This window comes from Hyunsoonleella sp. J2K-J805 (genome assembly GCF_057167125.1).
Genome location: NZ_CM169901.1, coordinates 2,479,257 through 2,709,942, shown reverse-complemented (window position 1 = coordinate 2,709,942; position 230,686 = coordinate 2,479,257). Strand labels below are relative to the sequence as shown.

The window sequence follows — 230,686 nt, the reverse complement described above, 5'->3', positions numbered from 1 at the left end:
AATAAACGCTTCAAGTTTTTTATGGCCAACTCATCATTTTCTAAACGAATATTGGTTTTCTCTCGCCAAACCTTTGCCTGATTAATCTTATCGCTTGCGGGGTATTTGTACAGAATATAATTGAACGCCTCAAGCGCAGGTACAAAACGCTGATCGAAGTAACGTGCTTTTCCTAAAAGTAAATAAGCCTCATCCATCTGCGGATTGTACTCCTTACTTTCAATATTTATACTATGCTTTTGGATGGCCTTAACCGCCTTTTCCTCGGCTCTAGTGAAATTTTCGTTTTTTGACTGTCCAGGAAGAATAACATCCTCATCAATCTGCATACGCTCTATGGGTAAAATCTCCCAATAATCATCTTCATAAGTATCGTTAAGGCTAGTTCTGCCTTGGTCTAAAGCATTGTAACCATTGTAAAGCGCATTATATTCCGCAGTAACAGCATGTATATTTCTGCTTAAAAACGTATTTTTTTTGCGAGAACAACTTGTAATGGCAAGTACGGCAAGTAGAACGTATAATGTAGGTTTAAAAAATGCTTTCAACACCCTGTTTTTATTTGTTTTCTAATAACTACAATCTCTTACATTTATTATAGTAAGTGGGTAAAAATAAGCATCTTTTTCGATTAATCTATCAAATGACAGATTTTTAGAATAGCTATTTAGGCGCGAAGGTTAAGCTATCGCTTATCTGTTTTTCCTAGAACAATTTATGTAACTGTGCAACATATCAATCTCATTGTATAAAACGTACGATTTTGTTAGTACAGCTAACAGCAATGAAAAATTCATTAAAAGAATGTACTTTTGCACCGCTTAATTTGTTTTAATGCCCATCATTTCAAAGGACATATCAAAGGCCGTCGCTCTTTTGAGCTGCGAGGAATTAGTGGCCATACCCACAGAAACGGTGTATGGGTTGGCTGGTAATATTTACAGTGAAAAAGCGATTAAGGCCATTTTTGAAACTAAGCAGCGCCCGTTTTTTAATCCGCTTATTGTACATATCCCTTCAGTGGGTTATCTGGACACTATTGTAAGTCACATTCCTGAAAAAGCAAGACAATTAGCAAATGCTTTTTGGCCAGGACCTTTAACTTTGGTGCTACCAAAAAAAGATACTATTCCTGATTTGATTACTGCCGGAAAAGATAGCGTCGCAGTCCGGGTTCCAAGCCATCCTGTAACCTTAGAACTTTTAAAACAACTAAAGTTTCCTTTGGCCGCTCCAAGCGCAAATCCTTTTAATAGAATTAGTCCTACGACTGCTCAACATGTTGAAGAATATTTTGAAGATAAAATAAAAATGGTTTTAGATGGAGGCCCCTGTAAAAAAGGTATTGAATCTACCATTATAGGTTTTGAAAAAGGCAACCCTATCATTTACCGCTTAGGCTCAATAGCCATTGAAGATATTGAGGCTATTGTGGGCAAAACACCAATAAAAAACAAAAAAGAGCAAAACCCTGATGCACCTGGTATGTTGGATAAGCATTATGCACCATCGACTAAAACTGTGTTATCTAGCAATATTTTAAATGATATTGAAAAATATGTTGGAATGCGCATTGGTGCTTTGACCTTTCAGTCTAACATAAAGAGTGAAGCCATTTCTTATCAAATAGTTTTATCTGAAATAGGCGATATGTCTCAAGCTGCCTCAAGTTTATATGATAGTTTACATCAATTGGACAAGCTAGATTTGGACATAATTATCGCCGAAATTTTCCCAAATCATGGTTTAGGCAAGTCTATAAATGATAGATTGCAAAGGGCGGCTTTTTAAGACTAAATCTATATTGTTACATTTCATTGATTTTCAGTAATAAAAAAACCGCAAACTAGATTTGGTAATCCGATTGTTTATCGTAAATTTGCAAACTCTTTTTGAGAAAGAGGAATGTTTAATCAGAAAAATAAATTAGTGTGGACACATTAAGCTACAAAACGATTTCGGCAAACAAAGCTACTGTAGATAAGCAGTGGGTTGTTGTTGATGCTGATAATCAAACGCTTGGTCGTTTAGCTTCTAAAGTTGCAAAGCTTTTAAGAGGTAAGCACAAGCCAAACTTCACACCACACGTTGATTGCGGCGATAACGTTATTGTTATTAATGCTGAAAAAATCAACTTATCTGGAAACAAGTGGAACGATAAATCATACATTCGTCACACTGGTTATCCAGGAGGTCAAAGAAGTTTAACTGCTACCGAGTTGTTTGGAAAAAACCCTGCTCGTATAGTAGAAAAATCAGTAAAAGGAATGCTGCCTAAAAACAAATTAGGTGCAGCTTTATTCCGTAACCTAACGGTTGTAGTAGGTACTGAGCACAAACATGAAGCTCAAAAGCCTAAAACAATCAATTTAAATGAATTCAAATAAATGGATGTAATTCACAAAATCGGCCGTAGAAAGACGGCTGTTGCTCGTGCCTATGTTTCTAAAGGAAAAGGAAACATTACCATTAACAAAAAAGACTTAACCGATTACTTTACTACAGGTACCTTACAGTACAAAGTAAAGCAACCATTGGTTTTGACTAACAATGACGGCAACTTTGATATTACAGTAAATGTATATGGCGGTGGTATCACTGGTCAAGCAGAAGCTGTACGTTTAGCATTATCTCGCGCTATGTGCGAAGTTGATGCTGAAAACAGAGGTATCCTAAAGCCAGAAGGTTTATTAACCAGAGACCCAAGAATGGTAGAGCGTAAGAAATTCGGTCAGAAAAAAGCGCGTAAGAAATTCCAGTTCTCTAAACGTTAAGATTCCAAAACTCTTAATTCAGAATCTGACCTTTCAGATTCTGAATTATTTTATTTTATTGAAAACGCTGAATCCCGATAGCTATCGGGACAGCAAAATTAAAAACCAGTTATTGTTGTCTATTTCGCATAGGCGGAAAGATTTAGTTTAGCATCTAAATGACTAAGGCGAATTTTTAAAAATGACCACTTAATCATTGCTAATTCAACAGAACGTAAACTATTACAAAAATGGCAGTAGAAGTAAAAGAACTACTAGAAGCAGGTGTACATTTTGGACACCTTACACGTAAGTGGGATCCTAACATGGCACCTTACGTTTATATGGAGCGTAACGGCATCCATATCATCAACCTTTACAAAACAGCAGCTAAAATTGACGAAGCTGGCGCAGCATTAGCAAAAATTGCAGCATCAGGTCGTAAAATTTTATTTGTTGCTACCAAAAAACAAGCGAAAGATATTGTTGCTGAAAAAGCAAGTGCTATCAATATGCCTTACATCACAGAAAGATGGCCAGGTGGTATGTTAACCAACTTTGTTACTATTAGAAAAGCTGTTAAGAAAATGGCTTCTATTGATAGAATGAAGAAAGACGGCACTTTTAACACATTATCTAAAAAAGAGCGTTTACAAGTAGATCGTTTAAGAGCTAAGCTAGAAAAGAACTTAGGTTCTATTAGCGACATGACACGTTTACCTGGTGCTTTATTTGTTGTGGATATCAAGCGTGAGCACATAGCGATTAAAGAAGCGCAAAAATTAAACATTCCAATTTTTGCAATGGTAGATACAAACTCAGATCCTCGTCAAGTAGATTATGTTATACCAGCAAATGATGATGCTTCTAAATCGATAAACAAAATATTAACTCATGTTACTGACGCAGTAGCAGGAGGATTAGCAGAACGCAAGGCGGAAAAAGAAGCTGCATCAGCTGAAAAAGAGCCTAAGGCAGAAGCTAAAAAAGCAGAAGTTGCTCCAGCAAAATCTGAAGAAGAAGAATAAATAACATTAATACAACATAAATAAGTCGTTTAGTTATTTTCTTCACTGAAATAAATTGAACGACTTTTTTAAATTATAAATACTATGAGTACTACAGTAAAAGTAACGGCCCAAGAGGTGAATAAGCTAAGACAAGCTACTGGTGCAGGTATGATGGACTGCAAAAAGGCTTTGGTTGAGGCTGAAGGAGATTTTGATAAAGCAATTGAAATCTTACGTAAAAAAGGACAAAAAGTTGCAGCAAAAAGAGCTGATAGAGAATCTAGTGAAGGTGCTGCTGTGGCAAAAGTAAATGCTGACAATACTGTTGGTGTTGCAATTGTTTTAGGTTGTGAAACTGACTTTGTTGGTAAAAACGAAAACTTTTTAGCACTAGCCAGTGAGTTAGGTGATATTGCTTTAACTACATCTTCTAAAGACGAATTTTTAGCTGCTGATTTCGGTGGTATGACAGTTGCAGATAAATTAGTGGAGCAAACAGGTGTAATTGGTGAAAAACTAGACATTAAAGCATTTGAAAAAGTAGAAGCTGCTTACGTTGGTTCGTATGTTCATATTAATAAAATTGCTGCAATCGTTGGTTTTTCTAGCGTTGTAGACAATATTGAAACGCTTGCAAAAGATGTAGCAATGCAAATTGCTTCTATGGGAGCAACTACATTATCTTACAAGGATTTTGACCCTGCTTATGTAGCATCAGAAACCGAAGCAAGAATTGCAGCTATTGAAAAAGATAATGAAGAATTGGAGCGTTTAGGAAAAACATTGAAGAATGTACCTAAATACATTTCGCAATTACAATTAACACCTGAGGTTATCGCTGAAGCTGAAGAAGCTGCTAAAGCAGAATTGAAAGCTGAAGGTAAGCCAGAACAAATTTGGGATAGAATTTTACCTGGTAAAATGCAACGTTTTGTTTCTGATAACACTACTTTAGACCAAGAGCAGTGTTTATTAAACCAAAACTTCATTAAAGACGAAAAGAAAACCGTTGAAGCTTATGTTTCTTCGTACGGTGAAGTTGAAATTATAGGATTTAAGCGTGTGACTTTAGGGTAACATTTCTTAAAAGCCATAAATATTTAACCACTATTCTTTTTGGATGGTGGTTTTTTTTGGTTAAAATCGAAATCAGAAATAAATTTCAGAAATAAAAAAAATATGTAGTTTTGCTAAACTTCTTTAACTAGCTCAATGAAATACAAAAGAATACTCCTCAAACTGTCAGGCGAAGCCTTAATGGGTACACGTCAATATGGAATAGATCCAGATCGATTAGCTGAATATGCCCAAGATATAAAAACGATAACTGATAAAGGTGTGCAAGTAGCCATTGTTATTGGTGGTGGTAACATTTTTAGAGGTGTTGCAGGAGCCAGTAATGGGATGGACCGTGTACAAGGCGACCATATGGGAATGTTAGCCACAGTTATCAATGGTTTAGCACTACAAAGCGCCCTTGAGGATGCCGAAATACCAACACGACTACAAACTGCGATAAAAATAAATGAAGTTGCTGAACCTTTTATCAGGCGGAAAGCCATGCGACATTTGGATAAAGGTCGTGTAGTGATTTTTGGTGGTGGCACTGGAAACCCCTATTTTACAACAGATTCGGCTGCAGTATTGCGTGCCATAGAAATTCAAGCCGATGTTATTTTAAAAGGCACACGTGTTGATGGTATTTACAATGCTGACCCAGAAAAAGATAGCAATGCCACTAAATTCAAATCTATTTCTTTTGATGAAGTATTACAGAAAGGACTAAAAGTTATGGATACAACGGCATTCACCTTGAGTCAAGAAAATGAACTACCAATTATTGTATTTGACATGAATACTCCAGGTAATTTACTCAAAGTAGTTTCTGGAGAGTCAATTGGTACCGAAGTAAATATTTAAAACTGGCGTAATTTTTGAATCTTTTGTTACTGAGCACCGTCGAATGTATTGATAATTTAAAATTTTAAAAGATGAACGAAGACTTACAATTTATACTAGATACTGCCAAAGAAGCAATGGATGCTGCCCTTAAGCATCTTGAAAAACAATTGATGAATATCAGAGCAGGTAAAGCATCTCCTTCTATGCTAGGAAGTGTAATGGTGGATTATTATGGTTCACAAACTCCATTAAATCAGGTTGCAAATGTAAATACACCTGATGGTAGAACGATTACCGTGCAACCTTGGGAAAAAAGTATGCTACAAGAAATAGAGCGTGGTATTATGGCGGCAAACCTGGGTTTTAATCCTATGAATAATGGTGAAAGTATCATTATTAACGTACCGCCATTAACAGAAGAACGCAGAAAAATACTGGCAAAACAGGCAAAATCTGAAGCTGAGGATGCAAAAGTTGGTGTACGAAATGCACGTAAAGAAGCTAATAATGATATTAAGAAGCTAGATGATGTATCTGAAGACCTTCAAAAGAATGCCGAAATTGATATACAAGAAATGACGGATAGTTACGTTAAGAAGATAGATGATATCTTTGACAACAAGGAAAAAGAAATCATGACCGTATAAAAAAGAAGCGACAACAACGTCGCTTTTTTTCATGAAAACCCGTATTCTTTCTCATAAATGCGAAAATATTGTGCTCTTGTTTTTTACCTTTCTTTTGCAGCGGCACAAGCTCAAAATGCTTCAATTAACTTTTATGAAATTGAACAGGACACCACTAAAAAGAATTTCTTTTTAAAGCAATTGGGTAACGGCTACTTCCCTACTAAATATTTCGATTTTGATTTAAGATATTTAGTAAAGTATAATCAATACGAAGGATTACGAACCGGTCTTGGAGGTGTTACGAATAATAATTTTTCCGAAAAATTTAAAATAGATGGTTACACGGTTTACGGGTTTAGGGATGACGCCTACAAATTTAGTATTGGAGGAAGTGCAAGACTCTCTAAAAGAACAGATACATGGCTAAAAGTTTCATACACTGACGATTTACAGGAAACCGGAAGCTCAAAATTTTTAACGGATACACGATTTTTTCAATTCTTCGAGCCTCGACTCTTGAATATTGATTTGTTTCATCGGCACATTACACAGGCTATCTCTGTTAAGCATAAATTTCACCCCAAATTATCTACCGAAACGCAATTTGCCTCAAGTAATGTTGAGCCCACTTATAATTACATTTTTAACTTAGATGGTCAACTTTACAATAAATTTCAATTTACTACTGCTACTGTATCCATGCAATGGAGCCCGTTTAACCAGTTTAAAATTGTTGATAATCTCTACGAAAACATAAAAGAGGGCTACCCCAAGTTTACTTTACAATATACAAAGAGCGTGAAAGATGTTTTGAAAGGAAATTTTAACTTCTCAAAGTTAGACTTTAAAACTATTCATCGGCATTTGCATAAAAATAAAAATGTATCAGAAATCACTTTGGTTTCTGGTATTGCAAGAGGAGACACTCCTTTAACACACCTGTACCATGCTTACCCAAATAATATTAATAAAGAAACTATTCTACAGCGTTTTTCAGTAGCTGGCATAACCAGTTTTGAAACTATGTTTTTTAATGAGTTCTTCTCAGATAAATTTACCACAGTTCAATTCAAGCACTTCTTAAAGCCCTTTAATGTTTCTGCACGCTATAAGCCTCAATTAGTATTGATTACTAGATATGCTATTGGAGATATGTCTAACCCAGAACGACACCAAAATATTACCTTTGGTTCCTTAAACAAAGGCTATACAGAGTCTGGTTTCGAACTCAACAAACTACTCTTTGGTTTCGGTTTAAGTTTTACTTATCGCTATGGCGCGTATCACCTTCCAAACTTTGAGGATAATATTGCTTTTAAATTCACTTTTAACCTAACATTATAGATGATTTACGATTGTTAATACATTGTTTTTTCTACCTTTGCGCAGCTTTTATAAGAGCTTATGTTTAAATTGTTTACAAAGGATTTTTGGGATGTAACTGCTAGATTAATTCTTAGGAATAAAATTGTTATTCTCATAGCAATTATAATTGCTACATATTTATTTAGTACGCAATGGGATTACATGCGTTTTAGTAATACTGAAGCCAATTTATTACCCGATGATCATGAAGCGAATATTGCTTACAATAATTTTTTAGACAGGTTTGGCGAAGAGGGAAACCTTATTATAATTGGTGTAAAAGACAGTACTTTATTTGATATAGAAAAGCTGAACGCTTGGAACAAATTTTCTTCAGAATTTAAAAATCATAAAGCGGTAGAAGCCGTTATTTCTATTAAGGATCTCCAAAAGCTTGTAAAAAACACAGCTAAAGAAAAGTTTACCCTAGAACCGTTTATTAAAGATTCTATTTCAACTACCTCTGAAGTTGAAATATTGCAACAGGAGCTTTTTGAAAAGTATCCGTTTTACGATAATTTTTTATTCAATAGTGAGACCAAAACAGTACGTACAGCGCTTTATTTAAAAAAATCGTTAGTAAATACATCTGCCAGAAAAGAATTTGTTCTTGAGGTTTTAGAACCCAACATTGAGGCCTTTGAAAAGAATTATGATTTGGATGTACGCATTTCTGGGATGCCTTACATCCGAACTAAAAACTCGGAAAATATTATTGATGAAATTGGAAAATTTGTAATAGCGGCACTATTGGTTACCTCGATAATTTTCTTTTTCTTTTTTAGGTCGTTTAGAGCCACGTTTATTTCCTTAATAGTAGTTTGTATTGGGGTTATGTGGACTCTAGGGATTATTGGGCTTTTAAAATATGAGATTACTGTTTTAACGGCTTTAATTCCACCGTTGATAATTGTAATAGGTATCCCAAACTGTATTTTCTTAATCAATAAATACCAACATGAGGTAAAGCTTCATGGCAACAAGGTAAAATCATTACAGCGCGTCATCACTAAAATTGGTAATGCCACTTTAATGACCAATGTTACCACAGCCTCAGGTTTTGCCACTTTTATACTTACGGAGAGTACCCTTCTAAAAGAATTTGGTATTGTTGCATCCCTAAGTATCCTGGCTATTTTCATTCTCTGTCTGCTTATAATTCCTATTATATACACATTCTTACCTTTTCCAAAAGACCGCCATTTAGAGCATTTAAACAAGCGCTGGATTGGTGGCTTTGTAAATTGGATGGAGTATATGGTTAAAAATAAACGCATTGCTATTTACGCTATTTCTGTTTTGCTTTTAACTATCAGTATGATTGGCATAAACCAAATAAAAGTTTCAGGAAGTCTAATTGAGGATATGCCCCAAGAATCTCAATTTGTTAATGATATTCGGTTTTTTGAGGAAGAATTTGATGGCATCCTACCGGTTGAAATCATGGTAGATACCAAACGCAAGAAGGGCGTGATGAAATTATCTACCTTAAAGCGCATGGACGAGATTGAAGAGTTTATCGTGGAAACACCAGAGCTTTCAAAACCCATTTCAGTAGTTGGTTTGGTAAAATATTCTAAACAGGCTTACTATAATGGCAACCCAAAACATTACCAATTACCTACCTCTCAAGAGAACAGTTTTATTTTATCGTATGCGAAAAACTCATCTTCGGATGTAGATTTACTCAAGAATTTTGTGGATTCAACAGGCCAATATGCTCGTATCACGACCTTTATGAAAGATATTGGTACTGACAAAATGGAACGTATTCAGGAAAATCTTCAAGATAAAATTGACAAAGTATTTCCAGACGAACGTTATGATGTTACCATGACCGGGAAAGCACTAGTATTTCAAAAAGGCACCAAATATTTGGTTAAAAACCTTGCAATTTCATTATCCTTAGCTATTTTCTTAATATCGCTATTTATGGCATATATGTTTAGGTCTGGACGAATGATTATCGTATCACTTATACCTAACATTTTGCCACTTCTGGTAACAGCAGGTGTCATGGGCTACATAGGTGTCCCCATAAAGCCTTCAACCATTTTGGTGTTTAGTATTGCCTTTGGTATCTCGGTAGATGATACCATTCACTTTTTAGCAAAATACCGCCAAGAGTTACAGGCCAACAAATGGAAAATAAAACCGTCTGTTTATGGTGCTTTAAAAGAAACTGGGGTAAGCATGTTTTACACCTCTATTGTTTTGTTTTTTGGGTTTTCGGTATTTACCATATCAGATTTTGGAGGTACGGTAGCCTTAGGTGCTTTAGTATCGGCAACCTTATTGTTTGCCATGTTGTCTAATTTACTGCTATTACCATCACTACTTTTATCATTAGAACGAAGTATTGCAAATAAAGAAGTGCTAAAAAAGCCACCCATTAATATTATTCCTGATGAGGATGATAATGACATGGAACTGACTGAAAATCAATATTAATTACAATTTCAAATCACATTTGGCGTATTAATTCAAAATTTGTCTGATTTTTAGAATTTATTATTTGAATTTTAAACATTGAATCCATTATATTTACTGTTCTAAACCCATAACATATGCAGTTGTATTCTGTCTCTCAATTATTAAAGCAGGAAAATAAATTACCAGAAGTAGAAGTTAAAGGTTGGGTAAGAACGTTTAGAGCTAACCGATTTGTAGCTTTAAATGATGGATCTACCTTAAGTAATATACAGTGTGTTGTAGATTTTGAAAACACTGATGAGGCACTCTTAAAACGCATAACTACTGGAGCAGCATTGCATATAAAGGGCGAATTGGTAGAAAGCCAAGGTAAAGGGCAAACAGTCGAAATTCTGGTTAGTGAATTAGAAGTTCTAGGCGATTCTGATGCCGAGGCATACCCTATCCAACCTAAAAAACATTCTTTTGAATTTTTGAGAGAGAACGCACACCTGCGCACAAGAACCAATACGTTTAGTGCGGTAATGCGTTTGCGTTCTAAACTATCGTATGCTATACATAAATATTTTAACGAGCATGGGTTTTATTATATGCATACGCCTATTATAACTGGTAGTGATGCTGAGGGCGCTGGTGAAATGTTTAAGGTAACAAAATTAGATGCTAAAAACCCGCCTTTAAATGATAATGGCGAGGTAGATTACTCAAAAGATTTCTTTGGTAAGGAAACCAACTTAACGGTTTCGGGTCAGCTAGAAGCTGAGACTTATGCCATGTCCTTGGGTAAAGTATATACGTTTGGGCCAACATTTCGTGCTGAAAACTCAAATACCTCACGCCATTTATCTGAATTCTGGATGATTGAACCTGAGGTGGCTTTTATGGACCTACCAGGAAACATGGATTTGGCTGAAGATTTCTTAAAATATGTCCTCAACTATATTTTAGAACACAATAGAGACGATTTAGATTTTTTAGAACAGCGTTTGATAAATGAGGAAAAAACAAAACCTCAAACAGAACGCAGCGACATGTCGTTGATTGAAAAGTTAAAGTTTGTTATAGACAATAATTTTAAGCGCGTTAGCTACACTGAGGCTATTGATATTTTACGCAATAGTAAACCCAATAAAAAGAAAAAATTCAAATTCCCAATTAATGAATGGGGTGCAGATCTGCAAAGTGAACATGAACGCTTTCTTGTAGAAAAACACTTTAAATGCCCTGTAATTTTGTTCGATTATCCAGCTAACATCAAAGCATTTTATATGCGCTTGAACGAGGATGGCAAAACGGTGCGTGCTATGGACATACTTTTTCCAGGCATTGGCGAAATGGTAGGCGGTTCTCAGCGTGAAGAACGGTTAGAAGTTTTGAAAGAAAAAATGGCTGCGCTTGATATTCCTGAAGAAGAACTGTGGTGGTATTTAGACTTACGCAAATATGGTACAGCAGTACATTCTGGTTTCGGACTTGGTTTTGAGCGTTTGGTAATGTTTGTAACTGGTATGGGTAATATTAGGGATGTGATTCCCTACCCAAGAACGCCGCAAAATGCAGAGTTTTAGTTTTTTTATGATATCACCTAAAGACCTCACAGGTTTTAAAAACCTGTGAGGTCTGTGGCTAATTAACACAGCATTTCGGTTGATGATTGTAGCTGGCAAATACGCCACGCGTTAGGCGTTGAAGGGCATGTTGGAGCTCCCAACCTAAGGAGGAGCAACTAGTGAAAGCCTTCCTACCGGCAGGCAGGCCCGCCCCTTGCGGGTAGCGCTCAAAAATAATATTCCTGAAAATTTTAAATTATAATAGTTTGGTACGACCTTTGGTTTACATATTGCTTTTTTTATCTTTGATTAATACCAAACCCGAATATGCTAAAGCAACATTTACAATTTAAATTATCGCAAAAGCTATCGCCGCAACAAATTCAATTGATGAAATTGATACAGTTGCCAACGCAGGCTTTTGAACAGCGGATAAAACAGGAACTTGAAGAAAATCCTGCTTTAGAAGGTGGCAAAGAGGAAAAGGATACTGAATTTGATGCCGAATTTGAAAACAGCAATGATGATTTTGATGACAATGAGACCATAAATGCGGAAGACATTAATGTTGATGAGTATTTAAGTGACGACGAAATACCTGATTATCGTACACAAGCCAATAATTACAGTAGTGATGATGAGGAAAAGTCCATTCCTTATGCGGCGGGTACATCTTTTACGCAACACTTAATTAACCAGTTAAACACCTATAGACTTACTGAAGAGGAGCGCGATATTGCAGAGTTTTTAGTAGGCAGCGTTGATGAGAGTGGGTATATACGGCGCTCTCTATCTGATATTATGGATGATTTGGCATTTACCCAAAATGTTTATACTACTGAAGATAAAATTGAAAGCGTTTTAAAGATAGTGCATCAATTGGATCCAGCTGGTGTCGGCGCCAGAAACTTACAAGAGTGTTTAAGCATTCAATTGCATAGAAAAGAGAAAACGGCAGATACAGATTTGGCCATCGATATCATCGATAATGCCTTTGATGCATTTACCAAAAAACATTACAAAAAATTACTTCAAAAGTTTGATATTTCAGAGGTTCAGCTTAAAGATGCCATAACTGAAATTGAGCATCTCAACCCTAAACCTGGTGGTTCTTATGCCGGAAACAACCGTATTGTAGAACACGTTGTTCCTGATTTTGCTATTAAAATTGTTGATGGAGAACTGGAATTGACACTTAATGGTAGAAATGCACCTGAGCTTCACGTATCTAGGGAGTATAATAATATGCTAAAAGGGTATAAAGATTCTAAAGACAAAAGCAAATCTCAAAAAGATGCAGTACTTTTTATTAAGCAAAAACTGGATGCTGCAAAATGGTTTATTGAGGCTATAAAGCAACGTCAGCAAACGTTGTTTGTAACCATGAGTGCGATAATGCATTATCAAAAAGATTATTTTCTAACTGGTGATGAACGTCAATTAAAGCCAATGATACTTAAGGACATTGCTGATGAAATTGATATGGATGTATCCACGGTTTCTCGAGTTGCCAATAGTAAGTATGTGGATACGCCTTACGGTACTAAGCTGATAAAGGAATTCTTTTCAGAATCGATGAAAAACGATCAAGGCGAAGATGTTTCCACTAGGGAAATCAAAAAAATATTGGAAACTGTTATTGAAGAAGAAAATAAAAAGAAACCTCTTACAGATGAGGCTTTAGCGAAAATCTTAAAAGAAAAAGGCTATCCTATTGCAAGGCGTACCGTTGCGAAATACAGAGAACAATTGGATATTCCTGTAGCACGTTTAAGAAAGAAAATTTAAATGCATCAAATCTTAAAAAGTGTTTCGGTTATTTTCCACCCTTTGTTAATGCCTATTGCAGGTGTTATTTTTTATTTTGCTAAAACACCTCGATTTATTGATAGGGAAGTGATTTGGGCTAAATTGGTATCGCTGACTATTTTAACCATTATTTTACCTATACTTTTATATTTTCTTTTGAAAACCTTAGGAAAGGTAAATTCTATTTACCTAAGAAGTACTAAAGAACGCATTGTCCCTTTAATTTTAAATGCCATTGTAGTACTATTGGTCATTCAACGCATATTAAGACCAGATCCCTACATTGAACTTTACTACTTTTTTGTAGGTATACTAATCTCAACCTTGGCCTGTTTAATATTGGTTATTCTTAAGTTTAAAGCAAGTATACACATGATTGCCATTTCTGGTGTGTTTATGTTTTTTATCGCTTTAAGCATCCATTTTAGTATAAATATTAATGGCACATTAGCCATTATGAGTATTGTAACTGGTGCCGTAGCGACTTCACGATTGCATCTAAAAGCACACACGTATCCAGAATTGATTATGGGTGTTTTTGTTGGAGTATTCCCCCAATTAATTTTGGTAACTAAATGGCTTTAGAGAATGTAGAACATTAATCCAATTTTTACAGCATTCATGTCCAGGTTCTCACCATCAAGTTGCGCTGTATCCGAAAAAATAGGATTCAAACCATAATACACATAAATATTCCATGTATTGTAGCCTACACTTAAGGTGAGTCCGTATTGAAATGTATTAAAATCTTCAATATTATTATATTTCAATTCCCCCAAGCTTCCCTTGAATTTACTTCTGTTAGAAAACACATATCCAAATTTAGCACCAGCATAAATACGCCAAAACTTATATGACGTTTTAGTTGAAGTGCGCCATCTATACTCAATAGGTAATTCTAGAATATGTTCAGAAAATTTATTTTTAGTAAAACTTATCGTTTCAGTATCTATGATATTGTAGCTGAAGTTTCCTAAGTTATCTTTTTGAATTATCATATTCTGAATATAGGAGTTTGTTGAGTATCCTAAACCAATACCTATAGACTTGTTTCGTCGTTTATTGATAGGCATATCCTTTATAAAGCCCAAGTGAAATCCTAACGAAAAACTATTTTGTGTTAAACCATCTGGTGTATTATTAAGTAAATTATATGTTGTACCTACGTAAAATTGATCTTCTTTATACAACGAATCAACTACTTTACTGGTAATTTCTTGTGAAAACACCACAGTAGTTAAAAACGTAAAAATAAAGATTGCTAGAGGTTTCTTCATTGTACTAATCAGAAGGTATGGATCTTACTTCAAAGATAGCTTGAAAATTAGTTTTTCAAACCTTTAATTGATTTTAATTCAATATGAAGCTCTTGGAATAATGTTGCAATACTGCTTACCTTCAATTCATCTTTATCATATTCTTGGGTATTGATGCAACAGGCAAATTCCCACAATTCTATAATAGCGTCCTTTTTAATATGATACGGATTATAAAGCCTATTATCGCTACTTAAGGTTAACGTTTCATCATCTTTTATATAAACCCTTTTATATACCAAACCATCGTCTTTTGTTAATATAATGTATGTACGTCCATTTTTAATGGTACCAATATCATCAACAAATTTTGCAACAACAAACGAGCCGTCTTTTACAGGCAACATAGAATCACCGCTAATAGGGAATGCCCTGTGTGTTCCCGTGGGCAAAAATGGGAGTTTTATTTTTTGAAGCTGCTCTATGTACTCGGGGTCTTCATACCCTTGTAAATATCCGGCTGATGCTTTTGCCGGTATGATTTCAATTAAATCCTCATTGGCTTCATTTACGGTAATTGGAAATAGCACCCGCTTATTTCCTACTTTGATAAAAGAGGTGTTGGTGGCTTTACGCAAATCGTTTTTCACTAAAATATCAATAGGAATATCAAAGTAATTGGATAGTTCAATCAAACGGTTAATTGGTGGCTCAGAGCGCCCTTCTTCATAAGATCCTACCATAGAGCGCGACCAGCCCAACTCATCTGCAAACCGCTCTTGCGAAAACCCTTTAAGACCACGCAAGTGCTTAATGTTAGAATTAATATGCTTCATTAAAAAATAAATTTTAACATTATTTGCTACAAATATAAGCAACTAAAACTACAATTAGTAGCTAATTTTGTTAATCCTATGTATTTAAATTGTCACACATATTATAGCTTACGTTATGGCACCATTAGGCCAGAAAGATTACTGGCCATTGCTTCAAAAAATGGTATTCAAACATTAGCATTAACTGATATTAATAACACATCGGCATGTTTGGATTTTGTAAGATTATCTAAAGAATACAGTATAAAACCTGTATTGGGTATCGATTTTAGAAACGGCGCACAACAGCAATTTGTACTACTGGCAAAAAACAATGAAGGGTTTCAAAATATAAACGCATATCTATCAAAATTTCTTCATGATAACCATCTTGAAATTCCTAAAAAAGCTCCTGAGTTAGAACACACCTATGTTATTTATCCTTACCAGCAACACAACAATTTTAAATTAAAACCTAATGAGTTTTTAGGTATTAAACCCGAAGACCTCAACAAGCTTAAATTCTCCCAGTGGAATAATTTAAGAAGTAAGCTGGTAGTGCTAAAAACAGTTTCTTTTGAAACGAAAAAAGACTTCAATACCCACCGTTTACTACGTGCTATTGATAACAACACGTTATTGAGTAAACTTCCTAAAAGCGAAGAAGGAAGACCAAATGATAAAATACTGCCTTATGATGAATTATGTGAAACGTATCAGGAGTTTCCAGAGCTTTTGGACAACTCCTTGGCTATTCTAAACAATTGCACTATCACATTTGATTTTTCGCAAGAGACACCAAACAATCAAAAATCGTTTACTGAAAACGAAGATTCCGACTATGAGTTACTAAAAAAACTAACTTATAAAGGGCTAACCTACCGCTATAAAAACCCAGACGACACCATTTACAATCGTATAAAAAAAGAACTAGATATTATAAAAAGTAAAGGCTTTGTGTCATACTTTTTAATCAATTGGCGTATTTTGGAATATGCACGCAGCAAGGGTTATTACTACGTTGGTCGCGGTAGTGGCGCCAATAGTATTGTAGCCTATTTACTTAGGATTACAGATGTAGATCCCATAGAATTAGACTTGTATTTTGAGCGGTTTATTAATTTATATCGCAAAAATCCACCAGATTTTGATATTGATTTTTCATGGACCGATAGGGATGACATTACAGATTTCATCTTTAAAACATTTAAGAACACAGCTTTACTCACTGTATACAATACCTTTAAATTTAAAGCCTCTGTGCGTGAGTTGGGAAAAGTATTTGGGCTACCTAAAGCCGAAATGGATGTGCTTACAAGAGGGCGTTATACTATAAACCAGCTGGATAAGCTATCGCAGCTTGTGTTAAAATATAGCACTTATATTCAAGGTTTTCCAAATTATTTAGGTATTCATGCTAGTGGTATCATAATTTCAGAAAAACCTATTCATTACTATACTGCCACTTTTTTGCCCCCAAAAGGCTATGCTACTACTCATTTTGATATGGTTGTTGCTGAGGATATTGGATTGTACAAATTCGATATCCTTAGTCAACGCGGATTGGGGAAAATTAAAGATGCTGTAAATATTGTTGCATATAATAATCCGAAAGAGCCCCCTATTGATATTCATGATATTGAGCGATTCAAAAAAGATGAAAACATTAAATATTTACTTCGAAATGCAAAGGCTATTGGCTGTTTTTATGTGGAGTCTCCTGCAATGCGCATGTTACTTAAAAAACTGCAAGTTGATGACTATTTGGGTTTGGTTGCGGCAAGTTCCATTATTCGTCCTGGTGTTGCTAAATCAGGAATGATGCGCGAGTATATTTTACGGCATCGGTATCCCGAGCGTATTAAAAAAGCGCATCCTGTTTTATTGGATATCATGCCCGAAACCTATGGCGTTATGGTATATCAAGAAGATGTAATTAAAGTAGCTCATATCTTTGGAGGTTTAGATTTAGGGCAAGCCGATAAATTACGACGAGGTATGTCGGGCAAATTCCGTTCTCGGGATGAGTTTTTAGCTGTTAAACAACAATTCTTCGATAATTGTAAAGCAAGCGGAAAACCCGAAGCGCTTACCGCCGAAGTATGGCGCCAAACCGAAAGTTTCGCAGGTTATGCTTTTGCCAAGGGGCATTCGGCATCTTATGCTGTAGAGAGTTATCAAAGTCTGTTTTTAAAAGCTTACTATCCGTTGGAATATATGGTGGCTACTATCAATAATTTTGGAGGGTTTTACAGAACCGAATTGTACGTACACGAAGCACGTATGCATGGAGGTATCATAGAAGCACCATGTGTCAATACTAGTTTTAATGAAACTATTATCAAGGGTAAAACCATTTATTTAGGCTTTATGTTTTTACATGCTTTAGAAGCTAAAACCATCCATAATTTACTTGACGAGCGACAGCAAAATGGCCCATTTAAAAGCTTGGACGATTTTATAGACCGCGTCCCTATATCCATTGAGCAAATTTCAATTCTCATAAAAATAAATGCCTTTCGGTTTGCAGGTGTCAATAAGCGGGAATTGCTATGGGAAGCCCATTTAAAAATTAGCAAAACCACTTTTGAAACCCATATTATTACACTTTTTAAAACTGAAAAAATAAATTACAGCACACCCGCACTACCAAGTACTGCCTTAGAAAATGCTTTTGATGAAATGGAGTTATTGGGTTTTCCTTTATGCAATCCATTTCATTTATTGGAAACTCCAATATCAAACCTATTAAGGGCTGAACATTTAATTAATTTTAACAATAAAATTATAACCATTGAAGGGTACTTAGTGGCTACAAAAAATACAAAAACTTCTAATGGGAAAAAGATGCATTTCGGCACATTTTTAGACCATGACGGCAATTTTATAGACACGGTACACTTTCCCCCTGTAGCTGCAAAATATCCGTTTCGAGGAAAAGGTATCTACACCATTACAGGAAAGGTGTTAATAGAATTTGATTGTGTAAACATTGAAGTACAGTGTATGGAACGCGCTACCATTATTGAAGACCCTCGCTATACTTTGAAGCCTTCAAATATTACATTTCAGAATAAAAAGAGTTTTGCAGACCATAAAACAAGGCAACTACTCCCAATGTCTCCCAAAACATTAAGGACATCCAAAACTTATAATAATCATTAAAGTATAATTCGGTTTTTCATGAACGCTAATCGCTCTATCATACACATGGATTTAGATACGTTTTTCGTGTCTTGCGAACGTTTGCTGGATAGTAGACTTATTGGAAAACCTGTGCTTATTGGTGGCACTTCTGATAGGGGCGTTGTAGCTTCTTGCAGTTACGAGGCTAGAAAATTTGGTGTTCATTCTGCTATGCCCATGCGCATGGCTAAACAACTTTGCCCAGAGGCAATTGTGCTTAGAGGTAACTCTGGTATTTATACAAAGTTTTCAAAAAACGTAACCGATGTCATTAAAGAAAATGTGCCATTATATGAGAAAACATCCATCGATGAATTTTATATTGACCTTACAGGCATGGATAAATTTTTCGGTTGCCATAAGCTGGCTTCTGAGTTACGCCAGCGTATCATAAAAGAAACCGGATTACCTATTTCCTTTGGACTATCCATTAACAAAACAGTATCTAAAATTGCAACGGGCGAAGCAAAGCCCAACAACCAGATTCGTATTATTTCAGGTACCGAAAAACCCTTTTTAGCGCCGCTTTCTGTAAAAAAAATACCTATGGTGGGCAATGTTACTTATAAGGCACTATGCGATTTAGGTGTTAAACGTATACAAACGGTACAGGAGATGCCCATGGAACTGATGCATAAAGTGTTAGGTAAAAACGGTTTAAGTATTTGGAAAAAAGCCAATGGTATAGACAATAGCCCTGTTGTTCAATACCAAGAGCGTAAATCTATTTCGACCGAACGTACCTTTAATAAAGATACTACCGATGTTTCTAAACTAAGAGGCATTATTATAGCTATGGCTGAAAATTTAGCGTATCAATTACGCCGAGGTAATAAACTAACCGCTTGTGTTACGTTTAAAATTAGGTATTCCGATTTTCAAACCTATACCCAGCAGCAACGTATTCCATACAGTGCTATGGATCATAATATTATTCCTGTAGTTTTAGATTTGTTTAAAAAACTGTACAACAGGCGTTTATTGGTGCGCCTCATTGGTGTAAAATTTAGTCATTTAGTAGAAGGCGGACATCAAATACACCTTTTTGAAGATAACGAAAAACAACTCCACTTAAGTAGGGCCATTGACAAAATGCGTGAACGTTTTGGCGATAGGGCGGTAATTACCGCAGCAGGAATGGAAGCTAAAAGTATTAGTAGATGGAATCCTTTTACAGGAGAGCCTCCACCATTATTGGCCAATAGAAGACAGTAAAACGCTTGTTGATTATATTTGTAGCATGTATAAAAGTGACCTTGTTATAAAAGAACCCACTAAACCGTTTATTAATAAAATTATTGTGTCACTCCTTTATACTTGCTTAATTGGCTACGCTATATATTTATTTGCTTACAGGGATTTTTGGAATCATCCTAAACGTTGGACAATAATTATTTACTTAGTTGTGCTTCTTTGCATATTATTTTCGTCCTCATTTATGGCCATTGCCTCTCACAGTGTTCACCTTAATTTTAAAAGCCAAAAAATACAACATCGCTATCGCGTGGGTATTTTTAACTATAAAGAAGTGTGGCAAAACCTTGTAGCGCTAGAATATATATCAGTTTTTAGAACTGGTGATTATTATCACATTAATATGTGGTATCAAAAAAACAAAATTCTCAATTTGATGACTTTAGAAGATCCCGAGAAGGCAATCGAAAACGGATATCTTATTGCAAACAAACTAAATATTGATTTACTGGACGCGAGAAAAAGAGGCTATCACAAATGGGTTGACAAAACAGCTTTTAAAGATTCTGGAAAAGTCTCATACCTTGACTAAAATAACTTCCGCTTCTCCGCAACATTATGTCCGCTACGCTTATAAAACACCTTTTTACCATTGGCACAAAAGGTATAATTTCCTGAGGCTTTCCTTTCAGAAGCTGATATTAAAATTACATCCTTTACATCACATTTGTAATCTTTCGCAACTTTCATTTTAATATGGCTTATAGTTGCCCTACCCTTTTTGAGCTGTGCTTGGATTTTGCTATCCAATTTTGGTTCTTTAAAATCTTTGGGGGTGTTGCAAAGTTTTGTATCTAAGGGTTGTATGGGCTTAATTTTACTACTGTCTACCAAAGTTAGTGGCTGGCTATCAATGTATTCCCAAGTAAAATCTACTTTTAATAATACACGTCTTCCATCTTCAGTTTTTACGATGAGATTGTTTTGGGAGAACGCAACTAAAGAGGATAAAAACAATAAGGTAAAAACACAATTTTTCACAGCAGACTATTTTAAATATATGCTAAAAATACAGATTTATTCTTCAATACTTCAACTTTCATCAGCAGAAGTGCACTCTAAAATATCAGCTGGTTGGCACTCCAATGCCTTACAAATAGCTTCTAAAGTTGAGAACCGAACTGCTTTAGCCTTCCCTGATTTTAAAATAGAAAGGTTTGCTTCGGTAATACCAATAATTTCTGCTAATTCCTTGCTTTTCATTTTGCGTTTAGCAAGCATTATATCTAAGTTTACGATTATTGGCATGGTTATATCGTTAATTTATTTTCTTCTTCCGTTTTTCTAGCCTTTGCAAAAGCTTCGCTCAAAAACATAAAAAACAACCCCACTACAATGGGTGTTATCAATGAAAAGTCAAGCCCTAGCCTTACATCACTCAATAGAACTAACCTCGCTACAAACTTAAACCCTGCATAAGAAAATGTACAAATTAAAATGAGTTTACCAATGGTGTTGAAATGATTAATCACCAACTTAGAAAAATAGTTGCCCTCAGATAAATCCTTTAAAGTCGTCTTGAGAAGATAAACAGCTCTAACAAAAAGTAGATAAATAATTAGAGGTATTAGGGTTAGTGCTAAGAATTCCTTCACACCTACGTGAGATGCATCATAGCCTTCAATAATCCTTAAATTAGCCGTTTCTCCACTACTAAAACCAATTACAATTAAAAGCATTACAACTACAAAGCCTATTATTAATAGATAATAGTACACATTTATAAGATTCTTTAATAGCGCTATTGTTTTCATTATCCTAAAATTATTGTTTAACAATAACAAAATTATTGAAAAACAATAATTAATTATCGTTAAAAATAATTATTTTTCTTCTATACATACTTTATATTTGTATGAACAACATATTCGTAATATGCCACAAACCTTTACCACAGTTGCTAAATTTCAGTATTCTAGTGAAGCTCAAATTATAAAAGGACGATTGGAATCTGAAGGTATTCAAGTATTTTTAAGAGATAATCTTACCATCGATACCGATCCTTTAGTAAGCAATGCCATTGGTGGTGTAAAGCTAAAAGTCCTTACTGATGATGTTATAAAGGCGAAACACATTTTAGATAGTATTGAAAAATATTCTTTGGATGATGAGGGTAACCCCATCACCTGTCCGAATTGCGCTAAAAATGAAGTAGCATTATTTTCAACAATAACCGATTTGAAATCGTTCTTTTCTTTTTTATTGGGCTTTCTCTCCGGAACATTACCGTTTTATGCCAAAGATAAATACCGATGTAATCATTGCAATACCGAATTTAATATTGAAAAACCATGAACTTTTGGTTGATTAACTAATCTACCAAAATTAAATTGTATGCCGTTTTCAATGTTTTCAAAACCGTTTTTATTTCTTCCTCATTTAAATGTCCAAAACCAAAACGAATAGCGCAGGTGTCTTTGTCTTGATACAGAATGGTCTTTGGGAGAAAAACATCGTGTTGTTCAGCTATTTCCGCTAATTTTATTAATGAGATTTTAGATTCAAATTGTAACCATACCGCTAAACCTCCTGTTGGTATGTCCCAAGTGATAGTATTTTTAAAATATTCTGATAGGTATTTACATAAACAATCTCGCCTTTGCTTATAAATAATGACGTTTTTTTTCATTAAGCGATATATTTCACCTTCAGAAATTAATTCAGAAAGCATCTGTTGTTGAATGATATCACCTTGTTCATCTAATAATTGTAGATAATTTTGTGCTTCAGAAATTAAATTCTCAGGCGCGACAACAAACCCTGTTTGAAAACTTGGAAATAATGATTGCCCCAATTTCCCCAAATAAATAACCATCCCATTCATATCGGCACTGGCCAAAGGTAGCATTGCAGAACCTTCAAACTGAAAATCATAATCATAATCCTCCTCTATAATCGCAAACTGATAGATTTTTGCTAGTTCCAATAATTCCAAACGGCGCTCTGCACTCAACGTTCGCGTGGTTGGATAATGCCTGTTGGCACATACATAAACACATCGAATACTACCCTTTATAAAATGTGTCTTGATATAAGAAACATCCAAACCGCTATCATCTATTGGAATGGTTTTAATGGTAGCACCAGCTTGCTGAAAAATCATATTTGAAGCGTAATTACTTAGCATCCCAACCAAAACAACATCCTTAGGTTTAATTAAAAGTTGCGATACAATATATAAGCTCATTTCAGTACTTCTGGTACTTAAAAGGCTGTTAGGTGTTATATGAAAACCTCTTGTAACGTTTAAATAATTACAAATTTGAGTTTTAAATACCGAATGTGAGACTGCTGCTTGATTCCATTTTGAAACCAACGACTTCCGTTTCATTACCGCACTATACCATCTAGAAAATTGATGCACAGGATGTAACCGCAAATCAGGTTTACCATCGTTAATACTGTATTTTGCTTCTGTTTCTTCAAAAGTAGACGCTAAATGAAGTGCAGGTTGAAACGGAAAGCCAGTAAATGTAGCATAGTCATAGACTTTATTGATGTGCTGGGTTGTAGCTTTAATTGGCGTATTGCGGTGTTTAGGGTCTAAAACAAAGGTGCCCTTATTGGGAACAATCTCTACCCAACCTTGAGATTCCAACTCATCATAAACCGTAACAGCTGTATTTCTGTGCACTTTTAGTAACTGACTAAATGTACGCGTCCCTGGCAGCACTGTGCCTTTTGCTAAATATCCACGCTGAATAGCATTAATGATTTGCTGTGCTATTTGAATGTATACAGGGTTTGTACCTGATTTCTCAAAGTGTATTAATTGCTCAAGAAGGTTAACAACCGGACTATTCATTGTTTTAAAACTGGACTATCTAAGTCGTCCGGAAAGTTACGACTTTTGCATCGTTTTTAATTCAACTATTTTATGAAAGCTAAACTTCTTATTTTAAGCATAATAGCTGCCGTTTTTACAGGTAATGCGCAAGAAAAACCTCAAAAACAAGAATTAGATACCGTTGTAATTTCCTCAACACGAATAGATTTACCTTTTAAGGAAAACTCGAGAACCATTGATATCATTACTTCTGAAGACATAAAAAACAGTGCCACCAATAACATTGCGGATTTACTGCAACAAGTTGCAGGTGTTGATATAAGACGTCGTGGTACCGCTGGAAGTCAAGCCGATTTGTACATTCGCGGTGGAAGTTTCGACCAAACGTTACTGCTTATTGATGGTATTAAAATGGATGATGCGCAAACAGGACACCACACCATGAATGCGGCGTTACCTATTGAAGTTATTGAACGTATAGAAATTATTAAAGGTCCTGCAGCACGTGTGTTTGGTCAAAATGCCTTTACTGGAGCCATAAATATTGTAACCAAAAAACAACTAAAAAATACAGTATCTACAAATGTTGAAACAGGAAGTTTCGGGCAGTTAAATGGCTCTGTTACTATAGGTTCTGAGTTAGAGAATTCCTCACATATTATTCATGCAGGAAAATTAACCTCAGCAGGTTACCGTAATAATTCAGACTATAACAACACCAATCTTTTTATAAAAAGCGTGTTTAACAAGGAGAAACAGGCTATAGAAATGATTGCTACATTTTTTGACAGAAAATTTGGGGCCGAAAATTTTTATACTACCAATCCTGATTGGAATGAATATGAAGAAACCCAAAATAGCTTAATAGGGTTTACCACCACTTATAAGTCTGAAAACTTTAAAATAAGACCGCGCGTATATTGGAAACGCAACCAAGATATGTTTTTATTAAAGCGTGACGAACCACTTTTCTTTAGAAACCTCCATATTACAGATAAAATAGGCGCAGAGGCAAACGCATCATACAACTCCAATATTGGGGTTACTGGTTTTGGAGTAGATATTTCTAAAATTTACATAAGAAGTAATAATCTTGGAAATAGAAATCGTTTTATGACCAATGTGTTTTTAGAGCATCAGTTCAAATTATTTAACGATAGGCTGGATGTTACACCAGGTGTTGCGGTAACTTATTTTTCAGATTTCAAATTTCATGCCTTTCCTGGTTTAGATATTGGGTATAGACTAAATGATAGCTTTAAAATCTATGCGAATACAGGTAATACGTATCGTATCCCAACATATACCGATTTGTTTTATAGTGATCCTGCAACTATTGGAAATGAAAACCTTGAACCTGAGGAAGCGCTTTCATTTGAGTTTGGAGGGAAATATTTTTCTTCTAAGTTCAATGGATCATTTGCTGTTTTCTACAGGGATGCCAGCAAGTTGATAGATTACGTAAAAGAGAACGAAGCAGATCGTTTTATGGCCACCAATCTTCGTGATTTGTACACTAAAGGCTTTGAGGTAAATGCCAATTACAGCTTCAACACTGGACGTTTGCCACACAATTTATCAATGGGCTACACTTTTATTGAGGATGAAGTTGGTGAACTGAATATTGCATTTTCTAGATATTCCATCAATTCCCTAAAACATCATTTTGTATCACGTTTAAGCTCTCAACTGTCAAAATACATCAACCTCAATATTATTTACAAACATGCAGAACGTACTGCTGGCTTAAGCTACAATGTTTGGGATGCCTCTGCTGTAATAACAGCGAAACAATTTGAGTTTACGCTTACTGCGGCCAACATTTTTGATGCTGAGTATATTGAAACTGGGTTTGTGCCAATGCCGCCTAGTAATGTATTGTTTGGGCTTAGGTATAGCTTCAATTAAATATTAATTAAATTTAAGACAAACAAAGACCAGATATATTTCTGGTCTTTTCTTTTTTACGGTAATGTAACAAACTTGATATTTTATATACAAACATGATACAATAAGACTTTGTAGAACACATTTGATGCCCAAGCCATTAACGAAAATATGAGTTAAGTAGGTAAACATAATCAATGGATTTTACTGTCAAAAATATTTGCTGAGTCTTACAAATAAGCTTACATTTAATTCAATAAATCCTTTACTATGTTAGACTGGTTTGCGAATCTAGATTTTCTTTCAAAATTTTACTGGCTCATAGCAATTCTAAGCTCATTTATATTTCTAATAGTAGTTATTTTATCCTTCGTAGGAGGCGATGCAGGCGAGGTTGAAGACTTGGATTCCGAAATAGAATCAGACACGGGTATTGGTTTTCAATTTATCACATTTAAAAATTTAGTTGGATTCTTCACCATTTTTGGTTGGAGTGGTGTAGCTTGTATAGACGCTAATTTACCTGTTCCTATCACCTTTATAATTTCTACAATCTCTGGATTGGTAATGATGACTATCATGGCTGCTATGTTCTATTTTATGGGGAAGTTGGTAGACAGTGGTACTTTAAAATACGAAAATGCTATCGATGCCATTGGAGAGGTGTATTTAACCATTGGAGCGAACCGCTCTAAAATGGGTAAAGTTAGTGTAAATGTTCAAGGATCATTACGTGAGCTAGATGCGCTCACCGATGCTCTTGAAGCCTTACCGTCCGGAACGATAATTAAGGTTGTAGACGTTACCAGTAATGGTATTTTAATAGTAGATAAAACAAGAAAAGCAATTGAACCTATAAAACAAAAAACTTATGAAATTACTGATGGCTCAGGAGAGCTTTAATTTTGGATTACCTCTTGCCCTAATTTTTGCGGTATTATTTATTTTCTTATTTCTAATTATTTTAATTAGACGCTACAAACGCTGCCCTTCAGATAGAATATTAGTGGTTTATGGTAAAGTTGGTGGTGGTCAATCTGCAAAATGTATTCATGGTGGAGCTGCTTTTATTTTTCCAGTTATTCAAGATTATGAGTTTTTAGATTTAACACCTATTTCCATTGAGGTTAATTTGGTAAACGCGCTTTCAAAACAAAATATTCGTGTTAACGTCCCTTCGCGTTTTACCATTGGTGTATCAACCGAGCCTGGTGTAATGCAAAATGCTGCAGAACGTTTGTTAGGGTTATCGATGAATGATGTTCAAGAATTAGCAAAAGAGATTATTTTTGGGCAGCTACGTCTGGTTGTAGCTTCTATGGATATTGAAGAAATTAATTCTGATAGGGATAAATTCTTGACTAATATTTCTCAAAGTGTAGAATCAGAGCTAAAGAAAGTAGGATTAAAACTAATTAACGTAAATATTACCGATATCGTTGACGAGTCTGGCTACATTGAAGCTTTAGGTAAAGAAGCTGCGGCTCATGCAATTAATGCTGCACGTAAATCGGTAGCAGAAAAGAACAGAGATGGATCTATTGGTGAAGCCAACGCAGTACAAGATGAAAGAACCCAAGTTGCTGCTGCAAATGCACAAGCTGTTGAAGGTGAAAATACCGCCAAAATTGCTGTTGCAAATTCAGATTCTTTACGTCGCCAACGCGAAGCTGAGGCAGAACGTGTTGCTATAGCATCTGAAAAAGTACAAAGCGCAAAAGCTTTAGAAGAAGCTTATGCTGCTGAACAGGAAGCTGAAACAGCTAGAGCAGAAAGAGAACGTTCATCACAGATGGCAGATGTTATCGTACCTGCCGAAATTGATAAGAAAAAGGTTGAAATTGATGCTGAAGCAGAGGCAGAACGCATTAGAAGACGCGCAAAAGGTGAAGCAGACGCCATCTTGTTTAAAGCACAAGCCGAAGCAAAAGGTTTATATGAAGTTTTAACAAAACAAGCAGCTGGTTTAGACCAAATAGTAAAAGCAGCTGGTAATAATTCTAGAGACGCCGTTTTACTTTTAATTGCTGATAAACTTCCAGAATTGGTTAAAACTCAAGCAGATGCTATTAAAAATATTAAGATCGACAAGGTCACTGTTTGGGAAAATGGAAATAGTAAAGATGGTAAATCTTCAACTGCTAATTTCCTATCAGGGATGTATCAATCTGTACCACCTTTGCAAGAAATGTTCAATATGGCAGGTATGGAGTTGCCTGAATATTTAAAGGGTAAGGATTTAAAATCTAAAGTAGAAACAGATCCTGATAAAAAAGAAGAAAATCCCAAGAAAGGATAAATTCATTTTAAAAAACTAAATCTCTGTATTAGGTATTTACGCATTTGTTGAAGTTCCTAGCAAAGAGTGCCTGCCAACAGGCCAACCCAATTGCTTAAGGCACTCGAAGGGTTTGGTGTACTGCAAAAAAGTGAAAATTTCAATTTAAAATCTTAAAAAAAATATGTAGGTTTGCAGCACTAAAAAAGAAGTATATATGTCGTTTTCAGATTTATTTGATAGTGGTTTTAAGAAGCGTAATGAGAGTCATTTTGCTGCAATTGTTCGTGTGGCTATGGCCGATGGTGTGATTACTGATGATGAAAAAGCCTTTTTGGATCGATTAGCGCAGCGTTTGGAAATTGGTGAAAACGATTATAAAGCGATATTGAAAAATTACCAATCGCACCCGATTAATCCGCCAGTTTCTTACGATCAGCGTTTGGAGCGTTTGTACGATTTAGTGCGTATGATTCATGTAGATACCATTACTGGCGAGCCGGAAATGATGTTGTTGAAGAAAATTGCTGTGGGACTTGGGTTTCATGCGGTAAACGTAAAATACATTATCGATAAAGCATTAACTCTTGTAAGTAACGGTGCTGATTTGGATGATTTTGTGGACCAAATAAAGAATATGAATAGATAAAAATTTAGATATTCTATAATATTTAAAAGCGTCCAACATGTTGGACGCTTTTTTTATTGAAAAAAATTAAAATAATTTGATACAGAAGTTTAAAAACTAAAATATTAGGCATTGAAACGTAAGCAACTGGGAGACAAACTTTTGCCGTTTAACGTAAGTATCTGTTGAAAAACGGACAGTCATTTCCATGCCTAAATTTCAATATAACTATTTGATTATCAATAAATTAAATTTAATTTTTATTTGGAAGTTTAAAAAATTCCACTTTATATTTGCAGCGCAGTTTTAAATGAACAACTGCTTGATTCCCGCTGTAGTTTATCTTGAGCGATAGTCGAAAGGCAAGAATGACAATTTTAAATGAAACCTCTAGCGAGGAGTTATTTTTATAATTAATAATTAAAAAACTATAAGCCATGTTGAAGCATTATATAGCATTTCAGGATTGGAGTTACGAACCGCAGGGTTTATGGCTCAGGCTTCGGTTTTTTCTGTAGATTACTTTCCTCAGAAAAAAATCCGAAGCAGAACAAACTGTTTCGGATTTTTTTATTTCGACAATTTGAAACAGTGTAGCGTTAGCAAAACATTTGCTTACGCTTAAAATAGTAACGAATTAATTAGAAAGGAGGTCATGGAAAATAATTTAAACAACAATTACCTATTTAGAGCAATTGAGACTTATCCGTATCAATTGGAGGAAGCCGTGGAAGCTTTAAACTATGCTTTAGCTTACGAGCCAAACAATGCAAAAGCTTTGTGTTTGATGGCTAAAGTACAATATGATCAATTAAGCAATTAAGAATTGGCTAAAGAGTATTATAATCTCGCCATAGCAAGCGATATGTATAACCCAGATATTTATCCCGATTATATTCGATTGTTAACTAACAATGGAGATTATGCCGAAGCGGAAAAGTTAATTGACTTTGCTCTAGAATTTAAAGGGACAAAAAAGGCAAATGTTTTGTTGGCTCAAGCATCTTTATTAGAAGCTACAAAAGCTTATGAAAAAGCTGAAACTCTTCTGGAAGAAGCAAAAATAATTGCCTTAAACAACGAATTTATAGACTATGTTGACGCTGAAATTGCCAGAGTAGTAAAAAAGCGTAAAACAGCACATAATAAAAATCGAGTTACAGAACCTGCTGAAAAAACGGAAGACAAACCAAAAACTAGCTGGTTTCAAAATCGATTGAACAATTTGTTGTAATACCATTTCTAGGAAATGCGTAGGTGTTTTTGGGCGTAACCCCGCTTTTAGTGGCGGGGTCGCGCTTTACGCTATATCTTTTTAAAGCGTCATTGCGAGGACGAAGGACGTGGCAATCTGCTAAATACAAGTTCCTACATAAAGTAAGTTCTAAATAAGTTTTAAAAAGGATGCCGCTGCAATCGCTTACGCGGGTGTGTTTGCTGGCAGTGTTCTAAACGCCAAAGTATTTTAGTTTCAAAAAAATAATAGACCAAATCATATCGAGGAAAAGAGAAATTTTACTGTATCTATCCCCTAATTCATTTTACAAAACTAGTCAACCTCAAGTTTATTCATACTTCTAATGATAGTCCTTTTGCTATAATATTCATTGTACGTATAACAAACTCGACCCCAAACAATACCTGGATGTATTTTGTGCTTTTTTGAAAAACTTAAAATAACATCATCCGTAAACTCTTCATTGAATGTTATAAAATCGTTCCAAAGGTCAGGATCGATTAGGTTTTTGCTTGCATAAGCATCTGCCTCAAATTCCACTAAATCCGTATTTGAATTATTATTAATAAAGAATTCCTCGTTACGAAACTCAGGACGCTTTTGGTTGGTTAGGTGTTCAAATACATGACCAATTTCATGAAACAATGTATAAGCAAAATTGTCCAATCTTTTGTATTTTAAAGAAAGTACAATTGCAGGGTTTTTTCCTGACATAAAAGACTTTCCATCCACGGGAGTCTGAGAAGGACGATTTAATGGCAAAAACTTGATGCCAAATTTATTAAGTATTTTTTTTGATTTTTTTATAATTTCATCATTATGGTAAAAGCAATCTTTCAACTCATTCAGTAACTTTGATTCATTTGAACGCTTGAAACTTGAAACTTGTTGAAGATTCGCCTTGTATTTAGCCATCAAAGACCATGCTATAACATTATTTTTATTTTCTGAAAACTTAGAAGATTTTCTGAAGTAAGTAGGGTTAAATTCCTTGACTCTTGCTTTTAGATCTAAATAACTATTTACACCATAGATTTCGTAAATTTTCTCTAAATCATCCGAAGTACTAATTCCAATGTCTTGTTTTTTGAAATAAGATAAAGGCACAAGTCCTTCATTTTCAATATCATTCCATTCTTTAATAGATTTCTTTTTCCTTATTACATCTTTATCATTTTGAGCATGATGTAAATTGAATTTCATTTGCTCCATTAGCCAAAAATTCGCATCCTCAAATCCTGCGGATTCAAGAGCTATTGCTAAATGAACATTAATATTTCTGTTACCTTTTAAAACATTGTTGAGTAGTGAATGAGCTATGTCAATTCTTGAGGCTAAATCTCGTTGGCTTAAACTTCTTTCATTCAACATTTTATCAAGTAAAACACCTGGGTGAATGATTTTGTTTGGCATAAAAAGGTTTGATTTTAACAGTTCACAAATATAGTTATTAACTTTAGATTGTCAATGATTTGTTAATAACTTTATTCGATTTCGATTATAATATACTACAAATATTTGATAATCAATAATATGAATAATTTATTTTTATGTGATAACAAATATGTTAATTTAATTATAAGCTATAATAAAGCTATATAATTTCCATTTTGGAGACATAAAAAATAAAGTTATCTGAAATTTTAGTATATTTGTAGAGTACAATTTAAAAAAAGCTGACGTGAAATAAAAAAATCCAATTTGTTGTTGGAGCAACAGATTGGATTAAGAATTTATAGGAATTTCTTTAGTCCGGTAAACTAATCTTCAAAAGGCTTGTCACCTAAATTGAAGGATTCCTTCCTTGTTTTGTTATACAAATGTAACATCTTTTTATGTCTTAAACAATTGTTTTAACAAAATATTCTACCTGAACAGAACGATACCTCGGCTGTTTTAAAGGAAAAGAGGTTGTTAAAAAAAGCTATCATTTTGGATAGTATTTGTATAATTAAAATTATAAAAAGATGAAACATTTTTTTAAAGTAAATGGAAAACGATTTGAGTCCAGCGAATCAAAAATATCTGGACGCTTTATATTAGAAATTGCTAATTTAACTCCTGTTGAGGATTATGAATTGCTTTATAAAATCAACGAAAAGGGATTCACCCCAATTCAACTTGAGGAAGAAGTAAATTTAAAAACTGCGGGGATTGAAGGCTTTAAGGCAAAACCTTATAAAAAGCTGACAATTAAAGTTGATGATAAGCCATACGAAGTAGAAGAATGCTTCATGACACCTAACGAAATAATGGCTTTAGCCTGTATCAATTCAGACCGATACTATCTAAAGGAAATTCGTAGAGGTGGCGTAGAAGTAACTTATAAAGATGATGTTGAGCATAAAATTGCAATTACAAAATCATCATGCTTTGTTGCTTGTAGCTTAGAAAAAATTGAATGTATAATTGTAAATGCTCGAGAAAAACCTTGGCAAAAGGACACTATTTCTTTTAATGAAGTTGTAAAGCTAGCGTATGGACAAGTGTCAAATAACCCTAATGTAATTTATACAATTACTTACAAGCGAGGTGTTCCTAGTAAACCAGAAGGAAGTATGATTAAAGGTGAAGTGATATCTGTAAAAAACAAAATGATTTTCAATGTCACTCCTACTAATAGATCATAGTCCAGACGTCAAAAAGCTTCGTAACCAAGGTTACGAGGTAGAGGTAATTGGGAATTACCTATTGATGTACAGTGTTCCATATTTAAACACTAAAAAAGAAGTGGCAAAAGGCACGTTGGTTACCAACGTGTCTATTGCCAATAATCAAGTTACAAGACCAAACACGCATGTTATTTATTTTGCGGGTGAGTTCCCTTGTAATATTGATGGAACTATAATTCGTCAGTTACAGCATTCAAGCAGAACGATTAATTTAACAGATAAGATAGTTATAAACCATTCATTCTCTAATAAACCAGCAAATGGTTATCAGAATTATTTTGAAAAAATGGTTCAATATGCGGAAATTATTTCAGCACCCGCTAGATATATTGACCCTAAGGTTACAGCTAAAACTTATAAAGTTATTGAGTCTGTTGGCGAACATTCTGTATTAAATTATCACGACACCAACTCTTCAAAAGCTGAGATTGAAGCCATTAATCAGAAGTTGTCTGGACTTAAAATTGGCATTATAGGTCTTGGTGGTACGGGTTCTTATGTTTTAGATTTCATTGCTAAAACATATGTAAGTGAAATTCATTTATTTGATGGTGATAAGTTTTTACAGCATAATGCTTTCAGAGCACCAAGTGCTCCATCACTTCAGCAACTCAATGAGTCTATTTTAAAAGTAGATTATCTGTTTAGCATTTATTCTAAAATGCACAAACACATTATCCCTCATGGTGTATTCATAAATGAATCAAATGTCGGAATGCTTAAGGATTTGGATTTTGTATTTGTTTGCATAGATAAAAGCGAAATCAAAAAGCTAATATTTAGGAAGCTACAAGATGAAGGTATTCAATTTATAGATACTGGAATTGGAGTAGAACGAGTAGATGATTCTTTAATAGGAATTATTCGGACTACCACAAGTAGTGTAAGCAAAACAGAACATATCTGGAACGGTTGTGTATCATTTGCCGATGAGGAAAATGAAGAGTATGCATCAAACATACAGATTGCTCCTTTGAACTCCTTAAATGCAACATTTGCGGTCATAAAGTTTTATAAGCTTTATGATGTCTTGAATGACCTTGAAAATGAACATCAAAGCACTTATGCAATTAACGTAAATCAATTAATAAGCGATGAAGTTTGAGCATAAATTTGTTGATTTTATTCCTGATAATATTGAAGAAGGTATTTTATACATCTCTTTAGATTACGGAACGGTAATTCATAAGTGTGCCTGTGGTTGCGGAAGTGAAGTAAATACTCCACTAACACCGACTGGATGGAGAATGATTTACAATGGAGAAACTATTAGTTTAAAACCATCGGTTGGCAACTGGAGTTTTGATTGTAAATCTCATTATTGGATTACCAACAATGCTGTTGAATGGGCGTTGAAATGGTCTGACGAAACAATCCAAAAAGTCAGAATTGATGATGATTCTAAAAGGCAAGAATATTATAGAAATAAAGACTCTAAAAAATCTGATTTGAAAACCGAAAAAGAAAACGGTTTTTCAGAATCTAAATCGAGGAGTTGGCTAGACAAGCTTGCTTTTTGGAAATAATGTAATGTAAACCCTGACCTTTCGGTCAGGGTTTAAAAATTAATTACTTTACCAATAAAATTAACATTTCCCTACCTTTACCACCCTATGAACAACCATTTCAAATCCATTATTATACAAAAAACTGGTGCATCTTCCTTAGTTGAAAAAGAAGTCATTCAAGAACTATGGAGTGGTTATGGTAAAATTATTCGTGTTGCATTAGAAAACGCCTCTTTAGAAAGTGTTGTCGTAAAACACGTGCAGTTGCCCAAAAGCCAAAAGCACCCACGAGGGTGGCATACGGATATTGGTCATCAAAGAAAATTGAAATCTTATGAGGTAGAAACTAAGTGGTATCAAACTTATAGTAAACATAGTATGGCACGTTTGCCAAAGTGTTTTGGTGTCGAAAGCTACCAAGACGAGACCCTTATCATTCTCGAAGATTTAGATGCAGCAGGTTTTCCATTACGAAAACAAAACGTGGAATGGGAAGATATCGATAGGTGTTTAGAATGGTTGGCGCAATTTCATGCAAGTTTTTTGGGAAAAACACCTAACGGCCTTTGGGGAGTTGGCACCTATTGGCATTTAGACACCAGACCTCAAGAACTGGAAGCTTTAGACGATACAGCACTAAAAAACGCTGCTGCTGCCATTGACAAAAAATTGAACAACTGTAACTTTAAAACGTTTGTACATGGCGATGCAAAATTGGCAAACTTTTGTTTTTCAAAAAACGGAGACGTTGCTGGCGTAGATTTTCAATATGTAGGCGGTGGCTGCGGGATGAAAGATGTTGCTTATTTTATAGGTAGTTGCCTTAATGTAAGCGATTGCGAACGTTTGGAATCAAGAGTATTAAACACCTACTTTGCGCATTTACACAAAGCACTTGGCAAAACAAATGAAGCCTTAGAAAACGAATGGCGACCTTTATATCGTGTGGCGTGGGCAGATTTTCATCGGTTTTTAAACGGTTGGAGCCCTAGCCATTGGAAGATTAATAGTTATAGTGAGCGCATCACTGCTGAAGTCATTAAAAACCTATAGTAATGGACTTACAACATTTAGCGAATATTGCCATTGAAGCGGCGCTTTCTGCTGGAAAAATCATTCAGAAATATATGAATGATGATATTGTTGTGGAGCAAAAAGAAGGAGGTTCTACCTATGCCTCTCAAGTAATTACAGAAGTAGATCGTGAATGTGAAGCAATCATTTTATCCCATCTGAAACCAACTTGTGAAACATACGATATTGGTTTATTATCCGAAGAAACTAAAGATGATGGTAGTCGACTACAAAAAGCGTATTTCTGGTGTATCGACCCAATGGATGGCACATTAGCTTTTATTAAAAAACAACCTGGGTTTTCAGTATCCATTGCATTAATTGCCAAGGATGGCACACCTGTGATTGGTGTTGTTTTCGATCCCAGTACTGCAACCTTATATCACGCCATAAAAGGTAAAGGGGCTTTTAAAAACAACATGCCTTTGATCATTGAGAATACCAATAATTATTTGACTTATGTAACCGATAAAACCCTAAAAGACACCCCTAATGCTTCAAAAATTCAGCAGATTTTAAATGAACATAAAACTAACTTAGGCCTAAAAGACACTAAAGAATTATCTGGAAAAGGCGCGGTACTATGTGCCATTTCAGTTTTAGAAAATGGACCTGCGTGTTTTTTAAAATTCCCAAAAAAGGAAAAAGGTGGTGGCAGCATTTGGGATTATGCGGCTACAGCTTGTATTTACAATGAGCTTGGGCTACCTGCAACAAAATTTAACGGTGAACCGATAGAATTGAATAAAACTAATAGTACGTTTATGAATGGTGAAGGGGTGTGTTATACTAACTTATCTCAATCTATGTGGTAGTCATAATAATTATTGTCATTCCGAACGCTACTGAAATCAAAATATATTTTGATTGAAAGTATATAGCGAAACAAAGGAGGAGGAATCTCAAATAATGAGATGTCTCGTCGCTCTCCCGATAACTATCGGGATCGCTCTGTCGACATGACAAAAGCTCAATAATTTTGATATTTATTTCACTTTTAAAAAACTCAATTCGCTATCAGCATTTAGTAAAACCAAATACAAGACTCCATTAATGGTGATTTGCTCCATGGCTTTTGTTTCTGCATTTGAAATGGTTTGATTAAGACTTGTGAATTTTGAGTTCTCTTTTGCCTGTAGAGCATAACCCTGAGAGGCATCATAACGCACAGTTTCCGCCTCGGCGTTATAGATGGTTCCTACACCTAAAACCTCAGTTTGTTTATCATTATTTAGGTCAATAAACTCGAAATCTAAAGTTGGTCCAAATTGTGCTCTATGAGGTAAGCGGTGGAATTGAAAGTTACCGTCACCTTCATTTTCAATATAATAAGAACTAAATGTTGTAGCTTCTAGGTGTAATGCCGTATCAATATTTTGCTTTCCGTAAACATCTATAATTGTAGCATTAGCAAAATCTTTATAAGTCCCGATTTTATCCTTTAAAAATGGGGTTTGTTGGGTGGAACATTCTTTTCCGCGAAGCGGAAATAAATTGCCATCATAAGATTTACTTAACGCAATATCATAACTGTTATTATCATCAAAATAATTAGCATAGATGTGTAATGGTTTTGTTTCTGTAGGATGAAATTTATTGTTCTCACCAAAATTTCCAACAAAATAATCGTCATCGCCATCATTATCAAAATCAATGGCTTTTATGGTTTGAAACCAGCCTGTTTTTTCGTCGCCTGACATATCTTCTTTTGTAAAAACGCCATTTTCATTATTAAAAAACGTTACGGGTAGCCACTCGCCCACAACGATTAAATCCTTGTCGCCATCACTATCGTAATCTGAAAATACCGCATCATTCACTAAACCTAAATTCTGTAATGCTTTAGCACGTTTAAGAGTAACATTTATAAAAGTGCCATTTCTGTTTTCTAGTAAATATGATTCTGGGGCTTTGGGATATTTTCCTGGAATTACACGTCCCCCAACAAATAGATCTATATCACCATCGTTATCAAAATCGTCTGCAGTAACGGCTTTTGTAACACTTAACATGTTTGGCAATCTTCCTTTTGAAAATTTACCTTTGCCATCATTGATGTACAATCGATCTTGTAACAGCTTATCGTTTTCAGGCAAACTATAATTTCCAGATGCTACGTATAAGTCTAAATCACCATCAGCATCAGCATCAAAAAACAAAACATTATTGTCGTTATAATCTTTATCTTTTTCAAACACACCTTGATTTACTCTCATAAATTTCCCTGAACTATTTTGAAGATAAATTTCCGAAGGAAAACCAGCGGTATTGCCAATAAATAAATCCTCCAAACCATCATTATTTACGTCTGCTACCGCTATAGCCGCATCAATGGTAGATTGTTTTTGTGGCAATAAGACTTGAAGATTGTAGTCATTGAATTTAACAGGCTTGTGCTTATAGTCTATCCCTAAGCTTGAAGCTAAAACAGTTTCAAAAATTGATTCATTTTCTTTCTTGACTTTATGAATATTTTTAGCATCATTATATGAGAGCTTTATATTTTGATTCGCCTTAATATTGGTCAACGTTGTTTCTTTGCCATCATTCCAAATCACTTTTAAACTATCAACAAGGTTTAATTCACCCAAACCAAAAATCAAATTATTAGTAACCGAAGATTGATAGCCTCTAGTTACATACATATCTTTTACCTGTGTCATACTATTAGCAAACACTAGTACTTTTGCTCCTATTGCATTTCTGTTAGTTTTAGAGCCTTCTATACTTACCTTTAAATAATTTGATGTACTGTTATTTCGGTATATCGAAGCTTCATCAGATTGATTATTCAATACCAAATCTAAATCGCCATCATTATCAAAATCTGCATAAGCAGCGCCGTTGGAGTTTACTTTAGCATTAAATCCTAAGGCTAAAGACATGTCTTTAAAAGTAGCATCTTTGTTATTTAGAAACATGTAATTTTCTAGTTTTGCTGAAGGAATCAGTTGTAATGCGGTTTCTAAGTTTTTCTCTTTGTCATAAGTAGATAGTTTTTGTTTCATCTGCTGCCTAAAATCCTGATTCGCAATATCTCTTTCAATACCATTAGTGACAAACAAATCGTTGAAACCATCATTATTAAAATCGGCTACCAAAGGCGCCCAACTCCAGTCGGTTTTAGCGATACCCGAAAACTGACCAATTTCGCTGTACACGGCATTGCCAGTATTGAGCTGTAACATATTAGCCATATATTGATGATGCCAACCTCTATTCACCATGCGGTTAAATTTGCCAATATCCATGGAAGCCATGTTTTCTTTACCTCGTTTTCTATCGGCTGATGACATATCTAAAACCACCAAATCGGGTTTTAAATCATTATTAATATCAGCAAAATCAGAGCCCATACTGTTGTTTGAAATATGCTTAAATCGAGTTAAAACTTCATCCGTAAATGTGCCATCTTGATTATTAATCCATAGAAAATCGGGTTCTAAAAAATCGTTAGCTACGTAAATATCTGGCCAATTATCATTATTAAAGTCGCCAATAGACGCGCTTAAACCCCAGGCTACTTTTTGAATACCAGCTTGTTTGGAAACATCAACATATTTGCCTTTATCATTTCTAAATAATCGGTCTAAATCATCCTTATTTATTCTAGTTTGCAAACTGGGGTTCAACAAGGTTTGCAATTTGGCTTCTAAACTGTGATTTACCAAATACATATCTAAATCGCCATCTTTATCATAGTCGAAAAAATAGGCTTGGGTAGAAAATCCGTTTTCTTTGAGACCGTATTCTAGGGCTTGTTCCTTGAATTTATTGTTTTTCTGATTGATATAAAGCTTGTTTTGTCTAGCATTTCTGTTTTTTATTGAAGCCGATTTACACACATAAATATCTAACCAACCGTCGTTATTAATGTCAATCATTGATACACCAGTAGACCAACCGTTATCATCTTGAACTCCAGCCGACATTGTAATATCTTCAAAAACAAAATTGCCTTTATTGAGATATAATTTATTTGAATTTTGATTAGATGTGAAGTAAATATCCTCTAGCCCATCATTATTAATATCACCAACAGCAACACCGCCACCATTATAGATGTAGGAGTAGTTTAAAAAGTTGAAATCTGGCGTTTCTTCTACTTTATTTCGAAAATTAATATTTGAATGACTGGATGGAATTGTGGTAAACATAATGTCCTTACCATCATCAAAAGGTGGTGGTAAATTGTCTTTACAGGACAAACATGAAATTACAATGAAAAGGCTTAGAACTTTTCTAAAAATCATCAATTTTTTCAACTTTTAAACCAAGATAATAAAATCCTTTTGGATGTATCTAAAAGAAAATCTCCTGAGCCAACCGAAAGGTATTGGCATGTGCTTCAATTATAATTTTAATATCCGGGGAATACCCACCACCCATAGAACACATCACAGGTAAACTGCGCTCCTTACAAGTTTGCAACACATAGCGATCGCGCTCTTTGCAGCCTTCCAAAGTCATCCCTAGTTTTCCAAGTTTATCTGACGCTACCACATCAACACCACATAAATAGTATATAAAATCGGGCTGTTCACTTTCAATTAATTTAGGTAAAGTCTCTTTTAAAATGTACAAATAAGTGTTATCGTCAGTATCATTTTCTAAGGCAATATCTAAATCGCTTTCTTCTTTTTTAAAAGGGTAATTACCTTTACCATGCATGGAAAAAGTGAACACATCAGTATCGCCTTGAAAAATTTCTGCAGTACCGTTTCCTTGGTGTACGTCTAAATCGACAATCAACACTTTTGAAATCAACTTTTTATTTAGCAAGTACCGCGCACCAATAGCCTGATCATTTAATAAACAAAAGGCTTCACCTCGATTAGAATAGGCATGGTGTGTACCTCCAGCAATATTCATTGCAACACCATACTTTAATGCAAACTCACTTGCTTTAATAGTGCCGTCAGCGATAATAACTTCACGTTTCACAAGTTCCTCACTTAGCGGAAATCCTATTTTTCGTGCTGCTCTTGCATCTAAATTTAACGTTTTTAGATCCTGATAATACGTTTTTGTATGTGTCCTAAGAATATCTGAATCGTCAGGAATAGTAGGCTCAAAAAAATTACTTTCAGAACATGTGCCCTCATGCAGTAATTGCTGTGGCAACAACTCATATTTAATCATCGGGAAACGATGCCCTTCAGGCAAAGGATGTTTGTAAATTGGGTGATAGGCTATTTTTAACATGCGCTAATCAGTAACAACAATGGTTTCCCAGCCATCATATTTTGCATTGTATTTTTTCGCCATTGCGCGTAAAGAAGATGTGACTTTGCTAATCGTATTTATATCAACTTTATGAATGCTGTAAAATTCTACGTTATAGGGATATTTAGGCTCCCCCTTTCTACCTGAAAATTCAACCTGAAAATCAAGCTTTGTAATATCGTTTTCAAACTGCTCTAAATCCTCCTGAGCCTTAAAATACATCCAATGATAAACTTTCCGCTTTTTAGATAAATTATCTCCTTCTTTTTTTAATTCGTTTATAATACGTTGGTTATACATATAGTTTTGGGTTTCCTCATTCGGGAATAAAAACTTTAAATAATACTCCCATTCTTTATCTTCTTTTATGTTGAGATAATAGAGTTTGTCTGGATAATTCTCCTTGTAAAAGACTTCAATTTTTTCTTTTATATTTTTATCAGACTTTAGATAAAAATATTCTAAACGCTCAAAGTTGTAAGTAAAAGAGCCTACTAATATGCTCTCGGTATGCGCCTTTAACAATGTATCTAGCTTATCTCCTATTTCATGTAAAAGCTCGAAAGCAGCATCGCCCTTTGGCAAGCCATCTTCTCGCTCACTTTTATATTTAATGCCTGTTACTACAACATAATCATACCCAAAAATGGGAGCTTTATCACTTAAGTCCATCCTAACGGTAGTCGATCCTGGTTTCTCTTCTTCATATGACGCTATGTAAGTTTCCCAGTGTTCATTATTTAATTGTGAATGTAAGCTAGTCCCAAAAAATAATATTAAGGGAAGCAAATAATACGTTTTTGTGGTGTTTAAAAATGCTTTTAATCCCCGATAAAAAATGAAGTATCCAAAAGGATTTGATGGTAGTTTCATTTGTTTTTGTTAAGGTTTGGTGGTTGATTTAATAATTAAACTTAAAATAAATTGTGATAAAGCGCAAACTATCAACAATTTAATTCAGTATATTATGGTTTTGTTAAGTAATATATCAGTGCAAAATATTTGGGTTTTACTCAAAATCAGTTATATAAATATTTTGCTTTTAAATTCAAAAAATTATGAAGTACCTTTCTTTTGTCTTAGTATGCGCATTTCTTTTAAGCTGTGATGGAACCAAAAAAATAAAAGTTGACAATTCTGAAGATTTCAAGGCTGTAGAACAAATTGTTAAAAACGCGTTTGATGATATTTGGAGTGATAAAAAAGTTGAAAGTATTTCAAAATATCATACTAACGATTTTATTCTTCTAGAACATGGTGAAGTATGGACCAACGATACCATTGCAAATTGGTGTAAGAAAGCTAAAATTAGAGATATAGGAATGAAACGTATTAATAGTTTTGATTTTTTTGAAGCCAAACGAGAAGGCAATAAGATATGGATGGCGTATCACAACTATGCAACTCTTAAAAGGGATACGTTGGTTAGAAAAGCACAATGGTTGGAGAGCATTGTAGCGGTAAAACAAGATAGTATTTGGAAGTTAGAATTGATGCACTCTACACGTGTACCAATAAAAAATTAAGCTACTTTTTTAAGTAAATCGAAGCAAGGGCATTTTTTACAACGTTTGTTTTCGCCCTTTTTATACTTTTTGCAGCAACTAGTCTTTACTTTTTTAGGAAGGTCTATACCTAACTCTTTAAGTTTCTTTAATTGCTTTTTTTGTTTCTTTTTCTTGCCCACTCTTGTAGTTTGAATACAAAATTCAGTTACAAAAATAGGTTGTTTTTATTAAATCTAAATAAGCTTAAATGTTAAAATTATAAATAAAAAAAGGTTATCCATTGTTTTGGATAACCTTTTCTCCGTATTAATCAAACTTCACTTTACTCTACAGTAAGTGTGTATTGTGGTGTTGGGTTCAAGGGGCAAAAGTAAACGTACTCTCCTTTTTCCAAAACAGTGGCGTTAGTTTTTTGAGTTTCCCCATCTTTAACAACCTCAGTTACATAAGCTGTTTGTATATGGTTTTCAGGTTTACTGGCATCAGCACCTTTTTTTACTAAAACCAAACCTACTTGTTCAGCAGCATGGTTATTTGCTACCTCAAAAATGTAAGTCCCTTCGCTTACAGTTAATGCTTTTTGTACAAACTCTCCTTTCGTTTGCTCTAACGAGATCGTTTTTACAGCTTTATCCATCATGTTATCTTGTGCATTACCGTTTAATATAAACCCTAATGCTGCTACTAAAATTACTATTACTTTTTTCATTGTTTTCATTGTTTTATGAGCTGTTGCTCTTGTTATTAATTATTTGTTATTCTATAATTTGGGCGCCTGCCTGCCGGCAGGCAGGTTCCCTCGATGATTAATTCGAGCGATAAAGAAATTTGCTCAGGTCAGGCTTTCACTACTCGCTCTCTGCGAGGAGCTCAAACATTTAGCCTGCGCTGAGCGCAGTCGAAGTTGTTCAATCCTTAACGCAGAACACCCTGCTTATTCTCGTTATTATTACACCAATTGGCTTTCTAAAGGTTGCGCCACTGGAAAATCTACAGGTACTTCGGTAGTACTATGGATGTAATTTGAAATGGTTTTATCCCCCACTAAAGAAATCACATCAATTAAGTTTCCTTTTGTATATCCAGCATTAAAAAAGTTTTCTAAAACCTCAACATCTGTTCTTCCTCTGTTTTCTGTTACATTTTTAGCTAATCTTGCCAAAGCATCTAGCTTAGTATTAAAAGATGCTTCCCCAGCTCTTAGCTCTAAAATTTGATCCTCAGTAAATCCGTTCATTTTTCCAATTGCTGTGTGCGCAGATAAACAGTAAATACAATTGTTTACTTCACTAACCGCTAAGTTCACTACTTCTCTTTCTTTGGCTGATAATGATGTTTTTGCATTAGAAAAGTTTAAATAATTCTCTAAAGCTGTATCACTATAGGCATACGTTGCATATAAGTTAGGTACAAAACCTAAGGCTTTGGTTAAATTATCAAAAATCACTTGATTGTTTTCACTTACTTCTTCTCTTGTTGGTACATTAAATGTGCTCATTGTTCTAAATTTTAAATTGTTATTATTTTATTTTACTGTTTGTATTTGTTGGTACAAAGATGCAATCGTTTTAAAGGTTACACCATGTATTTTATTCCTATTATATTGTCAATTTTTCCCTTATTAATTTGAAGCAATAGAACCTCTTGTTATATAAGGCATTTCGGCATCACAATAGAAATCGTGAATATGCTTTTGCTCACAGTGTGTTTTTGGTGAAATTGTATTGACAACGCTCTTTCTTTTTCCTCTAAATATTTCAATCAAATTGAAAATTGATATGTGTTTTAAATTCATGACTTTGTTATTTTTGTTTTACAGTACAAAGATCAATCAAAAGAAGGTGCTAGAAAATAGTAAGACTGCCCGAAGTATTGTCAATTTTTCCCCAACAAGTTGTTTGAAACTGATTGAGATAAAATAGTCTGTATTAATGTTTAATATTTGAAGAAACTCCTAGCGCAAGTTTTAATATTCAACACATCAAAATAGAGCAAAAAAAAAGTTGACTCTTTTACAAGTCAACTTTTTTAACTATTAATTAAAACCCTAATTTACTATTGCACTGTAAGCGTATATTGCGGTGTTGGATTTAATGGACAGAAATACACATATTCTCCTTTGGCCAATATGGTTGCTTTTGTTTTTTGAGTTTCTCCATCTTTTACAACTTCTGTAACATAAGCTGTTTGTATATGATTTTCTGGATTACTCGCATCTGCCCCCTTTTTTACTAAAACTAAACCTACCTCTTTAGCAGCATGGTTGTTTGCCACTTCAAACACATAGGTCCCCTCACTTACTGTTAATGCTTTTTGCACAAACTCTCCTTTTGTTTGCTCTAAAGAAATGGTTTTAACTTCTTTTTCCATCATCTTATCTTGTGCATTACCGTTTAAAGCAAACCCTAATGCTACTACTAAAATTGCAATTACTTTTTTCATTGTTGTAAATTTTTTGTGAACTAAATCTAGTTCAGATTATTGATTATTTATTTTGTTTTAAATTCCGAGGCACTCAACCCTAGATTGGAAATCTGTCGTTTTAAAATAAAAGTCCTTACAGGTGTAAACCTCTCAAAATTCAATTTCTGTATACATAACTATAGCTAAGGCATAAGTGCCTTCTGGTTTTAGACTAATCTTGCTGCTAAAGGTTGTGCTACCGGAAAATCAACAGGTACTTCGGTAGTACTATGTATATAATTTGAAATGGTTTTATCTCCCACTAAAGAAATTACGTCAATTAAGTTTCCTTTGTTATATCCAGCATTAAAAAAGTTTTCTAATACTTCAGCATCTGTTCTTCCTCTGTTTTCTGTCACGTTTTTTGCTAATCGTGCTAATGCATCAAGTCTATTATCAAAAGGCGCTCTACCGGCTCTTAGCTCCAAAATTTGTTCCTCGGTAAATCCATTCATTTTTCCAATTGCCGTGTGAGCAGATAAACAATAAATACAATTGTTTACTTGACTAACCGCTAGGTTTACTACTTCTCTCTCTTTGGCTGATAATGATGTTTTTGCATTAGAAAAGTTTAAATAATTCTCTAAAGCTGTATCACTATATGCGTACGTTGCATATAAGTTAGGCACAAAACCTAAGGCTTTGGTTAAATTATCAAAAATTACCTGATTGTTTTCACTTACTTCTTCTCTTGTTGATACATTAAATGTGCTCATTGTTTTAAATTTTATTTATCCTGTCTCGATAACTATCGGGATTGTTTCAGGAACTTATTATTAATTACTTTTTGTTATTATAAATCGATGGTACAAAGGTGCGATAGTTGTAAAGGTTACACCATGACAGCGCTTCCTTATAGCATGTCAATTTTTCCCCTATACGTTTTGTATTATTGTTTTCGTTTCTACATATGGGTTCTCGGCATCACAATAGTAATCGTGCATATGCTTTTGCTCACAATGTGTTTTTGGAGAAATTGTATTTACAATACTTTTTCTTTTTCCCTTAAATATTTCAATTAAATTGAAAATAGATATGTGTTTTAAATTCATGACTTTGTTGTTTTAATTATACAGTGCAAAGATGAATCAAAAGGGAGTACAAGAAAATGATGAGATCGCCCTAAGTGTTGTCAATTTTTCCCTAAACAACTAATTCTTTCCTTAATGAGGGTGAGGGAGGTTTTATTAACCTCTATTTGGAAACACCCCTAAGAGCTCCGCTCAGTATTTTCAACGAAAATATATTTTCGTCTTGATAATCCTCAAGGGAAAACTACTCAAAAGTAAAGTCTAAGAAACTTTTATAAGCTGTTTTTTGAAGTCTGAAGGTGATAAGGTAGTATGTTTTTTAAATAATCGGCTTAAATGCGATGCATCGTCAAAACCAATATCATAAGCTATTTCTTTGGCAGTTTTATCCGTGTAAATCAATAAACGCTTCGCTTCAAGAATAACACGCTCATGAATTATTTGTAGCGGACTAGTATTTAGTTTCGCGAAGTTATTGGATAAGGTTTTAGGGGATTTAAAGAGTTTATCTGCATAAAAAGAAACACTATGCTCTGTTTTAAAGTGCGTCTCTACCAACATATTAAAATCTCGCAATAAATCTATCTTAGTGTTTGTTGCCGTTTCAGTAAATCCTTCTTTAGCTTTTAGTAAACGTGTACTTATTATAATAAAACGCGCCATAAGCATCCTTAGCATTTCCGCTTGTATGGTGTCTTTGGTTTCTAGTTCGTCTAAAAACACCTCGTGTAAAATATCTAGTTTTCGTTGTTCTTTGCTATCTAATTCTATAATTGGGATATGAACATTTCCAAAAAATAGCAAGCCTGCACAACTCACTTCTTGGTCGTGGTCTTTAATACAATAAAACTCTCTGTTGAATTGGTACACCACCAAACCTTTCCCAGAAACAAACTGAAAATACTGCGCCACCGTCAACGCCAAAATACTATTGGGCGCAATACTATATGGAACACTATCTACAATAATTTCAGCTTTGGAAGTAGTGGTTCTAATAAAAGTGTATAACTCTGGTTGTTTTGAAGAGTTGAAGGATTCAAGCAATTCCTCGTTGCCTATTTTAAGAACGGCGTTAGTTGAAAACTCTGTGAATGTGTTTTGCATGCAGTTTAAGTCGACAATGGATAGAAAATATTACAGCTCTAAATAGTTAATTAGAAAAAAACACTAAATGATAGTTTCTGTCATTTTTATCTATGTAGCCAAAATATAATTTATCGGAATGCCAAAATAAATTTTCTAATCTTATGTTAGACTCATTGCTGTCTTCAAAAGTCTTAATTTTATCAAACACATTATCAGGAACCTCGCCATTAATATGGTTAAAGTAACCATCAAACACACAATCAATACGAACAGTTTTTGTTGATGTATAACTGCTATAAGCAAAAAATGTTGGGTTAAAGCTTACACCTACTGGTCCATAACCTCCCATGGGTATTCCTCCAAAACCTCCCATAGGCATACCAGCTCCCCCACGTTGTATTTCTTTCTTACTCCCTAATGTTATTGTATATGTATTATCATTAGTATAAGCAGCAATCCCAATATCTCCCGCAGATATTTTCCTTAAAAATTTACTCGTAGCTTCCATTTCGCGCGTTTTTCTTCCAGCAATTAAAGCAGGTCCTTCTTGGATAATTGGCGTATTTTTAAATGTAATAGAATCTTCCTTTTTTAATTGAATTTCTTTTACTATTTCCTTTGAATCTAAATCTTTAATTGTAAATTTCATTGAAGCCGCAGAAGACTTTATTTGAAATATCTTATCATCGTATATATAAGAGTTATGATTGAGAAAAGATGTTTTATTATCTAGCATAGGTTTTGCTATTCTCAATTCTTTTACTTCAAAAGTCTCCGGTGAAATGTATACAATTTTTGTATCAACTGAACTGTTATCAAATGTAAGTACAAATTTGTCATCAATTATATAAAACTTATTAGGCTTGGATGTAGTTTCAATGGCATTAGGTATTTTGTTGTCCATTTTAACTAAAGACCCAGAATTAAAACCTTTTGAAACCAAAAGATTATATGCTTTTTGTATTGCATTATTCTTTGTTGACTCTATGAAGTCTAGAGACAATGTCTTCTTATCAGAAAACTTTCCGTCAATAAAACGATAGAAATTAACACTGTTTGTATTTCTTGTTGCCGTAATTAAATAAAATTTTCCTTTATGAGAGATACTTTCAACGTAAGCTTCTTTTTTTAATTTAAAATCTAGCGCTATGGATTGACTTTTACCTGAATTAAAATCAAAATTGATAATGCCAAACTTTTTTTCATTTTTGAAAGAAAAGAAGAGGGTATAACTGTTGTTGTCGTTAATTTGATGACCTATAAAATTGCTGAAGGTACGAGGTAATTTCTCTAATTTAAGTTCAGATAAAAAAACTAAATCTTCGTTAAGCAAAAGTACCCTACAATAATCTACGTCTTCAATAAAAAGAACCAATTCTCCTGTATTTTCATTAGAAATAGCTAAAGATTCCTTACCGTCATAGAAAGTAGATTTATAATTTATTGGCAAATTTAAAACTACTTCTTGAGCAACTACTTTTACAATAAAAAATAATACTAAAAATGATAAAATGCTAAGATGCTTCTTGTTCATAATAAAAGTTTAAGTTTTGGTAATAATCAAAAATAAGAAACTTATTATGCACCTTCCTAGTTTTATAAGCGACACTGCTAGCTTATAATAAATCCATTACCAACACTTTGCGTTTTATCATCATCAGGATTCACAAACACCAATTTGCCTTCAGGAGTTTCGGTCATTAAAATCATACCTTGGCTTTCCACACCTCTTAACGCTCTCGGAGCCAAATTCACCAAAACAGTAACGCGCTTTCCAATAACCTCCTCAGCTGAAAAACTTTCAGCAATACCAGAAACAATGGTTCTTGTATCAATACCTGTATCTACTTTCAGTTTTAATAATTTCTTAGTTTTTGGCATTTTTTCGGCTTCCAAAATGGTCCCTACTCTAATGTCTAATTTTGTGAAGTCTTCAAAAGTGATAGTGTCTTTTTGGGGTTCAACCGTTTTGTTCGCTGCTTCGTTGGCTTTTTTGCTTGCTTCCAGTTTGTCTAATTGCGCCTGTATTGTTTTATCTTCTATTTTAGAAAACAGCAATTCTGCTTTTCCTATTTGGTGGCCTGCTGGGAGCAATACTTCTTTAGTTGGAATGTCATTCCAAGTGGATTCCGCATCAAGCGCGGAATGACAAAGGATATTTTTTAGTTTCTCCGAAGTAAATGGCAAAAACGGTTCGCTCAGAGTGGCTAAAGCAGAAGCTATTTGAAGCGCCACATACATAATAGTTTTGGTACGTGCTTCATCTTCTTTAATCACTTTCCAGGGTTCGGCATCTGCCAAATATTTGTTTCCCAAACGGGCTAAATTCATTAATTCCTGACCTGCTTCTCTAAAACGGTAGCGCTCAATAGAACTTGCAATAACGTCTGGATACGCTTTTACGGCAGCTAAAGTTTCTTCATCTTCTATTTCAAAATTAGAAGGCTCTGGCACAATACCATCATAATACTTATTGGTTAACACCACCACACGGTTGATAAAATTCCCGAAAATAGCGACTAACTCATTATTATTCCTTGCTTGAAAATCTTTCCAAGTAAAATCGTTATCCTTAGTTTCAGGTGCATTCGCATTTAAGGCATAGCGCAACACATCCTGCTGTCCAGGGAAATCCTCTAAATATTCATGCAACCACACTGCCCAATTTTTTGAAGTAGATAGCTTATTGCCTTCTAAATTTAAAAACTCGTTTGCTGGCACATTATCCGGTAAAATATAACTGCCTTCGGCCTTCAACATTGCTGGGAAAATTATGCAATGGAACACAATATTATCTTTTCCTATAAAATGAACAAGTTTAGTATCGTTGGCTTTCCAATAAGGCTCCCAATCTTTACCCTCTCTTGCTGCCCATTCTTTAGTAGATGAAATATATCCTATAGGCGCATCAAACCAGACATACAATACTTTACCTTCGCCTCCTTCGGCAGGCACAGGAATTCCCCAATTTAAATCCCGGGTTACCGCTCGAGGACGCAAACCATCGTCAATCCATGATTTACATTGGCCATAAACATTAGGTTTCCAATCTTTTTTATGACCTTCAAGAATCCATTCTTTTAAAAAAGCTTCGTGTTTATCTAAAGGTAAAAACCAGTGCTTCGTTTTCTTTAAAGTAGGCACATTTCCTGTAATTGCCGATTTTGGATTTATTAAATCGGTTGCATTATGACTGGTTCCGCAGTTTTCACATTGGTCGCCATAACTTTCTTCATTTCCACATTTAGGACATGTACCAATTACGAAACGATCTGCTAAAAACTGATTTGCTTCTTCGTCATACAGTTGTTCTGTTGTCTCTTCTAAAAATTCACCCTTAGCATCTAAAGTTTTAAAAAAATCTGATGCCGTTTCATGATGAATGGGTGCTGAAGTTCTTGAGTAATTATCATAAGTAATACCAAAATCCTTAAACGATTTTTTAATAATCGCATGATACTTATCTACAACATCCTGAGGAGAGACACCTTCATTTTTGGCCTTAATAGTAATTGGCACACCATGTTCATCGCTCCCGCCAATAAACGCCACATCGTTTCCTGTTAAGCGGAGGTAACGTGCATAAATATCTGCAGGTACGTACACACCTGCCATATGCCCAATATGTATTGGGCCGTTTGTGTAAGGTAAGGCAGTTGTAATGGTATATCGTTTCGGTTTGTTCATTTTAATACTTTTATTGTCAGATCTAGCGCAGTCGAGATCTTTGTTTTACTTCCGTACTTAAAACCTCTCGACTGCGCTCGAGAGGACATGCGTTTGAAAGTAATTTTGAAGCCGTAAAAGTACACATTTTAAGGGCTTATTAGAAAAAAATTATAGTAGTTTCAAAACACTCGCCTTATGAAACCCCATCCAAAGACAGGATTAGTTCAACTTACAATTTCAACTTCTCCCTAAACGCGAGTTGCGATTGAGTTTCGCTAAAAAAATGTACATTTACACTATGCAGAAAAACCTACTGATATTACCCCTGTTTTGCGCTTTTTTTTTCCTCGGAATAAATTCACTTATATCACAAAACATAATAACTGATAAACCAAGCATCACTTTGAAACAACCACCATATTTAAAAGCCGGAGATACGGTTACTATTGTAGCTCCTGCAGGAATTTTAAAAAATCGAGAGGGAGAAATCAATAAGGCAAAACTATTGCTTAAAAATTGGGGGCTACATGTCGTAGTTGGCAAACATCTGTTTAAGCAAGGGCGCCATTTCGCTGGTACTGATGATGAGCGTTGTGAAGATTTTCAAAACGCTTTAGACGATCCATCAATCAGTGCTATTTGGTGTGCTCGTGGGGGATATGGCAGCGTTAGAATCTTGGATAAATTAGATTGGACAAAATTTAAAAGTAATCCTAAATGGATTATCGGATACTCCGACATTACTGCTATTCATAATGAACTGCACAATTTGGGATTTCAGTCTCTGCACGCTATGCTGTGCACTAGCTTACAAGATGATGCTGAAACTATAAAAGAAACCATCGCAACATTTAAAAAAGCGATTTTTGGAAATGCTTTGGGTTATACTTTAGAAGGCTCCAAATACAATCGACCAGGTACTACCTCTGCACCACTGGTTGGAGGAAACTTAACAATTCTGCATACCATGTTAGGGTCAAAAACTAGTATTGACACCTCTGGAAAAATCTTATTTATTGAAGAAATAGGCGAATACAAATATCATATTGACCGTATGCTACAAAGTTTAAAACGGGCTGGCTATTTTGAGAACTGTAAAGGTGTTATTATTGGGGATATGACAAAAATAAAACGTAATACAACACCATGGGGCTCCTCTATTGAGCAACTGATTTTAGATGTCCTTTCAGAGTATAACTTCCCAATCGCTTTCAATATGAAAGCTGGCCACGAAAAAGATAACCGTGCTCTAGTTTTAGGGAAAATCATCACTTTAGAAGTTAGCAAAGCGTCTAGTAAAATTACGTTTTAAGTGATGTAATATTTCTCAAAAGCTACATGTTTTTACCGCAATTACTAAAAACGTAATATTATTCTTATTTTTTTAGCTGCCACACACGATTTTACAGCTTAGTATTGTAAAATCATCCATTTTTATCATGATTTTTATCGAATAAAACTGTTTTTCATAGAGAGAGAAGGTAGTTGAACGTTTAATACCATAAAGTCAACTATTAATTTTAAAATTTAGTGATATCTGCTGTAACTTGTATAAAAATTTAAACCCTAAAAGGTCCCAATTATGAAAAAAATATTACTCGCAAGTGCAATGGTTTTATTGTCCGTCAGTGTAAATGCTGAAGATATTATAAACAACAATTTAAACCTTAACAACCCAGATGTTAGAAAATGCTTATTAGAAGCTTCTAAACAAGACGGTTGGGAATTAAAATCAGTTTACATGAATACCAATGATAAACTGGTAATGATTTTTGATAAAGGTGATACAACTAAAATCTACAACAGTAGCAACTAATAATTATCAACAACAATCCCTCACAACCAACTAACTCTCATTTAGTTGGTTTTTTTTATTAGTAAAACTCAATTTATAGAAGCCTTAAGGCGAACTATACATTGTAAGTTTTACTAATCCCGCTGAAAAGCGGGATCTAATTTTAGTTAAATACCTTATTTTTTCTGAGGTGTTTAACTAAAAACATTACATAATTATACCCCAAACTGACTTAAATGATGGTCTAAATGTTTGTAAAACATGTTGTTCCATTCTTGTTTTGTTAATTTTCCAAAAGAGTGCGATTCTCTTCCATTAAAGTAATCAGCACCCAATTTCTGTGTTTTAACTAAGTAATCTACCAATCGTTTTTTCTCTGCTTCAAAATTTTTGGCATCTGTAATTAAAAACTGTGGAGCCGTTCTGCCATTGCGTTTATAAGGCGTGTCATTAACAACTGTATTTTTTACAAATAGTTTTAGCATAAATTTTGTAAACCCATTTGGCTTTTTATGTTTATCCTCAAACGCCATTTCGTAGGTCACGTTGCAATGTGCCAACATTTGATCTACACTCATTTTTCCCCATACTGGTTGAGTTGAAGGCTTTAATTTATTGATTCTTTCAATTATTTCTTGGGTAACTTTAGTTTCAAATATGTTTTTCATGATTTTAGATTGATGTTTTTTACAATCTAAAAGTAAGTATTAATATTATTTTGAAGGTAATACTTAAGGTGACTGCATTTATGGATGCGAATTATATTCACAAATAAATTCAAATTCGTATTTATGACAAGAATTCCTCTGTCTCTTTAGATAAGTAGATGCTATCACCTCTTTTTGATACCAAGGATAAAACATAAGCAAGAACACAAAATACTGAAAGAATAAAAGCACTAATTCCGAAAATCATATTAGAATCCATTTCAATACCAAGCTCCGCTATAAGACCAGAAACTTTATTAAATAAAAAAGAAGGTATAGTAACCAGCGCTAGCATGATTGCCAAATATTTAGGATTACTAAACCTAGTTGTAATAGAAAAAAGGATTGGAGAAATAAGCATTTCGCCCAAGGCAAGAAGAAAAGAAGAAATCAAAAACAATATTAAACTAAAAGAATTTAAGCTGTCTGGAATGAACAGCAAAATAACAAATGATATCGCAGAAGAAATTAACCCTAAAAACAATTTAAAAAATGAGTTTGTATAAATATATGACCAAATAAAAGCTAAAATTGAGATTATAATAATTCCGAAATATGAACTAAAACCGCCACCTAAATATACTTTAGGAATAATACTTATTCGATTAAAAACTTTTTCTTGTATACTATAAATATGAAAGTAGCTGTTATCGTAAATCATCCAAAAAATCGCCGATATTATTATTACAGAAATCACATATAAGAGCCTCTTAACTAAGACAACACTTTTATAGCTTATTAGTGAATACTCCTGATTTTTATTTGTAAAAAAAACTAAGATAGTAGCAAAAACCACTGATACTCCAGCTATCAAAAATCCGTACTTAAAATCTATCCCTCCGATATAACCAATAGCTAAAACACCTAAAAAAGACCCAAGATTAATTCCCACAAACAAAGATGTAAATCCGGCATCTAATAATTTCGGTTTATTTAAATATTGCTTACCAAATTGGGCAAGAGTGTTTGAAGTGAATAGACCAGAACCTAACAAAATTAATCCCATACCCATATATAATGAGGACAATGATTGAATACATAATGTAAAGCAACCTATAGCTTGTAAAAAACCACCAATAATTATTATTCGTTTGTTGGCTACAAATAAATCTCCTAGAAGCGCTCCTAAAATTTTTGCTATAAATAAAAATACTTAAACCACCCATAAACAGCTAAAGCCTCTGTATTAGACATTTTTAATGTTTCTCCGACCATGTACAGGATAAGAATTGATCTAATACCGTAGTAAGATGCTCTTTCAAAAAAATATGCAAATGCATAAATTATTGATGATCTAGAATGTATTATATCTTTAGCAATACTATGCATTAAAACCGCAACTCCTTCTGCAACTGCTCATAAGCTTCTTGTACTTGCCTAAACTTTTCCTCAGCACCTTCCTGATGTTCTTTTCCTAAGTGAATTACACGATCTGGGTGGTATTTTTTTGCCATTTTGCGGTATGCGCGTTTTATTTCGTCTACTGTGGCATCCTTATCAATCTCTAAAATTTTATACGCATTATCCTTACTGTTGTAAAACATAGCCTTAATGCTCGTATAATCTTTAGAACTAATACCTAAATAGCCTGCTATGGTATAAATTTGACGCTCTTCGTCTTTGGTAACCGTTCCATCGGCTTTTGCAATTCCAAATAAAAAATGGATGAGCTGTAAACGTGATGGATGATCCATCATAGACTTAATTTGCAAGCAAACCGGCCTTACTGAAACATTCTGCTTGCTAATACCTTTAAACAGTTTAAATGCATGATTTGCACGTTGCTTCCCATACATGTTTACAAACTGTTGGCGTACATAATCCAACTCTCGCTGGTCTTGTTTACCATCTGCCTTAATAACAACGGAAGCCAGAACCAACAAACTCACTTCAAAATCTCCTGATTGCGTTTGTGGCCGCTGTCTTGGTTGGGTTCTATAAGTTCGTCTTCCCTTAGTAGAATGTCGTTCTCCAAGCAATGGCTGACCATTATCTGCCAATGAATCAATTACACTACCAATGGCCAACCCAATTATTGCGCCTATAGGACCGCCAAAAGACCATCCTAAAGCACCTCCTATCCATTTTGAAAAACTCATTTATATTTCTAAATTTTATTATCAATCAAATATACTATTGTTAGTTGAAAAATTTCGCGTTTTGTTACGCAAGCCGTAATTATTTGAGATGATAATTTCTTTCACAAATTTTCTTTTACTATCTAAATAACCAAATCTTACCCAGCGTTAAGGATAGTAGCGGCATCCTTTTTGGCATGGAGGCTGAGGTTCTTGAAGTCTCCATACCAAAAAGATATAGCGGATAGCCTGACCTTATAACGCCATAAGCGTTTTAAGGGAACGCCCTAATAAATTTTGCCTGTTTTTTAATTAACTTTGTAGTATATAAATTTTAATATAAAAGATAAAAATATGTATCCAGCAGAATTAGTAAAACCAATGCGTGAGGATTTGACCAATGTTGGTTTCGAAGAATTACAAACCGCCGAGGCTGTTGATGCTGCATTAGCAAAAGAAGGCACTACACTAATTGTAGTAAACTCTGTTTGTGGATGTGCTGCTGCAAATGCAAGACCTGGTGCAAAAATGAGTTTACAAAACGCAAAAAAACCTGATAATGTTGCGACAGTATTTGCCGGTGTTGATAGAGAAGCAGTTGATAAGGCAAGAGAGCACATGATTCCTTTTCCACCAAGTTCGCCATGTATGGCATTGTTTAAAAACGGCGAATTGGTGCATATGTTAGAGCGCCATCATATTGAAGGAAGACCTGCAGAATTAATCGCAGAAAACTTAATGGATGCTTACAACGAGCATTGTTAATTTAAGACAGAATTAAAGTTATAAAAAACCGCGATATTATCGTGGTTTTTTTATGTCCTTATCCCATATTACACTAATTTTGGTGCATGCAGAAATTGCTTTCATATCCCATATCGGTAATTTACTACTTGTTTTTTGGATTAACATTGGTTGTTTTTCATCCCATACAGTGGGTTTGCTTTAATCTTTTTGGTTATCAAGCCCATAAATTAAGTGTAGATGCGCTTCAATTTTGTTTAATGCGATGCGCTAACATTTTGGGTACACGTTTTTCATTTAAAAACCCTCATAGTATACCTACTGATAAGCCTTTAATTATCGTTGCAAACCACCAAAGTTTATACGATATCTCGCCTATTATGTGGTTTATGCGCAAACACCACACAAAGTTTATAAGCAAAATTGAATTAGGTAAAGGCATCCCCAGTGTGTCTTATAATTTACGCCATGGGGGCTCTGTATTAATCGATAGGAAAAACCCAAGACAGTCTCTACCGGCAATTACCAAGTTTGGGGAGTATATTGAAAATACAAAAAGAGCCGCAGTAATCTTTCCTGAAGGCACCAGAAGTAAAAATGGTACACCAAAACCTTTTCAAACTAAGGGGCTGGAAATGCTGTTTAAAAAAATCCCATCTGCTGTAATCGTGCCAATTAGCATTAATAACTCATGGAAAATGCAGCGTTACGGTATGTTCCCCATGGGGTTGGGTACTCATATTAAATTTACAGTACATAAGCCTTTAGAATTAGCTACCTTTGCTGATAAGCAGAAGCTGATAAAACATGTTGAAAGCACAATTAAAGCCCATATTCACCCTTAAATATATAGATTAATGTCGTTGAAAAATGTAAGATTAGAGGTTATGCAATTCATAGAAAAAGATGTTGCTAGCCTTATGGAAAAATATTTAATTCCTATTGAAAAGATATGGCAACCTACGGACTTTTTGCCCAATTCTGAGTCAGATACATTTTTCGAGGAGATTCAAGAAATTCAAGAACTAGCAAAAGAACTACCCTATGATTTCTGGGTGGTTTTAGTTGGGGATATGATTACTGAAGAAGCACTGCCAACTTACGAATCGTGGTTAATGGATGTTGAAGGCGTAAACCAAGTTGAAAACGGCGGCAATAGTTGGAGTAAATGGGTAAAGCATTGGACTGGTGAGGAAAACAGACATGGCGATGTACTTAATAAATATCTATATCTCTCTGGACGCGTAAACATGAAAGAAATTGAAAAAACCACGCAGTATTTAATTGCTGATGGTTTTGATATTGGTACAGACCGAGACCCCTATAAAAACTTTGTGTATACAAGTTTTCAAGAATTAGCCACATATGTATCTCACAACCGAGTAGCAAAAATTGCTAAGAAAAAAGGTAACAAGCGTTTGGCAAAAATGTGCCAAATAATTTCTGGAGACGAAATGCGTCATCACCATGCATATTCTGAGTTTGTAGAACGTATTTTTAAGGTAGACCCAAGCCAAATGATGATGGCTTTTCATTATATGATGAAGCAAAAAATTACCATGCCAGCTCATTTTTTAAGAGAATCTGGAGGAAAGATCAGTTCCGCTTTCGAAGAATTTTCAAATACGGCACAACGTATAGGTGTTTACACATCAACGGATTATGTAGACATTTTACAAAAACTAATTGAGCGCTGGCAGATTGATAAAATTACCAACCTGACTGAAGAGGCCGAAAAAGCACGCGATTACTTAATGAAATTGCCCTCTAGGATGTACCGATTGTCTGAGCGCATGAAGGTTCCTGAAAACTCTTATGAGTTTAAGTGGGTGACGCCAGCTGTAGTTAAATAATTCTGAATGACACCAGAAGCCATCATACACGAAACAATAGTTTTTGTAAAAAAAACGCTGCAGGATGCAGAAGGCGGCCATGATTGGTTTCATATAGAACGAGTTTATAAAAACAGTTTGTTAATTGCTAAACATGAACCTGTGGATACTTTTGTTGTGTCTTTGGGTGCATTACTCCACGATATTGCAGATAGTAAATTCCATAATGGTGATGAGACTATAGGACCTAAAATAGCACGGGAGTTTTTATTTAAATTGAATGTAGACTCAACTGCAATTGAACATATAATTGCAATTATTGAAAATATTTCGTTTAAGTCAAGTCTAGATGATAACCAGAAGTTTCGGTCTAAAGAACTGGATGTAGTACAAGATGCGGACAGGTTAGATGCCATAGGTGCAATAGGTATTGCAAGAACCTTTAATTATGGTGGTTTTAAAAATAGAGCCATTTACAATCCAGATATTAAGCCTAATTTAAAAATGACTAAAGCTGAATATAAAACCTCTACAGCGCCTACAATAAATCATTTTTATGAAAAACTACTGCTGCTTAAGGATAAGATGAAAACCAAAACTGGAAAGAAACTTGCGGAAAATCGACATCATTTTATGCAATTGTATCTAGATCAATTTTATGCTGAATGGAAAGGCATATCGTAAAAAGACTAATTATAAAACTTTTTATTAGCAATTAACTTTTGTTAATGTTTTGCTTTTTTTATTACATTAGCTACTCACTAACTAATAATTTTTAAATATGTTAAAAGAATTCAAAGAATTTGCAATGAAGGGCAACCTTGTAGACATTGCAGTTGGTTTTGTAATGGGTGCTGCTTTTAATAAAGTAGTTGCGTCGTTTACTGGTGGTATAGTTTCTCCACTTATTGGTTTGTTGTTCGATACGGACTTCAAAGATTTAAAATATAAATTGAAAGATGGTACATTAAATGACGCAGGTGAAATGGTGGGAGAAGTTTATTTAGAGCATGGGCAATTTATTACAAACGTGCTTGACTTTATTATTGTGGCATTTGTAATGTTTATGGTTGTTAAAGGTGTGAACAAAATGAAGAAAAAAGAAGAGCCAGCACCAGAAGCACCAGCAGGACCAACACAAGAGGAATTACTAATGGAAATTAGAGACGCTCTTAAAAAATAACAATGTGTTAATTAAATAACAATCTGTTATTTCTTGTTAAAAAGCCCTTGTTTTATTGAAATGAGGGCTTTTTTTATACCAACAATTGTAATTAATACTTAGTTTTGCCAACTCATTTGGTAATAAAAACCAAAGGTTTAATGTTTATTAAATACGTTTAAAAAAGTATTTCACAAATAACAAAAAAATGAAAGTAGCTGTAGTTGGTGCCACTGGAATGGTAGGCGAAGTGATGTTAAGAGTTCTTGCAGAACGCAATTTTCCTGTAACGGAATTAATCCCTGTAGCGTCTGAACGCTCAGTGGGTAAGACTATTGAATATAAAGGCAAACCATATACCGTAGTTGGTTTAGAAACTGCTGTTGCAATGCAACCTGATATTGCTTTGTTTTCAGCAGGTGGTGGCACCTCTTTAGAATGGGCACCTAAATTTGCTGAAGCTGGTACAACCGTGGTGGATAATTCATCCGCTTGGAGAATGGATCCTACAAAAAAACTGGTGGTTCCTGAAATTAATTCCAGCGAATTGACACGTGAGGATAAAATTATAGCCAACCCTAACTGCTCTACAATTCAATTAGTAATGGCATTAAACCCGTTACACAAAAAATATAAAATGAAACGTGTAGTAGTTTCTACATACCAGTCTGTTTCGGGTACTGGTGTGAAAGCGGTGCGTCAATTAGAAAATGAAATTGCTGGTGTAGAAGGCGAAATGGCCTATCCTTACCCAATTGGTAGAAATGCATTACCGCATTGTGATGTGTTTGAAGATAACGGTTACACCAAAGAAGAAATGAAATTGGCTAGAGAACCGCAAAAAATTATGAACGATAGAACCTTTTCTGTATCCGCTACAGCGGTAAGAATCCCAACAGCTGGAGGACACTCTGAATCGGTTAACGTAGAGTTTGAAAATGATTTTGATTTAGCCGATATCCGTAAGATTTTACATGAAACGCCTGGCGTAGTTGTACAAGACAATACTGATACCAATACTTACCCAATGCCAATTTTTGCTCATGAAAAAGACGAGGTGTTTGTCGGGCGTATTCGTCGTGACGAAACACAACCAAACACCTTAAACATGTGGATAGTTGCCGATAATTTACGTAAAGGTGCTGCTACTAACACTGTGCAAATTGCAGAGTATTTAGTTGATAATAATTTAGTATAAATAACCCCTGTTTTGGTTTTAAAAGCTTCTATTTTTAAGAGCTTTTTTGCTTTGTAAAAGATACTTAATGCCTTAAGTTATAAACTGCTTTTGGCAAATACCACTTCTTAGGGATTGTGATTCGAGTACCTCAGCAACCAAAGTGGTAGCTTTTGCCGAGGCACGCATCGAGGCAAAACTTTTAACCCTTCGACTGCGCTCAGGATAAACTCCAAGTCTAACCCACCTGTACTTAGCTCGTCGAAGTGTTGTGGGTAACCTGCCTGCCGGCAGGCAGGCGCCAAAAAAACATTAACAATAACTAAACAGTTTATATGTTACAAATCGGCTATTTTTACACAAATTATAGCGAGATTATGAAAAAACTAATAGTAACTGCGCTCGTTTTTTCTGTAATTATGAGTTGCAAAGAGAACAAAGACAAAATAAAAATTGTAGTGACTTACCCAGAGACCAAAACCGTTGATACCGTTGATACTTATTTTGGGGTTGAAGTGAAAGACCCATACCGATGGCTGGAGGATGATAGAAGTGCCGAGACCGAGGCTTGGGTAAAAACACAGAACGAAACAACGTTTGGGTATTTGGATAACATACCGTTTCGTGAAGATTTAAAGGAGCGTTTATCGAAACTTTGGAATTACGAAAAGGTTGGGGCGCCATTTGTAGAAGGCGATTACACGTATTTTTATAAAAATGATGGGTTGCAAAATCAATATGTGATTTATCGACATAAAACTGGCGAAGACCCAAGTACAGCAACAGTGTTTTTAGACCCCAATACCTTTTCTGAAGATGGTACAGTTTCTTTAGGAAACTTAAGCTTTTCCAAGAATGGTAAGATTGCTGCATATTCTATTTCTGAATGTGGTAGCGATTGGCGCAAGATTTTGATTATGGATGTTGAAAGCAGGAACATTGTTGAAGATACTCTGATGGATATTAAATTCAGCGGCATGTCGTGGTATAAAAATGAAGGGTTTTACTATTCTAGTTATGATAAGCCAAAAGGTAGTGAGCTCTCCGCTAAAACAGATCAGCATAAAATCTACTACCATAAGTTAGGTACACCTCAAAAAAATGATAAACTCATCTTTGGAGGAACGCCAGAGGAAAAACACCGCTATATTTATGGCACAGTTACCGAGGATGACCGCTATTTAGTTATTTCACCTAAAGTCTCTACATCAGGAAACAAACTCTACATCAAAGATTTAACGAAACCCAATAGTAAGTTAACTACTATTTTAGACCATACCGACAGTGATACTTACATAATTGACAATGTGGGAAGCAAACTGTTTTTAGTTACCAATTTAAATGCGCCTAATAAAAAGATTGTATCCGTTGATGCTACAAACCCTACGCCTGATAATTGGGTGGATGTAATTCCAGAAACGGAACATGTATTATCGCCTTCAACTAGTGGTACCTATTTTATAACTGAATACATGGTAGATGCTATTTCTAAAGTGCTACAATACGATTACAATGGAAAATTAATTAGAGAAATTAAACTCCCTGGCGTAGGTAATGCGAATGGTTTTGGCGCTAAAAAAGAGGAGAAGGTAGACTATTATTCATTCACAAATTATAACACCCCAAGCAGTATTTACAAGTATGATATAGAAACAGGAACATCAGAATTATATTGGAAACCACCTATTGCATTTAATAGTGAAGATTATGAAAGCAACCAAGTGTTTTATACTTCAAAAGATGGTACCAAAGTGCCAATGATAATTACTCATAAAAAAGGGTTAGAACTGAATGGAAAAAACCCAACTATTCTTTATGGTTACGGTGGATTTAATATTAGTTTGAATCCTTCTTTCAGCATTACAAATGCTGTTTGGATGGAACAAGGCGGTATTTTTGCTGTACCAAACCTTCGTGGTGGTGGAGAATATGGTAAAAAATGGCACATTGCAGGCACTAAATTGCAAAAGCAAAATGTGTTTGACGATTTTATTGCCGCTGGTGAATATTTAATTGAAAACAATTACACATCTTCAGATTATTTGGCGCTTAGAGGTGGCTCAAATGGTGGACTATTGGTTGGTGCTGTAATGACGCAGCGTCCAGATTTAGCTAAAGTAGCGCTGCCTGCTGTTGGTGTTCTAGATATGTTGCGTTACCACACATTTACGGCTGGCGCAGGTTGGGCTTATGATTACGGAACTGCAGAAGACAACAAAGAAATGTTTGAGTATTTGAAAGGGTATTCGCCTGTCCATAACGTGAAAGAAGGTGTGGAATATCCAGCTACATTAGTGACTACTGGAGACCATGATGATCGTGTTGTGCCTGCACATAGTTTTAAGTTTGCGGCAGAATTACAAAGCAAACAAACGGGGGATAACCCAACATTAATTCGTATTGAAACGGATGCAGGTCATGGCGCAGGAACACCAGTAAGTAAAACCATTGAACAATACGCTGATATTTTTGGGTTTACACTTTACAATATGGGTTTTGAAACCTTACCAAATAAAGCGAATGAAAAACTTAAAGGGTAGTTTCAAATTGTAATTGGTATATACACTATTTTTGGACCTGCAAGACAATAAAACACTTGCAGGTCTTATTTTTTGATTCATGTTAAAGGTAAAACATCTCAATTTCTCTTACGCCAAAACACCCGTTTTAAAAGACATTTCTTTTAAAGCGGAGCAAGGTGAAAACGTTGCCATAATTGGAGAAAGCGGTTCGGGCAAAAGTACGTTACTTAAATTATTGTACGGAGAGTATGATTTGAATGATGGTCAAATTTTTTGGAAAGACACAGAAGTTTTAGGCCCTAAATACAACCTTGTTGTTGGGTACGATTTTATGAAATACGTCGCCCAAGAATTTGATTTGATGCCTTTTACTACTGTTGAAGAAAACATAGCAAAACACTTATCTAGATTTTTCCCAGAGGAAGCTCAACAACGCGTAGATGAATTAATTAAAGTAGTACAGCTTCAAGCCTTTGCTAAACGAAAAGTAAAAACCTTAAGTGGCGGACAAAAACAACGTGTTGCATTGGCAAGAGCCTTAGCAAAAGCGCCAGAAATTTTATTGTTAGACGAACCCTTTAGCCATATTGATAATTTTAAAAAACAAAGTTTAAGGCGTAGCGTGTTTAAATATCTAAAAGAAAAAAACGTCACTTGTATTGTGGCTACTCACGATAAAGAAGATGTGCTTGGGTTTGCCAATCGTATGATTGTTCTACATGATAACGCTATTGTTGCAAATGCGCAACCAAAGCAACTTTTTAAAAACCCAAAATCACCCTTAATTGCTGCGTTTTTTGGAGAATTTAATGAGATTAATGGTGAGATTATTTATGCGCATCAGCTAAAAGTAACAGATACATCTCAACTAAAATTTATCGTAAAACATTCTTATTTTAGAGGTTATTTTTATCTAATTGCCGCAGAGTTTAATGGTGATACTATTTTCTTTGAGCACAACACCTCGCTTAAAAAAGAAACCATTGTGTATTTAAAAATTGAGACCTAATTAGGTGTCAAACTGCTTTAATAGTGCTGGTAGATAAAAAATATCGGTAATTAAAGCTATAGCTACAGTTACCGCACACAACGCGCCAAAATCTCCAACCGAAGGTGTTGCACTAGAGGCTATAATTAAAAAACCACCCACTAAAGCAATGGTAGTAGATAGTAATGCGCCACCTGTATAATGCATGGCGTTGTTCATTCGTTGTTCTGGTGTGCCTTGTACGTGTTTGCTTTTTCGGTATTTATGTACGAGGTGAATGGTATCGTCCATGGCTATTCCTAACATTATGGGTGTAATCATAGCGGTTGAAACATCTAGCGGAATATCCAATATACTCATAAAAATAGCTAAAATAGCGAGCGGTAATATATTTGGAATTAACACCAAAATTGTAGTTCGTAAGCTTTTTATAAAAATCCATAAACATAAAAAGGCTACAAAAAAAGCAGCGAAAAAGGATTTAAATTGCGTTTCTAAAATAAAGGTGTTCAGTTGCGAAAATACCACTGCAAAACCGTTTATCTTCAAATTAAAATCGGCCGTATCAAAAGTATCTTCAAATGCTATTTTTATATCATTTAGCACTTGCTCAAGCTCAGAGGTTCGCATTTCCATTAAGGTTAATGTAAATCCGGCACTAGATAAATCTTCAGAAAATAATTTAAAAAAACTATTTTCAGTAGCATCAACATTAGCTAACGTATGTTTTAGTTTGTCTTCAGAAATAGAAGATTGAAACAAAACAGGAGTCCGTTTTTCTAAAAACGATTTAATAGTAACTACAGAAACAGGAGAAGCAATCAGCGGATTGTTTTCTAATTTTTCATGAAAAATTTCTAGTTTTTTTAAGGCCTCTTTATTTACAATAACAGCGCCATTGGCGGTTGAAATATTTAGCTGTAATCTATTACTTCCGCCAAGTTCTACCTCTACCGTTCTTAGGTCGTCTTTTGCTTGTCCTTCTGCTAATAAATCACGCGAATTAGTATCAATTTTCACTTGAAAAATAGAATAAATACCAAACATTAAAACCAAAGTAAAAACGGTAATAATAGAAGTTTTATAAGCAGATGTAAACCCATTGAGCCATTCAATAAATTTAGTTTGAGATATGCTCTTAAGACTAAAAATTGGTTTTGCTGTTTCAAAATTCAAATTCATAAAACTAAAACCAATAATGGTAATAACGTAAACTAGAATAAAACTTAAAACCAAACCTATGCAGGTAAAAACACCCATATTTTTAAACGCAGGAAGTGGTGATATATAAAGTGCAAAATAGCCAACAAACGTTGTTAACGTAGTGTAAAAACAAGGTGTTAAACTTCTGCGTATGGCAACGGTAATCAAGTCAACTTTTGAAATGGATGCATTTATTAAACCTTCTTTGTGATAAATATTGATGATATGTACGGCGTCACTCACACTATAAACCATAAGAATGGTTGGTATAAGCATAGAAATCATATTTAAGGCAAACCCTAAGGATGCAATTAAACCAAATAGCAAACTAACAGGAATAGCAACTGATAGTAACGCGATTATTAAATAGCGTTTGCTTGGAAGTAGAAACAACAATAAAATTGTGATGACCAAAACGGTTAATATTCCAAAAGTTAAACTCTCCTTATAAATACCTTTGCTATACGCTTCATTTAGTACTGGTGGCCCTGTGAGGTAGTAATTTGAGTAAGATTTATCTATAATACTCCTAATCTCTACAGCAATATCCTGTCGCTTTTCCTCAATGGTTGGCGTAGGTTTCATTTGTATGTAGAAAAACTGATGCTTATAGTCTTTTGTGACTAATTGAGAGGTAATGTTTGGTAATTTTGAAAACAGACTTTTTAAGCCTTTTTCGCTACGTTTAGGATTGTATAAATCATCAAAATTTATGGTTTCGTTAGCGTAAATAGGGTATTTGGCTTTTGCTAAACTAAATGTGGTTTTTACATAAGGCAAGGCTTCTATATTCTTGTGTAATTGCTTTAACGCGGCAACATCTGGTTCACTAATGGCATTTTCTACAGGAAGCATGGCGATAAAAATCTCGTCTGACCCAAAATTTTCCTGAAAATCAATATAGGCTTTATAGCTTGGATCGTCTTCTAAAAACCAAATGCCTAATGAATTGTCTACACTAAGTTTATTAAGGGTTTGATGGCCAGCCAATGCCATTAAAATTGCAAATACTACAATAATTGCAATTCTAAATTTTACAATAAACTGTACAATGCGTTTAAGATTTTTCATAATTAAGAGATAGCAAAGGCACCATAACACCCATGGTGTGTTATACTTAAAGGCACTGTTTTAAATGGTAATTGTAAACTAGGTACGCCGTATTTTGAGCTTAAAATTTTCATGTTTTCTGTTGAAATATTAAACCTATCAGTACCTGCTTCAATCAAGACTTTTCTAATGGTTTCACTTTGTTTCTGCGAGTTCCTATTATCAAATTTAATGACTTTTGAAGTCATATATCCAAGATTTAGTCGTGCTTCAGAAATAATATAGTCAGACGTTATTTGTGTAGTAACATAACATGTAAAGGTTTTAAACTTTACGATGCCAAAGTCTTTTGTCATAGAACACGCAAACCCCTTTGGATTATAAAATTTACTTGGGTATAGTTGCGTGTATAATTTATAGGCAGCTTCTTTCATGCTCCATAAGTGCCAAACTTTTAGAAACGGATTTGGAGCATTTTGGATGCATTTTTGTTCTTCTTCAGTAAATAATTTTTCTAAAAATCGAGGACGTTGCCAATTAGATGCGTGTTTTGCTTCGCTTATATCAACAATGTCGTTACCAACCATTAGGCGTTTAACTTGGTATTTACTATAACCATTGCAGATTTTACATCTAGCATTTTTTCCATATCCTCGTTTTCTAAACGAATATCAAATTCATCTTCAATATCAAGAATAATATCTACCAAGTTTGCAGAATTTATTTTTAAATCCTTAACAAAATCGGTGTCTTCAGATAGATTTTCAAAAGCAGCTTCATCTTGAATATAAGGTTTGATGATTGTTTTTAATTTGGGAATTAATACTTCGTTTTCCATAATAACTTTTTGTTATGCTAAGTTAAGAAACACTTCTTAATAAGACCTCACAGGTTTTAGAAACCTGTGAGGTCTTGACTATTAATTTAATCGCTAAACTTTTTAAATACAACGCAAGCATTTACATCTCCAAAACCAAAACTGGCCTTAATTATCGTATTAAAAGCTAGTTCTATTTTTTGTTGCGGTATTTTTTCTGAAGGAATTAAAACTTCGATATCAGGATGCAAATCCTCACAATTTCGATTAGGTGCTATAAATTGTGCTTTGAGTTGAATAACGCTTGCTACGCATTCTATCGCGCCTGCCGCTGCTAAACAGTGTCCTACCAAAGATTTTGTTGCATTTATATAAGGGAAATCTTTGCCTGTTCTATTTAAAGCTTTCGCCCAATTTTCAATTTCTAATCCGTCTTTTGAAGTTGCTGTTAAATGTCCATTAATCACATCAATTGCGTTAGCATCTACTCCAGAGTTTTCAATAGCTTTGGTAATACAACGTTTTACAGCTTCTGGGTTTGGTGCTGTAAGCGTACCTCCCTGCCGTTGTCCGCCAGAATTAACTTCACCACCTAAAACTTCAGCGTAAATTGTTGCACCACGTTCTAGAGCACTTTCTAAAGACTCTAATACTAAAGCGCCCGCGCCGCTTCCTGGTACAAACCCTGATGCTGACGCACTCATAGGTCGAGACCCTTGTTCTGGGTTTTCATTATGTTTGTAAGTCATAACACGCATGGCATCAAAACCGCCCCAAACGTAAGGCCCACGATCGCTGCAACTACCTACCAACATGCGTTTTGCTTTGCCATGTTGTATACGTTCAAAGCCCATGAGTACAGCTTCGGTGCCTGTGCTACAAGCCGAAGAATTTGTAGTGACTTGATTGCCTAAACCCAACATACCGCTTAAATAAGCACTTACACCACTAGTCATGGTTTGCAATACTACAGTACTACCTAATCTGCGTACATTACCTTTATCTAAATTGTAAATGGCTTCTCTAAACTTCTCTACACCCGAAGTGCCTGTGCCAAAAATTAGGCCTGTATCTACGTCTAATTCACTTTCAATATTTGCCTCAAAACCTGCGTCTTTCCAAGCATCAATTCCCGCAACACAACCGTATAAAATTCCTGAGCTATTAAAACCTCGTAACTGTAAATCTGTGAAATATTTTGATTTTAAATCTTCTGAAATATCAGGTATACCTCCTATCTGACATGAGAAATTTAAATCTTTTAGTTCCTGATGAAATGTGATACCTGATTTACCTGTTTTTAAGGCTTTAGTAAATTCTGGAACACCAACCCCATTTGGTGCAACTACGCCCAATCCCGTAATAACGACTCTGTTTTTCATGCTTTTAACATTCCTGAAATTAATCCTTTAGCTACCAATTCACCTTTTGAGTTTAGCATCTTCACCTTGCATTTTAACTTATAAAATCTAAAGACTTGTTTTTCTGAAATTACCGTTACTTTTTCCTCGGGAAGCACAGGCCTATAAAAATCCATTTGGTGTGATGTTAAAGCAATTTTCGGATTTGTAGATTTGTTCAATTCGTCTTTTAGCAAATAAATACCCAAACATACCAAACCTATTTGCGCCATACATTCTGTTAATATCACTCCCGGTGTTATCGGATTATTTTTAAAATGACCTTCGTAAAATGATTCGTTTTTTTTGAAGGTGTAGTGTCCGGTTACGCCTTCTTGAGAAATTGTATTAATACCATCCACAAACAAAAATGGTTTTTGATAGGGTAATAGTGTTATGATTTGTTTTGTATTCATAAGAGTAAGAGACCTCACAGGTTTTTGAAACCTGTGAGGTATTAAATTTATTCTAGTGTTATTAAGTTATTAATGACTGTTTGTTTAAATTGATGTGTATATATAAAATTGGCTTTATCTTCAAACAATCTCAAAACATAGTCGCGCAATAATTTTGTTTCCTTGTTAGACAACATAGCTTTATAAGAAGAATGTTTATACGTTTCAAAACCCTTAACAAATTCATGATGTACAGGGTTTGTATGGATGTAAACTATTAGATTTTTAAGATACACTTCATCCTCTATTCGTATTCTAGAAAATCTATCTTTAAATAAACTGCCTGTTCTGTTATAAGCTTTATTTATAGATTTTGAATAGGCGTTAAATAGGTTTGAAAAGGATTGGGATATTTTTTTTGCTTCTATTTTTTCCTTAGTCTTAATTAATAAGTGAAAGTGATTTTTTAATAAGCAATATGCTAGAATAAAACAGACACCACTAATATGTTTATCCATCAAAGTTAGAAAATAAGCATAGTTTTTTTCTTGGATAAAAATATTTTCTTTATTATTTCCACAATTGTAAATATGAAAATATGAATCGGGTAAGAGTACTTCGTATTTCATTTCTAATAAAATTTAGACCTCACAGGCTTTTGAAACCTGTGAGGTCTTATCAAAACGTATTTTTAACTCAAATGTTCCCCGCCATCCACAGGAATAATAGTGCCTGTAATCCAAGAAGCTTCATCTTTACTTAATAAATACACCGCATTGGCTACATCTTCAGGAAGCGTTAAACGTTTATTCGGATTTCTAATTAAACTGTGCTTAATTATGTTATCGCTCCCTGGAAGCATACGTAGCGACGATGTGTCTGTAACCCCAGCTTGAATACAATTGGCTTTTATACCATAAGGCGCAAACTCTAAAGCTATATTTCTGGTAATGGCTTCCAGCGTAACTTTTGCAGCCGAAACCGCTGCATAATTTTGCCATGCTTTGGTATTGCCTTCACTTGTAAAACTTATAATTCGGGCATCGTCGGCAAATAATTGGGCTTCGAAAAGCGCTTTCGTCCAGTCGTATAAACTAATACCCATAGCGTTTATGGTTAAAGCAAAATCATCGTGTTTTAAAACTTGTGCTTCTTCTGAAATCATGGGTTTTAAATTGCCTTTAGCTACGCTATGTACAAGCGTTTTAATGCTGCCTTGGTTGCCTAATTCCAATTTTAATGTATCGATTATAGCATCACGTTTTTCAGGCTTAAAAGCATCGGTATTAAACGCTTTAAACTGAATATTTTCCTGTCTTATAGTATCAAACGCTGCTTGAATTTCGGCTTCCTGCATACGCGGATTGCGGTGTACAATACAAATATTTAACCCGTGTTTTGCTAGCTTTATTGCAGTGGCTAAACCTAGGCCACTACTGCCGCCTAAAATTAACGCCCATTGGTTTTTATTTTGAAATTCTTTCATCTTGTAAACTATAAAAATCTAATTTCTATGACCTCACTGGTTTCCAAAACCTAAGAGATTTATTTAACAATTAAGATACTACATCAAGTTCAGCATCACAAAAAATAATTACCATTCCAATAACACACGTTGCGCCGAAAATCCTGGTCCAAAACTTAGCATAATACCTTTATCACCTTTGGGTAAATTTCTATCCATAAAACGTTCTAAAACATACAGTACCGTAGCGCTGCTCATATTACCATATAATCGCAACACCTCTTTAGTGTCGTTTATATTTTTACCTAAAGCCCCAAATAAATCTTCAACTGTTTGTACAATTTTTTTTCCGCCAGGGTGAAATACTAAATGGTTTATATCATCAATAGTTAGATTATTTTCTTTTAAAAACGGATGAATAATGTTAGGGAAATGATCTGCAATGGTTTGCGGTACCGTTTGGTCTAACACCATTTGTAAACCTGTATTTCGTAATTTAAAACCCATCATGTGGTTGGCATCGTAAAAATGATACATGGCTTCATCTTTAATTTCAGGACCTATTTCATTCTCATAAGACGATAAAATAACACTGGCGCACCCATCACCAAAAATTGCGGCACTTACAATATTTACCATAGAATAATCTTCTAACTGAAAGGTGGCCGTTGGCGACTCTACAGCAATAACCACAGCGCGTTTATTGGGGTTGGCTTTTAAAAAGTTTTTCGCATAAATAACACCTGAAACGCCCGCTGCACAACCCATTTCGGTTACGGGCAAACGCACAATATCCTGTTTCATTTTTAGGCTATTTATTAAATAGGCATCTAAAGAAGGAATCATAATACCCGTACAACTTACGGTAATGATAAAATCAATATCCGTGGGTTGTAACTGCGCTTTATCTAAAACTTTTACTACGCTTTTTTCAGCAAGCTTAATGCTCTCACGACTGTAAATATCATTTTTTTCCTCAAAAGATGTATTGAGAAAAACCTCTTCAGGATTCATAATGGAGTACCGTCTATCTACCGCAGCGTTTTCAAAAATTTTGAGCACTTTTCGTTTAAAACGTTCGTCTTGTCCTTCTAACCATAGTTCTACAAACGGTAGAATATCTTTGGTTTCTCTGGTATACTGTGGTAATTGTTTTGCTACCGATGTGATTTTTACTGCCATATATGGTATTAGACCTCACAGGTTTTAAAAACCTGTGAGGTCTTTAAAACAAAGGTTGTTTTATTTAATTATTTAGTATTAAAAATAAGCCACTGGTAACGGAATGCCCATTTCCAGTAGATTTTTGATTTAACGTCTAATGTTTTCGATAATTTTTCTAAATCTTGTCTTTTGAAAGCACGAAGAATAGAGGTTAAACCATCTTGTACAATCATATGATTTGAAATAACCAAGCCCAACAATTTAAATAACCCGTATGCTACTTTACTGCGGTGCAAGTCGTTAATAACAATACCTAATGTTGCTTTACGCGATACGGTTTGCAATAAAGTTACAATGTCTTCATTTTTAAAATGATGTAAAAAAAGTGTGCTTAGTACAATATCGTAATCTAAGTTTTGAAATGCTTCTGAAAAAATATCAAGATTTTTAAACGTGAGTTCTGGATAGCTAACTGATAATTCATTGGCATAATCTATAGCATCTTGGTTGGCGTCTATACCGATTAAGTTGAAACTAAAGTTGTGCTTACGTCCATAATCTGCAACCAACCTTAAAATATCGCCATGGCCACAACCTAAATCTACAATAGTATAGGTTTTGGCTTTGGGTTTATTTTTTAGTAATTGCTTAATGCCATTTAAGGTAATAGTATTACCCCCAAGCCACTTATTAATAATACCTAATTTATCAAGTGTATCGCGTAATAAAATACCTTTCATAGAAAAATCATCCATGATTTCGGTAGCGTTACTACGGTGTGTGGTGTCTATAAATAAAGCCATTAAACATTCATAGGTTTGCCGTGGGTCATTCTAATAATTTTTGGTAATATAAATGGAAATTTAGCGAGTATTACTAGCAGTTTCGGTGCTAACCAATTTTGCCTAAACAGGTAAGCTATACCATGGCCTACTTTTAGTCTTAGGCTAAAGGTTTTTTTCCACTGCTTTATGTAAAGCTGCTCAAATGTGTTTCGATTTTCAATTTTTCCTTCAAGGTAATCAATTATTAGTTTTGAAGCTAATTGGGCGCTTCTAATTGCCATTCCCATTCCATTGCCGCATAGCGGATGAATCATACCTGCTGTGTCGCCACACATAATAATATGCTGCTCTACAGGCTGTTTGGTTTTAAAAGAAATTTGACTGATAGTGAGTGGTTTTTCAAACTGTGGTGTTGAACTTTTAAATAGAGCTTTTAACTTTTGATTTTTAAATACGATAGCTTCCTGAAACGCTTCTATATTTTTAAACGTTTTGAAAGCCTTAAAATCGGTGATATAACATAAGTTAATATGATTATTCTCCACTTTTGAAACCCCGCAATATCCACCCTTAAAATTATGTAAGGCTACTTTATCTTCAGGAAAATCGCCATAAACGTGCATTTTTACACCTAAATATGGTGATTTATTTTTTATGAATGTGCGCCCCAACTCCATATCTAAATTAGAGCGTTTGCCAAAAGCGCCAATGACTATTTTAGATTCTAAAGTGCCGTTTAATGTGGTTTTTACTAGAAATAGATTTTCATCATAATTCACATTAGTCACTGTGTCTTGAAGCATCTCAACTTTGTTTTGTATAGCTAATTGGTACAATTGAAAATCCATTTCGTAACGGCTCATTCCAAAACCACCCAAAGGCAATTTCGCTGTTATACTTCTAGAATTATGGGTTGTAAGCTCAAAATTAGAGATACGCTTTGCGCCATATTTAAAAGGATTAAAACCTAAAAAAGTGAGATATGGTAACACTTCGTTTGAGACATATTCACCACAAACTTTATGTTTAGGGTAGTTATTTTTTTCAATAAGCAACACATTATAATTTGCTTTTCCTAAATGAATGGCACTTGCTAATCCTGCTAAACCACCACCAATTATAATAATATCTGCTTTAGTTTTGTCCATTGATGTTTTCAATGTGAACCACGCTAATTTTAACTGTATTACTCATAACAAGACTACGCCCTCCAACATCAAAATCCATTCGATTTATCTCAAATTTTGAGGTTACTTTTCGTAAAGACTCAAAGGTTTCAACTGTTATAGGGATTGTTATTTGCTTTGTTTTACCTTTAATGGTGAGGTTAACTTTTGCGGAATATTGATTTGTAGCTATTTTTTCTAGTGTAATAGTTTTAAGTGTAATGGTTGGGGAATTTGAAACATTAAAATAGTCTTCTTTCAACAAATGTTCGTCGCGACTATCAATTCCTGTTTCGATAGATTTTACTTTAATTTCTCCTGTTATACGCTCTAAAATATTAGCATCATCAAAAACAGAAGTTATTATGAAATCATTAAAATGACCATCTACATTTATACCAACATTCTTAATTGTAAATTCGATACTCGCCTGTTGTTGTGCTGCAGCATATGGAATAAAACATACGACAATGATAAGTGATAGAAGATACTTCCTCATGTTTTTTGCATGAAGTTACATAAAAAGCACAACGTAATTTCACTTTTTTAAACTATTTCTAAAATTTTAAATTGTTGATTCCTAAACTGAATTACATCTCCCTCTTTTTTAGATAATAATAATTTACCAATAGGTGTCGCCGCAGAAATACCATAAAACAATTGATTGTCGCTTTTAATTTCACCCATACTAACTGCGATAAAATAATTTGATTGTGAGGTATACACCACGCTTCCAACAGCTATTATACTAGATTTTTTTTCAATGTCTATTTTAGCCAATATTTCTTTTAATTTTTGAATTTCGGCTAATTGATGACCCGCTTTTTCTCGCTCCAATTGCAACATGGCGCGTCCTGTTTCGTGCTTATCACCTGCAGAACTTTTGGTTTCTGATTGTAATGATTTTTGAATGTCTTGAATGGTATTCTGAATGGTTTGCAAACGCTGCTCTACAAATTCAAGGCATTTATTGTATAGTTGTTGTTTTATGCTCATAGAGTCAAATCTGCTAATTCTTTACCAATTAAACTACCAATGGCAACACCCATGCCTCCTAAGCGCACACCACAAAACACATTATCCGAAATTTGTTTTACGATTGCTTTTTTCTGTTGCCCAACGCCCATAATACCGCTCCATCTATGCGCAACCTCAAACGATGTTTCAGGTAAAATAGTTGATTTTAAAAGCGTTTCTAATGCGTTTTGAATGGTTGCCGTTTGCTGAAATTCTGTAGTTTCTTCACCTTTAAAATCCAAATGTCTTCCGCCTCCTAATAAAATTCGGTTATCTACATTTCGAAAATAATAATAGCCTCTATCTAAGTGAAATGTCCCTTTTATATTAAGGTTTTGTATGGGCTCTGTAATCAGCACCTGTGCTCTCGCTGGTTTTACATTTTCATTTAATAGTTGTGAGGCAAATCCGTTTGTAGCAATGCACAATTTTGAAGCAGTAAACTCAAAATGATTGGTTTTTATTTTTACTGAATTGTTAGTTTCTGAAAACCCTTGAACTGATGTAGTATTTAAAATTTTAATACCATTTGATTGCACTGCTTGTAATAAGGCCTCCATCATATTTCCTGTATCAATTTGTCCTTCAAACTGATTGAAAATATAATCTCCCGTTACATTTTTAAAATTGAAAATATTGTCTTTTAGACTGAACACATCGTCTTTAAAAATAGACTTTAGTAATTTGTTGATATATTCCTTTTTTTCGACACATGCATCAAATAGCTTTTGATCTGCTTCCAAAAACAATTCGTAACCGCCTAATTGTTGAAAATTAAGTTGTTTATCGCCAATGGTTTCTCTTAATAATTTTAAACCGTCTGCTCGTTTTTTCACCAATTGAAAAACCTCTTCTTCTGAATGTGTTTTTAAATCTTCTAAAATTTCGCTTAAACTACCAAAGCAGGCAAATCCTGCATTTTTTGTACTAGCACCTTGGGGCAGCACTCCTTTTTCTAGAATAATAATTTTTGCCTGTGGATAATGTGTTCTTAATTGTAAGGCACAATTAAGCCCTACAATACCACTACCAACGACACAAAAATCGATGTTGGATAACCAAGACTTTATTTCCCAGTAAGACCATTGCATAATGCTAAGTTAGAATTTTAAATTGAAGTTCGAAGCTGCGTTAGGGATTGAACGGCATGCTTCGACTGCGCTCAGCACAGGTGTTTGAAATCCCCGACGCAGGAGGGATTGAGTAGTGAAAGCCTGCCTGCCGGCAGGCAGACCCGACCACTTGCACTGAGCTTGTCGAAGTGTTGTGTTAACCTGCCTGCGATACCGCAGGTAGGCAGGCGCCATAAAAAAACTCCGAAATTAATTTCGAAGTTTTATATTTTAATCTTTAACAGGTTCTGGCATTTCAAAATCTTCCATAAACTTGGTGGTGTAATTCCCAGCCAAATAATCTGGATGATCCATAAGTGCTCTGTGGAATGGTATTGTAGTTTTTATACCTTCAATCACAAATTCATCGAGCGCCCGTTTCATTTTGTTGATAGCCTCTTCCCTTGTCTGCGCTGTTGTAATTAGTTTCGCAATCATCGAATCATAATTAGGCGGGATGGTGTAACCAGCATACACATGGGTGTCTAAACGCACACCATGACCTCCTGGAGCATGTAACGTCGTGATTCTTCCTGGAGAAGGTCTAAACCCATTGTAAGGGTCTTCAGCATTGATACGGCATTCTATAGAATGTAACTTTGGATCGTAATTCTTACCTGAAATTGGTACGCCCGCAGCCACTAAAATTTGCTCTCTAATTAAATCGAAATCTATTACTTGCTCTGTAATAGGATGCTCTACTTGTATACGTGTATTCATCTCCATAAAGTAGAAATTACGGTGTTTATCTACCAAAAACTCAACTGTTCCTGCGCCTTCATAATTTATGTATTCTGCAGCTTTTACAGCAGCAGCTCCCATTTTTTTACGTAATTGTGGCGTCATAAATGGAGAAGGCACCTCCTCGGTTAGTTTTTGATGGCGACGCTGTACCGAACAATCTCTTTCGGACAGATGGCACGCCTTTCCACGAGAATCGCCTACAACTTGAATTTCTATATGTCGAGGCTCTTCGATAAGCTTTTCCATGTACATGTCGTCGTTACCGAAAGCCGCTTTACTTTCTTGTCGTGCAGAATCCCATGCATCTTTAAGGTCTTCTTCTTTCCAAACACCGCGCATACCTTTTCCTCCTCCACCAGCACTTGCTTTAAGCATTACAGGGTAACCTGCTTTTTTAGCCAGTTTTTTACATTCTTCAAAGGTCTCTATAACGCCATCACTCCCAGGAACACAAGGTACCCCTGCAGCTTTCATTGTAGCTTTTGCGTTGGCTTTATCTCCCATACGCTCAATCATTTCGGCAGAAGCCCCTATGAATTTAATACCATGTTCTTCACAAATTTCTGAAAACTTAGCATTTTCGGACAGGAAACCATATCCTGGATGGATAGCGTCTGCATTTGTTATTTCTGCTGCAGATATTACGTTTGACATTTTAAGATATGACTCACTACTAGATGGTGGTCCAATGCAAACGGCTTCATCTGCAAACTTAACGTGCAAACTTTCTGCATCAGCAGTAGAATATACGGCAACCGTTTTTATTCCCATTTCCTTGCAGGTTCTAATCACGCGAAGCGCAATTTCACCTCTATTGGCAATCAATATTTTTTTAAACATAACGTCTTGAATTAAAAATTTCAAATTCCAATCGCCAAATTCCAAATATTGGATTTTGAGATTTGTGTATTGGAATTTTTAATAGGTTATGATGGATCTACTAAAAATAATGGTTGATCGAATTCTACTGGAGAAGCGTCGTCAACTAAAATCTTGACTACTTTTCCAGAAACTTCAGATTCTATCTCATTGAAAAGCTTCATGGCCTCAATAACACATAATACATCACCTTCGGCAATGGTTTGTCCAACTTCAACGAATAACGGTTTGTCTGGAGATGGTTTTCTATAAAAAGTCCCTATAATTGGAGATTTTATGGTAATATATTTTGAGGTGTCATCAGCTGCGGCAGCCGGTGGCTCCGTTTTAGACGGTTCTGAAGCTGCTGGAGCAGGTACTTCTGCAGCAGGTGCAGGAGGTGCTGGTGCTATTTGCGGTGCAGCAACCGGTGTGTACTGAACAGCTGGTGCATCACTATCTGCCCCTGTTCTGATGGTGATTTTCACATCATCCATTTCTAATTTAACCTCGCTTGCTCCAGATTTAGCAACAAACTTGATTAAGTTTTGAATCTCTTTTAAATCCATAATTCAGCTATTGGTTTTTTAATAGTTAGTCTTTAGAGTTATAGGCCCATTTTAAGTAAATGGCGCCCCAGTTAAATCCGCCACCAAAGGCAGCAAATATTATATTATCGCCCTTTTTGAGTTGTAACTCATAGTCGTTAAGCAATAATGGTAATGTAGCAGATGTTGTATTTCCATATTTATGGATATTTATCATTACTTTTTCTTCTGCTAAGTCTATGCGTTGTGCTGTAGCATCAATTATTCTTTTATTCGCCTGATGTGCCGCTAACCAATCTACAGAATCCTTGTCCAGGTTATTACGCTCCAAAACTTTCACGGTAGCATCAGCCATATTAAACACAGCATTTTTAAATACGGTTCTTCCTTCTTGGAAAGCATAATGACCCCCATTATCCAATGCCTCATGGGTTAATGGATGTACTGAACCGCCATAGGTGGCTTGTAAAAAGTCGCGTCCTGTGCCATCACTTCTCAAATATTCATCTTTAAGACCAACATCTTCTGTAGTAGGCTCAAACAATACAGCTCCTGCACCGTCTCCAAAAATGATACAAGTAGCTCTGTCTTTGTAGTTTATTAAAGATGACATTTTATCGGCACCAATCAACAATACATTTTTATAGCGTCCGGATTCTATAAATGATGAAGCAACAGACATTCCATAAAGAAAACTAGAGCATGCCGCATCCATATCAAACGAAAATGCATTTGTAGCACCAATCTTAGCTGCGGTGTAAGCTGCTGTAGAAGCTGCTTTCATATCTGGAGTAGCCGTGGCAACTATTACTAATTCTATCTCTTTGGGATCAATACCTTTTTTAGCAATAAGGTCTTCCGCTGCTTTTATAGCAAGATAAGATGTGCCTTCCCCTTCCTTCTTTAGGATACGACGTTCTTTAATTCCAGTACGGGTCGTTATCCATTCATCATTAGTATCAACCATGGTTTCAAGAATTTGATTGGTTAATACATACTCTGGAACATAAGCTCCAACCGCGGTGATTGCTGCTGAGATTTTACTCATACTTAGTTATAGATTTGAACGAAAATCGTTCTAAAAGCATCAAAATTTGCCAATTTATTGTGAAAAATAGCAAATTTCGAAGAATTATAATGCAAATTAAGGCTTTTTTACCTTTTATAAATACATATCATAAAAAAAACGCCCACAAGTGAGCGTTTTAATATATGCGTGCATAGTACTTATGCTACGTTTTCTTCTTCTGTATTGTCTATAAGCACCTGACCTCTGTAATATAATTTCCCTTCATGCCAATGTGCTCTATGGTATAAATGAGCCTCTCCTGTTGTTGGACATGTAGCAATCTGTGGCGCAGTTGCTTTATAATGTGTTCTTCTTTTATCTCTTCTGGTTTTAGAGATTTTTCTTTTAGGATGTGCCATTTTCTATGTTATTTATCCGTTAATAGTTTTTTTAATGTATTCCAACGCGGATCAATGTCCTTGTCTTCCTTTTCTTTTTCTTCTTTTGGACTTAATTCTTCGAGTTTATCAAGTATTTCTGAATTTAATGTGCCATTTTCAACTCCTGGATGTATGCGCTTTACCGGTACCGCTAGTACAATAAATTCATAAACATATTGTTGCACATTTATTTCATGCTCTCCATGCGGTAAAATAAGAATATCAATGTTTTCATCGTTGTATTCCTGACCAAACTTTACTACCAAATCAAAACTGTTTTCGATGTTTTGGTTGTAAGGTTCATTAGTTACATCACAATTTATATTTACGTATCCAGAAATTTCAAAATGTAATTCAAGCAAAGTGGACTTTTTGTTTAGCCTAATATCAACTTTAGCTTTTACATCATTGAAATCTTCATACTCAAAATAATCAAAGAACGTCTGGTCAATGTTATACTCAAAATCGTGATTTCCAACCTTTAACCCCACAAATGGGATAGCATATTCTTTCATTGGCTTCATTATCACATCTATTTTGAGCCTGCAAATATATAAATTTTTTAGCTTAAGCCAACTTGGAGAATATTATTTTTTTACGCTGACTTTTCTAGGTTGTCTTTTTAAAGGGTTTGCTGTAAGTTCCTCAAAATCACGTCTGTTCCTAAAAATTTTAATTGCAGTGAACAACGCCTCTTTAAACGATCCTTCGTCAGCCTCACCTTTTCCGGCAATTTCATAGGCAGTGCCATGGTCTGGAGAGGTTCTTACCCGTGTTAAGCCTGCTGTAAAATTAACACCTTGCCCAAATGATAAGGTTTTAAAGGGTATCAGCCCTTGGTCATGATAGGAAGCTATTATAGCATCAAAATTCTTGTAGTTGTTTGATCCAAAAAAACTGTCGGCAGCATAAGGGCCATAGACTAATTTTCCACTTTCTTTGATTTTTTTCAAAGTAGGGCGCATTACATCGTCATCTTCATTGCCGATAACGCCATTGTCGCCAGTATGTGGATTAATACCCAAAACCGCAATCTTAGGCTTCACTATGTTAAAATCTTTTCTTAAAGTGTCGTAAACCGTATCAATCTTATCCGTAATTAATTCTTCTGAAATATGTTCAGATACATCTTTAACAGGTACATGGTCGGTAAGCAGTCCCACTTTTAATGTATCGGTAACCATAAACATCAAGCTTTTACCTCCTAATTCTTTTGCCAAATAATCGGTATGCCCTGGAAATGTAAAGGCTTCAGATTGTATATTGTGTTTATTTATTGGCGCAGTTACCAAAACATCTATTTGCTCTTGCTTTAGTGCTTTAGTTGCACTTTCGAGAGACTTCAAAGCATACTCTCCTATTTTAATTTCCTCTTGCCCAAAATTAATATTTACTGGCTCTTTCCAGCAGTTCAATACATTTACTTTTCCATGATTTATATTCTGAATATCATGAACACTATTAAAATCTAGCGACGAATTAAAGTGTTTTTTAAAAAAGTTCATCACTTTAATTGATGCAAAAATTACGGGCGTACATAGTTCAAGAATCCTAGAGTCCTCAAAGGTTTTCAAAATAATTTCACCACTTATTCCATTTAAATCTCCAACCGAAATCCCTACTACAATATTTTCTTCGTTCTTCATTAAGAATGCTAACTTTTGTTTGTAATTTTGAGCTACAAATTTAACCAAATAAACACATAATACTATGTTTACAGGAATTATTGAATCTCTTGGTAGTGTTACCAAATTAGAAAAGGACAAAGAGAACCTTCATATTTCTATAAAAAGCAATATTACTAATGAGTTAAAAATTGATCAAAGTGTGGCGCATAACGGTGTGTGTTTAACAGTGGTTAAAATTGATGATGAAGAATATACCGTAACGGCAATACAGGAAACACTTGATAAAACTAACTTACACTCGCTTAAAGTTGGGGATACAGTTAATTTAGAGCGTGCTATGAAATTGGGCGAAAGACTCGATGGTCATATTGTACAAGGGCATGTAGACCAAACCGCTATTTGTACAAATATTGAAAATGCCGACGGTAGCTGGTTTTTTTCTTTTGAATATGATGCGGCCCAAAATAATATTACCATTGAAAAAGGCTCAATAACCATTAACGGTACTAGCTTAACCGTTGTGAATTCTGGAAACAATACTTTTAGTGTGGCAATAATACCTTATACTTACGAAAACACTAACTTCAATACCTTTGAAAAAGGCACAGTAGTGAATTTAGAATTTGATGTTGTGGGCAAATATGTGGCTAAACTAATGGAAAATAATTAAGTAAAAAGCTATCTTTTCAATAACTTCTTCCCGCCGTAAAACAAAGCAACTAAAACACCTATAAAGACGCCACCATCAATTGGGAGACCTACAGGTGGTGGTGGTTGGGGCGGAGGAGGCAAAGGGCCGCCTTGGGCAACACATACAAAACTTATTAATACAAATAAGATTGAGGCTAATATTCTTTTATTTTGTATCATCATTGGGACGCAAATGTATAAAAAAAAGGGACTTAGAAAAAGAAATTTCATAAAAAAACATCCATAAAACGTTAAAAAACATCGATGAAGTGCATTTTTATTTAACTGCCCACCAGATTATTTAACGCAAAAACGTCAGCGAAAGTATAATTACAAAAAATAATTAATCCCTTTATTTATAAATAATTACACAACAAATATAAAAAAGATTCGATGACGAGGGAGGTAATCCCAATAAATTATTAACAAACGATAAACAACTAAATAAAAGTATGGCTTAACTAGAGTTTGGGCACAGTAACACTATCATTGATCCAGCATTTTATTTTAATAATTTTACCCGAGCAAGCACATTTAAAAATGTCTTCTTTAGAAGGCGCTAAAGCATTATATCGTCTTACACTTTGGTCTACTGCCTTTTTTAAAGTTGGGTCTACCCTTGAGGCTTTTGCTGCTTCTCTGGCTGCGAGCCAATATACTGCTCTTTTATTAAAATTAGTATCACCACAGTCTTTGGCACTATCGGCATACATAGCTGCAATTGCTAAATAGGGCTTTCCGTTTGAAGGGTTAAGCTTCAACGCATTTCTAAAATAGGTTCTAGCCTTGGAAAAACTTTTCTTTTTCTTAAGAATTAAACCTATTCGATATGCTATTTTGGATTTTTTATATGAATCTGTTTCCAGATCATAAGCTTCATCTAAATATTTGTTTATTTCTGAAGAGCTTCCTCCATTTTTCATTAAAATTGTTACAATATATATTTTTGTTTCTGCCGAAGGCGCAATAGCATCATAGGCTTTAACTAGTTTTTCGTATAATGAGTCGTCGGTACAATCTTTTTGGTACATTCTGGTTACTGCACGTTTTAACCATACTTTATCTGCTTTATTGTTTTCAAAATTTTTCTTGTATAACGGAATTAAATTTTCGCAATCGGCTATAGCCCCTAATTTAACATCAATATTCTTAGAAATTAAATCGTAATTTTTGAGATAATCCTGATAAACATCTTTACGCTTTATTTCCCTTTTAGTCAATTTTGTGCCACCTTCTTCTTTTTGAATTAGTTTGTTTAGCTTTTCTGAATAGTTTTTTATTTCCTCCTCAATCTTTTCCATGATATCGTCATATTTGTCAAACACATCTTCAATTGGTCTTTCCCCAGCATTATATAAGTCTACAATTAATGAAAAATAGGAGTAAAGGCTCTTTGGATGAGCAAACGTGCCCTTATCTTCAATATAAGCTGCATCAAAACAATCATACAAATTTTTCACATCCTTTTGAAGTATGTCCCTATAGTCAAATCTTAATTGGCATATCTTCGCTAGATATTTTCCTTTGTCTGTTTTATTCCCAAAGTATTTAAGACGGTTTTGAAATACCTCAATTAACTCCTCAACAAAGTTTCGTTTCTCATTACCTTTGAAATTTTCAATTTTATTTTTCAAAATCTTTTCACCATCAACGTAAGCGGCAATACTTAAATCGGGACAATTGTTTTTTACAAAAGTCCAGGGTTCATAAGCAGCACTATAGTTTTTTGCTTTGACATATTCATGAAAAATGGAAAGTTTAGTTTGACAATCATCAATATTGCCTTGTGCGAATGACGTACTACACAAGATTATTAAAAAACTCAAAGGCAACAGCGGTAGTGATTTCATAGTGGATAGGATTAAGAATTAATGTTTTAGCTAATTCTTAAAATGCCACAAAATATGTACCATAAGTCTTTAAATTATTTTTTCTAACCTAAAATCTAGCTTTTGCAAAAAAGAAAAAAGCCCAAACTAAAAATAGCTTAGGCTTTAAGGTGGTCCCACCTGGGCTCGAACCAGGGACTTTCTGATTATGAGTCAGATACTCTAACCAACTGAGTTATAGGACCGGTTATATTTTTCTTTTATCCACTGCTTTCCGTAACCAGATTTCAAATACTTTTCTCGCTTTCTTGCTTCTTCTCTAGTATTAAAATTCTCAAAGAAAAACAATTTCCACGGGCAATAGCCCTTTGTACTTTTGGTTCTTCCAGCGTTATGTTGCTTTAACCGTTTTTCAACATTTTCGGTCATACCAACATAAAACCTTCCGTCTTTTTCACTTTTCAGAACGTAAACAAACATAAAATTTGTTTTTGTCAGATACTCCCTGCCTGCCTTTACCGGCAGGTAGGCAGGTAACCAACTGAGTTATAGGACCCGAAATTGGAGTGCAATATTACTACTATTTTTATTTCTTAGCAAGAAAATTTAATCCTTTATCTCTTGACACAACTCTATTAGTACACCATTAGAAGATTTTGGATGTAAAAACGCTACCAGCTTATTATCAGCGCCCTTTTTTGGAGTTTCATTCAACACAATAAAACCTTCATCTTGCAATCGCTTAATTTCAGCTCCTATATCTTCTACGTCAAACGCTATATGGTGAATGCCTTCACCTTTCTTCTCAATAAATTTAGCAATAGGGCTATCTTCTTTTGTTGCTTCTAGCAGTTCAATTTTGTTCTCACCAACTTTAAAAAAGGAGGTACTTACGCCTTCACTTTTCACTTCTTCAACCTTGTAATTTGGGGCGCCAAACAGCTTTTCAAATAGTGTATTGGAGTCCTTTAAACTCTTTACCGCTATTCCTATGTGTTCTATTTTATTCATTAGGTATTACTTTTACAGAAAGATACAAAATATCCCTTATTTTTGCATGGTGACACAATTAATGTTACATTAATTTTTATGGAAGAAAGTCAAAGACAAAAAAAAATAGGAGGTGTTTTACAGCGTGATTTAGCAGATGTCTTACAAGGTGCCGCTACCCAAGGCGGGATGCAGGGTGTTATTATATCGGTTTCAAAAGTAAAGGTTACTGTAGATTTATCGGTGGCAAAAGTATATTTAAGTATTTTCCCAAATGATAAGGGCAAAACACTTATCGAGGGCATAAGAAGCAACACCCCATTAATTCGCCATGAATTGGCACAACGTACCAAAAATCAGTTGCGCCGTATGCCCCATTTAGAATTTTTTATTGACGATTCTTTGGAGTATATCGATAAAATAGAACAGTCTCTCAAAGGGAAAGATAACCCGCTTGAAAACCCAGACTTATTGGATAAAAGAAAAAAATCGTAGTTGAGTTTTTCCTTATACATCGCTAAACGTTATTTGCGCTCTAAAAGCAGCAACAATGCCATTAATTTTATTACCATAATTGCACTTCTGGGTGTGGTTATTGGTGCAGCTTCGTTATTTATTGTGCTTTCTGGATTTGCCGGACTAAAAGACTTTACCCTACAGTTTTCTACTATTGTAGATCCCGATTTAAAAGTCGAAACTATAATTGGCAAATCGTTTATACTAACCGAGGAACAACGCAAAAAACTACATGCCATTGATGATGTTGCACTATACACGGAAATTATCGAAGAACACGTTATCGTCTACTCCGAAGGTAAAAACTATTTAGCCAGAATAAAAGGGGTAGACGAAAACTTTAACAAAGTAAACAGTATAGATTCTGTAGTTCGTTACGGCAATTGGCTAGAGCAAAAAACCAATCAAGTTGTTGCAGGCTGGGGCGTATCGCAAAACCTCTCTTTTGGTGTTTTAGATTATACCAAAGGCATTAATATTTATGTGCCTAAACCTGGAAAAGGACAAGTAACTTCAACCAAAAACGCCTTTAATACTGTTAGAGCCGTTAATGTTGGTATTTTTGATATTAACGAAAAGCTAAATGACACGTATGTATACGCCTCCATAAGTTTAGCCAGACGATTACTAAACTACAAACCCAACCAAATTTCAGCCATAGAGTTTAAACTTAAAGATGGCGCTGACGAAACCGTAATAAAATCTCAACTCCAAACCATCCTTGGCAACAAAGTAGCTATTAAAAATAGAGTACAGCTTAACGATGCACTATACAAAATGCTTAATAGCGAAAACCTGCTAATATACCTACTACTTACGCTAGTATCAGCATTACTAATTTTTAACGTTATTGGCTCTATCATCATGATGATTTTAGAAAAAAAACAATCACTAAACACCCTTTACAATTTGGGCGTTACCATAAAAAATATGCGAAAAATCTTTTTCTTTCAAGGGTCAGCTATCACACTTATTGGCTGTTCTGTCGGGCTATTTTTAGGATTTCTTATAGTGCGTTTACAACAAACATTTGGTCTTGTTCCCATCACACCAACGCTGGCATACCCTGTAAGCATCAAGCTAGAAAATTTTATCATCGTGTTCCTCACCATTTCGGTTCTAGGCATTCTATCGTCTAAAATTAGTGCTACTAGAGTTACGGAAAAATTAGTTACTGGAAATTAAATTTTTTGGGCGAGTTGCCATAAAAAATGGCAAACAGGCTTTCCGCTATATCTTTTTATTACTGCGGCTTCGAGAGCCTCAGCCTCCGTATTAAAAAGGATGCCGCTGCAATCCTTCTCGCGGGGTGTACTTGCTAGCTACCGTTATAAACTAAAAATTCCGTTTTTATTTACTGTTGTAATCCCTTACATTTACGTAAAATCAAAAAACTACATGGCACTTAGCTGGAACGAAATTAAAGACAGGGCTTTAAAATTCTCAAACGAATGGGCAGACGAAAGTAGGGAACGTGCCGAAAAAGACACCTTTTGGAATGAGTTTTTCCACGTATTTGGCATTTCCAGAAGGCGCGTAGCTACTTTTGAAGAGCCCGTAAAAAAACTAAGTGGCAACCAAGGGTTTATAGATTTGTTCTGGAAAGGCACACTGCTGGTGGAACATAAATCTAAAAACAAAAATTTAGAAAAAGCCTACACACAAGCCACCGACTATTTTCCAGGTATTAAAGAGCATGAGTTACCAAAATACATTTTAGTATCAGACTTTGCCAAAATAAAACTTTACAATCTCGACGAAGGTACCGAACACGAATTTCCGGTAACCCAGCTTTACAAAAACGTAAAACTATTTGGCTTTATAGCAGGTTACCAAAAACGCACCTTTCAAGAAGAAGATCCTGTAAACATAAAAGCTGCCGAATTAATGGGCAAACTACACGACCAACTGGAAGCTTTTGGTTACCAAGGGCACCATCTAGAAGTATATTTGGTACGCTTACTGTTTATTTTATTTGCAGACGATACCAGTATTTTTGAACGCAACACCTTTAAAGAATTTGTAGAACTAAAAACCAACGAAGACGGCAGCGATTTAGGCGCACTTATGGCGCAGTTTTTTCAAGTGTTAAACACTCCACAAGATAAACGACTAAAAAATCTAGACGAACACCTCAACCAGTTTCCGTATGTAAATGGTAAGCTGTTTGAAGAAATGTTGCCCATAGCCTCCTTTAATTCTAGTATGCGTACTATTTTACTAGAAGCCTCAGCGCTAGATTGGGGCAAAATATCGCCCGCCATTTTTGGGTCGCTATTTCAAAGTGTAATGAATCCCGAAGAACGCCGCAATTTGGGCGCGCATTACACCAGCGAAAAAAATATTTTTAAGCTTATAAAACCACTGTTTTTAGATGACTTACGTGCCGAGTTTGAAAAAGTAAAAACAAACACCAATAAACTACGCGAGTTTCACCATAAGTTATCTACCCTAAAGTTTTTAGACCCAGCCTGTGGTAGCGGTAATTTTTTAATAATTACCTACCGCGAGTTACGCCTTTTAGAAATAGATGTTTTACGCCAATTGTTTAAAACCCAAATAGCCACAAATATTGAAAGTATTTTATGGCTAGATGTAGACCAGTTTTACGGCATCGAGTACGACGAGTTTGCCAGTAAAATAGCCGAAGTAGCCATGTGGCTAATAGACCACCAAATGAATATGCGCGTAAGCGAAGAATTTGGTGAATACTTTGCACGCCTACCGCTTAAAAAAGCAGCTAAAATTGTGCATGGTAATGCGTTGAGAATAGATTGGGAAGCCGTTGTTGCAAAAAAGGAACTGAGTTATATTATTGGGAATCCGCCGTTTATAGGGAAGAACTTTCAGTCCATAGAACAAAAGGAAGATATAATAAGTTTATATGATGCCAAAAATGTATCTGGTGCAGATTATGTAACATGTTGGTTTGTGAAAGCAGCAAAGTACATTCAAAACTCAAAAATTGAAGTCGCATTTGTTTCTACAAATTCTATAACCCAAGGAGAACAAGTTTCTATTTTATGGAATCAATTATTTAATGTTTCAAAAGTTAGAATAAATTTTGCGCATAGAACCTTTAAATGGACTAATGAAGCCAAAGGAAAAGCGGCTGTACATGTTGTTATCATTGGGTTTGCATTTTTTGATAGAAAAGAAAAATTAATTTATTCATATGAAGATATTAAAGGAGAGCCACAAGAGATAAAAGTCAAAAATATTAATCCTTACCTCGTTAATAGTTCTGATATTTATTTGGCGCCTATTAGGAACCCAATTTGCAATGTGCCATCTATGATTAATGGAAGTAAAGTTGTTGATGGAGGAAATTTAATATTAACAGATGAAGAAAAAATTGAATTGATTTTTAATAATCCATTAGCTGAAAAATATATTAAACCTTTTGTAGGGAGTCAGGAATATATAAATAATGATTGGCGTTGGTGCTTATGGTTGAAGGATATCAATCCAAATGATTTAAAAAAAATGCCATTGGTGTTAGAAAGAGTAAAAAGGGTTAAAGAGATGAGGTTGACAAGTAAAAAGTTAGCAACAAAAAAATGGGCAGATTTTCCAACTCTTTTTATTGAAGATAGGCAACCAGACACCGATTATCTTTTAATACCGAGAGTATCATCGGAAAATAGGGTCTATGTTCCAATTGGATATTTAAATAAAGATGTTATCATAAGCGATAGAGCTACGGCTTTACCTGATGCGTCTCCATATATTTTTGGTGTAGTAACAAGTTTAATGCATATGGCATGGATGCGTTATACATGTGGTAGGATGAAAAGTGATTACAATTATTCAAATTCCATAGTGTATAATAACTTCCCTTGGCCCAAAGACCCTAGCGCTAAAAACAAACAAAACGTAGAAGCCAAAGCGCAAAAAGTTTTAGATGTGCGTTTAGCGTTTCCAGAGAGCAGTCTTGCAGATTTGTACCACCCTTTAACCATGCCACCAAAACTGGTAAAAGCCCACCAAGCACTAGATAAGGCTGTAGATTTGTGTTACCGCCCACAAGCCTTTACCAACGAAACGTCTAGAATAGAATTTTTGTTTGAATTGTACAACCAATACACGGCACCCTTGCTAAATTTTAAGAAATAAAAAACCCAGAGCTTGTCTGGGTTTTTGTTTTTCAATTTTTTAAAGTGCAGCACCAATGCATAATGACTGGTTGGGCACTGTGGGTACAAATGTACGATATTTCTATAAAATAATCAAATACTATGCCTTTTCTTTAGTATAGCCTATCTTATTTTCAATAATATTTTGAATCACATCATTACCATGAAAACTGTTAAACAGGTTTGTAATTTCATCATAAATAATATCATGGCGGCTTTTAGAGATTTCTTTTAAAAAGTATAATATTACTTTAATAGATGAATCAAGACAATGACGATTATTATTATTGAACTTAAGTATTGGTGTTGTATAAATTTCCTTGGGTGTGTTAGAGTCGAATAACAAATCGCTGTGGGCGCAAATATTTCGAATAAACAATATCGTTAAAAGAAAATTTTCGAAAACGTTAATGCTCTTTATATTATATTGTTTTGCTATAGTTTCCTTTAAAGCTGTATTGTAAATGGATAAGTATAATGTAATTACGCTTCCAAAAGTTAAAAACTCTAGAGTTTTCCACGCTGGTGCGTAAATATCATTAGGGTATTTTTTATGGTGCTTTTTTATTGGTCTATTATCAGATTTAAACTTATTATTATAAAAACTAGGGAATTTATCTACGAAAGTTTTAGAAACTATTTTTTTATCAGCAAACCAAGTAGGGTTTTTATCATATTTGGTAGATGCATAATAGATTAGCTGAGTCTTAAAGTTTATTTCTATTCTATTTATAGCTTTGGTAAGTATATGTTTTAAATCTGTATCTAGATAATAAAGTTTAACTACATCTGAAAACTTTGTTCCTTTTTGAAGGTTATGATCATTATCTATTTCGAAAGGATTCCAATAGAATCCTAATCTATAATACCCAATATCTAACAATACTTCTTTTGCTTTGTCATCTCCCCAATCCATGAGCATACCGCGCTTTTTCAGCTTACATATTTGTTCTTCTACAGTTGTCGCTATTTTGCCCATTATAAAAAAATTAGACTGTAAAAATATCAAAATTTATGTAGAAAATATTGTACAAGCCTATAAAAAACAACACATAAGTAATGTAATGAGAATTACGCTAGCAGATACGTGCAAAAGCGATAGTAGTGGTTAGCTTTTGGCGAGGCGCGCATCGAGCCAAAACTAGTAACGGATAGCGCGGTGGCTTGCCATTTGCCCAAAAAAACAAAACTTCTATAACCCCAACTTATTTGCCAATTCTTTTCCCACAGCATCTTTATGCACCGTAATACTAATCGCCTTTAAACGCATATAGCTTTCACTAAAATACACATAGCCACCATTGGCATTTCTTGAGGCATCTGTACCCCAACTGTTTTTTACTTTGTAATATTTAGTACCATTTTGGTCTTTTAATAGCCCAGTAATGTGCATTAAATGGTCATCGGTTGTGGTAAAGTTTTCAAACTCGTCTTGTCTGTATTCTTGGGTAATTTGTTTTTCTGGATAAATGGCTTCTAGTGCTTTTTTATTATTTTCGGCAGACTCTGGAATTACGGCAACACCACTTTCGGATGAGAATGTCCGTTCGCTCACATCGCAATCTAGCTCAACGGTAAATCCGTTTTCAAGAGCGTTATCAATTGTTGCCATCATAGTATCAAGAGGTGCGTTGTAAAAACTTCCGTTACTCCAATTGTCTGGAATATTCAAAATAAACTTTGAATAAAATGGCGCATGGGTAAAGGATGTAATACTTACGTAATCTGATGGATTAATTTTTGTGATTTCTAAAAAGGACTTTGGTGTGTAACTCTTACCGTCATACTCAAAAGACTTAGGGTTTTTCCCTATGTAAACTGATAGTACCGCATCAATGGCTGGTTTCCATTTCTTGCTAAGTTTTTTACTAGGATTATCCACATAGGTTTCTACCATACTTCTTAAAATGGCCACTAATTCTGCATGGTTGTGATTGGTTTCACCCTCAAATAAGCCACTAAACGCTGTGTTTGGCACCAAACCATATTCCGCCACAGACTTTAATACATCGTGTGCTAAACCACCTTCGCTAAATTGGGCTTTTCCTTGTCGCATGACGAAGTTTTCAGCCTTTTTGGGATACGTATTACGTACGGTGTACATTTCTGATAAATCAATCTGTTTTCCGGTAAGTCTTATAATTTCGGATTCTAAAAACGAGGTACTCGAAAAACTCCAACACGTTCCTGTATTGCCTTGACTAATAACAGGTGTAGCTTCTAAATCAATTATTGTCTTAAATTGATATGGTTCTTGCGCAGTGATAATAGCAAACGAAAACAAAAATCCGAGACTGAAAAGTGCTTTTTTAAACATAGCAGATGTTTTTAAAATGTTGATTGCTAAGGTAAAAAAATGAGAAGAATTATAATAGAAACACCTCCCTTAATCCCTCCTTGTTAGGAGGGAAACTGTTATGCATGATTTTGTTTGAGTGTCTACTCTAAAAAGCTGTACTGTGCATATCGAAGTAAGCGGAGCCAAGAGTGGGTTAAAAGTAATTCTATTTTTTTCGGTCAATATGCCCTAAACTTTTATCAGGAGCAATAACATCTCTTACAAGCCTCTTCAATGTGGTGATTTCAGGAAAACCATTCATCTCCTTGCGCGACCAGATTTTTTCGTCGTTGGCATAAACTTCAAAAATACCTCCAGTACCGGGAACCAATGTCAATTCATCGATTTCATCAGCAAAAGTAGTTAAGAGTTCTTGGGACATCCAAGTGGCGCGCAACAACCAGCGGCATTGGGTGCAGTAGATGATTTTGATGTGATTTTTCATTTTTTACTTTGAAAATTATTTGACCTTTCAAATAGTTCTCGATACAATTCCGCTCAAGCGGAATCACTCGAACTGACGTGCCATTTTAGTGTTTTAGTTACAAAAAGCCTTTTACGTTTGAGTAGGAATTCCCCCTTCGGGGGTTAGGGGGCTAGTTTATATAAACTCATACCCCGCAAACTTCTCCAAAACCTCATCAAAAGCTGCAAACACATCTTCGGAATGGTCACTGGTTACCATCTTCATGCGGTATTCCTTAAAATGTGGAATCCCTTTAAAGTAATTCGTGTAATGGCGACGTGTTTCAAAAACACCTAAGGTTTCACCTTTCCAATCGATGGACATTTGCAAATGTCTGCGGGCTGCTTCCACACGTTCTTCCAAAGAAATTGGTGCCAAATGCTCTCCTGTTTCAAAAAAGTGTTTTACCTGTTTAAAAAACCACGGATTGCCAATACTTGCACGACCAATCATGGCACCATCCAATCCATAACTGTCACGCATTTCTGCTGCTTTTTCAGGCGTATCAACATCGCCATTTCCAAACACAGGAATGTGCATTCTTGGATTGTTTTTTACCGCTGCAATAGGTTTCCAATCGGCACTACCTTTATACATCTGCGCACGTGTACGTCCGTGGATTGCAATAGACTTTATACCCACATCTTGTAAACGTTCTGCTACCTCAACAATTTTTATGGAATCATGATCCCAACCCAAACGGGTTTTTACGGTAACTGGTAAGTTGGTACGTTTCACCATTTCCGCAGTGAGCTTTTCCATCAAACACACATCCTTTAAAATACCTGCACCTGCACCTTTACTCACCACTTTTTTAACAGGGCAACCAAAATTAATATCGATAATATCTGGTTTAGAACGCTCCACGATATCGATGGTTTGGAGCATGCTATCTAAATTGGCTCCAAAAATTTGGATTCCTACAGGTCTTTCCTTTTCGTAAATATCTAACTTCATAACGCTTTTAGCTGCGTTACGAATTAAGCCTTCGCTAGACACAAACTCGGTATACACAACATCGGCACCTTGCTCTTTACACAAGGCACGAAACGGTGGATCGCTCACGTCCTCCATAGGTGCTAAAAGCAATGGAAATTCACCTAATTCTATGTTGTCTATTTTTACCAATACTTTTTTTGTGCAAAAATAATAGTTTTATCGGTTTAAATAAGTATTCTCTTAAAACCTTATATTTACTTGAATTTTATGCTTATGAAAATAAAATCTATCGGACTGTTTTTGTGTTTTATTTTATTACAAAATTGTGATGTAATAGACGAACTTACCAAATTTGACATGGATTACACGACGGACTACACCGTAGAACCTGTAAAAATAGTTGGTTTACCCGTGAGCCTTTTTACACCAGATATAGAAAGTAATTCTGAAACAACTTTTGAAAACAACAATACCAATGCAGATTTAATAGAGAGTATTATCTTAAAATCACTCACCATAAACCTAAAAAGTCCAGAAATAGCAAATTTTAATTTTTTGGATAGTGTTAGAATTTCGATAAGCGCAGGAAATAATGATGAAGTTGAAATTGGTTATCTTTTAGATATTCCCGACAACAACTCAAAAACCTTGGAGCTTACAGTTACAAACGATGAGCTTGCAAGCTATTTAAAAGAAGACACATTTAAGTTACGTGTTACAGCGGTAGCAGATGAAACCACGACAGAGCCTTATGAGGTTGAATTTTTTGCCGTCTTCGCCGTTGATGCTAAAATTTTAGGTATTTAATTAGTTTATAATTGGCAATCCCTTTTGAGCCTGAGATATTTGGCTATAATATAAACATTCACTTGATTTTAGAATATCTCGCCTTCTTTTTGGCGTTTAGATATTATGTGTTGCTACGTCGGAAAAGCAAAGACCATATTTCGTCTAATAATCGCTTATCCATTATTCTTGGGGCTGCTTTGGGGGCTTTGATTGGCTCTCGTGTGGTGGGGATTTTAGAAAATCCTGTGTTTGAATGGTTGCAACAAGGTATTATTCAATTACTTAACACCAAAACCATTATGGGCGGGTTATTTGGTGGGCTTTTAGGTGTGGAACTCGCTAAAAAATATATTGGTGAAACCCAATCGTCAGGAGATTTGTTTGTGTTTCCTATTATTTTGGGGATTTTTATTGGGCGTATTGGCTGTTTTTTATCGGGCATCAATGAGTTTACTTATGGTAAGGAAACGGATTTTTTTATGGGAATGGATTTGGGTGATGGTCTATTACGTCACCCCACTTCTTTGTATGAATTGCTTTTTTTATTACTGCTCTTTTTTAGCTTGAAATGGCTCCAAAAACATCGTGAATTACCAAATGGCGACCTATTTAAATGGTTTATGATTCTTTACTTCGGATTTCGATTTTGTATTGAATTTTTAAAACCGAATGTGTCTTTTGTATTTGGGTTGAGCACGATTCAGATTTTATGTGTGGTTTGTTTACTTTACTACGGAACTACAATAGCTAAACTAATTAAAAATTGAATGTGGTATGATGTGATTGTACCTTGACTTTATCAGAAAAAAACGATAACTTCGTTTACCGTCGGATATAAGTCACCTGTACTGAGTTTATCGAAGTATTAAAACGACGCATATCCGTAAGCCAGTAAACGAACTCATCCAAAAAAAATATAAAACCCTCTTGAAACACTTAGATAGCAAACACACCCGCGTTAGGGATTGAACGGCATGTTTGAAATCCCCGACGCAGGAGGGATTGAGTAGTGAAAGCCCGACCCCTTGTGGGTAACGCCCAAAAAACTTACAAAAAATGCCAACAAGAAAATATACGTATTACGATTTTACGCTGAGCTTGTGCCCTGAGTGTTTACAGCGTGTGGATGCAAAAATTGTGTTTGAAAATGGGAAGGTGTATATGCTGAAGCGTTGTACGGAACACGGGAATTCTAAGGTGTTGATTGCGGACGATATTGAGTACTACAAGAGCATTAGAAACTACAATAAGCCGAGTGAAACGCCGTATACGTTTAACACGAAAACGCATTATGGGTGCCCCTATGATTGTGGGTTGTGTCCAGACCATGAGCAGCACTCCTGCCTTACGGTGGTTGAAGTGACGGACCGTTGTAATTTAACTTGCCCTACTTGTTATGCGGGGTCTTCTCCAACCTACGGGAGGCATCGTACTTTGGAGGAGGTTAAGGCGATGTTGGATACTATCGTGCGGAATGAAAAGGAGCCTGATGTGGTACAAATTTCGGGTGGGGAACCGACGATTCATCCTGATTTTTGGGCCATTATGGATTATGCAAAATCGTTGCCTATTCGGCATTTGATGCTAAACACCAATGGGATAAAAATTGCCAAGGATTTTGCCTTTGCTGAACGCCTAAAAACCTACGCGCCTGATTTTGAAATCTATTTGCAGTTTGATTCTTTTGAAAATACCGTATTGCAAGAATTACGTGGTGCGGATTTATGGGTGATTCGTGCGCAAGCTCTGGAAAATTTGAATAGGCTAAATTTATCGACAACCTTGGTGGTAACACTTCAAAAAGGGTTGAACGACCATGAAATTGGAAAAATTATTGACTTTGCGTTGCAACAAAAATGTGTGCGTGGGGTAACATTTCAGCCGACTCAAATTGCAGGGCGTTTGGATAATTTTAATCCTGAAACCGATAGAATGACGCTTACCGAAGTGCGCCGAAAGATTATGGAGCAAACCAATATTTTTACTTCGGACGATTTACTACCTGTGCCTTGTAATCCTGATGCTTTAGTAATGGGTTATGCTTTAAAATTAGATGGTGAGGTGTTTCCGTTAACGCGATATATTAACCCAAACGATTTACTGGATAATAGTAAAAATACGATTATTTACGAGCAAGATGAGCAACTGCATGGGAAAATGATTGAACTGTTTAGTACAGGAAACTCTGTAGAAGTTGCCGAGGAAAACCTAAAAAGCATTATGTGTTGTTTGCCAAATATTGAAGCGCCAAACTTAGGGTATGACAATTTATTTCGTATTATTATCATGCAATTTATTGATGCTTACAATTTTGATGTGCGCGCCATAAAAAAATCTTGTGTGCATATTGTGGATAAAGACAACAAGATTATTCCGTTTGAAACGATGAATTTGTTGTATCGGGATGATAAACGTAAGCGTTTAGAGGAATTAAGGAATAATAGTTTATGACAACTTTAATTGCTGCAGTATTGGATTATGCATTAACCATTTATTTAATGTTACTCTTTTTCATAGGTGTACCGCTGATACTTGCTATAATTTCTTTTATCTTAGGCCGAAGAAAACCGAAAACAGCAAAAATTTTATTCATTTGTGCTGTTGTGTACTCAATAATTAGCCTAGGCTATTGCGGCATTTTATCGTTATGACCCCTCTTTTAAGCCCAAATATGGATTTTACAGGTTTGTTCATTATCATTTTACTGATCATGTTCGGGCCATCAATTTTGTTGACTATTATTGGATTTAGCATCCGTGGGAAAAACAAAAAAGTAGCCAAAGTATTTTTTATTCTTGCTGTGGTTTACCTGATTATTAGTTTAGGTATTTGTGGTGCGATGATGGCTGGATTTTAAAACCCAAAGTCCGTAAAATCCTAATATTAATTCGCCGATGGTTCCGAAAACGTATGCAAAAGTGGGTGTGCCGTCAAGCGCTAAACTTACTAATCTCCCAAAGCCTAAACCCAGCATAAAAACCATGTTACTTACCAACGCTAGTTTTAGGTAATTCTTTTTAAAAAGGCCTAAAATCCAGAGGATGGAAAAGCCTAAATACAAGCCCATAATGGCTTTAAAGGCGTTAAATTCGTCAACCGTATTTAAATGAATATCAAATGTTGAACTTGGATTAAAGCCATATAAAAACGCAACTGGCACTACAATTAGAACCGAAATAATGAGGTGAATTTTGGTTAAAAAGTTTGTTTTATCAAGCTTCATTTAAAGTATCTGTTACTATTCAAAAATAGTGAATATGCTATTAGTAAAAATAAGACCTCACAGGTTTTACTCGTGCTGAGCTTGTCGAAGTAAAAACCTGTGAGGTCTGAGTAAAAAAACAGCTATATTTGCAACATCTTTTTAAGAAGAGTTTGATTTATGAAGAATATCAGGAATTTTTGCATTATTGCACATATTGATCACGGAAAAAGTACACTTGCTGACCGTTTATTAGACCACACTGGTTCGGTAACGGCTAGAGAAAAGCAAGATCAACTTTTGGACAATATGGATTTGGAACGTGAACGTGGTATTACCATAAAAAGTCACGCTATACAAATGGACTATGAATATGAAGGCGAAAAATATGTGCTAAACTTGATTGACACTCCTGGTCACGTCGATTTCTCTTATGAAGTATCGCGTTCTATCGCTGCTTGCGAAGGTGCGTTATTAATCGTTGATGCTGCTCAAAGCATACAAGCGCAAACCATTTCTAATTTATACCTGGCTTTGGAAAACGACTTGGAGATTATTCCTGTATTAAATAAAGTAGATTTGCCAAGTGCCAACCCTGAAGAGGTGACCGATGATATTGTGGATTTATTGGGTTGTGATCCCGAGGAAGTCATTCACGCCAGCGGAAAAACTGGTTTTGGGGTGGATAATATTTTAGCAGCCATAATTGAGCGTGTTCCTGCTCCTAAAGGTGACCCCAATGCACCGTTACAAGCCTTAATCTTCGATTCGGTTTACAATACGTTTAGAGGTATTGAAACCTATTTTAGAGTTTTTAACGGCGAAATTAAAAAAGGGCAACACATAAAATTTGTGGCAACAGATAAAGATTATTATGCAGACGAAATTGGTACACTTAAGCTAAACCAAGTTGCAAAACAAACTGTAAAAACAGGGGATGTTGGTTACCTAATCACAGGAATAAAAACCGCCAAAGAAGTTAAGGTTGGTGATACTATTACTGATTTTGCAAAACCTACAACCAATATTGTTGAAGGGTTTGAGGATGTAAAACCTATGGTTTTTGCGGGCATTTATCCTGTTGATACTGAAGATTATGAAGACTTACGTGCTTCAATGGAAAAACTACAACTTAATGATGCGTCTTTGGTGTTTCAACCAGAAAGTTCTGCCGCTTTAGGCTTTGGTTTCCGTTGTGGGTTTTTAGGTATGCTACACATGGAAATTATCCAAGAACGTTTAGAGCGTGAATTTGATATGACGGTTATTACTACGGTACCCAACGTGTCGTACCATGCCTATACCAATAAAGAGCCAGATGAAATTATCATTGTAAATAATCCCTCTGATTTACCTGAACCCTCTACCTTAAATCGTGTGGAAGAACCATATATAAAAGCAACCATAATCACAAAAGCCGATTTTGTGGGTAATGTGATGTCGTTATGTATTGAAAAACGGGGGCTTATTACCAATCAAACGTATTTAACAACTGAGCGCGTTGAGTTAATTTTTGAAATGCCTTTAGCAGAAATTGTTTTTGATTTTTACGATCGATTAAAAACGGTATCAAAAGGCTATGCCTCTTTTGATTATCACCCTATTGGTATGAAGCAATCAAAATTAGTGCGTTTAGATATTTTATTGAATGCGCAACCTGTTGATGCGCTTTCTGCCTTAATTCATGCTGAAAACGCGCAGACTATTGGTAAAAAAATGTGTGAGAAGTTAAAGGAACTCATACCTCGCCAACAGTTTGATATTCCAATACAGGCAGCCATTGGTGCAAAAATTATTTCTAGAGAAACGGTTAAAGCTCTTCGTAAAGATGTTACTGCCAAGTGTTATGGCGGTGATATTTCGCGTAAACGTAAACTTTTAGAAAAGCAGAAAAAAGGGAAGAAACGTATGCGACAAGTGGGTAATGTAGAAATCCCGCAACAGGCGTTTATGGCGGTATTGAAGTTGAATGATTAAGTATTGGGCTTAAACAGGAAAGTGCATTTTACAGAAATTTAAACTTCACAGTGCTATACTTTTATTTTATTCATTCATTTTGAATAAATTCCTAATATTCTTCAACAGTATCTGGCATTAGCATAAAATTTTTATCGATAATTTCTTGATAATCAAAAAACACCTGATTATTCATAAAAATAAATTCACTTACAAATTGTTAATAATTATTTTGTAAATTTAAATTTTTAAGATTTATTTGTGAGGTTCAACCAATCAAAACCCTTAAAAATACTGTGCTTACCAAACATCTCAATCTAACCTATGTTTTAAAATTGTTATTAACAATTTCGTAATTTTAAAGCAGTAAATTGCTTCATTTCAAATGATTACAACGTTCTAAAATAGATTTGGTAATTTTTAAAAGTAACATTAAAAAAACGGGGAATTGTGTGTTTAATTCTCTTTTTTTGATATGAATTTTACACAGAAATCGTAATATACTATATGAAAGCACTTTTTTACACTAGAGAATTTCCACCTTATGTTTACGGTGGTGCCGGAGTACATGTTGAATATTTAGCCGACGAACTATCAAAACTCATGGAATTAGATGTAAGGTGTTTTGGTGATCAAGATTCCAACGATGGCAATTTAAATGTAAAAGGATTCCCCTTTGAAGATGGCGTTTTTAAAGATGCTGATGATAAGTTAAAATCTGTTTTTAAAACATTAAGTACAGCGCTTCATATGAATGCTGATGCTGTTGATGCAGATGTGGTACACTGTCACACGTGGTATGCACATTTTGCAGGTATCGTTTCAAAACTTTGTTACGGTACACCTCTAGTTATAACAACGCACTCATTGGAGCCATTGCGCCCATGGAAACGAGAACAGTTGGGGCGTGGATACGATGCCTCTTCATGGGTAGAAAAAACAGCCATAGAAATGGCCGATGCGTTAATTGCTGTTTCAGAAGAAACAAAAGAAGATGTTATAAAACACTTTAATGTTGATGAAAATAAAGTTAAAGTAATTTATAATGGCATTAATTTACAGCAATATGTGCAAACAAACGAAAGTGCAACTTTAGATGCATACAGTGTAGACAAAACAAAACCTTATGTGCTTTTTGTGGGTAGAATTACTCGCCAAAAAGGTATTATTCACCTTGTAAACGCTATTAAGTATATAGATCCTGATACTCAAATTGTATTATGTGCTGGCGCTCCAGACACTAAGGAAATTGGTAAAGAAATGGAAGATGCTGTAAACGAAGTTAAAAAAACTCGTGATAATGTTATTTGGATTGACAAGATGGTAACCAAGGAAGAAATCATTCAGCTTTATTCTCATGCAGATGTATTTTGCTGTCCATCTATATACGAGCCCTTTGGTATTATTAATATAGAAGCCATGGCATGTAATACTGCTGTAGTTGCCAGTGCTGTTGGTGGTATAAAAGAGGTTGTAGTTGATGGTGAAACAGGTATTTTAATACCTTTAGAACAACAAACCGAAGCCCCTTTTGAACCTATTGACCCTGATAAATTCTCGCAAGATTTAGCAAACGGGATAAACAAAGTTATTGGTGATAAAACCTTAAGAGAAACTATGGCAATAAATGGCAGAAAACGTGTTGAAGATTATTTTGATTGGGTTGCCATTGCAAAACAAGTAGAAGCATTATATAAAACACTCGTTTAACAAAACTAACTAAAACTAAAAAATATGATTAACAATAAAGTTCTATCCATAGTATTGGGTGGCGGCCAAGGCTCAAGGCTATATCCGCTAACTGATCGACGTTCAAAACCAGCGGTATCCATTGCTGGAAAATACAGATTAGTTGATATCCCTATTTCAAACTGTCTTAATGCAGATATTAAACGTATTTTTGTTTTAACTCAGTTTAACTCAGCTGGTTTAAATAGGCACATAAAAAACACCTATCATTTTAGTTTTTTTAGTAGTGCTTTTGTAGATGTGTTAGCCGCAGAACAAACTCCAGAAAGCAAAACTTGGTTTCAAGGAACCGCAGATGCAGTAAGACAAAGTATGCATCATTTTTTACAACATGATTTTGAATATGCTTTAATATTATCTGGAGATCAATTGTATCAAATGGATTACGATAAAATGATTGATGCTCATGTAAAAAGTGGTGCAGAAATTTCCATTGCTACTATTCCTGTAAATGCCAAAGACGCTACAGGGTTTGGAATTTTAAAATCTGATGGTGAAAGTATTATCACCTCATTTATTGAAAAACCAGATGCTAGTTTATTACCAGATTGGACGTCAGAGGTTAGTGACGAGATGAAAGCGCAAGGGCGTAACTATTTAGCCTCAATGGGTATTTATGTATTTAACAGAGATTTGTTGGTGGAGTTAATGAAAAACCCTGATACGAATGATTTTGGTAAAGAAATTATCCCTCAGGCCATAGATTCTCATAAAACGTTAAGCTATCAATATGAGGGCTATTGGACAGATATAGGAACTATTGATTCTTTTTTTGAAGCCAATTTAGGCCTTACTGATGATATTCCTAAATTCGATTTATACAATAGGGAAAAACGTATCTATACGCACGCTAGAATGTTGCCAACCACAAAAATTGCAGGTACTGTTTTAGATAAAGCTGTAGTCTCCGAGGGATGTATTATAGCAGCAGCAAAAATTGAAAGATCAGTAATTGGTATTCGCTCTAGAATAGGTAAAGAATCTACGGTAATAAACACCTACATGATGGGCGCAGACTATTATGAGTCTTTAGAGGATATGGAAAATAAAAAAATAGAAAACCTTATGGGTATTGGTGAGCGGTGTTTTATTAAAAACTGCATCCTAGATAAAAACTGTCGTATTGGCGATGATGTTAGGATAAAAGGCGGGCCGCACCTAGAAGACTTTGAAACAGACACTTATTGTGTACGAGACGGTATTGTGGTAATAAAAAATGGAGCCACAATTCCTAAAGGCACTATCATCTAAAAAAAACTAACCTTTTTATTTTTCTATATCATTAAAAAATGCAAGACCAAAGAAGAGTTGTAATTGATTATGTATCACCAAGTGTAAATTGTGGTGAGTTCTATATCAAACGAGTTGTTAATGAAATTGTAAATATAAGAGCCTTTGTTTTGGCCGATGGTCATGATGTGTTAGGCGCATCAGTACACTATAAGCATCAAAATGAAAAAAAATGGCGAGAGACTAGAATGTCTCTAGATTTTAACAACGAATGGCAAGCTGCATTTACTGTTGACAAACAAGAGTTTTATAGTTATAAAGTTGAAGCTTGGATAGATTATGCATTAAACTGGCAACATGGTACCAAAAGAAAAATTGAAGACGGACAATATGTACGCTCAGAACTTTTAGAAGGTGCAGAATATATAAAGCAAATCCTAAAAAAAGTAACTTCTAAAGAAGATAAGGTTTATTTAAAACATCTTGAAACTATTTTTAAAGATGAAGATGCTTATGGAGAGGCTTTAAACGAAGCTATTTCTGATAAATTGCATGATATTTTCTATAACAACCCAATAAAGTTTTTAGAAAACACCTCTAAGGAATATCAAGTTTATGTGGATCGAAAAAAAGCAAGATTTAGCACTTGGTATGAGTTCTTTCCGCGCTCAGCATCAGAAAAAGAAGGGGTTCACGGTACTTTTAAAGATTGTGAACGATTACTTCCTAGAATTAAAAATATGGGGTTTGATGTGGTATACCTACCTCCTATACACCCTATAGGCGAAGTAAATCGTAAAGGCAAGAATAATACCACCGAAGCCAAGGAAGGCGATGTGGGTTCAACCTGGGGTGTTGGGTCAAAACACGGTGGACACAAAGCTATTCATCCGCAATTAGGAAATTTAGATGATTTTAAGGCTTTGATTCAAAAAGCTAAAGAACAGGATTTAGAAATTGCAATGGATTATGCATTACAAGCTGCACCCGATCATCCATGGGTAAAAGAACACCCATCATGGTTTAAATGGCGTCCAGATGGTACAGTGCAATATGCTGAAAACCCACCAAAGAAGTATCAGGACATTTTACCCATTTATTGGGAAAGTGAAGATTACAAAGCACTTTGGGATGAGTGTTTAGATATTTTATTACATTGGATTGACTGTGGTATAGAAATCTTCAGGGTAGACAATCCACACACCAAACCCTTTTATTTTTGGAATTGGATCATCACTAAAGTAAAAGAAAAACACCCTAACGTTATCTTTTTAGCAGAAGCATTTACGGCTCCAAAAGTAATGCAACAATTAGCAAAACAAGGGTATACACAGTCTTACACCTATTTTACTTGGCGTAATAGCAAGCATGAACTCATTGAGTATGTTGAAGAATTAACAAAAACAGAATTAAAAGAATACATGCAACCTAATTTCTGGCCAAATACACCAGATATCAATCCATTTCCATTGCAAGGCACAGGAGAATCCAAACACATACAACGTTATGTTTTGGCTGCAACATTAAGCTCTTCTATTGGTATTTACGGACCTGTTTTTGAGTATATGCTGTCAGATTCTCTACTAGGAAAAGAAGAATATTTGAATTCTGAAAAATTCCAAATCACACATTACGATTGGAATGTTCAAAATAAACTCATCACCGTTATTGGAAAAATAAACTATATAAGGCATTTTAATGAAGCTTTGCAACAAACCAACAACATAAAATTCTGTTATGTTGAAAACGACAATTTAATGGCGTTTTACAAATGGAACGAAGCCAAAACTAATCACATCTTTGTGGTGATTAGTTTAGATGCACACAACTCGCAACAAGGCAGCATACAAATGCCGCTTCATGAACTAGGTGTTCACGCTGGCCATAATCTAGAAATGCACGATTTAATTACCGATAATAGATACAACTGGCATAATGAGTGGAATTTTGTTGAACTTCATCCAACGTTACCGTTTCATATATTTCAAATTAATAAATAGCGTAAAAAGAAACACCTATAAAAATATTATAAACAACTAACAACAAACTATGGCACACGTTAAACCGTACAGTTTATTTACAGAATTCGATATTAACCTATTTAAAGCCGGAAAACACTTTAGACTTTATGAAAAATTTGGGTCTCATTTGGTTACCGTTGACGGTATAGAAGGCGTATATTTTGCTGTTTGGGCACCTAGTGCAAAACAGGTGTCTGTAATTGGAGATTTTAATTATTGGATGGAAGGCGAACATCAGCTTAACGTGCGTTGGGACGCCAGTGGAATATGGGAAGGCTTTATTCCGTTAGTAGAAAAAGGAGCTATCTACAAGTATAAAATCCAAAGCCATCATAATGATATAAAAACAGAAAAGGCTGATCCTTACGCAAGACGTTGTGAGCACCCACCAAAAACGGCCTCTATTGTATGGGATGACACTTATAAATGGAAAGACAATAAGTGGATGAAAAAGCGCAAAAAGAACAATGCTATTGACGCCCCTTATTCTGTTTATGAAGTGCATTTAGGGTCTTGGAAAAAAAACATAGAAGAAAACAGGTTTATGTCTTACCATGAGTTGGCTGATGACTTAGTTAACTATGTAAAAGAAATGAATTTTACCCATGTAGAACTTATGCCAATTATGGAGTTCCCTTACGATCCTTCTTGGGGCTATCAAATTACAGGTTACTTTGCGCCTACTTCGCGTTATGGATACCCTGAAGAGTTTAAATATTTAGTAGATAAACTCCATCAAAATGATATTGGTATTATTTTAGACTGGGTACCTTCACACTTTCCAGAAGATGCGCATGGACTCGGGTTTTTTGATGGCTCAAATCTTTATGAACATCCAGACAGACGAAAAGGCTATCATCAAGATTGGAAAAGTTTAATTTTTAATTATGAGCGAAACGAAGTCCGTTCATTCTTAATCAGTAATGCTATTTTCTGGTTAGACCAATATCATGCAGACGGGTTGCGTGTAGATGCAGTGGCCTCAATGTTATTCTTAGATTATTCAAGAGAAGATGGCGAATGGGAACCAAATATTTATGGAGGAAGAGAAAATCTTGCTGTTATTGATTTCTTAAAGCAATTAAACGAAGAGGTTTATGCCTCTTTCCCTGATGTGCAAACTATTGCAGAGGAGTCTACAGCATTCCCTATGGTTTCAAAACCAACGTTTATGGGCGGTTTAGGTTTTGGTATGAAGTGGATGATGGGCTGGATGCATGATACATTAGAATACTTTAAAAAAGATCCTGTTTACAGAAAATACCACCACAACGAAATCACCTTCAGTTTAGCTTATGCTTTTACCGAGAATTTTATGCTACCGCTATCGCACGATGAAGTGGTTTATGGTAAAAATTCCATTTTAGGAAGAATGCCAGGTGACGAATGGCAACGTTTTGCTAATTTAAGGTTACTTTATGGTTACATGTTCACACACCCTGGTACAAAACTACTTTTTATGGGTAGCGAGTTTGGGCATTATAACGAGTGGGATTTTCAAGGTAGCTTAGACTGGAATTTGCTGGACTTTAAGCCCCACCAAGACATGCAAAACTATTTTAAACACCTCAACAAACTATACAAAGAAACCCCAGCGCTTTATGAAAAAGGATTTAGTCATGAAGGATTTGAGTGGATCAGTTACGACGACCATGAAAACTGTGTGATTTCATATATAAGAAAAGGCTATAAAGAAGAGGATAATGTTGTTGTGGTATGCAACTTAACACCTTCGGTTAGAAAAAGCTACAAGATAGGTGTACCGTTTAAGGGGAAATTAGAAGAGGTTTTTAATAGTGATGCCAAAGCGTTTGGAGGAAGTGGTATTACCAATAAAAAATTAACAATCATTAAAAAAGAATCTTGGAACGGTAAGGACTATTCAGCAACCATAACGTTGCCTCCATTGGCGGTTACGGTTTTTAACTTTAAATAATTTACAATTAGCATATCTAAAATGCGCGATAATAAATTATCGCGCATTTTTTTAAATCATCTCTTTTTCCACATTTTCAACTAATAATTGAAGGTTATCGAATTATTATTTGGATAAAAACCAAAAAAACTGCTGATTTACAGAATCTTACAAACTTGGTAATTTAATCCGTCTATTATTAAATTTTGTCTAATTAATTAACCATTTTTTTGATAAAAAGAAACTATGCTTGCATTTAAAATTTAGTAATTTCGTTGATTAATTTTAATACCACTTTTAATGATATTAAATACTGAATTAGAATACAAAGGAAATTTATTTCCATCCAAAATAATAAAATACGAAAAGAACCTTAACGTACTCTCTTTTACCGCTGAAAACGGTGTTGTTCTTGAGGTTACGGTTCGTAGGGATAGTATATTGCGCTTTAGGTTCACAACTACTGGTATATTTGAAAATGATTTTTCTTATGCCATTACCAAATACGCAAGTAGAGGTTACAACCATCTTGAAGTTACTGAAGACGAGGATAATTACATCATTACTACTGCAAAATTAATTTGTAAAATTTCGAAAACAGATCTTAGAGCTTCTATTTTTGATGCCTTAGACAATACCTTAATTTGTGAGGACGAGCTTGGGTTCCATTGGGAAGAAAGTTATGAGTTTGGTGGAGATGTTGTAAAAATGTCTAAAACTTCCCAACCGGGAGAAAGTTTTTACGGTTTAGGTGATAAACCTGTTGATAATAACCTAAAAGGAAAACGTTTTGAAAACTGGGTAACCGATTCTTATGCTTATGGTAGGGAAACAGACCCTATTTATAAAGCCATTCCGTTTTATACTGCTTTACACCACAAAAAAGCTTATGGTATCTTTTTTGACAATACGTTCCGTTCCTTTTTTGATTTTTGCCACGAGCGCAGAAACATTACCAGCTTTTGGGCTCATGGTGGGGAAATGAACTATTATTTCATTTATGGTCCTGAAATGTCTGAAGTAGTAGCAAACTACACGGATTTAACAGGTAAGCCACACGAAATGCCTGCGCTTTGGACGCTTGGATATCACCAATGTAAATGGAGTTATTATCCAGAATCTAACGTAAAGGAAATAACCGCTAAGTTTAGGGAACTACAAATTCCTTGTGATGCCATTTATTTGGATATCGATTATATGGAAGGCTTTAGGTGCTTTACATGGAGTAAGGAGTATTTTCCTGATCCTAAACGCATGGTTAAGGAACTGGCAGATGACGGCTTTAAAACTATAGTTATTATAGACCCAGGAATTAAAATAGACATGGATTATTCTGTGTTTAAAGAAGGTTTAGAAAAAGAATATTTCTGTAAACGTGCTGATGGGCCGTATATGAAAGGTAAGGTTTGGCCCGGGGAATGTTACTTTCCAGATTTTACAAGACCTGAAGTAAGAGATTGGTGGTCTGACCTTTTTAAAGAACTTGTAGAAGATATAGGCGTAAAAGGTGTTTGGAACGATATGAACGAACCTGCTGTAATGGATGTGCCAGGGAAAACCTTCCCTAACGATGTAAGACATGACTATGATGGTAACCCATGTAGCCATAGAAAAGCACATAACGTTTATGGCATGCAAATGGCTAGAGCCACTTACCAAGGTTTAAAAAAATTCTCATATCCTAAGCGTCCTTTCGTCATTACAAGAGCCGCTTATTCGGGAACACAACGTTACACCTCTAGTTGGACAGGGGATAATATAGCCACTTGGGATCACCTAAATATTGCAAACCTGCAAGCGCAACGTATGGCCATGTCTGGCTTTTCTTTTGTAGGTTCTGATATTGGAGGATTTGCTGAACAGCCTAATGGGGAATTGTATGCGAGATGGATTCAATTGGGTATTTTTCATCCATTTTGTAGAACACACTCCTCTGGAGATCATGGTGACCAAGAGCCTTGGGCTTTTGATGACACTATCACTGATGTGGTTAGAAAGTTTATAGAAATAAGATATCAATTACTACCATATTTATATACAGCATTTTGGAGGTATGTTGAAGAAGGTATTCCTATCCTAAAGTCTTTGGTACTTTATGATCAAGAAGATCAGCAAACGCACTATAGAAATGATGAATTTATCTTTGGTGAAAAGATTTTGGTATGTCCTGTTAACGGGCCAAACCAAAAAGGTAGACGTATGTATGTGCCAAAAGGGAAATGGTATAATTTCTGGACTGACGAAGCAATTACTGGTGGGCAAGAATTATGGGTAGATGCTGATTTAGACAGTATGCCAATTTTTGTAAAAGAAGGCGCTATCATACCAAAATATCCTATTCAGCAATATGTAGGTGAGAAAGTTATTGATGAGCTTCTACTTGATGTATATTATACAGAAGGTAAGGAAGAATCAATGGTGTTCGAAGATGCTGGTGATGGATACGATTACATAAAAGGTAGATATAGCCTTAGAACATTTAAGTTATTAGGAAAAAAGAAGGAACTGATTATCCAGCAACATAAAACAGGTAAGTTCACTACTACATACAAGACCTTTAAATTAAACTTACATGGTTTGCCTTTCAAAATCAAAAAAGTTCAGGTGGATAATGTAGATATACCACTAAAAGATTTAAAAATTAATGGTGACAATACGTTAACCCTTAAAAAGGAGTTTACAGAGTTGCATATTGTTGGGTAAATAACCGATATTAGAAACAAAAAAGCCTCTGTACGAGGCTTTTTTTATTTTAAAATTATCTGTTTTTAGTTTTTTTATTCACTATTTCACTATCAATAGATTTACCCAAATACACAAACTTATATCCATCTTCAACTTTCTCAATGGCTTTATTGTGTGAAGAAATAACTTCAAGCACGCCCTTTTTATCTTTAACCAAAAGTGGTATCATGTCTTCTTGTGCTTTTGTAAGCTCAATAAGCTCTTCATAATGCTCCCTACTATTAATATCGGTTTCGTGTATTTCAGGAAATTTTCGAGATACCTCAGTTAATGAGCTAAAATCATCCGTTGGAGAAAATAAAGCTTCTTTTGGTATGCTTTCTGGGTCATCAATTTCATCAGAGGTAATCAATCTAAAATAACCACTCTCTCCAAACTGATCTCTAAAACGGTTTATCGCATAATTATTTACGTCTTTACTTCCTGTAAGTGCCATTAAAAACCCTACATCATTAAGCTCTATGTTATTGTTCAATTCTTCAGAATAAATATCGGTGTTAATCGCATCCAAACCTTGTTCTTGGGCAATTTGTATATTAGTTTGATTACTATCTATAAGCACAACGTGTCTACCGTTGTTTTCCAAATACTCACCAATTAATCGGGCAAAAGGAGACGCCCCAACTATTAAAATACCTTCTGATCGTTTTAAAAACACGCCAACCACTTTTGCAAAAAGTCGAGCTGTAGTTGCATTTAGCAACACGGTACCTAAAACTATCATAAACACTAAAGGTGTAATGTACTCAGCTCCTTCAACCCCTTGTTTTATAAGCTTGCTTCCAAAAAGCGAAGCGATTCCTGCTGCAACGATACCACGAGGACCCACCCAACTTATAAATAGTTTTTCATTAAACTTTAGTTTAGAGCCCAGAGTACTTGCAAAAACTGCTAATGGTCGCACCAAAAACACCACTAAGCCAAACAAAATAGCGGTTTTCCATGTGTAAAGCAATCGCATATCTTCTATATTGATGTTAGCCGCTAAAAGAATAAATAAAATTGAAATTAAAAGTACACTCAACGACTCCTTAAAATATAAAAGCTCCTTAATACTTTCTAATTTGCCGTTACCAAGAACCATTCCCATAACTACAACCGCTAATAACCCAGATTCGTGCGCAAAAATCTCAGATTCCACAAACACTAAAAGAACAGCAGACAAAGACACTACATTTAATAAATAGTGCGGAATCAATTTCTTGTTAACCGCAAATGCCAACGCATGGGCAAACGTAAAACCAAAGGTAGTACCAAATAATAGAATCTTACCAAACTCCACTAACGCTGTTTTTGTAAAACCACTATCGCCTCCCACGCTAATAAACTCAAATACCAATACGGCTACTAAAGCTCCAATGGGGTCTATTAAAATACCCTCCCACTTTAAAACTGTGGAAATATCTTTTTTTAACGGAATGTTCCTTAAAATTGGGGTAATTACCGTAGGGCCCGTAACTATTATTAAACCTGAAAATAAAAGTGATAATTCCCAGCTCAAATTAAAAATAAAGTGTGCCAAAGCTCCTGCACCAAAAAACGTTATTGCAGAACCGAGTGTAATCAGTTTTGTAATTACAGGACCTACATTTCGTATTTCCGATCGTTTAAGTGTAAGCCCGCCTTCAAAAAGAATAATACTTATAGCAAGTGAGACAAAATAATACAATCCCTCTCCTGGGAATAGGCCTTTTTCACCATTCCATATAGGTTCTATCCATTTTGTACCGTCTTCACTTAAAAACTCAGAGGCTATAGGGCCTACCAATAATCCTATTAAAATCAGTGGAAGTATAGCAGGAATCTTCAGTTTCCACGCCACCCATTGTGCCAAAATACCAAGAATAATAATGCCCGCAAGCTCTAACATAATCTGTTTTAAAATTGAAAAACACTAATATAAATAAAATGATTCGCTGAGAATATATTTTACATTTTTTTCTTCATGCCTAATTTCATAATAAACTCTTAACATTATATAAGATTTTAGTCATATTTTGTAAATTGGCTCGCTATGACTTTATACCCTATAAATTCAGGAAATTTTAAGTTAGATGGTGGAGCCATGTTTGGTGTTGTGCCGAAATCCCTTTGGAGCAGAACCAATCCTGCAGACGAAAATAATATGATAGATTTAACCGCTAGATGTCTACTTATTGAAGATGGAAATCGGATTATTTTAATTGATACAGGGATGGGCAACAAACAATCTGAAAAGTTTTTCGGGTACTATCATTTATGGGGTGATGATAGCATTGACGGCTCCTTAAAAAAACACGGTTTCCATCCAGATGATATCACCGATGTGTTTTTGACACATTTGCATTTTGATCATTGCGGTGGAGCTATTGAATGGAATAAGGATAGAACGGGCTATGAACCAGCCTTTAAAAACGCCAATTTTTGGAGTAATAAAAATCATTGGGAGTGGGCTGTAAATCCAAATGCTAGAGAGAAAGCATCTTTTTTGAAGGAGAATATTTTACCCATAGAAAAAAGCGGTCGTTTAAAATTTACCGATATTCCAAAAGGCAATATACTTAAAAACTCTGCATTGGGTTTTGATGTTTTTTTTGCCGACGGGCATACAGATAAACAAATGATTCCAATGATTCATTATAAGGGTAAAACTATTTGCTTTATGGCCGATTTACTACCAACCGCAGGCCATTTACCTTTACCTTATGTTATGGGCTACGACATGCGTCCTTTATTAACTTTAGACGAAAAAGAGAAGTTTTTAAACATGGCTGCAGACAATGGCTTTTATTTATTTTTAGAACATGATGCTTATAACGAAGTTATAACAGTAAAACATACCGAAAAAGGCGTAAGATTGGATCAAGTCTTATCGGCCAATGAGGTGTTTAATTAAGAAGGACTAATTCAAATATAAAAATGAGAACAATTAAACAATTAGCATTTATAGCAGTGCTATCAGCCCTATTATCTGGGTGCGGAAGTACTGGGGCAATTCTATTAACCCCAGAGGAAAACATTGATGCCATTCCATTAAAAGTTTCAGATTTAACTGAAGCCGAAAAACAAAACTGGGGGCATTTAGACTTATTGGTTGATACTATACCAGGAATGAGTGTTGATAAAGCTTATGCCGAAATCATCAAAAACAGAAAAGGAAAAAAAGTGATTGTTGCAGTGATTGATTCAGGCATTGATATTGACCATGAAGATTTAGATGCCAATATTTGGACGAATAAAGACGAAAAACCAGGAAACGGGAAGGACGATGATAAAAACGGCTACATTGATGATGTGCATGGATGGAATTTCTTAGGTGATGGTTACAACGAACAATTAGAATATGTAAGGATTTTAGCGAATGGCAACACAAGCCATCCCGATTATGCGGCTGCTAAAGCTGAATATGAAAAAGAATATGCAAAGTATACGCAATACAAAACGCAATATGATCAAATTTATCAGCAAGTTAAAGGTGCTCACGAGGCTCTAACAAAGCATTTCGGAACGAAAGACTATACACAAAAAGAAGTTGCTGCATTAAAAACGGATGATCAAACATTGTCTCAAGCAAAACAAGTTGCTCAATTTATGTTTAACAATGATATAGAGTCTATGGAAGATGCTTTAGAAGAAATTAATAATTCATTAAAAAGTATCAATGAGCGTTTAAATTTCCATTTAAACAAAAACCACAAAGGAAGAGTTAACGGGGACGATCCAGAAGATATGAACTTAAAGTTTTATGGCAATGGCAATGTAAAACCAGTAAAAAAAGATGAGAGCCATGGTACGCACGTAGCAGGTATTATTGCGGCAGAACGCAACAATGGTAAAGGCGCTAATGGTGTTGCAAACAATGTTGAGATTATGAGCATAAGAGCCGTACCAAATGGTGATGAGTATGATAAAGATGTGGCGCTTGCTATTCGCTATGCAGTCGATAATGGCGCTTCAATCATAAATGGTAGTTTTGGGAAAAGCTTTTCTCCCCGTAGTGATTGGGTTAGAGAAGCTATTGCTTATGCTGCTGAAAAAGATGTAGTATTTGTTCATGCCGCGGGGAACGATAGTAAAAATGTTGACGAAGAACCTAATTTTCCCGATGATAATATCAATGGAAAAGAAATCTCAGATACTTATATCAGAGTTGGTGCTTTAGCACCTAAATATGGATCTGGGTTACTCGCCAGTTTTTCTAATTATGGAAAAAATAATGTAGATATATTTGCGCCTGGCGCAAAAGTATATTCTACCACACCAGAAAATGAATATGATACCAAAGGTGGTACATCAATGGCGGCTCCAGCTGTGGCTGGTGTTGCAGCATTAATTCGTTCTTACTATCCTAAATTAAGTGCAGCACAGGTAAAGAAAATCATTTTAGATTCTGGATTGGATATTAAAACCAAAGTTATTGTTGGTGGTAATTCAGAAAATATCAAACCATTTGCAGATGTGGTAAAATCTGGAAAAATTGTTAACGCCTATAATGCCTTAATTATGGCATCAAAAATGGCAAACTAAAACCTATAAATTCTTTAAGGTTCCTTAAAAACTATTTTTGAGCAACCTTTTCTAATTGGTCTATCTATGAAAAGAATTCCGTTATATACTCTTGTTTTTTTAGTAATTGCATCATGTTCAGGAACAAAAGATGTAGTTAATGCTCCAACCGCTCCTAAAGCACCTAAGCCTCCAATACCGTCATCAACATCAGCATCAGCATATTGGCAACAGCATGTGGATTACAAAATGGAAATTGATATGGATGTGAATACCTACCAATATAAAGGAAAACAGGAGTTGGTATACACCAATAACTCTCCTGATGCGCTTGATAAAGTGTTTTATCATTTATATTTCAACGCATTTCAACCGGGAAGCGAAATGGATTTACGCTCCAGAACAATAGCGGACCCCGATTCGAGAGTTGGTGACAGAATCAGTAAGTTACAACCTGATGAAATTGGTTATATTAAAGTGAGTTCTTTGAAACAAGACGGAATACCAATCAACTACGAAACCGTTGGTACTGTATTGGAAGTAGCTTTGGCAAAACCTATTCAGCCTGGAGAAAGCGCTACCTTTAATATGGATTTTAATGCACAAGTGCCTCTGCAGATTCGTCGTTCGGGCAGAAACAATAAAGAGGGCGTTGCCCTGTCCATGACGCAATGGTTTCCTAAACTTGCTGAGTATGATTTTGAAGGCTGGCACGCTGACCCGTATATTGGTCGAGAATTTCATGGTGTTTGGGGAAATTTTGATGTGAAATTAACCATTGACAAAAACTACGTGGTTGGTGGTACGGGCTATTTGCAAAGCGAAAATGTAAATGGTTCTAAAAAGACGCTACATTACAAAGCCCCAAACGTACACGACTTTACATGGGCTGCAGACCCCGATTATATTCACGACACCGCACAAGTACCTAATGGCCCTTTGCTAAACTTTTATTACAAAAATACTTTAGACAAGGACAAGCTTGAAAATTGGAAGAAATTGCAACCAAAAACTGTGGACTTAATGCAGTACTTTAGTGAGCATATTGGGACATATCCTTATAAACAATATTCTGTAATCCAAGGTGGTGATGGCGGTATGGAATATGCCATGTGTACCTTAATTACTGGAAATCGTAGTTTTGGGAGTTTGGTTGGTGTAACGGCACATGAGTTAGCACACACGTGGTTTCAATTTTTGTTAGCCACTAACGAAGCAAAACACGAGTGGATGGATGAGGGCTTTACTAGTTACATTAGTCATTGGGCCATGAATGATATCTTTGATAGAAATAACCCAAATCCCTCTGCAAATTCTTACAACGACTATCTTTATTTAGCAACTTCAGGAAAGGAGCAGCCCCTAACAACTCATGCAGACAGATATCAATACAATCAGTCCTATGGAATTTCAGCTTACAGTAAAGGTGAGGTTTTTATGGCGCAATTGGGGTATGTTATAGGCGATGGCAATCTTAAAAAAACCATTAAGCAATATTTTAAAGATTGGGCATTTAAACATCCAACGCCTATGAATTTTATCCGTGTTGCAGAAAAAGTTTCGGGCTTGGAGTTAGACTGGTATTTAATGGATTTTGCGCAAACTACAAACACTATTGATTATGCTGTAAAATCTGTTGCAAATAAAAGTGTCACCTTAGAGCGTAAAGGCTTAATGCCAATGCCGATAGATTTAGCGGTTACCTACACTGATGGTTCTACCGAAAGTTTCTATATTCCTTTACAAATGATGCGTGGTGAAAAACCAACCTCAGCAACCATAATAAAAGATTGGGCTTGGGCGTATCCAACATACACATTTGAAGCCTCAAAACCTGTAAAATCTGTGCAGATTGACCCTAGCGGTTATATGGCTGATGTAAACAAAACTGATAATACCTGGACAAAAGATGAAGAAAGAAGACCTTAAGGCGGTAAGTACTGAAGATTTAAAGAAAAAATACAAAACCTTTAAAATAGCTTTCTACATATTAGCCTCCATTGTTGGGCTTATGTTTGTAATAAGTTATTTCAATTGGCGCGAAGGTGGTTTTAATGCTACTGTGTTGATGCCTGTTTTTTTCATTCCAATGGTGCTTATAAATTATCTAAATTTCAAAAACATTAAGAAGGAACTAGATTCTAGGACTGATAACTAATATCAAGACGTTTTTCTTTTAAACCACCAAGTGCTCTTGTATAACTCTACCTTGGCAACGCGCTCTCGATTATACAAAAGCACTTCGTTTTTTGTAATGGTTCTGCTCCTAAATCCAAATATGTGAAATATAGGTTTTGCTAAAAACTGGGCCACCTTTAAATTAGCTTTTAAAACCCCCATTTTTTTGTCCTGCCAAGAAATTCCTGGTAAAAAAACCAATAAGGCATCAGCATTGAGGCGACGTAACAATCTTGATAACTTTAGAAAAAATGGTAAAATGGGTTTAATGATAAAAAAGCCTTCATTTCCTTTATTTTGATAAAGGGGCATAAACATGTATCCGTTATAATCGGAATATAAATCCGTGCCATTATAACTGGCTACTGGAGCGCCTTTGGCAACAGGCTGAAAACTTTTAAAGCCATCATACATTTTAAAATTATCTTCGTCCGATATTTTTTGTAAATGTATAATTTCATAAAAATGGTCAGCGTTTTCTGAAGCTAATTTTAATGTTTTTAAATGCGTTTTCACATTAACTTTGTCTTCATCCAATATTCCCGCGTAAACCATTGCTAGGTAAATAAAGGCTATATTGTTTTCAACCGATCTCAAATCATTATGCTGTCCAGACTCAAAACCAATAGAAACGTAGCCTAGTGTGTTAATGTAGCTCAATAAAGCGCCTTCCAAATATTCTTCAATTCCTAAAACAATGGGTACAGGAAATAACTTTGAGAACTCGCGGTTAATCAAGGCATCATTAATTGTAATAAAAGGCAATGTTTTGCTTGATGTAGTGTGTAAATCGATAAAGTAAAGCGGCCCTTTATTTCTTTCAAGAATAAGTTGTAATAAAAAAAATAATTCTTTTAACTGGAACTCTTCTACGTTTTCACTTTTTTTTGATAGAATATTAGTGATTTTTTCCTTTGTCCACATTCTATTCAAATCTTGATCTAAAAACCGCTGATTTTCATCTAATGCTTTTAGGTTTCCCAAGACACAATAAAGGTTTCCATTGATGGCAAATGGTTCTAAAGTTTCATATACCTTTTGCAGTGCTTTTACCCCAGCTTTTTCATTACCATGTATGCCCGAAAAAAAGACTATTGTAGGTAATTCTGTGCCTTTTTCAACCTTATAAAGTACATGAGAACCCACATCCATGTGTGTTATTTTTTCTTGAATTGTATTCATGCCTACAAATCATTAGAGGTGATTAATCCAATCAATTTATTTTCCTTCGTTATTGGTAGTAAATGAATGTTATGCTTTTCCATCAGTGCCTTAGCCTTTTCAATTTTAGTTTGATCATCAATAGTTATCACATCCTTAGTCATAATACTACCAACTGCATGAATATCATTATCTTTAAGGTGTTCAAAATCCTTAACATCTCTCCATGATAAAACGCCTAGTAATTCTTTATTATGATTAATTACGGGCATATGATGAATATTCTTCCATTGCATGATATTTAGTACCAATTCAATACTATCTCTTTCGTAAACTGAGAAAATATCTGTGCGCATAATATGCTTTACTGTCTTATTTTCCCTGTCTGGCAATTCTGTTGTTTCTTGTAAAATACGCCACGTAGAAACAGGATAATCGCGCTCTTGTTTTTCAAATATTTTAGAGGTTAAAATTTGCATTGCTTCAAACCGCTTGTGACCCTTGAGTAAATGTCGGTAACTACGGATCATCCACTCAGAACCATTCAAATTGTATACTCTATTTTTAATTATCGATAAATAGTATTCTGCATCCTTTGGAGACACGCCAAATTTGTACAAACCTTTATAGGCCATTGGTAATAACTCGTCTAAAATTAAATCCAGACAAGACACATACTTTCCGTCCCAGTAAATCTGTGCAGCCATACCATATCTTGCTGCATTAAAAAAGTTTGTTTTAACATCTTTAAAATCCCATTTTTTATGAATTTCACTAAATTTTTTTGGTTTACCCATCATAACACCTACCCAAAAAACCATGTTTGCTATCTCGTCTACCATAGTTGGCCCTGATGGGATATATCTATTTTCAATTCTTAAATGTGGTACATTATTGCCAACGCCATAACACACTCTATTCCAAGGGTAAACGGTACCGTTGTGCAATTGTAACGCTAACAATTTTGGGATTTCACCATTCTCAATAATATCTACACTATCTTTTATGTAATCTGACGTTAAAAAACTACGGAATCTGGAGATGTTGTCTTTAAAAATATCGGTAACCGAACCATTATACCAGTTTTTTCCAAAACTAACACGAGATTGGTTTTCGTTAAGCAAAAACGAATTTGTTCTAGTATCAATACTTTGTGTAAAAAGTGCAATTCTAGTCTCACTCCACAGTTCTTTACCAAATAATAAAGGAGAATTAGTACAAGCGCTCAAAATAGGCCCGCAATGGCCTGAGCCCAATTATAAGTGTCAATAAACACGCTTGGGTTTACCTGTAAATGCATCTGGAAACTGGTATTACAGCCCTCCAGCATTACAGAGTCAAACAATAAATTAAGCTCATCTACACCTTGTATATGAATATTAAAATCTTCTTTTCTAGAGTCCTTAATAGCTTCGTTTAAAACCGTGTAGCGTTTTAATGGCGTCATTTGGCTTTCACCAATATTATCTAGCCCAATAGACGGCAAAATACCTGTAAGTACAATTTTGGTGTTCTTTTTTTCTGCTGCATCCCCGGCTTTTTTAAGCAATTTTTTTAGCTGTTTATGTAACTTAGAAAAACAATCGCCTTTAAGTACAATAGGGTCTAAATTGGCTTCAAGATTATAATTTCCTATCTCGGTTGTAAAATGGTCGTCATTTATATCCTCAAGTATTTCTAAAGCATTATTGCTTGGTGAAAAGTTGGGTTTTACTAAACAAAACTCTTGTTCTGCACCAATGCGAATAGGCTCTGTTTCAATCATACCTCTCTCTAACATGATATCCAGCGCCCTAATATCATTTAATAAGTGGTGCACATAGTTTGCCCTATCTTTTTTCTTCTTTAGCTTTTTAACATCCATATTCCCCATGACCTCAAATAGTTTTAGGTGGTTTTCGTATGTTAAATTACTGTAATACAAGTTTTTATTCTATGATATTTGTCATAGCGAAAATCAGCTTTTAAAGCCATATATATTTGACATACTCTACATAATACAACTTGACTTTGTAAAAAAAATCGTCTACCTTCGTTAACGACGGATATAAGCCCCTTGTGCTGAGCTTGTCGAAGTATTACAACGGCGCATATCCGAAATCTCGTTAACGAAACCCTTAAAAACACCCCAAAACCAATCCCAGCATTTCATTACCTTTAGCACTTTAATACAAGGCATTTGAAATTTACATACCCGAAAAAAGAAAAACTCAAAAGCAAAAAGCTGATTGATCAATTGTTTACTGAAGGGCAATCGGTATCTGCATTTCCATTGCGTCTCGTTTATCTAGGCACTACTTTTGATGATGATGTGTTAATAAAAACAGGGGTGTCGGTGTCTAAACGGAATTTTAAAACCGCGGTGGATAGAAATCGTATAAAACGTTTGTTAAGAGAAGCTTACAGGCTTAATAAAGCAGTTGTTTTTAACAATTTAACAACACAATACGCGTTTATGATTTTGTACATTGGCAAAGAGAAGCCCTCTTACGCCCGGGTTGAAACCAGTATGAAACATCTGTTTGAAAAGTTTTTAAGCAAAGTTTCCGAATCTTAAACTAAAATCACGATGAAGTTGTTTTCTTATATATTAATTATCATGTTGCCTTTGATGTGCGCATCGCCCAATAATGATAAAACATTTGATTATGCCGAATCTGCTGATGTTGATTATGAAGGTGAGGTCTTGAATTCTAAGGTTTTTAAAACTTATGGCGCTCCTGCTACACAGGAAGAAGTAGAACAAAAAATTATAAAAACCTCTTTTTTAAAGTTTGAAACCGACGATTTAGAGAAAAGCTATAGTCAAATTATAAAAGCCGTAAAAACAAACAAGGGCTTTGTACAAGACGATAATTCTAGTAAATCGTACAACACCTTAACCAGGAGGCTAACCATTAGAATACCGACCTTAAGCTTTCAAACCGCTATAGATTCCATTAGTAAAAATGTATCTTATTTTGATAGTAAGCGCATTTCCGCAAAGGATGTTACCGAAGAATTTATAGACCTGGAAGCCAGATTAAAGGCGAAACAAACCTTAGAAAAACGGTATTTAAATCTATTGGAAAAAGCTAAAAACGTAAAAGAGATACTGGAGATAGAACGAGAGCTTTCTAATATTCGAGAGGAAATTGAAGCTAAACAAGGTCGCTTAAAATATCTTCAAAATAAAGTATCCTTAAGCACTATTGAGATAGAATTTTATAAATTAACCTCTGGCGCTCCTGTAGCAACAAGTTATGGTACAAAAATGTGGAATGCCATTAAAGGCGGGTTTGATGGTATTTCGGTATTCTTTTTGGACCTGCTTTATATTTGGCCACTAATACTAATCGTAATTATTGGTATATTTCTGTTAAGACGCTACCTTAAAAAAAGTAAAAAATAATAGTCCTCATGAAAAAATTACTTCAAAAGAAAATAGTAATACCAGCGTTATTGTCCGTTGTGTTTTTAAGCGCAACAGCATTTAAAAATGATTTTTTTGAAATCGCGAAACAAATAGAAATTTTCACAACACTGTATAAGGAGGTCAATATGAATTATGTTGATGAAACCAATCCTGCAGATTTGATGGATACCGCTATAAAAAGCATGCTGGACGATTTAGATCCGTACACACGTTTTATGAACGAACAAGATGTAGAAGCGGCTAGAATTAATAATACTGGCGATTATACAGGTATTGGAGCGCGTGTAAAAACCTTAAAAGATAAATTGGTAATTGTTGAGCCTTATAAAGATTATCCTGCGGACAAAGCGGGCTTGAAGGCTGGAGACGAAATTATTAAAGTAGGAGATATCTTGGTTGCCGACTATAAGGACGATTCTGGTAATTTACTAAAAGGCGCCTCAGGAAGCACAGTAAATGTAACCTTTAAACGTAATAACGAAACTAAGAACGCCACTATAGAACGTGCTGAAGTTGAAATAAAAGCTGTACCGCATTACTCCTTGGTGGATGAAAAAACCGGGTATGTAGTGTTGCGTAAATTCAACCGAAAAGCATCAGCGGAAACCAGTTACGCCATTAGAGATTTAAAAGCCCAAGGTGCTGAACGCATGATTTTAGACTTAAGAGGAAATCCAGGAGGCCTTCTTAATGAAGCGGTAAATATTGTAAACCTATTTGTACCAAAAGGGCAGCTTGTGGTTACCACAAAATCTAAAGTGAAGAAGTACAACAAACAGTATTTTACCTCCAGAGAGCCTTTAGATACAGAAATCCCTTTAGTGGTTTTAATTGATGGCTCCAGTGCTTCGGCGAGTGAAATTGTTTCGGGTACTTTACAAGATTTGGACCGCGCCGTTATTGTGGGGGCGCGTAGTTTTGGCAAAGGCTTGGTGCAGCGTCCTAAACGTTTAACCTATGGTACGCAAGTAAAAATTACTATTTCTAGATATTACACGCCTTCTGGCAGATGTATTCAGTCCTTAGATTACTGGAACAGAAATGAGAATGGTGAAGCGGTACGCGTTAAACAAGAAAACTATAATGAGTTTAAAACTAAAAACGGACGTAAGGTGTTCGACGGAGGTGGTGTCTTTCCAGATGTAACCATCAATAAAGTAAAAAACACCACAATTACAAATGCCATTATTAATAGTGATTTAATCTTTGATTATGCTACGGCGTATTATTATAAAAATCCATCCCTATCCATAGATGATTTCAAACTTAGTGATGCGGATTTCAAAGACTTTAAAACCTTCTTAGATAAGAATAATTTTTCGTTTACTACAGATACAGAAAAAGCACTTTACAAAGCCTACGAAACCTCAGTTAAAGAAAATTTAAATGACGATATAAAGGTAGACTACGACGCGCTTATTTCTGGACTAAGAGCATCAAAAACTAAGGCGATTGACGAACATAAAGATTTTATCTTAAAATCGCTTACAGAGGAAATTGTGAAACGATACGCATATCGTGAAGGTTTATATGAATATTATAAGGACAATGATGCGGATATTCAAAAAAGTACGCAAATCCTCGGTAATACCATGACATATATGGATTATTTAAGGTAAATTTCACAAAAATACTATCTTTATCAATTAATCGCTTCCCCAAGAATGCATAGACTACTAATAATCATATTGTTATGCCTTCAAATGAGTAGTGCGTTTTGTCAAACGCAATATACACACGACGTGTATTTTAATACTGATGAATTTGTTGTGCCAACAACCGAAGAAAACAGGTTGCTGTTGTTTATATCTGGGCTTCACGATATTGAAATAGAATCGATTGCAATTTACGGGTTTTGTGATGATGTAGGCGCCGATTCTTATAATATGCTACTATCCCAACAGCGTGCAGATGCTATAAAATCCATTTTTGCTAACAATGACATTAGTGAGTCATTAATAAGAAACGTAGACGGAAAGGGAGAAATATTACTTAAAATCGTTAACGAAAAAGATGTTTTAAAAATACGCGGACTTAACAGAAAGGTAGAAATTATTGTTACTGAGAAGAAACCAGAACCTGAAAAAAAAGTAGAACCTACCTCGAAGGAAATTGTTGAAAACCTAAGTGTACCAGAACAAATAAAAGGAGATATAAAAGTTGGGGATAAAATTCTTTTCAAAAATATCTTATTTAAAACAGGTTACAGTACTGTGTTATCTGAATCTAAAAAAACATTAGAGGAAATAGCCAAAGCTTTAGTGGAGCGAGATGATATCTATTTTACTATTCAAGGACACGTGTGCTGTACAAAATATACCCGCGATGCAGTTGATAAAAGAACTAAAAAAAGAAACCTCTCGGTTTCTAGGGCAAAATATGTTTACGACTATTTTGCAAAAAAAGGCGTGGATAAAAAACGAATGCGTTACATAGGTATGCGCAGAAAGTTTCCTTTAGGGGGCGACCCAAAATTTGATAGACGTGTTGAAATTGTAATCACCTATGTAGGGGATAACACGAAATAAACTATAATGTTATACAGGTTTCGCTTCATATGCCTCGCTTTATTATTCTTATCAGAAGTGAGCCTTTCCCAAAATACGTTTGTACCCGATGATAATTTTGAACAAGCTTTAATTGATTTGGGTTATGATACTCCTCCTTTAAACGACTTTGTTCCAACAGCAAATATCAACAACGTAGCCGCTTTGAACGTTTCGTTATTAAATATTAACGACCTCGCTGGAATAGAAGATTTTGCGGCGTTAGAAGTCTTGGAATGTTCAGAAAACAACCTGACACAATTGGATGTTTCTAAAAACACCAATCTTACACAGCTATTCTGTGGTTTTAATGCCATAGAAAGTTTAGATGTTTCATTAAATCCAGAATTGATCATCCTTTGGTGTAATTTTAATAAAATTCCAAGTATAGACATTTCAAATAATCCTAAAGTAATATCCTTAATCTGTAGTAACAATTTATTGACTGAGCTTGATATCTCTAACAATCCATCTTTAAAAACTTTACTATGTATCGGTAATCAGCTTTCTAGTTTGGACGTAACCACTAATCCTGAATTGACTATTTTTCACTGTGGAAATAATGATTTAAATACGCTTGATGTGTCTCAAAATCCATTATTACAAGATTTTAATTTTGAATATAACAATCTTGAAAGTATTGATTTAACTAATAATACAGATCTGATACTACTATATTGCCTATCCAATAATCTGGAATCTTTAAATCTTGGCAACAATAGAAAATTAACAGTTTTAAGTTGTGGCGAAAATCAGTTAACTGAATTGGATCTAAGAGTTAATAGTAATCTCCAAGAACTATACTGCCAAACTAATTTATTAGGAGCACTTGATATTTCTTCCAATACAGCGATAAATACCCTAGATTGTAGTAATAATAAGCTTTGCCAACTAAATGTGAAAAACACAAATAATACAAATTTGCAACTATTTGATGCCACGTTAAATGGTGAATTGGTTTGTATTTTTGTGGATGACCCTGTTTATAGCGATACGAATTGGACCAATATTGATATGCAGTCTCGTTTTGTTTCTACAAGAGATGAATGCACCGAAATTCTTAACGACCTTCTTGGAATTGATGTTTTAGATGATGTTTATGCGTCTTCATATACACTTCCTGAAATATTTCTTGGTAATTATTATACTGAGCCTTTTGGAAATGGAATACAACTTAGTGCAGGAACTACCATTGATACATCACAAACCATATATATTTATAGTGAAAATGAGTGTTATGAAAAACAATCAAATTTTAATGTATTTATAACCCAAGGCGATATTTTTATTCCTAAATACTTTACACCTAACAATGATGGTATTAATGATGTTTGGAAGGTTGTTGATTTAAATCGTAGCGTAAACAATGTATCTATTTACGACCGTTATGGAAAACTTATAAAGTTCTTACCAAACAACGCTGAGGGCTGGAATGGAACTTATAATAATAAGGTTTTACCTAATGATACTTACTGGTATGAAGTTGTTCTAGATAACAGAAATGTGTTAAGAGGATATTTTGCCCTTAAACGTTAATTGACGTGAGTTCGATATAAGGTTTCCTTATTAATATACTGAAAAAGAACAAGTTGTCATTTCGACAGAGCGAGGAACGAGCGACGAGAAATCTCAAAAGCGATGAGATTCCTCCTCGATTGCTACACAATATACTTTCAATCAAAATATATTTTGATTTCAGTAGCGTTCGGAATGACATAATAAATCTTATTTTACAGATATTTAGCTGTTTAAATTGCAGTTTACGTCGAACTCACGTTAATTATTCTTTTATCATGGTAACATGTGGAATGCCATCCTCTTGGTACACATCACCTATAGCAAGAAACCCCATTTTTGTATAAAACCCTTTTAAATAACATTGTGCAGATATTTTTATTTTGGCTTCGTTTAAATAGTCTTCAACAGCTTTAATTGAAACCTCCATAATAGCATAACCATAGTTAAAAGCGCGCTCACTTTTCTTAACTACTACTCTACCTATACTTGCCTCATTAAAATAATCACCAGGTTTAAAAATACGAGTATACGCCACCAAAATATCATTTTTAAAACCTAAAACATGAATTGCGTTTTGGTCCTTTCCATCAATATCTTGATACACGCAATTCTGCTCCACCACAAAAACTTCACTTCGTAATTGCAGTAAATCATAAAGTTCGTTAGAGCTTAACTCATCAAACGTTTTTATCTTAATATCTAAACTCATACTTTTTTAATCCTGTACAATCACCTCCTTGGCATCATCTTTACCAAATTCTGGTTGAATATTTACATGGTTAATATCATATTTATCAAATACCAGTTCTTCTATATTTTTTAAAATTTTATCAAATTTTGATAACGTGATATCCTCATGAAAATCTATATGTGCTTCTAAATGAATTTCATCTTCATTTAATTGCCATACATGCACATGATGGGTATTTTTTACAGATTCAAAACTATTTATTTCATCAACAATACGTTGTATTGGAATACTATCCGGAGTAAATAACATTAATACTTTGGTGGAGTTTTTTAATAAATCCCAGCCCATCCAAACCAAATATAAAGCAATAGCAAAAGTTAACACACTATCTACCCAATACAGCTGATAATATTTCATCAAAAAACCACCAATAAGTACCGCTACACTTGCCATCATATCAGTAAGTAAATGGATATAGGCACTTTTCATATTCATATTGGCTTCAGAGTCTTTCTTCAGTAATAAAACACTAAAGCCATTACCTAAAATAGCAACAACTGATAACCAAATTACTAGGTTAGATTCAATTTTTTGCGGATTTTGAAAACGTTCTACAGCTTCAATAATCAATAACACTGCCACCACCATTAAAGTTGCGGCATTAACAAAAGCAGCCAAAATTTCAGCACGTTTATATCCAAATGTTTTTTGGTTTGACGCTTTTCGCTTTGCAAGTCGGTTAGCAACATAACTTATAATAAGTGATAGTACATCACTAAAATTATGCAGGGCATCACTTAATAAAGATAAACTTCCTGATAGAATACCACCGATAACTTGAGCTACGGTAATAACAATGTTAAGTAAAATTGATATAAAAAGATTACGACCTTTTAAGTCGCCATGGTGATGACGAGAGTGATTATGATCATGAGAATGTGACATCTATCAACAAGATAATGGAATTTTATCTATACGTTTTTGATGTCTTCCACCTTCAAATTCGGTATTTAAAAACGTTTCTACCATTTGTATAGCTTGTGGAATAGCAGTAAAACGTGCCGGTATACAAATAATATTAGCATTATTATGCTGGCGCGTAAGCTCTACAATTTCTTTAGTCCAACATAATCCAGCTCGCACTTCTTTATATTTATTCGCAGTCATGGCAACACCATTAGCACTTCCACATATTAAAATACCAAAATCAGCCGATTTATCTACAATTGTTTTTGCAACTGGATGTACAAAATCTGGATAGTCTACACTATCATGAACATCGGTACCGTAATTATTAACGGTATGTCCTTTGTTCTCTAAATATTCTTTTATAGCGAACTTATAATCTGTACCTGCGTGATCGTTTCCTATAGATATTGTCATGTTTACATTTAATATGTAGTTTTACGTTACAAAGTTACTAAAAGCAAATCCTGTTAACTAAACTTTTAATGACTTGTTAATATCTCTTGAGGGATTTTTATAAAAATAATTAGGAAAATCACTTTAAATTTTCAATCCATAACCTTTAGTTTACATGCAAATAAGTTAATGTAAATTTTTAGTTAAGTTATCAGCACCTCAACATATACTTTTAAGTGTTATTAATTAAAATACTTATTAAAAATTAGGTGTTAGTTTAGGTTGTAAACAATTGTTGATAGTATTTATAATACTATTAAAATATAATGAGTTACACTTTTAAAATCTGTTAATTTCTTATCAATAACATTCAATAAGATACAATTCAAAATAAACTCAAAAAAAGTTATACCAGATATTAACACACTATAATAACCATCATTTATTTTTTTAAATTTTAAAAAGAAAATATTAATATGATATAGAATGTGGATAACATGAAAAGTAATATTCAATTTTTTTTATGTAATCAAGAATAGCAAGTTTTATCTTTGTTTCTTTTTTACAGTGTATGAAGTCATTTTTCTTATTACTTTTTTTTCATAGCTTTTTAATAAGTCAAGAACAAGTAGGTTCTGATATAAATGGTGAGGGTACCAATGATTTTTCAGGAGAATCTATTTGTTTATCCGGTAATGGAAGAGTGCTTGCTGTTGGAGCAAGGAGTAATAATAATATAAACGGTTTTGCTTCAGGACATGTTAGAATATTCAAGTATGAATCTAATAATTGGATTCAAATTGGAAAAGATATTGATGGAGAAAGTAGTTTTGATGGATCTGGAAATTCTGTTAGTATATCATTCGACGGATCTATAGTTGCCATCGGAGCTCAATGGAATAATGGAAATGGTATGCGTTCAGGTCATGTTAGAGTTTATAAACTTGAAGGAGATAATTGGATTCAAATAGGATCTGATATTGATGGTGAATCTTCTGGTGATCTTTCTGGTTATGCAATTAGTTTATCATCAAATGGCAATATATTAGCAATTGGCGCTCCTTTAAATAATGGAGGAGATATAGGTTCAGGTCATGTAAGGGTTTATAAATATGATATAGATACATGGGTTCAGATTGGAAAGGATATTGATGGGGAAAATCTCCATGAAGGTTTAGGTAGCTCAGTGAGTGTATCATTAGATGGTTCTATTGTAGCAGTTGGTGTAAGTAATAATTCTGATAATGGCTTTGCTTCAGGCAGTGTTCGTATTTATAAAAATGAATTTAATAATTGGGTTCAGGTTGGTCAAAGTATTATAGGAGAAGATGAAGGAGACGCTTCTGGTGGTTCATTAAGTTTATCATCGGATGGTTCTATTATAGCAATTGGAGAGATGCGTAATGGTGATAATGGAATTGTTTCTGGACAAGTGCGCATTTACAAAAATGTAAAAAATAATTGGATACAGATTGGAGATGATATCAATGGAGATAGTAAGGGAGATGTTTTTGGAAACTCAGTTAGTCTTTCATCGGATGGTTTTATTCTAGCTATAGGAGCATCAGGTAATGATGTAAATGGAGAGGATTCAGGACAGGTAAAGGTCTATCAAAATCAATCCAATAGTTGGATTCAAATTGGAGATGGTATCAATGGTGAGTTTGTAAGAGATTCTTCAGGAGATTCTGTGAGCTTATCATCAGACGGTAGAATATTAGCTATAGGTGCATCTAGAAATAATGGAAATGGAGAAAACTCAGGTCATGTTCGTGTATATGATTTAAGTGCTGTTTTATCAACACAAAGTTTTCTAAAAGATTACTTTAAATATTACTCAAATCCTGTAAAAGAGGTTTTAAATATTAAATTAAATCAAGGTTTAGAATTAAAACAGATTAATATTTATAATCTGCAAAGTCAATATTTGTATTCTTCGAAAACATCAAAGATAAATGTAAGTAAATTATCAAGTGGTATGTATTTTATCGAGGTTGAAACCAATGTGGGTAAATCAGCTAAAAAAGTAATTATAGAGTAGTTTAAAGATTTCTAAATATTCATTTAATAATAAAACCGTAGCTTTGTAAAAACTTAATAGCTTCACTTCACCCTCTATTGAGTTTATTTAGAATGAATTCCTAACACTTTTAGGAAATGAATATGATTACAAAATTAAATGAGTAAAAAAAGAAAAGGGAAATCCAGAAAAAAAGGGATTTCCAACCTCACAAATACGATCTTAAGTATATTAAAAAAAGACAGAAATCAAGCCTTTAACTACAAACAAATAGCTGCAAAACTTGGCGTAAATGATGCCAGTAGTCGTAACCAAATTATAAAGACTTTAGCTAAACTTGCTGTAAAACAAGAGATACAAGAAGTAGATCGCGGTAAGTTTAAAGCTATAGTTAATGCCGAATACCATATTGGTGTTTTAGATATGTCTGCAAAAGGATCTGGTTATATTATTTCAGATGATTTTGAAGAAGATGTATTTATAGCATCAAACAATATCAATAAAGCCTTAAATGGTGACGAAGTAGAATTTTATGCGTTTAAGCGTAGAAAAAGAGGAAAAGTTGAAGGCGAAATTACCAATATTATAAAACGAGTAAAATCTGAATACGTAGGTGTCATTCAAATTCAGAAGAATAGTAATTATGCGTTTGTAGTGCCAGATAGCTCTAAGATGTATAAAGACATTTTTGTGCCTATCAATAAAACATTGAAAGCTGAAGATGGTGATAAAGTTTTAGTAACCCTTGAAGATTGGCCAGAAAATGCAGACTCACCCTATGGTAAAGTCAAACAAATTTTAGGTAAACCAGGAGAACACAATACAGAGATTCATGCCATTTTAGCTGAATATGGTTTACCTCACGAATTTCCTCATGATGTTGAGGCATTTGCAAATCAATTAGACACATCGATTACAGAAGCTGAAATAGCGAAACGTAGAGATATGCGTAAAGATTTAACCTTTACCATAGATCCTAAAGATGCGAAGGATTTCGATGATGCTTTATCTTTTGAAGTCTTAGATAATGGCTTGTATGAAATAGGAATACACATTGCTGATGTATCGCATTATTTACAAGAAGGTACTGTTTTAGATGATGAAGCTTACGAGCGTGCAACGTCTATTTACTTAGTAGATCGTGTGGTACCTATGTTACCAGAAGTATTATCAAATAACGCCTGTTCGTTACGTCCGCAAGAAGAGAAATACACCTTTTCTGCAGTGTTTCAAATAAATGATAAAGCCGAAATAAAAAACGAATGGTTAGGCAGAACAGTTACGTATAGTGATGCCCGTTATGCTTACGAAGAGGCGCAGTCTATCATTGAACAAAACCTTGATTTTGTCATTCCTGGGAAGGCAGGAATCTCTTCAATAAAAACACAGATACCAAAAGAAGTTTCATTAACTGGTGAACCTTATAATACCTCGCCAGAATTAGCAAAAGCAATTTTAACTCTAGACAGGTTAGCTAAAATCATGCGAAAAAAACGTATGAGTTCTGGTGCTATTTCTTTTGATAAAGTGGAGGTAAAATTCAATTTAGATAAAGATAATAATCCCGAAGGTGTGTATTTTAAAACCAGTAAAGATGCGAATAAATTGATTGAAGAATTCATGTTGTTAGCAAACAGAAAGGTTTCAGAATTTATAGGAAAACAAAGTCCGAAGAAAACCTTCGTCTATCGCGTACATGACGAACCAGATGAAAGTAAGCTAGCGTCATTACAAAATGTAGTGAGTCGCTTTGGATATAAACTTAATTTTAAAGATAGAAAATCTACAACTGCATCTTTAAACAATTTATTACAAGAGGTTGTTGGTAAAAAAGAGCAAAATTTAGTAGATACATTGGCGATACGAAGCATGAGTAAAGCAGAGTATACCACACATAATATTGGACATTACGGCTTAGCGTTTGATTATTACAGTCATTTTACGTCACCCATTCGTCGTTATCCAGATGTGATGGCACATCGTTTATTACAGCGGTATTTAGATGGTGGAAAATCTGCAAATGAAGAAGATTATGAAGAAAAATGCCAACACTCCAGTAACATGGAAATGTTAGCCACTAAAGCAGAACGGGATTCTATAAAATACATGCAAATTCGCTTTATGGAAGATCATAAAGATGAAGAATTTAAAGGTGTAATTTCAGGAGTGACAGATTGGGGTATTTATGTTGAAATCATTCAAAATAAATGTGAAGGTATGGTAAGTGTTCGCGACATGAAAGACGACCATTATGCTTTTGATCAAGATTTATATGCTATGGTTGGTAGGAGTTCTGGAATGACGTATCAGTTAGGAGACGAAGTTGTTGTAAAAGTGAAGAATACCGATTTAGTAAAGAAGCATTTAGATTTTAATTTGATTGGGAAGGTGGAATAACTTAGTTTTTGGAAGGATTCGTTGAAGTGTTTTTATTAAAAGAACGAATATCCAATTATTACTGATAGTGTATTATATTCAGAATCCCAAGCAGGTTCTCTAGTTAGTATATTTCTAGTATTTTGATATCTCATTTCTAAGCTATACTTATCGTAAAGTTTGTAACCTATTCCAAAAGCTAAATTTGAATTTGAGGTGATTTCTAATGAACTCACTATAACATTATCAGATCTTTTAAAATCTATTGAAGATTTTAAAGGTAAATCAATGACGTAGTAAGCGTTAATAAATATTTTTGATTTATCATTAAGAAAAAAATAATGTCTTAATCCAAAAGGAATTTCAATAGAATTATAGTTAACGTCTGTTATTAAAACTCCTCCTTCAAAATTAATAGAATTGGTAGTTTTTTTATACTTATAACTTTGGTAAGTTGGCTCAACTACAATTGCCCATTTGTTTTTGTTAAAAGGTAAAATAAACTCAGCTTCCAATCCAAATCCGAACCCTAACTTATTTTCAGATTCAATACTTGATAAAATAGAAGAAGGTGATTTTATGGTTAATGTTGAGTTATTAAAATGAGGACGTAAATTTAAATTAAATAAATCTCTTTTTTGTTTTTCAGTATAATTTCTTATTTCTTGGTTGTTGCACTGATTGTATTCAATAAAGAAATTAACTAAATCATTTTTATTATAATTTAGGTTTTTAACTCTAGTTATTTTGTAATTTGAACATTTCAAGTTATTCCATAATTGTTGTCTAAATCTATTATTTTCACGAATTTCATTTTCAAATGTTTTATAACTTTTGAAAATTAATTGCTCAATATTTGAGTTTTCTATGTTATAAAAATATCTTCTTAAATTATTATCCTTATACTCATACAAGTTAGCTTTACCCTCGATTAATACTTTTAAAAAAAGCTGTTCTTTTTTTAGATTTGGATCTTTATTTTTACTTAACTTATTAATATTTTCACTAGACCTGTCAATACTTACATGCTTTTTTATGTACTTTGAAATATTATAAATACCAAATTCTTTAACTGATTCTATCGTCTCTATTTTTGATTGACCCTTATCAGTTAATTTAAATTCAAATTTAGTGGGATTACTTCCCCAATCAAGGTTCTTGATTAAACAGTTTATTTTTTGATTCGAATTATCAATATAGTAACCTTTTTCGAAAGAAATTTGTGAATAACAATGTGTGCTTAAAATAGCGATAAAAATGATTAATAGTTTTTTTTTCATTATTATTAACTTTAGTTTAAATAACCCATAATATATCCATCTAATAAGCTTCGTTTTTAATGACTTATATTCGTCGTTAACGAATTTAGCTGAAATTTTTTATAGAGTCAATCAAAACTACCCTTTCAACTTCCCCTTCAAATACCCAAAAGCAGCATCAATATCTTCAAAAACATCGTCTTCAGGCACTAAATCAGGAATAATATCAACAGCTTCTAGCATGTCTTTTGGTTGCTCTTTAAGCCCTACCAAAAGCACTTCAATACCTTCTTCTTGCAAATCAAAAATAATATCTTCTAAAGCATATAAACCAGATTGATCCATATAAGGCACACGGTCCATTCTAAATATTACGGCTTTAACTTCATTTGGTAATTCAGATATTTGATCTTTAAAATAAGACGTAAACCCGAAAAACAACGATCCGTACAAATGTTTAATAATCACTTTATCTTTATAGGCTTCGTAAAATTCTTTTTCGTCTTGCCATGGTTTATTACCATCAATATCGGCAACCGCACCTACTTCTAAACCTTGTTCGCTAATATCTCCAGATTTTTTCATGAATAATAAACAGGCTAGTGCCACACCAATACCAACAGCTTGAATTAAGCTTCCAAAAGTGGTGATGAGTAACACTAAAATTAGTACAACAGCATCAGCACGAGGTACTTTAAGCAAATGTTTCAACCCTTTAAAATCAACAATTTTAAACCCAATAGGAATCAATAAACCAGCCAATACACAAAGTGGAATATGAGCTGCTAATTGCCCTAGACCTAACAAAACAGCTAGTAGAAAAAGGCCATGTAAAATACCTGATAATTTTGTTGTACCGCCAGCATTAATATTTACAACAGTACCTTTTGTGGCACCAGCACCAGGAATACCGCCAATAGCTGCAGCTATCATATTCCCTATACCTTGACCAATAAGTTCGCGGTTACTATTATGTTTTGTTTTGGTCATATTATCTGCTATAACCGACGTTAATAACGAATCAATACTTCCAAGAACTGCCAGAACTACAGCATATTCTACAATTGTTCCATACGCACTAGAATCTACTTCTAAAATACCACCTAACTGAAACGAAGGTAACCCAGAAGGAATTTCACCAATTAAAGGCACATCTATTTTAAAAAAATAAGCAATTAAGGTAGCAACAATTAAAGCTACCAACGCACTTGGAATAGCTTTGGTAATTTTAGGAAATACAAAGTATATGAGAATGGTAATGCCACCTAACATAAGTGCATACAAATTAGCATCAGTAAATAGTTGAGAAAAGTTTTGAATAACCGCTATAGTAGATTTTGAGGAACCCAAACCAGCAAAAGGAAATAATTGCAGTATCACAATTATAAGGCCTACACCACTCATAAACCCAGAAACCACAGGGTAAGGAAAGTATTTTACATAACTCGCAATATTTAGAAATCCAAAAACAACTTGGAACAAACCGCCTAATAAAAAACTGAGTAAAATAATAGGCATAGCGTTTTCAATACTTCCTGTCATTTCTATAGCAACAGCTACTAAGGTTGCTGATACCACCGTCATAGGACCTGTTGGACCGCTAGCCTGTGTTTCGGTACCACCAAACATTGCCGCAAAAACCCCAACAGCAATAGCGCCATAAAGGCCAGCTGTAGCACCCATACCGGATTGTACACCAAAAGCAAGTGCAAGTGGCAACGCAACCACACCCGCAACCAAACCACCTGTAAAATCTCCTTTTAAATTTTTGATGTTATAAAACTTTGATAGCATATTTTAATTTTTAAAAATTATAAGTAATGGAATATTATTGTTTTACCTTCTCTTTTCGATACACTTTGGATTGCGATACAACTTTAGATGCATCATGTGGAATAGTTGAAGCTTCAAATTCTTGTCTAAATTCTGGACCAATACTATCACACGCTTCTGTTATCAAGTTTAGGTAATACTCTGGCAAAAAAGTGTTGTCTCCTTTTTTGTATTGATAAGTGTGTTCTTCATCTGCTTTATAGGCATAAACGCGAGCTCCTTTAAATCTATATTCTTCTATATTATCGGTTACATCTACTCTATTGTATCCAAACTCACGCTCATCAAATCCAGCGAGTTCTTCGGGAGTAATAAAAAATAAAACACAATTCATTTTTTTGTCAGGAGTGTCCATAATATTTAGTGCTATTTGGTTATGGATGGGGATTGTATCTCCATTATTTAAATAAAACAATTCATTTTCGGTAATTCTATTAATTGGAGTATAATAGTTCCAGGCCCGTTGATAGCCTTCAAGATGCACAAGATATACAGAATCTTCATATTGGCGTTTCAAGGTTTTTTCCATACTTTTTTTAGACATTAAAGAACCAAAACCTATCATTCCAACTTTACCATCTTCGATAGTGACAAGCTCTTTATTGTTACATCCAGATAGAAGTAATATAAATACAAATGACAATAAATATTTGAAGAAGTTCAAAGTGCTTTTTTTGTTTACAAGGTTAACGCTTAACTCAAAAATTCGCATAACAGGCTATACTGTAAGCAACTTAACGAAAGTAATTAAAACTTTTATAACTTCAAGATTGTGGGCGCAACAAAGGCGTAACATTTTCATTATATTGTATACCAATAGAAAAAGAATTTATGATTTTTACAACTACAAACTCTATAGAAGGCCACACAATTAATGACTATCTAGGTATAGTAACTGGGATTGCTTATAATTCAAGCTACAAATACAAAGGCAGTAGCATGTCTTTTAAGGATATGTTCAATATGTCGAAATATCGCGAAGCCTATACCTTAGGTTTGGAGACGATAAAAGAAGAGGCTTTTCAGAATTTAAGCGAGAACGCTAAAAGATTAGGAGCTAATGCGGTGGTTGGAATTAAAATAGATATTGAACCATTAGCTAATAGCTCTCACATAATTGTATCTATAACTGGAACCGCGGTAAAAGTAAGTTGATTTGAGTCTTAATTTTTTCCTAAACGAATAGCGATCGGAATAATTATTAATAGTTTTGCTGTATCGAACAGTAAAAATCTAGAAAATGAAACTATTAATGTCCCTCTTTGTGTGTGCAATTTCTTTGTCAGCGCTAGCACAAAAACCAATTGAAAAAACAGTTGGTGAGTTTACCGAACTTAAAGTGTACGATTTAATAAACGTGGAGCTTGTTAAATCTGATGAAAATAAAGTAGTAATTACCGGAAAGAATAAAAATGATGTAGTTGTAAATAATAAAAACGGCACATTAAAAATAAAGATGAAGCTAGAAGAAGCTTTTGATGGCGCCAATACCAAAGTGATATTATACTACACCAGTATTGATGCGATAGATGCAAATGAAGGCGCAAACATACATTCTGATGATGTAATTGAACAGTTTGAGATAGATTTAACAGCACAAGAAGGCGGAACCATAGATGTTAAGTTAGATGTGAAATACGCAAATGTACGATCCGTTACAGGGGCTGATATAAAAGCATCTGGAAAGGCTAAAAACCAAGACGTTTCTATTTACACAGGTGGCGATTATAACGGGGAAAACTTAAAAACTGAGTTTACCGAGGTTTCTGTTAGGGCTGCAGGAGAGGCTTATGTATATGCTACAAAAGAGGTAACAGCCAAAGTTCGTGCAGGTGGCGATATTTTTATTTATGGGAATCCAGATAGTGTTAACGAAAGTAGGGTTTTAGGAGGAAGAATAAAACGAGTGGAAGAGTAAAACTATTCTGAAATATGTTTATAAGAAGAGCCGCTACAATATAGCGGTTTTTTTATTTTTAGATGTATGGTAACCATACACTAACCATACACAGTTGCTTTTAAACCCTGTTTTTATTACTTTAGCTACACAACATAACTAAAACTAGTGAAAAGCACCAATTATTTATTATTATTATTAATACTTGGTTTTTTTGTAAAACTAAATGCTCAAGAGCGACCTCCAATTAATGTTTTTCAACCAAAGGAGTATGGTGCTGCCTCGCAAAATTGGTCTATTTCTCAATCGCAAAACCGTCATATATATGTAGCGAATAATAAAGGGCTGTTAGAGTACAATGGTGCTAAATGGAATTTATACAAATCTCCAAATGAAACCATTATTCGCTCTGTACAAGTCTTAGATAGTTTAATATATACTGGTAGTTATCATGAGTTTGGGTATTGGAAAAGAGATAATTTTGGGGTGTTGAAGTATACATCGCTCTCTAAGGAATTGAATGTAGATTTTTTGGAAGACGAAGAGTTTTGGAATATCAGAGCCTTAGGTAATGCTATAGTTTTCCAGTCGTTAAATCGTATCCATATTTATAACAAGGCGAGCAAACAGTATAATATAGTTTCTTTTGAAGGTGATATAACAAACTTGTTCAAAGAAGGTTCTAATTTCTATTTCCAAAGTTTAGGTAATGGGTTGTTCAAAATCGATGGCGGAAAGGCGATGTTGCTTTCAGATGATAATTTACTAAAAGAAAACCGCGTAATTAATATTTACAATCATTACGGATCGCTATTGATACTAACTCAAGACAATGGCTTTTTTAAACTAGAAAACAACCAACTAATTCCTTGGGCTATTCCAGCTCATGATATTTTAATACAGGTAAGTGTTTTTAGCAGCATTAAGTTAAAAGACAACAGTTATGCCCTGGGTACAATTTCAGATGGTGTTATACTATTATCGCAAGACGGATACCTAACGTACAAAATTGATAAAAGCAACGGGTTAAACAATAACACGGTGCTTTCAATATATGAAGATTTAAACCGCAACATATGGCTGGGTTTAGACAATGGCATCGGCTGTATAAACCGAAATTCCCCATACAGTGTTTATTTTGACAAAACAGGGATGATAGGAAGTGTATATACATCTGAAGTTCACAAGGGCATGCTTTATTTGGGCACTAATCAAGGGCTTTTCTATAAGCCTTTAATTGGTAATGCCGATTTTCAATTTGTAAAAGGCACTCAGGGACAAGTATGGTTTTTAGACGTAATTAATAACACGCTATTCTGCGGACACAACTCAGGAACATTTATAATTAAGGACACAACGGCAATAAGAATTTCTGACATTAAGGGAACGTGGCAACTAAAGTCATTGCCAGATAAAACCTCCGAAGTAATTCAAGGCAATTACGAAGGATTATATGTTTTGTATAAAAACAATGGAGAATGGCAACTAAAGCATAAAATTAGGAACTTTAATATTTCCAGTAGATATTTTGAATTTATCGAGGGCGATGAACTTTATGTGAGTCACGAATATAAGGGCGTATTTAAATTGAAATTGAATGATAGTTTAACAGAGGTACTTACCGTTTCGTTGGATACGCTGTTAAAAAAGGGTGTGAATTCTAGTCTTGTAACACACAATGATAACGTCTTGTATTCTTGTAGAGAAGGGGTTTTTAAATATAATGAATCTGTCAAAGCCTTCGAAAGGGACAGTCTTTTAAGTGAGTTAATAAATGAGGCTAATTTTACCTCTGCAAAACTGGTATCAGATATAAAAACCAACAAACTCTGGAGCTTTACCGGTAAAGGTGTACATTACTTAACCTCTTCAAAATTAAGCGGAGAGCAAAAGATATTTACAGTACCGTTTCCCGAAGATATACGTAAAGACGTCTCTGGTTACGAGAGTGTAACACATCTAAATAACGAGAAATTTTTATTGGGTTCCACAACGGGATACGTCATTTTAGACTTAAATAAGTTGACTAATAAGGAGCCTGAAATCAATATTGATCAAATAGCAATAAGTAGTTTAGAAGAAAGTAGCGAGGAAAGGTTCATAGATATCACCAAAGCACCAGAGCTGGAAAACAAGGAAAACAATATTAGGTTTTTTTACAGTATTTCAGAATTTTTGAAGACACAACCGCCAGAGTATCGCTATAAACTTGAAGGCATATATGATAATTGGAGTGATTGGACCGCAGGCGGCTCTGTTTTATTTAAAAACTTGCCCTACGGAGAGTATACGTTTTTGGTTAGCGGAAGGGTGGGCAATCAAAACACTTTAAACAATGCTTCATATACTTTTAGAATTAAAAGGCCTTGGTTTTTGTCAAATATATTTATTGCCATATATGTAGTAGCTTTTTTACTTCTTTCTTTATTCATTCATAATATTTATAAGCGTTATTATAGAAGACAAAGAGAGCGTTTGATGCAAAGAACCACCAGAGAGTTTGAACTAAAAGAATTAGAAAACAAACAACAGCTAATGCGTTTTAGAAACGATAGGTTAAGGGAAGATATCGAAAGTAAAAATCGAGAACTTGGAGTTTCTACAATGAACCTTATAAAGAAAAATGAATTCTTGAGCAGTTTAAAGCAGGAACTAGAAAGTGTTAACGATGGCAGTAAATTAAACAAGGTTATCAGAATTATAGATAAAAATCTTAACAATTCTGATGATTGGAATTTGTTTCAAGAAGCCTTTAATAATGCAGATAAAGATTTCTTAAAGAAAATAAAAAGTATGCATCCTAATTTGACTTCAAATGATTTGCGGTTATGTGCTTATTTACGCTTGAACCTATCTTCAAAAGAGATTGCGCCTTTACTTAACATCTCGCCAAGAAGTGTTGAGGTGAAGCGCTACAGGCTTCGAAAAAAGATGGAATTGCCACATGAGGCAAGTTTATCTGATTACATCTTAGAGATATAATTCCACTACACCACCCCAAAACACCTATACATTACCACAACATTTCACCTTTTCGCTATTTTTTTGATTAAACAACAATCTTCAAAAACCCTCATAAAACCTAGGTGTTTTTAATAATTTAATAAATAAACCCACTTTTTTTTGATATGTATACTTTTTGTAGAGGGCAAAAATGAGAATTTATCAATTGATACGGATAAATTTATAAAACTAACTCAAAACTAATTAAACTATGAGACATTCATTAGTTAGAATGCTGATATTCCTCATTATTGGGTACGCTGGCGCTCAAAATATAGATATCAGCGGAACTGTACTGGACAATACGGGCCTTCCTATTCCAGGTGTTAATGTAATTGTCAAAAACACTACCAAAGGGACGGTAACCGATTTTGATGGAAATTTCACCCTTACCGATGTGAACCAGGACGCTACTCTTACCTTTAGTTACGTTGGTTACATCACAAAAGAAGTAGTGATTTCTGGTGAACAGAAGCTCAGCATTACTTTAGACGAGGATGTAGCACAACTTGAGGAAGTAGTAGTTGTTGGTTACGGTACACAACGTAAAAAGGAAGTTACAGGTGCCGTTTCGGTCGTAGATGCTGAGGCTATTGAAAAGCTAAATCCACAACGAGTGGAGCAAGCGCTTCAAGGCCAGATTGCTGGTGTGAACGTAACCTCTACTTCAGGTTCTCCTGGTGCTGGATCAAACATCAGGATTCGTGGTATTACTACTAACGGAGATAACAGACCATTAATATTAGTAGATGGTAACGTTATAGAAGATCTTTCTGTAATAAACCCTAATGATATTAAAAGTGTAAACGTGCTTAAGGATGCTACTGCGGGTATTTATGGTGTGCGTGGTGCAAATGGCGTTATTTTGATAACAACAAAAACAGGTAGAAAGAATTCAGAAATGAAATTTCAGTTTGATGCTTACACAGGGTTTCAGACAACGAGTTCAAGAATTGATTTATTAGATCCCTTAAACTTTGCTATCTATGTTAATGATGCAGCGGATAGAACGGAGTACTTTGTATATCCTCAAGAAGGTACCGATTGGCAAGACGAGGTTTTTAAAACTGCAGCAATATCCAATATAAACTTTAGTGGTAGTGGTGGTACGGAGAAATCGGCATATACTTTTGGTGTGTCTTATCTGAATCAAGATGGTATAGTTGGGGCAAGCAAAAATAATTTTGAAAGGGTTACGGCGCGTTTAGGTTATCAATATGATATTTTAGACAACCTAAAGCTATCAGTAACTGGTCTATACACAAAATCCAGAAAAAACAATTTACCCGAAGGTAGTATCGGTTCTGTGTTATATAGTGCGGTAAACATCAATCCAGATTTACCGGCAAGAGATGAGAATGGTGATTTTTCGCAACCAAATGACATTTCTCAGATTGAAATTGTCAATCCTCTAGCGCAAATAGCAAATACCCACAACATGACAAGGGTGGATAGATACAGTGGCACAATAGGGTTAAACTACACATTTTTAGAGCATTTTACGGCAAGTTCTAGGCTACAAATAAATTATTCAAATGTTCTAAATGATGTGTTTTTTCCAATATTTGATTATGGAAATAATAATAGCAAAGCAGGGTCAAGAAGCCCAGAAACCGGGAATGAAGTTCAGGATTTTAGTGATTTGTACACAGATTATACTTGGGATAATTTTATCACTTACTCAAACACGTTTTCTGAAGATCACGACCTAACAGTTTTGTTGGGTACGTCCGCTTTTAGAACTCGTGGTCATTTTTATGGTCAAATAGGTAGGCAATTATTAAATGGAAGTAATTCCGTGGATGATGCTTTTGTTGATGGTTGGATTGGAGATAGAGTTGAAATTGTGCAAGATGATCGTATTCCGGAGGCCGCGAGACTTGTAGGGAATGATCAGTTTGACCAACGGTTATTTTCAATATTTACAAGAGTTCAATATAGTTATAAAGGCAAATATTTGTTTTCGGCAGTTCTACGTCGAGATGCTTCTAGCAACTTTGGCCCTAATAACAAGTATGGCTACTTTCCGTCAGGTTCTTTAGGATGGAACATTTCAGATGAAGATTTTTGGAACAAAGATGGTTTAATTAATTCCTTAAAACTAAGAGCTAGTTACGGGATTATAGGTAATGATAGAATACCACCTTTTTCTTTTATAACTCGTTTAAATGGAGAAGCAACAATTGATCCAGGTACCCCCGGAGTGACTAGCACAGGCGATCTTTTAAACGGAGTTGCTGCAGGACAATTAGGAAATAACAACTTAAAATGGGAAGAACAGGAAACTACTAACATAGGTTTAGATGCGCGTTTATTCAACAATAAAATTAGTATTACTGCCGATGCATTTAGAAAGCAAACAAAAGATTTATTGATTCAACCTCAAGCCCCTGGTATTTTAGGAGTAGGAGCTGCTGGTGCCGCCCCACCATTTATTAATGCAGGGACTGTTGAAAACAGAGGTGTGGAATTTATGATTGGTTACAGTAATAATTTTTCAGAAAACTTCTCTTTTAACACTAGTTTTAATATGACATATTTAGAAAATGAAGTTATCTCCTTAAACGGAAGAGAGGCTCCTGAAGGTGGTGAGTTTGGTGTTGGACTTAATCAAAACGATATATCTCGTATGGTAGTGGGAGAGCCTTTAGGGTATTTCCATGGCTATAAAACAGATGGTCTTTACCAAACACAGGCAGAAATTGATGCTTTAGATGCAGCATCGCCTACAGGAACTTATAGCACCGTGGGTGATATTGCTCCAGGCGATTTAAGATTTGTAGATGCCAATGGCGATGGGCAAATTACAGACGATGATAGAACTAATATAGGCGATGCCATTCCAGATTTTACATTTGGTTTTAATATTGGCTTCACTTATAAAAACTTTGATTTTAGCGCTAATGCTTTCGCGTCTGTAGGCAACGATATGGTAAGAGATTATGAGCGTAAAGATTTATTTGTAAATAGAGGCACATACGTGTTAGAGCGTTGGCAAGGTAGTGGTACAAGTAATGTTGTGCCAAGAGCAGTGGCAGGAGCAAATATAAATACGGATTTGTTTTCTGATTTTGTTGTGGAAGACGCGTCTTTCTTACGTATTCAAAACATTCAAATAGGATACACTATAGATCATGCAGGTTTCAAAAAAACAGGTATTGATAAGATGAGAATTTACATTGCGGGTAACAATGTGTACACGTTTACCGATTACCAAGGATATGATCCTTCAGCTACAAACGGAGCGCCAATTGGTGGCGGAATAGATAAAGGATTTTATCCTGTTGCTGCAAACTACTTACTAGGTGTTAATTTAAACTTTTAAGCTATGAAAAAGATAAAAGAATTAAAGTACGTTTTATTTACGCTACTATTTACTTTGACGGCCTGTGATGAATTCACAGAAGTCGATCCAATTGGTCCAAATGCAGATAATTTTTTCAATACGGAAGAAGAATATGAAGACGCATTAATCGGTGCTTATGATTTACTACAAGGTACCTTTTGGGGGAATTTATTGGCAGTTTCTGCATCAGATGATTTTGGATCTGGAGGAGATGCTTTTAACTACGATCAACCGGTGGTTCAGAATGTGAATTACATGATTCAAACCCCTGCAGACCAAGAGCAGTTAAGAAGTGTTTGGCAATTAATGTATGCGGGAATGAATCGAGCAAATTACCTGCTAGAAAACAAAGATAAACTTGATTTCTCAGGTAAAGATGAGATTTTGGCACAAGGCTACTTTTTGAGAGCGTACTATGCTTTTCAGCTTGTAAAGTTTTTTGGCAACATACCTTTAAAAGTTGAGGAAAGAAACGGTGTAAATAGAATTGCTGATGCTCAGGTTTTAGCCGGTGATGAACTTTCTATGCAAAGAGTGGCCAGTAAATCAGCAGCTTTTGAATTGATTCAAGAAGATTTAAAAGAAGCCATACCAAATTTACCATTAACACAAGATAAGCCTTATAAAATTACTAAAGGTGCTGCACAAGCCTTATTGGGTAAAGCGTATTTATATGATGGTGAATTTGGGGAAGCAGCAACGGTGTTAAATGAAGTAATTGCAAGCAATCAATACAATTTAACAACTGGAGAAGACTATGTAAATATGTTTACTACAGCTGGAGAAAACGGACCAGAATCTGTTTTCGAAATCCAATACACTAATGTTGAAGGTGCTGGATGGGATTGTATCCATTGTAGTGAGGGCTCGTATTTTGTCCAGTTTAATGGCCCTAGATCTCCGTTTGATGATCCAGTATATGCTTCTGGTTGGGGGTTCTTATTACCTTCTCAAATGTTATACGATTTATACGACGAAAATGATATGAGGAGAGATGTGACCATTTTTGATTTAAGAGAGCTAAGAGATTCTGGAGGAAATTATTCTGCCCCTAGAGAAGACACAGGATTTTACAATCATAAATATATGCCCAGAAAAGCCGATAAGGCAGGAAACGCCAATACAGCGGAGTTAGTGCATAAAAATAACTATCGCGCAATACGTTATGCGGATGTGTTATTGATGGCCGCTGAGGCAGAAGCACAAAGTGGTGGTTCGAATGCTGAAAATTATCTAAACCAAGTAAGAGCCAGAGCCTATGGTGATAATAGTATGGATTATACTTCTGCAGAAGGTGCTTTAATTGATGCTATTTATGAAGAAAGAAGAAAAGAGCTAGCGGGAGAAGGACATAGGTTTTTTGATTTAGTAAGAACAGGAAGAGCAAATGCAGCATTTGATGAATATAATGCGAATAAGCCTGACGATTTTCAATCGATTGATTTTGTAGAAAACAAGCATGAGGTTTTCCCAATTCCACAAATAGAGCTTAGGTTGGCTTTGGCCGAAGAAACTTGGGGACAAAACCCAGGATATACTAATAACTAAACTAATAAAAAATAAAAATTAAGAGATATGAAATTATTAAAAAGAGGAGCTTCTAAAATTTTAGCCCTAGTAGTTTTACTGAGCATAGCGTTTGCATGTGAGCAAGACGACGAGTTAAACATTATAGCCGGATTAGATTTTAATGTGGCAGAACTGAACCCCGAAGGAACGAGAGCTGGTGTTATTCCAACTACAGTACCAGGAGATGGACGAATTGTGTACACAGTAAATTTTGGTGATCCAAATGGTGTTGATTTAGCAGATGGCAATGGAGACCCAAGTGATGTAATTCAACAAACAAGCGGGCCAATGGTATCGTATGATTACCCAGAAGAGTCTGCTACCTATACTATTACTGTTACTGCGTCAATGGACGGAAGAGAAGATGTAACGATTACAAAAGAGCACACAGTAGTATTTTCCCCTGTGGTTAACAATCCGGGTGGAGGTGCTGGAGCCTCACCAATAGCAGGTTCCTGGAGATTGGCACCAGAGGCTGCGGCATTAGGTGTTGGTCCTGCGCTTAATGACGTGTCATGGTGGTCTAACAATGAAGAAGACATTACAACAAGAGCATGTTTATTTAATGATGAATATGTATTTAATCCTGATGGAACGTTTCAAAATGTTTTAGGAGATCAAACATGGATTGAACCTTGGCAAGGAGCGGCTGCTGAAGAATGTGGAACACCCGTATTTCCTCACGACGGCACAGCTTCGGCTACATACACTTACGATGAAGGGGCTGGTACGTTAACTTTAAACGGTAAAGGAGCTTTTCTTGGATTATCAAAAGTAAATAACGCTGGAGAGTTGGCCTCTCCTGCAGATGCACCAGAATCTATTACATATCAAGTAACACTTTCTGATGACGGCAATACAATGGAGCTGGATATTAACTTCGGTCCTGGATTTTGGTCTTTTAAATTGATTAAAGATGTACCACCTGCAATTACAGGAACTTGGAGATTAGCTCCAGAAGCTGCTGCACTTGGTGTAGGTCCTGCACTTAATGATATTTCTTGGTGGTCAAATGCCTCTGAAGATGTAGCTACAAGAGCATGTTTATTTGATGATGAATATGTATTTAATTCAGATGGTACATTTCAGAATATTCTTGGAGATCAAACTTGGTTAGAGCCGTGGCAAGGTGCCGCTGCTGAGGAGTGTGGAACACCTGTATTCCCTCATGATGGTACTGCTAATGCAACATATACTTATGATGAAGGTGCTGGCACAGTAACTATAAATGGTAGAGGCGCTTTCTTAGGTTTATCCAAGGTGAATAATGCAGGCGAGTTGGCAAACCCAGCAGATGCACCCGATTCTATTACTTATGAAGTAACACTTTCTGATGATGGAAATACCATGGAATTAGATATTAATTTCGGTCCTGGCTATTGGTCATTCAAACTTGTAAAAGATGTACCTCCGGCTAATCCTTTGGTTGGAACTTGGAAATTAGCTCCAGAGGCAGCCGCCTTAGGCGTGGGTCCAGCACTTAACGATGTGTCTTGGTGGTCAAATTCCTCTGAAGATGTAACTATAAGAGCATGTTTATTTGATGATGAATATGTATTCAACGGAGATGGTACATTTGACAATGTATTGGGAGATCAAACATGGTTAGAGCCATGGCAAGGTGCTGCTGCTGAGGAATGTGGTGCTCCAGTATTCCCACATGACGGTACTGCAGACGCAACTTATACTTATGATGAAGGCGCTGGTACTGTAACCTTAAATGGTAAAGGAGCTTTCTTAGGTTTGGCGAAGGTGAATAATGCAGGTGAGTTAGCGAATACGGCAGATGCTCCTGATTCAATTACTTATGAAGTTACTCTTGTTGATGGAAACACGATGGAGCTAGACATCAATTTTGGACCGGGATACTGGTCTTTCAAACTGGTAAAACAGTAAAAGAGTTCATATAAACTTTTTGGATACAAAGCGGTATCGTTAAATGATATCGCTTTGTTGCCTAAGGTGTTAACAATCAACTCACACCAATATAACTAAATAAAATATGAAAAACAATGTATTAAGATTAGTGTTTCTCTTATTTACTTCTGCAATTTTTGCGCAAGCCAATAAAGTTGAGATAGTAAAGAACGATCAAGGAACCAGGTTAGTCGTAGACGGTAAAGACTTCATGATGAATGGGATCAATTGGGACTACGTACCTATTGGTAAAGATGTTACCAATGCCAATTTCTGGGAACTGCCCGATGATATTATTAAAGCTGGGTTGGATACGGAGATGGGGCTTTTAAAGAACATGAACGTAAATGTTGTAAGGCAATATGTGGGTGTGCCTGCTAAGTGGGTCACTTATATCTACGAAAAGTATGGTATTTACACACTTTTAAATCACTCATTCGGGCGATATGGATTAACCTTGGACGGTGTTTGGACGCCTGTTACTATTTATTCCGATGAGAAAACTCAAGAACAGCTAGTGTCTGATATGATCAATTTAGTTAAGGAGTATAAGGATGTTCCTGGGGTTTTGATGTATATGATGGGTAATGAGAACAACTATGGATTGTTTTGGCAAGGAGCGGAAACAGAAGATTTTCCTGAGGGCGAGGAACAAAAACAAGCCGTTGGCGAGAAAAGAGGACGACCCATGTATCGTTTAATGAATGAAGTTGCCAAAAAAATGAAGGCCATGGATCCTAATCACCCTGTGGCATTATGTAATGGAGATGTGTTGTTCATCGATATTATTGCTGAAGAATGTAAGGATGTTGATGTGTACGGTGCTAACACGTACCGTGGAGAATCTTTTGGAGACTTCTTTCAAGTAGTAAAGGAAAAACTTGATAAGCCAGTAATGTTTACCGAGTTTGGTGCAGATGCTTACAACGCTTTAGCAGATAAAGAAGACCAATATTGGCAAGCGCATTACAACCTTTTAAATTGGAAAGAAATTTATGAAAACGCTGCTGGTTTAGGCAAAGTAGGAAACTCTATAGGTGGTTTTACATTCCAATTTAGTGATGGTTGGTGGAAATTAGGTTTTGATGACAGAGAGAATGCTGATACACACGAAACAGGAGCTTCATGGAGTAATGGTGGCTACTATCATGATACCAAAGATGGCTCAAACAATATGAATGAGGAGTGGTTTGGTATTTGTGCCAAAGGGCCAACAGATGCTCGAGGATTGTACGATTTATATCCTCGTGCATCATATTACACACTTAAAGACGCTCATGCATTGAATCCTTATGGAGAAGGGGTTAATTTAGAATTTATCGATAATTACTTCAACAACATAAACATCATGGATGCTGTTCTTAGAGCGAGAGGCGATAAAGCAGCTTTAGGTGGCAGCGACTCAGATAAATTAAGTATTAGTAGATTATCTGCTAGGTTTACTACGTTCAATACTGGCGGTAGTTTAATTACAACACCTGATACGGCAGACCCAACAGATACTCAAACCTTTCCTAACGAATTAGGGTTTAGTCACATGCAGTCTTATTTTGTTGGTGTTCAAGGAAAGCCTACTTCAAATATGAAGGCGAATGTAGATTTCAACATCCTTGGTAATGTAGCTAGTAACCCTATCAATGAAATATTTTATGAAAATGTAGGGCGACCTGTTACGATGAGAAATACTGAAGGAGAAGAAGTCGTTGTTACTGATAATAATAGAGTTAGGGTTTATCAAGCAGAGTTTGAATGGAATGCAAAAGAGTTTGATTTAAGAGGGTTTTATAGAACTGGTCATTATCACTGGGCGTATGAAGGTGATTTCTTTAATCTTTATCCTGAAGCCAATTATGGGCCTAATTTAGATATTTACAATGGTGAAATTTTAGGTATGGAAGTTGACGCTAAAGGGCCATTAAAAGGGCTTAAAGCCGCTTTTGGGCCTCAGTTATGGTGGGGCGCAAATCCAACTATGTTGTTAAAATATTCTACTCACATCGCTAAATGGGGTGTAACAGGAATATATAACAGAGATTTTAGTACCAATTTAGAGTTTGACGAAACAGGGCGTCGTGTATTAAACACAAATCAAATACGTTCGGGTGTTATTACCCCTTGGCCTACTGAAAGAGCAACTATTGCTCTGGAAAGAGAATTTGGAAAATTCGGCATCACCCTTGGTGGTATGTGGGGTGGTAATCCTTTAAACGGTAGCTCTTTTCAGATCTATGATGATAGAACAGATGTTGTTTTAGTTGATAAGATCAATAGTGAGGACAACTGGGGTGGTAAGGCAAAAATTACATATCAAAACGGCCCATTTAATTGGTACGCTCTAGGATCTTACATGGGATTGGTTGCTAATGGTGGTATAGATCAAACCAGAACATTTACAGGGTGGAAACTTAAAGATTCGGGTAGTGGTAACATGACTAACTTCCTTACTGGTTTAACATTTTCTGTGGGTAATTTGCAAATTGCACCAAATTTTATGTATCAAAAACCTTTGGTGGACCCAATGCCAAATGGTGTTGCGGGGCCTGGGCGACTAAGAAATTTTATTGATGACCCTTTTGCAGTTAGGCAAGGAAATAGAGAAACTACAGCTGGTGAGATATTGTTTACTTACGACCCAACTCCTGGAACTTGGATGTACCAATGGGATAATGACAGAGCGGAAGATGCGAAGTTCGCGGCCAGTGCTGGTTTTGTTTTCAGGCACCAACCAACGGCGATGGATGGCCATATTGGTTTCTTAGCTGATCGTACATTCTTTGCCTTTGGAGAGTCCACACCTGCTCAAGATTTATGGGAAGTGCATACCCGCATGGTGTCAAAAGTAAATCGTGATTTCGGAATCATAGGTAATTTCTACTACGGAAACGGACAAGCAAATGGTGATTCCGATAGAACCATCACGCGTTTTGGTGGCGATTTAAGGATGATATACAATAAATGGAAATTACAATCTCATGTAAAAGTAAACGATTGGGGACCATTTGATTACCATCGCGATTTCAACTTAACATTTCCGCTACAATTAATGTTAGATGTGTCTACAACACTTGGAAAACCCGATTGGTTTATTTTACCAAGTACACAAATTGGTATAAGAGGTATGTGGCGTTCATTGGATCAAAATTCACCTAGGTATTCACCTTTGGCTACTGATCCTAATGCGACGAATCCTAATTCGCCTCCAACCTTAAGCCCTGTTGGGTTCCCTAACGGAACAGAATGGGAGATTAGAACATACATCCATATTAACATAGGAAAATAAAAAAGCGATAATTATGCAAAAATTAAATCTTAAATATCACATTATTTTTCCGCTTTTGGGATTAATATGTGTCACAATAGTAAGTTGTGAAAGGGGCTATTCTGAAGATATTGAATTTGCTACTTTCCCAAGCAACCCAGATATCTTTACAGACAATCCAGTTGGATTAACGGATGAGTTTTTTGAGTCTTTTGATCCTGCTACCGGAGCAAATACAGAAGGCTTTAGTACAGACACTAATGAAGCGCACGAAGGAAATACCTCTATAAGAATTGATGTGCCTGCACCTAACGATCCCGATGGAAGTTATATCGGTGGAATTTTCAGGGACAGAGGAAACGGTAGAGATTTAACAGGCTATGATGCTTTAACATTTTGGGCTAAAGGTTCAACCACGGCTGAAATTGGTACCGTAGGGTTTGGTAATGATTTTGGTGAAAACAAATACGAGGTTACCGTGAATAATCTTCAATTGTCTACAAAATGGAAAAAGTATTTCATTCCGATACCAGATGCGTCTAAACTAGTTCAGGAAAAAGGCATGTTTATTTTTTCTGCAGGAACTGAAAGCACTAATGGTGTTGGTTTCACTATTTGGATTGATGAGTTAAAATTTGAAAAATTAGGCACTATAGGCCAGCCTAGACCAGCAATCATGAGCGGTCAAGATCAAACAGCTCAGGCAAATGTGGACACTTCACTACCAGTTGTTGGTTTATCTCAAACATTTAATCTACCGAATGGACAGGACATAACTGTTAATGCAACACCATATTATTTTGATTTTGAGACGTCTAATCCTTTTGTTGCTTCTGTAAACGAAAGAGGTTTGGTTACTATAGAAGGTTTAGGAGAAATAGACCCTAACACTAATCAAAGAGACAACATGGCGACTATTACCGCTAGCTTAGGCGGAACTCCAGCTGCGGGCTCTTTAACTATGGAAGCGGTAAATATTAATGTGATTTCAATTTTTAGTGATGTATTCGCTAACGTTCCTGTAGATAATTATAACGGGTTTTACCTAGATGGTTTCCAAACTACACTTGGTGGTGCAACCGATGAGGGTATTATAGATTACACACTATTAAACTTTGTGGCTATTGAGTTTTATGGCAGAGGTGGCAGTGGCGTACAACCTATTGATGCCACTGAAATGACCCACATGCACATCGATATAAGAGCAAACGAAATTGTAGATGCATCTGATTTCTTTAGAATTGAGTTGTTTAATAACTTCACACTTGGAAATCAAGTTGCGGGAAGCTTCACAATTTCAGGAACAGATTTGGTGAGTAATGACTGGGCTCAATTTGACATTCCTTTATCAAATTTTGATGGTCTAAGCGCAAAGGATGCTTTAGGTGCAATCATTTTTGTCTCAGATGGTACAATTGCAAACGTTTCTTTAGACAACATTTATTTCTACGCTGAAAACTAAAAAACAAGAAAAGATGAATTTTAAGAATATAATTAAATCAAGACAGTTTCAGTTTTTATCTGTATTTGTAATCGCTCTTACTACTGGTGCTATAACTTTAGGTTGTGATCCTGACGAAACACAAACTGTTGCCAATTTCACTGCGCTTACCATGAGTGATGAGTTTGATATGGATGGCGCACCGGATCCCACAATTTGGGGCTTTGATATAGGAACTGGCGATAATGGCTGGGGAAATAATGAATTGCAATATTACACAGACAGACCAGAAAATGTAGTTGTAGAAGATGGAATGCTTAAAATAACGGCTATTCAGGAATCTTTTGAAGGCTCTAGCTATACTTCTGCAAGACTTTTAACAAAAGGCTTATTTGAGCAGAAATATGGAAGATTTGAGGCTAGAATGAAATTACCATTTGGTAAAGGTATGTGGCCAGCATTTTGGCTTTTAGGTGCTAATATTGATGACATAGGATGGCCATTTTGTGGTGAAATTGATGTTATGGAAAACGCTGGTTCTTCACCAACAGTGGTTAGTGGCGCTGCGCACGGACCTGGATATTCTGGTGGAACCCCAATATTAAAGAAATATACATTTGAAAGCTCTCGTGTGGATTCGGAATTCCACGTTTATGGTATTGAATGGGGTCCAGAATATATCAATTATTATGTGGATGATGTACTGTATTTTCAAATAACACCTGATAGCTTGGAAGAAGAGGAGGTAGACGCGTCCAATTGGGTGTTTGATAATGGTCCATTTTTTATGATTATCAATTTAGCAGTTGGAGGCAATTTTGATGGAAACCCAACTCCGGACACTGTATTTCCACAAACCATGTACGTAGACTACGTGCGTGTTTATGCTGCAGAATAAAAATTTTATTACAGGGTTAGCTTACATAATACGCTAGCTAACCCTTCTATTTTATACAGATTATTGAACTGAACTATAATGACCACAGAAGCACATAAGGTTTCTAATGAGACAAGAGATATAAAAGGCGAATTAATCACTTTTAACAACGAAACCTATTACAAGATTTCGAATAGTGACGAAATGCGTCCGTTTTTTATGAGTATTGTTAGCGACTCTAACCATTGGATGTTTATTTCTAGTAATGGCGGATTAACTGCGGGTAGAAAAAATGCAGACTACGCATTATTTCCGTATTACACAGATGATAAGATTACGGAAATGGCTGAAATTACTGGCAGTAAAACGATATTACGAGTAAGTAGAAACGAAGAAACACGCCTATGGGAACCGTTTTCTATCAGACAAACAGGTATTTATAATACGCAAACAAATCTGTATAAAAACAGATATGGCAATAAGGTGATTTTTGAAGAAAATAATCTTGATCTTGATTTGACATTTAGATACCAATGGAGCTCGAGTAATCAATTCGGTTTTATAAAAACATCTACACTAATAAACAATTCTGAATCCAATGCACAAATAGAGGTTTTGGATGGTTTACAAAATATCATTCCTGCTAGCGTTTCAGCTGATTTGCAAAACATAAGGAGCAACCTAGTTGATGCTTACAAGCGTAATGAATTAAACGAAGAAGCAGGCTTAGGTATTTATGCTTTAAGCTCAGTAATTGTGGATAAAGCAGAACCTAGTGAGGCTTTAAAAGCCAATACAGTATGGTCTGCAGGGTTAGATGCGTCTAATTATTTAGTGTCCTCTTTACAACTGGATAATTTCAGAAAGGGTAAAGCCGTAGTTCAGGAAACTGATGTAAAAGCAGAAAAAGGAGCATATTTTGTTACTTCTAATATTGAATTAGGTTTAAAGGAAGAAAGCTCTTGGATATTTGTTGCAAATGTAAATCAGTCTATTGCTGATATTGTTGCGCTTTCAGAAAAAATAAAAAATACTGGAGATATAATTGGAGAGGTTCAGAAGGATATTGATTTAGGTACAGAGCGTCTTATCGATTTAACTGCTTCTTCTGACGGATTGCAGTTGACTGAAGATCCGCTAACCAATATGAGACACTTCTCTAATACGCTCTTCAACATTATGCGAGGAGGTATTTTTGATGATGGCTACACCATCGAGAAATCAGATTTTATTAAATACATTTCAAAAGCAAATAAAGGCGTTTTTAAAGAGAAGCAAAACGTACTAAATGGTTTAGCAGACAGTTTCACTTTAGAGGACATCCAAAAAATTGGTGAGAATGATTCTGATAAAGATTTTCAACGCTTGTGTTTTGAATATCTACCATTAAAGTTTAGTAGACGACATGGAGACCCAAGTAGGCCTTGGAATAAATTCTCAATCAATACAAGAAGTGAAATAGATGGTTCCAAAATATTAGATTACGAAGGCAACTGGAGGGATATTTTCCAGAATTGGGAGGCGTTAGCGCATTCCTATCCAGAGTTTATCGAAGGAATGATTCATAAGTTTTTAAATGCAACAACTTTTGAAGGCTACAATCCTTATCGCGTAACAAAAGATGGTTTTGACTGGGAATTGATTGAGGAACACGATCCATGGTCTTACATCGGTTATTGGGGAGATCATCAAATCATCTACTTATTAAAATTCTTAGAATTTATTGAGGATCATTATCCTGGGCAATTGGAAAAGCGTTTTAGTCAAGATATATTCGTTTATGCAAACGTACCGTATATCATTAAAAGCTATGAAGATACACTTAAGAACCCAAAAGATACGATTGATTTCGATCATAAGTTAGACCAAACCATTCATAAAAGACGAGATGCTCTTGGGGCGGATGGCGCTTTACTTTTAGACAAAAATTCAAACATATACCGCGTTAATTTCATAGAGAAAATATTGGCCACGGTATTGTCTAAAATTTCAAACTTTATTCCTGAAGGCGGTATTTGGTTAAACACACAAAGACCAGAATGGAATGATGCTAACAATGCTTTGGTGGGTAATGGCGTCTCTATGGTAACGCTTTATTACATCTATAGATTTTTGTCATTCTTTGAGAAAGTAGTTGAGAAATCAGATGTTGAAAGTGTTTTAGTGTCTAATGAAATCAAAGCGTTCTTCACAGAGGTTCATAATACACTTCAAAAGAATGCTTCTATCCTTTCAGGGCAAATTTCTAATAGGGATAGAAAGACAGTGTTAGATGGTTTAGGAAAAGCAGGAAGTAAATTTCGAGAAAACATTTATAAAAATGCATTTTCTGGTGAAAAATCAGAGTTGTCCTTAAGCGACATTTCAAGTTTCATTGAAGTCACTAAAACGTATTTAGAGCAAAGTATAGATGCAAATAAGCGCGATGATAATATGTATCATGCTTATAATTTAATGACTGTTGAAAATGATGATGAGGTGTCTATTTCCTATCTATCGGAAATGCTAGAAGGTCAGGTTGCTGCGTTAAGTGCAGGCTACCTCTCTCCTACCAAAGTGCTTGCTGTGTTGGATGGTATGAAGGAAAGCGCTTTATTTAGAGAAGACCAATACAGCTATATTTTGTATCCAAATAAGGATTTAGCACAGTTTGAAAAGAAAAACAATATCCCTAAACAGAAAGTAGAGCAATCAATGCTATTGAAGCAATTAGTGGCTGATGGAAACAGGCGAATTGTAGAACAAGATGTTTTAGGTAATTATCATTTTAACGGGGATTTCAATAACGCAGGAAGTTTAAATGAGGCTTTAGATAACTTGGGTGAAGCATATAAAACACATGTTTCTAGTGATAGGGTGCTTTTAAACGAAATATTCGAAGATATCTTCGATCATAAATCATTTACGGGACGTTCAGGTACGTTTTTCGGATATGAGGGATTAGGATCCATTTATTGGCACATGGTGTCTAAATTATTATTGGCTGTTCAAGAAAACTGCTGGATGGCGATTCATCAAAATGAAGACCCAAAAATCATTGGCAGACTGTTAGACCACTACTATGAAATTAATGCAGGTATTGGCGTTCATAAATCTCCAGAATTATATGGTGCGTTTCCAACGGACCCATATTCACATACACCAGCTACAAAAGGCGCACAACAACCTGGAATGACAGGTCAGGTTAAGGAAGATATACTCAGTAGAATTGGAGAGTTGGGTGTTTTTGTTGAAGATGGCAAAGTAACGTTTAATCCAACCTTATTGCAAAAAAAGGAGTTCCTTGCAGATGAGTCTCAATTCCATTTTATGGATGTAAATGGACAAAAACAGTCAATTTCTATGGAAGCTGATTCTTTGGCTTTTACGTATTGTCAAGTACCGGTAATCTATAAGCTTGGTGAGGATGAACAAATAGAAATTCAATCTGTCAAAGGCAATAAATCTTTGGAAACACTTCAAATAGATTTAAAAACATCAAAATCAATTTTTGAAAGAAAGGGAGAGATATCTCAAATTACTGTTTCTGTAAAAAAATAGAATTAAACATTGAAAGCGAATAAAGACATAACGGCTGCTGATATTTTAGGAAATCCAGAATACTTAGCGATTTCATACGGCGGTTATAGAAAAAAAACACGCAATGTTCAGCCCACAATGCAACAGCTTAAGGATGATATGAAACTATTGTATGCTATGGGTGTTAGAGTGTTGCGTACCTACAACGTACAGTTGCAACAAGCACCTAATCTATTGAAAGCGATTAGAGCGTTAAAAGCGGAAGATGCATCGTTTGAAATGTATGTGATGTTAGGGGCTTGGATAGATTGTAAAAATGCATGGACAGACAAAATCCCTAATCATGAGATAGAAAGTGAACATAACGCTGCCGAAATAGATCGTGCAGTTACATTAGCACAACAATATCCAGATATTGTTAAGGTGCTAGCTGTTGGAAATGAAGCTATGGTGCACTGGGCTACAAGTTATTTTGTGCGACCAAATGTGATTTTGAAGTGGGTAAATCACGTTCAGGGTTTAAAGAAAACAGGAGAGCTGCCAAAAGATTTATGGGTAACAAGTTCTGATGATTTCTCTTCCTGGGGCGGTGGTGATCCGATTTATCACACAGAGGATTTGAATGATTTGATTCGAGCTGTAGATTATATTTCCATGCACACTTACCCTATGCATAATTCTTATTACAATCCAGATTTTTGGACGGTTCCAGAAAGAGAAGTAGAACTTAATGACGATGAAAAGGTGGAGCTTGCAATGCAACGGGCACTAGAATTTTCACAGCGACAATATGATGCTGTTGTGAGCTACATGCGACGATTAGGTATTAACAAACCAGTGCATATAGGCGAAACAGGTTGGGCAACAAAATCAAGTTCTCATTATGATAAAAGTGGTTCCCGTGCAACAGATGAATTCAAGTCTGGTAGATATTATGAATTGTTAAGAGCATGGACGAATAGCGAAGAAATATCCTGTTTCTATTTTGAAGCTTTCGATGAACCTTGGAAAGATGCTAACGATGAAAATGGATCGGAAAACCACTTTGGTTTATTCACAGTAGATGGAAAAGCGAAATATGCCATTTGGGATTTAGTGGACAAAGGCATTTTTGAAGGGTTAACTAGAGATGGAAATAGAATTATTAAAACCTACAATGGTGAAAAGGAAGAAGTGCTAAAAGATGTATTTGTGCCTCCTAGAAAGGAAGACCTCATAATAAATCACTAATTAACTATGAAAAGAATTGCACTAATACTTTTGATAATTTTTATCTGGTCTTGTGGTAATGATAAAAAGAAAAAGGAAGTGAGTCAAACTGAAGAGACAAAACAATTAACAGCTAAAGATATTCTTGGAAACAAAGAATATTTAGCAATGTCTTATGGCGGTTACAGGCATGTAGACCATAGCATTGAACCAACGCTAGAAGAACTGAAAGAAGACATGTTGTTGTTACATGCTTTAGGTATTAGAATGATACGCACTTATAAAGTACACAAACCGCAAGCAGGGAATGTGTTGAAGGTTATTAGTGAGATAAAAAAGGAAAATCCGGATTTTGAAATGTACGTGATGTTAGGTGCTTGGATAGATTGTAAAAACGCATGGACTGATAAAGAGCCAATACATAACGAAGAAAGCGAAGATAACAAACCTCAAATGGAAAAAGCAGTGGCGTTGGCAAATCAATATCCTGATATTGTAAAGGTGATTGCTGTTGGAAATGAGGCTATGGTTAAGTGGGCTGCTTCTTATTATGTAGAACCTTGGGTAATTTTAAAATGGGTGAATTACCTGCAAGGCTTAAAGAAAGAGGGAAAACTTTCTAAAGATTTATGGGTAACGAGTTCAGATAATTTTGCCTCTTGGGGAGGTGGTGGTGAAGAATACCATGTTGAAGACCTGAACAATTTAATAAAAGCAGTAGACTTTTTATCGGTACACACCTACCCTATGCACGACACACATTACCAACCGGATTTTTGGCTAAATCAAGAAGGTTTAGAAGGTAAATCAGATATGGAAAAAATTGAAATTTCCATGTTAAAAGCGAAAGAATATGCCATAAACCAAACCCAAAATGTGAAGAAATATATGCAAAGCCTTGGTGTGAATAAACCCATTCATATTGGCGAAACAGGTTGGGCAAGTTTTTCATCAGGGCATTACGGTACAAAAGGCTCTAAAGCATGTGATGAGTATAAAGAGGCTGTATATTACCAACACATGAGAGATTGGACGAACGGAGCAGGTATGTCATGTTTCTACTTTGAAAGCTTTGATGAACCTTGGAAAGGAGGCCCAAATGCAGGAAATTCAGAAAAACATTTTGGTCTTTTTACGGTTGATGGAAAAGCAAAATACGCCCTTTGGGATGAAGTGGATAAAGGCACATTTAAAGGCTTGACCAGAAACGGGAACCCAATTACCAAAACCTATAATGGAGATATAGAGGCTTTAATGAAAGATGTTGAAGTACCACCAACTCCAGAAATGTGGAAAGTGAATCAACATTAAAACAGATATTCTGGTTGAATGAAGCGTATAAATCACATAACAATATTTTTAGTTGCTCTAATTATGACAAGTTGTAATAAGGAGGATAGAACACTAATGGTTGAGGTTTTTGAGACTTCTGCAGCAGGCAATAAACTTACCAAAATTACTGAGTTTAAAAAGGCAGATAGTTTGGTTACCATAGCCTTAAAACCGGAACAAACTTTGCAAACTATTACAGGTTTTGGTGGTGCCTTTACAGAGGCCTCAGCATACCTTCTGAATGAATTAGGCAAAGAGAATAGAAAGAAAATCATTGATGCGTATTTCAGTAAAGATGGTGCGCACTATTCTCTAACAAGAACTCACATGAACTCTTGCGATTTCTCTTTGAGCAACTATTCATATACACCAGTTGAAGACGATAAAGAGTTAGAGCATTTTACCATTGAGGAAGATAAAGATGACATTATACCATTTATAAAAGAGGCTATGGCGGCATCAACGGATGGCTTCAAAATTTTTGGATCGCCTTGGACTGCTGCGCCTTGGATGAAAGATAATAATGCTTGGGTAGGTGGCAAATTGTTACCTGAATATTACGACACCTGGGCGTTGTTTTTCTCAAAATTTGTGGATGCTTATAAAGCTGAGGGAATTGATATTTGGGGTTTTACAGTGGAGAATGAACCCTTAGGCAATGGTAATAATTGGGAAAGCATGCATTACACACCTGATGAGATGACCAATTTTGTTCAGAATTATTTAGGTCCAAAGTTAGAAGCTGATGGCAAGGGAAATCTTAAAATTTTAGGTTACGATCAAAACAGAGAACATCTTAAAGAATGGATAGACGCTCAATATAAAAATGAAGAAACATCTAAATATTTTGATGGTACGGCCATTCATTGGTATGCCAGCACGTTTCATTACTTCCCAGAAGAATTGCAATATGCACACAATAAAGCTCCTGAAAAGTTTTTAATTCAGTCTGAAGCTTGTGTAGATGCCGAAACCCCTGTTTGGGAAGATGATGCATGGTATTGGAAAAAAGAAGCCACCGATTGGGGTTGGGATTGGGCACCAGAAGAGGATAAACACATGCATCCAAAATATGCGCCCGTAAACCGCTACGCCAGAGATATTATTGGCTGCTTAAATAATTGGGTAGATGGATGGGTAGACTGGAATATGGTATTGGATAAAAAAGGAGGCCCGAACTGGTTTAAAAATTGGTGTATTGCCCCTGTAATTGTAGACCCTGAAGCAGATGAGGTTTACTTTACACCTCTCTATTTTACCATGGCTCACTTCAGTAAGTATATCAGGCCTGAAGCTAAAGTTATGGCATTAGATAATTCTGATCATACTTTAATGGCTACTGCAGCCATCAATCCTGACGGCTCAACAGTAGTTATACTTTTTAACGAACACCATTCCCCAAAGACCGTAAAACTTTCCTTAAACGAAAAACATGTTGAAATTTCAATAGACGCGCAAGCAATTCAAACTATTGTAATTCCAAAAGCATAAGAACTAAAACAAACAAAAATTAAAAATATGTCAAACGTAACTACCGCTACAAAAGATAGAGTGCCAGTTGGACAGAAAGCGGCCTTCGGAGCTGGTCATTTCATATTAAATATTTTACCAGGGACATTAGGGGTTTTTATTCAGTTTTTCCTGTTAACCGCTTGGGGCGTAGACCCTCTGTGGGCTGGTTTATTGGGTGGACTACCTAGGATTTTTGATTCGATAACAGACCCAATCATGGGGTTTATATCAGACAACACTAAATCTCGCTGGGGACGCAGAAGACCTTATATTTTTATTGGCGCAATTATTAGTGGTATCCTTTTCTTTTTAATGTGGCAGCTGGGTGATGATGCATCTCAATCCTATATCATATGGCATGTTATGATAATGCAATTACTGTTCTTAATTGGCAATACCATGTTTGCAACGCCTTTAGTTGGTTTAGGTTATGAGATGACATCCGATTATAACGAAAGAACAAGGCTTATGGCGTTTTCAAACACCATGGGGCAAATAGCGTGGATGATCGTGCCTTGGTTGTATGTTATCATTCCAGACACAAACACATTTAACACACAGACAGAGGGTGTGCGAACCATGGCACTAATTGTAGGCGTAATGTGCGTAGTTTTTGGCATTTTGCCTGCCTTATTCTGCAAAGGTATAGATTCTGAAAACATGGAAAACAGAAAAGAAATCAGTTTCAAAAGCCTTGCGAAAAATATGAAAGAGTTGGTTGCAAGCATCAAAGAGGTTTCTAAGAATAGACCATTTATGAAACTTTGTGGGGCAACCTTTTTAGTGTTCAATGGGTTTCAACTGGTTGCCGCTTTTGGGGTTTTTATCATTGTGTTTTATATGTATAACGGCAGTTATGAACTTGCTGGAACATGGCCTGCTTGGTTTAATACCATCAATGCTATTATTACAGCCTTTATTGTAATACCCATTATTTCAAAAATGGCTAGTAAGTTAGGAAAAAGAAAGGCTTTTATAATATCTACCGCCCTTTCAATTGTGGGATACCTTTTAAAATGGTGGGGCTTTGATAAGGAGCTAAACAATCAATTTAATAAAACAGAATTAGGTAAGAGCTTAAATTCTGGCATAGGTTCAATATTTGAATCTTTAAATCCTGTACTTGATAATATTGGAATGTCATGGTTCATTATAGAACCAGGAAGTGAAATACCATGGCTAATATTTGTACCAATACCACTATTTGCATTTGGAATGGGAGGACTTTTCACCTTAATGATGAGCATGACAGCAGATGTTTGTGATTTAGATGAGCTCAGAAATGGAATGCCTCGTAAGGAAGGAACTTTTGGAGCCATTTATTGGCTAATGGTTAAAATAGGACAATCAATTGCCCTAGTACTTGGAGGCTTGATATTAAGCATAGTTGGTTTTGACCCCAATGTTACCGAACAGTCTATGGAAACCATGAACAGATTGCGAATAGCTGATATTATAGTGCCATCGGTCACTGCTGCCTTGGCCATTTGGGTAATGTGGAAATACAGTCTTACAGAAAAAAGAGCCAAGGAAATAAAAGAAGAATTAATTGAAAGAAGAGGAGAATTGTAAAAATAATTAAATCATGTCATACAGATCAGATAAAACATTGTCGCTATCAGGCGGACACCTTGATAACAAAACCTCAAAAGGCTTGCAGAATTTATATAAGCGCATTTTAAAAAATGGCATGCACGGTATATGCTTTAGTGCTTATGAAGAAGGTCAGAAACCGGGGGATCAATTATCCGAAAAACAAATTAGAAAGAGAATGAAAATAATAAAACCATATACAAAATGGATACGTTCTTTCTCCTGTACAGAGGGTAATGAAATGATTCCTAAGATAGCTAAGGAATATGGCATTAAAACCCTTGTAGGCGCTTGGTTAGGGGATGATGTAGAGATAAACAAGAAAGAAATAGCAGGACTTAAAAAGTTAGCGAATGAAGGATATATTGATATTGCGGCTGTTGGTAACGAGGTTATGTACCGTGGAGATTTAACCGAAGATGAATTGTTAGCTTTTATCTACGATGTAAAACAAGATATAACAGATATTCCTGTGGGTTATGTAGATGCATATTATGAGTTTGCCCAAAGACCGAAAATAGCCGAGGCTTGTGATGTTATTTTAGCGAACTGCTACCCCTATTGGGAAGGATGTAGTATTGAGTATTCCCTAATTTATATGAAAGACATGTACAATAAAGCTCTAAAAGCTGGTAATGGCAAAAAAGTGATAATATCTGAGACGGGATGGCCTAGTGAGGGTGAGGGTCTAAAAGGTGCATTGCCATCAAACCAAAACGCTATGAAGTATTTTATAAATACGCAATTGTGGGCTCAAGAGGAAAACATTGATGTGTTTTACTTCTCATCTTTTGATGAATCTTGGAAAGTTGGATCTGAAGGAGATGTTGGAGCATATTGGGGCTTATGGGATAAAAATGAGAAGCTTAAGTTTTACACAAATGGTATAAGCTTAAACAAAACCAAAAGGCTATTTGTGTAACATAAAAGCCTAAATCTAGTATACTTTCATCTAGTTCATTAAAGTCCTTATTTACAGAAGGCCATACATTATATTTCATTGAGCTAAACCACCACAACATTACCACAACACTCTCCTATTGTCTATGTGCAGCTACTTATTTTGCTACACGTATCATACGAGAAAATATCAATAAAAACAGTCAATTTTTGAAAAATTAATAAAAAACATAACCATTTTTTATTATGTATGTTTTTTGTAGGGGTTGTAAATAGCAAAATATCAATGTTTAGGATTTAAATTTGAAATACATCATAAACTAAGAATTCAATTAATTATTAATTAAAACATTTATTATGAAAAAAATTACATTATTATTTTTTCTTTTAACAGCATACTTTAGCTATGCACAACCAACTACCAATGCTGCAGATCCGACAAATGACCCTAGTGACGTTATTTCTATTTATAGTAGTGGAGTATTTACTGATGTAGCAACTAACTACGACCCTAATTGGGGACAATCTGGACACACATTGGTGAACACAGCCTATGATCCAGGAACAGGAAGTACTATTTTGGCTTATCCTAATTTTAATTATCAAGGCACGGAACTAACAACACAAAGCGCTGCGGCTATGGAATTTTTGCATGTCGATATTTGGACTTCAGCAAATCCTGCTAATACCGATATACAGGTAAGTCCTATTAATAATGGTACGGGACCGGGAGAAGTTTTGGTATCTATAGCTTATACATCAGGAACTTGGACAAGTGTTGATATTCCTAAATCTTCTTTTACTGGAATGACATGGGATAGTGTTTTTCAAATGAAGTTTGCTGCTAACGGACCCGGAAGTACTGTTCCTGTAGATATTTATTTGGATAATATTTATTTTTGGAAAGCAGCAGTAGATCCTGCTAAAGATGCTACGTTAAGCGATTTACAAGTAGATGGAGCAACAATTACAGGTTTTAGTGGAGCAATTACAGAGTATTCATACGCCGTACCTTCAGGAACTGCAACAGTGCCTCAAATTACTACAGCTACCACTACGCAAGCAGGAGCTTCTGCAGTAATAACTCAAGCATCTGCAATACCAGGAGACGCAACGGTAGTTGTAACATCAAGTGATGCATCTACAATGGAAACGTATACAATTTCTATTTTTGAAGAAGGGCCTGCTACAGCAGCTCCAACACCTCCAGCAAGAGCAGCTTCTAGTGTTAAGTCTATTTTTAGTGATGCTTATACTGATCCACAATCAGTTGTTGCGATGAATACATTTGATACGGGATGGTGCCCTGGAACTACAACGGATGTAATGATTGCTGGTAATGCAACTAAAAAAGTAACAGGTTTAGGATGTGAAGGCCTTGAGTTTGTTACAGGAAGGTTTGATCCAACGGCATTAGGTTTAACACACTTCCATGTTGATGTTTACACAGAATCTACAACAATGGATAAGAGTTTAAACTTAAAAATATCTAACTGGAATAATGGTGGTGGTGAAAATAATGCCATAGAGTTTTCAATTACCAATGCAAGTAGTCCAAGTTTACCGAACCCAAATCCAGGAACATGGATTTCATATGATATTCCACTTGCGGACTGGACAGCTGGGTTGAAAAATGATTTCGTGCAGTTTATTATTACATCTGATTTAGGAACAATTTGGTATGATAATATGTACTTCCATAGCGGAACAACTTTAAACAATGACGAATTCTCAAAAACAACTTTTACAGCTTTCCCTAACCCAACACAAAATAGTTGGAGACTTAGAGGAGAAATTCAAATAGAAAATATTAGAGTAATAGATATCTTGGGAAAGGAAGTACTATCACTTTCCCCAAACAGCAACGAAGCTGAAATTGATGGTTCTAATTTAAAGACTGGTATTTATTTTGCTCAGATAAAAACTATTGCCGGAATGGATAACATTAGATTGGTAAAGCAATAAATAGCTGCTAAGTTTAGATTGTTTTAAAAAAGACGCTTTATTTAAAGCGTCTTTTTTTGTTTATGTATTTATTTCTTTACTTTGTTTAAAGAATCATCTTTTACATGTTTGACGATATAATCAGAGCCATCCCTTTTGGTATCATTTTGGCGTTTACCATTGGTCCGGTTTTTTTTGTGCTTTTAGAAACAGGCGCAACAAAGGGTTTCCGAAGTGCTTTGATTTTTGATTGTGGTGTGATTTTGGCCGATATATTGTTTATCATCGTTGCTTTTTTCAGTACCAATAAGCTAGTAGAAAATATAAAGGGTGATCCAAATTTTCTAATCTTTGGCGGTGTATTATTGGTTGCTTATGGTTTAATTTCATTTATAAAAACGTCCAGATCCTTTCGTGAAATTGTTAGAGAATACTATAAGGTAGAAATAAAAAAAGGCTACGGTAAATTGTTTTTAAAGGGTTTCCTCCTTAACTTCATTAATATTGGCGTCCTAATAGGCTGGGTGGCGTTCATAGTATTTGCTAATACAATTACAGAATCTGAAAACGGGGTTGTCGTGTTTCTTACTACAATACTAGTGGTCTATCTATTAGTAGATCTAATTAAAATTTCCATAGCTAAAAAGCTCAAAAGCAGACTAACGCCGAGACTAATATTCAAAACAAAAAAAATTGTGGCTTTAGTGATTTTAGCGTTTGGTCTGTTACTGCTGGTCCAAGGTTTTTTTCCTGAAGAAAAAGAACTTATAAAAGAGCAACTTGATAAAATGAATCCCATAAAGGAAAAGCTTCACTAACGTGTAATACGTTTAATAATTTACAAGGTAAATTCTAGTGTATCCCAATGAAGGAAACGCCTAGATATTAAAAAAATCGTTTACTTTTGTGCGATGCTGTTCCAGGATGTTTTAGGGCAAGAACATATAAAATCGCACTTAACCCAAAGTGCTGACAACGGACGTATTCCACACGCGCAGTTATTTGTAGGACCTGAGGGTAGCGGCACTTTACCAATGGCTATTGCCTATGCACAATATATTTTGTGCGGGAATAGTAACGGTGATAACACTTCTGGGAATGATGCGTGCAACTTTAAATTTAAAAACTTGTCACACCCCGATTTACACTTTGCATTTCCTGTAACTACTAGCAGCAAAGTAAAAAGCAAGCCTGTTTCTAATTTTTATCTAGAGGAATGGCGACAGTTGCTGCAAGAACAGCCTTATGGCAATTTGTTTGATTGGTACAAACTACTAGGAGTAGATAATAAGCAAGGGCAAATAGGTGTAGACGAGGCGAATGAAATTGTAAAGTCACTCACCTTAAAATCTTATGAGGGCGGTTATAAAGTAATGCTGATTTGGATGGCTGAAAAAATGAACATGGCCTGTGCCAATAAGCTTTTAAAGTTAATTGAGGAACCGCCAAACCGAACTATTTTCTTATTGATTGCCGAAGATGAAGAACAGATTATCAACACGATTCGTTCCAGATGTCAAGTTTTGCATTTTCCTCCGTTAGCAGAGGAGGTGATTAAAGCAGCCTTGATTAAAAATTACAACTTGGAGAGTGCAATTGCCACAAAGATTGCACATCAAGCTAATGGAAATTTTAATAAGGCATGTGATTTGGTCTATCACGACTCCGAAGACACACAGTTTGAAATGTGGTTTATATTTTGGATTCGCAGCGCGTTTAAGGCTAAAGGGAACAAGGCGGCTATCCACGACTTGATTACATGGAGCGAAGATATTGCCAAAACTGGACGTGAAACACAAAAGCAGTTTTTAAATTTTTGTTTGGATTTTTTCCGTCAGGCTTTATTACTAAATTACGACGCCAACGATTTGGTGTATTTTGAGCCTAAAACCGAGAAGTTCCAATTGGATAAATTTGCACCATTTGTGCATGGGAATAACATTATGGAAATTAGTAATGAACTTCAAGATGCTATTTACCATATTGAGCGAAATGGGAACTCTAAGATTATTTTAACAGATTTATCAATTAAGTTGACTAGGTTGTTACATAAAAAGCCTGATTAAAAGTTACAAGGAATATTACAACGTCGTTGCGCAACAATAGGTCAAAATCATAAGCTTACAAATGATTAAATGCGATAGATAATTTAAACTCTTTCTTTTTATGTTGATCTCTATAGCATAAAAAAAGTCACACTATAAACTAGATTTTTAAGCGTTTATGTGTTTTCTGTCTTTTACTCTTTCTTATACCCTGCATTTAAAGCATCCAAAATGGTTTGGGTTAAGTCGGTTTGATCTTTACCATATAAAACTGATGAAGCCCCATCGCTTGTGCCTAAAATAAAGTCGTAACCATTGGTCTTACCATAATTTTGCACAAAGTCTTTTACTTCAACTATTAAGGTGTCTATTTCTTCTTGAAAAGATTGCTGTATTGCTTGCTGTTCGGTTTGGATTCTTTGACTTAACAATTGTTCCTTTTCCTGAATCTCTTGGGATAATTTTTGAAGGTTGATTTGAGACATACGTTTTGCCTTAATCTGGGCTTCTTTTAGATCTAATTGATAAGCAGCAACCATACTATCTCGTCTTTTATTAAATATTTGCTCTTTTCCCTTAAAACGCTCTTCTAAATCTTTTTTAGCTTGGTAGTCGTTAATTAAGGTGCTATTATGCACATAACCTATTTTATTTGGTTTTTGGCAAGATGCTAAAACTAGTATTACTGCTAGGACGAAAAATATAGGTTTCATGCTTTTATTTTTTAGTTAGATTCGTTTTATTTTTCAAGGTCGCACAAATGTAACAAAGTATGTGAAAATGAAAACCGTAATTGGTTGGATTTTAACTTATAATAAAAAGCTATAAGTATTATAGCTTACAATAAACAAAAACTATTACTTTTAGGCCTAAATAAAGCCGTTTAAGAGCGTTAAAAATCCAGAAAGGATCTTACGTTGTTTAACAGAGTAATATTGAAACAGCGTTGGTAAAATTAGTTTTAACGGTTTTTAATGATATAAATTAGGGAGGAAGCTTCTTTTGAGTCTAGGGCTTTGATATTTGAGACTAAGCCAACCCAGAATCCTTTGATGGGATTCATTTTTCCTGACTTATATTTTTCAGAGAGCATGCTTACATAAAAGGCATCAAACCACATTGGTTTAGTTTTTACAACTTTTAAATCAAACTTCTTAACTAAATTTGAAACAGAGTTTTGATTAAAATGCCAAAGATGTCTAGGCACATCGTATGCAGCCCAAAATGCTTTATAGTATTTGGCATCATAACTGTTATAATTTGGTACTGCTATTATGAGAGAACCGTTTGGCTTTAAAAGTTTTTTAATGATTGTGATATGATCTTCCAAATTAGGGAGATGTTCAAGAACGTGCCATAACGTAATTATATCAAAACTATGTGCATCGAATTTTAAAAGGTGTTCTATTTCAAAAACAGCATTGTTTGTTTTTTTATTAGCAATAGCTCTTGCTTTTTCGTTTGGTTCGATACCAAAAACTTGCCACCCATTCTTCTGCGAAGTTTTTAAGAAATCACCTGTGCCACATCCAACATCTAAAAGCGTTTTCCCTTTTAAAGAAAACGAATTGATCAATTTGAATTTCTTTTTTAGGGAAATACTTCTAACGAAATGATATGCTTTTTCAAATAAATTTCGTTTAGAATCTGTATGGGAAATGTAGTCTTCACTGTTATAATATTCTGGTAATTTATCTTCTGATGGGCGAGGTGAAGTTTCCAAATAACCGTATTCCAAATTTTCAATTAAATGAAACTCTTCACCAGAAACAGAGTAATCCTTAACGATGGGATATGATGGATTTGCGTTCATTTTAAATTAAATTCAGAGTATAATTCAGCAATACGAAAACCAAGATTGTTTAAAATGTTCCACGTGGAACGTTTCAGATTTTATTGAAATTATCTTCCCATATAAACTAACAATACGGAAATATCATTTGGTGAAACACCACTAATTCTTGATGCTTGGGAGACTGTTGTTGGCTGAATTTTTTTCAGCTTTTCTCGAGCCTCAAAACTCATAGATTTTATTTGTGAATAGTCAAAATTAGCTGGTATTTTAACGTACTCTAATCTATTTAGCTTATCGGCGTTATTTTTTTCTTTAGAAATATATCCAGCATATTTCACCTGAATTTCGGTTTGTTCAATGACTTCCCTATCCAAATTATTATTATTAATATACGACTCAACAGACGACACTTTTCTAACATCTTCCATCTCTATATTAGGGCGCGCAAATATTTTAAAAAGCTTTCCTGATTGCTTTACAGGTGATGAGTTTTTCTTTTCTAAAATTGGATTTATCTCTTCTGGCTTTACACTTTGGGTTTCGAAAAACGACACAAATTTTTCCGCAGCCTCGTGTTTTTGCTCCATACGTTCTAAACGTTTTTCAGAAGCTAAACCAAGCTCGTAACCTTTAGGCGTTAACCTTAAATCCGCATTGTCTTGGCGCAACAAAGTTCTGTATTCTGCTCGGGATGTAAACATGCGATAGGGTTCTTCTGTGCCTTTTGTGATTAAATCATCCACCAAAACACCTATATAAGCTTCATCTCTTTTGAGAGTAAAAGGATGTTTATCCTGTACTTTTAAGCTGGCGTTTATACCAGCCATTAACCCTTGGGAAGCTGCTTCTTCGTAGCCAGTTGTGCCGTTAATTTGTCCTGCAAAATATAATCCTTCAACAAGCTTAGTTTCTAACGTATGCTTTAGCTGTGTTGGCGGGAAATAATCATATTCTATAGCATAGCCAGGTCTAAAGAATTTCACATTTTCAAAACCATGAACAGATCGTAAAGCCTTAAACTGCACATCTTCTGGCAATGACGTAGAGAAGCCATTCACATAAACTTCAACTGTGTTCCAACCTTCAGGTTCGATGAATAGTTGATGTCTGTCCTTATCGGCAAAACGGTTTATTTTATCTTCAATTGAAGGACAATATCTAGGACCGAGGCTTTTGATTCTCCCGTTAAACATTGGCGATCTGTCAAATCCTTCACGAAGCAAATCATGCACTTCAGGACTTGTATAAGTCATATGGCAAGAACGTTGATTTTTAAGTGGTTTTGTAATATCTAAATAAGAAAACTTTTCAGGATTGTCGTCTCCTGGCTGTTCAATCATTTTAGAATAATCAAGAGAACGTCCATCAACCCTTGGGGGTGTTCCCGTTTTCATTCTACCGGAATCAAAACCTAAATCCACCAATTGTTCTGTAATTCCGGTTGCAGCTTTTTCTCCTGCTCGCCCACCACCAAAATTTTTATCACCAATGTGAATCAATCCGTTTAAAAAGGTACCGTTGGTCAGTACAACAGTTTTAGATTTAATTTCTATACCTAAAGAAGTTTTGATACCAACAACCTTATTGTCTTCAATCAGCAAACCAGACACCATTTCCTGATAAAAATCTAAGTTTTCTGTTTGCTCTAAAAGCAACCTCCAGTCTTCAGCAAATCGCATACGGTCACTCTGTACTCTAGGACTCCACATAGCGGGTCCTTTAGATTTATTGAGCATTTTAAACTGGATAGCCGAAGTGTCAGACACAATACCGCTGTAACCACCAAGTGCATCAATCTCACGAACTATTTGCCCTTTGGCAATACCGCCCATGGCTGGATTGCAAGACATTTGCGCAATGTTTTGCAAATTCATGGTAACCAATAAGGTTTTGCTTCCCATATTTGCAGCAGCAGCCGCGGCTTCGCTTCCTGCGTGCCCCGCTCCTACTACTATAACATCATAAAGTTCGTTAAACATAATTCTCCTTTTTCAAAAACAGTGTTCCACGTGGAACATCTTAGATTCCCGTTGTCATGGGAATGACAATTTTATTTCAACCCTCGACGCAGGTGTCGGTGAGTTGGTAATAAAATTTGGTCTGCAAATATACGTTGAAATCTTTAATTTAAGACAACATCTTCACGTAGTGGTCTTCCTTTGCCCTCATTACCTTGGCATCTTCATCTGTCTTATCCTTATATCCGCAGTAATGCAACACACCATGAATAATTATTCTATGAAGCTCGTCTTCAAAATTAACTTCGAAATCCTTGGCGTTATCAGCCACTCTTTCTATGGAAATAAAAATATCGCCTTGTATTATTTTTCCGATAGAATAATCAAAGCTAATGATATCCGTTAGTGTATCATGATTAAGGAATTCAACATTTAATTTGTGTAGATAATCATCATCGCAAAACACATAATTGATCTCTTCTAACTTGTACCCTTCCAACTTTATGGTCTCAATAACCCAATGGGATATGTGTTCTTCTGAGGTGAGTTTAAAATCCGTTTCGTAGTTGAAATTAATCATTAGCTTTTTTAAAATATTGCTGCACTTTCTTTTTATAAACTTGCTGCAAAGGTAAAGCTTGACGGTTTAAAATTTCTGTAGTTTGAAAATATTGTTTTGCCGTTGGTATGGTGCTGTTTGAATCATTATCAAAATTATTCGTGTTGGTTTCAGATTCTCTCCTGTTCTCCTCACCTTGCTGGAACGTAGCATTATCTAGCTTTAATAATTGATGTTTTAAATTCATCATTTTTTGCAGCGTTTGATTGGTAAACCCTTTATTCAATAAATCCAATTCTATTTCTTCCATTTGTCTGGAGAGATTTTCTCCAATACCACCTTTACCTTCTTTTTCTAATCGCTTATCTAAAGCCTCACGTAGTTGCTGTTGCTTTTGATAAATTTCGTAAAGTAAACCTTCCATATCAAAATTAGAGCCTTCACCCTCGCCTCCCGTTTGCTGACCGTTTTCTCCCTCTTTGCCTTGTTGCTTACCGTTCTTGCCCTTGTCTCCTTGCTCTCCATTTTCACCTTCCTTTTCTCCTTTGCCCTTCTCTTTGCCTTCGCCTTCTTTTGGTTTTCCCTTTTCACCTTTCTTCATGCCTTGTTGCATCATCTGGTTGAGCTGCTCCTGACTCATAATGATGTCTGGCAATTGCATATCACCTTGCCCTCCTTGACCCATAGACATGCTCATACTTTCTTGCATATTATCCAAAATGTCACTTAGCATATCTGCCAAATTGTTAGTAGCAGTTATAGCAAATTGCTGATTCGAAACCCCTTGATACAATTGGTTTTCTGCTAAACGCCCCAAAGCTTTGTCGATATTAAAATACACTTCAGAGATCTCTTTATTTACTTGCTCAGATAGTTTTGGCTGACGTAGCGATAAGGCAAACAAGCTATCATCAATATGCTCAAAATGTTCCTTTAAATAACTTTGGCGCTTTAAATAATTGGCGTAGCTGTTATGATTAACGTCAATGGATTTAAACTGATCCATTAATGCCTCTTCATCAAACGAAAACAGCACTAAATTATCCAATATTTGTCGCAGCATTTCAATGTCCTCTTGTATTTGTTCGCCACTCATCGACTGCATAGAATTTTGCATTTTACTACTGAGCTGTTTCATCTTTTGAGCCGCTTTCTTTTGACTTTTCTGCGCATTTTGCATATGCTGCTTTTGTTGTTCAGACGGTTCGTTTTGCTCATTTTGCTCTTGCGGTTCTTGTTCTTCTTCCTGTGTCTCTTTTTGCTCTAAAGCTTCTGATGCCTTTTGCTGCTCATCTTCAATTTCCTTTTCATCTAGTTTATCCCGTGGAATATCAATTGGCTTTTTTAAGTCCTTACTCTCCTTCTCCAGTTCCTCTATTTGCTTTTTAAACTCCTCAAAACTTTCGTTAAGAGCATCCTGTTTTTCTTTAGTATTTTCCTCTTTTGACGATTCAGAGAGTTGCTCTTGTTCCTTTGCTAATTGTTCTAAATCATTCGCTAACTTCTCCAATTTCTTTTCTACATAAAATCGTTTGGTAAGCTCTAGCAATTGTTCTAAACTTCGTTTTTTATTTTTATTCTGTTTCGCAACTTCCTCTAGCTTTTTAATCAACTCTTCATTATTGATTTTTTCCTGCAATTTTTCCAGTTCCTCCAGTAATTTTTCGTTCTTTTTTAATTGCGCTTCGTTTTCCTCCAAGCGTTTCTTTAAATCTTCTTTAAAAGGATCCTCTTTTTGCTCTTCCTTTTGAAACTCTTCTAAATTATCCTGCAGTTTTTTATTGAAATTCTTCATCATTTCATCCTGCTGCTTTTGGCGTTTAAAAAATGATGCTAATTTCTTTTTATCATTGAAGTTTAAATTCTTTTTCTCTTTACCGGTTTTGGTCAGTTCATCCAAGCGTTTTTCCTGCTCCTCAAACTTCTCAAGCGATTTGTTTAAGTCCTTAATGCTTTCCCCCTGCTCTTTTAGCTGTTTCTCTTTTTCTTCTTCCAGAGTGCGTTTTCGATAATTAAAAACAGGGCTTTTTTTACTTTTAAACCTATTCACCCTATCATTATCAAACACCTGAAAGTATAACTGGTAAGGCACACCAGCTGTAATCTCTAAATTATCAGGAAAAGCTGAAATAAAATCTTGAACATTGGAAGACCTAATCGCAATAGCTTCGGTCTTTTTATCTTTCTCATTATCAGAAGGGTAATACACTAATTGTAATTTGCTTAGTCCATAATCATCGCTAACTTGTCCGTAGAAATAAAGCGTTTGCAAATCCAAACTATCCACTTTCATTTGTACATTCAATTCAGGAAATTCATCCTTAACCACATCAATGGAAAACGATAAATTCTCATAATCCTTCAAATTTTTATTGCTCGTACTTAAGGTATAGTTGTAATCTGAATATAGATTTTTAGAGGCAGAAAAAGTATTATCATTTTTTGAAGCGAAACCAAGGGTGTCCTTTGCATACAAAAACACATTATCTGTAGATTTGGTTTGCAATTGCCATGTTACCTTTGTGCCCTCAGGAACCACTGCATTCCCTGTGCTTTTTAAAGTTTCATCTCGCTTTTTAGTGTGATTGGGATAATCCAAAACCATCTCAAAACTCAATAACGACGGCACTTCAACTATTTCAAGTTCGTACGGTTTAGAATTTACTTCATTTGCTGAAAGACTAAACGTGATGGGTTGTTGTGGTTGTGAAAAAATATACTCAAACTGTCCAACACCTGTTTGCTGTAAAAAATAAGTCTCATCGTTATATTGAATCTGGGCATTTTCAGGAGCAACTTCTCCAGCTGTTTTTACCAAAAGCTTAAAATCCTTGCCTTCAATCGCCTTCAAATCTTCATTCACCACGAAAAACTGAAACGGTGCAGGTGGCTCATAAGCCGTTTTATAGTCAACTACGCGCTTGTAGCTGTCGCTAAACCAATTAAAATTTCCAGTAGCATACACTAGCAACAAAATAATAATGGGAATTACGGCATATTTTAAATACGACAAATTCTGCTTAAAATTAACCGCCAATTTAAACGGAATTGGGTTCAACTCAACCGATTTCTGGTCAATACTTGCCAGCAATAGTTCCGATTGCTCCGCACTCTCCTTCAATTGAATAACATTCAACAATTTATCATCCACCTCAGGAAAATGTGTCCCAATAATCTTTGCAGCCTTCTCATAATCAATGCCTTTTTTCAGCTTAAACAATTTCGCCAACGGAATAAACACAAACTTAGTAAGTAACGCCAATTCCACAGCAATAAACAACCAAAACAACACCGTTCTTGCTATCGTGTTCAGCCATAAAAAATGCTCAATCAATAAGGTCACCAGAAAATACAGCAAGCCAATGGCAAAGAACAAAATGCCGCCTTTTAGCAGCTCATTGGTATGGTACCGCTTTATAAACCGCTCTAATTTTTGCTGAATATGTTTAAAATTATCCATGATTTGGGCATAAATACAAGGGTTTCAAGCCTTTTAAGCTACTAAACTACAATTTTATTTTCTACTTCAATTTAAACCTCCCGTTAAAATACTCCCAATATCAAGGTTTGGGCGCTCCCCTTTGGGTAAGGCCTGCCTGCCGGCAGGCAGGCTTTCCGCTAATAGTTTTGGCTTCCCGCTGTAGCGGGACCAAAAGCTGCCGCTGCAATCCTTAGCGCATCTATCTGCTAGTGTATTTACAAAAACGCAATCCTTTCTCTATCTGCTAAACTTCTGCAGGCTACACTTTGTCTTTATAGAGTACTGCTCTATCTTTGCCATAGTTTTAAAACAGATAAAACATGACTAAAAACGTTCGTGTGCGTTTTGCACCTAGCCCAACAGGACCATTGCATATTGGCGGTGTTCGTACTGCATTATTCAACTATTTGTTTGCAAAAAAACACAACGGCACTTTTATACTTCGCATAGAAGATACAGACCAAAACAGATATGTGGAAGGCGCGGAGCAGTATATTATCGACGCTTTAAACTGGTGTGGTATGCCTGCTGATGAAAGCCCTGTAAACCCTGGGAACTACGGGCCATATCGCCAAAGCGAACGTAAGGCCATCTATAAACAATATGCCGACGAATTGATTGCTTCAGGAAATGCCTATTATGCGTTTGATACTGCCGAAACATTAGATTTCCATAGAAAAGATCATGAAGCAAAAGGCAAAACCTTTATTTACAATTGGCATAACCGTTTAAAGTTAAAGAATTCCTTATCGCTTTCCGAAGAAGAGGTAAAAGCGAAGTTGGATGCCGGCGAAGATTATGTGATACGTTTTAAATCACCACAGGATGAAATGCTGCATTTAAAGGATATTATCCGTGGCGATATTCAAATAGACACCAATGTTTTAGATGATAAAGTATTGTTTAAAAGTGATGGCATGCCCACCTATCATTTAGCAAATATTGTGGACGACCATTTAATGGAAATCTCGCATGTGATACGGGGCGAGGAGTGGTTGCCCTCTTTAGCGTTACATTACCAATTGTACCAAGCCTTTGGTTGGGAAGTTCCTGAGTTTGCACATTTACCCTTGATTTTAAAACCCACAGGAAAAGGAAAATTAAGCAAGCGTGACGGTGATAAATTAGGATTTCCTGTTTTTCCGTTAGAATGGAAAGATCCCAAAACAGGAGATGTGTCTCGTGGCTATAAAGAAGACGGTTATTTCCCTGAAGCTATGGTGAATTTTTTAGCCTTTTTAGGCTGGAACCCAGGCACAGAGCAAGAGATTTTTAGTTTAGATGCTTTGATAAACGCTTTCGATTTAGAACGTGTCAACAAATCTGGTGCGCGCTTTGATCCAGATAAAACCAAGTGGTTTAATCATCATTATATGCAAGAGCAAGCTAATGATGAATTAGCAAAAAAGTTTTTACCAATAATAAATGAAAAGCTGAATGTCATTCAGAGCGGTAGCGAAGAATCTCAGGATGGGATTTCTCCCAATGGTCGAAATGACATCGACGTGAATTATGTAGAGATGGTTGTTGCTTTAATAAAAGAACGCGCCACTTTTGTCTCAGACTTTTGGGACTTAAGTCATTTTTTCTTCACAGCACCAGTGTCTTATGATGAAAAAGCAACAAAAAAGGCCTTTAAGGAAGGGACAAAAGATATCTTAAAAGAAGTAGCTTCTATTGTAAATGCCATTGATGATTTTACTGTGGAAAACCTTCAAACCAACTTAAAAGGTTGGATTACCTCAAACGATATAGGTTTTGGTAAAGTAATGATGCCATTGCGTTTAGCATTGGTTGGCGCACTGCAAGGGCCTGATGTGTTTGATATTATGTATATGATTGGGAAAGCGGAGAGTGTAAAGAGGATTGAATCAGTGATGGAGATTTTATAGATTAAAAACACCTAAAATGAAAAGGACGATTATAATTTTAGCTTTATCTTCATTTACTTTACTTAATGCTCAATATTCAAAAGGAAAAATCTACTTTAAAGATGAAACATCCTTAGAAGGCTTTGTTCAAATAAAAGATATGTAAATTGTAAGTTTTAAAGCCAATAGAAAGGACACGCCTATTAAGTATAATCATGAAACTATTAATAGTGTTCATGTGAATAATTCCAAATACAAATATGTAAAAAGTACAAATTATGATACACCCAAACTTTTGAGTGAAATGATACAGGGTAAAATAAAACTATATAGTTTCATTACTTTTAGTTCTGGTGGATTTTCATCTACTGGTGTTTCATTTGGATCTCAACGAGCTCCTTGTTATTACATCTCGGTAAACGATAGCCTGATAAATGTTGGCTCAAAGTTTAAGAAAAAGCAAATGAATATTTTCAATGATTGTGCTTCTCTAGTAAAAAAAATTAAGAGGAAAGAATTCAATAAGTGGGATATTTATGATATTGTAGAGTTCTATAATGAAAACTGTGAATAAAATTGCAACACATGCCAATACTAAAAAGTATTCTTTTTTTCTTTACTGTGATAGTGTTTGCTTCTTGCACTGAACAACAACGAATCAATCTCCCCCTCCACAACAAAAAAGTGCTAATTTTAGGCAACAGCATTACCGAAAATGGCAAATACGTTGATTTTTTAGAATATCATCTTAGAAAAAACTACCCTGAAACATCCTTGGATATTATCAGTATTGGGTTATCCGGAGAAACTGTTTCGGGAGGTTCTGAAGCAAACCGCTCTGTTCTGAGACCCCGTGTGCACTCGCGATTGGATGATGCCTTACAACTCATCAAACCAGACCTAGTTTTAGCTTGCTACGGCATGAATGACGGTATCTATTCGGAGAAAGATAGCTCACGTTTTGAAGATTATAAAAACGGTGTACATAAGCTAATTAAAAAAGTGAAAGCAACTAATGCGGAACTCATTTTAATGACACCAACGCCTTTTGATCCAGACCCGATTATAGACCGCGTAGCTTTTGAAGATGAACCGCAATCGTATCAGCACCCGTATTATGATTATGGATCTGTTTTATTTGAATACTCCAAGTGGTTAAAAACTCTTGAGAATATTAAAACAATTGACCTTAACACTTATTTGAATAATCAACTTGTTGCCATAAAAACCCAAAAATCAGATAGCACCTTTATTCCGGATGGTGTACACCCCAATGCCATCGGTCATTTTTATATGGCTAAAAAAATACTGTCTGATTTGTATCCTAACATTCAAATCAATGATCCAACAGCTGCAATCGCACCTCTTAAGATTGACCCTCTGTTTTTAATGGTTAGTAACCGCAGAAAAATACGTTCTGAGGGATGGTTAAACTATGTGGGCTATACTAAAGAAGAAACCGTAAAATCAGATGATATCAGTTCTACAATCGAAGAAGTAAAGCAATTGGATTCCGCAATTAAGCAAACACAGCATTATACTAAAGAACAGTTTAAATAATTTAGAACGATACCATTGCCCCCAAAACCAACATGCTTTGATTACCTTTAAAACGCGCATCTCCGCCAGTAGTGTCTAGCCCTTCGTTTTCAAGTTTATTCAAAATATTAGTAAAGCCATAAATGTATTGCGCCTTCAACTTAAAGTTTCTAATGCCTAAAGACGCACCCACAGCGCCATTAAAATTAAATTGTGAAATATTGGTAATATCCTCAGCAGTTAAATTTGCGTAATTATTAATATAATACCCTTCTTGATCTCTGTTTTTAAGCTCTAATTTTCCGTTATATTGCAACATTGGTCCTGCATCAATAGTAAAATGGTTTGGTATTACTTTTATGTGCATAAGCATTGCTACTTGGGCAGCAAACATTTTATAGTTGATAAATTCATTTTCGGTACTAATTAGACTCGGACGTCCTAGGATATCAATATTACTTTCGGATAATTGCATGCCAAAACTAACATTATACCAACGCAACGGTATATCAACAGTAGCCGATAATCCGCCTAAAAAACCGTTTCCCTGAGAGGTTACGAAATTATCAGTAGTAATATCAAACTTAGTAATACCTCCAAAAACCGAGAAGCCGTTAGTAATCGGGTAATTCCCTTTTTGCGCATGGTGAGTTGTAACAAAACATAGTGTAATTGCTACTAATAAAATGTGAGTATTAATTTTCATGGTATTTAGGGTTTAATGCTCAAATATAACGTAAATTAGTAATCCGAAATTTTTAACCATTAAAAAACACTGATATGAACTTCTTTTACATCCCATTTATCGTGTTGGGATTAATTATCTTAATCTCTTCATTCTTCATTGTTAAACAACAAACAGCCACAATTATTGAGCGTTTTGGTCGCTTTCAGAGCATAAGACAATCTGGATTGCAGATGAAAATACCATTAGTAGACCGTATTGCAGGTAGGTTAAGTTTAAAAATCCAACAGCTAGATGTGATTATTGAAACAAAAACACTAGATGATGTATTTGTGCGCTTAAAAGTTTCTGTACAGTATGTTGTGATAAAAGATAAGGTGTATGATGCTTTTTATAAATTAGAATACCCACACGATCAAATTACCTCTTTCGTATTCGATGTTGTGCGTGCAGAAGTGCCAAAAATGAAGTTGGATGATGTGTTTGTTCGTAAAGATGATATCGCTATTGCTGTAAAACGAGAATTGCAGGAATACATGTCTGAATATGGATATGACATTATTAAAACCTTAGTTACAGATATCGACCCAGATGCTCAAGTAAAAGCAGCGATGAACCGCATTAATGCAGCCGATAGAGAAAAAACAGCGGCGCAATTTGAAGGTGATGCTGCTAGAATTTTAATAGTTGAAAAAGCAAAGGCTGAAGCGGAAAGTAAGCGTTTACAAGGACAAGGTATTGCAGATCAGCGTCGTGAAATCGCACGTGGTTTAGAGGAATCTGTTGAAGTGCTTAATAGAGTTGGAATTAACAGTCAAGAAGCTTCTGCTTTAATTGTAGTAACACAGCATTATGATACGCTGCAATCTCTAGGTGAAGAGACCAACAGTAACCTAATTTTACTTCCAAATGCACCACAGGCAGGAAGTAATATGCTAAACGATATGGTTGCTAGTTTTGCAGCAAGTAATCAAATTGGTGAGGCTATGAAAAATGCCAAAAAAAATCTTCCAAAAGATAAGTAATCTATAGTGTCATTGAGAGCGAGGCACGACCGATGAATCTGCAAGTTATGATACGATGGATTCGGCGCTTCGCTTTGAATGACAACTAAAAATTTTATAATTTCTCAAATTCAATTTTTTCCTTTTCATTTTCTTTTGGCTGATTATTGATACTTCCAGGGAATGTCAAAGAGGTACTGGTAAAAGTGGTTCCAAAATTGATATTTGCATAATATACCTGACTTACAGCATCCTTAACCTGATGTTCGGACAATTCTTTTAAAGGATGAATAAACACCGACCATAACACACCATCTGAAACCGCATATTTTACATCTAAGGCTGTATGGAAATTGGCAACCAAAGCAGCTTTGATTAATTCTTCGTTTAAGCTATTAGAATCTGCTATTGGCGATATGATACGCATTCTATTATGATTTTCATCTGTAATGGAAATTAAGGGCACTTCTTTGATAAAAAATTGCCACCCACCTGGTTGTCCGTTTATGGAATCACTAACGCTGGTGTAAATCTCTTGAAGTTTGTCATTGGTCATATTTTGAGAAAAACCCAGAAAGGGCAATATCAAAAGAAGTAGTCGCAACTGTTTCATAAAAATGGGATTAAGTACACTTTGTCGGAATAAAAATAGAATACTTAAATACCAACCCATGTTAATTTTAATCAAAAGGGTGTCGTTCTTCCCAATCCTGTTTTGGGTTCATAAACCTGAATACTTGCTTTAAAATCCCATTTAAAACCCCATTTGTATGTTTTAAATACATGACCATAGGTTTTGCCTTCGCCCCAACAGAACTTTTAATTTCCATGGCGGTTCTGGCAAATACTATAGACTCAAAACCCGCTTCAATACCAAACTTTGTCATATCATAGAGCATGTTTAAGTATAGTTGATTAGGGTATTGATGCTCGGAATCGTAGCCTAAAAAGTAGGTTTCCAATTGTTTATCATTCAGTATTAAAGTGAAAAAACCAACCAATTCATCTTTCAAATAATACCCAAAAACCTTAAAGTTATCTTTTAGATGAAGTTTGTAATCATAAAAATGGTTTTCAGGTAAAATAAAAGTGTTAAACTTTGCATTGTTTGAAACGTTTAAATACAGCTGGTGAAGTAATTTTGAATGGGTTTTGATAGTTTTTAAATCCATTTCTCTGCAAACGATACTGTTTAGTTTCTTTTTAGCGCGTTTGTAGCGTCTGCGGTATTTTTTGTTCATGCACGATATGTAGTCACCATTCTCGCACCAATCTTCCCTAATATTCATTATCATGTTAGGTTGTACCGTTGCCTTATGCAATTTATTTACTTTGAAAAATGTATCATCTAAAACCGCATGATCCAAGAAATAGTCCTTTGCCAAAATTAGTCTTATGGTTTTATTGGTTTCAGCTTTTATGATAGATTCTATTTCAGAAACACCTTTAAAAATTGCATTGTAAAATTCATGATTTGAAATAGACTCGGAATCGAAGTAAAGTCCGTGTTGCCCCGTATGCGTTAAGTTACCAAGTACCAAAATATTACCCTTTAACAATTTTGAAACCGTATCTTTTAGAAAGGTTTTTACGCAGGACACTCTTGTATCTCTAAACATATCTTTTAGGTAGAGTTGTACACGTTGAATAAGGGCGACACCGATAAGGGCTTCGCCTTTAAAAACACCTATATAAAAACATATTATGTTGCTAGGAGCAGCGTTTTCTAAAGCTTGTAAATAAGCAGATTGTAAAAGAATATCGTTTACCGTTAAAGCATCCCATTCTTGCGGGACATCTTTTATGCTTCTATAAATTTGATAGTGTATCAATACAAAAAGAAAGACTGAAAATTAAACATCTTCAGTCTTTAAATATGTTAAAAGTTTACAAAATTATTGCCACCCACAAATGATAGCTCCCATAATTGCCATGGTTACCATCCAATACCCACTATTTATAAGGATGTACTTTGCCCCTTTACGCTCAAATAAAGCGTTAGTGCCCAGTACAGGAAGCACTATAAATACACCAGCAAAAAAGCCATGTAATGCCCCATGGCCAAAAGTTCTGTGTGCGGTACCATAATCTGCCATAAAAGCAGCGTAGGAAGGGAGTGCCCCTTCAATGTCTCCACCAACCATTCCCATTGCTCCAGTTTGGTGAATGGTTATCGTAAGCATACTCATAGCCAATAGCAAAGCAAAGACAAAAGCCATACCGAATATTTTTCCCATATTGGCACCTTTTATTTTTTCTTCGGTCATGTCAGCAGCTTTCATCCAAACGGTTCCAAACACTTTTGGATTGTACCAAACAAAACCAACAACTAAGGCTGAAATTGCAGCAACTAAAATCGCTAAAAAATTAATTTCCATAATATTAAAAAGTTATAGTTAGTACCTAAATATAGCTAAAAAATAAAACGGAAGGTTTTTTTTAACTTTTGAAACAGATTAAAATTTTAGATTAAAGAAGCCTCAGCAGCCAGTAAATCGTTTTTATCATCCTTTGCTTTTGAAAGAAAGTCTACTACAGATTGATTGCGCTCTAGACCATTATTGAGCATTACGTTTAAAACCAAAGTTACCGCAATTCTAGTGCCTGCTTTTTTTGCCGCAGTATTAAATAACGGCTCAATGTCATCGTATGAAACGTCTTTTGCTAACTCCAGTATTTCGGCGCGTACTTTTAAACGTTTCTCCTCTGGTAAATTGGTGTATTTTTTACCTAATTGTTTTATGACGTCGATCGCTTTTCGCTTAGGCTGATTGTTTTGAGGCTTTTGATTTTTTGGTTGTTGCGGCTTAATTTTTGCCCAGGTGTCCCTTAGCCCAACAGTTTTATTGAACACAAGTTTTTCAGAAGTACTATCATCATCCACATTGAAATAGCCCAATCTCTGAAATTGGTATCTATCCCCAATTTTGGCCTCTTTTAAACTTGGTTCAACAAAAGCTTTGATTGTTTTTAGAGAATCCGGATTTAAAAACTCCATAAAATCCTTGTCTTGGTGACTATCAGGAGCTTCATCCTTAAACAGTCGGTCATACTCTCTAACCTCAGCTTTTATGGCGTGAGATGTGGATACCCAATGCAGTGTGCCTTTTACTTTCTTTGAAGTGTCTTCAGAATACGTACAATGAATTTCCTTAACCTCTCCATTTTCATCCTTAACAACATCTTCTGCTTTAATGATATATGCATTTTTAAGGCGTACCTCACCTCCTAGCTTTAATCTGAAAAACTTATTACTTGCCTCCTCCTTAAAATCTTCTTTTTCAATATATAATTCTCTAGAAAATGGCACTTTTCTATAACCAGCACTTTCATCTTCCTGATTGTTTTCAGCATCCATCCACTCTATTTTATCTTCTGGATAATTTGTGATGATAAGCTTTACAGGATTTAAAACTGCCATAACCCTCGGTGCGGTTTTGTTCAAATCTTCACGAATACAAAATTCTAACAGTGATACGTCGATGACATTATCACGCTTTGCAACACCAACGGTTTCCACAAACTTTCTTAATGCTGTGGGCGTGTAACCTCTTCGTCTTAAACCAGAAATAGTGGGCATTCTAGGGTCGTCCCATCCGCTTACAATGCCGTCTTCCACTAATTTTAGCAGCTTTCGCTTACTCATGATGGTATAACTAAGGTTTAAACGTGCAAATTCACGTTGTTTAGGCCTTAATTTATCTGGGTCAACTACTTGATCCAAAAACCAGTCGTAAAGCTCCCTGTGAGGTTTAAATTCCAAGGAACATAAGGAATGGGAAATCTGTTCAATATAATCGCTCTCGCCATGCGTCCAATCATACATTGGGTAAATACACCAATTATCTCCTGTTCTGTGATGTTCCTTTTTTACTACACGATACATAATAGGATCGCGCATCAGCATATTGGTATGTTGCATATCAATTTTAGCACGCAAAATATGCTCACCTTCATCAAATTCACCATCCTTCATGCGTTGAAACAGTTCTAGGTTCTCTTTAACTGACCTGTTTCTATAAGGGCTATCTACTCCAGGCTCTGTAGGTGTGCCTTTTTGTTCTGCCATAGCTTCACTAGATTGTGAATCTACGTAGGCCTTCCCTTCCTTAATCAACATAATGGCCCAATCGTATAGCTGCTGAAAATAATCCGAAGAAAACAAAACCTTATCCCATTGGTAACCCAACCAAGCGATATCGCGCTTAATAGCATCAACATATTCCTGTTCTTCTTTAGCGGGATTTGTATCGTCAAACCTAAGATTTACGGGAGCATTATAATATTCACCCAAGCCAAAACTAATACCAATAGCTTTGGTGTGCCCAATGTGTAAGTAGCCATTAGGCTCTGGTGGAAATCTAAAACGCAAATCGTCACGCGACATACCATTTGCTAAATCTTCCTCTATAATTTGCTCTATAAAATTGAGTGATTTTCTTTCTTCAGACATAAAATATGTTACAATTGGAAGTTTTTAACCCCTTTAAATAAAATATTGGCAAAATTAGGTAATTTTACCGACTTAAAATCTGTTGTATGGGAATTATAAAGGTTGAAAACATAAGAGTTTTCTCTTATCATGGCTGTTTGAGAGAAGAGACAAAAATTGGTAGTGACTACCGTGTGGATTTAGAGGTGAAAGCCGATTTACAAAAATCTGCCAAAACCGATGAGTTAAACGATACGGTTGACTATGTGTTTTTAAATAAAGTAGTGCGGGAGGAAATGGGCACGCCCTCTAAATTGTTGGAAACTGTTGCCAAACGCATTTTAGATAGAATATTTAATGAAGATGTTTTGGTAAAAAAGGCAACCGTGAGTATTGGCAAACTAAACCCACCCATTGGTGGCGATGTAGAGGTGGTTACCGTAAAAATGACAGATAAGCGTAAAAAGTAATTTTTTGTGAGTAAAAGTCTCAAATTTTTTTACATTTGCAGCACTGATTTCCAATGTCTCGGGAATGACAATTTCAAAGGTCTATCAAATTTTATTTTGATAGATTTCATTTCATAAGGCGTCGTGGCCGAGTGGCTTAGGCACAGGTCTGCAAAACCTGCTACAGCGGTTCGATTCCGCTCGACGCCTCAACTAAAAGCTTCCTTTTATATATTGGAAGCTTTTTTTGTAATCTCAATTTTTTTTGGACGCCTGCCGCGCTTTTGGGCGTGGTTACCCAATCCTTATAACTATCTGGGTCGGGAATTTCAAACATAAAGCCTGTACAGAGCGTAGTTTAAGTATTCAACTCCTTAAGCGGATGCCGAAAAACCCTGAACACTACGAATTTAGTAAGAAAAGTAGTGGTTAAATTTATAACTTTTAGTATTTTTATGCAAGCAACAATTTGGGATAAAAACAACCAAAACTTCCGTATAGCCATCTAATTTGGGGGTATATAAAGAAGAAAGTTCCGTATATAAACAAGTTGGCAAACATTAAAACACACGATGAAAATTAACCTCAAATTTATATTTCTATTAATCTTTTCAATAAACATTATGAATGGACAAGACTCTGAAAATACTGAAACTATTGGTTGGGACGCAATAGACAATGTTTTGAAAGAAGAATATGGAGAACAAGTTCCTCAACATTATGCACCAAAAGTTTATTACTCACTTGGTGGAAATGAGCCTCTTGACGGAATTAGTGTTTACGTGGATAAAGAAAACAAATGTTATCATTACATAACTTATGGTTTTTCGGAAATCTATGAAAAAGAAACCGAAGACAAAAAAATTAGCGGATTTGGATTTGAATTAACTTTTAGGCTTAACTACACTGAATTTTCGGAAAAATATCCAACTTGGCCAATTAATTTGCTTCAGAACATTGCGAAAGTGACCTTTTCGAAAGGAATGACTTTCAAAGAATATCAAACTCTTTCGTCTGGACCAATTCGATTGGAACCAACAACTGAAATCAAAGGAATAATATTCACTTTAGACCCAACTCTCAAGAAAATGGAAACTGAAAATGGAAAAGTGGAATTTTTGCAGATTTTCGGATTGACAACGAGTGAATATCAAAATATAATAGAAAAGAAAACCGACAGAAGAGAATTTATAAGTGAGGAATTGAACAAAAACCCTTTACTTATAACCGACGTTGAAAGAAAATAACGTTTGCCAACACCGTATATAATTTATTGCTAGTTCTAGCCTACTTACGAAAATCCTCGCGGATTTTCTATTCGGTTTTTATTTGCTAAATTACGTGCTAAACCACGCAACAAACCATATACAAACACGTTGGGCATAATTAAAGTGACATTAAACTAAATAAAGAATAAATGGAATTATCATTACAATTATTACAAGTTTTTCTTATACTCATTCAATTTATATTTCTCATTTTTGGATATAGACTAACTATCAAACATTTCAAAATGTCAAAGTCATCTGATTTTTTGGAAAGATTTCTATCAAAAGAAATGGTAGATTCCAGAACAGTTGTAGATAAATTATTTAATGAAAGTGACTTAAAATCAACATTAGAATATCTTAATAATCCTGAAAATATTGGAGATTTAAATAAAGTTAGAACGTTTGCAAACTTTTTTCAAGAACTATCAATTGCAAGAGATATGAATTTAGTGTCTGACAAATATGTTTATAAAATATTTGATGTTTTAGTATGTAAATATTGGACGTTGTTGTCAGGCTGGATTTCTGATTATCGTTCAAAATCAGACAATTCTTTATATAGCGGATGGGAAGACTTAAGGGATGATTTTAGAAATAAAAATAATGAACTAAAAAAAATATAAATATGATTTCAATAGAACAAAAATTAGTTTTAGAAACCAATTCTAAATCCGTAAAAATTGGTAATGAATTTAAAAATTATGACGTAACTCATTCAAAAATCACTTTAGAAACAGAAGACCATTCGTTGACAAAATTCAACACAATTACAAATTCACTAGATTGTGAAATAACAGTAAATTGCGGAATCGAACCACCACTAATGTTTTTTAAATTTCAAGATAGTGAGGAATTGATGGAAATAAATCACGATTATCAAACTAACGTTATTAAAGCATTAAAAGAGCTAAAATAACTATGCCCAACAATGGCTATAAGTAATTGCTTGTTCTCGCCTACTTCTGAAAATCCTCGCGGATTTTCAGTTTGGTGTGTACTTGCAAAGTTAAACGCTAAACCACGCAACTACTCATAGCCGAGACCGTTGTGCATAATGTAAACCAACCGCAAAACCGACCGAATTGAATAAAATACCAAAGAATTTAAAATATCTGATTTTCGGAATTAGTCTACTGACTTTTATTGGACTTTATTCAGGTTTTGGAATTAGACTTATGGTTGGGATTTCAAATAAGTTACTACCTATAACAAATTATTTTTTTGCGTTCTCAAGCACTCGTTTTGACTATCTGATTTTGTCAGCGATTCCCATATTCGGAATGCTATACAACTCAACAAGAACTGATTTTAAGTTAACCGAACTAATAATGGATATTGTAACCATTTTATTTTCTGTAATCATAATGTTTGGAATCGGACTCTTGATTTTAACATTCATTGGAAAACCTGAAAATCCTTTAATGCCTCAATATATAGTAACTGAACCCTTTGAATTGTACACTACAATATTTATTGGATTGGGAATTGGAATTCCGTTTTTGATTATAAAACTGATTAAAAATAAAAAACACTATGCACAACACAGTATATAAAAAATTGCTATTTTAGGCTTGCATTATGGCAGTTGCTTTGTTTGCTAGCTTCTGATTTTCCTTCGGAAAATCCTCGCACACAAACACGCAACTTTCCATATACGTAACCGTTGTAGGTAATTTTGGCGCACCTTGAAACTGAATGGAAAATTTGATAGGAAATATTGTCTTTTTAATAGTTGGCGGCGGATTTTTATATGCAGGATTCTACATCAGAAATACAAATCGTAGAATACGGACAAAAGGAATTAGAACTAAAGCGCAAATAATTGACTTTAAAAAAGAGCGGATTAAAGATGCGGACGGAGAATCTTTTGAATATCATTTTCCAATTGTAAGTTTTACCGACCGAAATGGAATCGAAACGACTCAAAAGCTGGACTCTAGTGAAAATCCAAAACGGATTAATGAACTGATTGACATTATTTACCTGAAAAAAGAAAAAGAGTACGAAATTATAAAAGATAATAATTGGTGGGAAATGAACCTACCAACGATTTTATTAATCGGTGGTTTCCTATTTTCTGGAATTGGCATTATACAATTGATTAACAAAATATGATTAAAAAACTACCTACAACATTGTATATAAAAAATTGCTATTTTGTGCTTAACCAATGTGAGTTGCTTTGTTTGCTTGCATCTGATTTTCCTTCGGAAAATCCTCGCACACAAACACGCAACATTTCATATACGTAACCGTTAGGCAACATTTAAACGAAACGCATATGTCAATGACCCAAGTAGCTTTTTTAAAGAAAGCTGATTTACCAAATAAAATAGAAATAGAGGAATCTATTCGCCAACTTGGATATGAATTTGAAATTTTAGATGATTTTGAAAATTTCTACGGAATTGACGGAATTGAATGTACTATAAACGGACAAAAGACTTTTTTCGAAATCTATTTCAATAATCCGAATGAAATAATATCAGAATCTGAATTCATTAAAAAAGATTTGACAGACCAAGATATAGCTGTTTCTTTTATTTGGGGAGCGGACTTTGCTGCTGGAGCTTCAATCGGACTTATTTCTGTTGCGTTGATTGATAAGTGTAATGCGTTAATTTATTATCTAGACGATGAAATTGCATATTCGAAAGAAATGCTACTAAATGATACGCCTGAATTCATAAAAGAACTGGAAAAGCAAAAAAAGTTCGAAGAGCAAAATCGGAATAGCAAACCAAAAATTCAACCGAAGAAAAAAGGCTTTTGGAACGGAATTAAAAAATTATTTAAATAAAAAACGTTGCCTAACAATGGCTATAAGTAATTGCTTGTTCTCGCCTACTTTGGAAATTCCTGCGGAATTTCCAACTCGATGTGTACTTGCAAAGTTAAGTGCTAACCCACGCAACTACTCATAGCCGAGACCGTTGTAAACAATTGCGGAAACGAAAATGACGAAAAAAGAAATCAATAATATTCTGAAAACTGAATCTGGAATTGTCCTGTTGGAAAAGGAATCTGAACATTCTTTTTTTGAAGCGATTTTAAGTAATTGGGTTTCTATTCTTTCTGCCATATTTTTTTTGACAAGAAAAAAATTGGATACTCTAATTTTGACTGAAAAAAGAATGACTCTAATCGTGCGGAATAAAGTCTATATTGAACGGATTTTTATTGGAATTGAATCTCTGAATTACAACGGAATTAAATCCACTCTTGAAGTAACTGACCAAAATCAAAAATTTTCATTTCCTTTAAATAAATTAAGAGTTAGCTACGAAGAGTCAAAGCTGATTAAACAAAAGCTGACTGAATTTATGAATCGGAAAAAATAACGGAATAATAAAACTGTTTACAACAATGTATAAAAATAATTACGGTTTAGTGCTTAATCAAAGGTAGTTGCGTGTTTGCTACATCTGATTTTCCTTCGGAAAATCCTCGCACGCAAACCCGCAACTATTCTTATACTAGACCGTTGTGCGCAAGCTGAAAAAAACCGAATATGGGAGATAATTTACCATCCAAAACAAATACCGAAGTTCTAATTCCATTAGACAAAATCGACTATTTACAAAAGGAATTGACTAATGTCAGAGATGAATTTGCAGATAACAAATATATTATCGAAGCAAGAAAAGTACTTGCAGCTGGTGGACTTCGAAGTACGATAGGCAGTTATTGGAACGCTGTTGTTGATGATTTAAGAAGAAAAGTAATTCATAGAAGTGTTGATTTGTTCAACAAAGAAGTTTCGCCAAAAAAAACGATAAAGACTTACGAAGATTTTCAAAACTACTTAACGGATTTTGAACTAATCGATGGTGCTTATCAGATTGGAGCAATTGGTTGGGAAGCAAAAAAACTTCTTCATCAAGCAAGAGAAACAAGGAATATTTTTGATGGACATCCTGACAGTTCAGACCCAACCTTATTTAAGGTATTTGATATGATTTCCGATTGTAATCGCTACGTTTTATCACAACCTTATCCAATTCCAATCATTGATGTAAACGAATACATCTTGACTATGGATAGTGACGATTTTAGTAAAAGTGATATTGCAGTGGAACAAGCATTTTCGGATTTACCAGATATATACAAGAAAGAAACAGCAAACAGACTCTTTACACTATATACTGGAGATAGTGCTTCAACAAGATTAAAGAGTAATATCGAATTTAGTTATCCTGTGCTATGGAAAGTTATTTCTAAAGAAATAAGACAAGAAATTGGGAAAAGATTTGATAAACTTATGGTTGCGGGAAATTCAACCGTAATAGAAAAAGCAAGTGACATTTTTTCTCTTATTGATGGCTTTCGATATGTTTCATTAGCAAGTAGACGCATAATCTATGAACCACTTGTAACCGAACTTGAAGACAGCTTGGACAAATGGTCTGAAGAAGGTGTTGCCGTAAAAAAATTGCAAAGATTAGGGTCAAATATTCCAGAGGACATTATTGATAGATATGTATGCGCCCTAACCAAAACTTATGTTGGGTATAAAGGCGGTAGTCATTATTATTCAAGAACTGAATTTTACTCAAATTCTGCTGCACCAAGAATTTCCGAAATGTTTGAGGATTTTGACAATAATTCTGCTGAATCTTTTGTAAAAGCAATTAAAACTGACGCAAAACTTAAACAAAGAATAACTTATAAAAATCAACTGAACAGATTAAGAAGTTTAGCAAATATTCTTCTAAACAAACCTGAAATAAGAGATGATACTAAAGAGTTTTTAGAAATGCTCGTTGATGACGAAAAGACTAAAGACTTCTTTTATAATTTAAACAAATAAAAGCCAGCGCACAACAATGGCTATAAGTAATTGCTTGTTCTCGCCTACTTCTGAAAATCCTCGCGGATTTTCAGTTTGGTGTGTACTTGCAAAGTTAACTGCTAAACGACGCAACTACTCATAGCCGAAACCGTTAGGCAACATTTAAACGAAACGCATATGTCAATGACCCAAGTAGCTTTTTTAAAGAAAGCTGATTTACCAAATAAAATAGAAATAGAGGAATCTATTCGCCAACTTGGATATGAATTTGAAATTTTAGATGATTTTGAAAATTTCTACGGAATTGACGGAATTGAATGTACTATAAACGGACAAAAGACTTTTTTCGAAATCTATTTCAATAATCCGAATGAAATAATATCAGAATCTGAATTCATTAAAAAAGATTTGACAGACCAAGATATAGCTGTTTCTTTTATTTGGGGAGCGGACTTTGCTGCTGGAGCTTCAATCGGACTTATTTCTGTTGCGTTGATTGATAAGTGTAATGCGTTAATTTATTATCTAGACGATGAAATTGCATATTCGAAAGAAATGCTACTAAATGATACGCCTGAATTCATAAAAGAACTGGAAAAGCAAAAAAAGTTCGAAGAGCAAAATCGGAATAGCAAACCAAAAATTCAACCGAAGAAAAAAGGCTTTTGGAACGGAATTAAAAAATTATTTAAATAAAAAACGTTGCCTAACAATGGCTATAAGTAATTGCTTGTTCTCGCCTACTTTGGAAATTCCTGCGGAATTTCCAACTCGATGTGTACTTGCAAAGTTAAGTGCTAACCCACGCAACTACTCATAGCCGAGACCGTTGTGCATAATTTGAGAAAATATGGGATTTGAAATAATAGGAGCTTTAGTTTCAGCAGTTATCGGATTACTCTTTGGAGTTTTTCGCCCTTTGTTAGACAAAATAATTTATCCAAAAGCTGAAAAATATTATCTAGAAAATCCAGAAAGCAAATGGTCAAAGTTTCTTGAACAAATTTTCATTTTCAATAAAGATAAAAACAAACCTTTCAAAGAGAGGTTATCTGAATCTTTAGACACTCTCAAAAATGCAACCGAAGAAATTGATGGAGTAATTGAAGAAATTTCAAAAATCAGTAAAGAAAAACAACAAACGATAGAAAAACTAGAAACTACTTTGTCAGATTTAGAAACTAGAGAGAATGATTTAAAAGAGAAAATCTCTACAATGGAAAAAGTTCCAGTTGAATCATTAAAGCATTTCGAAGAAATTTTAAACAAAGGAAATAAAAGAAGTGCTACTAGAGATTATGTGATTTTTGTTTCAGGTATTATTTTAACAACCATAATAGCAATTTTGCTGAACAAATTTATGTAGATATGACAAACAAAAAACTTGAAGGTTGGGGCTTAATTTTAATTCTTGTTTCTTTTGGTTGGCAATTCCTCGAAGTAAACTTGACTGAATTATCTAATGAGGTGGATAAATATCAACTTCACGAAAAAGTTGACGATTTATATATGATTATCGCAGATGTATATTCTCATAGCGAGTTCAATAATAGTCAAGTAAGAAGTTCTGTTGACTTTGAAACTATAAATAAAAATTGGAAATATTGGAATGGATTAAAAATTGAAAAAGAGAGTTTAGTTGGACAGCTAAAATGGACTTTCTATTTAAAGTCGCTTCTTTTTATAATAGGTAGTATCTTTTTGATTATTCCAAAATTCAGACCTTCAAAAGAACAATAAAAACTATGCACAACAATGGCTATAAGTAATTGCTTGTTCTCGCCTACTTCTGAAAATCCTCGCGGATTTTCAGTTTGGTGTGTACTTGCAAAGTTAAGTGCAAAACCACGCAACTACTCATAGCCGAGACCGTTAGCACCAATTAAACCCAGCAATAACAACAAATTCCGAAAATGCCGTATAAATGTCGTTGACAAGTCGCTATAAAATGAGAATTTAAAAAATATTTTTACAGTACAAATTAAACTGAATTAATAATGACTGAAATCGGAAAAAGAATAAAAGAAATACGATTAAAAAGAGGATTATCTCAAGAGGAACTAGCTGAAGCTTCAAAAGTAAATCTACGGACAATTCAACGAATTGAAAATAATGAAACTAAACCAAGAGAAAAAACACTTCAATTAATTTTTAACGCATTAGAAATTGAAATAATTGAGCGAGAAAAAAAGAGTATTGATAAATATTTAATTTGGTCATCTTTTTTAACACTAATGATAATTATTGGCTCATTTATCAGCTGGTTTCAAATTGCATCAACATCTATTGAAAAAACCGTTGTATCATCGTCTATAAAAAAAACTGGGTTTGAACTAATGACAGCAACTGGTTGGAATGGAAATATGAGTTATAACAAATTTACAATATATAATTGGGTAGTTAGTCTATGTGCTTTAACCATCGGAAGTATTGTAATTAGTAATTCATTAAAGCTAATCGACAACAAAATTAAATATATCTTGATACAATTAATAGTAATATCAATCTACTTATTTACTTTATACAAGGTATCTAATGTGTTAAATGTTTGGTTTAGACCAGGGCTATTTATAGTCGTAATTTCTACTATTTTATTATCAATAACATATCTTAAAAAGAAAAAAACTGGTGCTAACAATGTATAAAAATAATTGCTACATTAGTGCTTAAACAAAGGGAGTTGCAATTTTGTTACGTCTGATTTTCCTTCGAAAATTCCTCGCACACAAACCCGCAACTATTCTTATACGCAAACGTTGTAAGTAATTAAACCGAACCAATGCTGACCATTGAGAAAATAAAAATATACAACAAGTTTGGCGGAGACATTGACGGATTAGCCCGAGTAGGAAAATCGACTGAAAAGAACTTGATTAGTGATAATGAATGGTCATTAATTGACAAATTTGAACAGGATATTCATTTAATTTCCAATAGACTTGCTTCTAAAGAATATAGAGAAAGAGCTTTAAAAAATCTGACAGAGAATTGTGATTCTGAAACCAAAGATTATTTCTTAGAAAAAATCCCGTTTCATTCGGACTTTAAAGAAGTTTCAGAAATAATAACTAACATAAAATCGAAAATCAATAGTGAGACAGATACTATTTGGTCAGGATTTGATAATATTGAATTATTGATTGAAGAACTTGAATCAAACAAGAAACAAATTGAACTTTTGGACTTTGAAGTTCTTGAGAAAATTATGGTGGAATTTTTACCAACTAGTACTTATCAAGAATTAGCAATGTCGAATGGTTGGAGTGATGAATACTTAAAAATAGCCGAAAATTTTGACTTAATTCATAATCGGATTAAGAAAAAACTACTTACAACAACGGTAACCGTTGCACAACCCCCTAACAAAACTCCGAATAATTTATAAGCCACTGATTTAAAGCCTGTTTTGATTTTGCGCGTTCTGATTTTTATCTAAAATACGGGTTGCTTAAAACCAATAATATAGCGTCTTATTTGGCGATTTATACTACTTACTAAAACACCTACAACTCCTGCTATACTTTTGGGGCTGGTTTTAATATATTTTAAATATTTCTTTAAATTATATGCTACTGCTGATAGGTGCATGCATTTGTTGGCCTGTTCTAATCCTAAAGTATTTACTTTTCGCATGCCTAAAAACTGAGTGAGCGTTCCAAAAACAGGCTCTACCGTGCTTTGCCGCTTGCCTTTCATATAACGCCCTTTTTTACTGTTCACCCGGGCTATGTTACGCTCGTATTCCGGTCGGTAATAGGTAATGGTGAACTTCTTCTCTTGTGCCGATTTTCCTAAGCACGCACTGCGCAGGGGGCAGTCTATGCAAACCTTCTTTGACGCTCGATATTCCTTCTTTTTTGTGCTATTCTTCTTCTCATAAAATACCTTGGTAAATGGAATTATTTTTCCTTGTGGACAGATATAACAGTCTTCTTGTTCGTTATAAACAAAATCATCAGGACCACCTTTATATGTGCCATGTGGCGGAATGTAACTCTCAATATTTTGGCGTTCCAAAAACGCATAGTTCTCGCCGCTACTATAGCCCGTATCGGCTACACAGGTATCCATCTTCAAGCCAGATTGCCATAAACGCCTTTGAACCCTAATGACAATGTCCGATAATTGCTGACTGTCCTTACCGTCTGCATGGTACGCCTTAATATCGCTTATAACATGGTGTGCCGTATCTACAGTAAGTTGGCTTTGGTAATTTAGCTTTCTTGCTTTGCCTGGTTTTACACTGATTCTCGCATCGGGGTCGGTAGGGCTGTAATGCGTTTTGTTACTCGTGTAACGACTCCCTTTATTGCCCGATCCTGGACGATGGTTCTGTTCGGTGGACCATTTTTTGTTTCTACTGCGTAGCGCCTGTAGCTCTGATGAACTGGCTGATAGTGTTTGTTGTGATTGGGCTGCCTTATTGGTCTTGGAGCGCCTGATGACAGCTTCTTTATCTCTATGACTAATGTGGCGCACCTGCAGTAAGTGGGAGGCCAAATCTTCTTCCGGTACTTTCAGCTCCAGACTGTCCATGGAAGCATTGGCCTTTACAGGGGCAGAATCTATAACCTGCGTATGACCGCTGACCATACCGCCTGAAACACAAAGCTTAAAAACATGTGCAAAGAGATGCTCAAAAACCGATGCTGGATAAAGTTGGCGGGTTCTACTTATAGTCGAGTGCCAAGGTAGTTCTTCATCGATATCATAGCCTAAAAAGTATAGGATATCTAATCGCATACTACAATGAGAAACTAGCTTGTGGTCGCTGATAATGTTCTCCAGATAGCCCACCAAACATAGCTTAAAAAATACAACGGGGTCCAAACTCTTTTGTCCGCATCTACCATAATAAATCTCAGTCGCTTTGCGGAGAAAATCTAAATCTAAAATACCCGATAATCTGCGGTAAAAATTGTCTTTGGGAATCCGACTGCTCAACTGGAAAGTGTTGAACAGTTTTTCTTGATAAATCTTGTTGCCTTGCATATGTTAATATACGAAATTTCTGTATATTTAACAAGGCGTTGTGCAACAGGCACATTGGCTATAAGTAATTGCTTGTTCTCGCCTACTTTGGAAATTCCTGCGGAATTTCCAACCTGGTATGTACTTGCAAAGTTAATCGCTAAACCACGCAACTACTCATAGAGACCGTTGTATGCAAGTCGAAAAAAGCAAATGAGATTATCGAAAATATTCAGAAAAGGAAAAGAAACAACGTTTAAATGTAACTGTTGTGGAACTGAATATGATGAAATTCCATTGTGTTTTGGTTCAGAATTCCCCGATTATTACCACTCTATTCCGCCAAATGAAATTGAAAAACGTGTGGAACTTGAAAAAAGTTTGTGCGTAGTCGACAAAACTCACTTCTTTCATAGAGGACGATTGACTATTCCTATTTTGGATTTTAATAAGGACTTATATTTTGACATTTGGACTTCAATTAGTCCAGAAAATTTTGAAATTAGAATGGATTGTTGGGAAAGTCCGAATCGGAAAGATTTTGGATCTTATTTTGGTTGGTTACAAAACCAAATTCCAACCTATGAAAATACCATTAACATTAAATCAATTGCGATTGAACAGGACGCAGGAACTATTCCTGAAATTGAATTTACCGAAGAGAATCACCAATTAGGAATTGACCAAAAAAACGGAATAACATATAAAAAAGCGATGGAAATTGTACAGTATGCTCTTAAATCGCAACACGAATAAAAATAAGGCCAGCATACAACAAAGAACTGAGTTAAAAAACAACCACTTCAACATGTAAACTTCTTGGATACTAAACTAAATAAAGATTTTGAGAGTGATATTGTATTTTAAATACAGTTGAACCCTTATATTTGCACCTCAAAACAAAATTAGGTGAGTAAATCCCTTATCTCTCAAACCTATGCACAGGCTTTGCAAACGCAAAATCTGCAGAGTGTTATCGACCAAACCGAATCATCTGACGCTACCATTATCAAGCCCAAAGTACATCTAAAAGGGCTTGTAGGTTCATCGTTTTCCTTTGTAATTTCCAGCATTTTTAAAGAGGTTCAAAAACCGTTTCTTTTGATATTTAATGATAAAGAAGAAGCGGCGCATTACCTTAATGATTTAGAACAATTACTCAGTGAGAAAGATGTTTTGTTCTATCCTGGAAGTTACAGGCGGCCTTATGATATTGAAGAAACGGATAATGCCAATGTACTGCTTCGCGCTGAGGTTTTAAACCGTATCAATTCTCAAAAAAAATCAGCGATAATCGTGACCTATCCAGATGCCCTTTTTGAGCAGGTGGTTACGCGCAAGGAGTTGGAGAGCCATACTTTAAAAGTAGGCGTAAACGATAATTTGTCAATTGACTTTGTAAACGAAATTCTTTTTGAATATAAATTCAAGCGCGTAGACTTCGTAACCGAACCTGGAGAGTTCTCAGTACGTGGTGGAATAGTGGATGTGTTTTCTTTTTCACATGATGAACCTTATCGTATTGAATTTTTTGGTGATGAAGTAGATTCCATAAGAACTTTTGATGTTGAAACCCAGCTTTCAGTAGAGCAAATTAAAAAAATCAATATTATTCCGAATGTAGCGAATAAGTTGATGGAGGAAAAGCGACAAAGCTTCCTAAAATACATTGCTCAAAAAACGGTTATCGGACTAAAAAATGCAGATTTGCTGTTTTCAAGAATAAATGATTTCTATGAAAAAGCCGAGGAGGCCTTCAAGGAACTTTCAGAATACATCAAACATGCTGAACCACAGGAGCTATTTTGCAGTTCAGCATTACTGAAAAAACAACTTTTGGATTTTTCAATTATAGAATTCGGGACACAGAGTGTTTTTTGTCATTCAGAGCGTAGCGAAGAATCTAATGTAGTGCCTGAGGCTCTCGAAAGCACAACAACTAGAGCAGACACTTCGAGAACCTCAGTGTCCGAAATCATCTTCAACACAACACCCCAACCTGCATTCAATAAACAATTCAACCTGTTAATTGAAGATTTAAACGCCAACCACGAAAAGGGTTACACCAATTACATTGCTTGTGTAAGTGAGCAGCAAGCAAAGCGATTCCATGATATTTTTGATGATGCCAAACTTGATGTTAAAGACTACAAAACGGTAATTTTATCACTGCACCAAGGGTTTGTAGACCATGATAACAAAATGGGGTGCTATACCGATCATCAAATTTTTGAACGTTACCATAAATTCAGCCTCAAAAACGGTTATGCTAAAAAGCAAGCCATCACTTTAAAGGAACTAACAAATCTTGATATTGGCGATTATGTTACCCATATTGATCATGGTATTGGACGCTTTGGCGGACTTCAAAAAATTGACGTTGAAGGCAAGAAACAAGAAGCCATAAAACTAATTTATGGAGAGCGCGATGTGTTGTATTTAAGCATCCATTCGTTGCACAAAATCACCAAGTTTAATGGTAAGGACGGTAAGCCTCCTAAAATTTACAAATTGGGGAGTAGTGCTTGGAAAACACTTAAGCAAAAAACGAAGGCACGTGTTAAACATGTTGCTTTCAATCTTATAAAACTTTACGCAAAACGTAAAACCGAAAAAGGCTTTCAGTACAATCCAGATAGTTACATGCAGCATGAGTTGGAAGCCTCATTTATTTATGAAGATACACCTGACCAAAGTACGGCAACTGCCGATATAAAAGCCGATATGGAAAGCGAACGCCCTATGGATCGACTCATTTGCGGCGATGTTGGTTTCGGTAAAACCGAGGTGGCTATTCGCGCAGCGTTCAAAGCAGTTGATAACGGTAAACAAGTGGCGGTTTTAGTACCAACAACAATTTTAGCGTATCAACATTCAAGAACATTTAAACAACGCTTAAAGGATTTTCCTGTAGTAGTAGACTATCTGAATCGCTTTAGAACTGCTAAACAAAAACGTGAGACTTTAGAAGCGCTATCAGAAGGGAAAGTAGATATTATCATCGGTACGCATCAACTTGTCAATAAGAATGTAAAATTTAAAGATTTAGGTTTACTTATTGTTGATGAAGAACAAAAATTTGGTGTAGCTGTTAAAGAAAAGCTGAAAACCTTAAAGGAAAATGTGGACGTACTTACCCTCACCGCAACACCAATTCCAAGAACACTACAATTTAGCTTAATGGCTGCGAGAGACTTATCGGTAATTACTACACCGCCCCCAAATCGTTATCCTATTGAAAGTCATGTAATTCGCTTTAATGAAGAAACCATAAGGGATGCTATTAGTTATGAAATCCAACGTGGTGGTCAAATCTTCTTCATTCACAATCGTATTGAAAATATAAAAGAAGTGGCCGGTATGTTGCAGCGTTTGGTGCCAGACGCCAAAATTGGTATTGGTCATGGGCAAATGGAAGGCAGAAAGCTAGAGCAACTCATGCTTCAATTTATGGATGGTGGTTTTGATGTTTTGGTAAGCACCACAATTGTTGAAAGCGGTTTAGATGTGCCAAATGCTAATACCATTTTTATCAATAACGCCAATAATTTTGGATTGAGTGATTTGCACCAAATGCGTGGTCGAGTAGGGCGAAGCAATAAAAAGGCATTTTGTTATTTTATTACCCCCGAATATTCCGCAATGACGGAAGATGCCAGAAAGCGTATTACGGCATTAGAACAGTTTACCGAATTGGGAAGTGGTTTCGATATTGCCATGAAGGATTTAGAAATTCGTGGGGCAGGAGATTTGCTGGGTGGCGAGCAAAGTGGTTTTATCAATGAAATAGGGTTTGATACGTATCAAAAGATATTAAATGAAGCCATTGATGAACTCAAAGAAAATGAGTTTAAGGAGCTATATCAAGATGAAGGGGAAGACAAGGTTTATGTAAAGGATGTCACGATTGATACAGATTTTGAGCTACTGTTTCCTGATAGTTATGTAAATAACATAGCAGAACGACTCAACCTATACACACAGCTGAATAGTTTGAAAACAGAGGAGGAACTAGATAAATTTAAGCTGGAATTGATTGACCGTTTTGGAGAATTGCCAGAACAAGTGACCGATTTATTAAATAGTGTCCAAATAAAGTGGTTAGCTACTAAAATTGGCTTTGAAAAAGTGATTATGAAGCAAAATAAATTGATTGGTTATTTTATTACAGATCAGCAAAGTAGTTTTTATCAAAGTAGTAACTTTACAAAAGTTTTACAGTTTGTGCAAACCCATTCGCAAAGCTGTAAAATGAAGGAGAAGCAAACTAGAAATGGGCTTCGTTTATTGCTTACTTTTGATGGTATAACCTCAGTTGAACAGGCTTTAGACGCTTTAAAACCCATTGTGGCGTAATTATTGTTTTTAACAACATAAATAAAAAATAACATTGAGACGTTTACTTTTTTTAATTGCCCTTTTACCGTGTATTACTTCAGCGCAACACAGTATTAAAGGTACATTTTCGCCTCCTGGAGAATTCGAAATCGCTCTTTTGTACAAAGTAGAGCCCACACATTCAAATTACGTTACAAACGCCCCAATTGCTGCCGATGGAAGCTTTGAAATTAAGTTAGACTCTACCGTAACCAAGGGCATATATCGCATTACTTACGCTGTTCCTCAGGAGGAATACAACTTTGATGTGATTTATAATGGTGAAGAAGATGTGGAATTAAAGTTTAATTCCGAAACAGGTGTAGAATTTTTGGCGTCAAGAGAAAATAAACTATTGGAATCTTACACTAACAGCATGCTTATGATTACCAACAGTATAGGTAATTATTTTAGAGATGGAAGCGAGACTAGAGACTCCTTGGCATTAGCCTCTATTTTTAAAACCCAACGCGAGACACAACAAGGTTTTGAAGAGGCCTCTAAAGGCACAATAGCTTTCAATTTTATAAAGGCTAACAGTCCGTATATCCCAGAAGATAATATCGATGTAAAAGCCTATGTGAAAGGATTGGAAGCGCATTATTTTGACCATGTAGATTTCAACAATGAGATTCTACAACGTTCTAAATTTTTAACGGAGCGCATGTTGAATTATGTGTTTGGAATGTTTTCTGGAAATGGTGATGAAGTATCAGAATATATTCGGAATATTAAGGTGTTCTGTAAAAAAATGGAAAATGCTCCGGAAGAAACACAAAAATCATTGCTTACAGATTTGTGGGAACAGATGGTGGATTTGAAACTAGAGCAGGTAGCTAATTTTATAGCCGAAGATTATCTTATGGATTTATCGGTGAAAGGTAACGACCAGCAATTATTACAGGCTTTAATTTTGTACCAAAACACGTCATTAGGGAATCAAGCTCCAGATTTTTCTTTTGAAATTGAAGGAAAAGAGGAAACCGTTACAAAAACATTGAGCAAACTTGATATTGCTGAACATTATATTGTTGCATTCTGGAGCGGTAGCTGTTCTCATTGTTTAAAAGAGATTCCGGAGTTGCATAAGTTTATCGAGCCATTTGAAGAAGGCAAACTAAAAGTAATAGCAATAGGGTTGGAGGACGACCCTTATGGGTGGAAAACCCTAACCTACGATTTTCCAAACTTTTTTCATGTGTATGGCGAAGGTAAATGGGATAACGACATTGGTAATAGTTATGGTGTAACAGCAACACCAACGTATTTTATTTTAGACTCGGATAAAAAAATCAAAGCGAAACCGGATACTTTTGATGAATTAAAAGCCTTTTTTGAAATTTCAGACTCGCCAACTGAAGAAGAAAAGGAATAGATTTTTTTGTCATTCAGAGAGAGGAACGACTGAAGAATCTCTTCTAAATAGTATCATTTAAAAATTTCCACTCTGGATTAAAATCAGAAATAGTCTTTTCCTTTTTAGCTCTACTTTTACCTTTTATTTGCTTTTCACGTTTAATAGCGTCTTCAATATCAAAAAAGTGTTCATAATAAATTAGATAAAAGCACTTGTATTTTGCAGTGAATGTTTTTGAAAATGGTAGAGGATTATTATGAAAATATAATCGGTCTTTTAGGTTATTAGTAACACCAGTGTATAGTACTGTTTTTGCTTTGTTTGTTAAAATATATTGGTAGTAATTATGAGTCCCTTTTGTTTTCATAGGAAATGAATTTTTAGAGATTCTTCGACTCCGAATATATTCGGAATGCTCTGAATGACAGACGGCATCTTTTGTCATTCAGAGGGAGGAACGACCAAAGAATCTAATATCAAAAATGATAAAAAGCATTTTCTAAATGCTCTATCCTGTAGCTGCCGTTTTCCTTTACAATAGCAATGATATCAAAGCGTATTTCAACGTCTAAATCATTTACGGTAACATATTCGTCAACAGCTTTTACTAGATTTTTTATTTGTTTTGGTTTCACAAAATCCTGCGGGTCTCCAAAATCAACAGTAGATCTTGTTTTTACTTCAACAATGGCCAAAATATCATCTTTTTGAGCAATAATATCCACTTCGGCCTTTTCAAAACGGTAATTGCGTTCTACAATCTCGTAGTTGTTTTTCAGAAGAAAATCTACGGCTAGTTGTTCGCCTTTTTTACCAAGTTCGTTGTGTTGTGCCATATTAATCAGAAATATACAAACTATTTAAGATGAAAAATCAATATTTTGATTAAAGTATTATATTTGATTGACTTTATAAATATGGAGGAACGCCAAAGAATATTATTATTAGAAAAAGCTAAGCAATTTTTTAGGGATGAAATTGTTGAAAAGCATATTAGAGATGGTTGTAAAAGAGCAAGTAAACTCAAAAATTACAATATCAATCCTTTTTTGATGAAGTATTTAGCTAATTTTTTAAAAGGTAATGATGATGCGAAAAGTATTGCTGAAGCTTTGGTGCTACCCAGAGTTTTAGGATCTTCTATAAATACATCATTTGGGATGCGTATTCAAAAATTAATAAGTCAGCTTTTTGATGGGTTTGGTTCTACAACTCATGGAATAGATATTGAATTCATTGATGCTTTAGATGGAAGAAAAAATATTGTCAGTTAAAATCAGGGCCAAATACCATAAATTTTGATGATGTAGAAACTATTTTCAATCATTTTAATGCAACTATAAACTTAGCTAGAACAAACAATTTAAATATTGGGATTAATGATTTGATTGTTGGAGTAATTTATGGTGAAACTTCTGAGGTCAGTTCCCATTACAAAAGAATAAATGAAAAATTTCCTGTAATTATTGGTAAAGATTTTTGGCATAGATTAACAGGAAAAGAAGATTTCTATTTTGATTTAATTGATGCTGTTGGAGATGTAGCATTAGAAGTTGATGGTACAAATGTGTTACATCAAACCATTGAAACACTTTCCAAAGAAATAGAAGATAAATTTTCTTGATTAGAATAATAAGTATTTAAAAACTTTACTAAAGAGTATCCAATTTCTTTGGCTAAATTGACAGGAACTGCGTTTCCAATTTGTTTATATTGTTGAGATATAGAGCCGCTAAAGCTCCAATCGTCTGGAAAAGTTTGAATTCTAGCATATTCTCTAATAGTAAATGGTCTTGTTTCCTCAGGGTGGCAACGTTCAGTTTGCTTTTGTGCAGGACTGCAAGTTAATGTTAAACAAGGTTCATCCCAACCAATACGTCTAGCCATTCCAGTTTTACCTCCACCTAAATAGAAACTCTTTTGCATGTATTCTTTCTGAATATCAAGGGGTAAATCTCTCCAATAGCCTTTTTGTGGTACTAGTTTTAATATATTTTTTTTGTGTTCTGGATAGGAAGAACCTTTTGATTTTGGTACATCACAATCAAAGAGTTTTCCTTTTTTTAAAGCATCACTTAAATTATAAATTTCGGCATAGGGTAGCGGATACTTGTATTTTAAATCAATATCTTTTCTAATACCTATTAATATAATGCGTTCTCTTTTTTGAGGGACATTATAGTTTATGGCTTTCAAAACTTGGACAGGTGTAACAACATTATATCCTATCTCATCTAATACAGAAATCATTCCTTCAAGTGTTTTACCCTTTTCATGACTCAATAAACCTTTTACATTTTCACCAAGGCAAATTTTGGGTCTTACTTCATTAACAACTCTGGCAAATTCGTAAAAAAGCGTACCCCTTGTATCGTTAAGCCCTAATTTTTTTCCTGCATAACTAAATGCTTGACAGGGAAAGCCACCTGTTACAATGTCAACTTTATTTTCATATTTTGAAAAACTAAAGTTTTTTATATCTCCTTCTAAGATATTCCAATTAGGTCTGTTTTGCCTTAAAGTTTCACAAGCCCATTTATCAACTTCATTTAAAGCAACACATTTTAAACCTGCTTTTTCTAATCCTAAACCTAAACCACCTGCTCCAGCAAACAATTCTAAAACAGAATATTCTTTATTTGGAGTTTCTTTGTTGCCAATAAATCCATCTTTATTAATGAATTCATTAAATTTTGGGAATAGTTCTAATTGTTCTTTTCTATAAGTTCTATAATTACTTATAGGCTCTCGTGTTGCTGGTAATTTTCCTGTATTGTCCCACCTTCTTAGGGTTTCAGTGCTTTTTTGAAGAATATCAGAAACTTCCGAGATAGAATAGTATTTTTTCATAACCAAATTACACAACATTATACATGGTTACAAATATAATATTTTAAACGAAATGAAAAAATTAAATCGAATAAATGATTTTACCCCCTAAACAAAAAGAAATCATCTTTCATGTCTTCAATCTGTGCATCTTTATTAGTGATGATATAATCGATAGCTTTTGAAGTGAATTCGTCGCCTTTTTCAGTTAAGGATACAATATTTTTATCTAACTGAATCATGTTATTTTTCAAAGCTAAATCTAAAACTGATTTTGAGCGTACCTTTTGCCAATTAATGTGTTCGTTGAGGTGATTTACATGGCGTTCTCGTTCTTCTGTATGATTTTTTAAATGCAATAAAAAGGTGAGAAGTGACACCTCTGTACGTTGTTGTTTTTCTCTATAAAGCACAGCGATAATACCACGACTTGGCGCAAACAAATACACTATTAAAAATAGTAACCCGAGCATTGTAGTAATAGATCCTGCAATGGAAGCGTCCAACCAATGTGCTACCCAATATCCAGAAATCGCACTAAAAACGCCAAAACAAATAGCGTAAATGAGCATGCGTTTTAACTCATTGGTCAATAAATAAGAGGTTGCGGCGGGAGCTATCATTAACGCAACTACTAAAATGGCTCCAACGGCATCAAAAGCACCAACGGTTGTAACGGAAGAAACAGTCATTAATCCATAATGAATTATGGCAGGAGAAAACCCCAAAGAAGCGGCTAAACCTGCATCAAAGGTGCTTACTTTTAGTTCTTTAAAAAAGGCGAATAATAGCCCGATGGTTATGATTAAAATAGTTCCAATAATCCACAGTGATTTCGGGCCTATATCAACTCCTGAAACGATTAATCTATCAAAAGGAGCAAAAGCAAGTTCTCCCAATAATACTGCATCCACATCTAAATGTACGTCATTAGCATTTTTAGCTATCATAATCACACCTATACTAAATAGTGCAGGAAACACTAAGCCAATAGCGGTATCTTCTTTAACAAGCCCCGTTTTCTGAATATACTCCACTAAAACAACGGTTAAAATTCCGGTCAGTGCAGCTAAAAGAATTAACAGTGGTGAGTTTAAATTTTGAGTAATAAAGAAACCAATAACGATTCCAGGTAAAATAGAATGACTAATAGCATCACTAATCATAGCCATTTTTCTTAGCACTAAGAATGTCCCTGGAATTGCACAGGCGACAGCAACAAAACTCGCAATTAACTGTATTTCAATTTGTGCGCTACTCATTATTATCGTTTTGTTGGTTGTATAAATTTGATGCGGTTTGGAACCCATCTTCTGTTAAGCTCCACATGTTTCCTTCTAATTTTACATAGTTTTTTTGAACTAATTTTTGAAGTGTGTTTTTGGTATACCCTTGAAAATTATTTAGGATTTTAATAGCGTGCGGATGCGAGATGTTATCATGACTTTCTACAATGTTATACATAAAAGCTAGAGTTTTGTGTAATTGCAAATCCCTTCGATTTTTTATAAATCTAATTTGTTTGAATAGTAAACCACGACTTGGTGAAAACACGAAGGATACAAGTACAAATATGCTAGCAATAATAACAATTACGGGACCAGTAGATAAGTTGTTTTGGGTAGCACTTACAGCTGTACCGAAAACTCCAGAAAACGCGCCAAAAATAGCAGATAGAAACACCATAACGCCTAAACTATTGGTCCATTGTCTTGCAGCAGCAGCAGGAGCAAGTAACATGGCGCTCATCAATACAACGCCTACTGTTTGAAGCCCTAATACAATGGCCAGCACGATAAAACTGGTGATGAGAATATCAATAGTCTTAGTGTTAAAACCTAATGTTTTTGTATAGTCTGCATCAAACAAAAGGATTTTAAATTCTTTCCAAAAAAGCAAAAGTACGAACAGACAAATACCAGTAATGATGACCATCATCCATACATCACTTTCGACCAAAGTTGCCGCTTGTCCGAATAAATATTTATCCAACCCTGCTTGGTTGGCATTGGGTTGTTTTTGAATAAAGGTGAGCAGTAACATACCAAAACCAAAGAACAATGATAAGATTAAACCTAATGCAGTATCTGATTTTAAATGTGTTTTTTTAATGATGCCTCTAATCCAAAATGTACCTATAAGTCCGCTTATTAAAGCACCTAACAAAAGTACGTTCGTATCTTTTGTGCCTGTAAGTAAAAATGCAATAGCGATACCCGGAAGTGCTGCATGAGAAATGGCATCGCCTAATAAACTTTGTTTTCTAAGTACAGCAAAACTGCCCAACATCCCAGTTACAGCGCCTAAAATTGCAGTGCCAAGTGTGATGGTTCTTAAGGTATAGTCTGTAAAAACGAGTTTTATGTATTCTGTAATGTCCATAATTTTTGCGAAGCTAGGTTTCGCGTTATCTTATTTTTGTTATCCTGAACTTGATTCAGGATCTTGTAATTTATTTATGTTCATTTTGCCTTGATGCACTATTTAGTTTGAAACTTCCAGTGGACGTTTTGAACTAAATACATCGAACCAAAAGATCAAATCAATCTTAGGAAATTGCTAAAGCACCATTCGCTTTCGGAATTACACGCTTAAAGCTGCGCTTTGCGATTCCATTCCTTCGCTCATTATTTCTGCAGATTGATGATTCCGATTGCATCGGAATTTGGGACTGGACTTTCTGCTGACCTCATTCTTGCTCTAACATAGTTTTAAATTTATTTTTGAGTTAGTACTGCTTACTGAAACTGTAAACTGTTTACTCTTTTATTCCTGCACACTTACTTTATAATTAATACCATAGGTTTTTGTCAGGTTATCGTCGTTAAAAATATCTTTAACTGGGCCTGTGGCAATCTTTTTTACGTTTAAGAATGTTACCCAATCGAAATACTCGGGAACCGTTTGTAAGTCATGGTGTACTACAATTACCGTTTTTCCTGCTTTTCGTAATTCTTTTAAAATGTTGATGATGGCAATTTCGGTAGTGGCATCTACACCTTGAAATGGTTCATCCATAAAATAAATTGAAGCATTTTGCACTAAGGCTCTGGCTAAAAATATACGTTGTTGTTGCCCTCCAGAAAGCTGACTAATCTGTCTTCCCTTAAAAGGTAGCATCCCCACTTTTTCCAAAGCTTCTAATGCTGCTTTTTTCTGTTTTTGTCCAGGGCGTTTTATCCAGCCTAAACTGCCATAAGTTCCCATCATCACAACATCGAGTGCTGTGGTTGGAAAATCCCAATCTACACTGCCTTTTTGCGGCACGTAGGCTACGAGTTGGCGTTGTTTTTCATAAGGTTTATCGTAGATAGTTACGCTTCCTGCGATGGGTTTTAAAATGCCTAAAATAGATTTTATGAGGGTGGATTTTCCTGCGCCATTAGGCCCTACTATTGCCATGAGCACGCCTTCTGGGATTTCTAAATCAATATCCCAAAGTACTGGTTTGTAGTTATATGCTACGGTGAGGTCGTCTACTTTTACGGCTATTTTGCTCATTTTTAATTTCTTTTGAGTAAGCAATATTTGATTGAACTAAATTGATAATAACATTAGCGGATTCAAATTAATAGTTGTTGTTTTGAATGTTTTTCTTCTCTTCTTTGAAAGACTCATCCAGTGCTTTCAATTTCGATTCTTTCTGGGGTTCTGTCAATTCTGTATTCCCTTTAATTTTTTCTTTTAGAGAATTATATCTTTTCCGAAGTGCTTCCAAATGGTCGTGAGAACCCCAAGCATGTAATTTTAATTCGTTCATAGTTTTTAATTAAACTTATCTAATAAATGTAAGTAATATAAACGTTCATTTTGCCTTGATGCACTATTTAGTTTGAAACTTCCAGTGGATGTTTTGAACTAAATACATCAAATCAAACCTGCCTGCCGGCAGGCAGGAAATCAAGTTCAAGCCGAGGATTTTTTCTTCTTATCAGGAGAAAACCGATTTGAAAACTCCGCGTCGAACTATCGTTCTCCTGTTCTCGGAGCTTTTCCGCATCTATTCTGCGCCTTGACAATCAATTCTACCGAATTGACTCGGGTGTTGGCTTTTTTGCCAAATAAATTCTATTTCAAAACTATTTTTCAAATTTCTAAACTCTAAACTTATAAAGCAAGGGTGAATTCCTCCCCTTAGGGGAGGTTAGGAGGGGCTAGCGCCTCCACAATTGTATTCACATTATACTCAAACATGCCAATGTATGTTCCTTCAACTGTTCCTGAATCTCCAAGCGCATCGGAGTATAAAGTTCCACCTATGGTAACCTCATGTCCTTTTGACTTTACTGAGGCTTGCAATGCTTCAATAGTACGTTTTGGTACCGAGCTTTCTACAAAAATAGCTTTTACTTTATGCTCTATAATATAAGCCGATAGTTTTTGTACGTCTTGCACCCCAGCTTCAGTTGCAGTTGACAATCCTTGCAATCCAACCACTTCAAAATCAAAAGCTTTACCGAAATAATTAAAGGCGTCATGCGCAGTAACCAAAATACGTTGGTTTTTTGGTAACTCAGAAATTTTCGATTCAATTTTGGATTTCAAAGCATTTAATTTTTTTAAATAAGCTTCTCCATTAGCTTCAAAACTAGATTTTCGTTCTGGAATGGACGTACTTAATGTTTCTACAACGTAGTTCGTCACTTGTTTCCAATAGTCTATATCGAACCAAATATGAGGGTCATAATTTGAAGCGAAATATTCTGAACCAATTAATGTGTTTTTATCCAAAACATCAGAAACTGCAATGGTCTTCTTGTTCTTCATTTTTTCAAAAACTTCAACCAGTTTGCCTTCAAGATGTAATCCGTTATAAAAAATAATATCTGCATTGGCTAATTTGGTAACATCGCCTTCACTGGCTTTGTATAAATGCGGATCAACACCACTACCCATTAAACCCTGCACATTTACTAACGTGTCTCCTATGTTTTTTACTAAATCGGTAATCATTGTAGTTGTAGTGACAACGTTTAGTTTACCATTATCTTCCTTTTTATTTTTACAGCTAAAAGACAACAACCCGATTAAGGAAAAGATTAATGTCTTCTTTATTAAAGTGCTCATTTTTTTAGTGCTAATCATAATTTGCTCAATAGTTGTTTAGACGTGTAATACTCAAAAATACGTGCTTTCATTTGAAAATCAGCATCAAATAATAAAGTGGCTGGTAGCGAGAATGGTTTGTTTTTACGTGAAGCTAATAAAAGCGGCAAATCATGAATCCCATTTCGTTTTGTTTTGGATTGAGAATTGATAAAAGTAACACCATCAAAAACAATGGTTTCTTTAGATTCCACGTCCATTTCTACTGCATAGTAGTAGGTGTTTATGTGTTGTATTACCTGTTTATTTGTGAAGGCATTACGCCTTATTTTTTTACAATAAGCACACCAATCGGCATGAAAAAAAATAAAAACAGGTTTGGGTTGTGTTTCTAAGGCGTCTTCAAGTTGCGACCAAGATATCCAATTAATACTTTCATTTTGCGAAGAGGAAGTCAGATAGAAACCACTTAGTAGGCAAAGAAATAGCATGTATTTTAGTCGAAATAGCATTAAAAATCTCCAAATTTTAAGCCAATAAAGTAGGTTCGTGGTCTGTTAGGACCATAAATATAGTCAGAATCTCGTCCAGCGCCAGTGTCAAAATCATTTTGGTAGCTGTTAAAAAGGTTTTGCACGCCGCCACTAAGTTCTACTTGAAAGGTATCTGTAATATCAAAATGCTGGGTTAGTTTGGTGGTTATATCAAAGAATGATTCAGAATCTACTAAATCTATAAATCCAGAATCGCTAACTACCCTTGGCACTACCATTGGGCCTGTAAAACTACCTGTAAGGTCTAGTTTTAATCCATCGTTTATTTGCCAATTAGAGTTTAAAAATCCATATATATTTGGGGTGCGTACAAAACTATTTATAACGACATCGGTTTCATCAGGAACACTACTGTCTGCCTCAAATAGTAGTTGAGATTCCTTATAGATGGATTGTTGAAAGGTAGCACCAACTTGAAAAAACAAATCCGGATTTGGAGATACCGTCATTTCTATATTGGCACCACCAACGTACGCGCCAGAGCCGTTGCGCGATTCTTCTAAAATAGAACCATTCGGCAACGAACTTCCGGTGCTTACAATAGTGAACGGGTTTTGCAATGAGGTATAAAACGCTTCTATTAAAAGGTTAGTTTGCGTTGTATTAAAGTCTTTTGTGAAATCTATGGAAGCAGTGTAAGCGTTTGAGAATTCACTTTCTAAATTTTCAGAAAGAATCACGAAACGTTGTTCACCTCCAACAGAAGAAATATGCAAATCTTCATTAAAGGCCTGTGGTGCTCTGAATCCTCTTGCATAACCGCCTCTAAACTGAAGGGCATCCGAAATATTATATAACAAGGTTAAACGGGGACTCAAAACCGTTTCAGAAACATTAGATGTTCTGGCAATATCTTGAATGGTATACAAACCATCTACGTTTACGTTATCTAATCTTGCCCCGACAAGAGCCGAGAATTTATCCGTTGGTTTCCACTCATATTGTCCATATAATCCGAAGCTTTTCACATTTTGATCTACCACGCGATTATATCCTGTAATGGCGTCATCTGTATCGTTTACTTGATATTCAATTCCGGAAGTGATGATATCCTTATTGGAAAATGTATGACTGAATTTTGCACCAGCAACAAAAGCGATATCCTTTGTTTTTCCGAAGGCACTATTGGCTAAAATAGAATCTGTTGCTGTTCTGCCGCCTCCCAAACCGCCATAATAGCTATCTCTATCTGTATGTTGAATCGATGTGTAAACGCTGAGGTTGTTGGTGCGGTCATCATTATACAAACTATAATCAACACCTGAAAACAATGTATTATGATCTAATTCTTCGGTAATATCGGTAAACTGTGGTGCCAAATCCAATTTATCACCACCGCGGCGGTACTCATTAATAGCCGTAAAATCAAAACCAATTTTACTGTTATCATTTGGTCTTAAAAAGGCTTTAGCCCCAAGAGAATTGTTATTGAGAATGGTGAGTTCTGTAAAGCCATCATCATTAGCATCAAAAGCATCACGGTCTCTAAAAATTCCATAAATAGTAACGCCACTAGATAAATCTTCACTCACTACAGAGGCGTTTACATTTACGTTTCTATCTGCAGTAGTACCATCAATAAGTGCTAACGTAGAATTAACTTCCCAACTGCTGTTTACAGGTTCTTTGGTAATTACGTTTACAGTACCTGCAATAGCGTTAGAGCCAAATAAGGCAGAACCGCCACTACGCACCACTTCTACACGATCTATAAGACTCACAGGTATTTGCTCTAAACCATAAACCCCGTTAAGCGCACTAAAAACAGGGCGGCTGTTCACTAGTATTTGTGTGTACTGGCCTTCAAGTCCGTTTAATCGCACTTGTGTAAACCCACAGTTTTGGCAATTGGTTTCTACACGAACTCCAGGTTGGTAATTTAATCCATCTGCTAACGAGAGTGATTGAGTCGCTTTAAATAACGTAGGACTAAGCACCTTTACAATTACCGGAGCTTCCTTTTTACTAATGCGATTTCTGGTGGCACTAACCACAATTTGATTTAAACCAAGTGCATCTTCAATTAACGAGAAATTTAACGTTTCATTTTTTACAGTAGATAGGAAAATGGCTTTACTTTCAGAACGATAGCCTTGAGACGATGCTATAATTGTAATGTTTCCAATAGGAGCGCTAAGTTCATATACGCCATTTTCGTCTGTGCTAACGCCATCTAATCCACCTTTAACATAAACACTAGCATAGGCTACAGGTAATCCGTTTGATGTTACTGTACCAGAAATTTTAGTCTTCTCGTTTTGTGCAAACGCTAAAAACGGAAGTATTAAAATGACTAAAACGACATGTTTCATAAACTTTTTTATGCAAATATAAATATATTTTTAGATTAATCTAAAAATTATTTTAAACTACTATATTTATAATTATATTTGTGTAGCGTAAATACTAAAAATGATTACACTCACAGAAGAAAATTATATAAAAGCCATCTATCATTTAGGAAAGCGAGGCGCAATCAATGTTAGCACCAATGCTATTGCTAAAGAAATGGATACCAAAGCCTCTTCGGTTACCGATATGGTAAAGAAACTATCTGAAAAAAGGTATGTAGATTACAAAAAATACCAAGGTGTTTCTTTAACTGAAAGTGGTAAGGTGGTGGCTATGAATATTGTTAGAAAACACCGTTTATGGGAAGTGTTTTTGGTTGAGAAATTAAATTTTTCTTGGGATGAAATTCATGATGTTGCAGAACAATTAGAGCATATAAAATCTGAAAAACTAGTAACTCAACTCGATGCGTTTTTAGGACATCCAACGCACGATCCACATGGTGACCCCATTCCTGATGCTACTGGAAACATAAAGAAAATTGATAAGATTTTATTATCTGAGACTAAAATAGGAGATACTTGTATTTGTGTTGGTGTTATTGATTCTTCAACCGAGTTTCTTCAGTATTTAGATGCCCATGATATAGCGTTGGGGACTTCTTTTAAAGTTATTCACAAAGAGGTTTTTGATAACTCTATAACCTTGCAGATAGCAAATACTAGTCTTGTTGTATCAAATCTTATTGCTAATAATTTATACGTAAAGTTATCTTAAAATCAACTATTTAAAGCGCACCTGCGATTTAATAAACTCAGGAAATTCTGTAATGGGTGTTATGGTCATGTTTTTATAATAACACTCGGCAGCTTCTGATTGTATTTGTATTTGGCCCTCGGTTAAAGGTTTGTTAGTTTCTGGGTTTGTGGCGTTTTCAACTACCATCACAATTTCTCCGTTTACAACGTGTACTGCATCATTGCCTATAACATAGAGTTCTAAAAGATTCCAGCTTCCATGAGGGTTTTGTGGTTCTAAAGCAGCATGTATATAACCTTTGCCTTCAAAATAGGTGTTTAGATTGGGGTTATATTTTTTGGGGTCAGCATTAGCATCTCCTCTAATTTCAACCTTAGGGCCGCTAACTTGTGGAGAAGCAGTATTGCCATTAAGCGAAATAAAATCACCCAAATCTGTTTCTTGTACCTGGAATTCGAGACAGGTTTTCCAAGTATTCCAAAAACGACCAAAGTCACCATAGCTATGGTATAGAATACCAGAATCTTTTCTTTGCTCTAATCTAGGTTCCCATTTTTTATTACCCCATTTAAATAAGGTACTAAAATGATAATTACTATAATTGGCTTTGGTAGTGATGCTGCCATAAATTTCACCCGAAACATTTAATATCGTTTCGCCGCTAATATTTGTAGTCGTAAACACATGTTTTATATCATTGTTTAAGCCTAAAGGCGTTCCTTTTCTAACATTATCAGATTGAAATGTGCCTTCTGGTAAGCCGCTTACAGTGCTATGTGGTACGCCAATAAATGTGTTGAAATTTGTAAGGTTAGCATCTAAAAGCTTTATAGCTTTTGTGTTTTGAGAGATGGTGTATCCGAAAAAAGCTAGAAAAAATAAGAGTAGAAAAAACTTCTTTTTCATTTTGAAAAATTTTAATGCGTTGGAATATGTACTAAAGTAGTTTTTTTAATGGCAACCACAACCATCTTTACCGCATACCTTTTTAGGTTTAGGTTTTTTCCAGAAGTATTTTTTAAATAAAAACAACACTGCGAGACCAACTGTTGCCAATACTAATATGTTTTGAAGAATGTCATTCATAATTAAATAATCTCATTCTGTATTTTCTTATTTTAAAAACTGAAACGCAATCAAAGCTACAAGATATGCAAAACTACTCATAATAACCAATTGTAGCGTAGGCCACTTCCAACTATTTGTTTCTTTTTTTACGATAGCTAGGGTACTCATGCACTGCATAGCAAAAGCATAAAACAATAATAATGAAATTCCTGAAGCCAAGGTAAAAACCTTTGTACCATCACTATGTACTTCTTTTTGCATTTTACTTTTTATGATGGATTGCGCCTTGTCTTCATCATCCATATCATTGGCACTTCCAATACTATAAATTGTGGCCAATGTACCAACAAATACTTCTCTGGCTGCGAATGATGTTACTAGGCCAATACCAATTTTCCAATCATACCCCAGAGGTTTAATAACGGGCTCAATAGTTTTACCGATAATACCTATGTAAGAATGTTCCAATTTATATTCCGCAATTTTATCATCTAAAATCTCTGTACTAAGATTTGGATTTTCAGTAACTATAATATTTTCAGCATTATTGAAATTATCCCCCGGACCGTAGGATGCCAAAAACCACAAGATAATTGAAATAGCAAGGATAATTTTTCCAGCTTCAAAAACAAAAGTCTTGGTTTTTTCTAAAACTGTAATAGCAACATTTTTAGGAAGCGGTATTTTATAACTTGGCATTTCAATAAGGAAATAACTCTTACTTCTTATTTTTAGTACTTTATGAAGTAGTAGTGCCGATAGAATAGCCACTGCAAAACCCAAAACATACATAATCATTAAGGTTAAAGCTTTATAGCTAAAGCCTAAAAAACTACCTTCTGGAATTACCAGTGCGATAATGATTAAATATACAGGCAGTCTTGCGGAACAGGTAGTGAACGGTGTTACTAAAATTGTAATTAAGCGCTCTTTCCAGTTTTCAATGTTTCGGGTAGCCATAACTGCAGGAATAGCGCAAGCAGTTCCTGAAATTAATGGCACTACGCTTTTCCCACTAAGGCCAAAGCGGCGCATAACCTTATCCATCAAAAACACAACACGACTCATATAACCACTTTCTTCAAGCACCGCCAAAAACAGAAACAAAAATGCAATCTGGGGTATAAAAATTACAATACCCCCCAAGCCAGCTATAACACCTTCTGAGAGCAAATTGGTAAATGCTCCAGAAGGCAACGTATTTTGTACCCAAGCACTTAACGACGCGAAAGAACTATCGATAAAATCCATAGGGATTTCAGACCATTTATAAATAGCCTGAAAAATAACCAAAAGTATAAATGCAAAAATTGCATAACCCCAAAATTTATGGGTTAAAATTCTATCCAATTTTATACGTAAATCTTTGGCTTCATTCAGGTTGATGGTTTGTCCTTTTGCCAAAGCGTCGTTAATAAATTGATAGCGTTTAATGGTTTCTTTTTGTTGTAATCGCTTTAAGTCAACCTTACTTTTAGTTTTAAAATCGGCTACTGCATCAAATGCGTTTCGATCAACCTTTCCAAAATTAACGTCTTGGGTAATTACCAACCAAAGCTTGTATAACAATTGGTTAGGAAACGCTTTTTTCAAGCTTCCAAAATATTCAGGGTCAATCGTTGAAGTATCAATACAAGAGCTTGCTGAAACGGCTTTATAGTTTGCAATTAAGTCTTTAAGTTTATCAATGCCTTCATTTTTCCGCGTACTAATTAGGGCAATTTTGGTGTGTAGTTTTTCTTCCAGGTAATCTATATCTAAAGAAATCCCTTTATAGTTCATTCTATCAGCCATATTAATGACCAATATCGTGGGGATTTCCAAATCTTTTATTTGCGTAAACAATAAAAGATTGCGCTTAAGGTTTTCTACATCGGTAACAACAACAGCTATATCAGGAAAATCGTTATCATTTCTATTAAGCAATAGCTCAATAACTACGCTTTCGTCTAATGAAGAAGCATTTAAACTATACGTACCGGGTAAATCAATAATACGAGCTTTATCCCCATTTGACAACTTAAAAGCACCCTGTTTTTTTTCAACTGTAATCCCTGGGTAATTACCAACTTTTTGGTTTAAACCCGTTAGCGCGTTAAAAACCGAGGTTTTGCCCGTATTTGGGTTTCCAATTAAAGCAACGTTTATTTGTTTACTCATGCGTTACTTTTTCAATTAAAATATAGGAAGCCGTTTCTTTTCTTATGGCGAGATGCGTCCCATTTACGTTTAAATACAATGGGTCCTGAAAAGGGGCAACCTGCAAAAGCGTAACAGAATTCCCTGGCAAACAGCCCATTTCTAGGAGTTTTAAAGGAATTTCGGGCGATGAAACATCAGCGATTATCGCCTGTTGCCCTCGTTTTAAATGTGCTAAAGTTTGCTTCAAGCTTATTTAGATTGATTTTAAAGAAGCAAAAATACAGCAATCTTTATAAGTTTAAAAGCTAAACTGTAATTATTTGGGCGTTACCCTACCCTTCTACAGGCTCAGGGTAAAAAGGGTCGGGCTTTCCGCTGAAGCGGGACCAAAAGCTGCCACTTTGCTTGCTGAGGTTCTCGAAGCACAATCCCTAGCGTAAAAGGCACATCAGTACCTATTGGCGATACTCTTTTTTTAAGTGCGCAATATCGTCTAGCAACTGTGCAATATCTTCAGTTTTAGTGCCATCGTAAAAACCGCGTATTTGCCGCTTTTTATCAATCAGCATAAAATTCTCAGTATGTATCATATCAAACGGGCCAGCGTCACCATTGGTTTTAACGGCCAAATAACTTTTTCGGGCAAGCCCATATATTTGCTTTTTGTCGCCTGTAACTAAGTTCCATTTATCATCATCCACGCCTTTTTTTAAGGCATAACGCTTTAGTTGCGCTATGGTATCAATTTCTGGAGTAACCGAATGTGATAAGAGCATCACCTCATCATCATCCAAAAATTCTTGTTGAATCTCTACCATATTTTTTGTCATAATAGGGCAAATAGTGGGGCAGGTAGTAAAAAAGAAATCAGCAACATAAATTTTATTTTTATAGTCATCTTGTGTGATGGTCTTACCATTTTGATTGGTCAAACTAAAATCAGCTATTTTGTGATATTTCTTTTTGTATTGCAGTGTACTATCCACCAACTCTGTACTCACCATATTAGGTTGATAAATAGGCAAAGGTTGGTACACATTTAACGTGTTATAAATTATCGCAATAATAATCACGGATATGATGCCAAAAACAACAGCAAATAGTTTATAATCTTTGAAAAACGACAGCATTTAACGCACTTTAAAGTAAAATTTCTGCAAAAATACGATGAAATCCCCGCTTCACATATTTAGGGCATACATAAATTACTGTTAAATCAACCTAATAATAGATGGGCTACTTTTTAAACTTGGTTTTAAAACGTTACTTTTGTCCGGTTATTTCAATTTTTGATGAAGCGTATATGGAGTTTGTTATAAAAATATCCCAATTTCTACTTAGTCTCTCACTGCTTATTGTGTTGCACGAGTTAGGTCATTTTATCCCCGCGAAAGCCTTTAAAACTAGGGTAGAGAAGTTTTACCTGTTTTTTGATGTAAAGTTTTCACTGTTCAAAAAGAAAATAGGTGAAACCGTATACGGTATTGGGTGGTTACCATTAGGTGGTTACGTTAAAATATCCGGTATGATTGACGAAAGCATGGATACCGAAGCGATGAAAGAAGAGCCTAAGCCATGGGAGTTTCGTTCCAAACCGTCATGGCAGCGGTTAATCATCATGTTGGGAGGCGTTACGGTAAATTTTGTTTTAGCATTGCTTATTTACATTTTTGCGTCGTTTTATTACGGCGATACTGATATTTCGGCAGATAGTGTAGTTGATGGTTATTGGATAGAAAATAAATTGTTGACCAATTTGGGTTTTAAAACGGGAGACAAAATTATTTCTGTTGGAGGTGTTAAAATTGAAAATGAATCAGATATCCGAGCAAATTTTTTAGGAGCCGAATCGGTAACTATAAGCAGAAATGGTACAGAACAAAAAATCGATTTACCAGAAGATTTCCTAGGTCAATTATCAAGTAGTAAGGATAGAAGTCTGTTTGGACTGAGACTACCATTTGTTGTCGCAAAGGTAGCCGACTCATCACTAAATAATTCGGCCGACTTAAAGCAAGGCGATGTATTTAAAACCATAAACGGAAAAGAATTAAAGTATTTTGATCAATTGGAAGCTGCGGTCGATGGACTGGAGGGACAAACCGTAGAAGTTGTTTTAGTTCGTGATAAGAACGACATAACACGTCAATTAAAGCTGAATGAAAATGGTAAATTTGGAATTGTACCCTTTGCACAAATAGATCTTGAAACATTAGAAAGTCTTGGGTACTATAAGGTGGTAACCAAAACATATTCATTTGGTGAAAGTTTTGGAGTTGGTTACAATAAGTTTATCAATCAGATAGGGTCTTATTTCAATCAGTTAAAACTTATTTTTAGTCCAAGTACCGGCGCATATAAAGGCGTGGGAGGTTTCAAGGCGATATTCGATATATTCCCTGACACTTGGAGCTGGCAAGCATTTTGGAGTATTACTGCATTTTTATCAATTATGTTAGCGATTCTAAACCTGCTCCCTATTCCGGCACTAGACGGAGGTCACGTCATGTTTTTGCTTTACGAAATGATATCTGGAAGAAAGCCTGGAGACAAGTTTATGGAATATGCACAAATGGTAGGTTTTTTCATTTTAATTGCTCTAGTTTTATTTGCCAACGGCAACGATATTTACAAAGCTATTTTTGATTGATTTTTTTAATCATTAAATTTGTTGTAAATAAAAATTAATATATATTTGCGCTCGCAAAAGCGAAAAGAGATCTTCCTCAGTAGCTCAGTTGGTTAGAGCATCTGACTGTTAATCAGAGGGTCGCTGGTTCGAGCCCAGCCTGAGGAGCAAAACAAACCCATCACGAAAGTGTTGGGTTTTTTTGTGTATCGCTGGGCGAGAAGTTTATGCTGAGCGAAGTCGAAGTAAACCCAGCCTGAGGAACGAAAGCCTTAACATTATATGTTGGGGCTTTTTTTATTATGTTTTATTTCTATATAATTTTTTCGGAGACTTCTGATAGTACTATTGCGGTTCATCGAGCAATCCGTGGAATCGATTAAAAAAGTACAACACGGTAGAGTTTAACACGTTTACTTCAAAATATAGGCCTTGGAAACTGAAAGCGGTTTTTGAAGCGGGTAGCACAAGAGGGGAAGCTGAAAAAGTGGAGCGGTTTGTAAAAAAACAAAAGAGCAGAACCCTACTGCTAAAGTTGATTGACCCCAACTTTGTTCTATCTGGAAAACTGGCTCAGTTGGTTAGAGTCCCGCACGTGCGGGATTAATCAGAGGGTCTCCCGCACGTACGGGCCTGAGGAGCGAAATCCTTAACATTAAATGTTGGGGCTTTTTTTATTATGTTTTATTTCTATATAATTTTTTCGGAAACTTTTGATAAGTACTATTGCGGTTCATCAAGCAATCCGTGGAACCGAATAAAAAGGCACAACACAGTAGAATTTATTTATGATTGATGCTGATAACATTTACCATTGGCATTTTTAGTTTTTCGCTTACACCTTGAACCAGATTTTGTCTTTCCCAAACATTGGCTGGCAGCAGTGTTTTTTGGTTTTTCTTTAGTCTTTAATGATGTTTTGCCAGTTTTAGGGAGGTTGCAAACAGAACATGCCTGATACCCCAAATCAATTGCCCTTTTTAACGTTATCTCTTTTTTGGAGTATTTAAGGTATTTACAATTACTTTTATGGTATTTCTCGCCTGTTTTAGTAGTGTAAACGTTTTGTGCAAAGGCTCCAAACGAAAACCCAGTTAAAATTAAAAGAAGGATTATTTTGCCTGTTTTCATTTTTTGGATTTCTTTTTATTGCTACGCCATTTCCAAGGTGGAATTTGGTTTTTAACACTCCATAAACCAACGTTATGCGCTCTTGCCTCGTCTTCTAAAATTTGTAAATAGGCATCTTTTGAATATTTAATGTAATGCCACGCTAAACCGCTTTTTAAAAGCTCGTGGGCTAAATTCATAGAATCGTTATAAATGGTATTACAGATAAAACGGCCGTAACGGTCTTTTTTTAGATACTCCAATGTCACGTTTTTACCAAAAATGGCCTGCGATGTAAATTGTTTTGCCTTGGTTGAAAAAGGCTGTTTTCGTTCTGGGCAGTCTATATTGGCTACTCTTACCTTAATTAGCGTAGAGTCTATTTTTAGAAGCTTAAACGTATCACCATCTGTTATTGCAACTACTTTACCAGATATTATTTGTTTTTGGGAATAGCAGTTTAAGGCAATCAAAAGAAATAAAATGAATTTGTACACAGCTATTAGTTTAATAGGTTGGGCATTTGCGGGTAGGGGACAAAGCTATAAAAACCATTTGTTTTCGATACATTTTTGCTGGGGCAAAAAACATTCAAATTGACACTATTTTTTACAAAGAACTCAAGTTAATAGTATATCTAACTACACTTTTTAATCAAAATCTGGAGCGCAGCCTAAATTTTTATTATGAGGTTGAATGTATTTCCAAAATGCTTTTCCGGCACTATCTAAATAATTCATTGAATAATACATTTTGGTGCTTGAGCTTACTTGATAAATATATTCACTGCAACCATACGAGTATTCTCTTTTAAAACAAACAATTGCAAAGTAAAAGGTTTTGTAGTCTATGGCTACGTTGTAAAATGTAACTTTGGATATTGCTGTACTAGTATAACTATTGTATGTTGTTCCGTGACTTTTAGACTTAACAAACTCAATATATTCCTCACACGATTGTGCATTTGAAAAAGAAATAAAAGATGTAAAAAGTAATATGACTATATTTCCCCTCATCCCATTCAATCGATTTCTTCGTAAAACCCAACCGTAGCCAAAAGCCTTTCTTCAAACTGATAAATATCATCAACAGAGGTAATCAATTCCCGTGTTTCATTTTTGTGCGCATCAAAAAGCCCAATGTATTTGTTGCCGCCGTTTAGGTGCAATCTGCACAATGGTTTACGGTTGTTGTCATCTAATAAAACACCAAAATAGGATTGGGTATCGCGGTGTGCAATCCTATCAATTGGCAGTTTGCGCCTTAAAATAGCAACGATAATTCTAAAACCTTCCAGTTCCTCATCGGTGGTCACCACTTTGCTTTCCTCAACAGTTACCTCTATGGCGTCCATTTCCTGTTTTTCGGCTTCTTTGTTAAGTGCCGCATTTAAGCGGTCGTTTACCTTTTCGCTTATGGTTTGGTTAAAGGCTTTGTGTACAAGTTCTGTAAATTCTGCCATAACTTTTTCAGTTAACCTGCCATCGTACACCCTGTTTGCAAATAGGCGCGTAAACTCATGTGTGGGTGCGGTTAACTCTTCCGAAATACATTTTTTAAGTTCTTTGGTGTATTTTAGGGTGCTGGCCGTGGTAACTATCTTATGGACATCAAATTTTGATTTGTGGAACTTTGCTATTTCTGCAATCTCATTGTCTTTTAGTTTGGTAATATCAAATTCCAAAAATGGCTTTTCGTCCATTTTGTTGGTATGTTCCAAATCGGTATAAAACCTGTAATGGATACCATTGGTAAGAAGCGCAAAGCGTGTTTTTGTAACGTGGAAATACCGAAACAATTGAGAGTTGTGGTTGCTAAGCACTTCCTTCCAATTTTTGCATTCAACAATCAGTATTGGGGCACCCTCTTGAAAAATAGCATAGTCTACTTTCTCACCTTTTTTCAATCCTAAATCTGCGGTAAACTCTGGCACTACCTCGGTGGGGTTAAAGGCATCGTAACCCAAAGCATTTATAAACGGCAGTACAAAGGCGTGTTTAGTGGATTCTTCAGTATCAATCTTATCTTTAAGCTGATTGATTTTACTGCTTATGGCTTTTAGTTGGTTTTGGAGTTCCATGGTTTTATTTTTTTAAGATCAATTTTTTCGTTTTCTTAAAATGGTTTTACCCAAAAGAGATAAGGCACATTTTAATTTTCGCCAAAAAAGAATTCGTGAATATCTATAATATCACCCCTACCAATTTGTACTAGGTCTTTGGTTTCTTTTAAGAATATACCAAGTGATCTTTCGTTGTAAAGTAGTTTCATATCTGAAGAATAGTCGGTAACCACATACATGTCTCCTGATAACTTGAAAAAAGGGATAACCAATTTGCTCTTTATTTTCACACCTTTGTTTACCACTTTGCCTTCAAGTAAAGTACTCTTTAATGTAGAGCCATCTTTTTCTTTAGATGCTACTTTTACATAAGCTACCATCATATTCATCCATTCTATATCGTCAATCAAGTACCATTTTACTTTTTCGAAATTAATGCCGTATTCATTTATCCACCCATGACTGGTAAAGCCAAAGAGTACTTGTTTTTTTCCATCTAGCTCGGGATTATCAGCTGGGGTAAACTCTTGAAGTTTAAAAGTAATTACCGAGGCCGAGGACATGTCTTTGAGTTTTTTTCCATCAAAAGCAAGTGTTTTTAAAGAAAAACTTGTCATTTCTGGTTGGTTGGCCAATACCCATTGTGTTGCAGTTAATTCAGCTTGTTCCTTCATTTGTTCTACTGCGGCAATACCTGCGCCAATTGCCATTAATCCGCCAGCGACTGCGGCGACTGCGGCACCATCCTTTTGAGCGTTTATTTGGTTGGGGATTAAATAGGTAATAATAACTAAAAGCAGAAATAGCTTTCTCATAAAAAAGTTTTTAAAAAAGGTTAATCTTTAGTTAGTTATAAAAATAGGAGGGTTAAAAAGTATTTCCTTACGGAATTCCGTAAGGACTTAAAATAATTCTGACAAAAAAAGCACGCCCCATAAAAAGGCGTGCAATTCCCTAATCATCGATATGATAATTATTAATAGCTATACAAAATTATGGAGAATGATCTTGGTAGCGTTACGGGATTCCGTAATTTAATAAAACTATTTACGCAGCTAGAACTTTATTATACAAGCCCTAAGTCTTTTGCTATGGCTACAAGGTGTATGGCATTGGCGGCTTTAAATTGTATGCGCAGTTTGCTCAAACGTTTTTCAATAGAACTTAAGCTGTTTGGTGATATATTATTTTGTTTTAAAAGGCTACTTATATCTTCTTGCGATAAACCGTTGGACAGGTGTTTTATAAGCGCAACATCATAATCGCTTATTTCTAAATCGGCCTTATTACTTAAAGCTTGTGATATTTGCGGGGATAAATACATTTCGTTTTTAAAAACGGCTGCAATGGCTTCTCGTAGCTCGCCTAAACTTCTTCTGCTTTTGCAAACAAATGCATCTGCGGCATAGGTGTTTATGAGCAACCTAACTTTTTGAAGGCGGTCTTCAACAGAGTACACTATAATTTTAAGTTTTGGGTATTGTGCCTTAAGTGTTTTTACTAAATCTTCGCCAGAAGCAAAACGTTGTTTACGGTGGTCTACGGCAAAAGATAAATCGGTAATAAGCAATTGGTAGGGTGCATTATCTAAAAGGTTTTTTTTAATTTTTAAATACGCATCATCGCAATATTGTACTTGGTGTATTTCGGCAATACCCAATTCGCGAAGCGCAGTATACACGCCTTTATTGATATCGTCCATGTCTTCGCACACTAAAACCTTTGTAAACATGCCTATATTTTAATTTTCACCTTAAATCCTTTGTTGGGTTGAGATTCAAAAGTAATCGTTCCGTTTACAGAAGCTATACGGTTTTCCGTATTGTGCAGTCCTGTGTTCTTTTTTAGGTTACAGCCCTGGCCATTATCCTTATACTCCAATACAATTTTATTTTTGTCTTGGTGAAACAATAGGGCCACCATGGTAGCGTTACTGTGTTTTCGCATATTCGTCATAAGTTCTTGAAGCACTCTGTAAAGAATGGTTTTTTTTAGGTCTGAAACAGTATTCCAATTTATTTTTGAAATATTTCGTGCTATCAGGGTGATGGAGGATGTTTTATAGCTCCATAGTAAATCTTGCAACAATTCGCTATAGTTTGCAGTAACATTAATAGGGCTGTTTTCTTTAGATATATCTCTTGTTTTATTGTAAATGTCTTCTAAATCGTCCAAAACATCGGTATTTACCCTATTTTTAAACTGTAGTTTTGTCATTACTTGGTACAAATCGTTGGCCACTTCATCATGTACTTTTTTCGAGATGCGTTTTTCGGTATTGTGTACTTGTTTTATTTTTTCCTTTTTGTGCTTCAATCTAAAGAACAGTAACAGAAAAATGGATGCCGTTAATACAAACAGGCCTGAAAAGAGGTAAATTAATTTTAGTTTTTTCTGTTTTTCCTTTTGAAGTTCGCCAGCCTTAATCTTCAATTTGTTTTCATTGATGATGTTGTCTTTCTCATTAATGTTATACTTAATGGCGGCAAATTTGTTTTCTCTTGATAGATTTTCTTTTTCGATAGCATGGTTTAAATCTATATACCTTTCGAAATGTGGATTTTTTTCTAGACTTAAACCCAATGTAAGTGCCTCTCGTTGAAAAATAGGGCTGTTTAAAGTATCTGATATTACCTTTGCTTTTTGGGAATACTTTAATGCTTCTTTTTTGTTCCCCCTGTCAGAATAGTATAAAGATAAATGGCGGTAGCTAGAGAAAAGCCCAGTTAAATCTTTTATGTTTTGCCTTATTTTTAAGGCGTGCCGCATGTTTTTTAAAGCACTTGGATTATTGATTTTAGATTGGTAATACCCTATGTTATCTAAATAGGTAGCCTTTGTACTAGAGTTTTCTAAATCTAGAACATTATTGTAATATTTGTCCAGTTCGTTAGTGGCCTTGTTAAAAAAACCTTGGTCGGCAAAATTGTTTGCTATGTTGTTCGTTATTGCCAATCGGGTGGATAAGTCATTATTGTTCAGTGCTAACGCTTCTAGGTAAAACCTGTTGGAATTGCTATAGTCTTCTAGTTTTCTATACAGCATTCCCAATTGGTTTAGTAACCGCCGCCTAGGGGCAATGGTCTTGGGGTTGTTTTTTACGGCATCTAAAAGGGACAAGATTTTAATGGCCGTAGATTCGCTTTCGTATAGAAATCCCATTTTAAATTGCCCAAGCGTAATTAATTCCGAATAATAAGCGGCTTTAATGGTGTCGTTTTCTAATAGGGCCTGTGCAGTTTTTTTCTCGAAAAAATCGAATGCTTTTATTGTACTCTCTACATCTGTTATTTTGGTGATGGATTTGTAATAGAACGATATACTGTCCTTGCTTGGTTGGGATGCCAAACTAAGTACGCACATTAAGTTTGTGAGTGCCACACAAAAAAAGAGGAATGAATTCTTTATGGTTTTCATTCCTCAAAAATACTAACTATTTTTAGTTTTTGTAGTATTAATCCTCTGTTGGAGGAGGTGGCGGTGTTATGGGTATATCGTCTCCACAACATGCTTGGGGATCTGAACTATCGGTAATACTTTCTGGAGCGCAGGAAAAAAGCGCAACATTGAGGAAAACCGTAAATAGTATTAAAAATAATTTTTTCATTTTACTGTAATTAAAAATTAGACAATAGTGTTGCCGTCCGAGATGTTTTCTCGGAATGCATTACTGCACAGTGCAACACACGATGAGTTTTAAGAGACGTCTCTTTTCGGGAAGTATGGAGCACGAGAAGTAAAGCCATAAAACACTTCCCAGAGATTTTAGTGCTTTACTAAGTTGCTCCTAATTAAAAACTCGTAAGCCTTATTACGAGAAGGCATTTAATTGTGGTACAAATGAAATAAGATTTAGAAGTAGGCTGTGGAAATCTTGGGGAAAACTCATGGAAATTTTATGGAATATAGTTTCGATGGTTTTACCTTAAAAAAGCCTTAGATTCAAATTAACCCAAACCAAGAATTACATGCATAATGTATTATTAATAAAGGCTTTTGAAAAGGCAGGGGAAGACATAGGATCTACCAAAAAAGTAAGGATAGCAAGAAAACTATCTGATGTGATTTTTGAAGATTGCAAGCAACAGTATGGGGAAAAAATATTAGTGATAAATTATAATAGGCTAAAGAAAAACCCTGACACCAAAATTGAACTAAAATCTTTTGTAACAGATGCCCTAAGTCGTTACCTAGGGTATGCAAATTATGTTGCCTTTGCCAATGAAAACAGGGCCATAGAAACCATAGCTAAAACTGGAGCAAAACATCCTATATTTAATTTTTTAAAGCAAAACAAGGTTGCAATTATTGTTGCGGGTATATTGCTTATTGGGTTTGCCGTTTATTATTCAATAAGCAAACAGCGGTGGATGGTCTGGGAAGAAAACCAATATGTAGAAGTGAAGTTTGATGCAGAAAAATACAACTTAGGGCAGTTAAAGTTGTTTAATATTAAGCGGATTAAATACTTTAAGAAAATTGAAGTTGACTGCAATACAGAGTTTTTTGGGCCCGATGGGGAGGTGAAAGTTTGGTACGGAAAAAACAGCAAGAAAGAACTGGAATATTTTACGGCGTTGGGGTTACATCCTGAAACTGGAAAAACCTTAAATCCTATTACTTTGTATATGATAAAAAAACATATTTGTAAAACGTATTGATAATGTGTGTTCTTCAGCTTAATGCCAGCAATTACAGTAACAGCCTTAATTCGTTAATGTGCAGAGGCAGGTTTTGCTATAAGGCACATTTTATTGCCTCAACAGTTTTTTTGGAATTCCCAATAAAAATTTCATCTTCAATAATGATTACTGGTCTGCTTAAAAACGTGTAATGCTCTAGTATATAGTGCTTAAAATCTTTTTCGGTAAGGTTTTGGTTTTTTAAATCCATTTTCTTGTAGAGTTGGGCGCGCTTACTGAAAAGGGATTCGTAGCTTCCAGACAGGGCTTGCATTTCTTCAATTTGGTTAGCGGTTATCGGTTCACTTTTTATATCCTGCAATACAAATTCATCAGATAGATTGAGTTCTTTTAAAATTCTGGTACAGGTGCTGCAAGTTTTAAGGTAATATACTTTTTTCATCGTTTCATCGGTTTCAAAAAACAAATTAAAACTATATTTATCAAAAATTTAAACAATATGGAGTTTACGTTTCAAGTTTTGGAAAATACAAGAGGAATTCTTAAAAAAATTATAGAAAAAAACAGTATTGAAGACCTAAATAAGATACCTAAAGGATTCAACAACAATATTATTTGGAATATTGCCCATGCTGTGGTTTCAGAGCAGCTTTTAGCTTATAAATTATCTGGTTTAGAATCTTCTCTATCAGATGAAATGATTAACAAGTACAGAAAAGGCACTAAACCTAATGGAGTTGTATCGCAGACTGAAGTTGATGAGATAAAAGGACTTTTGTCTTCAACTTTAGAAAAAACAAAAGAGGATTATTACAATGATGTATTTGAGATCTATAATGCGTACACTGTTTCTACTACGGGAAATACACTAAACAATATTGATGAAGCTTTAGAATTTATAGCAATACATGAAGGTTTGCACTATGGTTATGTGCTAGCACTTTTAAAAGCTATTAAAGGTTAAATAGTCCTTGGCTTTCTCAAACGGGACTGTAAATTCAATAATTCCTGTTGCATAAGGCGCAATTTCATAGGGATTGTAAAGTAAAATAACGCCTTCTTCAGAAAAACCAATATTTGTTGGGAGATTAAAGGCATCTGGCTCAAAAAGTACAGTTTTATCGGTTACCTCGGCATCAAAAAATGGTTTTGCTAAGTTTTCGAAAGTTTTTATATCAGTAAAAAGCGCTTCGTTAGTTATTTGTTTGCCAGATGTTGTATCAAAATTTAAAAATGAAATGGTTGTGTTGCCGTGTGCCCCACCAGTATTTATATAGGAGGTAATGGAAATACTAATAATGTCGTTTGATTGAAAAATAACTTCGCCATCTATTTGTGCTTCCCAATGTTGCACTGTGTCTGGGAAGTCCTTCACAAAACTTTTATATTCCTGATTAAACATATCTATTTTTTCGGTAACAGACAGTGTTTTATCATTTGTTTTTGAAGGTTCACCTATGGAAAGAAAGGTGGCAACCGTATTTTCAATTTTAGAATTTATAGCATCACTAACAGTTTTATTACCATCAGCTTTGGGAATAAAAACCTCTGCTAAATCATTATTTTTTGTAGTGATTTGAACTTCAGTAAAAGATAGTTTTGCCTCTTCTTTTTTACAGGAAACAACTAAAAGAATGCACAAAAAAAGTAAAAAGGTTCTTTTGGCCAAAAGCGATAATTTTAATCTAGGTAGTAAATATAACCAATGTTTAGCCAGAGCAACCAATCGTTATTCTTGTTATAAACCAAGTCATGATTTAAACCATCTACCCAATCGTCAAAGTAATATTGCCATCTTAAATCGAGCATAAGATCTGAAAGCGGCCCAATTTTATACCTAAAACCGGCGCTAGTTACCATAGACCAGGTACTTCCAGGCGCAGGATCAACTGATCCAGGAGCCCATACTGAATAAAAATTATTTGGGTCTCCGATGTTTCCAACATCATTAGTACCGTTATCATAAGTAGTTATTACCTCTGGATTAAAAGATGTGTAGTGCACACCAAGACTTACAAATGGCGCTATGCGATAGCCGTATGCTTGAAAAGAGCGAATACTCAATGGGAAAAATTCTAATTGCGTACCTATATCTAAATTTTTTGCATATCCAGTATGTCCTCTTAGTCTATCGGCGTTATCACTTGTTCTGTCGGGTTGAACCCACCTACCAAAATGCTCTAATTTTGTTTTATTCCAAGAAATTTCATTTCTTAACTTAAAATGATCATTAAAGTACGTATCAGTAGTGTAGCAATTACAATCAGCTCTGTAGGAGAAATTTATATAATGAACGAGTCCTATACCTATGCCGGAATTACCAAAATTGGTGCGTTCGTCATCACGACTACCAAAATCCGATCTAAATTGCACAGGACCTGTTATAACGCCAATTTCGTGAGAAAAGCCTAATTGGGCTTGCGATGTTTGGCAAAAAGCAAACACACAGAGAGTAAGAGCTAAACGTTTTAAGTTAAGCGTCATAATATTTTATTTTCGAGGCGTTAACGCAACAAATATATAAAAAGCCGATGAACTACCAAATTATTCTGACGAAGTGCATTTGGCTTTTAATTGATATTGCGGAAAATTAAAAAAAAACATATTATTTTTAAAGATAACGTATCTTTGTGCTTCAAAATTATATATTCATTAAAATTTAAACATTTTTTAATCTATGAAAGACATAATTGCAGAATTTATGGATATGGTGAAAGAGCGTAATGGCCATGAACCAGAGTTTTTACAGGCAGTTGAAGAGGTTGCCGAAACTGTAATTCCATATATCGTCCAGCATGATATTTATTATGGAAAAAACGTTCTGCTTCGTATGGTAGAACCAGAACGCTTGATTTCATTTAGAGTGTGTTGGGTTGACGATGATGGAGAGATTCAAGTGAATAGAGGTTATCGTATTCAAATGAATTCTGCTATTGGCCCGTATAAAGGAGGTTTACGTTTTCACCCCACAGTAAATGCTAGTATTTTAAAGTTTTTAGCGTTTGAACAGGTGTTTAAAAATAGCCTAACAACATTGCCAATGGGCGGTGGTAAAGGTGGAAGCGATTTTGATCCGAAGGGAAAGAGTGATAACGAAATTATGAGATTCTGTCATGCATTTATGAGTGAACTGTTCAGGCATATTGGTCCAAATACTGATATACCTGCTGGCGATATAGGTGTTGGGCAAAGAGAAATAGGTTTTCTATTTGGTAAATATAGAAAGTTAAGAAACGAGTTTACAGGTGTTTTAACAGGAAAAGGGTTAACATGGGGAGGTTCATTAATTAGACCAGAAGCCACAGGTTATGGAACGGTTTATTTTGCCGAAAGTATGTTAAAAACTAAAGACGATAGCTTTGAAGGAAAAACTGTAGTAATTTCTGGTGCTGGTAATGTTGCACAATATGCTGCCGAAAAATCCATTCAGCTTGGTGCTAAAGTGGTAACCTTATCTGATTCATCTGGATATGTATATGATGAAGATGGTATAGACGAAGAGAAGCTTAAGTTTGTAATGAAGCTTAAAAACGAAAAGCGAGGACGTATTAGTGAATACGCAGAAGAATATCCAAATGCAAAATTTCATAAGGGAAAAACGCCTTGGAACGAAACCTGTGATATAGCCTTACCATGTGCCACGCAAAACGAATTGGACGGTGATGATGCTAAAGCCTTATTAAAAAATGGCTGTATGTGTGTTAGCGAAGGAGCTAATATGCCCTCTACAAAAGATGCCATTACTGAGTTTCAAGAAGCCAAAATTTTGTTTGCACCAGGAAAAGCATCAAATGCAGGTGGTGTTGCAACATCAGGACTAGAGATGACACAAAATTCGTTACGATATAAGTGGACTAGAGAAGAAGTAGATAAAAAACTTAAGGAAATTATGGCTGATATTCATCAATCTTGCACCGACTATGGTAAAGATGAAAACGGCTATATAGATTATGTAAAAGGCGCAAATATTGCAGGATTTGTAAAAGTAGCTGATGCGATGCTTGCACAAGGTGTGGTTTAGTCTATTGTTTAAGTTAAAATAGAAAAGCTTCCTTATTACAGGAAGCTTTTTTTGTATAAGTATATTATTTTAAGGGAAAACTCGTTACTTATAAATATATTTGAAAGCAGAACTATTGCTATGTTTAAAAAGTTTTTAATTGCATTAATTTTAGTATTCCCTTTTTTGCAGTTCGCCCAAAATTTTTCAGCTTTATGGGAGGGGCATTTTTCCTATTTTAATATTGTAGATACAGCCATAAGCGGTTCAAAAATTTATACTGCTTCGGAAAATGCCGTGTTTATTTATGACTCCGCAACTCAAGAAATAGAAGAAATTACCACGGTTAATGGATTATCAGGCGATGCCATATCAACATTAACTTATAGTGAAGCTTACAGGTTATTGTTAATAGGTTATGAGAGTGGATTGATGGAAGTCGTTCAGGATAACTCAACCGATATTTTAACAGTTGTAGATATTCTTAACAAAGTAACAATACCTCCGTCTAGCAAGGGCATAAATCACTTCAATATTTTTAACGATTTCGTTTACATAGCTACAGATTTTGGTATCTCTGTTTTTGATTTGGAACGTCTTGAATTTGGAGACACCTATTTTATTGGAGACCAAGGCAGTCAGTTGCGTGTTGGGCAAACCGCAATTTTTAATAATTATATTTATGCAGCATGCAGAAACGGTGGTATTAGAAGAGCAAGTGTCGAAAATGTAAATTTAATTGATTTTCAAAATTGGGAAGTAGTAGTTAACGGTGATTTTTTAGGGATCGAAGCTTTAACAAATAAACTGTATACAACAGGGAGCAACCAAATAATTTATGAAGTTAATGATAGCAGCATTATAAATCGTTTTAGGTATGATAGTATGCCTCTGCAAATAAGGAAGGAGAGCGACAATCTTGTGGTAGTTACTGACACTAATGTCTTTATTTATGATGAAGATTTCAATTTAATGGCGCAAATAGAGATTAACGAAAACTTTGATACAAAATATACATCTGCAGTATTGGATGTAGATACTATTTATATTGGCACAACAGATTTTGGGATACTAAAAACTTCAGTCTCTAATACGACGAACTTTGAGGAAATACATCCAGATGGCCCCTTATTAAACGCCCCGTTTTCATTAAAAGCTTTTTCAAATAAGTTATGGGTTACCTTTGGCGATTACACTTTGTTTCTTAATCCTTACCCTTTAGATAATCGTGGGTTTAGTTTATATGATGGAAGTGTATGGCAAAACACGCCCTATGCAAATCTTTTTGAGGCCAAATGCCTCAACAGTATTGCCGTAAATCCTTTTAACACCAATCAAGTTTTTATAAGTTCTTTTTTTAGTGGCATGTTGGAGTTGGAAAATAATATACCCTCCATACTATACAATACCACTAATAGTGATTTAGAGTCATTAATAACACCTGATCCAAACTATATAGATATTAGAGTTGGGCCATTAGAGTTTGATGAAGAGGGATTATTATGGTCTGTTACTAGTAGAATAAATAGACCGCTAAAATCATTTAATATTTCTAGCAGTACATGGAGATCTTACACCTTTGATGAAATAATATCGAATGATGCCAACAACGCTGGATTTCGAGACATGGTTATTGGTAGAGACGGCACAAAGTGGATTGCTAGTGAATCTTTTGGATGCATCGGGTTTAATGAAGAAGGTGGTGCTCCGAAGATTAAAAATTTGAGCGAGGACGATGAGAATATGCCATCTAAATTTGTTACGGCTTTGGCCCTAGATAGAAGATCACAATTATGGATAGGAACCCAAAGAGGCTTGAGGGTTTTATTTAATACTTCTAACTTTTTTGAAAATGAGAATGCGCAAGCTTCCGAAATAATAATAGAGGAGGATGGCATCGCAAAAGAACTTCTCTTCCAACAATTTATTTCAAAAATAGTTGTTGACGGCTCAAACAACAAATGGATAGGTACCATAGGCTCTGGATTATTTTATTTTTCTTCTGATGGCCAGCAAACAATCTTCCATTTCACGAAAGATGACTCGCCTTTGCCCTCAGATAATATTTCAGACTTGTCTTTGGATGAATCTAACGGTATACTTTATATCGCTACTGAAAAAGGATTAGTTTCTTTTAAGACTGGAAGCGCTTCTACTACTGAAGACTTTACAGAATCTCACGCTTATCCCAATCCCGTAAGGCCCGGGTTTAATATAGTTGAGGAGAAAGTTAAAATAACAGACCTCCCCCAAAATGTAAATATTAAAATTACAGACATTGAAGGAAACTTAGTGGCGGAGGCACAATCAAGAATAAATCAAAGGTACAACGGTTTTAACTTAGAAATTGATGGAGGTATTGCCTATTGGAACGGTAAAAACTTAGCAAATAATATTGTAGCCTCTGGTGTTTACCTTATAATGCTTGCAGATTTGGATAGTTTTGAAACCAAGGTGCTTAAATTAATGGTAGTAAGGTAATGTTAAGCACTACAAATGCCATTGTATTATCAAAGTTAAAATATCGTGACAACGACTTAATTGTAAAGTGCTATACGCAAGAACACGGTGTTGTAGGGTTTGTTCTTAACGGAATTTTAAAATCAAAGAAAACCAGCAAAAAAGCAGCATATTTTCAGGCGCTATCTCAAATACAGCTTGTTTTTAACTATACCAAAACACGCTCACTTTACACCGTAAAAGAAGTAAGGATTAATAACCCGTACACAAGTTTACATTCTCACATACTTAAAAGTGCAATAGTATTATTTTTATCAGAAATATTAACGATAGCACTACAGGAAGAAGAAAAAAATGAAGCACTTTACAGCTATTTAGAAACGACATTGTTATGGTTTGATACTGAAAATGAATACGCTAATTTTCATCTATTATTCCTATTAAAACTCACAAAATATTTAGGGTTTTATCCAGATACTTCAAATATTAACAAGGATTTTTTCAATTTGGAAGACGGCAGCTTCCAAGCAAAAGAAGAAGGAAAGCACAGTGTTTCAGGAGAAAATTTAATACTTTTAAAAGACCTGTTAGGTATAAAATTTGATGCATTGTATACTATTAAGATGAATGCACAAAAAAGACAATCATTTTTAAATATGATTTTGCTTTATTTTAGACTACATTTGGGCAATTTTAGAACCCCAAAGTCACTACAAGTTTTTAATCAAGTTTTTAGTTAAAAAATGAAACCCTATTATATGCTTTTGTTGTTTTTGCTGCTCTTTAAAGCAGTAGGCGCACAAAACATAAAAGTACTAAACACAATTACCGAAGAGCCTATTTTTGGTGTAGCTATTTTCGATGCAAACAAAACAAAAAGCGTTATTACCAATTTTAAAGGTGTTGCTAACCTAGAGAAATTTGCGCTGTCGGACACCCTTTATTTTCAGCACTTATCTCACATCACTAAAATTTCCACGAAAAGAGAAGTTTTAAAGACCAAGATTGTAT

General features: G+C 35.1%; 210 protein-coding genes, 3 tRNA genes and 1 pseudogene (2 of these 214 only partly in view). 116 read left to right on the top strand and 98 right to left on the bottom strand.

What is annotated here, in order from left to right:
• Positions 1 to 548: the 5' end (the start) of a type IX secretion system periplasmic lipoprotein PorW/SprE gene (porW, locus tag AC1B0Z_RS12070; protein ID WP_483792299.1), read on the bottom strand. Its footprint begins 2,014 nt before the window's first position; the window shows 548 of its 2,562 coding nt (coding positions 1-548); it begins with the start codon at positions 546 to 548; its stop codon lies beyond the left edge, outside the window.
• A gap of 286 nt (positions 549 to 834) precedes the next feature.
• Here porW and AC1B0Z_RS12065 point away from each other — a divergent pair, with 286 nt between their 5' ends.
• From AC1B0Z_RS12065 to AC1B0Z_RS12010, 12 genes are all read left to right on the top strand, one after another.
• Positions 835 to 1,791, top strand: coding sequence for an L-threonylcarbamoyladenylate synthase (locus tag AC1B0Z_RS12065; protein WP_483792298.1), 957 nt, complete (start codon positions 835 to 837; stop codon positions 1,789 to 1,791).
• 140 nt (positions 1,792 to 1,931) lie between these two features.
• A complete protein-coding gene (gene rplM / locus AC1B0Z_RS12060) occupies positions 1,932 to 2,387 on the top strand; it encodes a 50S ribosomal protein L13 (protein WP_483792297.1) in 456 nt (151 codons plus the stop codon).
• Positions 2,388 to 2,774: a 30S ribosomal protein S9 gene (rpsI, locus tag AC1B0Z_RS12055; protein WP_042245326.1), complete on the top strand. Its 387-nt coding sequence runs from the start codon at positions 2,388 to 2,390 to the stop codon at positions 2,772 to 2,774.
• Positions 2,775 to 3,004: 230 nt separating this feature from the next.
• Positions 3,005 to 3,781 carry a 30S ribosomal protein S2 gene (gene rpsB, locus AC1B0Z_RS12050; RefSeq protein ID WP_483792296.1) on the top strand — a complete coding sequence of 259 codons (777 nt, stop codon included), beginning with the start codon at positions 3,005 to 3,007 and terminating at the stop codon, positions 3,779 to 3,781.
• Positions 3,782 to 3,865: 84 nt separating this feature from the next.
• Positions 3,866 to 4,840, top strand: coding sequence for a translation elongation factor Ts (gene tsf / locus AC1B0Z_RS12045; protein ID WP_483792295.1), 975 nt, complete (start codon positions 3,866 to 3,868; stop codon positions 4,838 to 4,840).
• A 135-nt stretch (positions 4,841 to 4,975) separates the two neighbouring features.
• Entirely contained in the window at positions 4,976 to 5,683 is a 708-nt protein-coding gene (gene pyrH, locus AC1B0Z_RS12040) for a UMP kinase (RefSeq protein WP_483792294.1), read from the top strand.
• Between the two features lie 71 nt (positions 5,684 to 5,754).
• Entirely contained in the window at positions 5,755 to 6,312 is a 558-nt protein-coding gene (gene frr, locus AC1B0Z_RS12035) for a ribosome recycling factor (protein WP_483792293.1), read from the top strand.
• A gap of 57 nt (positions 6,313 to 6,369) precedes the next feature.
• A complete protein-coding gene (locus tag AC1B0Z_RS12030) occupies positions 6,370 to 7,638 on the top strand; it encodes a hypothetical protein (RefSeq protein WP_483792292.1) in 1,269 nt (422 codons plus the stop codon).
• A 60-nt stretch (positions 7,639 to 7,698) separates the two neighbouring features.
• Entirely contained in the window at positions 7,699 to 10,110 is a 2,412-nt protein-coding gene (locus AC1B0Z_RS12025; protein WP_483792291.1) for an efflux RND transporter permease subunit, read from the top strand.
• A gap of 116 nt (positions 10,111 to 10,226) precedes the next feature.
• Positions 10,227 to 11,660, top strand: a complete 1,434-nt coding sequence (gene asnS / locus AC1B0Z_RS12020; RefSeq protein WP_483792290.1) for an asparagine--tRNA ligase — start codon at positions 10,227 to 10,229, stop codon at positions 11,658 to 11,660.
• A 309-nt stretch (positions 11,661 to 11,969) separates the two neighbouring features.
• Positions 11,970 to 13,430 carry an RNA polymerase factor sigma-54 gene (gene rpoN / locus AC1B0Z_RS12015; protein ID WP_483792289.1) on the top strand — a complete coding sequence of 487 codons (1,461 nt, stop codon included), beginning with the start codon at positions 11,970 to 11,972 and terminating at the stop codon, positions 13,428 to 13,430.
• Positions 13,431 to 14,036, top strand: a complete 606-nt coding sequence (locus tag AC1B0Z_RS12010) for a hypothetical protein (protein ID WP_483792288.1) — start codon at positions 13,431 to 13,433, stop codon at positions 14,034 to 14,036.
• Here AC1B0Z_RS12010 and AC1B0Z_RS12005 read toward each other — a convergent pair.
• The gene (locus tag AC1B0Z_RS12005; RefSeq protein ID WP_483792287.1) at positions 14,033 to 14,728 is read right to left on the bottom strand and encodes a porin family protein; all 696 of its coding nucleotides are present in this window, start codon (positions 14,726 to 14,728) and stop codon (positions 14,033 to 14,035) included. The two genes, AC1B0Z_RS12010 and AC1B0Z_RS12005, sit on opposite strands and share 4 nt — an antisense overlap.
• Positions 14,729 to 14,775: 47 nt before the next feature.
• Entirely contained in the window at positions 14,776 to 15,543 is a 768-nt protein-coding gene (locus AC1B0Z_RS12000; protein WP_483792286.1) for an XRE family transcriptional regulator, read from the bottom strand.
• 78 nt (positions 15,544 to 15,621) lie between these two features.
• Here AC1B0Z_RS12000 and AC1B0Z_RS11995 point away from each other — a divergent pair, with 78 nt between their 5' ends.
• The 3 genes from AC1B0Z_RS11995 to AC1B0Z_RS11985 are packed head-to-tail and all read left to right on the top strand — an operon-like array spanning position 15,622 to position 20,494.
• Entirely contained in the window at positions 15,622 to 18,687 is a 3,066-nt protein-coding gene (locus AC1B0Z_RS11995; protein ID WP_483792285.1) for a DNA polymerase III subunit alpha, read from the top strand.
• A gap of 18 nt (positions 18,688 to 18,705) precedes the next feature.
• A complete protein-coding gene (gene dinB, locus AC1B0Z_RS11990; RefSeq protein WP_483792284.1) occupies positions 18,706 to 19,923 on the top strand; it encodes a DNA polymerase IV in 1,218 nt (405 codons plus the stop codon).
• A gap of 25 nt (positions 19,924 to 19,948) precedes the next feature.
• Positions 19,949 to 20,494, top strand: coding sequence for a hypothetical protein (locus AC1B0Z_RS11985; RefSeq protein WP_483792283.1), 546 nt, complete (start codon positions 19,949 to 19,951; stop codon positions 20,492 to 20,494).
• Here the strand turns inward: AC1B0Z_RS11985 and AC1B0Z_RS11980 are convergent.
• Genes AC1B0Z_RS11980 through AC1B0Z_RS11970 form a run of 3 tightly spaced genes read right to left on the bottom strand, consistent with a single transcriptional unit; the run spans position 20,491 to position 21,716 of the window.
• Positions 20,491 to 20,943: a DUF3157 family protein gene (locus AC1B0Z_RS11980; RefSeq protein ID WP_483792282.1), complete on the bottom strand. Its 453-nt coding sequence runs from the start codon at positions 20,941 to 20,943 to the stop codon at positions 20,491 to 20,493. The genes AC1B0Z_RS11985 and AC1B0Z_RS11980 overlap by 4 nt on opposite strands.
• Before the next feature lie 51 nt (positions 20,944 to 20,994).
• Positions 20,995 to 21,210, bottom strand: a complete 216-nt coding sequence (locus AC1B0Z_RS11975; protein ID WP_483792281.1) for a helix-turn-helix domain-containing protein — start codon at positions 21,208 to 21,210, stop codon at positions 20,995 to 20,997.
• Positions 21,211 to 21,212: 2 nt separating this feature from the next.
• Complete coding sequence (locus AC1B0Z_RS11970; protein WP_483792280.1) at positions 21,213 to 21,716, bottom strand: DUF2975 domain-containing protein; 504 nt, start codon at positions 21,714 to 21,716, stop codon at positions 21,213 to 21,215.
• Between the two features lie 121 nt (positions 21,717 to 21,837).
• Here AC1B0Z_RS11970 and AC1B0Z_RS11965 point away from each other — a divergent pair, with 121 nt between their 5' ends.
• Complete coding sequence (locus AC1B0Z_RS11965) at positions 21,838 to 22,257, top strand: putative signal transducing protein (RefSeq protein WP_483792279.1); 420 nt, start codon at positions 21,838 to 21,840, stop codon at positions 22,255 to 22,257.
• Between the two features lie 16 nt (positions 22,258 to 22,273).
• Here the strand turns inward: AC1B0Z_RS11965 and AC1B0Z_RS11960 are convergent, their stop codons facing one another.
• The gene (locus AC1B0Z_RS11960; protein ID WP_483792278.1) at positions 22,274 to 23,767 is read right to left on the bottom strand and encodes an aminotransferase-like domain-containing protein; all 1,494 of its coding nucleotides are present in this window, start codon (positions 23,765 to 23,767) and stop codon (positions 22,274 to 22,276) included.
• Between the two features lie 72 nt (positions 23,768 to 23,839).
• On the opposite strand from AC1B0Z_RS11960, the gene AC1B0Z_RS11955 reads away from it, so the two are divergent.
• The 6 genes from AC1B0Z_RS11955 (at position 23,840) to AC1B0Z_RS11930 (ending at position 29,776) form a co-directional block, all read left to right on the top strand.
• Positions 23,840 to 25,657, top strand: a complete 1,818-nt coding sequence (locus AC1B0Z_RS11955; protein WP_483792277.1) for a TonB-dependent receptor plug domain-containing protein — start codon at positions 23,840 to 23,842, stop codon at positions 25,655 to 25,657.
• A gap of 249 nt (positions 25,658 to 25,906) precedes the next feature.
• Positions 25,907 to 26,539: a hypothetical protein gene (locus AC1B0Z_RS11950; protein WP_483792276.1), complete on the top strand. Its 633-nt coding sequence runs from the start codon at positions 25,907 to 25,909 to the stop codon at positions 26,537 to 26,539.
• Positions 26,508 to 27,935, top strand: coding sequence for a flotillin family protein (locus tag AC1B0Z_RS11945; RefSeq protein ID WP_483792275.1), 1,428 nt, complete (start codon positions 26,508 to 26,510; stop codon positions 27,933 to 27,935). The genes AC1B0Z_RS11950 and AC1B0Z_RS11945 overlap by 32 nt, the downstream gene beginning before the upstream one ends.
• Before the next feature lie 196 nt (positions 27,936 to 28,131).
• Positions 28,132 to 28,563 carry a tellurite resistance TerB family protein gene (locus AC1B0Z_RS11940; RefSeq protein ID WP_483792274.1) on the top strand — a complete coding sequence of 144 codons (432 nt, stop codon included), beginning with the start codon at positions 28,132 to 28,134 and terminating at the stop codon, positions 28,561 to 28,563.
• 634 nt (positions 28,564 to 29,197) lie between these two features.
• Entirely contained in the window at positions 29,198 to 29,365 is a 168-nt protein-coding gene (locus AC1B0Z_RS11935) for a hypothetical protein (RefSeq protein ID WP_483792273.1), read from the top strand.
• A gap of 3 nt (positions 29,366 to 29,368) precedes the next feature.
• Positions 29,369 to 29,776, top strand: a complete 408-nt coding sequence (locus AC1B0Z_RS11930; RefSeq protein ID WP_483792272.1) for a hypothetical protein — start codon at positions 29,369 to 29,371, stop codon at positions 29,774 to 29,776.
• A gap of 315 nt (positions 29,777 to 30,091) precedes the next feature.
• On the opposite strand, the gene AC1B0Z_RS11925 is transcribed toward AC1B0Z_RS11930, so the two are convergent.
• Positions 30,092 to 31,192, bottom strand: coding sequence for a HigA family addiction module antitoxin (locus AC1B0Z_RS11925; protein ID WP_483792271.1), 1,101 nt, complete (start codon positions 31,190 to 31,192; stop codon positions 30,092 to 30,094).
• A gap of 554 nt (positions 31,193 to 31,746) precedes the next feature.
• Between AC1B0Z_RS11925 and AC1B0Z_RS11920 the strand changes: the two genes are divergently transcribed.
• The 5 genes from AC1B0Z_RS11920 (at position 31,747) to AC1B0Z_RS11900 (ending at position 35,848) form a co-directional block, all read left to right on the top strand.
• Entirely contained in the window at positions 31,747 to 32,409 is a 663-nt protein-coding gene (locus tag AC1B0Z_RS11920; protein ID WP_483792270.1) for a multiubiquitin domain-containing protein, read from the top strand.
• Positions 32,384 to 33,556 (top strand): ThiF family adenylyltransferase, encoded by a 1,173-nt coding sequence (locus tag AC1B0Z_RS11915; RefSeq protein WP_483792269.1) that lies wholly within the window; start codon positions 32,384 to 32,386, stop codon positions 33,554 to 33,556. The genes AC1B0Z_RS11920 and AC1B0Z_RS11915 overlap by 26 nt, the downstream gene beginning before the upstream one ends.
• Positions 33,546 to 33,977, top strand: coding sequence for a ubiquitination-like system serine protease family protein (locus AC1B0Z_RS11910; protein ID WP_483792268.1), 432 nt, complete (start codon positions 33,546 to 33,548; stop codon positions 33,975 to 33,977). Before AC1B0Z_RS11915 ends, AC1B0Z_RS11910 begins: the two co-directional genes overlap by 11 nt.
• 87 nt (positions 33,978 to 34,064) lie before the next feature.
• Positions 34,065 to 35,012: an oxidoreductase family protein gene (locus AC1B0Z_RS11905; RefSeq protein ID WP_483792267.1), complete on the top strand. Its 948-nt coding sequence runs from the start codon at positions 34,065 to 34,067 to the stop codon at positions 35,010 to 35,012.
• Positions 35,013 to 35,014: 2 nt separating this feature from the next.
• Positions 35,015 to 35,848, top strand: a complete 834-nt coding sequence (locus AC1B0Z_RS11900) for a 3'(2'),5'-bisphosphate nucleotidase CysQ family protein (RefSeq protein WP_483792266.1) — start codon at positions 35,015 to 35,017, stop codon at positions 35,846 to 35,848.
• 171 nt (positions 35,849 to 36,019) lie between these two features.
• Here the strand turns inward: AC1B0Z_RS11900 and AC1B0Z_RS11895 are convergent, their stop codons facing one another.
• Genes AC1B0Z_RS11895 through AC1B0Z_RS11885 form a run of 3 tightly spaced genes read right to left on the bottom strand, consistent with a single transcriptional unit; the run spans position 36,020 to position 41,132 of the window.
• The gene (locus AC1B0Z_RS11895; protein ID WP_483792265.1) at positions 36,020 to 39,286 is read right to left on the bottom strand and encodes a CRTAC1 family protein; all 3,267 of its coding nucleotides are present in this window, start codon (positions 39,284 to 39,286) and stop codon (positions 36,020 to 36,022) included.
• 49 nt (positions 39,287 to 39,335) lie between these two features.
• The gene (locus AC1B0Z_RS11890) at positions 39,336 to 40,238 is read right to left on the bottom strand and encodes a histone deacetylase family protein (protein ID WP_483792264.1); all 903 of its coding nucleotides are present in this window, start codon (positions 40,236 to 40,238) and stop codon (positions 39,336 to 39,338) included.
• Positions 40,239 to 40,241: 3 nt separating this feature from the next.
• Complete coding sequence (locus AC1B0Z_RS11885; RefSeq protein WP_483792263.1) at positions 40,242 to 41,132, bottom strand: DUF695 domain-containing protein; 891 nt, start codon at positions 41,130 to 41,132, stop codon at positions 40,242 to 40,244.
• Positions 41,133 to 41,317: 185 nt separating this feature from the next.
• On the opposite strand from AC1B0Z_RS11885, the gene AC1B0Z_RS11880 reads away from it, so the two are divergent.
• On the top strand, positions 41,318 to 41,785 hold the full coding sequence (locus tag AC1B0Z_RS11880) for a nuclear transport factor 2 family protein (protein ID WP_483792262.1): 468 nt from the start codon (positions 41,318 to 41,320) through the stop codon (positions 41,783 to 41,785).
• A 304-nt stretch (positions 41,786 to 42,089) separates the two neighbouring features.
• Here the strand turns inward: AC1B0Z_RS11880 and AC1B0Z_RS11875 are convergent, their stop codons facing one another.
• From AC1B0Z_RS11875 to metG, 9 genes are all read right to left on the bottom strand, one after another.
• Entirely contained in the window at positions 42,090 to 42,476 is a 387-nt protein-coding gene (locus AC1B0Z_RS11875) for a plastocyanin/azurin family copper-binding protein (protein ID WP_483792261.1), read from the bottom strand.
• A 240-nt stretch (positions 42,477 to 42,716) separates the two neighbouring features.
• Positions 42,717 to 43,265 (bottom strand): carboxymuconolactone decarboxylase family protein, encoded by a 549-nt coding sequence (locus AC1B0Z_RS11870; RefSeq protein WP_483792260.1) that lies wholly within the window; start codon positions 43,263 to 43,265, stop codon positions 42,717 to 42,719.
• Positions 43,266 to 43,388: 123 nt separating this feature from the next.
• Complete coding sequence (locus AC1B0Z_RS11865; RefSeq protein WP_483792259.1) at positions 43,389 to 43,562, bottom strand: hypothetical protein; 174 nt, start codon at positions 43,560 to 43,562, stop codon at positions 43,389 to 43,391.
• A gap of 260 nt (positions 43,563 to 43,822) precedes the next feature.
• Positions 43,823 to 44,209, bottom strand: a complete 387-nt coding sequence (locus AC1B0Z_RS11860; RefSeq protein ID WP_483792258.1) for a cupredoxin domain-containing protein — start codon at positions 44,207 to 44,209, stop codon at positions 43,823 to 43,825.
• A gap of 188 nt (positions 44,210 to 44,397) precedes the next feature.
• The gene (locus AC1B0Z_RS11855) at positions 44,398 to 44,946 is read right to left on the bottom strand and encodes a carboxymuconolactone decarboxylase family protein (protein ID WP_483792257.1); all 549 of its coding nucleotides are present in this window, start codon (positions 44,944 to 44,946) and stop codon (positions 44,398 to 44,400) included.
• A 159-nt stretch (positions 44,947 to 45,105) separates the two neighbouring features.
• A complete protein-coding gene (locus AC1B0Z_RS11850; protein WP_483792256.1) occupies positions 45,106 to 45,282 on the bottom strand; it encodes a hypothetical protein in 177 nt (58 codons plus the stop codon).
• Positions 45,283 to 45,522: 240 nt separating this feature from the next.
• Positions 45,523 to 46,365 (bottom strand): helix-turn-helix domain-containing protein, encoded by an 843-nt coding sequence (locus AC1B0Z_RS11845; RefSeq protein ID WP_483792255.1) that lies wholly within the window; start codon positions 46,363 to 46,365, stop codon positions 45,523 to 45,525.
• A gap of 46 nt (positions 46,366 to 46,411) precedes the next feature.
• Positions 46,412 to 47,881, bottom strand: a complete 1,470-nt coding sequence (locus tag AC1B0Z_RS11840; RefSeq protein ID WP_483792254.1) for a hypothetical protein — start codon at positions 47,879 to 47,881, stop codon at positions 46,412 to 46,414.
• Between the two features lie 77 nt (positions 47,882 to 47,958).
• Positions 47,959 to 50,034: a methionine--tRNA ligase gene (metG, locus tag AC1B0Z_RS11835; RefSeq protein WP_483792253.1), complete on the bottom strand. Its 2,076-nt coding sequence runs from the start codon at positions 50,032 to 50,034 to the stop codon at positions 47,959 to 47,961.
• Between the two features lie 280 nt (positions 50,035 to 50,314).
• Here metG and AC1B0Z_RS11830 point away from each other — a divergent pair, with 280 nt between their 5' ends.
• Both AC1B0Z_RS11830 and AC1B0Z_RS11825 read left to right on the top strand, forming a co-directional pair.
• Complete coding sequence (locus AC1B0Z_RS11830) at positions 50,315 to 51,328, top strand: S66 peptidase family protein (RefSeq protein WP_483795301.1); 1,014 nt, start codon at positions 50,315 to 50,317, stop codon at positions 51,326 to 51,328.
• A gap of 270 nt (positions 51,329 to 51,598) precedes the next feature.
• The gene (locus AC1B0Z_RS11825; RefSeq protein WP_483792252.1) at positions 51,599 to 51,832 is read left to right on the top strand and encodes a hypothetical protein; all 234 of its coding nucleotides are present in this window, start codon (positions 51,599 to 51,601) and stop codon (positions 51,830 to 51,832) included.
• A gap of 194 nt (positions 51,833 to 52,026) precedes the next feature.
• On the opposite strand, the gene AC1B0Z_RS11820 is transcribed toward AC1B0Z_RS11825, so the two are convergent.
• From AC1B0Z_RS11820 to AC1B0Z_RS11810, 3 genes are all read right to left on the bottom strand, one after another.
• A complete protein-coding gene (locus AC1B0Z_RS11820; RefSeq protein WP_483792251.1) occupies positions 52,027 to 52,479 on the bottom strand; it encodes a DUF1569 domain-containing protein in 453 nt (150 codons plus the stop codon).
• Between the two features lie 121 nt (positions 52,480 to 52,600).
• Positions 52,601 to 53,659: an MFS transporter gene (locus AC1B0Z_RS11815; protein ID WP_483795299.1), complete on the bottom strand. Its 1,059-nt coding sequence runs from the start codon at positions 53,657 to 53,659 to the stop codon at positions 52,601 to 52,603.
• Between the two features lie 187 nt (positions 53,660 to 53,846).
• Entirely contained in the window at positions 53,847 to 54,617 is a 771-nt protein-coding gene (locus AC1B0Z_RS11810; RefSeq protein WP_483792250.1) for a TerB family tellurite resistance protein, read from the bottom strand.
• Between the two features lie 333 nt (positions 54,618 to 54,950).
• Here AC1B0Z_RS11810 and AC1B0Z_RS11805 point away from each other — a divergent pair, with 333 nt between their 5' ends.
• The 8 genes from AC1B0Z_RS11805 (at position 54,951) to AC1B0Z_RS11770 (ending at position 63,042) form a co-directional block, all read left to right on the top strand.
• The gene (locus AC1B0Z_RS11805; protein WP_483792249.1) at positions 54,951 to 55,361 is read left to right on the top strand and encodes a BrxA/BrxB family bacilliredoxin; all 411 of its coding nucleotides are present in this window, start codon (positions 54,951 to 54,953) and stop codon (positions 55,359 to 55,361) included.
• Between the two features lie 86 nt (positions 55,362 to 55,447).
• Entirely contained in the window at positions 55,448 to 56,185 is a 738-nt protein-coding gene (locus AC1B0Z_RS11800; RefSeq protein ID WP_483792248.1) for a lysophospholipid acyltransferase family protein, read from the top strand.
• 12 nt (positions 56,186 to 56,197) lie between these two features.
• Positions 56,198 to 57,193, top strand: a complete 996-nt coding sequence (locus AC1B0Z_RS11795; RefSeq protein ID WP_483792247.1) for an acyl-ACP desaturase — start codon at positions 56,198 to 56,200, stop codon at positions 57,191 to 57,193.
• A gap of 6 nt (positions 57,194 to 57,199) precedes the next feature.
• The gene (locus tag AC1B0Z_RS11790; RefSeq protein ID WP_483792246.1) at positions 57,200 to 57,856 is read left to right on the top strand and encodes an HD domain-containing protein; all 657 of its coding nucleotides are present in this window, start codon (positions 57,200 to 57,202) and stop codon (positions 57,854 to 57,856) included.
• 97 nt (positions 57,857 to 57,953) lie between these two features.
• Positions 57,954 to 58,355, top strand: a complete 402-nt coding sequence (gene mscL / locus AC1B0Z_RS11785) for a large-conductance mechanosensitive channel protein MscL (RefSeq protein ID WP_483792245.1) — start codon at positions 57,954 to 57,956, stop codon at positions 58,353 to 58,355.
• A gap of 187 nt (positions 58,356 to 58,542) precedes the next feature.
• Positions 58,543 to 59,532 carry an aspartate-semialdehyde dehydrogenase gene (locus tag AC1B0Z_RS11780; RefSeq protein ID WP_483792244.1) on the top strand — a complete coding sequence of 330 codons (990 nt, stop codon included), beginning with the start codon at positions 58,543 to 58,545 and terminating at the stop codon, positions 59,530 to 59,532.
• Between the two features lie 356 nt (positions 59,533 to 59,888).
• Positions 59,889 to 62,051, top strand: coding sequence for a prolyl oligopeptidase family serine peptidase (locus AC1B0Z_RS11775; RefSeq protein WP_483792243.1), 2,163 nt, complete (start codon positions 59,889 to 59,891; stop codon positions 62,049 to 62,051).
• A 79-nt stretch (positions 62,052 to 62,130) separates the two neighbouring features.
• Positions 62,131 to 63,042, top strand: a complete 912-nt coding sequence (locus AC1B0Z_RS11770; RefSeq protein WP_483792242.1) for an ABC transporter ATP-binding protein — start codon at positions 62,131 to 62,133, stop codon at positions 63,040 to 63,042.
• On the opposite strand, the gene AC1B0Z_RS11765 is transcribed toward AC1B0Z_RS11770, so the two are convergent.
• The 19 genes from AC1B0Z_RS11765 to pdxA form a co-directional block, all read right to left on the bottom strand.
• On the bottom strand, positions 63,043 to 65,295 hold the full coding sequence (locus AC1B0Z_RS11765) for an efflux RND transporter permease subunit (RefSeq protein ID WP_483792241.1): 2,253 nt from the start codon (positions 65,293 to 65,295) through the stop codon (positions 63,043 to 63,045).
• Between the two features lie 2 nt (positions 65,296 to 65,297).
• A complete protein-coding gene (locus AC1B0Z_RS11760) occupies positions 65,298 to 65,861 on the bottom strand; it encodes a 4'-phosphopantetheinyl transferase family protein (protein WP_483792240.1) in 564 nt (187 codons plus the stop codon).
• Complete coding sequence (locus tag AC1B0Z_RS11755) at positions 65,861 to 66,112, bottom strand: acyl carrier protein (protein WP_483792239.1); 252 nt, start codon at positions 66,110 to 66,112, stop codon at positions 65,861 to 65,863. The genes AC1B0Z_RS11760 and AC1B0Z_RS11755 overlap by 1 nt, the downstream gene beginning before the upstream one ends.
• Positions 66,113 to 66,198: 86 nt before the next feature.
• On the bottom strand, positions 66,199 to 67,473 hold the full coding sequence (locus AC1B0Z_RS11750) for a beta-ketoacyl-[acyl-carrier-protein] synthase family protein (protein ID WP_483792238.1): 1,275 nt from the start codon (positions 67,471 to 67,473) through the stop codon (positions 66,199 to 66,201).
• On the bottom strand, positions 67,470 to 67,907 hold the full coding sequence (locus AC1B0Z_RS11745; protein WP_483792237.1) for a 3-hydroxyacyl-ACP dehydratase FabZ family protein: 438 nt from the start codon (positions 67,905 to 67,907) through the stop codon (positions 67,470 to 67,472). The genes AC1B0Z_RS11750 and AC1B0Z_RS11745 overlap by 4 nt, the downstream gene beginning before the upstream one ends.
• 47 nt (positions 67,908 to 67,954) lie before the next feature.
• Positions 67,955 to 68,515, bottom strand: coding sequence for a transposase (locus AC1B0Z_RS11740; RefSeq protein WP_483792236.1), 561 nt, complete (start codon positions 68,513 to 68,515; stop codon positions 67,955 to 67,957).
• A gap of 62 nt (positions 68,516 to 68,577) precedes the next feature.
• Entirely contained in the window at positions 68,578 to 69,372 is a 795-nt protein-coding gene (locus AC1B0Z_RS11735) for an SDR family oxidoreductase (protein ID WP_483792235.1), read from the bottom strand.
• A 108-nt stretch (positions 69,373 to 69,480) separates the two neighbouring features.
• A complete protein-coding gene (locus AC1B0Z_RS11730; RefSeq protein WP_483792234.1) occupies positions 69,481 to 70,533 on the bottom strand; it encodes a type III polyketide synthase in 1,053 nt (350 codons plus the stop codon).
• A 68-nt stretch (positions 70,534 to 70,601) separates the two neighbouring features.
• The gene (locus AC1B0Z_RS11725; protein ID WP_483792233.1) at positions 70,602 to 71,318 is read right to left on the bottom strand and encodes a methyltransferase domain-containing protein; all 717 of its coding nucleotides are present in this window, start codon (positions 71,316 to 71,318) and stop codon (positions 70,602 to 70,604) included.
• On the bottom strand, positions 71,318 to 72,448 hold the full coding sequence (locus AC1B0Z_RS11720) for an NAD(P)/FAD-dependent oxidoreductase (RefSeq protein ID WP_483792232.1): 1,131 nt from the start codon (positions 72,446 to 72,448) through the stop codon (positions 71,318 to 71,320). The genes AC1B0Z_RS11725 and AC1B0Z_RS11720 overlap by 1 nt, the downstream gene beginning before the upstream one ends.
• Positions 72,435 to 72,965 carry a YceI family protein gene (locus tag AC1B0Z_RS11715; RefSeq protein ID WP_483792231.1) on the bottom strand — a complete coding sequence of 177 codons (531 nt, stop codon included), beginning with the start codon at positions 72,963 to 72,965 and terminating at the stop codon, positions 72,435 to 72,437. Before AC1B0Z_RS11715 ends, AC1B0Z_RS11720 begins: the two co-directional genes overlap by 14 nt.
• Positions 72,966 to 73,012: 47 nt before the next feature.
• Positions 73,013 to 73,462: a 3-oxoacyl-ACP synthase gene (locus tag AC1B0Z_RS11710; RefSeq protein WP_483792230.1), complete on the bottom strand. Its 450-nt coding sequence runs from the start codon at positions 73,460 to 73,462 to the stop codon at positions 73,013 to 73,015.
• Positions 73,459 to 74,574 (bottom strand): NAD(P)/FAD-dependent oxidoreductase, encoded by a 1,116-nt coding sequence (locus AC1B0Z_RS11705; RefSeq protein WP_483792229.1) that lies wholly within the window; start codon positions 74,572 to 74,574, stop codon positions 73,459 to 73,461. The genes AC1B0Z_RS11710 and AC1B0Z_RS11705 overlap by 4 nt, the downstream gene beginning before the upstream one ends.
• Before the next feature lie 252 nt (positions 74,575 to 74,826).
• Entirely contained in the window at positions 74,827 to 76,179 is a 1,353-nt protein-coding gene (gene accC / locus AC1B0Z_RS11700; RefSeq protein WP_483792228.1) for an acetyl-CoA carboxylase biotin carboxylase subunit, read from the bottom strand.
• An 86-nt stretch (positions 76,180 to 76,265) separates the two neighbouring features.
• A complete protein-coding gene (gene accB / locus AC1B0Z_RS11695; RefSeq protein WP_483792227.1) occupies positions 76,266 to 76,766 on the bottom strand; it encodes an acetyl-CoA carboxylase biotin carboxyl carrier protein in 501 nt (166 codons plus the stop codon).
• A gap of 25 nt (positions 76,767 to 76,791) precedes the next feature.
• On the bottom strand, positions 76,792 to 77,793 hold the full coding sequence (locus AC1B0Z_RS11690) for a beta-ketoacyl-ACP synthase III (RefSeq protein ID WP_483792226.1): 1,002 nt from the start codon (positions 77,791 to 77,793) through the stop codon (positions 76,792 to 76,794).
• A 179-nt stretch (positions 77,794 to 77,972) separates the two neighbouring features.
• Positions 77,973 to 78,173: a 50S ribosomal protein L32 gene (gene rpmF / locus AC1B0Z_RS11685; protein WP_130936604.1), complete on the bottom strand. Its 201-nt coding sequence runs from the start codon at positions 78,171 to 78,173 to the stop codon at positions 77,973 to 77,975.
• Positions 78,174 to 78,181: 8 nt separating this feature from the next.
• A complete protein-coding gene (locus AC1B0Z_RS11680) occupies positions 78,182 to 78,718 on the bottom strand; it encodes a YceD family protein (protein ID WP_483792225.1) in 537 nt (178 codons plus the stop codon).
• A 63-nt stretch (positions 78,719 to 78,781) separates the two neighbouring features.
• Positions 78,782 to 79,840, bottom strand: coding sequence for a 4-hydroxythreonine-4-phosphate dehydrogenase PdxA (pdxA, locus tag AC1B0Z_RS11675; protein ID WP_483792224.1), 1,059 nt, complete (start codon positions 79,838 to 79,840; stop codon positions 78,782 to 78,784).
• Between the two features lie 64 nt (positions 79,841 to 79,904).
• Between pdxA and AC1B0Z_RS11670 the strand changes: the two genes are divergently transcribed.
• Positions 79,905 to 80,492: a riboflavin synthase gene (locus AC1B0Z_RS11670; RefSeq protein ID WP_483792223.1), complete on the top strand. Its 588-nt coding sequence runs from the start codon at positions 79,905 to 79,907 to the stop codon at positions 80,490 to 80,492.
• An 8-nt stretch (positions 80,493 to 80,500) separates the two neighbouring features.
• Here AC1B0Z_RS11670 and AC1B0Z_RS11665 read toward each other — a convergent pair whose 3' ends face one another.
• From AC1B0Z_RS11665 to mce, 5 genes are all read right to left on the bottom strand, one after another.
• On the bottom strand, positions 80,501 to 80,692 hold the full coding sequence (locus AC1B0Z_RS11665; protein WP_483795297.1) for a PID-CTERM protein-sorting domain-containing protein: 192 nt from the start codon (positions 80,690 to 80,692) through the stop codon (positions 80,501 to 80,503).
• A 281-nt stretch (positions 80,693 to 80,973) separates the two neighbouring features.
• Entirely contained in the window at positions 80,974 to 82,362 is a 1,389-nt protein-coding gene (locus tag AC1B0Z_RS11660; protein ID WP_483792222.1) for a hypothetical protein, read from the bottom strand.
• 150 nt (positions 82,363 to 82,512) lie between these two features.
• Positions 82,513 to 82,586: transfer RNA gene (locus AC1B0Z_RS11655), tRNA-Ile, on the bottom strand.
• A complete protein-coding gene (locus AC1B0Z_RS11650) occupies positions 82,564 to 82,821 on the bottom strand; it encodes a GIY-YIG nuclease family protein (protein WP_483792221.1) in 258 nt (85 codons plus the stop codon). The genes AC1B0Z_RS11655 and AC1B0Z_RS11650 overlap by 23 nt, the downstream gene beginning before the upstream one ends.
• Positions 82,822 to 82,947: 126 nt before the next feature.
• Entirely contained in the window at positions 82,948 to 83,352 is a 405-nt protein-coding gene (mce, locus tag AC1B0Z_RS11645; RefSeq protein ID WP_483792220.1) for a methylmalonyl-CoA epimerase, read from the bottom strand.
• Between the two features lie 78 nt (positions 83,353 to 83,430).
• Between mce and rbfA the strand changes: the two genes are divergently transcribed.
• From rbfA to AC1B0Z_RS11630, 3 genes are all read left to right on the top strand, one after another.
• A complete protein-coding gene (gene rbfA / locus AC1B0Z_RS11640; RefSeq protein ID WP_483792219.1) occupies positions 83,431 to 83,826 on the top strand; it encodes a 30S ribosome-binding factor RbfA in 396 nt (131 codons plus the stop codon).
• On the top strand, positions 83,827 to 85,032 hold the full coding sequence (locus tag AC1B0Z_RS11635; protein WP_483792218.1) for an ABC transporter permease: 1,206 nt from the start codon (positions 83,827 to 83,829) through the stop codon (positions 85,030 to 85,032).
• Between the two features lie 213 nt (positions 85,033 to 85,245).
• Positions 85,246 to 87,963, top strand: a complete 2,718-nt coding sequence (locus tag AC1B0Z_RS11630; RefSeq protein ID WP_483792217.1) for a DNA methyltransferase — start codon at positions 85,246 to 85,248, stop codon at positions 87,961 to 87,963.
• Positions 87,964 to 88,083: 120 nt separating this feature from the next.
• On the opposite strand, the gene AC1B0Z_RS11625 is transcribed toward AC1B0Z_RS11630, so the two are convergent.
• The 4 genes from AC1B0Z_RS11625 to dusB form a co-directional block, all read right to left on the bottom strand.
• Complete coding sequence (locus AC1B0Z_RS11625; protein WP_483792216.1) at positions 88,084 to 88,962, bottom strand: Abi family protein; 879 nt, start codon at positions 88,960 to 88,962, stop codon at positions 88,084 to 88,086.
• Between the two features lie 213 nt (positions 88,963 to 89,175).
• Positions 89,176 to 90,300, bottom strand: a complete 1,125-nt coding sequence (locus tag AC1B0Z_RS11620; protein WP_483792215.1) for a C1 family peptidase — start codon at positions 90,298 to 90,300, stop codon at positions 89,176 to 89,178.
• Between the two features lie 187 nt (positions 90,301 to 90,487).
• Positions 90,488 to 90,766: an Rdx family protein gene (locus AC1B0Z_RS11615; RefSeq protein WP_483792214.1), complete on the bottom strand. Its 279-nt coding sequence runs from the start codon at positions 90,764 to 90,766 to the stop codon at positions 90,488 to 90,490.
• Between the two features lie 156 nt (positions 90,767 to 90,922).
• The gene (dusB, locus tag AC1B0Z_RS11610) at positions 90,923 to 91,915 is read right to left on the bottom strand and encodes a tRNA dihydrouridine synthase DusB (RefSeq protein ID WP_483792213.1); all 993 of its coding nucleotides are present in this window, start codon (positions 91,913 to 91,915) and stop codon (positions 90,923 to 90,925) included.
• A gap of 84 nt (positions 91,916 to 91,999) precedes the next feature.
• Here dusB and AC1B0Z_RS11605 point away from each other — a divergent pair, with 84 nt between their 5' ends.
• From AC1B0Z_RS11605 to AC1B0Z_RS11595, 3 genes are all read left to right on the top strand, one after another.
• Positions 92,000 to 92,533, top strand: coding sequence for a hypothetical protein (locus AC1B0Z_RS11605; protein WP_483792212.1), 534 nt, complete (start codon positions 92,000 to 92,002; stop codon positions 92,531 to 92,533).
• An 11-nt stretch (positions 92,534 to 92,544) separates the two neighbouring features.
• On the top strand, positions 92,545 to 93,282 hold the full coding sequence (locus AC1B0Z_RS11600; protein ID WP_483792210.1) for a prolipoprotein diacylglyceryl transferase: 738 nt from the start codon (positions 92,545 to 92,547) through the stop codon (positions 93,280 to 93,282).
• Between the two features lie 289 nt (positions 93,283 to 93,571).
• Positions 93,572 to 94,966 carry a radical SAM protein gene (locus tag AC1B0Z_RS11595; protein ID WP_483792209.1) on the top strand — a complete coding sequence of 465 codons (1,395 nt, stop codon included), beginning with the start codon at positions 93,572 to 93,574 and terminating at the stop codon, positions 94,964 to 94,966.
• A gap of 370 nt (positions 94,967 to 95,336) precedes the next feature.
• On the opposite strand, the gene AC1B0Z_RS11590 is transcribed toward AC1B0Z_RS11595, so the two are convergent.
• Positions 95,337 to 95,738, bottom strand: a complete 402-nt coding sequence (locus AC1B0Z_RS11590) for a DUF4345 domain-containing protein (protein WP_483792207.1) — start codon at positions 95,736 to 95,738, stop codon at positions 95,337 to 95,339.
• Between the two features lie 159 nt (positions 95,739 to 95,897).
• Here AC1B0Z_RS11590 and lepA point away from each other — a divergent pair, with 159 nt between their 5' ends.
• The 6 genes from lepA to AC1B0Z_RS11560 all read left to right on the top strand — a co-directional run bounded on the left by lepA (position 95,898) and on the right by AC1B0Z_RS11560 (position 107,291).
• Positions 95,898 to 97,694 carry a translation elongation factor 4 gene (gene lepA / locus AC1B0Z_RS11585; RefSeq protein WP_483792206.1) on the top strand — a complete coding sequence of 599 codons (1,797 nt, stop codon included), beginning with the start codon at positions 95,898 to 95,900 and terminating at the stop codon, positions 97,692 to 97,694.
• A 486-nt stretch (positions 97,695 to 98,180) separates the two neighbouring features.
• The gene (gene glgA / locus AC1B0Z_RS11580; RefSeq protein ID WP_483792204.1) at positions 98,181 to 99,383 is read left to right on the top strand and encodes a glycogen synthase; all 1,203 of its coding nucleotides are present in this window, start codon (positions 98,181 to 98,183) and stop codon (positions 99,381 to 99,383) included.
• 24 nt (positions 99,384 to 99,407) lie between these two features.
• A complete protein-coding gene (locus AC1B0Z_RS11575) occupies positions 99,408 to 100,673 on the top strand; it encodes a glucose-1-phosphate adenylyltransferase (RefSeq protein WP_483792202.1) in 1,266 nt (421 codons plus the stop codon).
• Positions 100,674 to 100,711: 38 nt separating this feature from the next.
• Positions 100,712 to 102,652, top strand: a complete 1,941-nt coding sequence (locus tag AC1B0Z_RS11570) for an alpha-1,4-glucan--maltose-1-phosphate maltosyltransferase (RefSeq protein ID WP_483792201.1) — start codon at positions 100,712 to 100,714, stop codon at positions 102,650 to 102,652.
• Between the two features lie 49 nt (positions 102,653 to 102,701).
• On the top strand, positions 102,702 to 104,609 hold the full coding sequence (gene glgB / locus AC1B0Z_RS11565) for a 1,4-alpha-glucan branching protein GlgB (protein ID WP_483792199.1): 1,908 nt from the start codon (positions 102,702 to 102,704) through the stop codon (positions 104,607 to 104,609).
• Positions 104,610 to 104,888: 279 nt separating this feature from the next.
• The gene (locus AC1B0Z_RS11560; protein WP_483792198.1) at positions 104,889 to 107,291 is read left to right on the top strand and encodes a glycoside hydrolase family 31 protein; all 2,403 of its coding nucleotides are present in this window, start codon (positions 104,889 to 104,891) and stop codon (positions 107,289 to 107,291) included.
• A gap of 55 nt (positions 107,292 to 107,346) precedes the next feature.
• Here the strand turns inward: AC1B0Z_RS11560 and AC1B0Z_RS11555 are convergent, their stop codons facing one another.
• Positions 107,347 to 109,203, bottom strand: a complete 1,857-nt coding sequence (locus AC1B0Z_RS11555; RefSeq protein ID WP_483792197.1) for a cation:proton antiporter — start codon at positions 109,201 to 109,203, stop codon at positions 107,347 to 107,349.
• A 144-nt stretch (positions 109,204 to 109,347) separates the two neighbouring features.
• Between AC1B0Z_RS11555 and AC1B0Z_RS11550 the strand changes: the two genes are divergently transcribed.
• The 4 genes from AC1B0Z_RS11550 (at position 109,348) to AC1B0Z_RS11535 (ending at position 113,976) form a co-directional block, all read left to right on the top strand.
• Positions 109,348 to 110,208 (top strand): MBL fold metallo-hydrolase, encoded by an 861-nt coding sequence (locus AC1B0Z_RS11550; protein ID WP_483792195.1) that lies wholly within the window; start codon positions 109,348 to 109,350, stop codon positions 110,206 to 110,208.
• A 23-nt stretch (positions 110,209 to 110,231) separates the two neighbouring features.
• Positions 110,232 to 111,839 carry a S8 family peptidase gene (locus AC1B0Z_RS11545; protein ID WP_483792194.1) on the top strand — a complete coding sequence of 536 codons (1,608 nt, stop codon included), beginning with the start codon at positions 110,232 to 110,234 and terminating at the stop codon, positions 111,837 to 111,839.
• Positions 111,840 to 111,905: 66 nt separating this feature from the next.
• On the top strand, positions 111,906 to 113,747 hold the full coding sequence (locus AC1B0Z_RS11540) for a M1 family metallopeptidase (RefSeq protein ID WP_483792193.1): 1,842 nt from the start codon (positions 111,906 to 111,908) through the stop codon (positions 113,745 to 113,747).
• Positions 113,728 to 113,976 (top strand): hypothetical protein, encoded by a 249-nt coding sequence (locus AC1B0Z_RS11535; protein ID WP_483792191.1) that lies wholly within the window; start codon positions 113,728 to 113,730, stop codon positions 113,974 to 113,976. Before AC1B0Z_RS11540 ends, AC1B0Z_RS11535 begins: the two co-directional genes overlap by 20 nt.
• 2 nt (positions 113,977 to 113,978) lie before the next feature.
• Here AC1B0Z_RS11535 and AC1B0Z_RS11530 read toward each other — a convergent pair whose 3' ends face one another.
• The 3 genes from AC1B0Z_RS11530 to AC1B0Z_RS11520 are packed head-to-tail and all read right to left on the bottom strand — an operon-like array spanning position 113,979 to position 117,030.
• The gene (locus AC1B0Z_RS11530; protein ID WP_483792190.1) at positions 113,979 to 115,178 is read right to left on the bottom strand and encodes a succinylglutamate desuccinylase/aspartoacylase family protein; all 1,200 of its coding nucleotides are present in this window, start codon (positions 115,176 to 115,178) and stop codon (positions 113,979 to 113,981) included.
• Positions 115,179 to 115,180: 2 nt separating this feature from the next.
• Entirely contained in the window at positions 115,181 to 116,386 is a 1,206-nt protein-coding gene (locus AC1B0Z_RS11525; protein ID WP_483792189.1) for a CBS domain-containing protein, read from the bottom strand.
• Positions 116,383 to 117,030, bottom strand: coding sequence for a hypothetical protein (locus AC1B0Z_RS11520; RefSeq protein ID WP_483792188.1), 648 nt, complete (start codon positions 117,028 to 117,030; stop codon positions 116,383 to 116,385). Before AC1B0Z_RS11520 ends, AC1B0Z_RS11525 begins: the two co-directional genes overlap by 4 nt.
• Positions 117,031 to 117,336: 306 nt before the next feature.
• Here AC1B0Z_RS11520 and rnpA point away from each other — a divergent pair, with 306 nt between their 5' ends.
• The 5 genes from rnpA to AC1B0Z_RS11495 are packed head-to-tail and all read left to right on the top strand — an operon-like array spanning position 117,337 to position 122,654.
• The gene (rnpA, locus tag AC1B0Z_RS11515) at positions 117,337 to 117,714 is read left to right on the top strand and encodes a ribonuclease P protein component (RefSeq protein ID WP_483792187.1); all 378 of its coding nucleotides are present in this window, start codon (positions 117,337 to 117,339) and stop codon (positions 117,712 to 117,714) included.
• A 12-nt stretch (positions 117,715 to 117,726) separates the two neighbouring features.
• Entirely contained in the window at positions 117,727 to 118,548 is an 822-nt protein-coding gene (locus AC1B0Z_RS11510; RefSeq protein WP_483792186.1) for a DUF4349 domain-containing protein, read from the top strand.
• A gap of 8 nt (positions 118,549 to 118,556) precedes the next feature.
• Positions 118,557 to 120,191, top strand: a complete 1,635-nt coding sequence (locus AC1B0Z_RS11505) for a S41 family peptidase (protein ID WP_483792184.1) — start codon at positions 118,557 to 118,559, stop codon at positions 120,189 to 120,191.
• Positions 120,192 to 120,236: 45 nt separating this feature from the next.
• Positions 120,237 to 121,100: an OmpA family protein gene (locus tag AC1B0Z_RS11500; protein WP_483792182.1), complete on the top strand. Its 864-nt coding sequence runs from the start codon at positions 120,237 to 120,239 to the stop codon at positions 121,098 to 121,100.
• Between the two features lie 57 nt (positions 121,101 to 121,157).
• Complete coding sequence (locus AC1B0Z_RS11495) at positions 121,158 to 122,654, top strand: T9SS type B sorting domain-containing protein (protein ID WP_483792180.1); 1,497 nt, start codon at positions 121,158 to 121,160, stop codon at positions 122,652 to 122,654.
• Positions 122,655 to 122,898: 244 nt separating this feature from the next.
• Here AC1B0Z_RS11495 and AC1B0Z_RS11490 read toward each other — a convergent pair whose 3' ends face one another.
• The 3 genes from AC1B0Z_RS11490 to rpiB are packed head-to-tail and all read right to left on the bottom strand — an operon-like array spanning position 122,899 to position 124,710.
• Complete coding sequence (locus tag AC1B0Z_RS11490; protein WP_483792178.1) at positions 122,899 to 123,345, bottom strand: GNAT family N-acetyltransferase; 447 nt, start codon at positions 123,343 to 123,345, stop codon at positions 122,899 to 122,901.
• Between the two features lie 6 nt (positions 123,346 to 123,351).
• Entirely contained in the window at positions 123,352 to 124,272 is a 921-nt protein-coding gene (locus AC1B0Z_RS11485; protein WP_483792176.1) for a cation diffusion facilitator family transporter, read from the bottom strand.
• 3 nt (positions 124,273 to 124,275) lie between these two features.
• The gene (gene rpiB, locus AC1B0Z_RS11480; RefSeq protein WP_483792175.1) at positions 124,276 to 124,710 is read right to left on the bottom strand and encodes a ribose 5-phosphate isomerase B; all 435 of its coding nucleotides are present in this window, start codon (positions 124,708 to 124,710) and stop codon (positions 124,276 to 124,278) included.
• A 550-nt stretch (positions 124,711 to 125,260) separates the two neighbouring features.
• Here rpiB and AC1B0Z_RS11475 point away from each other — a divergent pair.
• Together AC1B0Z_RS11475 and AC1B0Z_RS11470 are read left to right on the top strand one after the other, a co-directional pair.
• Positions 125,261 to 126,730 (top strand): T9SS type A sorting domain-containing protein, encoded by a 1,470-nt coding sequence (locus AC1B0Z_RS11475; RefSeq protein ID WP_483792173.1) that lies wholly within the window; start codon positions 125,261 to 125,263, stop codon positions 126,728 to 126,730.
• Positions 126,731 to 126,868: 138 nt separating this feature from the next.
• Complete coding sequence (locus AC1B0Z_RS11470) at positions 126,869 to 129,106, top strand: ribonuclease R family protein (protein WP_483792172.1); 2,238 nt, start codon at positions 126,869 to 126,871, stop codon at positions 129,104 to 129,106.
• 35 nt (positions 129,107 to 129,141) lie between these two features.
• On the opposite strand, the gene AC1B0Z_RS11465 is transcribed toward AC1B0Z_RS11470, so the two are convergent.
• The 3 genes from AC1B0Z_RS11465 to AC1B0Z_RS11455 form a co-directional block, all read right to left on the bottom strand.
• A complete protein-coding gene (locus AC1B0Z_RS11465; RefSeq protein WP_483792170.1) occupies positions 129,142 to 130,365 on the bottom strand; it encodes a porin family protein in 1,224 nt (407 codons plus the stop codon).
• 117 nt (positions 130,366 to 130,482) lie between these two features.
• Complete coding sequence (locus tag AC1B0Z_RS11460; RefSeq protein WP_483792168.1) at positions 130,483 to 132,138, bottom strand: SulP family inorganic anion transporter; 1,656 nt, start codon at positions 132,136 to 132,138, stop codon at positions 130,483 to 130,485.
• A gap of 34 nt (positions 132,139 to 132,172) precedes the next feature.
• A complete protein-coding gene (locus AC1B0Z_RS11455; RefSeq protein WP_483792166.1) occupies positions 132,173 to 132,841 on the bottom strand; it encodes a gamma-glutamylcyclotransferase family protein in 669 nt (222 codons plus the stop codon).
• A 167-nt stretch (positions 132,842 to 133,008) separates the two neighbouring features.
• Between AC1B0Z_RS11455 and AC1B0Z_RS11450 the strand changes: the two genes are divergently transcribed.
• From AC1B0Z_RS11450 to AC1B0Z_RS11365, 18 genes are all read left to right on the top strand, one after another.
• The gene (locus tag AC1B0Z_RS11450) at positions 133,009 to 133,332 is read left to right on the top strand and encodes a YbjQ family protein (protein WP_483792165.1); all 324 of its coding nucleotides are present in this window, start codon (positions 133,009 to 133,011) and stop codon (positions 133,330 to 133,332) included.
• An 85-nt stretch (positions 133,333 to 133,417) separates the two neighbouring features.
• On the top strand, positions 133,418 to 134,095 hold the full coding sequence (locus AC1B0Z_RS11445) for a head GIN domain-containing protein (RefSeq protein ID WP_483792164.1): 678 nt from the start codon (positions 133,418 to 133,420) through the stop codon (positions 134,093 to 134,095).
• A 147-nt stretch (positions 134,096 to 134,242) separates the two neighbouring features.
• Positions 134,243 to 137,056: a helix-turn-helix and ligand-binding sensor domain-containing protein gene (locus tag AC1B0Z_RS11440; protein WP_483792162.1), complete on the top strand. Its 2,814-nt coding sequence runs from the start codon at positions 134,243 to 134,245 to the stop codon at positions 137,054 to 137,056.
• Between the two features lie 232 nt (positions 137,057 to 137,288).
• Positions 137,289 to 140,402 carry a SusC/RagA family TonB-linked outer membrane protein gene (locus AC1B0Z_RS11435; RefSeq protein ID WP_483792160.1) on the top strand — a complete coding sequence of 1,038 codons (3,114 nt, stop codon included), beginning with the start codon at positions 137,289 to 137,291 and terminating at the stop codon, positions 140,400 to 140,402.
• Positions 140,403 to 140,405: 3 nt separating this feature from the next.
• Positions 140,406 to 141,971, top strand: coding sequence for a RagB/SusD family nutrient uptake outer membrane protein (locus AC1B0Z_RS11430; RefSeq protein WP_483792159.1), 1,566 nt, complete (start codon positions 140,406 to 140,408; stop codon positions 141,969 to 141,971).
• A gap of 27 nt (positions 141,972 to 141,998) precedes the next feature.
• Positions 141,999 to 143,888: a hypothetical protein gene (locus AC1B0Z_RS11425; protein WP_483792158.1), complete on the top strand. Its 1,890-nt coding sequence runs from the start codon at positions 141,999 to 142,001 to the stop codon at positions 143,886 to 143,888.
• Positions 143,889 to 143,994: 106 nt separating this feature from the next.
• The gene (locus tag AC1B0Z_RS11420) at positions 143,995 to 147,189 is read left to right on the top strand and encodes a glycoside hydrolase family 2 TIM barrel-domain containing protein (protein WP_483792156.1); all 3,195 of its coding nucleotides are present in this window, start codon (positions 143,995 to 143,997) and stop codon (positions 147,187 to 147,189) included.
• Positions 147,190 to 147,202: 13 nt separating this feature from the next.
• Entirely contained in the window at positions 147,203 to 148,630 is a 1,428-nt protein-coding gene (locus tag AC1B0Z_RS11415) for a carbohydrate-binding protein (RefSeq protein ID WP_483792154.1), read from the top strand.
• Between the two features lie 13 nt (positions 148,631 to 148,643).
• Positions 148,644 to 149,507, top strand: a complete 864-nt coding sequence (locus AC1B0Z_RS11410; protein ID WP_483792152.1) for a glycoside hydrolase family 16 protein — start codon at positions 148,644 to 148,646, stop codon at positions 149,505 to 149,507.
• Positions 149,508 to 149,585: 78 nt separating this feature from the next.
• Positions 149,586 to 153,026 (top strand): hypothetical protein, encoded by a 3,441-nt coding sequence (locus AC1B0Z_RS11405; RefSeq protein ID WP_483792151.1) that lies wholly within the window; start codon positions 149,586 to 149,588, stop codon positions 153,024 to 153,026.
• Positions 153,027 to 153,035: 9 nt separating this feature from the next.
• Positions 153,036 to 154,235 carry a glycosyl hydrolase family 17 protein gene (locus tag AC1B0Z_RS11400; RefSeq protein WP_483792149.1) on the top strand — a complete coding sequence of 400 codons (1,200 nt, stop codon included), beginning with the start codon at positions 153,036 to 153,038 and terminating at the stop codon, positions 154,233 to 154,235.
• 6 nt (positions 154,236 to 154,241) lie between these two features.
• Positions 154,242 to 155,525 carry a glycosyl hydrolase family 17 protein gene (locus AC1B0Z_RS11395; RefSeq protein WP_483792147.1) on the top strand — a complete coding sequence of 428 codons (1,284 nt, stop codon included), beginning with the start codon at positions 154,242 to 154,244 and terminating at the stop codon, positions 155,523 to 155,525.
• A gap of 18 nt (positions 155,526 to 155,543) precedes the next feature.
• Complete coding sequence (locus AC1B0Z_RS11390; protein ID WP_483792146.1) at positions 155,544 to 157,037, top strand: glycoside hydrolase family 30 protein; 1,494 nt, start codon at positions 155,544 to 155,546, stop codon at positions 157,035 to 157,037.
• Between the two features lie 27 nt (positions 157,038 to 157,064).
• Positions 157,065 to 158,630: an MFS transporter gene (locus AC1B0Z_RS11385; RefSeq protein ID WP_483792144.1), complete on the top strand. Its 1,566-nt coding sequence runs from the start codon at positions 157,065 to 157,067 to the stop codon at positions 158,628 to 158,630.
• 13 nt (positions 158,631 to 158,643) lie between these two features.
• On the top strand, positions 158,644 to 159,573 hold the full coding sequence (locus tag AC1B0Z_RS11380; RefSeq protein WP_483792143.1) for a glycoside hydrolase family 17 protein: 930 nt from the start codon (positions 158,644 to 158,646) through the stop codon (positions 159,571 to 159,573).
• Positions 159,574 to 159,908: 335 nt separating this feature from the next.
• Entirely contained in the window at positions 159,909 to 161,516 is a 1,608-nt protein-coding gene (locus AC1B0Z_RS11375) for a T9SS type A sorting domain-containing protein (RefSeq protein WP_483792142.1), read from the top strand.
• Between the two features lie 104 nt (positions 161,517 to 161,620).
• Positions 161,621 to 162,313 carry a LysE family translocator gene (locus tag AC1B0Z_RS11370; protein WP_483792141.1) on the top strand — a complete coding sequence of 231 codons (693 nt, stop codon included), beginning with the start codon at positions 161,621 to 161,623 and terminating at the stop codon, positions 162,311 to 162,313.
• 93 nt (positions 162,314 to 162,406) lie between these two features.
• On the top strand, positions 162,407 to 163,561 hold the full coding sequence (locus tag AC1B0Z_RS11365) for a DNA polymerase III subunit (RefSeq protein WP_483792139.1): 1,155 nt from the start codon (positions 162,407 to 162,409) through the stop codon (positions 163,559 to 163,561).
• 173 nt (positions 163,562 to 163,734) lie between these two features.
• Here AC1B0Z_RS11365 and AC1B0Z_RS11360 read toward each other — a convergent pair whose 3' ends face one another.
• The 5 genes from AC1B0Z_RS11360 to AC1B0Z_RS11340 all read right to left on the bottom strand — a co-directional run bounded on the left by AC1B0Z_RS11360 (position 163,735) and on the right by AC1B0Z_RS11340 (position 171,312).
• A complete protein-coding gene (locus AC1B0Z_RS11360; protein ID WP_483792137.1) occupies positions 163,735 to 164,253 on the bottom strand; it encodes an OmpH/Skp family outer membrane protein in 519 nt (172 codons plus the stop codon).
• Positions 164,254 to 164,501: 248 nt separating this feature from the next.
• Positions 164,502 to 165,353 (bottom strand): class I SAM-dependent methyltransferase, encoded by an 852-nt coding sequence (locus AC1B0Z_RS11355; protein WP_483792135.1) that lies wholly within the window; start codon positions 165,351 to 165,353, stop codon positions 164,502 to 164,504.
• A gap of 89 nt (positions 165,354 to 165,442) precedes the next feature.
• Positions 165,443 to 167,314, bottom strand: a complete 1,872-nt coding sequence (gene mnmG / locus AC1B0Z_RS11350; protein ID WP_483792133.1) for a tRNA uridine-5-carboxymethylaminomethyl(34) synthesis enzyme MnmG — start codon at positions 167,312 to 167,314, stop codon at positions 165,443 to 165,445.
• A gap of 148 nt (positions 167,315 to 167,462) precedes the next feature.
• Positions 167,463 to 167,873, bottom strand: a complete 411-nt coding sequence (gene ybeY / locus AC1B0Z_RS11345) for an rRNA maturation RNase YbeY (protein WP_483792132.1) — start codon at positions 167,871 to 167,873, stop codon at positions 167,463 to 167,465.
• Positions 167,866 to 171,312 carry a hypothetical protein gene (locus AC1B0Z_RS11340; RefSeq protein WP_483792130.1) on the bottom strand — a complete coding sequence of 1,149 codons (3,447 nt, stop codon included), beginning with the start codon at positions 171,310 to 171,312 and terminating at the stop codon, positions 167,866 to 167,868. The genes ybeY and AC1B0Z_RS11340 overlap by 8 nt, the downstream gene beginning before the upstream one ends.
• A gap of 341 nt (positions 171,313 to 171,653) precedes the next feature.
• Between AC1B0Z_RS11340 and gltX the strand changes: the two genes are divergently transcribed.
• The 4 genes from gltX to AC1B0Z_RS11320 all read left to right on the top strand — a co-directional run bounded on the left by gltX (position 171,654) and on the right by AC1B0Z_RS11320 (position 174,764).
• Positions 171,654 to 173,225 carry a glutamate--tRNA ligase gene (gltX, locus tag AC1B0Z_RS11335; protein ID WP_483792128.1) on the top strand — a complete coding sequence of 524 codons (1,572 nt, stop codon included), beginning with the start codon at positions 171,654 to 171,656 and terminating at the stop codon, positions 173,223 to 173,225.
• A 16-nt stretch (positions 173,226 to 173,241) separates the two neighbouring features.
• A complete protein-coding gene (locus AC1B0Z_RS11330; RefSeq protein ID WP_483792126.1) occupies positions 173,242 to 173,370 on the top strand; it encodes a hypothetical protein in 129 nt (42 codons plus the stop codon).
• A gap of 72 nt (positions 173,371 to 173,442) precedes the next feature.
• Entirely contained in the window at positions 173,443 to 173,778 is a 336-nt protein-coding gene (locus AC1B0Z_RS11325) for a hypothetical protein (RefSeq protein ID WP_483792125.1), read from the top strand.
• Positions 173,779 to 173,789: 11 nt separating this feature from the next.
• Positions 173,790 to 174,764 carry an SGNH/GDSL hydrolase family protein gene (locus AC1B0Z_RS11320; RefSeq protein ID WP_483792124.1) on the top strand — a complete coding sequence of 325 codons (975 nt, stop codon included), beginning with the start codon at positions 173,790 to 173,792 and terminating at the stop codon, positions 174,762 to 174,764.
• Position 174,765: 1 nt separating this feature from the next.
• Here AC1B0Z_RS11320 and AC1B0Z_RS11315 read toward each other — a convergent pair whose 3' ends face one another.
• A complete protein-coding gene (locus AC1B0Z_RS11315; RefSeq protein WP_483792122.1) occupies positions 174,766 to 175,449 on the bottom strand; it encodes a hypothetical protein in 684 nt (227 codons plus the stop codon).
• A gap of 74 nt (positions 175,450 to 175,523) precedes the next feature.
• Here AC1B0Z_RS11315 and AC1B0Z_RS11310 point away from each other — a divergent pair, with 74 nt between their 5' ends.
• Positions 175,524 to 176,453 carry an SPFH domain-containing protein gene (locus AC1B0Z_RS11310; protein ID WP_483792121.1) on the top strand — a complete coding sequence of 310 codons (930 nt, stop codon included), beginning with the start codon at positions 175,524 to 175,526 and terminating at the stop codon, positions 176,451 to 176,453.
• Positions 176,454 to 176,547: 94 nt separating this feature from the next.
• On the opposite strand, the gene AC1B0Z_RS11305 is transcribed toward AC1B0Z_RS11310, so the two are convergent.
• The 4 genes from AC1B0Z_RS11305 to AC1B0Z_RS11290 all read right to left on the bottom strand — a co-directional run bounded on the left by AC1B0Z_RS11305 (position 176,548) and on the right by AC1B0Z_RS11290 (position 180,885).
• The gene (locus AC1B0Z_RS11305; RefSeq protein ID WP_483792119.1) at positions 176,548 to 177,045 is read right to left on the bottom strand and encodes a hypothetical protein; all 498 of its coding nucleotides are present in this window, start codon (positions 177,043 to 177,045) and stop codon (positions 176,548 to 176,550) included.
• Between the two features lie 67 nt (positions 177,046 to 177,112).
• The gene (locus AC1B0Z_RS11300; RefSeq protein WP_483792118.1) at positions 177,113 to 178,264 is read right to left on the bottom strand and encodes a GNAT family N-acetyltransferase; all 1,152 of its coding nucleotides are present in this window, start codon (positions 178,262 to 178,264) and stop codon (positions 177,113 to 177,115) included.
• Between the two features lie 63 nt (positions 178,265 to 178,327).
• Positions 178,328 to 178,810, bottom strand: coding sequence for a DUF1761 domain-containing protein (locus AC1B0Z_RS11295; protein ID WP_483792117.1), 483 nt, complete (start codon positions 178,808 to 178,810; stop codon positions 178,328 to 178,330).
• Between the two features lie 86 nt (positions 178,811 to 178,896).
• Positions 178,897 to 180,885, bottom strand: a complete 1,989-nt coding sequence (locus AC1B0Z_RS11290) for a glutamine--tRNA ligase/YqeY domain fusion protein (RefSeq protein WP_483792116.1) — start codon at positions 180,883 to 180,885, stop codon at positions 178,897 to 178,899.
• Positions 180,886 to 180,971: 86 nt separating this feature from the next.
• Between AC1B0Z_RS11290 and folB the strand changes: the two genes are divergently transcribed.
• The 15 genes from folB (at position 180,972) to AC1B0Z_RS11215 (ending at position 190,761) form a co-directional block, all read left to right on the top strand.
• A complete protein-coding gene (gene folB, locus AC1B0Z_RS11285; RefSeq protein ID WP_483792114.1) occupies positions 180,972 to 181,334 on the top strand; it encodes a dihydroneopterin aldolase in 363 nt (120 codons plus the stop codon).
• A 117-nt stretch (positions 181,335 to 181,451) separates the two neighbouring features.
• A tRNA-Cys gene (locus AC1B0Z_RS11280) sits at positions 181,452 to 181,523 on the top strand.
• 413 nt (positions 181,524 to 181,936) lie between these two features.
• Positions 181,937 to 182,560, top strand: a complete 624-nt coding sequence (locus tag AC1B0Z_RS11275) for a suppressor of fused domain protein (protein WP_483792113.1) — start codon at positions 181,937 to 181,939, stop codon at positions 182,558 to 182,560.
• A 170-nt stretch (positions 182,561 to 182,730) separates the two neighbouring features.
• The gene (locus AC1B0Z_RS11270) at positions 182,731 to 183,207 is read left to right on the top strand and encodes a DUF4760 domain-containing protein (RefSeq protein ID WP_483792112.1); all 477 of its coding nucleotides are present in this window, start codon (positions 182,731 to 182,733) and stop codon (positions 183,205 to 183,207) included.
• A gap of 2 nt (positions 183,208 to 183,209) precedes the next feature.
• Entirely contained in the window at positions 183,210 to 183,500 is a 291-nt protein-coding gene (locus AC1B0Z_RS11265) for a hypothetical protein (protein ID WP_483792110.1), read from the top strand.
• Positions 183,501 to 183,666: 166 nt separating this feature from the next.
• On the top strand, positions 183,667 to 184,137 hold the full coding sequence (locus AC1B0Z_RS11260; protein WP_483792108.1) for a hypothetical protein: 471 nt from the start codon (positions 183,667 to 183,669) through the stop codon (positions 184,135 to 184,137).
• Positions 184,138 to 184,279: 142 nt separating this feature from the next.
• The gene (locus AC1B0Z_RS11255) at positions 184,280 to 184,699 is read left to right on the top strand and encodes a hypothetical protein (protein WP_483792106.1); all 420 of its coding nucleotides are present in this window, start codon (positions 184,280 to 184,282) and stop codon (positions 184,697 to 184,699) included.
• Between the two features lie 166 nt (positions 184,700 to 184,865).
• Positions 184,866 to 185,384, top strand: a complete 519-nt coding sequence (locus tag AC1B0Z_RS11250) for a hypothetical protein (protein ID WP_483792100.1) — start codon at positions 184,866 to 184,868, stop codon at positions 185,382 to 185,384.
• Between the two features lie 157 nt (positions 185,385 to 185,541).
• Positions 185,542 to 185,925 carry a hypothetical protein gene (locus tag AC1B0Z_RS11245; protein ID WP_483792104.1) on the top strand — a complete coding sequence of 128 codons (384 nt, stop codon included), beginning with the start codon at positions 185,542 to 185,544 and terminating at the stop codon, positions 185,923 to 185,925.
• Between the two features lie 170 nt (positions 185,926 to 186,095).
• Entirely contained in the window at positions 186,096 to 187,394 is a 1,299-nt protein-coding gene (locus tag AC1B0Z_RS11240) for a hypothetical protein (protein ID WP_483792102.1), read from the top strand.
• Between the two features lie 159 nt (positions 187,395 to 187,553).
• Entirely contained in the window at positions 187,554 to 188,072 is a 519-nt protein-coding gene (locus AC1B0Z_RS11235; RefSeq protein WP_483792100.1) for a hypothetical protein, read from the top strand.
• Between the two features lie 154 nt (positions 188,073 to 188,226).
• Complete coding sequence (locus AC1B0Z_RS11230; RefSeq protein ID WP_483792098.1) at positions 188,227 to 188,742, top strand: hypothetical protein; 516 nt, start codon at positions 188,227 to 188,229, stop codon at positions 188,740 to 188,742.
• Between the two features lie 2 nt (positions 188,743 to 188,744).
• The gene (locus tag AC1B0Z_RS11225) at positions 188,745 to 189,116 is read left to right on the top strand and encodes a hypothetical protein (protein ID WP_483792096.1); all 372 of its coding nucleotides are present in this window, start codon (positions 188,745 to 188,747) and stop codon (positions 189,114 to 189,116) included.
• A 257-nt stretch (positions 189,117 to 189,373) separates the two neighbouring features.
• A complete protein-coding gene (locus AC1B0Z_RS11220) occupies positions 189,374 to 190,021 on the top strand; it encodes a helix-turn-helix domain-containing protein (protein ID WP_483792094.1) in 648 nt (215 codons plus the stop codon).
• A 134-nt stretch (positions 190,022 to 190,155) separates the two neighbouring features.
• Complete coding sequence (locus AC1B0Z_RS11215) at positions 190,156 to 190,761, top strand: hypothetical protein (protein ID WP_483792092.1); 606 nt, start codon at positions 190,156 to 190,158, stop codon at positions 190,759 to 190,761.
• A 47-nt stretch (positions 190,762 to 190,808) separates the two neighbouring features.
• On the opposite strand, the gene AC1B0Z_RS11210 is transcribed toward AC1B0Z_RS11215, so the two are convergent.
• Positions 190,809 to 192,368 (bottom strand): IS1182 family transposase, encoded by a 1,560-nt coding sequence (locus AC1B0Z_RS11210; protein WP_483792090.1) that lies wholly within the window; start codon positions 192,366 to 192,368, stop codon positions 190,809 to 190,811.
• Positions 192,369 to 192,560: 192 nt separating this feature from the next.
• Here AC1B0Z_RS11210 and AC1B0Z_RS11205 point away from each other — a divergent pair, with 192 nt between their 5' ends.
• The 3 genes from AC1B0Z_RS11205 (at position 192,561) to AC1B0Z_RS11195 (ending at position 198,099) form a co-directional block, all read left to right on the top strand.
• On the top strand, positions 192,561 to 193,103 hold the full coding sequence (locus AC1B0Z_RS11205) for a DUF2199 domain-containing protein (RefSeq protein ID WP_483792088.1): 543 nt from the start codon (positions 192,561 to 192,563) through the stop codon (positions 193,101 to 193,103).
• Positions 193,104 to 193,256: 153 nt separating this feature from the next.
• The gene (gene mfd / locus AC1B0Z_RS11200; RefSeq protein WP_483792086.1) at positions 193,257 to 196,703 is read left to right on the top strand and encodes a transcription-repair coupling factor; all 3,447 of its coding nucleotides are present in this window, start codon (positions 193,257 to 193,259) and stop codon (positions 196,701 to 196,703) included.
• 34 nt (positions 196,704 to 196,737) lie between these two features.
• Entirely contained in the window at positions 196,738 to 198,099 is a 1,362-nt protein-coding gene (locus AC1B0Z_RS11195; protein ID WP_483792084.1) for a TlpA family protein disulfide reductase, read from the top strand.
• A 43-nt stretch (positions 198,100 to 198,142) separates the two neighbouring features.
• On the opposite strand, the gene AC1B0Z_RS11190 is transcribed toward AC1B0Z_RS11195, so the two are convergent.
• Both AC1B0Z_RS11190 and AC1B0Z_RS11185 read right to left on the bottom strand, forming a co-directional pair.
• The gene (locus AC1B0Z_RS11190; RefSeq protein WP_483792082.1) at positions 198,143 to 198,448 is read right to left on the bottom strand and encodes a GIY-YIG nuclease family protein; all 306 of its coding nucleotides are present in this window, start codon (positions 198,446 to 198,448) and stop codon (positions 198,143 to 198,145) included.
• Between the two features lie 109 nt (positions 198,449 to 198,557).
• Complete coding sequence (locus tag AC1B0Z_RS11185) at positions 198,558 to 198,917, bottom strand: YraN family protein (RefSeq protein WP_483792080.1); 360 nt, start codon at positions 198,915 to 198,917, stop codon at positions 198,558 to 198,560.
• 45 nt (positions 198,918 to 198,962) lie between these two features.
• Between AC1B0Z_RS11185 and AC1B0Z_RS11180 the strand changes: the two genes are divergently transcribed.
• Together AC1B0Z_RS11180 and AC1B0Z_RS11175 are read left to right on the top strand one after the other, a co-directional pair.
• A complete protein-coding gene (locus tag AC1B0Z_RS11180) occupies positions 198,963 to 199,355 on the top strand; it encodes a PDDEXK family nuclease (RefSeq protein ID WP_483792078.1) in 393 nt (130 codons plus the stop codon).
• 17 nt (positions 199,356 to 199,372) lie between these two features.
• Positions 199,373 to 199,705 (top strand): PmeII family type II restriction endonuclease, encoded by a 333-nt coding sequence (locus AC1B0Z_RS11175; protein ID WP_483795295.1) that lies wholly within the window; start codon positions 199,373 to 199,375, stop codon positions 199,703 to 199,705.
• On the opposite strand, the gene dcm is transcribed toward AC1B0Z_RS11175, so the two are convergent.
• The 8 genes from dcm to AC1B0Z_RS11135 form a co-directional block, all read right to left on the bottom strand.
• Positions 199,657 to 200,937 (bottom strand): DNA (cytosine-5-)-methyltransferase, encoded by a 1,281-nt coding sequence (dcm, locus tag AC1B0Z_RS11170; RefSeq protein WP_483795294.1) that lies wholly within the window; start codon positions 200,935 to 200,937, stop codon positions 199,657 to 199,659. The two genes, AC1B0Z_RS11175 and dcm, sit on opposite strands and share 49 nt — an antisense overlap.
• A 74-nt stretch (positions 200,938 to 201,011) precedes the next feature.
• Positions 201,012 to 202,172 carry a metal ABC transporter permease gene (locus AC1B0Z_RS11165; protein ID WP_483792076.1) on the bottom strand — a complete coding sequence of 387 codons (1,161 nt, stop codon included), beginning with the start codon at positions 202,170 to 202,172 and terminating at the stop codon, positions 201,012 to 201,014.
• Positions 202,165 to 203,292 (bottom strand): metal ABC transporter permease, encoded by a 1,128-nt coding sequence (locus AC1B0Z_RS11160; protein ID WP_483792074.1) that lies wholly within the window; start codon positions 203,290 to 203,292, stop codon positions 202,165 to 202,167. Before AC1B0Z_RS11160 ends, AC1B0Z_RS11165 begins: the two co-directional genes overlap by 8 nt.
• 384 nt (positions 203,293 to 203,676) lie before the next feature.
• On the bottom strand, positions 203,677 to 204,411 hold the full coding sequence (locus AC1B0Z_RS11155) for a metal ABC transporter ATP-binding protein (RefSeq protein WP_483792073.1): 735 nt from the start codon (positions 204,409 to 204,411) through the stop codon (positions 203,677 to 203,679).
• A 67-nt stretch (positions 204,412 to 204,478) separates the two neighbouring features.
• Complete coding sequence (locus AC1B0Z_RS11150; protein ID WP_483792071.1) at positions 204,479 to 204,670, bottom strand: hypothetical protein; 192 nt, start codon at positions 204,668 to 204,670, stop codon at positions 204,479 to 204,481.
• A 374-nt stretch (positions 204,671 to 205,044) separates the two neighbouring features.
• Positions 205,045 to 205,977 (bottom strand): metal ABC transporter solute-binding protein, Zn/Mn family, encoded by a 933-nt coding sequence (locus AC1B0Z_RS11145; RefSeq protein WP_483792069.1) that lies wholly within the window; start codon positions 205,975 to 205,977, stop codon positions 205,045 to 205,047.
• Between the two features lie 14 nt (positions 205,978 to 205,991).
• Positions 205,992 to 206,447 carry a thioredoxin family protein gene (locus tag AC1B0Z_RS11140; protein WP_483792067.1) on the bottom strand — a complete coding sequence of 152 codons (456 nt, stop codon included), beginning with the start codon at positions 206,445 to 206,447 and terminating at the stop codon, positions 205,992 to 205,994.
• A gap of 20 nt (positions 206,448 to 206,467) precedes the next feature.
• On the bottom strand, positions 206,468 to 208,822 hold the full coding sequence (locus AC1B0Z_RS11135; protein WP_483792066.1) for a TonB-dependent receptor: 2,355 nt from the start codon (positions 208,820 to 208,822) through the stop codon (positions 206,468 to 206,470).
• A gap of 100 nt (positions 208,823 to 208,922) precedes the next feature.
• Here AC1B0Z_RS11135 and AC1B0Z_RS11130 point away from each other — a divergent pair, with 100 nt between their 5' ends.
• Complete coding sequence (locus AC1B0Z_RS11130; RefSeq protein WP_483792064.1) at positions 208,923 to 209,579, top strand: metal-dependent transcriptional regulator; 657 nt, start codon at positions 208,923 to 208,925, stop codon at positions 209,577 to 209,579.
• A gap of 6 nt (positions 209,580 to 209,585) precedes the next feature.
• Here the strand turns inward: AC1B0Z_RS11130 and AC1B0Z_RS11125 are convergent, their stop codons facing one another.
• The 4 genes from AC1B0Z_RS11125 to AC1B0Z_RS11110 form a co-directional block, all read right to left on the bottom strand.
• Positions 209,586 to 210,467 (bottom strand): 3-keto-disaccharide hydrolase, encoded by an 882-nt coding sequence (locus AC1B0Z_RS11125; protein ID WP_483792062.1) that lies wholly within the window; start codon positions 210,465 to 210,467, stop codon positions 209,586 to 209,588.
• 207 nt (positions 210,468 to 210,674) lie between these two features.
• Positions 210,675 to 212,789: a ferrous iron transport protein B gene (feoB, locus tag AC1B0Z_RS11120; protein WP_483792061.1), complete on the bottom strand. Its 2,115-nt coding sequence runs from the start codon at positions 212,787 to 212,789 to the stop codon at positions 210,675 to 210,677.
• A complete protein-coding gene (locus tag AC1B0Z_RS11115; RefSeq protein ID WP_483792059.1) occupies positions 212,782 to 213,018 on the bottom strand; it encodes a FeoA family protein in 237 nt (78 codons plus the stop codon). Before AC1B0Z_RS11115 ends, feoB begins: the two co-directional genes overlap by 8 nt.
• 208 nt (positions 213,019 to 213,226) lie before the next feature.
• Positions 213,227 to 213,901 (bottom strand): SCO family protein, encoded by a 675-nt coding sequence (locus tag AC1B0Z_RS11110; RefSeq protein ID WP_483792058.1) that lies wholly within the window; start codon positions 213,899 to 213,901, stop codon positions 213,227 to 213,229.
• Positions 213,902 to 214,074: 173 nt separating this feature from the next.
• On the opposite strand from AC1B0Z_RS11110, the gene rseP reads away from it, so the two are divergent.
• The 4 genes and pseudogenes from rseP (at position 214,075) to AC1B0Z_RS11090 (ending at position 216,196) form a co-directional block, all read left to right on the top strand.
• A complete protein-coding gene (gene rseP, locus AC1B0Z_RS11105; protein ID WP_483795293.1) occupies positions 214,075 to 215,421 on the top strand; it encodes an RIP metalloprotease RseP in 1,347 nt (448 codons plus the stop codon).
• A gap of 73 nt (positions 215,422 to 215,494) precedes the next feature.
• A tRNA-Asn gene (locus AC1B0Z_RS11100) sits at positions 215,495 to 215,568 on the top strand.
• Between the two features lie 187 nt (positions 215,569 to 215,755).
• Positions 215,756 to 216,007, top strand: a pseudogene (locus AC1B0Z_RS11095) (GIY-YIG nuclease family protein); the annotation flags it as partial.
• 72 nt (positions 216,008 to 216,079) lie between these two features.
• Entirely contained in the window at positions 216,080 to 216,196 is a 117-nt protein-coding gene (locus tag AC1B0Z_RS11090) for a GIY-YIG nuclease family protein (protein WP_483792056.1), read from the top strand.
• On the opposite strand, the gene AC1B0Z_RS11085 is transcribed toward AC1B0Z_RS11090, so the two are convergent.
• The 8 genes from AC1B0Z_RS11085 to AC1B0Z_RS11050 all read right to left on the bottom strand — a co-directional run bounded on the left by AC1B0Z_RS11085 (position 216,187) and on the right by AC1B0Z_RS11050 (position 222,179).
• Positions 216,187 to 216,531 carry a hypothetical protein gene (locus AC1B0Z_RS11085; protein WP_483792055.1) on the bottom strand — a complete coding sequence of 115 codons (345 nt, stop codon included), beginning with the start codon at positions 216,529 to 216,531 and terminating at the stop codon, positions 216,187 to 216,189. The genes AC1B0Z_RS11090 and AC1B0Z_RS11085 overlap by 10 nt on opposite strands.
• Positions 216,528 to 217,007: a thermonuclease family protein gene (locus AC1B0Z_RS11080; RefSeq protein WP_483792053.1), complete on the bottom strand. Its 480-nt coding sequence runs from the start codon at positions 217,005 to 217,007 to the stop codon at positions 216,528 to 216,530. Before AC1B0Z_RS11080 ends, AC1B0Z_RS11085 begins: the two co-directional genes overlap by 4 nt.
• Positions 217,008 to 217,160: 153 nt before the next feature.
• Entirely contained in the window at positions 217,161 to 217,526 is a 366-nt protein-coding gene (locus tag AC1B0Z_RS11075; RefSeq protein ID WP_483792051.1) for a hypothetical protein, read from the bottom strand.
• Positions 217,527 to 217,531: 5 nt separating this feature from the next.
• Complete coding sequence (locus AC1B0Z_RS11070; protein ID WP_483792049.1) at positions 217,532 to 218,590, bottom strand: type I restriction endonuclease; 1,059 nt, start codon at positions 218,588 to 218,590, stop codon at positions 217,532 to 217,534.
• Positions 218,591 to 218,661: 71 nt separating this feature from the next.
• Complete coding sequence (locus AC1B0Z_RS11065) at positions 218,662 to 219,387, bottom strand: hypothetical protein (RefSeq protein ID WP_483792048.1); 726 nt, start codon at positions 219,385 to 219,387, stop codon at positions 218,662 to 218,664.
• A gap of 251 nt (positions 219,388 to 219,638) precedes the next feature.
• Positions 219,639 to 220,304, bottom strand: a complete 666-nt coding sequence (locus tag AC1B0Z_RS11060; RefSeq protein ID WP_483792047.1) for a response regulator transcription factor — start codon at positions 220,302 to 220,304, stop codon at positions 219,639 to 219,641.
• Positions 220,305 to 220,306: 2 nt separating this feature from the next.
• Positions 220,307 to 221,989 (bottom strand): tetratricopeptide repeat-containing sensor histidine kinase, encoded by a 1,683-nt coding sequence (locus AC1B0Z_RS11055; protein WP_483792046.1) that lies wholly within the window; start codon positions 221,987 to 221,989, stop codon positions 220,307 to 220,309.
• A gap of 37 nt (positions 221,990 to 222,026) precedes the next feature.
• Positions 222,027 to 222,179 (bottom strand): hypothetical protein, encoded by a 153-nt coding sequence (locus AC1B0Z_RS11050; RefSeq protein WP_483792045.1) that lies wholly within the window; start codon positions 222,177 to 222,179, stop codon positions 222,027 to 222,029.
• Between the two features lie 361 nt (positions 222,180 to 222,540).
• On the opposite strand from AC1B0Z_RS11050, the gene AC1B0Z_RS11045 reads away from it, so the two are divergent.
• Positions 222,541 to 223,233 carry a hypothetical protein gene (locus tag AC1B0Z_RS11045; protein WP_483792044.1) on the top strand — a complete coding sequence of 231 codons (693 nt, stop codon included), beginning with the start codon at positions 222,541 to 222,543 and terminating at the stop codon, positions 223,231 to 223,233.
• Positions 223,234 to 223,309: 76 nt separating this feature from the next.
• Here AC1B0Z_RS11045 and AC1B0Z_RS11040 read toward each other — a convergent pair whose 3' ends face one another.
• Entirely contained in the window at positions 223,310 to 223,657 is a 348-nt protein-coding gene (locus AC1B0Z_RS11040; RefSeq protein WP_483792043.1) for an arsenate reductase family protein, read from the bottom strand.
• Between the two features lie 57 nt (positions 223,658 to 223,714).
• Here AC1B0Z_RS11040 and AC1B0Z_RS11035 point away from each other — a divergent pair, with 57 nt between their 5' ends.
• Positions 223,715 to 224,179 (top strand): DinB family protein, encoded by a 465-nt coding sequence (locus AC1B0Z_RS11035; protein ID WP_483792042.1) that lies wholly within the window; start codon positions 223,715 to 223,717, stop codon positions 224,177 to 224,179.
• Here the strand turns inward: AC1B0Z_RS11035 and AC1B0Z_RS11030 are convergent.
• Complete coding sequence (locus AC1B0Z_RS11030; protein WP_483792041.1) at positions 224,159 to 224,884, bottom strand: DUF3298 and DUF4163 domain-containing protein; 726 nt, start codon at positions 224,882 to 224,884, stop codon at positions 224,159 to 224,161. The two genes, AC1B0Z_RS11035 and AC1B0Z_RS11030, sit on opposite strands and share 21 nt — an antisense overlap.
• An 11-nt stretch (positions 224,885 to 224,895) precedes the next feature.
• Complete coding sequence (locus tag AC1B0Z_RS11025) at positions 224,896 to 225,699, bottom strand: THC0290_0291 family protein (RefSeq protein ID WP_483792040.1); 804 nt, start codon at positions 225,697 to 225,699, stop codon at positions 224,896 to 224,898.
• 193 nt (positions 225,700 to 225,892) lie between these two features.
• Here AC1B0Z_RS11025 and gdhA point away from each other — a divergent pair, with 193 nt between their 5' ends.
• The 4 genes from gdhA to AC1B0Z_RS11005 form a co-directional block, all read left to right on the top strand.
• Positions 225,893 to 227,236: an NADP-specific glutamate dehydrogenase gene (gene gdhA, locus AC1B0Z_RS11020; protein WP_483792039.1), complete on the top strand. Its 1,344-nt coding sequence runs from the start codon at positions 225,893 to 225,895 to the stop codon at positions 227,234 to 227,236.
• A gap of 120 nt (positions 227,237 to 227,356) precedes the next feature.
• Positions 227,357 to 229,696: a type IX secretion system anionic LPS delivery protein PorZ gene (gene porZ / locus AC1B0Z_RS11015; protein WP_483792038.1), complete on the top strand. Its 2,340-nt coding sequence runs from the start codon at positions 227,357 to 227,359 to the stop codon at positions 229,694 to 229,696.
• Positions 229,696 to 230,415, top strand: coding sequence for a DNA repair protein RecO (gene recO, locus AC1B0Z_RS11010; RefSeq protein WP_483792037.1), 720 nt, complete (start codon positions 229,696 to 229,698; stop codon positions 230,413 to 230,415). Before porZ ends, recO begins: the two co-directional genes overlap by 1 nt.
• Positions 230,416 to 230,418: 3 nt before the next feature.
• Positions 230,419 to 230,686, top strand: the 5' portion of a protein-coding gene (locus tag AC1B0Z_RS11005) for a TonB-dependent receptor (RefSeq protein ID WP_483792036.1). Its footprint extends 2,144 nt past the window's final position; only the first 268 of its 2,412 coding nucleotides appear in the window; it begins with the start codon at positions 230,419 to 230,421; the stop codon falls past the right edge of the window.

What these genes read in the sequence shown, in the direction of transcription:
- AC1B0Z_RS11155 (WP_483792073.1), bottom strand. Translation starts at nt 204,411, where the DNA reads ATGAGCAAAATAGCCGTAAAAGTAGACGACCTCACCGTAGCATATAAC.
- rpmF (WP_130936604.1), bottom strand. Translation starts at nt 78,173, where the DNA reads ATGGCACATCCTAAAAGAAAAATCTCTAAAACCAGAAGAGATAAAAGA.
- AC1B0Z_RS11810 (WP_483792250.1), bottom strand. Translation starts at nt 54,617, where the DNA reads ATGAGTTTTTCAAAATGGATAGGAGGTGCTTTAGGATGGTCTTTTGGC.
- AC1B0Z_RS11445 (WP_483792164.1), top strand. Translation starts at nt 133,418, where the DNA reads ATGAAACTATTAATGTCCCTCTTTGTGTGTGCAATTTCTTTGTCAGCG.
- AC1B0Z_RS11240 (WP_483792102.1), top strand. Translation starts at nt 186,096, where the DNA reads ATGGGAGATAATTTACCATCCAAAACAAATACCGAAGTTCTAATTCCA.
- AC1B0Z_RS11395 (WP_483792147.1), top strand. Translation starts at nt 154,242, where the DNA reads ATGAAAAGAATTGCACTAATACTTTTGATAATTTTTATCTGGTCTTGT.
- AC1B0Z_RS11955 (WP_483792277.1), top strand. Translation starts at nt 23,840, where the DNA reads ATGAAAGCTAAACTTCTTATTTTAAGCATAATAGCTGCCGTTTTTACA.
- AC1B0Z_RS11730 (WP_483792234.1), bottom strand. Translation starts at nt 70,533, where the DNA reads ATGGCAGTAAAAATCACATCGGTAGCAAAACAATTACCACAGTATACC.
- lepA (WP_483792206.1), top strand. Translation starts at nt 95,898, where the DNA reads ATGAAGAATATCAGGAATTTTTGCATTATTGCACATATTGATCACGGA.
- AC1B0Z_RS11805 (WP_483792249.1), top strand. Translation starts at nt 54,951, where the DNA reads ATGTATCCAGCAGAATTAGTAAAACCAATGCGTGAGGATTTGACCAAT.
- AC1B0Z_RS11890 (WP_483792264.1), bottom strand. Translation starts at nt 40,238, where the DNA reads ATGTTAAAAATAGCCTATCACCCAATTTACAAACATCCTTTGCCTGAA.
- AC1B0Z_RS11245 (WP_483792104.1), top strand. Translation starts at nt 185,542, where the DNA reads ATGACGAAAAAAGAAATCAATAATATTCTGAAAACTGAATCTGGAATT.
- AC1B0Z_RS11090 (WP_483792056.1), top strand. Translation starts at nt 216,080, where the DNA reads ATGTTTTATTTCTATATAATTTTTTCGGAAACTTTTGATAAGTACTAT.
- AC1B0Z_RS11405 (WP_483792151.1), top strand. Translation starts at nt 149,586, where the DNA reads ATGACCACAGAAGCACATAAGGTTTCTAATGAGACAAGAGATATAAAA.
- AC1B0Z_RS11235 (WP_483792100.1), top strand. Translation starts at nt 187,554, where the DNA reads ATGTCAATGACCCAAGTAGCTTTTTTAAAGAAAGCTGATTTACCAAAT.
- AC1B0Z_RS11865 (WP_483792259.1), bottom strand. Translation starts at nt 43,562, where the DNA reads ATGAATTTAAAACACATATCAATTTTCAATTTGATTGAAATATTTAGA.
- accB (WP_483792227.1), bottom strand. Translation starts at nt 76,766, where the DNA reads ATGGATTTAAAAGAGATTCAAAACTTAATCAAGTTTGTTGCTAAATCT.
- AC1B0Z_RS11070 (WP_483792049.1), bottom strand. Translation starts at nt 218,590, where the DNA reads ATGGAACTCCAAAACCAACTAAAAGCCATAAGCAGTAAAATCAATCAG.
- AC1B0Z_RS11665 (WP_483795297.1), bottom strand. Translation starts at nt 80,692, where the DNA reads ATGATACAAAATAAAAGAATATTAGCCTCAATCTTATTTGTATTAATA.
- AC1B0Z_RS11060 (WP_483792047.1), bottom strand. Translation starts at nt 220,304, where the DNA reads ATGTTTACAAAGGTTTTAGTGTGCGAAGACATGGACGATATCAATAAA.
- AC1B0Z_RS11215 (WP_483792092.1), top strand. Translation starts at nt 190,156, where the DNA reads ATGCTGACCATTGAGAAAATAAAAATATACAACAAGTTTGGCGGAGAC.
- porZ (WP_483792038.1), top strand. Translation starts at nt 227,357, where the DNA reads ATGTTTAAAAAGTTTTTAATTGCATTAATTTTAGTATTCCCTTTTTTG.
- AC1B0Z_RS11905 (WP_483792267.1), top strand. Translation starts at nt 34,065, where the DNA reads ATGAACAACCATTTCAAATCCATTATTATACAAAAAACTGGTGCATCT.
- AC1B0Z_RS11055 (WP_483792046.1), bottom strand. Translation starts at nt 221,989, where the DNA reads ATGAAAACCATAAAGAATTCATTCCTCTTTTTTTGTGTGGCACTCACA.
- AC1B0Z_RS11420 (WP_483792156.1), top strand. Translation starts at nt 143,995, where the DNA reads ATGAAAAACAATGTATTAAGATTAGTGTTTCTCTTATTTACTTCTGCA.
- AC1B0Z_RS11740 (WP_483792236.1), bottom strand. Translation starts at nt 68,515, where the DNA reads ATGAAATACGAAGTACTCTTACCCGATTCATATTTTCATATTTACAAT.
- AC1B0Z_RS11435 (WP_483792160.1), top strand. Translation starts at nt 137,289, where the DNA reads ATGAGACATTCATTAGTTAGAATGCTGATATTCCTCATTATTGGGTAC.
- pdxA (WP_483792224.1), bottom strand. Translation starts at nt 79,840, where the DNA reads ATGAAGAACGAAGAAAATATTGTAGTAGGGATTTCGGTTGGAGATTTA.
- rseP (WP_483795293.1), top strand. Translation starts at nt 214,075, where the DNA reads ATGGAGTTTGTTATAAAAATATCCCAATTTCTACTTAGTCTCTCACTG.
- AC1B0Z_RS11830 (WP_483795301.1), top strand. Translation starts at nt 50,315, where the DNA reads ATGCAGAAAAACCTACTGATATTACCCCTGTTTTGCGCTTTTTTTTTC.
- dinB (WP_483792284.1), top strand. Translation starts at nt 18,706, where the DNA reads ATGAACGCTAATCGCTCTATCATACACATGGATTTAGATACGTTTTTC.
- AC1B0Z_RS12010 (WP_483792288.1), top strand. Translation starts at nt 13,431, where the DNA reads ATGCATCAAATCTTAAAAAGTGTTTCGGTTATTTTCCACCCTTTGTTA.
- AC1B0Z_RS11935 (WP_483792273.1), top strand. Translation starts at nt 29,198, where the DNA reads ATGGAAAATAATTTAAACAACAATTACCTATTTAGAGCAATTGAGACT.
- AC1B0Z_RS11165 (WP_483792076.1), bottom strand. Translation starts at nt 202,172, where the DNA reads ATGAGTAGCGCACAAATTGAAATACAGTTAATTGCGAGTTTTGTTGCT.
- AC1B0Z_RS11970 (WP_483792280.1), bottom strand. Translation starts at nt 21,716, where the DNA reads ATGAAAACAATAGCGCTATTAAAGAATCTTATAAATGTGTACTATTAT.
- AC1B0Z_RS11225 (WP_483792096.1), top strand. Translation starts at nt 188,745, where the DNA reads ATGACAAACAAAAAACTTGAAGGTTGGGGCTTAATTTTAATTCTTGTT.
- AC1B0Z_RS11680 (WP_483792225.1), bottom strand. Translation starts at nt 78,718, where the DNA reads ATGAAGCCAATGAAAGAATATGCTATCCCATTTGTGGGGTTAAAGGTT.
- AC1B0Z_RS11040 (WP_483792043.1), bottom strand. Translation starts at nt 223,657, where the DNA reads ATGAAAAAAGTATATTACCTTAAAACTTGCAGCACCTGTACCAGAATT.
- AC1B0Z_RS11595 (WP_483792209.1), top strand. Translation starts at nt 93,572, where the DNA reads ATGCCAACAAGAAAATATACGTATTACGATTTTACGCTGAGCTTGTGC.
- AC1B0Z_RS11690 (WP_483792226.1), bottom strand. Translation starts at nt 77,793, where the DNA reads ATGAGTAAAATCTCAGCAGCAATCACCGCGGTTGGAGCTTATGTTCCA.
- glgA (WP_483792204.1), top strand. Translation starts at nt 98,181, where the DNA reads ATGAAAGCACTTTTTTACACTAGAGAATTTCCACCTTATGTTTACGGT.
- AC1B0Z_RS11255 (WP_483792106.1), top strand. Translation starts at nt 184,280, where the DNA reads ATGGAAAATTTGATAGGAAATATTGTCTTTTTAATAGTTGGCGGCGGA.
- AC1B0Z_RS11310 (WP_483792121.1), top strand. Translation starts at nt 175,524, where the DNA reads ATGAACTTCTTTTACATCCCATTTATCGTGTTGGGATTAATTATCTTA.
- asnS (WP_483792290.1), top strand. Translation starts at nt 10,227, where the DNA reads ATGCAGTTGTATTCTGTCTCTCAATTATTAAAGCAGGAAAATAAATTA.
- AC1B0Z_RS11190 (WP_483792082.1), bottom strand. Translation starts at nt 198,448, where the DNA reads ATGAAAACAAAAGGGACTCATAATTACTACCAATATATTTTAACAAAC.
- AC1B0Z_RS11295 (WP_483792117.1), bottom strand. Translation starts at nt 178,810, where the DNA reads ATGGAAATTAATTTTTTAGCGATTTTAGTTGCTGCAATTTCAGCCTTA.
- AC1B0Z_RS11710 (WP_483792230.1), bottom strand. Translation starts at nt 73,462, where the DNA reads ATGAGCATAAAACAACAACTATACAATAAATGCCTTGAATTTGTAGAG.
- AC1B0Z_RS12065 (WP_483792298.1), top strand. Translation starts at nt 835, where the DNA reads ATGCCCATCATTTCAAAGGACATATCAAAGGCCGTCGCTCTTTTGAGC.
- AC1B0Z_RS11910 (WP_483792268.1), top strand. Translation starts at nt 33,546, where the DNA reads ATGAAGTTTGAGCATAAATTTGTTGATTTTATTCCTGATAATATTGAA.
- AC1B0Z_RS11965 (WP_483792279.1), top strand. Translation starts at nt 21,838, where the DNA reads ATGCCACAAACCTTTACCACAGTTGCTAAATTTCAGTATTCTAGTGAA.
- AC1B0Z_RS11995 (WP_483792285.1), top strand. Translation starts at nt 15,622, where the DNA reads ATGTATTTAAATTGTCACACATATTATAGCTTACGTTATGGCACCATT.
- AC1B0Z_RS11250 (WP_483792100.1), top strand. Translation starts at nt 184,866, where the DNA reads ATGTCAATGACCCAAGTAGCTTTTTTAAAGAAAGCTGATTTACCAAAT.
- folB (WP_483792114.1), top strand. Translation starts at nt 180,972, where the DNA reads ATGGGAATTATAAAGGTTGAAAACATAAGAGTTTTCTCTTATCATGGC.
- AC1B0Z_RS11660 (WP_483792222.1), bottom strand. Translation starts at nt 82,362, where the DNA reads ATGAAATCACTACCGCTGTTGCCTTTGAGTTTTTTAATAATCTTGTGT.
- AC1B0Z_RS11570 (WP_483792201.1), top strand. Translation starts at nt 100,712, where the DNA reads ATGCAAGACCAAAGAAGAGTTGTAATTGATTATGTATCACCAAGTGTA.
- AC1B0Z_RS11820 (WP_483792251.1), bottom strand. Translation starts at nt 52,479, where the DNA reads ATGAAAAACATATTTGAAACTAAAGTTACCCAAGAAATAATTGAAAGA.
- AC1B0Z_RS11025 (WP_483792040.1), bottom strand. Translation starts at nt 225,699, where the DNA reads ATGACGCTTAACTTAAAACGTTTAGCTCTTACTCTCTGTGTGTTTGCT.
- AC1B0Z_RS11605 (WP_483792212.1), top strand. Translation starts at nt 92,000, where the DNA reads ATGAAAATAAAATCTATCGGACTGTTTTTGTGTTTTATTTTATTACAA.
- AC1B0Z_RS11185 (WP_483792080.1), bottom strand. Translation starts at nt 198,917, where the DNA reads ATGGCACAACACAACGAACTTGGTAAAAAAGGCGAACAACTAGCCGTA.
- AC1B0Z_RS11050 (WP_483792045.1), bottom strand. Translation starts at nt 222,179, where the DNA reads ATGAAAAAATTATTTTTAATACTATTTACGGTTTTCCTCAATGTTGCG.
- AC1B0Z_RS11760 (WP_483792240.1), bottom strand. Translation starts at nt 65,861, where the DNA reads ATGGTTGGTAACGACATTGTTGATATAAGCGAAGCAAAACACGCATCT.
- AC1B0Z_RS11340 (WP_483792130.1), bottom strand. Translation starts at nt 171,312, where the DNA reads ATGGATAATTTTAAACATATTCAGCAAAAATTAGAGCGGTTTATAAAG.
- AC1B0Z_RS11750 (WP_483792238.1), bottom strand. Translation starts at nt 67,473, where the DNA reads ATGAAAAACAGAGTCGTTATTACGGGATTGGGCGTAGTTGCACCAAAT.
- accC (WP_483792228.1), bottom strand. Translation starts at nt 76,179, where the DNA reads ATGTTTAAAAAAATATTGATTGCCAATAGAGGTGAAATTGCGCTTCGC.
- AC1B0Z_RS11735 (WP_483792235.1), bottom strand. Translation starts at nt 69,372, where the DNA reads ATGAAAGAATTTCAAAATAAAAACCAATGGGCGTTAATTTTAGGCGGC.
- AC1B0Z_RS11850 (WP_483792256.1), bottom strand. Translation starts at nt 45,282, where the DNA reads ATGAATTTAAAACACATATCTATTTTCAATTTAATTGAAATATTTAAG.
- AC1B0Z_RS11320 (WP_483792124.1), top strand. Translation starts at nt 173,790, where the DNA reads ATGCCAATACTAAAAAGTATTCTTTTTTTCTTTACTGTGATAGTGTTT.
- AC1B0Z_RS12005 (WP_483792287.1), bottom strand. Translation starts at nt 14,728, where the DNA reads ATGAAGAAACCTCTAGCAATCTTTATTTTTACGTTTTTAACTACTGTG.
- AC1B0Z_RS11620 (WP_483792215.1), bottom strand. Translation starts at nt 90,300, where the DNA reads ATGTTTAAAAAAGCACTTTTCAGTCTCGGATTTTTGTTTTCGTTTGCT.
- AC1B0Z_RS11315 (WP_483792122.1), bottom strand. Translation starts at nt 175,449, where the DNA reads ATGAAAATTAATACTCACATTTTATTAGTAGCAATTACACTATGTTTT.
- AC1B0Z_RS11505 (WP_483792184.1), top strand. Translation starts at nt 118,557, where the DNA reads ATGAAAAAATTACTTCAAAAGAAAATAGTAATACCAGCGTTATTGTCC.
- rbfA (WP_483792219.1), top strand. Translation starts at nt 83,431, where the DNA reads ATGGAAGAAAGTCAAAGACAAAAAAAAATAGGAGGTGTTTTACAGCGT.
- AC1B0Z_RS11430 (WP_483792159.1), top strand. Translation starts at nt 140,406, where the DNA reads ATGAAAAAGATAAAAGAATTAAAGTACGTTTTATTTACGCTACTATTT.
- AC1B0Z_RS11670 (WP_483792223.1), top strand. Translation starts at nt 79,905, where the DNA reads ATGTTTACAGGAATTATTGAATCTCTTGGTAGTGTTACCAAATTAGAA.
- AC1B0Z_RS11795 (WP_483792247.1), top strand. Translation starts at nt 56,198, where the DNA reads ATGTCGTTGAAAAATGTAAGATTAGAGGTTATGCAATTCATAGAAAAA.
- AC1B0Z_RS11470 (WP_483792172.1), top strand. Translation starts at nt 126,869, where the DNA reads ATGAGTAAAAAAAGAAAAGGGAAATCCAGAAAAAAAGGGATTTCCAAC.
- rpsB (WP_483792296.1), top strand. Translation starts at nt 3,005, where the DNA reads ATGGCAGTAGAAGTAAAAGAACTACTAGAAGCAGGTGTACATTTTGGA.
- AC1B0Z_RS11615 (WP_483792214.1), bottom strand. Translation starts at nt 90,766, where the DNA reads ATGAAAAATCACATCAAAATCATCTACTGCACCCAATGCCGCTGGTTG.
- AC1B0Z_RS11780 (WP_483792244.1), top strand. Translation starts at nt 58,543, where the DNA reads ATGAAAGTAGCTGTAGTTGGTGCCACTGGAATGGTAGGCGAAGTGATG.
- AC1B0Z_RS11720 (WP_483792232.1), bottom strand. Translation starts at nt 72,448, where the DNA reads ATGGACAAAACTAAAGCAGATATTATTATAATTGGTGGTGGTTTAGCA.
- AC1B0Z_RS11065 (WP_483792048.1), bottom strand. Translation starts at nt 219,387, where the DNA reads ATGAGAAAGCTATTTCTGCTTTTAGTTATTATTACCTATTTAATCCCC.
- AC1B0Z_RS11150 (WP_483792071.1), bottom strand. Translation starts at nt 204,670, where the DNA reads ATGAACGAATTAAAATTACATGCTTGGGGTTCTCACGACCATTTGGAA.
- AC1B0Z_RS11895 (WP_483792265.1), bottom strand. Translation starts at nt 39,286, where the DNA reads ATGATTTTTAGAAAAGTTCTAAGCCTTTTCATTGTAATTTCATGTTTG.
- feoB (WP_483792061.1), bottom strand. Translation starts at nt 212,789, where the DNA reads ATGAGTAAACAAATAAACGTTGCTTTAATTGGAAACCCAAATACGGGC.
- AC1B0Z_RS11555 (WP_483792197.1), bottom strand. Translation starts at nt 109,203, where the DNA reads ATGTTAGAGCTTGCGGGCATTATTATTCTTGGTATTTTGGCACAATGG.
- mce (WP_483792220.1), bottom strand. Translation starts at nt 83,352, where the DNA reads ATGAATAAAATAGAACACATAGGAATAGCGGTAAAGAGTTTAAAGGAC.
- AC1B0Z_RS11425 (WP_483792158.1), top strand. Translation starts at nt 141,999, where the DNA reads ATGAAATTATTAAAAAGAGGAGCTTCTAAAATTTTAGCCCTAGTAGTT.
- AC1B0Z_RS11800 (WP_483792248.1), top strand. Translation starts at nt 55,448, where the DNA reads ATGCAGAAATTGCTTTCATATCCCATATCGGTAATTTACTACTTGTTT.
- AC1B0Z_RS11475 (WP_483792173.1), top strand. Translation starts at nt 125,261, where the DNA reads ATGAAGTCATTTTTCTTATTACTTTTTTTTCATAGCTTTTTAATAAGT.
- AC1B0Z_RS11035 (WP_483792042.1), top strand. Translation starts at nt 223,715, where the DNA reads ATGGAGTTTACGTTTCAAGTTTTGGAAAATACAAGAGGAATTCTTAAA.
- AC1B0Z_RS11210 (WP_483792090.1), bottom strand. Translation starts at nt 192,368, where the DNA reads ATGCAAGGCAACAAGATTTATCAAGAAAAACTGTTCAACACTTTCCAG.
- AC1B0Z_RS11825 (WP_483792252.1), top strand. Translation starts at nt 51,599, where the DNA reads ATGAAAAAAATATTACTCGCAAGTGCAATGGTTTTATTGTCCGTCAGT.
- glgB (WP_483792199.1), top strand. Translation starts at nt 102,702, where the DNA reads ATGGCACACGTTAAACCGTACAGTTTATTTACAGAATTCGATATTAAC.
- AC1B0Z_RS11855 (WP_483792257.1), bottom strand. Translation starts at nt 44,946, where the DNA reads ATGAGCACATTTAATGTATCAACAAGAGAAGAAGTAAGTGAAAACAAT.
- AC1B0Z_RS11305 (WP_483792119.1), bottom strand. Translation starts at nt 177,045, where the DNA reads ATGAAACAGTTGCGACTACTTCTTTTGATATTGCCCTTTCTGGGTTTT.
- AC1B0Z_RS11530 (WP_483792190.1), bottom strand. Translation starts at nt 115,178, where the DNA reads ATGAATACAATTCAAGAAAAAATAACACACATGGATGTGGGTTCTCAT.
- AC1B0Z_RS11130 (WP_483792064.1), top strand. Translation starts at nt 208,923, where the DNA reads ATGATTACACTCACAGAAGAAAATTATATAAAAGCCATCTATCATTTA.
- AC1B0Z_RS11410 (WP_483792152.1), top strand. Translation starts at nt 148,644, where the DNA reads ATGAATTTTAAGAATATAATTAAATCAAGACAGTTTCAGTTTTTATCT.
- AC1B0Z_RS11630 (WP_483792217.1), top strand. Translation starts at nt 85,246, where the DNA reads ATGGCACTTAGCTGGAACGAAATTAAAGACAGGGCTTTAAAATTCTCA.
- AC1B0Z_RS11545 (WP_483792194.1), top strand. Translation starts at nt 110,232, where the DNA reads ATGAGAACAATTAAACAATTAGCATTTATAGCAGTGCTATCAGCCCTA.
- rpsI (WP_042245326.1), top strand. Translation starts at nt 2,388, where the DNA reads ATGGATGTAATTCACAAAATCGGCCGTAGAAAGACGGCTGTTGCTCGT.
- AC1B0Z_RS12025 (WP_483792291.1), top strand. Translation starts at nt 7,699, where the DNA reads ATGTTTAAATTGTTTACAAAGGATTTTTGGGATGTAACTGCTAGATTA.
- AC1B0Z_RS11045 (WP_483792044.1), top strand. Translation starts at nt 222,541, where the DNA reads ATGCATAATGTATTATTAATAAAGGCTTTTGAAAAGGCAGGGGAAGAC.
- AC1B0Z_RS11725 (WP_483792233.1), bottom strand. Translation starts at nt 71,318, where the DNA reads ATGGCTTTATTTATAGACACCACACACCGTAGTAACGCTACCGAAATC.
- AC1B0Z_RS11880 (WP_483792262.1), top strand. Translation starts at nt 41,318, where the DNA reads ATGAAGTACCTTTCTTTTGTCTTAGTATGCGCATTTCTTTTAAGCTGT.
- AC1B0Z_RS11370 (WP_483792141.1), top strand. Translation starts at nt 161,621, where the DNA reads ATGTTTGACGATATAATCAGAGCCATCCCTTTTGGTATCATTTTGGCG.
- AC1B0Z_RS11985 (WP_483792283.1), top strand. Translation starts at nt 19,949, where the DNA reads ATGTATAAAAGTGACCTTGTTATAAAAGAACCCACTAAACCGTTTATT.
- AC1B0Z_RS11365 (WP_483792139.1), top strand. Translation starts at nt 162,407, where the DNA reads ATGCTGTTCCAGGATGTTTTAGGGCAAGAACATATAAAATCGCACTTA.
- AC1B0Z_RS11860 (WP_483792258.1), bottom strand. Translation starts at nt 44,209, where the DNA reads ATGAAAAAAGTAATTGCAATTTTAGTAGTAGCATTAGGGTTTGCTTTA.
- AC1B0Z_RS11705 (WP_483792229.1), bottom strand. Translation starts at nt 74,574, where the DNA reads ATGCAATGGTCTTACTGGGAAATAAAGTCTTGGTTATCCAACATCGAT.
- mnmG (WP_483792133.1), bottom strand. Translation starts at nt 167,314, where the DNA reads ATGTTTAACGAACTTTATGATGTTATAGTAGTAGGAGCGGGGCACGCA.
- rpoN (WP_483792289.1), top strand. Translation starts at nt 11,970, where the DNA reads ATGCTAAAGCAACATTTACAATTTAAATTATCGCAAAAGCTATCGCCG.
- AC1B0Z_RS11765 (WP_483792241.1), bottom strand. Translation starts at nt 65,295, where the DNA reads ATGAAAAATCTTAAACGCATTGTACAGTTTATTGTAAAATTTAGAATT.
- AC1B0Z_RS11290 (WP_483792116.1), bottom strand. Translation starts at nt 180,885, where the DNA reads ATGTCTGAAGAAAGAAAATCACTCAATTTTATAGAGCAAATTATAGAG.
- AC1B0Z_RS11875 (WP_483792261.1), bottom strand. Translation starts at nt 42,476, where the DNA reads ATGAAAAAAGTAATAGTAATTTTAGTAGCAGCATTAGGGTTTATATTA.
- AC1B0Z_RS11205 (WP_483792088.1), top strand. Translation starts at nt 192,561, where the DNA reads ATGAGATTATCGAAAATATTCAGAAAAGGAAAAGAAACAACGTTTAAA.
- AC1B0Z_RS11330 (WP_483792126.1), top strand. Translation starts at nt 173,242, where the DNA reads ATGAAAAGGACGATTATAATTTTAGCTTTATCTTCATTTACTTTACTT.
- rpiB (WP_483792175.1), bottom strand. Translation starts at nt 124,710, where the DNA reads ATGACAATATCTATAGGAAACGATCACGCAGGTACAGATTATAAGTTC.
- AC1B0Z_RS11510 (WP_483792186.1), top strand. Translation starts at nt 117,727, where the DNA reads ATGAAGTTGTTTTCTTATATATTAATTATCATGTTGCCTTTGATGTGC.
- AC1B0Z_RS11275 (WP_483792113.1), top strand. Translation starts at nt 181,937, where the DNA reads ATGAATGGACAAGACTCTGAAAATACTGAAACTATTGGTTGGGACGCA.
- AC1B0Z_RS11715 (WP_483792231.1), bottom strand. Translation starts at nt 72,965, where the DNA reads ATGAGGAAGTATCTTCTATCACTTATCATTGTCGTATGTTTTATTCCA.
- AC1B0Z_RS11975 (WP_483792281.1), bottom strand. Translation starts at nt 21,210, where the DNA reads ATGCCAATAATCGTAAACTTAGATATAATGCTTGCTAAACGCAAAATG.
- AC1B0Z_RS11450 (WP_483792165.1), top strand. Translation starts at nt 133,009, where the DNA reads ATGATTTTTACAACTACAAACTCTATAGAAGGCCACACAATTAATGAC.
- AC1B0Z_RS11590 (WP_483792207.1), bottom strand. Translation starts at nt 95,738, where the DNA reads ATGAAGCTTGATAAAACAAACTTTTTAACCAAAATTCACCTCATTATT.
- AC1B0Z_RS11460 (WP_483792168.1), bottom strand. Translation starts at nt 132,138, where the DNA reads ATGCTATCAAAGTTTTATAACATCAAAAATTTAAAAGGAGATTTTACA.
- AC1B0Z_RS11415 (WP_483792154.1), top strand. Translation starts at nt 147,203, where the DNA reads ATGCAAAAATTAAATCTTAAATATCACATTATTTTTCCGCTTTTGGGA.
- gdhA (WP_483792039.1), top strand. Translation starts at nt 225,893, where the DNA reads ATGAAAGACATAATTGCAGAATTTATGGATATGGTGAAAGAGCGTAAT.
- AC1B0Z_RS11355 (WP_483792135.1), bottom strand. Translation starts at nt 165,353, where the DNA reads ATGAACGCAAATCCATCATATCCCATCGTTAAGGATTACTCTGTTTCT.
- AC1B0Z_RS11140 (WP_483792067.1), bottom strand. Translation starts at nt 206,447, where the DNA reads ATGCTATTTCTTTGCCTACTAAGTGGTTTCTATCTGACTTCCTCTTCG.
- tsf (WP_483792295.1), top strand. Translation starts at nt 3,866, where the DNA reads ATGAGTACTACAGTAAAAGTAACGGCCCAAGAGGTGAATAAGCTAAGA.
- AC1B0Z_RS11360 (WP_483792137.1), bottom strand. Translation starts at nt 164,253, where the DNA reads ATGAAACCTATATTTTTCGTCCTAGCAGTAATACTAGTTTTAGCATCT.
- AC1B0Z_RS11625 (WP_483792216.1), bottom strand. Translation starts at nt 88,962, where the DNA reads ATGGGCAAAATAGCGACAACTGTAGAAGAACAAATATGTAAGCTGAAA.
- AC1B0Z_RS11770 (WP_483792242.1), top strand. Translation starts at nt 62,131, where the DNA reads ATGTTAAAGGTAAAACATCTCAATTTCTCTTACGCCAAAACACCCGTT.
- AC1B0Z_RS11945 (WP_483792275.1), top strand. Translation starts at nt 26,508, where the DNA reads ATGAAATTACTGATGGCTCAGGAGAGCTTTAATTTTGGATTACCTCTT.
- AC1B0Z_RS11075 (WP_483792051.1), bottom strand. Translation starts at nt 217,526, where the DNA reads ATGAGGGGAAATATAGTCATATTACTTTTTACATCTTTTATTTCTTTT.
- recO (WP_483792037.1), top strand. Translation starts at nt 229,696, where the DNA reads ATGTTAAGCACTACAAATGCCATTGTATTATCAAAGTTAAAATATCGT.
- ybeY (WP_483792132.1), bottom strand. Translation starts at nt 167,873, where the DNA reads ATGATTAATTTCAACTACGAAACGGATTTTAAACTCACCTCAGAAGAA.
- AC1B0Z_RS11790 (WP_483792246.1), top strand. Translation starts at nt 57,200, where the DNA reads ATGACACCAGAAGCCATCATACACGAAACAATAGTTTTTGTAAAAAAA.
- AC1B0Z_RS11375 (WP_483792142.1), top strand. Translation starts at nt 159,909, where the DNA reads ATGAAAAAAATTACATTATTATTTTTTCTTTTAACAGCATACTTTAGC.
- AC1B0Z_RS11940 (WP_483792274.1), top strand. Translation starts at nt 28,132, where the DNA reads ATGTCGTTTTCAGATTTATTTGATAGTGGTTTTAAGAAGCGTAATGAG.
- AC1B0Z_RS11650 (WP_483792221.1), bottom strand. Translation starts at nt 82,821, where the DNA reads ATGTTTGTTTACGTTCTGAAAAGTGAAAAAGACGGAAGGTTTTATGTT.
- AC1B0Z_RS11490 (WP_483792178.1), bottom strand. Translation starts at nt 123,345, where the DNA reads ATGAGTTTAGATATTAAGATAAAAACGTTTGATGAGTTAAGCTCTAAC.
- AC1B0Z_RS12000 (WP_483792286.1), bottom strand. Translation starts at nt 15,543, where the DNA reads ATGAAGCATATTAATTCTAACATTAAGCACTTGCGTGGTCTTAAAGGG.
- AC1B0Z_RS12030 (WP_483792292.1), top strand. Translation starts at nt 6,370, where the DNA reads ATGCGAAAATATTGTGCTCTTGTTTTTTACCTTTCTTTTGCAGCGGCA.
- AC1B0Z_RS11110 (WP_483792058.1), bottom strand. Translation starts at nt 213,901, where the DNA reads ATGCTGTCGTTTTTCAAAGATTATAAACTATTTGCTGTTGTTTTTGGC.
- AC1B0Z_RS11385 (WP_483792144.1), top strand. Translation starts at nt 157,065, where the DNA reads ATGTCAAACGTAACTACCGCTACAAAAGATAGAGTGCCAGTTGGACAG.
- mscL (WP_483792245.1), top strand. Translation starts at nt 57,954, where the DNA reads ATGTTAAAAGAATTCAAAGAATTTGCAATGAAGGGCAACCTTGTAGAC.
- AC1B0Z_RS11560 (WP_483792198.1), top strand. Translation starts at nt 104,889, where the DNA reads ATGATATTAAATACTGAATTAGAATACAAAGGAAATTTATTTCCATCC.
- AC1B0Z_RS11265 (WP_483792110.1), top strand. Translation starts at nt 183,210, where the DNA reads ATGATTTCAATAGAACAAAAATTAGTTTTAGAAACCAATTCTAAATCC.
- AC1B0Z_RS11270 (WP_483792112.1), top strand. Translation starts at nt 182,731, where the DNA reads ATGGAATTATCATTACAATTATTACAAGTTTTTCTTATACTCATTCAA.
- AC1B0Z_RS11745 (WP_483792237.1), bottom strand. Translation starts at nt 67,907, where the DNA reads ATGAATACAAAACAAATCATAACACTATTACCCTATCAAAAACCATTT.
- AC1B0Z_RS11465 (WP_483792170.1), bottom strand. Translation starts at nt 130,365, where the DNA reads ATGAAAAAAAAACTATTAATCATTTTTATCGCTATTTTAAGCACACAT.
- pyrH (WP_483792294.1), top strand. Translation starts at nt 4,976, where the DNA reads ATGAAATACAAAAGAATACTCCTCAAACTGTCAGGCGAAGCCTTAATG.
- gltX (WP_483792128.1), top strand. Translation starts at nt 171,654, where the DNA reads ATGACTAAAAACGTTCGTGTGCGTTTTGCACCTAGCCCAACAGGACCA.
- AC1B0Z_RS11755 (WP_483792239.1), bottom strand. Translation starts at nt 66,112, where the DNA reads ATGGAAAACGAAGTATTAATTCCCAAATTAAAAACAATCATCAAACCT.
- metG (WP_483792253.1), bottom strand. Translation starts at nt 50,034, where the DNA reads ATGAACAAACCGAAACGATATACCATTACAACTGCCTTACCTTACACA.
- AC1B0Z_RS11960 (WP_483792278.1), bottom strand. Translation starts at nt 23,767, where the DNA reads ATGAATAGTCCGGTTGTTAACCTTCTTGAGCAATTAATACACTTTGAG.
- AC1B0Z_RS11160 (WP_483792074.1), bottom strand. Translation starts at nt 203,292, where the DNA reads ATGGACATTACAGAATACATAAAACTCGTTTTTACAGACTATACCTTA.
- AC1B0Z_RS11550 (WP_483792195.1), top strand. Translation starts at nt 109,348, where the DNA reads ATGACTTTATACCCTATAAATTCAGGAAATTTTAAGTTAGATGGTGGA.
- AC1B0Z_RS11950 (WP_483792276.1), top strand. Translation starts at nt 25,907, where the DNA reads ATGTTAGACTGGTTTGCGAATCTAGATTTTCTTTCAAAATTTTACTGG.
- AC1B0Z_RS11915 (WP_483792269.1), top strand. Translation starts at nt 32,384, where the DNA reads ATGTCACTCCTACTAATAGATCATAGTCCAGACGTCAAAAAGCTTCGT.
- AC1B0Z_RS11520 (WP_483792188.1), bottom strand. Translation starts at nt 117,030, where the DNA reads ATGGGGAATATGGATGTTAAAAAGCTAAAGAAGAAAAAAGATAGGGCA.
- AC1B0Z_RS11540 (WP_483792193.1), top strand. Translation starts at nt 111,906, where the DNA reads ATGAAAAGAATTCCGTTATATACTCTTGTTTTTTTAGTAATTGCATCA.
- AC1B0Z_RS11870 (WP_483792260.1), bottom strand. Translation starts at nt 43,265, where the DNA reads ATGAGCACATTTAATGTACCAACAAGAGAAGAAGTAAGTGAAAACAAT.
- AC1B0Z_RS11135 (WP_483792066.1), bottom strand. Translation starts at nt 208,822, where the DNA reads ATGAAACATGTCGTTTTAGTCATTTTAATACTTCCGTTTTTAGCGTTT.
- AC1B0Z_RS11885 (WP_483792263.1), bottom strand. Translation starts at nt 41,132, where the DNA reads ATGAAACTACCATCAAATCCTTTTGGATACTTCATTTTTTATCGGGGA.
- AC1B0Z_RS11485 (WP_483792176.1), bottom strand. Translation starts at nt 124,272, where the DNA reads ATGTCACATTCTCATGATCATAATCACTCTCGTCATCACCATGGCGAC.
- AC1B0Z_RS11900 (WP_483792266.1), top strand. Translation starts at nt 35,015, where the DNA reads ATGGACTTACAACATTTAGCGAATATTGCCATTGAAGCGGCGCTTTCT.
- AC1B0Z_RS11085 (WP_483792055.1), bottom strand. Translation starts at nt 216,531, where the DNA reads ATGAAAACAGGCAAAATAATCCTTCTTTTAATTTTAACTGGGTTTTCG.
- AC1B0Z_RS11145 (WP_483792069.1), bottom strand. Translation starts at nt 205,977, where the DNA reads ATGAGCACTTTAATAAAGAAGACATTAATCTTTTCCTTAATCGGGTTG.
- AC1B0Z_RS11920 (WP_483792270.1), top strand. Translation starts at nt 31,747, where the DNA reads ATGAAACATTTTTTTAAAGTAAATGGAAAACGATTTGAGTCCAGCGAA.
- frr (WP_483792293.1), top strand. Translation starts at nt 5,755, where the DNA reads ATGAACGAAGACTTACAATTTATACTAGATACTGCCAAAGAAGCAATG.
- AC1B0Z_RS11125 (WP_483792062.1), bottom strand. Translation starts at nt 210,467, where the DNA reads ATGAAAAAGAAGTTTTTTCTACTCTTATTTTTTCTAGCTTTTTTCGGA.
- AC1B0Z_RS11775 (WP_483792243.1), top strand. Translation starts at nt 59,889, where the DNA reads ATGAAAAAACTAATAGTAACTGCGCTCGTTTTTTCTGTAATTATGAGT.
- AC1B0Z_RS11390 (WP_483792146.1), top strand. Translation starts at nt 155,544, where the DNA reads ATGAAGCGTATAAATCACATAACAATATTTTTAGTTGCTCTAATTATG.
- AC1B0Z_RS11575 (WP_483792202.1), top strand. Translation starts at nt 99,408, where the DNA reads ATGATTAACAATAAAGTTCTATCCATAGTATTGGGTGGCGGCCAAGGC.
- AC1B0Z_RS11925 (WP_483792271.1), bottom strand. Translation starts at nt 31,192, where the DNA reads ATGCCAAACAAAATCATTCACCCAGGTGTTTTACTTGATAAAATGTTG.
- AC1B0Z_RS11220 (WP_483792094.1), top strand. Translation starts at nt 189,374, where the DNA reads ATGACTGAAATCGGAAAAAGAATAAAAGAAATACGATTAAAAAGAGGA.
- AC1B0Z_RS11230 (WP_483792098.1), top strand. Translation starts at nt 188,227, where the DNA reads ATGGGATTTGAAATAATAGGAGCTTTAGTTTCAGCAGTTATCGGATTA.
- AC1B0Z_RS11840 (WP_483792254.1), bottom strand. Translation starts at nt 47,881, where the DNA reads ATGAACAAGAAGCATCTTAGCATTTTATCATTTTTAGTATTATTTTTT.
- AC1B0Z_RS11535 (WP_483792191.1), top strand. Translation starts at nt 113,728, where the DNA reads ATGAAGAAAGAAGACCTTAAGGCGGTAAGTACTGAAGATTTAAAGAAA.
- AC1B0Z_RS11380 (WP_483792143.1), top strand. Translation starts at nt 158,644, where the DNA reads ATGTCATACAGATCAGATAAAACATTGTCGCTATCAGGCGGACACCTT.
- AC1B0Z_RS11845 (WP_483792255.1), bottom strand. Translation starts at nt 46,365, where the DNA reads ATGCAAAACACATTCACAGAGTTTTCAACTAACGCCGTTCTTAAAATA.
- AC1B0Z_RS11500 (WP_483792182.1), top strand. Translation starts at nt 120,237, where the DNA reads ATGCATAGACTACTAATAATCATATTGTTATGCCTTCAAATGAGTAGT.